We start from the raw sequence: 230522 nt of genomic DNA on the forward strand, positions 1-230522 counted from the left end.
GAGCGGGATATGACCCGGCAAGCCGGGTCATAGAGCACGCATTGCGCAAGCGCAATGCGAATTCCGGCGCAAGCGCCGGAATAGAATTCCGCAAGCGGAATTCGAAAAGCAAAACAATTCGCGCAAGCGCGAATTGTGGGCACCCGCGCAAGCGCGGTTGCCTTGGCTGGCTACGTGGGGAGGGTGCATCACGTGCGGGCCTGTGTAGGGTTTGGAATTCCTCGCTGGCACCTCGGTAGTGAGGGTGACGGTCCGTCGGCCTGACGGGGTGCCGGCCTCATCGTAGTGACGGGCTCCGCTGCGCTCCGCCCAAAACCCCTCCCCCGCTCTGCAGACTGCCCGTCCACGTTCACTGATGCCTCGTCGACATGCAGGATGACCGGCTGCCTGCGGGCGGCTTCCGTCGTGCATCAGCTTTGAGGGCGAAGCTGATGCACGAGTGATGCATCACGAGTAGTAGCTGTGTAGAGTCTGGGTATCTGCATCACACCCCCCAGCGTCGCGCTCCTCGCGCCGGGATTCCCTTTCTGAATACGCGCCGCATTCCTTGAGAAGGAGAACACGGGGCATGGCCGTGAAACTGCGTGACCACCAGACCGAGGCCGTTGCCGCCATTGTGCGGGGCCTGGATGTCCCGCCGGGCGGTATTCCCTTGGATGGCTTGCGTGGACAGGTGCACGCCGCGTGTGGGACGGGGAAGACCATCATCGCGGCGGCGGCGGCGAAGCGTCTTGTGCCCAAGGGCCGCGTTCTCGTGCTGGTGCCGACGCTGGACCTTCTGACGCAGACCGTGCGGGCGTGGCGCGAGGCTGGGCATGTGGGGCCGGCGGTAGCGGTGTGCTCGCTCCAGGACGACCCGGAGCTGTGGAACCTGAAGGTGCGTTCCACGACGAATCCGGTGCAGTTGGCGTTGTGGCACGGTTCTGGGCCTGTGGTCATGTTCGGGACGTACGCGTCGCTGGGGGTTCTGGCGGAGGCGTTCGAGGGGGTCTACGGGCAGCGGCTCGCCCCGCTGGACCTGGTCGTGGTGGATGAGGCGCATCGGACGTCGGGGTCGATGGGTAAGGCGTGGGCCGACGTTCATGATCAGGGTGTGATTCCGGCGTATCGGCGGTTGTATCTGACGGCGACGCCGCGGATCTGGCAGGAGCGGTCTTCGGAGTGGGAGGCCGTGGAGGGGGTGCGGGATCCGCTGCCGCGGGAGATGGCGGCCTCGATGGACAACGAGGCGGTCTTCGGGCCGGTGCTCTACAAGCTCAGCCTGGCGTCGGCCGTCTCGCGCGGGCTGCTGGCGCGGTATCAGATCATCGTGCTGGAGCTTCAGGACCCGGTCGTCACGCCCGAGCGATTGATGGGCGAGGAGCGGCACAGTGAGGAGGTGCGGGGGCAGCGACTGGGGGCGTTGCAGGCGGCGTTGATGCGTGCGATGGCGGAGTACGGGCTGTCGACGTGCATCACGTTCCATCATCGGACGATGGAGGCGCAGGCGTACGCGGAGGGCCTTGAGCGCGTGGCGGCGAAGCTGCACGCCGACCAGCCGGAGACGTATCCCGCTCGGGTCTGGGCGGACTGGCTGTGTGGCGAACACGCCCCGGAGCGCCGGCGGGAGGTCCTCGGCTCGTTCGGGACCACGGCGCGGCGGGCCGTGCTGTCGAACTGCCGGGTCCTGGGCGAGGGTGTCGACATCCGGGCGGTGGACTCGGTGGCGCTGCTAGATCCGAAGGGTGCGCCGCACGACATCGTGCAGGCGATTGGGCGGGCGTTGCGTCAGAAGCCTGGTGAGGGGAAGCTCGCTTCGTTGATCGTGCCGGTTTTTCTCCAGGCGGGAGAAAAGCCTGAGGATATGTTCACGTCGGGGTCGTATCGGCCTTTGGTGAAGGTATTGGAGGGGCTGCGGGCTCACGACGAGGAGGCCGTGGAATTGCTGGCGATTCCGCAGGAGCCTCAGAAAGGCTGGGCGCAGCCGTCCGTGAACATCGGCATGATGCCCGGGGAAGGTGAAGAGGAATCCCGTTTGCTGCTGCGTTTTGCTGCTCCGCGTGATCCGGTGATGGTCGCGGAGTGGGTCAGCTTCAATGTGATCGACACCGAGCGGCAGGACTGGGCGCGCGGGTGGGCGAAGCTGAAGGCGTATGTCGAGCGGGAGGGGCATGCCCGGGTTCCGTATGGGCATCGGGAGGGTGCGACGCCTCTTGGGCAGTGGGTCGCGGAGCAGCGGCGCGCGTATGGGGCTGGGGAGATGAACGGTCTGCGGGCCGGGCGGCTGGAGCGGCTCGGGATGGTGTGGTCGGTCGCGGATGAGCGGTTCCAGGAGAACCTGGAGGCCGCGCGGGCGTATTACGAGGAGCACTGGACGTTGTGCGCGCCACGGACCGCGTCGATGCTCGACCGGCCGATCGGACAGTGGCTCGCGAACCTCCGCCGGCCCGGTGCGCTGGACGGGAAGCCGGAGTGGAGAGCGGCGCTGGAGGCGGTGGACGGGGACTGGAACCCGGTGTGGCCGGCCGCATGGCAGCGGCATTATGCGGTGGTGCGGGAGATGCTCGCGGAGGAGACCGTCCTTGGGTATGTCGAGCCGGGTGTGACGGTGCACGGGATGGATGTGGGGAAGTGGCTCGCCCGGCAACGGACGCCGAAAGTCTGGGAGGCCTTGACCGACGGGCAGCGCGAACGCCTGGAAGCCATCGGCGTCATCCCACACGCACCGACGCTCACCGGGCCTGCCGGAGTGGAGGGAGAACCGGCGAGGCCGCCGGCCGCGGGGCCGCTTGTAGCGGGGGAAGTACCCGCCGGGCCGCCCACAGCACCCGGGAGCGCCTTCGAGCGGGGTGTAGCAGCCCTCACGCAGTATCTGGCCCGCGAGGGCTCGGTGGCCGTGCCAAGGGGTCACGTGGAGCGGCTGGAGGACGGCAGCGAGATCCGCCTCGGAGTGTTCCTGTCGAACACGAAGGCCAGACGCGGAAAGCTCACCGAGGAAAGGCTCCAGGCCCTGGCCGCACTCGGATTGGAATGGGCGGCAGTATGAGAACGGTGGCCTGACACGGCCCGAGGCCCCGGATGCGCGGCGCGCCCGGTGGCCTTCGCCGTCTCCAGGGCGGCGGCATACCGAAGTACATGCAGACACCGGGACCCCAGGGCCGCACCCCCATTCCCCGGCCCCCGCGGCCAACTCACCACACTCGCCGGCCTCGGGCTGGAATGGGCGACGGCCTGACACTGCCCGAGGCCCCGGATGCGCGGCGCGCCCGGGGGCCTTCGCCGTCTCGGGGTCTACGGCATCGCATTGGAGTGTGGGTAGGCCCTGGGACTCGGGCCGCTCCCCCTGGCGCACCACTACGGGGGCCTGGGGCCCGGCGGCCCGGGGGTGCGGGAGGCGCGGGCCCGGGTGGAGGCGGCGGAGAGCGAGCTCGGCATGAAGCTGTCCGCGCGTCTCCAGGGGTTCCAGGACCGCTGGGACCAGGCCGTGGCGGGCGCTGGCACGACCGGACTCGCCGGGCTCTGCGGGGGGCGAGCACGGCCGATGGGGGCTGGTCTGCGTCCTGCCCGACGGTCACGAGACGTCGATGGAGAAACCGCACTGGGGCCGCGACGGCGAGGGCCGGCCGATCGGGTGGGCGGGCAGCGCACCCGACGACTGGTGAACGCCGGCGAGACCGACAACAGGACCCCGGGGGCAGGGCGGCCCGGGGTCTTTCGCCGTCCGGGGCCAGCGGGGCCACCCTCAGGCCCTACACGCACTGGGGTGCGATCTCCCGGGAGCCCTGAGCCGCGGCATCGCACTGGCGTGCGTGTAGATGCTGGGATCTTCGGCCGCATGGCTTCTTTGGGCGGCCAGGAAGGGTTCGGTGAGACGGCCCACCACGGGCGCAGAGCACCCGTGCAAGGCGGGTGCACGGTTTCCCGGGTACAGCAGCCGGTCACAGACCGAAGTCCCGTACCAGACCCTCATGGTCAGGCCAGCTCACACCCCACAGCCCACCCCACCACCAGGGACAACACCTGGTGAACCTCACAGAACGGCCTCACCAACAGAACGGCCTCACCACCAGAACAACCCACCACACCAACCAAAAGGGAGGAGCCATCCCCGCACGTACGGGGAGCAGTCGACGCGGGCGCGATGCAGGCAGACCTGGAGGGGTCCATCCCCCTGGGCGCGGGAAGCAGGAGCTTGGCCAAGCGCCGCTCAGCGTCGCGCAGGGTCCATCCCCGCGTGCGCGGGGAGCAGGAGGTGTCGAGGGTGTCCATCCGGCCGGACTCGGGTTCGTCCCCGCGTACGCGGGGAGCAGGGCACCACGTCAATCTTCTCCTCGACGGCCCCGGGTCCATCCCGGCGTGCGCGGGGAGCAGCTCGACGACCTCGGCCGGCGCATGGCCCAGTGGGGTCCGTCCCCGCACGCGCGGGGAGCAGGAAGTACTTCGCCACTGAGTCGTCGTGGTGGATGGGGTCATCCCCGCGCACGCGGGAAGCAGAACGTCCATGCCACCAACAGGATGGAAGAGGCGGGTCCATCCCCGCACGCACGGGGAGCAGTCGAAGGGCACGACGGGGACGACGCCGAGAGGGGGTCCATCCCCGCATACGCGGGGAGCAGCCCCTTCTTACTCCGGCTGTTCAGCAAGCGGGGGCCATCCCCACGTACGCGGGAAGCAGGAGCTCGAAGCCGACTGGCTGGGCGACGAGTGGGGGCCATCCCCGCACGCGCGGGGAACAGCGGCGTCATCGGCGTCGCCGCCGGCATCAAGGCGGGTCCATCCCCGCATATGCAGGGAGCAGTTGGCGAGGGACTGGTAGAGAGCCCAGCCGGTGGGTCCATCCCCGCACACGCGGGGAGCAGTCGGGGTCGAGGTTGGCGCCGTATTTCCCGAAGGGTCCATCCCCGCGCACGCGGGGAGCAGGCGTTGGTCGGGCCGAACGCGGTCCACAGCCGGGGTCCATCCCCGCGCGGGCGGGTAGCAGCGGACCGAGACGATGACTTTCACGCTCCAGCAAGGTCCATCCCCGCGCGCGGGGAGCAGGCGTTCGGGCTCGGCCACACCGACGGGGAGACGGGTCCATCCCCGCGCGAGCGGGGAGCAGGACGCGCTCGGCGGCGGCATGACGGCGAGCGGGGGTCCATCCCCGCAGGCGCGGGGAGCAGAACCCGGGAGCCGGCGCGCATGAAGCCGCCGAGGGGCATCCCCGCGTGCGCGGGGAGCACCACTGCGCGTCCTCGCGGACCAGCTTCGCGTAGGGTCCATCCCCGCACGCGCGGGGAGCAGTATGCGGCGAGGTTCCCCTTGCCGTGGGCGAGGGGTCCATCCCCGCGTACGCAGGGAAGCAGGCCACGCGCGAGGCGGCTGCGGCTCTGTCGGTGGGCATCCCCGCGGGCGCGGGGAGCAGCGCGACGCTCCCCCGGCGGTGACCCACTGGTGGGGTCCATCCCCGCGCAGGCGGGGAGCAGAGGGCGATCCGATGGGCGCCCGCTGGATTGCTGGGTCCATCCCTGCACGCGCGGGGAGCAGCTCGACGACCTCGGCCGGCGCATGGCCCAGTGGGGTCCGTCCCCGCACGAGCGGGGAGCAGTGCTCCCTGCCCTCCGGCCTGATCCGCATGCTGGGGCCATCCCCGCGTACGCGGGAAGCAGGCCGTGACCGGCGTGCCCACGGGGTACAGGGCGGGTCCATCCCCTCGTGCGCGGGGAGCAGTCTTCCTGACCTGCAGTTCTACCGCACCAGCGGCTCCGTCCGAACCACTTTCACCGAAACAGACAAACCACTGATGGGGCTCCTTGAATTGGTTCTGTCCGCAGTTCCGTGAACGATCTCGGGCTCAGTCGTCGGCTGCAACCAGGAGCGTCAGCAGGGCCCGGTCTTGATCGATGGCGATGTATTCGTGGAAGTCGCTGTGCACGCCGCCCCAGTCGTGGAACTTCTGGTGTCCCAGGTCCTGGAGGTGGTAGCAGCTGGTGGCCGAGTCAATCGGGGCATGCACTGTCGAGGCGAGGGTCTCCTCCAGGGACTCCGGGATGGAGCCGTGCTGGCTGGCCCAGCTGCGGAGGGTGCGGAGCGCGTCTGTGTGGGCAACCGGCCGGTAGGCATGCGCCGTGACGTGCTTGAGCCAGTACGGGCCGTGGCGCGTCCCCGCAGGATCGACGCCGCCGCCCGCGTAGTCATCGCGGAACTGCTCGTGCGCGACGAGCGCCACCAGCAGCTCACTGTCCTGGATGCCCTGGGGGAACCGGAAGGACTTCACGTCCACCCAGCGGTGGCAGTGCGGTCCATGGCCTGTGAAGTTGTGGTGCCGGAAGTTCACGAGGAACTGAGTATCCGGGACGAGCTTTGTCACAGGCGCACGCTATCGCGCCGCGAGACGGCGAGCGATCGGCCTGGGGTTTCACGAAACTGCGGTCAGAGCCGATTTCAGAGATTCCCATCACCACCCATCTGTACACCGCGATTCGTCGTGTACCGCCAGGTGGTGTGGGCCGGCGGCAGACTCATCCCCACGTACGCGGGAAGCAGCCGTTGGCGTGGAATCCGATGCGGGCGGGCTGGGGTCCATCCCCGCGCACGCGGGGAGCAGAGGTGGTCGGCGATGGCCTGGTCGCCGCAGCCGGGTCCATCCCCGCACACACCGTATGCGGGGATGGACCTGCTCGACTTTTACGGCGTAAAAAAGCCGACGGCTGCTCCCCGCGTACGCGGAAAGCAGATCGGTCTGGTCGACCACCAGGCATCCCGGCCGGGTCCATTCCCGCACACGCGGGGAGCAGCGCATCAGGGATGCCGACTCGAAGAGACGCGGGGGGGCCATCCCCGCGCACGCGGGAAGCAGCTGAAGCGGGACCGGGTGCCGAACCTGCCGCTGGGTCCATCCCCGCGAGCACGGGGAGCAGGGCGAGAAGCCGCCGATCTTGTCCCGCCACTGGGGGCCATCCCCGCGTGCGCGGGGAGCAGCGCCGCCAGGCTACACAGGACGCCATGCGCGCAGATCCATCCCCGCACGCGCGGGAAGCAGCCGGACCGGATCCTCGCCACCCTCGCCGGCGAGGGTCCATACCCGCATGCACGGGGAGCAGGCCGTTCTCCACATCACTCCGGAGGGTTGGGCGGGTCCATCCCCGCGCACGCGGGGAGCAGCTGGAGATCACGACCAAGCTCGTGGACGCCCTGGGTCCATCCCCGCGGGCGCGGGGAGCAGAGCGCGTGGACCTTCCCGTCACCGGCCGCACGGGGTCTATCCCCGCACACGCGGGGAGCAGTCTGTCTCGTCGCGGAGCCAGTCGGTGACGAGGGGTCCATCCCCGCACACGCGGGGAGCAGCTTCCTGACCTGCAGTTCTACCCCACCACTTCCTCAATCTGAACCACTTTCACCAAAACAGATAAAACACCCACCACGCACCGAACAGTCGGCGACTGGAACTCACAGCCCGCCATCGGGCTCATCACCCTGCGACACGAACAGAGCCACCGGTGGTAAGCGTGATGGTGAGCGAGGCGGGATGTGGTGAGTGCGCCGACGGCACTCACCACACCCGGTCAGAGAACGTTGAGGACCTGTACTTCGACCACGCAGGCGATGGTCCGGGGACCATCCACGCGTACGCGGAAAGCAGAGCGTTGGCCCGTCCCCGCCGGCAAGGCGTTTGGGTCCCTCCCAGCATGCGCGGGGAGCAGCTCCGTACCCATCGCCTGGAGGGTCCATCCCCGCGGGCACGGGGAGCAGAAGGTCCGCGGCGGCAAGGCCCCGCAGAAGACGGGCCCATCCCCGCGTACGCGCAGGGAGACCATGTCCAACTCCGTGGCGTACACGGACTTGGCTCCATCCCCGGCATGACAGGGAAACCGGGATCGTCACCGTCAACAGCCATCTCGATGCCGGGTCCATCCCTGCGTGCGCGGGGAGCAGGCAGTCCGAGATCTTATCGGTGAGGCCGCTGAGGGTCCATCCCTGCGTACGCGGGGAGCAGGGAAGGCGTCAAGTCAGCCTGAAACAGGATGAGGGTCCATCCCTGCGTACACAGGGAGCAGGGAAGCGTCGCCGGAGCGGCGTTGTAGACCTGGGGACCATCCCCGCGTACGCGGGAAGCAGGACGCCATCTGGTTCATCTGCGCGGACGTGCTGGCGGTTGTCCGGGGGCCATCCCCGCGGGCGCGGGGAACAGGACAACCCCGGCTACCTCTATGCCCGAGGCTCGGGTCCATCCCCGCGGGCGCAGGGAGCAGCAGCTGACCATTCGGCCGGTACCCGGGCCCGGGGGTCCATCCCCGCGCGGGCAGGGAGCAGTAGAGTTCCGCGTGCCTGTACATGTTCCAGCCAGGCCCATCCCCCGCGTGCGCGGGAAGCAGATTTCCACCACGTGCTCCAGGCGGAGCCTGCCGGGTCCATCCCCGTGCGTACGGGGAGCAGGACGGCTGGATCTTCGCGCGGATGCGGCAGTGAGTCCATCCCCACGCGGGCGGGGAGCAGCAACCGTGCTCCCATGTGGGCCGGTATGCGCTGGGTCCATCCCCTCACACGCAGGGAGCAGGCGATGCGGCGGACGGCCGGGACGGTCTCGATGGGTCCATCCCCGCGCGGGCGGGGAACAGCAGTGCTCCAGGCGGCCGATGGCCCAGGTGACGGGTCCATCCCCGCACGCGCGGGGAACAGGCGTTGCCGAGGCGGGCCAGGCTCTGGACCTTGGGTCCATCCCCGCCGCGCGGAGAACAGTCCGCCGAGGCGTAGCAACCTCGCATCGCGCCGGGTCCATCCCCGCACGCGCGGGGAACAGTCCACAGCGCGCGACTCACCTCCTGAGCTGGAGGGTCCATCCCCGCACGCGCGGGGAGCAGGACGTGAAAATCACATCGGGGCCCGCGTACAAGGGTCCATCCCCGTGCGTACGGGAAGCAGCCGCAGTGGATGAAGACGAGGACGGCGAAAGCGGGGCCATCCCCGCGTGTACGGGGAGCAGTACTTCACAGAGTCCTTAAGGGAGGAAGCCTGGGGTCCATCCCCGCGGGCGCGGGGAGCAGCCGGAGTGCCGCAACAGGGTGAAGTCGTCCGCGGGGTCATCCCCGCACACGCGGGAAGCAGGGTCTGGTCGATGGCGGCCTGGAGCGCGCGTTGGGTCCATCCCCGCGCACGCGGGAAGCAGGGCAGCGACGCCGGCACCTCCCTGGTGTGGGAGGGTCCATCCCCGCGGGGGCGGGGAGCAGGCGGCGGCGTTGCGGTCGGGATCCTTCATGGGTCCATCCCCGCGCGAGCGGGGAGCAGTCGGCCGCCTCCATCGCCTCGGCCCCAAGGTTGGGGCTATCCCCGCGTACGCGGGAAGCAGCACGGAGGCGAAGGTGAGGCGGTGCGCGCCTGGGGTCCATCCCCGCACACGAAGGGAGCAGGGCCTCAGCCGCCACGCCGCCCAGATGTCCTTGGGTCCATCCCCCGCGTACGCGGGGGGGGCAGGCAGAACATCACGATCGATCCGCAGGATCGTGGGGTCCATCCCCGCGTGCACGGAGAGCAGATCGCCCGCACCCGGGCCGCCGACTCGTCCGCGGGTCCATCCCCGCGTGCGCGGGGAGCAGTTCGGGTCCCCGAGCTTGTACCCGAACCACTTGAGTAAATCCCCGCGCGGGCGGGGAGCAGTCGCCAGCATCGCCGATCTTCCCTCTACCTCAGGGTCCATCCCCGCGTACGCGGGAAGCAGCGCCGCAGCCACGGCCGCACCTGGCTGTCGGCGGGGCCATCCCCGCACACGCGGGGAGCAGACCCGGATCTTGCGCATGCGAGGGGTGGACGAGGGGACATCCCCGCACGCGCGGGGAGCAGCTGGGCTCGATGGCCTGAAGGGTGCCGCGCTGGGGTCCATCTCCGCGTACCCGGGGAGCAGGGGTATCGGTGGGTGCGAACCGGTCTGGGATGGGTCCATCCCCACGCCACGGAAAGCAGCAGATGCCGGGGTCCGGTCGCTCCGGTCACTGCCCCCTCCCCCACACAGGCAGGAACAGGCGCGACCCATGGTCCGAAGGAGCCAGGGCGCGGGTCCATCCCCGCAGACGCGGGAAGCAGACACCGATCATGGCTCGGATCTCGTTGCCCGTGGGTCCATCCCCGCGTACACGGGGAACAGGGACAGCAGCGGTTGAAGTGGATGCCCCCGGGGAGGCCATCCCCGGGGGCGCAGGAAGCAGAGACCGACGTCCTGGCCGCGCAGCTTGAAGGCGGGGCCATCCCCGCACGGACGGGGAGTAGCGGATTGCCTGCTGAGCGGTGCCGTCGGAGTGGGGGCCATCCCGGTGCATACGGGGGGGCAGGAGGCCGCGAGCAGCGCGCCGCCGAGGACCAGGGTCCATCCCCGCACGCGCGGGGAGTAGCCATGTCGCATCATTTCCGTGGAGCATTGCAGGGGTCCATCCCCGCGCACGCGGGGAGCAGGGGTTGGTCCTGCCCTGCCATACCTGTCGCCAGGGTCCATCCCCGCGGACGCGGGGAGCAGTCGGACAGGTACGGACGGATCCTGCGGGCGCTGGGTCCATCCCCACGCGCGCGGGGAGCAGTTTGGGAGCGCCGTGGGCCGGCCCAGGCCGTCGGGGGTCATCCCCGCGGGCGCGGGGAGCAGCGCGAAAGCGCTTGCCGAGTCCGCCCTGAACGGGGGCCATCCCCACACGAACAGGGAACAGCCAATCGCCAAGGCGCTGGGTATCGCTTCGCCAGGTCCATCCCCGCGTACGCAGGGAGCAGTTCCGGATGACGACCAGGCTCGTGTGGGCGTGGGGTCCATCCCCGCGTACCCGGGGAGCAGATCGACGTCGGTGTCTCCTGCGTCACCGGCTCGGGCCCATCCCCGCGGAGGGGGGGAAGCAGTCACACTGGGCGCCGTCGCGGTGGTAGCCGACGGGGCCATCCACGCAGGCGCGGGGAGCAGGAACCCTGATCGAGTGGTGATCGGATCCGAAGAGGCCCATCCACGCAGGCGCGGGGAGCAGTCTTCCTAACCTGCAGTTCTACCCCACCGACAACTCCCCCGGAACCACTTTCACCGAAACAGACAAACCACCCACCTATGCACCACGAATCGCCGTGTACCGCCGAGTGGCGTGGCCGGCAGCAGGTCCACCCCACGTGCACAAGGAGCAGCGCACGGGCCTGTCTCCGGGGAGCGGCCGCACGGGTCCATCCCCGCGCATACGGGAAGCAACAAATGCCCGAGGTCCAGTCGCTCCGGTCGCTACCCCTCCCCGAACACGCGGGGAACAAGAACCCCACGCGGCCTGGATGGGCAGACCGAGGGGTCCATCCCCACGTACGCGGGGAAGCAGCTGATGACGACGCTCTTGAGCCGGGCCCTGGCGGGTCCATCCCCGCATACGCGGGGAACAAGTACCGCTGGTCGGGGCCTACGTCGGAGACGCGGGTCCAGCCCCGCGGACACGGGAAGCAAGCCGGGGTTGAGGTCAGGACACTGCGCCCACCGGGTCCATCCCCGCGGGCGCGAAGAGCAGGCCACCGTCGGTGGACACGGCAGCGGCGTGGGGTCCATCCCCGCGGGCGCGAAGAGCAGTCCGTGGCCCGCAGCTTCGCGGCGGGCCATCAGGGTCCATCCCCGCGGGCGCGGGGAACAATTCCTCGGCGCCGTCGGTGGCGTCGCTCCGTGGGGTCCATCCCGCGCGTACGGGGAACAGCAGTGCTCCGCACGCGGACCCCCGTGCGCCTGGGCCCATCCCCGCGTACACGGGGAGCAGGTCGCCATCATCTGAACTGGGAAGTTCACGTTGGGTCCATCCCCGCACGCGCGGGGAGCAGATGCTCAAGGTCGGAGCGATCGCCGGCGTGCTGGGTCCATCCCTGCGCGGGCGGGGAACAGTTCCAGGCGATGCCAATCCTCCGGTTCGAACAGGGTCCATCCCCGCGCGGGTGGGGAACAGGCAGTCCACAGCCGTCTGAAGCTCGGGTCCCAGGGTCCATCCCCGCGCACGCGGGAAGCAGGTGGGCCGTCAGGCCGCGCGGCCAGAGCGCTTGGGTCCATCCCCACGCACGCGGGAAGCAGACACGCTTCCGATTGCGTGTCGCTGTACGTAGGGGTCCATCCCCGCACACGCGGGGAGCAACCCTCGTCTTGCCACTTGAAATTGGGCTTGTGGGGTCCATCCCCACGCGCGGCGAGCAGGTCATAGTGGGCGGCGCGCTTGCCGCCCCGGGAGGTCCATCCCCCTCACGCGCAGGGAGCAGAAGAGCGTGGCCACGGACACCCTGACCAACGTGGGTCTATCCCCGCACACGCGGGGAGCAGATCTGCGCGACGGCTTCCGGCCCGGGAAGCAGCGGTCGACCGCATCGCGCAGCGACGCCCCAGAGGGACCATCCCCACGTACGCGGGAAGCAGTGGCCCCACCCTACGTCGGCCCGGCGGCCCCGGGGTCCATCCCCGCGTACGCGGGGAGCAGCATCCAGGTCGGCGCAACCCAGGTGCTGTACCTGGGGTCATCCCTGCGTGGGCAGGGAGCAGTGACCAGCTCGATCTCGAACACCATCAGCAACAGTCGGTCTTCTTTACGGCGTAAAGATACGAGAAGGGTCCATCTCCTGCGGGTCGCGGCAAGAAGGACACGCCGTCGTACGCGTCACCAGCGATGAGGTCCATCCCCGTGCATACGGGGAGCAAGTGGAGGCTGAGGTGGTGGGGTCGACGATGACGGGTCTATCCCCGCGTACGCGGGGAGCAGATGGTGGGTGTCGGCGATGCCGTGCAGCTCGCGGGTCCATCCCCGCGTGCGCGGGGAGCAGATGATGCAGACAGACCCGGGAAACCGGAGTCTGGGTCCATCCCCGCGTGCGCGGGGAGCAGTCTTGCTGACCTGCAGTTCTACCCCACCAACAACTCCCCCGGAACCACTTTCACCGAAACAGACAAACCACCAACCCCGTGCGGGCAGGGAACAGCCGGAGGTCGAGACGATGATTCCATACCCGCCCTCACACCCTCCACCAGGACATCCACACCACGATCTTGCTGACGCCCACCCACCGCCACCCCACCACCCACTCACAGGCGGCGAGGGCCTGGTCGAAGGGCTCGCCGATCTGTTCGCAGAGCAGTACCAGGGCGTCGTTGTCGGCGGCCTCGGTGTCGGAGAGCTAGCCGGAGGCGACGGTGAGCACCAGTTCGCCGATCTCGTGACGGGTGGCGAGGAACTCGTCGACCAGAGTCCGGCCGGCGGTGACGAACGAGTTCGCGGGTGGTTCGGCGGGTGGTGGGAGTGGGGTGCGGACGTCGTGAACGGCCTGGCGGACCACCGCCTGCACGGGTACACCCATTGTCAGACGCTGCTGGCAGCATCATCGCTATGAACGCCAAATTCACCACCCCGCCGCGGCCGTTCGACATCACCGCGCTCTTCCCTGAACTGGCCCCGCTGGCGCGCACGGCGACCCGACTGCACCCGCGCCCCGGCTCGCCGACCGTGCACGACAGCTCCGTCGGGGGGCCGCTCCTGTGGCCCGCCAACGAGCCGTGGCCGTACTGCGACAAGCCGCATGACAGCCGCGCGGCGCCGGTCGTCCACTCCCCGGACGACGTCCGGCTCCTCCGTCAGGACCGTGCCGCAGCAGCCGAGCGGCGGCGCCTCGACCCCGAGGCACCCCAGTGGACTCCCGAGGAACGGTCCACCTGGGAGCGGCTCTCGGACCGCCCGTGGTTCGACGGCCCGATCCCCCTCCTCCCCGTCGCCCAGCTCTACGCCGGCGACATCCCCTTCCCACGCCCGCCCGACGCGGACCTCCTCCAGGTCCTCTGGTGCCCCTTCGACCACGCGGAACATGCCAGCCCCAAAGCCGCACTGTTCTGGCGCTCCTCCGCCACCGTCACCGACGTTCTCGACGCACCGCCCGAGCCACCCATCATCCAGCGGGACTGCTACCTCCCTCAGCCGTGCCTTTTCTCACCGGAGCAGGTCACCGAATATCCCCACCCCTCGGAACTGAGCACTGAGCTTCAGGACCAGCTGGACGACGAGAGCCGCTGGCAGACGATCGACCCCGAGCAGTACCAGGCGTACGCGGACGACCCGGGCGAGCTCTATCTGAACAACCTCTCCACCGCGCCCGGCTGGACGACCGGCGGCTGGACCTGCTGGAGCCGCACCGATCCCAAGCCCCTTCCCTGCCCCGAGTGCGGCACCGAGCAGGTCCCGCTCCTGACCATCGCCTCCCGGGAATGGGACGGCGCAGCCGGACCTGGATCGCCGAGGAGGACCGGACGGACCCGGCCCCGCCCCCTCTGGGCGCCCAGGACGGCAACTTCACGCTCATCGACATCGTCGGCGGCTACAACCTCCAACTCCACGCCTGCCCGGCCGACCCGTCCCACCCCCACATCGAACTGGTCCCGTGAGATCTCGCGGAAGCCCTCCGCGCCGACGCACACGCCACAATCGGCACGGCGATCGACTCTCCAGTCAGCAGCCTTGGCCAACTACCAGATGATCCGAACGACGGGCCCTTGGCTTGACGTTTAACCTCATGGGCAGTTCACGCTTACCGTGGGCGCGTGAACGATATCGACACTGTGAGAGGTCGAGCACGAGTTCAGCCCAGGGTCCATCCCCGCGGGCGCGGGGAGCAGGACATGCTGGCCTGGCTGTCGCGGCCTCCGGTCCCGGGGCCGATGGGTCCTTCCCGCGTACGCGGGGAGCAGTAGTCGTACGGGCACCCGCGCGATCCGACGGTGGGGCCATCCCCGCGCGCGCGGGAGCAGTCTTGCTGACCTGCAGTTCTACCGCACCAACTGGGCCTCCTGAACCACTTTCACCGAAACGGACAAACCACCCGCCCATCTGCACAATGGCAGCAACGAATAGCAGATTCTGCGAAGCGTTAGGGCTTGCTTGAGCCGTGGTGCCTGGAAACAGGCATGCCCGGTTCTGAGGAGGCCGAGTCATGGCAACCTGACCCGGCTACCCGACCAGTGGCGCGGTATCGCCATGAGCACCGACAAGCCCGCCGTGCACTACCTCGCGGCACTTCAGGTCGCAGCAATCTTCCTCTGGGTCCGAACCTGACGCGAAGGCCGGTTACCTCTGCCAGGAGAGCGCCTCAACCGATGCGGTGTCACCCGCCGCCAGCAGTCCGAAGAGCCGGAGAACCTCCTCGCGGGCGACATCCCGCATCTCCCCCAGAGCCATCGAGTCCGCGTCCGGGTTCTCCCAAACCAGCAGACCGTCGCCGAAGGCGCTGAGGGACCACCCGCTCTCATGGGTGAGTGAGACATCGGGGTGCTCGTCATCGGCCTCTGCCAGACCATCGAGCACTCGCCTCATCGTCTCCGGATCAGGCTCGTCGACCGTCCCGCCCATGACGTCGTACATGAAGTAGCTCATTGAGCAATTACCTCATGCGGTGATCCACGGGACACTGCCTAAAACCCACCCCTACACGCGCGGGGAGCAGCCATCGTCAGCCCCGCGGCTGATGCCCGCCCAGGGCCCATCCCCACGTACGCGGAGAGTCGGGGGCGAGGCGGCGTTGGCGGGTGCCGTCGATGGAGGAACTCCAGCACACAATCACCCGACTGGAACAGAGGAACGTCGAGCAATCCTCACTACTGGAAGAACGGAACGGTGAGCTAGAAGCCGTCAGGGCAGCGAATCGAGAGCTGACGCGGGCCCTGAACCAGCGCGGGTGAGGCAGGGCCGCTCGCCGACGGCGAGCGGCCCCGTCACTCAGTTACTCATCACCGGCCGGAGGCTCGACCGTCTCGCCGGGAGACGTGTCGGCCGAGCTGCCGTTGTCCTGCCCCGCGTCCCCGCGGTCAGCGTCGTTGTCGCGGTTCTTACGGCGGGCATCGATGATCTGGAGCGCCACCGAGCCCACTGCGGCAGCAGCAGAGATCGCACCGAAGATCGTGTTGAGGTCCAACTTCAGTCCTTCCGGACTCTTGCAGGACCGGTATGCCTAACTACACCACCGGGCGCCCTCTACGCCTTCCGTGGTGATGCAGTTGACTACGGCCCCTACGACTGGGACGTCGAGGGGCCCCGAAACCCGGGGCTCTGGGCACCCGGGGGTCAGCCATGACCAATTCACCCGGTGGACGGCACGGTCGAGGAGGAACCTCGAACTCCATCACCCGGGACGCCTCGATGGTGTCGTGGGGCTCCAGTCGCTGAGCCAGTTGGGACAGAAACTCGTTCCAGCTCGTCGGTTCCATTCCGAGGACGGTCAACACCCGCAGCAGATCCAGAACGGCCTCTGCCTCGCGCAGCAACCGTGCCTCATCTGAATCCCTGGCGGCCAGAGCAGTGCCTGCGTCGCCGCGGTCTGACAGCTCCAGCAGTCTCTTAGGCGTCATGGTCTTCAGACCATCTTCCGGCATGACGGCAAGTGCGTTCAGGGCCCACAACGGAACCTCAGCGGCTTTCAGGACACGCAGCCGACGGTGGTGGCCTTCTCCCAGCGCGATCTGTTGGCCTCGCAGCTCTTCGAGTTGCTCGGCCAGCCTCCACAGCCGAGCAACGAACTCGACGGCACCATGGGTCAAGAGCAGGCTCCGGCTCCGAACCACATCGACTTCCGGGAAGGTCATCATCCGATCGTTGATCGGCACAGCAAAGAGCCGCAAGTCGCCCGCCATGTCCTCGCAAAGCTGCGCGAACGGCGTTCGGGGGGCACACTTCGCAAGTTCCCGCAACAGGGTCACCTGCTCATCAACGCTGAGGTTGGCGAGCGGGTACTCCTGCAGCTCGACGGAAGAGTGGTGGACCACGCGGTTGCGCGCATGGCGGATCGCATCAGCTGCGTCTGCCGAGACAGTCGCCATGAGGCGGCGGGCTTGCCGGAGAGAGAAACCACCCACCGGCGCCCGGTCCCAGTACTGAAAGTCCACAGCATCAGGCTACTGGATCACCCCCCGTGGCCTGCCGGGCGTTTCATACCTCAGTCCCGTTGTCCGCTGCCACCTGAATCGGGGATAGCGCTACACCTGTTGCACTGACTAACCTCCAACGCAACGGCACTGAGCTGCACATACTCCCAACCCCTCACTCCACACAATGCATCCGCCCCAGAGAAGCGGCGAGGTCCCAGCTCTGGCGGAGGCAACAACGAAGGACCCGGTCGTATCGGAGCCGTCAAAGGCAGTGGCGGTGTCGTTCGTCCCACCGAACGGCACGCGAACAACTGCAGGTAGCTCGGGGGGCCATCCTCGCGCGTGACGGGGAGCAGGCTCCGCGTAGGTCTCCGGTGCGGACGTGAAAGGGTCCACCCCTGTGCGTACGGGGATGGACCCTTCACGTTCAGTCGGTGAACTCGGGTCCATCCCCGCGTGCGCGGGGAACAGAGGCCCGGCAGTCGCCGAGGTGCCCGAGGGTCCATCCTCGCGTAGGCGGGAAGCAGGGACAGTTCCAGCCTCGACCATGAGCGTCCAGGGGGCCATCCCCGCATGCGCGGGGAGTGGTCCACGGGTGACCTCGGTGCCGTGCCCCGGAAGGGTCCATACCCGCGTGCGCGGGGAGCAGGAAGATCCCTGTGCGCCGCCGGACGTCGCCATGGGTCCATCCCCGCGCGTACGGGGAGCAGCCGACGGGGATCGTCTTGACGTGGCCGGGCGCGGGTCCATCCCCGCGTGTACGGGGAGTAGTGCCGCCGATGGCGGTGGAGACACCGGACGGAGCTTCCGCCAACTTGAAGTCGCAGGACAAAGGGCTGGTGTGACCGATCCCCGGGGTACTCGTGCTGGTCTTGGGCGGGAGCCCACGGAGAAGATCATCCGTCAGCGATTGATTTCGAGGTTCGTCAGGACGAGCAGAGCGCGCAGGAGGTGGGTGGCGCGGGCGGGGTCGGTGCGGAGCTTGGTGAGGATCCGCCAGTTCTTGAGGTGGGCGAAGCCGTGCTCAACCGGTGCCCGTCCGACGGCGAGGACACGGTTGGCCTCCTTCTCGCATCGAGTGAGCTTGTGGGTACGAGTGGCGATGTAGCCGGTGACGACTACGGGGTCGAGGATGTCGTTGTCCAGGCCGCGGAAGCCGAGGTCGGCCAACGCTCCGAGACCGGCGGCGCGCAGGTGGGTCAGGATGTGGTCGTGGCGGGCGGCGGTGTTGTCGTGGGTGCGGCCGGGCCGGGCGGCGGATATACAGATCAGGCGCCCGTTCTCGTCGGTCAGGGCGAGGAAGTGCAGGCCATGGCTGCGGTGCTTGCCGGAGTAGTTCCGCCGGTCGGCCTTGCCGGTGCGGCGTCTGGTGCGAATGAGGGTGCCGTCGATCAGGACCACCTCCCCACCCTGCCTGGCGACCTTCTTCAGGGCGCGGTCCAGGCGCGGCGCCTGGGCGGCGAGCAGCCCGATCAGCTCGTCGCGCCAGCGGCGGACGGTGGACTCGGACACATTGTTTCCGCCAGCCATGTCGGCCAGGCGCTGGTCGTGACGCAGCACGGCCAGGACGATCACCGCGATCTTCCCAGGCGGCAGGATGCGCCACCTGGAGCGAATCGCCTTCAGGTGGCGCCGTAGCAGATCGGCGAGGTGGTTGACGGTGCTCGTGGACAGCGGCAGACGGCACTGGTAGACAAGCGGGCAGGTGCACTCGGTGCGCTCTTCGGTATTCGTCACACAATTCCAACGGCCGCCGGGGGCACCCCGGTTACGCCCGTGCCGAGCCGCTCCGAGTGGCGGTGTTGCTGGTCACAGGCGAGTGGTGAACCGGCCGTCGGGCAGTTTCCGCAGCCAGCCGCGATCGACGAGCCTCACCAGCTTGCTGTGTAGCGGTTCCAGCTTCGCCTTCACGCTGATGTCCACCCCCACCACCTCGCCGACCTCACGGGCCATGACCGGTCCGGCGGCCTGCCGCACGGCGGCGATGATGCGCTGGTAGTCCCACGGCAGCGCGTCCTCCTCCACTCCCGGCTCGCGGTGCGGGATCAGCATCACCGCCCGTCCGGCCACTTGCCCCGGCATCGGTCGGGCTGACGAACGTTCCTCGGCGAGCTGCCCGGTCATCCGTTCAAGGACGCGTTCGGCGACGGCGAGTTCGTCCCGCTCGGCCCGCACTTCCGCCAGCTGTTTGACCAGCTGCTCTTCGAGTTCGTCCAGTTCCGCGCGCCGCGCGGTGATCCGTTCCAGCAGCTCGGGATCCAGCATGCACCGGATCGTAGAAGGCTGCCGGACTACGGCGAGCAAGAACCGGACAGTTCAGCTACCTACTTCTGCTGACGACCGCTTGTTCAGGGCTCGATCGCTACGAATGTCGGTTCTGGTCGGGCCGACCATACGCCAGACGCTGAGCTTCGGCCGTGACCTCGGCATCGAGCTGGGCCAACGTCCTGTTTTCGTACTCGACGATGTCGTACTCGTCATCAAGCTCAGCAAGACGCTCGGCCAGGGGTAGCTGGTGGCCGAACCGCTGGTGGATGCGCATAGCAAGCTCTCGCGGCGTCAGCCGGCCCGCCAGCATCTGGTGCGCGAGCGCCCGCACGACAGCGTCCTGCCCGGCCTCGCTGTCGCGCGGGTAGAACACAAGGTCCAGCTCGTCGAGTACGACGGGAAGCAGGTCGGGAACGTCGTACTCCGCCTCGGCACGTGTGTATCCGGCCAGAATGCGCAGTGCCGGGCTGTCTAGTCCGGCAACGAGTGCCGCGCAGGCAGCCTCGACGACATCGTGAGCATGGGCCTCGCCGATACTCCAGAGAACAGCGAGGTCTTGCAGGTCATCGGTTGCGGCTTCGATCGGCGACACCTACGCATGATCCCCTGCACAAGATGATCCCGTCGACTGCCTTTCGACTCAGGCGCCGACCGCGCTGACGGACGATCTACTACTCAGACAGTCGCCCGTGACCAGCACGAGCGCCCCGAGAACCGGTCACACCAGCCCTTTGACCTGCGACTTCAAGTTGGCGGAAGCTCACGGAAGTCCATCCCCGCGTACGCGGTAAGCAGCGCGGCGACAGGCGCGCGCTGCCCTACATCGAGGGTCCATCCCCGCATACTCGAGGAGCTGCGACCTGACCGCGAAGCGGGGACCATCTCCGCCGTGTACGGGGAGCAACCGAAGAGGGCGTCTTCGCTGGCGACGATCTGGGGTCCATCCCCGTGTGTACGGGGAGCAGCACGGCGCCGAGATTCGCGTCCTGAACGGCCCTGGCCCATCCCTGCGCGTACGGGGAGCAGGTCGCGGCCGCGGCTCTGCCCCACCCCGGCCGCCGGGAGTCCGTCCCCGCACATGCGGGGAGCAGTAGAGCTCGCCGGCGGCCTTGCCGCTGAGAGCCAGGGGGCCATCCCCGTGCGTACGGAGAGCAGAGGGAAGCCAGCCGCAGACTCGGCCGCGCAGCGGGGTCTCGCGATTGCAGGGCTCATCCCCGCACAGGCGGGCGCAGGACTACAACAGCGACAAGGCTACGGATCGTTCGGGGCCATCCCCGCACGCGCGGGGAACAGTTGACGTCGCCCTGCCCGACCGTAACCTTGCCGGGTCCATCCCCGCACGCGCGGGGAACAGCCAGTGGTCTCTGTATCGAAGCCCATGATCGGGGGTCCATCCCCGCACGCGCGGGGAACAGCCAGTGGTCTCTGTATCGAAGCCCATGATCGGGGGGCCATCCCCGCACGCGCGGGGAGCAGAGCACCTTGATGACCGGCTTGTTGTAGGCGGCAGGTCCATCCCCGCACACGCGAGGAGCAGGCCTTCGAACTCGAACCGGTCGAGAACGATGGGGGTCCATCCCCGCACGGGCAGGGAGCAGTTGGCACCGTACCGTCATCCGACCTGGCCGTAGGGTCCATCCCTGCGGGCGCAGGGAGCAGCCAGAGCGGCTTATCGACCCGGACGCAATCCGGGGTCCATCCCCACACGCGCGGGGAGCAAGGTCAGAGTTGGCTCGCGAATACGCGAGCGCCGGGTCCATCCCCGCGTACGCGGGGAGCAGTCGTCGCCGAGCTGCCAGGACCCGAACCGCGCGGGACCATCCCCGCAGGCGCAGGGAGCAGGTTCGCTCACTGACATGCTGATCGAACGTGCCGGGCCATCCCCGCGTACGCGGGAAGCAGCAGGTCCAGTACTGGGTGTCGTCCGCGTTGTCGGGGCCATCCCCGCACGCGCGGGGAGCAGCACAGGCGGGTGGCGAGGACCGGGATGGTCCAGGGTCCATCCCCGCGTGCGCAGGGAGCAGGGCGAGACACTCGCCGCCCGGTGGGCCCTTCTGGGTCCATCCCCGCACACGCGGGGAGCAGCAGGTCGACACGGTCTCGAAGCTGGCGGCGTCGGGTCTATCCCCACAGGTACGGGGAGCAGCGAGGCCTCCGGTCGCGGCGGTTGAGACGTCAGGGGCCATCCCCGTGCGTACGGGGAGCAGTCCTTGGCACGGGCCTTGGATGTCGGCTTCCCGGGGCCATCCCCGTGCGTACGGGGAGCAGTCTTCCTGACCTGCAGTTCTACCCCAGCCTCGGCCCCGCCTGAACCACTTTCACCGAAACAGACAAACCACCCAACCCAAGCGAGCACAGCCACCTCACTCACGCGGGGAATCCATCCCCCACGCGCGGGGAGCAGCACGACCCCGAGTTGGCTCTCCCCGGGTACGCGGGTCCATCCCCGCGTACCCGGGAAGCAGACCGCCCACGGCGGGGCGTCCTCGGCACAGGGTCCATCCCCGCGTACGCGGGAAGCAGTTCGCCCCTACCGACGAAATGAGCGAGACGCTGGGTCCATCCCCGCGCGTACAGGGAGCAGGCAGTGCCACGCCGACAAAGGGCCGCACCCGCCGTCCCGTGAACCGTCATACAGCCCAGCCCACCCGACCCCGATCGGCCCTCGCAGAGGAACAGCGAAAGCCGTGACAGCCGCAACCAGACCTGCTAGCCACCCCACAACAGCCGCTTAGTCACCCCATGCCAGCGACCACGACCCGCCCCACACCCTCCACCAGGACATCCACACCACGAACCCGCTGACGCCCACCCACTGCCGCCCCACCACCCACTCACAGGGGCACACTCGGGGCATGAACCATCCCATCGAGTCCCCCGACGCCCTTCTGCACGCCACCGTCGCGGCGATCGCCCACCGGACGGAAGAGGACCCGAGGCCGGCCGGGGCGCTGCAGTCGGTGCTCGAACTCATCGACAACGACGAGGCAGAGCTCGCCCTAGACCACCTCGCGCGGAGCCTGGAGTACCACCGGATCCCAGTGCTGCGGGAGGAGCACGACCGCCTGGTCACTGAGGCAGCCCGACTGGACTCCGAGGACGTGCTCTCGGAGACGGGTCTCGAACGGTTCGTCATCGACTGAACCAGCACGAGCCGCCACCCCTCGACACCTCTCATTCGGCAGGTACGGGCGGTCGGTGGTGCCTGGGGAACCGTGACGGGTCCATCCCCGTGTGTACGCGGGAAGCAGGGCCAGAAGCACCACGTGCACCTCTCCCAGGCGGGTCCATCCCCACTTGCGCGGGGAGCAGCAGATGCCCGGGGTCCGGTCGCTCCGGTCGCTGCCCCTCCCCCGCACGGGCGGGGAGCAGTCCGTCAGCCTCTCGCGCGAGGCCAGGGCCGCGGGTCCATCGAGCAGTCGTACGCGGGGAGTTTGGTGCCCAGGGAGAGGGGTCCATCCCCGTGCCTACAGGGAGCAGACAGTGCCGCACCATCAAGGGCCGCACCCTCCCGTGAACCGTCACACAGCCAAGCCCACCCGACCCCGACCGGCCCTCACACAGGAACAGCGAAAGCCATGACAGCCGCAACCAGACCTGCTAGACACCCCACAACAGCCACTTAGTCACCCCATGACAGCGACCACAACCCCACCCTCGCACCCTCCACCAGGACATCCAGACCACGAGCCCGCTGACGCCTACCCATTGCCACCCCACCACCCACTCACAGGCGGCCAGGAGAGGTTCGGTGAGACGGCCCACCGTCGGTGTAGAGCCGCTCGTGCGAGGCGTGTGCGCGGTTCTGAGCGCAGCAAGGCGGCGATCGTCTCGGTTTGTGGGGGGCAAGAGATTGAATGGGCGCGCACATTGCGGTGTGGGTAGCGGGTACGGGTCGGGCGTTGGTGCTGGTGCCGACCTTGGATGTGCTGGTGTAGACGACGTCGATGCGGGAGTAGCTGCCCAGCTGTGTGGTCACACAGCTGGGCTTCGCGTTCCCTCGTGGTTCAGCTCTCTGCCTCGTCGTCACCGTCGGCGGTGTCGACGGTTCGGCGGTATTCGGGGTGGTTCTTGTCCATCTGGATCCCGAGATGGACCGGTGCGGGGTACTGGGTGCGGTGTTCCCAGTGGAGGGCGTGGTCACAGAGGCGGGCGGCGGTGAGCCCGTAGGTGAGCAGGGGCTGGTTGGCCGGGTGGTGCAGCACGGTGATCTCCGTTGCCGTGTGGCTGTACCAGGTTTCGGCTTGTTCCTTGGGGTCGGTGCTGCCCCACCGGGTGTAGGACTCGCCGGCGCGGGCATAGCGCGCGCCTCCGGTGAACTGGTGGGGGAGGTTGCACAGGATGAACGTCTGGTCGGCCGCTTCCAGCTGGAACAGGCCGGTGGAGAGTTTGCCCTCCTCGGTGACGGGCTCGTCGTGCTCCGAGATGTGGCGGAGCCGTTCAATAAGGGCCGGTCGGGCGACATCCTGGCTGCCGGAGGTGACCCGGACGACCGCTCGTGGGCGTTGATCGGGTGGGAGTGTGAAGCCAGGCAGTGCTGGCCGCTTGTTGATCTGACCGGCGGCGTCGGGTGTCTGGCCCAGGTTCTTGTTGGCGAGCAGGGGCCAGATGCTGCGGGCTTCGCTTCCGGAGACGTAGAGGACGTATCCCTGTGCTGGGCCGGCGTGTCCGCCCAGTTCGTAGAGTGCGCGGTCGATGTGGCGGGGTAGGAGGTCGTCGCGGCGTCGGCCTTCGGGTAGTGGCCGGGCACGGAAGTGGTGGTTGGCGGTGGCGTAGTCGAGCCAGGCGCCGGGACCTGTGTGTTCGGCGGGGAGGTAAGCGAGGGTCCGCCAGTGCGGGCCGTGGGGGACGAGGGCGACCAGGGTCCACATCAGTTTCGGCTCGTCGGTGGCGATGCGCCGTTCGCCGCGCTGTTGGCGCAGGTGGAGTCCGACGTGGACGAGTGGTTCTTTGAGGCCGTGGGGGCCGGAGCTGAGGGCTTTGGTCAGTCGCGGGTGGACGAGGCCGGCCACGCGGGATAGGTCGGCTACGGCCATGTGGCCGCGGTGGTGTCCTTGGAGTTCGAGGCCCAGGAGCTCGAGATCCGTGGTGAGCTCGCGGGCCTTCTTGCGCGGGTTGCGGCGTCCGGGCTTGTAGAGGGTGAGGAATTGCGCGAGGACGCGGTGGCGGGCGAGTTCGCGGTTGACTCGGTGCTTGGCGTCCAGGGTGTCGGGGTCGATGACGGTGGAGTCGGTCTTCTTCGAGGCGCGACGCTGGCGTGCCCAGGCTTTGGGGTCGTACTCGGTTTCGCATAGGGCGAGCAGGCGGGTGTCCTTGGGGGCGTCGAGACCGCGGAGTTGCTTAACGAGGGCGGGGCGCTGGTCGTGGTGCTTGCCGTGGGCCAGGAGCTCTGGTGCCGGCTGGAACAGGACCTCGACGTGATCGTTGAGGGGGACGGGCTTGTTCTCGCCGATGCCGGTGGCGGCGAGGTCGGGGCGGTTGAAGTGGTAGGCCAGCAGCATCTGCATGCGCGTGCGCATGGCCTGGCTGATGTAGAGGGCGAGGATGCGCAGTTTCCGGCATCCGGAGGCAGCGATGATCTGTGGCAGGTTCTCGTCGTCCCACAGGATCGTGTCGCGGCCTTCGACGGTGGTACGCCCGTGGTTGAAGGGGCGGCGGCCGGCGACCTGTACGCACGTGAGCAGGGGCTGGTCGAGGATGGTGCTGACGTGCCGGGCGAGTTCCCGTTGGCTGTGCATGCCCGCGCCTCTGCCGACGGGATAGCTCGTGGCGAAGGGGACGAGGGCGCGGAGTTTGCCAGGCGGGCCGCTCAGGTCGAGGGCGCTGGGTGCGAGGAACTCGTCGTCTTTGTCACGAGGGAAGACGTGTTCTCCGTGCAGACGGATCCAGGCGTCCAGAGCCAGACGGGTGGTGTGGTTGAGGTGGGTGTGGTTGCCGTATCCGCCGAGCTCGAGGTTGAGGAGGGGGCCCTGAGAGTCACGGGGCTCGAACCAGGCCGTGCGGGCGTTGCGCAGGGTGTTGCTCAGCCGGGAGACGGAGGGGGTCACGACGGCCACGGGGTGGGGCAGGCCGGGGTGGGACTTCATCATGACGTCGAGACGGAGGGTGGCGTATCTGGCGGCCATCTTCCAGGTGCGGTCTTCCTCGTCGTTGTCGGCGATGTCGTCGAGGGTTTCACCGCGGGCGGCGAGCCAGGTGTTGCTCCACAGCAGTTCGCGGTCCCACACCTGGAGGCAGTTGGCGAGATCGCGGCGGAAGGTGACGGTCTTGCCGTCGATCGTCCACGTCTGAGCGGAGAGCTTCTCGGCGATGGTCCAGCCGGCGGCCGTCCACACCCAGCCGGGGGCGTCGATGCAGGCTGCGGTGCGGGTGATCTGGTCCCACAAGCGGACTTCTTCGGGGGTGGTGCCGGCGATGAGGTCGGCGGTCTGGCTGGGGTGCTGGAAGGTGAAGCTGTCGGCAGGGGTCTGCAGCAGTGCCTGTTCCCAGAGGGTGATGGCGGCGTGCAGGTCGTCGCGGTTGATGGGCTGGGTGGTGGCGAGGAACTTCGGCGGGTGGGCCTTGGAGGCAGGGTAGAGCGTGGCACTGGTGTAGCCGATGGCGCGCAGTACGGTCAGCAGGCCGCTGTAGGGGAGGTTCGCTTTGGATCCGGTGATGCCGCGGTATTCCTCTCGCAGCTTCTTCCAGGCGGTGTCGATCTTCGCCTGGGGCAGGCGGTACAGCAGTACCGATCCCAGGAGTTTTTCATCGGTGTGGCAGGCCAGCAGGGATAGCTGGGTCTGGTCCGTGGTCATCAGATGCCTTCGTGATCAAGGTCTTCGCTGCGGGGCAGGGGGACGTGGGTGAGCGGCGGGATGTCGGGTGCGTGGGCGAAGTCGAGCCAGGCGGTCAGGGTGGAGCCGTAGACGCGGCGGAGGCTGGCCTGTTCGTCTTCGGTGAGGCCGTCGTAGTAGGAGCGGACCAGCGAGGGGAAGTCGGAGCCCAGGCGGGTGTCGAGGAGGGAGTTGTCGACGAGGTAGAGCTGGACGGGGGTGCCTCCGCGGCGGGCACGGCCGGCAAGCTGGATGAGGTCGACCAGGATTCCGGCGAGGATTTCCGTCTTCAGGTAGCGCGGGAGCCGGCTGAAGCGGGGGTCGCTGCGCAGCAGGGTGTGCAGGTGTCTTCGGGCTGCCCGGCTCTGGATGGCGAGCATGCGGGCGGGGTCGGGGCCTGGGCACGCCGCGCTGATGGCGGTTGCGTTGATGCTGGCGTACATCGCCTCGGGCGAGTGCAGGTCGGCGACGGGGCGTAGGCCGACCCAGACCGAGGCCAGCGCGGAACGTTCGGTGCCAGGGACGAGGATGTTCAGTCCGCGGGCGACCAGCGACAGGGGCGCGCAGATGACTTTGACGTGGGGGTGGGTGCGGGGCAGGTCTTCGAGCTGGTCGATGGTGATGGTCACGACGCCGGTGGGCAGGTGGATGCCGGGCGGAATTCCTGTTTTGGGGACGACAACGGCGATCCAGGAGGCTTGCACCGCGGCCGAGGCGATGCCGGAGGCGAGAAGGATGGCCTGTTTGTAGGAGTTGGAGACGACCATGGCTCTGGCCCGGTCGGGGTCATCGATCTCCAGCTGGCGGAGGTGCTCGGAGAGCCGGTTCTGCCACAGCCGCTCCCCGAGTTCCTTGATTTTCCCCGGTTTGTGGGCTTCGGCGATGCCTCCGATGGTGATGGGGTCCCATACGGTGTCCGAGGCGGAGACGTTGCCGGCCAGGGCGGTGACCGCGCCGGGGGCGGCGTCGGTCATGACGTAGGCGGGCTCGGTGTGTACGTGCTCGCAGGCCGCGCGCGGGAAGAAGGCAGTCGCGGACAGGGCGAGGACGCTGCGCTCGATGCCGGCGGTGGCGAGGGCCATGGTGCCGCCGAGCTGGACGGTTCCGGTGTGGGGGTCGCCGCCGAGGGACTGGACGAAGAGCTCGCCGCCGCCCCTGTTGTCCTTATTGATCTTGAATCCGAACAGCTGGTAGCCCAGGGGCCCGTACGGCAGGGCGCCGTTGTGTGTGAAGGAGCCGAGGGCTCGTGCCAGTTCACGGCCGACGGTCAGCTGGGAACCGAGTCCGGCGATCACTGATTTCAGGTAGGTCAGGCTCTGGTGGAGGCTGCCCAGCCAGGCGCGCACGAGCAGCGCGTTGGTGACGTCCGGGTGCCGCATCTTGGGGATCTTGAGGCGTTTGAGCGCTCGGGAGATTTCCGTTTTGAGGACGGGCAGTTCGTCCTCGCTGGTGTCGCGGCTGACGGCCCGGGCGAGGATGCCGGCCAGTTCCTGGAAGCGCGGGTGCGGGGCGGTGCCGTCGTCGGAGTCGGGGAAGATGGCGCGGAACGCCTTGTGAATGTCGGGGTCGAGGCGGACGTGTTCGTCGAGGCCGAGGAGATCCCTGATGAGGATGCGGTCCCAGATGCCTGGCACGTGCCAGCCGGAACCGGGACGTTCTTCCTCGTGCGTGTCCTGCTCGAGCCAGAGCTCGCCGTCCAGAACGTAGTTGAGGAACTGCTCCCCCAGTCCCCTGGCCTTGAACAGGGCGTTGACCACCCGGCGGTCGGCCGCCGCTGCCAGGCTCTGCCGCTGCTGGTCCACCTCGAGCAGCAGCGAGGTCTTGCCGATGCCACGCGTGGCCAGGGAGAAGGCGTGGGCACCCGTGGAGCACCAGCTGTTCTGCAGGTTGTCGACCTCGTCGACGATCAGGTGGCGGCAGTGACGGTGGAGGAACTCCATCACGGAAATCTGCCGAAGGAGATGCCGGCCGGTGTCGACCGGGACTTGGATGAGGCCGCGCAGCAGGTTGTGATGGTTGGTGACGATGATGTCTGCCTGGGCCGCCTCACGGAACAGCGCGTACTTCCCGCACACTCCCATCCGCGGGCAAGCATGTGGTCCTGCGGGTTCCTCGTGCCCGGCTCCGGCCACGGAATCAGTGACCTTGGTCAAGGCTCGGCACGGTTCGCGGCCGCGAGTGACTTTGGGGCCGTCCGTCACCCATGCGGACAGATCGCATCCGTAGGCGAGCCGGTCGTGGCGGTCCTCGCGGCTCTGTTCGGCGGCGCGCTGGGCCTGTTCGGTGAGGCGGGTCTCGGTGACCAGCGGCACACAGCGCAGCTTGTGGCGGGCGGTGGCCTGGGTGAGCTGGGCGGTGACCTGGAGGACGAGTTCGTCGTCCGCTGCGATCTTCTCGGCGCCTGTGAGGCTGTCGTGGATCGTGCTGACGACGATGGCGACGGGGCCCTGACCGCGGTCGGCCAGGAGCGGGGCAAGGTTGTTCATCAGCACGCTCTTGCCCACGCCCGTCGGCGCGTTGACGATCGTGAGCTTCCCGGCCGGCAGGTTCAGACGGGCGACGGGGGCGCCGGAAGCGTCGTGGAGCCGGTCGATGAAGGAGGCGAGCACGCCCGGCTTCCAGCCGTGGTGGCCGGGTCCGGCCGCGGCCTGGCGCCGGGCCAGGCGCAGGATCTTCTTGCGGGTGACGGTCGTCGTGGCCGTGTACGGGGCGGTCGTCACCCGCAGCGGCCGTGCACAGGCGTCTTCTTCGGTGTCGGGGATGGTCACCACCGAGGGCTCGGATCCCCCGAACTGCCATAGGCCGGGGCCGGCCACCGGCAACGGCAGGCGGGTGCCGTAGTAGTAGCCTTCGGCTTCGCGCACCAGCTCCCGTGCCAGTTCCAGCGGTTTTTGAGCGTGCGCGGCCAGCAGGTAGGTCGTCTGGCCGGGCGGCACGTCATCAGGGGGCCGGTACAGGCCGCCGTTCAAGTTCGCGCAGGTCCGTGCGAGCGCCTCGAACATGCCGCGTCCGGCCAGGTCGTCAGGGCGCACGTGCCAGTACCGGCCTGCCAGCTCCCTTACGCGCCGTGGGACCTGGGGCCAGTGCTCCCACAGGTCCACGCGGGCGGCCGCGAACACGTGAGCCTGGTCCAGCGGCACGACGGTCCGGCCGTCTGCGTTGCGGAAGCCGAAGTACTCCTCGGTCAGCGCCAGCGCCGCGGCGACGGACAGCTTGCGCAGTTCCCACTCCTCGGACCTCACCTTGGTACTCCGCACGCGGTCTTGACCTGCTTGACCAGGCGGCTGACCGTGGTCACCTTGACGCCCCTGTCGCGTACCTGGGAGGCGAGGAAGTGCCGCTCGCTGTGCTGGTGGTCGGGCAGGACGATGGTCAGCCCGCGCCTCAGCCCCGGGTGCTCTGCCAGGGCCTTCCCGAGCGCGACGACCGACTCCCACGCCTTGGCGTCCAGCCGCCAGTGCCGAGTGCGCTTCCCCGGCACCGAGACGGTGATGTGCAGGTCGTACTCGTCCGGCCGCTGCTCACCCGGCCACATCTCCACATCGACGAACTGCAGGTCGGCCAGCTCGTCGCGCAGCTGGAGTTCGAGGAGTACGGGAAGGGTGCCGTAGCGCCACACGGGCCGGCTCACCGCCAGGTGATCGGCGCTGGCCGGCAGCGGTGTCACCGGCACGGCCGCCTTGCCGGTCCCGGTCAGCTCTCCCGGGCCCTGCCCTGTGCCGGGCGTGCACCGGTAGTGCACACCCCGTGGCGCATGGGCCTCACAGCGCACATCGAACAGTGACCCGGACCGCAGGGTCCGCATCGGCCAACGGCAGACAGGGCACGGATACCACCAGCCGTCGACCTGGCACCACGGCCAGTCGGCCACGGACTCGAAGAAGTCGAACCGCATCCACAGTCGGTCCCACTGGCGGCTCAGTTCCCTTACCGGGCCAGCTGCGTGCTGGCCCAGCAGGACGCGGGCACGCCGGTAGTCCTCCGGCGCGAGGCGCCGCATGAGGTCGAACAGACGCTGTTCTTCCTGTTCAGCGTGTACCCGGGCCCACGGCCAGTACTGTTCGAGCGCCGCCTGCGGTACCAGGTGCTCCCTGCACAGGTCCTGCACCGCGTCGCGGGCCAGTCCCTGCGCGTCGAACAGCCGCAAGGTGTCGAACCGGTCGGGCCTGCCCGAGGCCGGGGGAAGAAGCGGTCCCAGCGGACCGCGCAGGCCCTGGCGGAAGTCCTTCATCCCGATCCGTGCCGCCCGCTGCGGATGGTGGGCCGCTCGAAGCACCGCGAGGCAGTCCATCAGGAGCCGGCTGCGGCGAGCGGGCGCAAGTACCGGATCGCTTTCGGCGACGGCCGCCATGCAGCACGCCGTCAAGGCCTGGTCACGCCGCTCCTCGTCCGCGGCAACTTCTCTGACAGCCACACCAGAACACATAGCAACGACCTATGCGGAGTGCCGCATATCGTGAATACATGGACAACGAGCCCACCCGGACAGGTCAACAGCCCACACAGACGCCCCCGCCGGCGGCCGACACCCGCCACCGATGGCAGTGGGCCATGGCTCCCTCCGATTCCTCGGCGCCGGCCGCTGTCAACGAATCCGCGAAAGCTGGCAAGTGGCTGTGGTTCCTGCCCTTGCGCGCCCTCGATGCGAGCTGGCACCTCATCAAGACAGCTGTGGAAGCCGGACAGCTCGGACCGGGAGCCAAGGTCGCCACGCTGGGCAGCGACTTCGACGGCGACCCCACACGCCGGCCCGTGATCATCTACACGGCTGACCACCGCGACGAACGGGATGTGCAGCGCGTTCTGCTCGCCCTGCGCGCCCTCGGCGTCCGTGACGCTCTGGCCTACAAGACCGACGAAGCCACCGAGCGCGGAGCATACGGAGACGGAACCAGCATCTACACCAGCCCCGCCGGAACCACCAAAGTCATCCGCCGTGACCGTCAGGCCCGCCCGGCCGCACAACGCCCGCGGGCACCGCACGTCTGACCGGCAGAAAGGACCAGATGAACGCCCATCCGGTCCACACGCCGCTCGCCGCCGAGACCAGCGGGCGCGGAGCCCGCCCGGCCGCTCCCGGCCGGCGGCGCCGACGGACCCGTGGCAGGCCACGACTCAGGGGCGATGTCCACTGCGCCGAGAATCGGCAAGCTTCGCACGTAGGCTGCGGGCTGCAGATCGGTTGATCTGCGGATTCGGGCTGGTGCATCTGGAGTTGAGGTTCGCCGCCCGGCGAAAGACGGAGAACACGGCGCACGATCTGCGGCAGGCGGCCACGGCCGGGTACGGACAGGACGCTGACAGGCGCGTGATGCCGAAATCCGCCAAAAAGCGCTCTCGCTTGAAGCCTACGCAGCCACCGACGCCTACTGGAAAGGAACAGCGCGCGCAGCACCAACGCGGGCACGTGTTCTCCGCCTGCTGCGGGTCATCTCGCCGCGCTGTGCGAAGCGGGCGAGGTGCGCTCCCGCTCGTTCGAAGGCGGCGATCCACTCCTCGTATCCGTCGAGGGGACCGCCGGTACGACACAGGATGCGCGGCTCGGTGGTCATCAGCGCCATCGCGGGCAGCAGCGCGAATTCACCCGGGCCCGTACCTGGTACCAGACCACCATCGAAGCCGGGCACAAGGACGCCCACTACAGTCTGGTACGGCTCCTCGAGGAGGAGGCCCACCAAGCCTCACGGGGAATGGACAGCGGCTGGTGAGCGCTGCCGCGCATGGTGGAACGTCCCGCTGACGGTGGGAAGCCGGAACGGCCGATGCCACGCCACCACAGTCTTCCCGGCGCACCGCTACGGTGAGTCGTGCAAGCCACTGACAGCACGACGCCACCGAGGAACGCATGAACGAGTCCGCAATGCCGGACCCCGACGAGCGAGGATCAAGCACGTACGCGACCGGCGGTGGCGGCATTTCGTTCGCGCACCGCGTCGCGACCGTCTATCTCGCCGGGATGCTGACCGGCACGCGGCGGCCCGAAGCCTCTCATCTGCCGGTCCGCAGGGTGTCGTTCCAGACCGGTCCCGCGCACCCCGTGGACGACCTGCTGATCGAGTGCGGAGACGCGGCGGCCACGATCACCGTGGCCGTGGCATGCCGGGCGACGCCGAGCTTCACCCGGGGCCACGAGGAGACGGTGAAGCTCGTCAAGTCCCTGCTCGCCGAGGTCGCGAGGTTCGACGCCGACACGCATCAGGTCGCCGTCGCGACCGCCGGCCGACGCGGTCAGTGGGACCAGCTCGCGACGGTCTGCGACATCGCGCGTGCTCATGCCGACCCCGAGTCGTTCCAGACGTCCATGGACGTCGACGGCCGCTGGTCGAAGCCGGTGCGGGAGCGCCACGAACACTTCCTGGCGATGATCGGGAAGGCCGTCGAAGGCGACATCACGCCGCAGGAGGTCCTGCGCTTGGCGTGGCGGCTGCTCGGCCGGCTGCACATCCTCGGATTCGTGGTCCAGAGCCCGGACGACAGTGACCGCGCGGTGGCCGCGACCTCGCTGGACGGCGTGGCCTCGATCGCGGCCGACGGCGTGAAGGTCCGGGACCGGCTGGAGGTCGAGGCGACCCGCTACGACGCGACGGGCGCCGTGGTGGACCTCAGGATCCTGCGCCGTGACCTTCACGCGGTCCTGGACTCTCCCGCGACCCGCACCCCGCACGCGTGGTCGGTGCTCACCGAACAACGCAAGCTGGCCGTCGCCGGCGTCCGGACCACCATCGGTGACGAGTCGTCCGGCAAGCCGGTCGAGATCTCGTTCGCCGACCGCCGCGAGCAGCTGGCCCAGGCCGTGCGCGAGGCGGGGACTCACGCTTCGGCCTTGTTGGTGTCCGGCGAGTCCGGAACCGGCAAGAGCGCGTTGACGCTGTCGGCCGTCGCGGAGTCGGAGGCCGCGGACCCCGCCGGTTTCCAGGCGGTGGTGCTGAACCTCCGAAGTCTTCCCCAATCGAGCGTGGAGCTGCGAGCCGCCCTCGGGATGTCGCTCGAGGACGTGCTCGGGGAGATGTCAGCACCCTCTCGGGTCCTGGTCGTCGACGCGGCCGATGCCGTTCTGGAGCGGTCCCCCGGTCTCCTGGGGGATCTGGTGCTCGCGGCGGCAGCGGCAGGTGTCGGGATCGTCGCCGTGACATCCGACGTGGCCCTGGGCTTCGTACGGGAGCAGGTGGAGCTCGGGTTCGCCGGATCCCTTTCGTCCTTCGTGATGCGGCCGTTGGACGACGGAGACATCTCGGTCGTCTCGGGGCGCTTTCCTCTCCTGCGCGCGGTCTTGCGGAACCTGCCCGTGAACTCGCTGCTGCGCAGGCCCGTGGTGCTGGACCTGCTGGCCCGTACCGGGGCAGAGCCGGAAGGTTCACTGGGCGAGTGGGAGTGTCTTGACCTGGTGTGGAGCAGGATCGTCCGGGGTGACGGGCGGCCCGGTGTCGGCTCGGCGGAGGCGCGCGAGCAGACACTGCTCGCGGTGGCCGCGGCCGCCATGGGGCTGCCCGAGGACCGCCGTCCCAGCGCGGGCATCGACGCCGCGGCTGTCGACGCGCTGCGCCGGGATCATCTGCTATCGCCGCCGAGCCGATACCAGAGCCGGCCGGACTTCGCGCATGACGAGGTCCGGCGGTATGCGACCGCCATCCTTCTCGTCCACAGCGGACGCCCGACCGAGCTGTTGGAGGCGGCGGGGGCGCCCCGGTGGGCACTGTCGGCCGCCACGCTCGCCTGTAAGGGACTGCTGAACGCGCCGGACGCACGACCGATTCGCCTGTTTGCCGAACTGTGCGCCCAACTGGGGACGTTCGCGGCGGCGCACGGACCTCGATGGTCGGACGTCCCAGTGGAAGCTGTGCTGGAAACCCCCTTCGCGTACGAAAGCCTCAAGGCCGCGTGCACGGACACGTCGGTCGGCCTGGTCCTCGGCGACGTGGTGCGCGTCGTTCAGCAGAGACACACGACCGGTGGAGTGGTCGACCGTGTCGTCACGGCTCCCGTCGTGCGGATTCTGCTCGACGACGAAAAGCCCTGGGAGGTGTCGGAAAGGTCGTTCGAGCTGCTCTCGGACTGGCTGCAAGCCTTGTCCCTGGCGGACGTTCCGGCCGGCGACGATTTTCGCATCCGTCTGCGAGGACGCCTCCTCTCTCACTGGAGATCCTTTCCTCCTCCCGCGACCGGTGAGAGCATCCCACCCAAGCGGGTGTCCCGACGCCGCCACCAAACCCTGGACTACCACCTGACGGAGGAACGGTTCGTCGAAACGCTGGCGCTGCTCGGCCAGGACATCGACGATGCCACCGAAGCATGTCTTCGGGCCATCGCGGACGACGCGCCCGCGTATCTGGCGCCGGCCGTGGACTCGCCGTTGAGCGCTCGCGCCGTGGCACAGAAGGACCCGGAGCTCCTGGCGACGTTGATGACGGCCTACTACATCGACGACGAGTCGAGCCGGGGCCGAGACAAGGGCGTCCGAAGGCATCAGGGACGGTGGAAGGGGTTCGGGCCGCCCTTCTCCCAGTACCACTTCGGTGGGTTCTGGCAGCTGTTTCAGACAGCATCCCTGCCCACCTCGGTGCGGGTCCTGAACAGCGTCCTGAACAGCGGTGCGCGTGCGCGCGTGGCCGGGAGAGACGAGGAAGCGGACCGCGGTACGACGCTGAACCTCGACGGCACCGCCCGCTTCTACCTCGGCGACGGTCAGGTCTGGAGCTGGTACCGGGCCGCCTCGGCCGGCCCGCACCCGGCGATGAGCGCGCTCCAGGCGATGGAACGTCTCGCCGACACCTTGCTGAGCCGGGGTGCGGCGCCCGGACGCATCGTGGAGATGCTTCTCGAAGGCTGTGAGAATCTGGCCGTTCCGGGGATGCTGTTCGGCCTGCTCGTACGCCACGTGGAACGCGTCGGAACCGAGCTCGACCCGTTTCTCGCCGAACCGATCGTCTGGCATCGCGAAGTGAGCCGCGTGACGGGTGAGTATGCGGGGCTGCGTGCACAGACCGAAGGGCTCGCGAACCTCGAGCGTCGCCAGTGGACACCGCGTGAGGTGGCCATGTGGCTGGTGATCCACGGAGGGCAGGACCGTGCCCGGGCGTTGAAGGATGTCGCCGACAAGCTCGTCGAGAACGGCGACCAGCTCGGCATCAGCCAGGACCTCACGAAGAACTGGGCCGCCAATCTGGACTCGGACCGGTATCGCGTCACACGGCACGGCGATCAGACGTACGTCGAAGTCGAGCCCCCGGACGAGGTGCGGGCCGCGCTGGAGACACGCGCGGCCTACCAGGAGACCGTAGGGGCCAGCATGCGGCTGCAGAATCGGTACTGGGAGTCGGCCAACCGTGGCGCCGGGTACGTGTCTCCTTCGACGGAGGAGATCGGCGCGGACCTCGCGGCAGGCCGTGACCTACTGGAGTCCGACGAAGACCCGGGGTCCCCGCGGTACGTCGATGCCGTTGCCCACGTGGTCCGGGCCGCGGTCGAGCAGGCCGCCGCCGGTGACTCGGAGGCTCTCGGCGACGAAGCGCGGTTCGCGACGGAATTCGTCATGGGCATCGCGTTGTCGTTCCAAGAGAACGAGACGCGGCGCGACGATGACCAATTCTTCGACCTCGCCGCCGACCGCCCCGTGGCCAAAGTCCTGCCGGCGTTTCTCACGCCGGCTCTGGTGGCGCCGTTGAGGTCGGCTGACCACACGATCGACGAGGTCACCGAGGCAGGCTTCGCGATGGCAGGCGACGCGCCCTTGGAAACCCGTCTGTACCTGGCTCGTGGCTGCGATGTCGTCTGGAGATCTCCGTGCCACGGCGATCCTTGCATCCACGGAACCGCGTTGAACTGGTTGCTCGAGACGGCCCGTGGCGCGGAGATCGGCCCCTGGGACCAGGACGCCCAGCGATGGCCCAGGATCCGGATCACCGACGATGTCGCCCGCCGCCTCCAGGAACTGTCTGGTGACCCCGTCGACATCGCGGTCCTCGACGCGGCAATCCGGGGACTCGGCGCGGCCGCGTCGACCGACCATTGCCGCACGGGCGACGCGGCCGCGCTCCTCGCCACGTTTCTCGACGTCCAGCGCAGCGCCATGGTCGCGCAGAGCAGTCACCGGCAGTTCGCGGACGACCGCGGAACGCACACTCTCGTCGCCGCACGGGCCCTCCTGCAAGGCTTCTCGAGGCACGGTGACCCCGGCCCGGTGCTTGAGCACCTCGACATCCTCCGCTCTCATGCGTATCTGATGTCGAACTTCCTCCACGGTCTTGCCGCGGCGGGCGCGGAAAACGCAGAACTGGCCGAAGCCGCCCGAGGCGTCTGGCCGCCGTTGCTACGTCATGCCCTCGGCTACGTGGATGACGGCCCGAGCCCCTACCGCGACCGTCCCTGGGGTGCCTGGGCCGCCGCCGCCCTGCTGCCGGAACCCCTCCAGTGGACGCAAGGCCTTGACAACGAAATCACCGGGGAACCCGTCGATTGGGTCCGCGCCGAGGACCTCATCGAGGCGATCGACGACTGGCTCCCGGCCGCTCGGGGCCAGGTGAGGCCCATCAACGCGCTCATCGGCATCCTGCGAAGACTCCCGAAGGAAGTGCAAGCCACCCGCGGCGTGCGCTGGGTCTCCGCCCTGTGCGTTCAAGAGGGGCTTGTCACAGTCAGGCTGTCAGGGCTTTCGGACGACTGGCTCACGGACATCCGTAGCACAGCCGAGGAACTCGGCGAGGCTGAGGAGTGGCAAATGCTCGTCGACGCCTTGGTGGTCGCCGGGAACGAGAGGCTGGCCCCGTACAGCAGGTGACGTCCCCGCACATGACGCCACAGCAGACTTGTCAAAATTCTTGACCGGATGTTCTGGTTTGGCCAGCTTCTCTCGCCGTGGGGAGAACCAAGAAGTTCGAGCCGGACATCGTACTGAAACACGCGCTGGAACTGTTCTGGCGCAAGGGGTACGAGCCGACCTCCCTGCAGGACTTGGTCGATCACCTGGGTATCTCCGGGGCAAGCCTCTACGCGACCTTCGGCAACAAGCACGAGCTCTGCCTCAAGGCCATGCAGCGGTACCGCGAGGACGACGAGCTGGTGCGCCGCTTGTCGCAGCCCGGCTCGGCCGTCGAGGCGATCCGGGCGCTGCTGAACGACCTGGTCGAGGTCAGTCTCGCCGATGCGGAGTTCGGTGCTGATCGCTCTGTCCGTCTTGAACTGCCCCCGCACGCCCGGTCACCCCGGGCGAGGCCAGCAAGTCCGCCGCCGAACCCGCGCCCTCCGTGCCGACGCCCCTCCCCCGCCCCTCCGGCATTCTCCAACAGCACCTCGAACCGGCACTCCGGTCGAACGGCTCCCCACGGAATCAACCTCCACTACGTCATCGGCGGACAGGGCGACCCCTTGTTCCTCCTCGGCAGGTGGCCCCAGACCTGGTGGAAGTTCCACAAGGTCATGCCGGCCCTCGCCCGGCTGGCTTTGTCGCCGAGAGTCAGGAGCGTTTGTTGGTCTCCGCCGAGAACGGTCCGTAGGCAGCAGGAAGCATGTTGCTGAGTTCCGGGAGCGCACCGGTCCTTGCTTCCGGCTGTCTCGTGTGCTGGCCGGCTCGGAGCAATGTGGCTATGGCGTGGGCCAGGTGCCGAGTGCCTGGGCCAGCCGGTCGCTCTGCTCGCGGGCGATTCCTTGGGCGAGGCGGATTCCGCACCGCGGGCTGCCGGGCTCGTCGCAGTGCAGGATGCCGGGAAATTGCTGCTGGGTTCCGGAGAGCGGGGAAGGGGAGGGCAGGGCCCATTCAGCCGGTTCCCACAAGGGATGGTCCCGCAGGAGAGCATCAGCCAGAACAGGCGACATGTCCTCGCCGATGCCCACCTGGACGAGAGCGTCGCTGATCAGCATGGCTCCGTCCGGAGGCAGATTGCTGTCACCGAGAGTCGGAAGCAGGAGCAGCAGGCGAACGTGCGGCGCATGGATCCCGGGAGCCTCGGGGTCGGGTGTGCCGGCGATGTGCGTGAGCTCCCGCCAGGACAGTCCAGGACCGGCCTGATGCCCGTCGACGGTGGCCAGGTAGCCGTGCCGATCCCACTCAGGGTGGGAGACGAAGTACTCGGTCCCCAGGTCATCGGTGAAGTTGCGACCCACGATGACCACGCTGTGCTTGTCGGCGAACGGAATGCGGAAGACCGGCCAGCGATCCTCGTCGGTCAGGGCCTCACACGCTGCGTCCGTGTCGGCCTCGTCAGCGCCGAACCACAGCGGATCTGGGTCGTTCTCCTCGGTCTGGCACATCCACAGCAGGTAGGCAGCCCAGAACCCAGGCAGGGCCAGCAGCTCCTCCGCAGCAACGAGGGGGTTGTTCTCATATCCATCGATCAGCACGCGCCCAGAGTGCCACCCAGCTCTGACAGGCCTGACGACCGCTACTTCCCGTGAAGGATGTTCTTACTTCTCGCCGATACCACGGAAGACAGTGATCACGAAGTGTTCCTGAGCAGCGTCAACAACCGTTCTCGGATATGACCTACATAGCCACCCGGCAGACGCCATCGGGGAGTGGGACCCCTCATAGAGGGCCATTCCCCCACCGTCCGGCACCTCTCGGCCCTTGCGTTCACGGGCTCGGCAAGCGGCTCCGGAGCGGCACCAGGGCTGGATGGGGGCGCCACCATCCTGAACGACGTGGACGTGGCCTGGAAGCGGAGTGGCCTTGCGCGGGTTGGTCATCCCAGCTCGGCATCACGGGTGGTGGACCGCGGGCGGTTTCGCGCCCATTTCTCAAGATCGGTGACCCTGTAGAGGAGTTCGGTGCCTCGCTTGTCGGCTGAGGCGGGAAAGCCCTCGTCGTTCGCCCGGGCCCAGCGCAGGGCCGCGAGGGACCCGACGGGCAACGTCTGCTGTGCCTCGCGCAGGCCGATGAGCACACTGCCGGATGATTGCTGCGCAGCGTCGGGGACGCATTCGTTCGGTGCCGGGCATTCGGTGGGTCCAGTCACAACTGGGCGCTTTCGCAGCATGCTCGCCTTCTCGTTCCTCACGCTCCCGGACATGGCCCATTCACGGGCCTGCGCCTCGCTAAGTGGCTGTTGTCGTTCCGATCTTGCACGGCGCCGCTCGAACGGGAGGTTGGTCGAGTGAGTGTGGCGGCCGCCGCCGCACAGGGAGTAGAGCTTCTCGCTTCTGGATTTTCGTTCTGTTGTCGGTGGTGGCAGGCAGTGATCCCTGCGGTGTACCGGCGGTATGCGGTGCGCGCGGGGTGGGAGGCCTGACTGCTGAGCGGCAGGCTATTCGTGAGCAGGTGCGGCTGGAGGCCGGGATCCGATTCGAGGCGCGTGAGAAGACGTCGGTGATCGCCCGGGATGCGGGGGCCGCGCATCGCCCATAGCGTCTGGGCATGAGCGATGACGCGCGGCTTCCCGGCAGGCTCGGTTCGGTGCGGATGGACGGGGAGGTGCCGGAGCGCGGGGACCTGGGCCTGGTCTTCGACGAGCTGGACTACCAGATGGCCTGCCAGGCGTACCTGTGGGCGCTGCCGTTGGTGTCGTACGCGCAGTGGCAGAAGGTGCACCGGGAGGTGTTCGGGGCGGGCCCGTTCGACCTGGTCCACTACGTCACCTACCGGGACCGGCTCGGGCTGATCACCGCGAACGCCACCACCCCCTACATCCTGAACTTCATCGACCTGGCCGCCACCGGCCCGCTGGTGATCGAGCTCCCGGCCGGCCCCACCGCAGGCGGAGTCTCGGACTTCTGGCAGCGCGAGATCGCGGTGATGGGCGAGATGGGCCCCGACCATGGCGAGGGCGGCCGTTACCTGGTCCTGGCCCCCGGGCAGGCCATGCCGGACGGCGCCGAGGGTCTGCGGGTACTGGCGTCCACCGGGACCAACATCATGTTCGGGTTCCGTACCCTGGACCCCGACCCCGTGCGCTCCAAGGAGCTGGTGGAGGCGGTCCGGCTCTACCCGCACGGGCAGCGCGACAGTGCCCCGGCCACCCGGATCGTCTCTCCCGACGGACGCCCGTGGTCGGGCGACCAGCCGGGAGGCCTGGAGTACTGGGAGCGGTTGCACGCCATCTACCAGGACGAGGTCGTCGACGAACGCGACCGCTTCTTCCTCGCCATGCTGGGGCAGCTCGGCATCGAGAAGGGCAAGCCGTTCACCCCGGACGAGCGTCTGGCCGGCATCCTGACCCAGGCCGCCGCGGCGGGTGAGCTGATGGCCCGGGCGAACTCCTTCGCCAAGCGGTTTCCCGGCTCCCGGTACTGGGACGACCGGCAGTGGGACCTGGTGCTGATGCTGGACCGCTCCGACCAGCGCGCCGCACACCACGACCAGCTCCTGGAGCGCGCGGCCTGGTTCTACGAGGCCGTCAGCTTCTCCGCCGCCATGAAGAGCCAGACCCCCGGTCAGGGCCAGGCCTACCTCGCCACCTACACCGACGCCCGTGGCGAGTGGCTGGACGGGGGCCGTGCCTACACCCTGCACGTGCCCGCCGACGTCCCCGCCAAGCTGTTCTGGTCCGCCACCGTCTACGACGCCGCGACCCGCTGCCTGATCGACAACCCGCAGCAGCGCGGCGACCGCGGCTCCCGCGACCCCGACCTGGTCCGCAACCCGGACGGCTCGACCGACCTGCACTTCGGCCCCGAACCCCCCGCCGGTGGGGAGTCCAACTGGGTGCAGACCCTGCCCGGTCGGCACTGGTTCTCCTACTTCCGCTTCTACGGCCCCCTGGAACCGTACTTCGACCGCAGCTGGAAACTCGGCGACATCACCCCCGCCTGACCCGCCGCCGGGCACTCCTGCGGCTGCGGGAGTGCCCGGCGCAGGCGTCCAAGGCGACTGGGGAGCGAGCCACCGGGGTGATCGCGGCCCGGACCGGCCGGCCGCCTGACCTCTTCACGCTGTGCTCGGTCGGCCATCGCCGACCGACGCACCCCCAGCCTCCTCCGGCGGCCCGGAGGAGGCTGGGTGTGCGACCGGTGGCTGGACCGGTTGGCTGGACCGGGAGCTCAGTAGAAGACGAGGTTGGCGACGGGGTGGGGGACGGTGACGGTGGAGACGGGCCCGCCGGACTGGGTGTCGATGATGAGGAGGGTGGTGGGGGTTCGGCCCGACCCTCAACCCCTGACGGGCCGACCATCGGGCATGCCAATGCCGAATCTCAATGACTGGCTGTCGTCGTTCCAGTCCTGAATGCCGGCCAACGGCCCCTCGACCGAGTGAATGCGGTGGCTGCCGCGCATGAAAGCAGGGCCTCTTGGTAGCTCGAAGGGCGTCTACGCCAAAGAGTGCACCAGGAGACCCTGTTGTCGCAGTTCTACGCCATCGCGGGAGCGGGGTCCGCATCGGTCACTCTCGCGTGTGACTGCCTGGCACATCTGTTCGGGAACGCCGCCGACCACGGGGTCCGTGCGCGCCGCTACCCCACCGACATGTCCGATGCGGAGTGGGCGATGGTGCGGCCGCTGGTACCGGTGCCGGGCTGGCTGCGCGGGCGGGGCGGGCAGCCGGAGGCGTACTGCCACCGCGCGATACTGGACGCGGTCCGCTACCTCGTCGACAACGGAACGAAGTGGCGGGCCATGCCGGCCGACTTCCCTCCATGGGACCGGGTCTACGCCTTCTTCCGCCGCTGGCGCGACCACGGTCTGGTCAAGGAGTTCCACGACCGGCTCCGCCGCAAGGTCCGCGAGCAGGCCGGGCGGGCCCCGGAGCCGAGCGCGGGCGTGATCGACTCCCAGTCGGTCAAGGCGGACGCCGTCGTCGGCCGTGACAGCCGCGGTTTCGACGGCGGCAAGCTGATCAACGGCCGCAAGCGGCATGCCGTGGTCGACACCCTCGGCCTGCTACTGGGGGTGATGGTCACCTCGGCGGACGTGGGCGACCGCGCCGCCGCCCACGTCCTGCTCGCCCGCGTGGCCGCCGCGCATCACCGGCTGGCGCTGGTCTGGGCCGACGGCGGCTACACCGGCAGCCTCGTCGACTACTGCCTGGCCGCCCTCGCCCTGGTCGTGGCCATCGTCAAGCGCAGTGACGACATGCGCGGCTTCGTCGTGCTGCCCAAGCGGTGGATCGTGGAGCGGTTCTTCGCCCACCTGATGCGAAGCCGCCGCCTCGTGCGGGACTTCGAACGCTCCACCACCAGTGCGGAGGCGATGGTCTACTGGTCGATGACCCTGCTCATGACCCGACGCCTGGCCCGGCCACGGCCTTCGCGAGCGTGAACCGGCCCGGCGCCGGCTCGGCCAGCCACCCGCGCGCCACCAGCCGCTTCGCCTTCGACCGCAACGCCTCGATCTTCGCCGGCACCGGGTCCAGACCGAAGCAGCCGGCCATCTCCTGGCACGTCAGCGGACCTTGACCGAGACGGTTGCGGTCCCCAAGAGCCTGCACGATGCGCTGGTAGTCCGCCGACAGTGCCGACCAGGCCAGACCCGCACGCCACACCGGCACCACCGACTTCGGCTTCGCCGCCTCCGAAGATGCCAGCAGCGCGGGCGGTTCACCGCAATCAGACGGCTCCTCGGCGGTATCCAGGCCGGCGACATCGCCTTCGCCCAGGGACAGCACCTCGTCGACGCGAGAACGGGCGATGACCCACTCACCCCACTCCCGCTCGGCCACGACCAGCTCGGCCTGGATACGATCCGCCTCCTCTCGCAGCGCGTCCACACGACGGCGAGCGGTCAGCTCACGCTTCTCCAATTGCCCAGCAACCGACGGCATCCCGACCTCCAACAGAGCGACAACACGACACGCCCCCACTCCCCGAGACCGCCACCCCCATGCATGACCAGCAAAAAGGCAACCCTCAAGCCCAGAAAGACAACAGCCACTCACCCGCCGCTTCCGCGCCTTCCTCGAACGCGCCGGGCTTCGCCGCATCCGCTTCCACGACCTCCGCCACTCGACCGCCACTCTGCTCCTGGAACAGGGCGTCGACCTCGTCGTGATCAAGGAGCTCCTCGGACACGCTCACATCAGCGTCACGGCCGGCGTCTACGCCCACGTCCGGCTCCGCCTGCAACGCCAAGCCATCGACACCTTGAGCTCCGCCATCGACCAGACCGACGAGGTCCCTGACGACTCACCCGCAGCAGGCGTCGTCCGCTGACGTTGCCGTCACCGTTGCCGTCAGACACCTCAGTGGCCCCCGTCGAAAGCCGACGGGGGCCACTTTTGTGGTACTGCCGAGTTATCTCCCTACACGAAGCCCCTCACGCACCAGGAAATCGAGGAAGCTGTCGGCCTCGAACTGAACTCGCCCGTCCTCGTGATCCCAGAAATTGACCTGGCCCGTGCAGCGGCCGTCAATCACCGAGAAGCCCCACCAGTCTCCTGTACCGACCGGCGCAACAGCCACGAAGTCGACGCCGACGAACTCTTGAAGGTTCACCTTCAGCAAATCATCATCCTGATCACCAGAACCGACAACCGGTAGCAGGTCGAGGAAGAGGAACATTCCCCCGCCGTGCCGCTTCATGAAATCCTTGTACTCATGGGGAAGCTGTGCATGGAGAGCACCTTCAGCCCGCAGGAGATCATCTTCGGAAGCTGTGCGGCACTCAAAGACCTCAAAGCCTTCCGGACCGCTCAGGCCAGCACGTTTTGCGCGCGCCGCAGCCAAGTGGGCCTCAAACTCTTCGAACTCCACGATCCCACCTAACGATCATCCGGGCCAGTTGTCGAACCAGTGGTCTGGGCTGTATGTGCCCCAACCCTGCTCCTGAGATCTATACCACCAGTGCAACTGAGTGTCTTCCTTGCGCATGTCCTTCGTGACACCTTGGTTGTGCGGATTTCTGTGAAGGTCCGTTCCGGCCCCTCGGTGCACATTTTGATCAAGCTCATGGATCGCCGAGCCAGGCATCTGATCTGCATGATGAATCTCGATTCGATTTCCAAGCTGATTAGGCCGGAGCCCAAGCGAGCCTCGAATAATGTCGGAACGAGTCCAAGCGCCAGAATTCCGGATTGGCGCGTCCGCTGGGCCCGCGCCCGTGCCAGGTGCACAATTGCATTGCACCCCAGGCGGAGTGGTTCCGCAGTTGTGAACGAGGACCGGTGTGGCGCCCGCCAGCACATAGTACGCGTGCAGGTCGTCGATTGTGAGGTCATGTGTGCGCTGCTGCTTGATGTACCGACTCGTCGCCGAGATCTGGACGTAAGTACCAGTGCTTGCGCGAAGGAACTGGCCGACCTTCAGGTCGCCAGCGTCAACCCAGCTGTCGAGCTCCGGCACCCAGAACGGGTGAGTGCTGGTGGCGATGATGGTGCTCTCGCCATCCTTGGTGGTGATGGTGAGTTCGGTGAATTCCTTGTCGGTCTCCGTGCGTATGACCTCAAGGACCTTTTTGCGTTGACTCTTACCCGTTTTGATGTCTGTGGTCAGGATCGAATCACCGATCTTGACGTCTTCGATCTTCTTGTGGGTCCCGTCAGCCATGAGGACGCTGGTTCCAGTGGTGAAAGAATGGCACTTCTTTAGGAATCCACCACCCTTCGTGAGGCCGAGTCCTCCGACCGTACTTATGGCGTCCACAAGGAACTGGCCATCTTCGTACCCAGGGTCTTTTGTGTCCCCTCCGGCAGCTTCGACCGTCCTGTCGTAGAGATCCGTTAGCGTAGGGCCGCCATGGAACGTTCTGGGGAGAGCGAACTCGATGACGGATACGGCTGACCGAACGGCGCCAGCGGCCGTGTTCTTGTTGTAGACGATCTTTCGGGGGGTCAGGTCTACGACCTTGCCCCAGCCAACTCCGGCTACCTGCGCAAAGTCGCGCTTTCCATTCCACTCTTGGTAGGCGGTGAACTTCCACCCAGAGGATGTGGGCTGCCAGACCTCGTGATAGTCGGTCGCCACCTCATCGTTATCAGACCGGCATCGACTGGAGTTACCTCCACAAAGGCCGTCTGGGCGTAGGCCCGTGGGGTCGCTCTTTGAGACCGGATTTCCGTTGGCGTATGTGTACCCGTTCATCTGGAGCGGGTCAGCGATGTCCATGATGGGGTCGGCTGAGATGAATCGGCCGGTGTTCTGGTCGTATTCGCGGGCGCCGATGTGGGTGAGCAGGGTGGCGCTGTCGTCGATGCCGACGCCGAGGTAGCTGCGCTTGTTGGGCCAGCTGGTCGGCTTGGTGCCGCGGGCTTCGCCGTAGGGCTTGAAGGATCGGCGGGTGACGGGCTGGGTTCCGCCGGCTTCGACTGTGGTGTGAGCGGTGCCGAGCTGGTCGGTGAGGAGGACGTTGTACTTGTGGCCCGTGCTCGACTGGTTCGTCGTGGTGCGGACCACTGTGGGTGCGCCGGGGTGGCCGTAGGCGCGGGAGGCGCGGGTGATGAGGCCGACGGAGTCGGTGGTGAGTTCGGTTTCGCCGAGGTAGAGCGTGCTGCCGCTAGGGGAGTCTTCGAGGAGGCGGTTGCCTTCGGCGTCGTAGACGTAGCTGGTCTTGGTGGTGCCGACGGTGTTCGAGGCGAGCTTCTGCTCGGGCGTCCACTCGAGGGTCTGGTTCGCGGCGTACTGCGGGGGGTTGCGGGTCGCGGTCGTGCCCGTGGCGTTGTAGGTGTTGATGCTGCCGGCGAGCGGTGTTGGCGAGGATATGGAAGTCAGCGTGTGCGGCTGAGTGGTGCTGTAGTTGTAGGTGTAGCTGACGTTCTTGCTCGAGTCGCCAGTCGGGTCGTGCTCGACCATCGTGGCCCGGTTGCCGATCCAGTTGTATGTGAAGGACTGGCGGTAGGCACCGTCCCCGGTGACACCACTGGTCGCGACTGTGCCTGCCCAGGGGGAGGCGTCGGCCAGGTTGGCCGGTGTGGTGTTCGCGGCGTAGGTGGCGTCGACGGCGGGGCCGCTGGAGGGGGCGCCGGTGCTGTTGTAGCCCCAGGTGCGTCCTGTGGATGCCTTGCAGCCGATGCCTGTTCCGTTGGGCTTGATGTTCGAGGTCCAGGCGTTGACCAGTTGACCCATGTGGTCATAGGTGAAGCACTGGTTGTCCCAAGTCGTGCTCGTGGTCGAGATGGCGTCCTGGCGTGCGCTGGCGGTGATCATGCCTGCGTCGTCGTAGGCGTAGCCGGTGTCGGAGATGCGGTGGGGGCCGGCCTTCTCGCGGTCCGTCACTGTTCGCATCAGACGGCCGCTGTGCTCGTCGATGAAGTTGGTCGTCCAGATGCGGTAGGGCTGTGCGCTGGAGACCGAGCGGAGGACTTCGCCGTACGGGGAATAGGTGACGTCGGAGGTGTACCAGGCGTGGCCTGATGTGGACTCGGGCAGGCCGTCTTCGTTGTAGCGGGTGATGACCTTCTCGGACGGAAGTCCGCCCTTGGCGGGCAGTGTAACGGAGAGCGGCTTGCCTGTGAGGGTGTACGAGTAGCCGTAGGTGTACGTGCCGGACAGGCCCGTCGTCATGGCGTTGGACGGGATGATCACCTGGCGACCGGTGGGACGGTACTCGGTGTCGTAGCCCGTGACCTTAGTGATGTAGTCGCCGGTGGCGGTGTGGCGCTTGGATTCCCAGGGCAGGCCGAGGGCGCCCGTCATGTCGTAGGTGTACGCCTTGACCGGGGCCTCGAGCTTGGAGCCTTCGTGGACGGCCGTGACACGGCCCAGCACGTCGTAGGTGGTGTATGTGGTCTGGTTGAGGGCGTCGGTGACCGCGGTGGGGCGGTCGGCGTTGTCGTACTGGGTCTTGGTGAGGCCGGTGTCAGGGTCCTTGACGGACGTCACGCGGCCCCGCGCGTCGAAAGTGTATTTCCAGGTGTTACCGGCGGGGTCGGTGACGGTCTCACGGTTGCCACGCTTGTCGTAGCCGTACTTGGTCGAACGGTAGTTGCCGGACGCGACGTCGTGCCTGAGCTCGGTGACGCGGCCCAAAGCATCCGTGACCGTGATGGTCTTGGGTGTGCTCGCGCCGACCGTGTCGACGGTGGTGGTGGTGTCGCCGTATGTGGTGCTGGACCAGGCACGACGGGTCTTCCCGTGGTAAGGGATCTGCCTGACGGGGCGTTCCATACCGTCGTAGACGGTCTCGACCCGGCTCTTGACAAGGGTGTCGGACTTGACCTGGAAGAGCTCGGTGGCGGGTTCGCCCTTCGCGAGGTAGCCGCTGGTCTGCTTGGCGACCAGACCGTGGTCGTTGTACTCGGTGTCAGTGATGATGCGTCCGGGGCCATGAGCTTCGGACTGGGTCTGGACCTGGCGCATCAGGCCGTCGTAGAGCGTTACCTGTCGGGCGTAGCCGCCGTCGTCCTTGAGCGTCTTCACGGTGACGGCCGCAGGACTGGCCTTGCCGTCGCCGTCGATGGCCGTGGCCTTGTAGGCGATCTCCACGCTGGGGGTCTGGGTGCCGGAGGACCGGGAGGCAGACCATCCCTTGACCAGACGGCCGAGCGCGTCGTACTGGCTACGCGTTACGCGGTCGTTGGTGTCGGTGATCGTCAGGGGCAAGGAGCGGCCGGGGTCGAGGGTCGTGATGGTGTCGTGACCCTTGGCGTTGATCGTCTTGACCTCGGTGACCGGTCCTCCGGCAGCAGGTACGTACTGGGTTTCCGTCTTGCCGGATTCCGGGCTGGTGACAGTGCGTAGGCGTCCGAGGTCGTCGTAGGTGCTGGTGGTGGTGATGGCAGCGTCGTTGCCTGCGCCATCGATCTCGTCGACGTTAGTCACATTGCCCTTGACGGGAGTACTTCCGTGCGCGAGACCGTCGTAGCGGGTCTTGACCGAGCCGATCAGCTCGGTCGCCTTGTCGGCGTTTGCCTGATCGCTGCAGCTGGTGGCGGTCTTGCGGACCGTGCTGGGCAGGCCGATCAGCCATGCCGTCTTGCTGTGGACGTAGGCCGTCGTGATGCAGCTCTGCTGGGAGAGGGATTCTGCGGTGCCCTTGTGTTCGACGACGGCGGTCTCCACCGAAGTGGGCAGGCCGTACTCGTCGCGGGTGACGGTGGTGGTCCGAACACCTCGCCAGTCTGCACCAACTGCTTGGATGCTGTCCGTCCTCTTGACGCCTACGCGGTAGGCGACTAGGTCCGGCAGCAGCTTTCCATCTTCGGATTGACGCGCACGTGACGCGGTCGGGACCGGTGCCTCGGGGAAAGTCCGGGTCCGGCTCTTGAAGACCGGCTTCGTTTCCGGCTTGTTGTCGAAGTAGGTCCCGGAAGCATCAGAGTCGAGGAAGGTCAGGGTCTCGGCAGTCATGCCGGCGTACTGAGGGAGACCCTTCGCTACAAGCTGGGTGCCGTCGACTGAGTCGTTGATGGGGTCAGGATCAGTGCCGGGGTCATCCCCATCCGGTTGTTCCTGGAAGTAGACCGTCGTGGACTGTGACTGGGACGGGGGTGCGTGCGGAGGGTCGCCCGGCTTCGGGCTGCCCTTGGGGGGAATCGTCTTGGCGCCCTTGGTGACGGTGACGCGACGGTAGCCGCGCCAGTCGCTGTTGGTACGCAGGCCGGGACGGAGGAATTCGTCGTCGCTCGCGGCCCATGTCGGGCCCGAGTAGGTGTAGGTCGTCCTCATGGACGGGCTGAAGATCGTGGCGACCTTGTCGGTTTCGGTTACCGAGTGAACGACGTACTTGTTGAACCAGGCCTTCTTGGGCGTCTTTTCCTCGCCGTCAGGCGACCACCGCACAGGGAAACACGTGTTGTTGCTCTTCGGGTCGTTGTCGCCGGAAGGCGCGACCGGGCAGCCGCCTCTGTACTCGACGTCGATGTCGGCACCGGCTTCGGTGGAGACGGTCCCGATGCGGGGGCGGGTGAAGCCGGGGCGCTTGTCGTTCTTCGTGTGGACGAGGTTGGGAAGCTGTTTGTCGGTGAGGTTCTTGAGGGACGGATGCGACCGCGTGCTCACTGTGTAGGGAGCGAAGCTGACGCCGTCCTTGGTCTGAAGGGTTCCGGTCCCATCGTTCGGAGCGAAGCCGCGGCGGGTGATCGACTTGAGCCACATGCCGGGAGCGGTGTCGTACAGATCCTCGGGGAAGGACTGGTCGAGCGTGTATGTATCAACCTTGCCGAGCCCCGGCTGGCCGGGGCGGGCGGCGCTGGTGGTGACGCTCCTCAGCCGGTGCTGCGTCCAGAAGGAAGGGAAGCCCGGGCAGAGTTTGGAGGCTTCACCGCAGTTGAGAGACCCCGGGGTATCCCACCAGGGTCGGTAGGACGTGGGGTTGCCGGGCTTGAAGTTCTCCTTGTTGCAGGCGGCTGACGACTTGGTACAGCGCTGGAAAGTGGTGAAGTCGACCTTCGCGGCGTGCGTGGTCAGACTGTTCGCACGGATGCCGTACTCGATGCTGACCGGGTAGGCGGAGCGCTCGTACTGCTCGGGCATCACACCGTTACGCTTGCCGCTAACGGCGTAGTAGTTATCCTCCTGACGCCAGTTGACGATCATGACGTTGCCGTGGACGTCTTCGACCTTGTCCAGGCCCCAGCGCCACGCCTGCTGCTTGCCCGCGCCGCAGCGCGAGGATCCGAAGGACGCCTCCTGGTAGCAGGGCTCGCCAGGATGATTACCGAAGACGGGAACGGTGGATACGGAGTTGGTGACTGCGTGCCCGCCACCCACGTCGTTGAGTCCGAAGTGGTACTGGGTGCCGTCAGGGGTGGTTACCTTCCAGCGCTCACCGTTGTCGTCGCCGTTCGTGCCGCCGGTGATGCGCTCGATGAGGGTGCCGTCGTCCTTCTGGGGGCGGTAGATCTCGGTCTCAGGCTTGCTTGCTGCTGCAGCGTCGCGGACGAGCTCGGTGGTGGTACCTCCGAGAGACATGACCGCGTTGTAGGAGGCCCAGCAAAGGTCAGTGGTCTTGTTACTCGTAGCGTTGTTTGGGGTCTTCCCGAAGAGCGTGTGTGTGTCGTCTTTGCAGGTGCGGTAGCGACGCTCGATGAAGCCCGGGGTGTAGTCCCAGCCCTCGCCGATCCACGACGTCTGGCCCGAGGAGACGGCGGTCTTACCGTCGACCGTCTGGGAGTTGTAGGAGAGAGTGACGTTCGGGGCGGGGCCAGCCGGGGCCGGCGGCATGGCCATGGGGTAGGACCAGGTGAACGCGCCGGAGGAGCCACCGGCGGACCACTTGCCGCTGGAGGCCAGAGGGCTTGCTCTGAAGGAGCCACCCGGGCCTACGCCGGAGTCGATAGCACCCAGGACGGTCTTGTCCCCGGATGCCGCTGCGGGTGTTGTCGTATAGGAGGCCTGCATGATGGCGGAGGAGGAGGCGGAGGCGGTTCCCGTGGCGACGGCGGGAGCCACCGTTCCGTCGGCAGCGGTGTCGACCGTAGCGGTCACGGTCTTGGCGAGCGGATCGTTGAGCGTCTCCAGTTCCTCGTACTCCTGGCACGCCGGCACGGCAGGACTGGTGAGGTAGCACTCCGGGAACTGGGCAAGGGTCAGACGCGAGGCCCAGTCCCCACCCTGGAGGTTCTGGAACGCGGAGTACTGGATACCCACAGTAAGAGGAACTGAGCCGGCTGCAGGGGCCTGCACGGCAATGACGGAACCGACCTTGAGGGACTCCCCAGCATCCTTGGCGATCTCTACGCTTCGATCGACAACACTGAACTGCCACGTACCAGTCGGAGCGGGGTGACCGTCGGCCTGGCCGGCGACGATGGGGAGGCCAGGGATCTGGGAGAGAGGGCTTTCGTCTGTCGCTGCCTCTGTGTACGCGGCAGGGCTGACTGTCGTGGATCCGAAGGTGAACGGCTTGGTTCCGGGAGCAGGAGGTGTCGTCGTGCCGGGCGGCGCCAGCTGCTCGTCAGGGGGAACGACCGTGGCCTTGAGGGTGTCGAGATCCTTCTCGAACGTTTCCCCTTCGACCGGCTTCTCGGTATCGATGGCCTCGAGTTCGAGGGGATCGGCTTCAAGGGGCTCGCGCCCCGTCTCGATGGTTGCCGGGTCTGGCGGCATGGCCAGGGACTGGGCAGGCAACAGGCCTACCAGCAGGGCCGCGCCCAGCGCGGGTATGACGGTACGCCGAACCCGGCGACGGGCTTGGCGGTGACGAGCGAACAAGGCGAGGTCCCTCCGGACCACTTGGAGCGGGCCGGGGCGCGCCGCAGGTGATTGCACTTCAGATTCGGCAGATTCTGCGTGCAGTTCGTGAAGAAACACCAGCGAACCTGTGGCCAACGTGAGGATTGTCACGGTGCGTAATCGCGCAGATGCTATCGGAGTCTCTGATTCCGGATGTATCACGCACCCGCATTGCTCAGGGGTAAAGGCTCCGGCGAGGGCGAGTTGGGTGCATCTCGGCATGAAGCGGTTGATTATGGCGGTCTTTCGCTCTGTTTTCACACGGTCTGTCCCTAAGGCTGTGTGTAACGAGCGCCCGCCTGCGCCGCGTTCTGCCTCACAGCGAGTAGGCAGTGAGGGAACGGGGCGGACTCTGGGGTGACCGAGTGCGGGGTGACGCCATGAGCTTGATGGGTCATCATCGGCTCGCCCAGCCATACGCGCGCGGTCAGTCGATTCCGAACCGGATACCCACATTCGATGACGCGATGGCGGGCTTCGTGGTTTCAGCCGGTGCCGCCAGGGCCCGGAATTGCCTGGGAAGAAGGATCCTCACCCGATGAGACAGACATGGCAGCGGCCGGTGAAACGGCGCGTAAGTGCCATGGTGGTCGCGGCCGCGCTCGCGGCGGGCGGCATCACCTACGCGGGCTTCCAGGCCGGCCCCGGCGACCAGGCGGCCACCCTTCCGGACGATGGCAAGGAGCGTAAGGGCGGTCCTGCGAAGCGGTTGGTGGACGAGGTGTCGGCAGCCTCCACGGCTCGCAGGACCGGCAAGCCCGTCGAAGTCACCGCGCTGCGGACCATACGCTCGACCACCTGGGCGCGGCCCGACGGGCTCATGACGAAGAAGCTCTACGCGTCTCCGATCTGGGCCAAGGTCGGAGACGAGTGGAAGAAGATCGACACGACGCTGAAGCGGACGGAGTCGGGTTGGTCACCGGTCGCCACGAACACGCGGGTCGTGTTCTCCGGCGGCACGGCCGGAGGCGGTGCGGCTCGGGCGTCGCGTGGGCAGGTTCACCGGGTTTCGCTCGTGAAGAGCCTGAAGGCGGAGGGTGAGGCGGGCACTCCGCTGATCACGCTCACCGTCGGTGGCACGGAGGAGATCCCCGAAACTCACGAGATCCAGCTCACCTGGCCGGAGCCTGTCTCCGCGCCGATCATCAACGGCTCACGCGCTCTGTACCCGGAGATCCTGCCAGGGGCGGACCTGGTGCTGACGGCGGAAGACAGCGGTTTCGCACAGATCCTCGTCGTGAAGAACCGCCAGGCCGCTGCCGATCCGCGCGTCGCGCAGCTCTCGTACGGACTCTCGTCTCCCACGCTCACCTTCAGTCTCGACGACTCATCCGGCATCGTGACGGCGGAGGACCTCGACGGGCAAGAGGTCGCGCTCTCGCCCACGCCGCTGATGTGGGACAGCAGCGGCACCCCGGCCGTCACCGACGGCGAAGTCGGCGCCTCCGCGCAGCCGACCGGCCCCGAGGACCCCGAAACGCCCGCCACCACCGCTGCCCCGGACCCCTCCAACGAACCTGAAGACGCCACGAGCGCACCGGAGCCGAGCGACAGCACGACGACCGAACCGCCGGCGGACGACAACGCCGACCCCGAGGCCGAGGTCCTGCCCACAGCCACGGACGAAGCCGCCCCCACCGTCACCGACGCACCGCTCCCGCCGGCACCAGCGGAACCGACGCCCATCCCCTCGCAGACCAACGACGCAGCAACACTCAGCCTGCCGCTCCTCAACGGCCCGTCACCCGACTCCCGAGGCGAGGTCGTCGAGGCCGAACTCGGCGACGGAACATGGACTCTTACCCCCAATCAGGACTTCCTCAACGATCCAGCCACTGTCTATCCCGTCTTCATCGACCCCACCATCACTAAGGACACGCAAGACTGGACCATCGCCTACAAGAAGCACCCCAAGGCCACCTTCTTCAACGGTGCGGATTTCAACGCCGGCGGTACCCACGAAGCCCGCATCGGCTACGAGTCCGACACCTGGGGCACGTCGCGGTCCTTCTTCAACATCGCGTACGACAAGAGCCTCAAGGGCGCCAAGATCCAGAAGGCCACGCTGCGGATGCTGGAGACGTACTCATGGTCCTGCCAGGCGCGGTCCATGTCCGTCCACGTCACTGCCCGCATCAACGGCAAGACCAACTGGAAGAACGCTCCGCCCCTGACCGACTCGAACCTGGCCGCCCCGCCACGCAGCTTTGCCCACGGCTACAAGAGCGGCTGCCACGATGAATTCGAGACCTTCAACGTTCTCGGAGTCGCGCAGAAGGCCGCCGACGCGGGCAAGAGCATGATCACCTTCGGCCTGCGGGCCAGGGACGAGACTTCGCAGTTCTCGTGGAAGAAGTTCCAGGCCAACGGTGACAACGCCCCCGAGCTGGAATTGACCTACAACCGGGCACCCACCGCGCCCACCAACCTCGACCTCGGCCCCGACTTCCGGTGCACCACGAGTACCCCTTACGTCAGGGTCGGCTCGTCCAGCCTCACCTTCACCGCCCGGGCAACAGACCCCGACAAGAACCTGGACTACCTCGACTTCGCCCTGTGGCCCACCGGTAAATGGTCCACCACCGGCGACATGCTCAAGTCCACGGGGACTGTCTCCGTGGGCGGCGACACCGAGGCCGCCACGCGCACCACAGAAGGCTTCTCCACCAGGGATCTGGTGAACAACACCGTCTACTCGTGGTCCGTGCGGGCTGTCGACTCCGCCGGCGCCACGTCGGCGTACAGGCCGACGGTCCCTTGCCGGTTCATCTGGGATGAAACTGCCCCACGGCCTCCCCGGGTGACCTCCACCGACTTCCCCAACGCCGACGGCGGTGAGAACGGCTTCGGAAACGAGCCCGAGGACTCCAACTGGTCGAAGATCAAGTTCGGGACCTCCGGAACCTTCAAGTTCCAGGCCCTGGACACCGACGTCATCCGATTCGAGTACGGATTCAACGCCAACAGCTACCCCTACTCCCTCTCCCGGACCGCCGGCGCCTCCACCGCGACCATCTCCACACTCTCGGGGGCCAAGCCCCCTACCGCCGGGCCGAACGTGCTGTACGTGCGGGCCGTTGACGGAACCGGGCACGTCTCCGAACCCACCAAGTACTTCTTCTACGTCACCCCCCGCGACCAGGCGGACGCCCCGGGCGATTTCACCGGCGACGGACTGCCCGACCTGTTCAACGTGCCCTCCAGCAACAACCTGCGCCTGTTCCCCGCGCATGCTGACAGCAGCACTCCGACCAAGGGCACCGGCAAGATCGACTACTCCATGTCCGCCGCCTACCAGCTGAACCCCGCCAGAGACCCCAACGGCGGAGGCAAGGAACCCGTCTTCACCGCCCCCCCGTCGGCGCATTTCAAGGATGCGCTGATCACTCACAACGGCGACTTCTACGGCGGTGACGGCCTGGAAGACCTCATCGTGCGCACTGAGAAGAAGCTGTGGATCTACCCCGGCGACGGATACGGCGCGGTCAACATCACCAAGCGTCGCGAAATCCTCCTCCCCTCCGATGCCCCCGCCCCCTCCTCGCTCACCCAGATCGTCGCCGTCGGGGACGTCACCGGGGACAAGATCCCCGACCTGTTCGCCACCGCCGGCGATGCACTGTGGGCCTTCACCGGCTACACCGGCGCCTCCTTCGCCGACGCCCAGATGCTGACCAGCGCCCCCTGGGCCGACCGCGACATCGTCTCCGTCGCCGACAGAAGCGGAGACGGCGTACCCGACCTGCTCTTCCGCAGTGAGCAAGAAGGACGCGGACTTCAACTGCGCCAAGGCAAACCCTCCGGCAGCGGCGTCGACCTCACCTCTCTGGCCATTGGCGCCAATTCCAAGACCGGCGAAGACGAGATCTACGGAACCACCGGATGGGGGAAGGCCAGCATGAGATTCGTCATCGGAACCCCCGACGTCAACGGAGATGACATCCCCGACACCTGGGCCGTCTCAACCGACGGAACGATGTACTTCTACGCAGGAGGACGTACCGCCCACGTCAGCCACATCACCGCCAGCTGGATCAACTGGAGCGGCAGCTACAGGTTCGGCTGACCGCCAGCACAAGGAGAGGGCGACCGTGCACACGGCCGCCCTCTCCTCGCCTCCAGAGCCAATAGTTCTCTACGAACTCCGGGAACGGCGCAACTACGACGCACCGCAGCAAGATGTACCCAGAAAAGCGACGCCCGCGAAACTCTCCGCAGGACTGCGTCAACACCACAGCGACCAGCACGAGCGCCACGGCCCCAAAGCCCCGCCACTAACAGTGCAACAACCGCCGGCCGTCCACATCGCGCGGGGCAACGCGCGGCCCAGCCGAACTCAGATGGCCCCATAGAAATATCCGTCCGAACCACCCTCGCCGAAACAGGCAACGCCCAATCCTGTGCTGGCAGGGAGCAAAGCCGCGTAATACGCCCCGGAACCGGATATCGAGAAGCCATCCCCGCAAGTACAGGGAGCAGCAAGGTGGGAGGCATACGACCCGGTCCCGGCCGGGTCCATCCCGCACACGCGGGGAGCAGTTGTAAGCCTCCCCAGTCCTGGGACTGCGGCGGGGACCATCCCCGCGGGCGCGGGGAACAGGCGGACGAGTGCCGGGTCTGCGGGCAGGCGCTGGGGCCATCCCCGCACGCGCAGGGAGCAGTCGGTGCCCACTCGGCGACCTCCTCGGTCTGGTGCGCCGTCTGCCGAATGACGACCACGGCGGGCTGTGGTGGGCTCGTCACGCCCGGCTGATGGCCCGCTGCAAGAATTCAGCCCGTGACGATACAAGAGAGTCTGCCGTTTCCGCAGGATGCCGCTCAGGCCGGGCTGCAGGAGTCGCGAGCGCGGGCAGCGAAACACTCGCGCCGCAATAGGTTCCGAACCTTGCATCCCCCTAGCGAGGACATGGGCAACGTGCCGCGCGAGTGGCGGATCCAGCCCGGAGCTGCGCAGCAAGTACCTGATGACCTGGCCCCGTTCGTGGAGTGGTTCCACAACCAGCCGGAGGCGCGAGAACGCTTCCGATGGGCACTCCGTGACTCCCTTGACGAGTTGCTCGATGGCCGGCGGACAGGGCGCTGGGCGTACCAGCACCTGACAAAGACCGAGAAGACATACCTCGGTACAGCCATCGAGGTAAACCTCACCAACGAGTTCGCCATCTGCAACGGCGTCCACCTCGACTGGTCCATCGCTGGCCTCGACATCGACTGCAAGTTCTCCAAGGATCTGGGTGGCTGGGAGATCCCGATGGAGATGTACCTGTGCGATGACCACGGTGAGCGTGGTGGGCGTGCCGACCAGGTTGCAGTCCTGACCTGGATGAACGACGACAAGAGCCAGTGGGCTGCGGGCATCGTGCGAATCACCGATGAGCGCTTGCGCTGGAAGCAGGACCGAGACGCCAGCGGCAACCGCCTCCGTGCCTACAACCGAGACAACAAGCGCAAGATCGACCCCAGCGCCAAGTCTGAGATCTACTGGCTCTGGGGTGGGCTCCAGACAGATCTGCCGACAAACCTGCTGCTCCACCTGGATCCCGAAACACGCGAGCGGATTCTCCCTGTATCACGGCAGGGCCGAGCATCGGGACAGCAGCGGGTGAACCAGCTGTTTTACATGGTGCAGGACCGGATAATTGGCCGGCAGACCGTGTTGACCGTCGCCCAGCAGGACGACTCGCCGAAGCGAGCCCGCGACGCTCGGACGCATCTGCGCCCGAAGGGCGTCGTCGTACTGGGTCACCAAGGATCACACCCCCACGTCGCCCGAGCGCTCGAACTGCCGGTACCGATCAAGGGCGAGTGGATCTCCACCCACCTCGTGCCCGTTTCCTCCGACGATGCGCGCCCGAAGTTTTCACTGGACGGTGAGTTCTGGGCGCGCGCGAGTGAGGATGAGCGGGCACATCCTGAACCCCACCCCGCGCCGGACCTTCCTGACAAACGAAAGATTGACGGGCAGGACAGCTCCCAGCTCGATGTCGCCTCGTAGCTACACACCACAACGCCTCGCCAGCACGACGACCTGGCAGTCCCACGGTCTCAACCGTGGTCTCGCTACGCCGGGATTCCGCAGGCGTCTCTCATGGTCTGCCGACGGTTGCTGATGCGGTTGACCTGTATCTTCAGGGCATCCGCGGAGTTCTTCGAGTTCCCCGGGTCTATTTCCGCGGACGCGAGGAGCAACCGGGACGGCCGCGGCACCGGATGCGGGAGGAGGGTCCGTCCCTGCGCACATCCCCGCACGCACGGGGAGCAGTCCTCCTGACCAGTAGTTCTCCCCCCAACAACTCCCCCAGAACCACTTTCACCGAAACAGACAAAACACCCAACCTTCATTCAGTGATGGCGCCATTCAAGGAACGACTGTGGCGGATATTTCATGTTTGATCGGCGCAGACACGTTCTCGGCCCCTGCAGATGAGCGTGCTCGATGAGGGGAAATCCGCTGGTGGCGAGCTGACGTACCGGGTCATGCTGCGGTGGTGATCGAACGGGATGACGCGATACGCATCGTCGAGGAACACCTGGAGCATGACCATCAGGCGTGGGCCGCTGCTGAGGCCGAACAGCTTCCGCGCAACGTGATCGCCGGCGTGGTCGAGCACGAGCTGGTCTGGAAGATCTACGTCCAGTCCGAGGAGTATGCGCGAACGCGCAATGCAGCCGCGATGCTGGTGGGACACGGCCCGTATCTGGTCGACCGCTCCGACGGCGGACTCCACTCGATCGGAACCCTCTCCGAGATCGAGGGGGCATGGGAGGACGACTACCGCGGCCGTATCCGAGGGCTGCCGGTACGCACTCCCGTGGACGAACTCCACGACGAGCTACGGACGGCAGCTGAAGCGGCGGGTGGGCGCATGGCCGCCGTCCGCGCCCTCCGCCGGAAGGTGACCGGGCTGTCCCCCGCGCATGCCCTCGCCTATGTCACCGGGCTGCTCGCGGGCGAAGTGCCAGCACAGCTCCTGGCTGTTGCTCACCAGGAGCTGGTGAAGCCCGTCGACCGTGTACTGGCCGTACGCACCTACGGCGTCGATGCCGACTTCTGAGCCGCGACGAAGACAAACCCACCAACGAGATGCGGCCGGCTACGACGGCTCAATGAACGACAGCGAGAGACGCCAAGTCCATCCCCACACACGCGAGGAACGGGGCGAGATGCCGGCGCTGGGCATCAAGGTCACCCCCGCGGGCGCGGGGAGCAGCGTCCGATAGCTGTCGTCCTTGGGCAGGAACCGGGTCCATCCCCACACCTACAGTCGAGCTACTCGGCATTCATCTTCTCCGCCGTGGGGAAGCCCGACACCGACGCCAGGAACTGCGCTGACGTGAAGTAGGGATTGTTCGTGCCACCGAGCACCTCGATGAGGATCGCTTCCCCGTCGCACTCCATGACTCGGTACTGGTCACCTGCCCGGAGAGCTAGGTCCTTGCCGTCCTCTCCGTCAGACACGACGTCGAAGACCTGGCCCTTCGTTGAGCACGCGGCGTTCCGCTTCTTGACAGCAGCCTTAGCGGCCCTGAGTACGCTCTTCCCGCCAGCTTCAGCACCCCGGCCGATGGCCCACCCGCCCACGGCAGTGACGACAGCCAGCGCCCCAGGGCCGCCCACCTTTTTCGCCAGTGTCGTCATCATCTGGTATCCCCCCAGATTGCCCACCCGTACCTCCTCGTTGGCCCCGCATCAGAGGCAATTTTATGGAAGGTGGCCATCGACAGGGGCCGAAACCCGAGCACCCTGCCTGGTGACACATCGCTGACACTCGACGTGGCACCGCAGGTCAGCGCCAACACCAATGTTCTTGCACTCCCTAATGACGTGGACAGTATCCGGTTCGGCTTCGCGCTGTGCATCGAGGCCAACTTCCCGGAACTGTGCGCCGAGTACGAGCGTCTGGACGTCGGCTGCGTCCTGCTGTCGGCGGGGAAGACCATCAAGGCCTTGAGCGGTCAGCCTGCCTTGGCAGGCGCTTCGGTCCGCGCCCGGGTGCTGGCGAGGCGGTAGGAGCCGGACCGGTCTCGCTGCTGGTGCCGTTGAGGGTCAGGCGGTTGACGATGGCCGCGCAGAAGCAGGAGTCGGTGAAGGCCTTGGTCCGGCCGCCGAAGGACTCGTTGGGTCCGCCCCCGCGCGCTCGGGGTGGGATGGCCAAGTGCCGGCTCTACCGCCGTAGGCGCTGGGCACCAGGAACCGCAGCTGCCAAGCCCCGGATACGCTGGCCCTTCCTAGCTCGGTCGGAGGTCGTCTCAATGTTCCCCCCGCGGGTAGTCGCTGTGGCCCCCCTGGCTCTCGTGGTTCTCGCTCTGTCCGGCTGCTCTTCCTGGGGGTGCACCGACACAGCGGCGGAGCGCGGTAGGGCTGGTGCCAGGGTGCAGGTCGTGGACACAGACGGGCAGTTTTCCGGCGTCACCGCCGCGGTCGTTGGCTGGAGCCTTGAGCCCCACCCGCAGGCGCCCTCCGAAGGTAATCAGGTCCACTTCCGCTTCCGCTTCGACGGCGCCGATGATTACTCCGACACCGCGGTGGACGCCTGTGCGGTCGACAAGAAGCGTCTGGCGTTGGGGTGTCAGACGGTTTCCTCGTCCCAGGCGTTCGGGCCAGCCGACGATCCCCTCACCGGTGACCACTGGCTCGACATCGAGCACCCCGAGCAGGTTGACGCGGTGCTGTTGATCCCCAACGACCAGTCCTACAACCCGACGAGTTGCACAACGGATATCAAGGACGGTGGCGGGACGCACCCTCCAGGATCACCCAACGTGGGAGACCAGTTGTAGGGAGTACAAGGCAGTCGAACGCGGGACACGGACACACGCGGGGGGGGCGGACATCGGCCCAGAAGAGGTCTGCAGGAACCTGGGACCATCCCTGCATTCACGGAAACGCGGAACTCGTCCAGCCATAGACAGCGTGTTCTCGCCTCATCCGCCGTACTCCAAGGCGTCATCGGCCGCCGGCCCTTCCGCTTTGATCTTCAGTAGCCGAGAGGCAACGGCACCCTCGTTGCGGCCGAATTCCTGCGACAGTTCGGGCAGCGAGGCGCCTTGGGCACAGCGCTCGGCGAGCCGCTGTTCGTCTTCGGGCTCCCAGGGCTTGTACGCGTTGGGGTGCCGTTGCCGCTTCGTCTCCACGGTGTACGCCTTGGGGGTTTCCGGCTCGGTCGCAGGGCGTGGATCGGGCACGAGGTCGCTGGGGTACGGCGCGAGTTTGAGGCTGTACAGCTTCCAGCGGATGGACTTCTCACTGCGCCCGAGTGCCTCAGCCAGTTGCTCTGGGCTGCTGCCTGCTCGGTGGTGCTCCTTGAGGTAGGCGACGGCTTCGGTGGTCCATGTCTGGCCAGGACGGGTGGCTTTGACGGGGGCCGCGGAATCGGCGGACGAGGTGCGCTCCGCGGCAGAGGCGATGGGGGCGGAGAGGATGAGCTGGCCGACCTCGTCGAGATCGCGCACGTCGATCTCTCCGGTCAGTTCGCCGTGGATGACTCCGTCGGAGGTGCAGACGACGATGGTGATGTCGACTCGGCCTTCTGCCAGGAGGTCGGCATGAAGGCTGTAGCGGCGGTGCGGGCTGCCGGTCTCGAGCTTCACCGTCGCTGTCGCCTCCCGCACTGCGGCTGGGGGCGGCGTGAGCGGGTGCTCGTAGGCCGGAGACAGTAACTCGTGAACATGCCAGGTAGCCACGTAGGAGGCGCCGTCATCGAGCCGGTAGCTCGCCTGGCTTGCTTCCAGATCACACGCCGCGTAGAGAACCTCGACCTGTTGGCCGTCGAACAGACCAGGGGCCTGGGCCGGTGCCGTGGGCGAGAGGCTGAGGACCCCGCGGCCCGGCCGGATGTCATGGATGGCAGCGTCCGGATCCCCGTACCAGGCGCCATTGGCATCACGGAAGGCGTAGATCAGCACGACAAGCAGCCCTTCAGCCGGACAACACGTCGGTAAATGATGGCCCGCTCAGCAGCAGCTTGACCTCGAGTTGGCCAACCTGCAGCCCACACGAGCGGCAGACCAAACTGTCAACACCTCGTCAGCACCCGGCAGTCCGGCGAACGCACCAAGACACGTTCACACGTCGCGGCGTCGTACGAGGGCCATCGCGAGGGCGGCCGCGAGCAGTGGCCAGAGGGCGTACACGGTCCAGGAGCCGGGGATGGTGGCGTCGTAGCCGAGCGAGTGGGGATCCGGTTCCCAGGTCTGCGTCAGGCGTCGCCATGCCGCGGCCGGCATTGCGTGGTTCACGGCGGCGGACCAGCGCACGCTCTGCGAGAAGATCGGCGGCAGCATCACCAGGACGAAGGACGTGGTGACCATGGTGGCGGCGCTGTGCCTGATCAGGGCTCCGAAGCCTAGGCCGACCAGGGCGCAGACCGGGGCCAGGAGGGCCGACGCGATCAACGCGCGGAGCACTCCGGGATGGCTGAGCGGGACGCCGGCTCGCTCTTGGCCGAGGATGGCTTGGGACACCAGGAAGGAACCGGTGGAGACGGCCGTGCCGAGCGCGGTCCACAGTGCGGCGGTGACGACCGCCTTGGCCGCCGTCACCGCCACGCGGGCGGGGACGGCCACGGTGGTGGTGGCGATCAGGCCGCTGCTGTACTCGCTGACGACGGTGAGGGCGCCGATGCTCCCCGCGACGAGCATCAGCGTCATGTAGCCGGCCGGGGGGAACGCGACGAACACGTGGAATCCCTCTTGGGCCCGTGCGGCCGCGCTCATCCGGCGCAGGTCGTCCTTCTCCGCCAGTGCGGAGACCGCGGCGGATCCGATGACGAACAGGGTGGTGAGGGCGAGGGTCCACGGGGTGGAGCGCAGGGACCGCGTTTTGATCCACTCGGAGGCGAGCAGGTCGCTGAACCGGGCGGGCGGCTCGGTGGGGGACGCGGCCGAGGCGGTCGAGGCGGTCGCGGGGGCCGGGGAGGGAGTGGAGGTGGGTGAGGTCATCGGGGCTGTCCTGCCTGGTATTCGACGCTGTCGGCGGTGAGTTCCATGAAGGCCTCCTCCAGCGAGGCGGTTCGGGCGGTCAGCTCGGTCAGCAGGATCCCGTGCTCGTAGGCGAGCGCCGCGATCCTCTCGGCGGGTAGCCCCGTCACGGTGAGCTTCTCGGCGCCCTGTGATCCTTCCGGGGCGATCGGGGCGGTCGGATCGGTCGGGTCGGTCGGGTTGACCGAGGCGCCCGCTGCGGTCAGTACGGCGGCCAGTTCGGGGGCCTGCCGGGTGCCCACCACGACGCCGCGGCCGGTGCTGCGGGCCGCGAAGTCGCGTACCGACTCGTCGGCGATGAGCCGGCCCCGGCCGATGACGACGAGCCGGTCGGCGGTGTTCTCCATCTCCGCCATGAGGTGGCTGGAGAGGAAGACGGTGCGGCCCTCGGCCGCGAGGCGTCGGAAGAGGCGGCGCATCCAGAGCACGCCTTCCGGGTCCATGCCGTTGACCGGCTCGTCGAACATCAGCACCGGCGGGTCGCCGAGCAGGGCGGTGGCGATCCCGAGCCGCTGCTTCATGCCGAGCGAGAACCCGCCGATGCGGCGGTTCGACGCCTCGGCCAGTCCCACTTCCCGCAGTACCTCGTCCACGCGGCGCGGGGATATCGCGTTGCTGCGGGCCAGGGCGGACAGGTGGGCCGCGGCGGTGCGTCCGCCGTGGACCCGGCCGGCGTCGAGGAGGGCGCCGACGTGCCGCAGTCCGCGGGCGTGGCTGCGGAAGGGCACCCCGCTGACGGTGGCGGAGCCGCCGGTCGGCGCGTCGAGCCCGAGGACCAGCCGCAGGGTGGTGGTCTTGCCGGCGCCGTTGGGGCCGAGGAATCCGGTGACGTGTCCCGGCCGCACGGTGAAGGAGAGGTGGTCGACGGCGGTCTTGGTGCCGTAGCGCTTGGTGAGTTCGTTGACTTCGATCACGGGAGCAACACTCCCGGGAGGAGCCCCGTCCGGTCATGGGGCCGTGGGCGACCATCGCCGGGCCGGGTTCGCCCGTGGGCGTACGCCCACGGGACGACGCCTCCGGGGTTGGTGGCTCGATAGCCTCCCGGGATGAACGACGACATACCGACCTCCGCGCCGCCCTCACGCCTCGTGACCTGGGCGGGGGGAGCCTCGTACGTGCTCGCGGCGGGTCTGCTCGTCGGAGGCGCACCGCACGCTTCGGGCACGGTCCACGGCCTCGGGGCGATGCTCGCCGCGGTCCTGCTCGTCGGTGTCCTGCGGCTCGCTCCGCTTCTGGCCCTGGGGATGGCGCTGCTCGGATCCTCCGTGGTTCTGGCGGGCGCCCCCGCGGACCTCTCGGACGCGTACCGGAGCCTGTTCCTGGCGTACCTGTCGGCGGACCTCTTCCTGGGGTTCGTCGTCGCCACCCGCACGCGGCGGGCCTCGGCCCTCGCGGCGGCCGGATCCTTCCTCGTACAGCTCCTGATGATCGGCGGGTTCACTCACGGGAGCGACATGATCGGCAACGTCGTCATCACCGTCCTGGCGATGGCCGCGGCCTGCACCGCCGGCCAGTTGAGCCGCGAACGACGGGAGCACGCGGTGGCGTTGCGTACGCGGGAGGTGTCCGAGGCCGTCGTCGCCGAGCGGCTTCGGATCGCCCGGGAGCTGCACGACATGGTCGCGCACAGCATCGGCATCATCGCGATCCAGGCGGGGGTGGGCAGCCGGGTGATCCAGGCCCATCCCGAGGAGGCCCGCGAGGCGTTGTGCGCCATCGAAGTGACCAGCAGGGAGGCCCTGTCGGGGCTTCGGCGCACGGTGGCGGCGCTCCGTCAGGCCGATCCGGACGCGGGAGCCTCGGGGAAGGCATCGCTGGCGCCTTCGCCCGGCCTCGCGGACCTCGAACGGCTGGCGGCGGCCACGGCCGAGGCAGGGGTACGGGTCGAGGTGCGCCGCAGCGGGGAACAGCGCCCGCTTCCAGCCGACATCGACCTGTCGGCCTACCGTATCGTCCAGGAGGCGTTGACCAACGTGGTCCGCCACGCGGGCACCGGGGAGTGCCGGGTGACCGTCGGCTACGGGGACGGGGAACTGTCGGTGGAGATCGTCGACGAGGGGCGCGGAGGCGCCGGGGACGACGCGGCCCACGGCTTCGGCATCGTGGGCATGCGCGAGCGGGTTGCCCTGCTGCACGGCCGCTTCAGTGCCGGGCCACGTCCCGGGGGCGGTTTCCGGGTGACGGCGCGACTCCCGCTGCCGGAGCCCGTCGGAGTTGCGGTGGAGGCCCGATGAGCGGGGGCCCCGTACGCGTGCTGCTGGTCGACGACCAGCCGTTGGTGCGGTCCGGGCTGCGCATGCTCATGGCCCACCACCCCGACCTGGAGGTCGTCGGCGAGGCCTCCACCGGAGCCGAGGCGGTCCGGCTGGCCGGGGAGATCGACCCCGACGTCGTGGTGATGGACATCCGGATGCCGGGCATGGACGGAATCGAGGCAACCCGCCTGATCACCGCAGGGCCGGCGACCTCCCGCGTCCTCGTCCTGACCACCTTCGACGAGGACGACCACGTCTACGGCGCGCTGCGGGCCGGAGCGAGCGGCTTCGTGCTCAAGGACATGGCGCTCGACGACATCCTCGCGGCGATCCGCGTGGTCGCCGCCGGCGACGCGCTGATCGCGCCCGGCGTCACGCGCCGCCTGATCGCAGAGTTCGCCGGTCGCCCCGCGAGCGCCCCGGCGCGCTCCGCACGACCGGTCGAGGGCATCACCGAGCGGGAACAGGAAGTACTGACTCTGGTCGGGCGCGGCCGGTCGAACACCGAGATCGCGGCGGACCTCTTCATCACGGTGGCCACCGCGAAATCGCACGTGTCCCGCCTGCTCACCAAGCTGGACGCCCGGGACCGGGTTCAGCTCGTGATCACCGCCTATGAGGCGGGGCTCGTTACGGTGTCCGGCTGAGCGCCTGTGAAAGCGGCATCGGGTTCCTGGTCCGCTCCTGGCGCAGCCGCTGAGGCAGTGACCGTGAACCGCCCGTGGTGCGGGCCCGCTCCCCCGGCGCGGCGGCCGCGGTCTCGTCCTGCTCGGCAGCGGCCGGCCATCGCCATACCGAGGCCGGCCTGTCGCTGGTGGCTAGGATCATCGAACTGCCGCGTGGTTGATCCGCTGATCCGCGTGCGCGGGCGCGGCGCCCACCTGGGTGCCGTGGACGATACGGATCCCGGTCACCTCGGCTCGGATCATGTGACGGAGGCGAACGTGCTGATCACTGTCGCGGACGTGGAAGCCGCAGCCGAGCGGATCGCCGGGCATGTTCTACGGACTCCGACAGTGCCGAGCCACGGGCTGTCCGCTCTCCTTGGCGCGCCTGTCACCGCGAAACTGGAAGTACTGCAGCGCACCGGCTCCTTCAAGGCACGCGGCGCGGCGGCGAAGCTGCTCACGCTCAGCGAGGTGGAACGCGCCGCCGGGGTCGTCACGGTGAGCGGCGGCAACCACGGCATCGGGCTCGCGGTCATGGCATCGGCGCTGGATATCAAGGCGACCGTCGTCATGCCACGGTCCGCCCCCAGGCGCGCCGTGGACATTGCCGAGGCCGCCGGGGCGAGCGTCGTCATCGCGGACACCATGGACGGCGCGTTCGCCCTCGTGGACGAACTCCGGGCCAAGGGGCTCACTCTGGTTCACCCCTTCGACGACCCCGTCGTCATCGCTGCCCAGGGCACGGTCGGCCTGGAGTTCGCGGAGGATGCCGGGGAGCTCACCGACGTACTCGTCAGCATCGGCGGCGGGGCGCTGATCTCGGGCGTCGCCACCGCGCTGCACGCGCGCCGTCCGGGTGTACGGATCTGGGGCGTGGAGACCGAAGGCGCGCGAGCCATGTCGGCGGCCCTGGCCTCCGGCGGGCCGGTGCCGGTCGAACTGTCCTCGATCGTCTCGACACTGAGCGCTCCCAGCGCCTCACAGCTCACCTACGAGCATGTCTCGGCGCTGGTCACCGATGTCCTCACGGTGACCGACGCCGAGGCCGTGCAGGGCACCCTCGATCTGGCCGATCACGCGAAGGTCTGGGCCGAGCCCGCCGCCGGATGCCTGCTGCCCGCGGCACGCCGGGTCCTGGAGCGCGTCGGTGAGGGTGCCAGGATCGGCCTGGTGGTGTGCGGCGGCAATGCGACGACCACCGATGTGATGGCCTGGGCCGAGCGCTTCGGGCTGCGCTGATCGCGCAGGCTTCGGACCTGACTGGGTCGGGGCGTAGTGGACGATGCTGGTCTCGCAGGGCTCCACGTACGTCTTGAGGGTGTCGGCCTCGGCCTGGTCGACGGACGGACCCGGCTCGTGCACGGGTTTCAGCTGCCGCTTGAGGTGCGGTTCAGGACCTTGCTGGGGCAGTCGGGGATGTCGGAGCCGTCCGCTGCCCTGGCCGTGTCGTCGCCATTGAGGTAGTAGGCGGACACCCAGGCGTTCCTGCCGGTCGGGCCGGTTTCCGTCAACAGCCACCACGAGTTCCAGATGTCACCGAGGCCGTTGACGTCTCCGCCCCGGACGCGGCAGTGGACATGGCTGCGGCCGGCCTCGAACTCGCCGAGCCGGTCGGAGTCCCTGGTCGGCTCGCTGCGGATCACACCCGCCAGGACGAAGGTCACCGCGACCTCGCCCAGCCCGGTCGCGGATGACGGCGCGCGCGTGGCGGTCTGTGAGCCAGGTGCCTTGCTCGGCGAGGTGGGTGTCGTGCTCGGCGAGGGCCCGCCAACGTGGTCCTCTCGCTGGGAGTTGGCGTAGAGCACGGCCGAGACGACGAGGGCCACGGTCGACAGCACGGTGCCGACCGCAATCACGGCCCGGCGCGGAAAGGCCGACCTGGCGGAGCCGGGAGCACCCTTCGGCCGGTTGTCCGTACGGTCGTCGCGGATGGGTTCCGGCATGCTTCCGGGAATGACGTCCGGCGCCCGCTCCGGAACGGGCTCCAGCATCGGTGCCGGGGCCGGGGCCGATGGCGAGTCCAGGGCCGTGGGTTCCGGGCCCGTCACCGCCGTCGTCGTGCGTACGGCGTGGGCGACCGGCGCCGGAAGCCAGAGTTCGGGGACCGCGAGCCGGTCGGGACGGTCGCCGTGCGTCGCCGTCAGCAGCTCCAGGAGTTCTGTCACGTCCGGACGCTGTTCCGGGGCCTTGGCCAGGCAGCGCCGCGTCACTTCCCGCAGGCCGTCGGGCAGATGCGTGAGGTCGGGTTCGTCGTGCACGGCACGGTAGGCCATCGTGAGCGCCGGACCGTCCCCGAACAGGCCTCTGCCAGTGGCTGTCCACGCCAGGAGAACCCCGAGTGAGAAGACGTCGGAGGCCGGCCCGACCGGGTCTCCGGTCACCTGCTCGGGAGCCATGAAACCGGGGGTTCCGATGATGGCTCCGGCCTTCGTCACCCTGTCGGCACCGGTGGTGTCGGCGGTGCCGACCGAGATGCCGAAGTCGATCACGCGCGGGCCGTCCGCCGACAGCAGGACGTTCCCCGGTTTGAGGTCCCGGTGCACCACCCCGGCGGCGTGGATGGCCTCCAGCGCCTCGGCCAGCCCCGCCCCCAGCGCGAGAACGGAGTCCTGAGCCCAAGGCCCGTACGCGCTCACGGCATCACCCAGGGACATGCCGGGGACGTAGGCGGTGGCGAGCCACGGCGGATCCCCGTCCGGATCCGCGTCCACCACGGCGGCCGTGAAGACGCCGTTCACCCTGCGGGCTGCGGCGACCTCCTGGGCGAACCGGCGCCGGAAGCCGTCCTCCTCCGCCAGGTCCGGCCGCACGACCTTCACTGCCAGGGCCCGCCCGCTCGGGGACCGTCCGAGGTACACCCGGCCCATGCCGCCGGCACCGAGCCGGGAGACGATCCGGTACCGCCCCACCTGCCGCGGATCCCCTGCCACCAGGGCAGTGCCCATCGTCATACCCGTCCCCCGTACCGCCCGACTCCTGCGGCGGGAGACTATCCAGCCCGCCGCCGGGCCGCCAGGCCCGGCTCTACCGCCGGCACCACACCCGTGTCAGTCATCGTCATCCGGCACCGCGCATGATCGGCCGGACACGCCCTAGCAGCAAGGGAGGGGGCCTCTTGCGCACGGCCGGCCGACTGCCAGGCCCCAGCAGGGCAGGGCGCCGTACCCCCGTCACGGATGACGGATACGTGAGGCGACCGCACCACCGGGAACGGGCGGGCGGGGAGCAGCTGCTGCCGCGATGTGGCACTGTCCGGTGTGGTCGCTCCGCGTCGGTACCCGTATCACCGTGGCCGATGAGCATGTCGTCTGGACATCAGCGCCTATGCCCGCTGCACAGCGTGTGGGGCGACGGCAGACGGGATGGGAGCCCTGGGTGTTCGGCGAAGGTTGGCAACAGTGGCAGCTCGACCCCAAAGCCGCTCCGTCGACCTACTCCTGAATCGGCAAGTCCGGATGGGCGAACACGAAGAGCATGTACGCAACGGCCGCTGCCGTACCGACCGAAGAGAGCGCCAGGCCGGTCAGAGGCTGCGCACGGCTGACGCCCTTTCGTGAGGCAACGCGGTATTCGATGGCACCCAGGAAGAGGCCCGTGAGGCCGAGCGGCAGGGCCAGAGCCCAGACGAGCATCCAAAGCGGGCAGCAGAACCAGAACGCAACGGAAGCCCCGCCGCAAACGACGGAACGGCTCATCCGCCCAGATCTGTCGCCAGCCGGATCATCAGAGTGGGTCATCCTCTGATCAAAGCAGCAAGGTAAGGAGGCTCAGGAGCCGCCCTGGCAATCACCATGCCCCTCGCGTGCCCGATCCAGCGGGGAGTCACGGGGAGTATCGGACTGTCACGCTGTCCGGACACATGAATGACCCCCGACCAATCGGCTGGTCAGGGGCCGTTCACCTGCGATGGGCGTCCCGTAGTCGCTCCCCAGTCTTCGGGTGCCTTGCCCCTCATGGATGCCCACCGCGTGTCATGGACTCATCGATTCCTTCAGCCGCTTCTTCCAGGTAACCCATCCGGGCCTGCGCCAAGCTCAGCCGGCCGTTGGGACCGCCCCGGACGATGTGAGCGTCCGCGTCGTCCTGCCCGTCGTCCTCCCAGCCGCACTCTGGACAGATCTCGAAGTTTGCCCGCTCCTCCAACGTTCGCTGGAAGCAGCATGGGCACGCGATGAGGTCGTTAGCGGCGTGATTCGCGGGACTGGTGGGCGTTTCGTCAGAGACCATGGCCGCCATCGTCCCGCTCCCCGGAGTGATCCACAGTAAACGGCCTAGCCGAATGTGCTGACTCAGGATCAAATCTGTGGTCAGCGGCGGTTTTCCGAGCGCGGACAGCCTGGGCCAGGCAGGCGCGAGCGGGCATCATTCGCTTGCGGCTTCAGGGCCGGGGGCCGGCCTGGTGCTGCTTCCCGAGTTCGTACATGAGCTGCTCGTTCGTCTTCGCGTTGAGGCGTTCGCGCAGGGCGGCCATGTAGGTCGTGTAGGTGCGCGGGCTGATTTCGAGTGCTCGTGTGATCGCGTCGCGCGTGTTGCCTTCCGCGAGCATCTGGAGCATGTCGCGCTCGATGAGCTCGCGGTCACTGGGGCTGTCCGCCGACGCCGGGAACCAGGGGTCGGCTGCCTCCCAGTGCAGCTCGTACTCCTCGCGCAGCCACGCGAGCATGGCCGGGTCGCGGACGACGATCGCGGGTTCGTGACGGCCCTCCCCCACCCGTCGGTCCGAGATCACCGCGAGCGAGTCGGTGATGATCATGCGGGGGAACCTTCGCGAGGAGGTCCTGCTCTCGGCTGCGCCGGTCTCGGCTGTCTTCCTGGCGTAGTCGGTCTCAGGAGTTCGGGTCCGGGCGCTCGTGGGGTACAGGCTGCGGTAGCGGACGCCGCCCTTCTTGAGGAGGGCGACATCGCGGACGGCTGCCACCGCCAGTCGTTTCGCGTGTCTCGGCTGTGTCTGGGATGCCCAGACGGTGGTGGAGGTCTCGATCGCGGTGTGAAGGAAGTGGTGAATGGCTGTGGGGTGGTCGATGATCTCGATCGCGTTGGTCCCGAACTGCCCTGCGGACACGGCCGGGTCCAGGGTGTCCAAGGCCGAGGGAATCTGTCGGATCCGTCTGAGAAGCCGATCGACTTCGTCAAGTTCCTGGCGGATCAGCTCTCGCTCGACATGCCGCAACGGCCGTGCGCTGGGCCTGTTGGTGAGGGGCTCGGTGAAGACGACCCCGATGCTTCGGAGCTTCTCCAGCTGCGGATCGTCCGCCTTCAGGTCGTCGTCTCCGCGCCGAATACTCCAGTAGAGATCCACGTCGTCGGGGGAAAGGTCGAGCCCGTCGGCCTTCGAGGCCGCTTCGCCGTGTTCGTCCACCATCTCCCCCTGCCCATCCGCGCAATGCGCCGATGGGCACCCTTGATTCCTTGCGAGCACCAGGCTGGTAAGGAAGCCTAACTTCCCGTGAGCTGCCGGGATCTGCTCGATGAACCCGCAGGTCCGAGCGGAAGACCCTTCTTCCACAGAAAGAATCCGACGAAGGAGACACCTCGTGATAGCCGTGAGTAAGGCCGCAATCGGGATTGGCGGAGCCGCCCTCGCCGCCCTGGCATTCTCGTCGCCGGCGCTCGTCCAGGCCGCCGCCGACCCGGAGGCGCAGTACGTGATCTCAGCGGACCCGGAGTGGAATGCACCGTCGGTGGCCGCGCCTCAGGACCCCTACTGGAACTGAATCGTCTTGCGCGGACCGCGCCGTGAGTTCCGGAACCCGGATCACGGCGCCGGTCCGGCCGTACCGAATCCGCCCTGATCAGGAGAGACACAGGAATGCCGAGGGAGCTACGACGTCCGGGGGCGCACGGGCGGCGAGGGACCGGCAGGTGGGGCGCCTTACGTGCGTGGGGGGATCTGTGGGCGGCTACGCGGCAGGCCCGGCGGATCATCAACCGGGACTTGGGTCTCATGGGTGCCAGCGACATGGACGCCGTGGTCAGGGCTGTCGAGGAGAAGCGGGGCAAGAGGATCGTCACGGTCCGGGTGCCGCTTCCGCCCGAGGTGTCGGCCTTCTGCGTCCGGGGTCATGACCGGGATTACGTCGTCGTCGACTCAGGGGCCGGTGAGCTGACGCGGGCTCACTCCACCCTGCACGAGCTCTTCCATCTCTGGGAGGAGCATCCTGCCGAGGACGGCGGTCACGACCTGGCGATGGACGAGGAAGCGATCCGTCTGCTCCTGCCGGGCGTCAAGCCCGAGGCCGTACTGAGGGTCCTGACCAGGTCCCACTACGCCAAGAAGGCCGAACTGAGCGCGGAGACGTTCGCCACGACCATGCTGCAGCGGCTCCAGTTCGACGCGTCCCGCGGGGACGAGACGGTCTCCTCGACTCTCGCGCACAGGAGTGCCGGTGTCTGAGCACACGACGACGGTGGTCTACCTGGCCATAGCGGCCGTCAACCTGCTCATCACCCTCTGGAAGGGTGCGGCGCTCCTGCGGGAACGCACTCCCACGCTGGCCCTGATCACCCTGAGCTTCTTCGTCTCGGTGTTCGTGTACATCGCGGCTTCCCCGGCCGGCTATCGCGCCGTGGGCGAGGTCACGGGGATCCCCAGCGCCGCAACTCTCCCTGTGTACATGGGGATTGTCGTCTGCTACGCGAACACGCACCTTCTCGCGTTGCTCTGGACCGCCACCACGTCGCCCGGTGAGCGCACGGAGGTCCGACGGCGGGCAGCCGCGTGGGGAGCGGCGTACGGGCTGGTGCTGATCGCGATGGTCGTCACCTTCTGGTCGGCGGACCTGGGCGGTCTGGCCGCCGATCCCCGACGCTTCAACACCGACTTCGCCGAAGGACATCCTTTCGTTCTGGCCTATCTGGTGCTGTTCCTGGCCGCGCTGACCTGCGCCACCTGGAGCACGGCCCGGCTCGCCCGTCGTACCCACACCACCGATCCGGTTCTCCAGCACGCCGTGAAGTACTTCAGCGTCTCGATGGTGCTCTGCATGGGGTACGTGGCGTGCAACGCACCGGCCGTCCTCTTCGCGAGCCTGGGCCATCACGCTCTCGACGACGTGGGGGTCGCCGGATCGCTGTTCGGCTCCGCGGCCGCGGTCCTGACCAGTTACGGGATGACCGGTGCCGCCGTCAGCGCGTGGCTGCGCGAGCGACGTGACATCAAGGCCCTCCAGCCGTTGTGGCTGCTCGCCGTGAAGGACGTGGACGAAAGGCTCGCTCTGGACGCGAACGGTCCCGGCCTGCGCCTCACCCATGTCCGGTTCGCGCTGCACCGCCGGGTGGTCGAGATCCTCGACGGGATGCGCGTGCTGCGCGCCTGGTCGTCGGCCGATGCGGCCGAGACCATCACGCGGCACGTGGAAGCGGGCGGTTCCGCCTTGTCGGCGGCGGAGCGGCAGGCCGTCGTGACGGCGGCCGTGCTCCGCGATGCCGGGCTTCGTCTCCGGGAGGCACGTACCCATGCGGCTCGTCTCCATGCGGCTCGTTCGCGGCGACCGGGGCGGCCGGTCGCGCCCGCCAACCCCGTCGCCGCGCTTCCGGGGGAGGACACGGCCGCGTCCGAGGAGCGGGGCAGGCTGCTGCTCGTCGCCGCCCACCTGAACCATCCGCTGGTCGTCTCGTCGCTGCGAGAGCTGAGGGCCCAGGGCCTCGACCCGCAGCCGCGGCAGACCGCTGGTGGGCGCGAGGTAGTGTCCTGATCGGCCGGTGCCGAGCACGGCGCCGGCCATGGGGGTTCGAGAACTCAGCAGTTGAGCTGAGGTGGGGGTTCTTTGTGAAGCGGGCCATCGTCATGGGCGGAAGCTACGCCGGGCTCTTCGCCGCCCGGGTGCTGAGCGAATACGCCGAGGACGTCGTGGTGGTCGAGCCCGACGTCGTCGGGGACGACGGACTCGGTCGCCGTGTCCCGCAGCGGCACCAGCTCCACGCCCTGCTGGCCATGGGGCACACGCAGCTGGAACGGTGGTTCCCCGGGATCACGGAGGAGCTGGTCAAGGACGGCGCCCTCCTCGGCCTGGGTGACGACGTGCAGTTCTACCTGGACGGTCGGCTGAAGGCCCCGGTGGCCGAGGCGCGCATGCTCGGTGCCACCCGGCCGTTCCTGGAGGGGCACCTGCGGCGCCGGGTCGCCGCCGTCGGGAACGTGCGGTTCTGCCGGGCGCAGGCCACTGGTCTGGTGTTCCGGGGGGATCGTGTGGCTGGTGTGACCACGGTGGACACGGCGGCCACGGCTGACAGCGAGGCTGGGGGCGGTGCGGCGGCCTCGGGCGGTGGGCCGTTCGAGGGTGGCGAGGCGGCCGGGGGCGGTGAGACGCTCGACGCCGAGTTCGTGGTCGACGCGATGGGGCGTAACAGCCCGTTGGAGGGCTGGCTCGCCGAGTACGGGTGGGACGCAGCGCCTGTCGACCGTATGAGGATCGACCTCGGCTACGCCACCGCCTCCTTCCGCCGCGGCGACGAGCTGGGCAGTACGGTCATCGCCCACTCCAGCCCGGGGCCCGCCAGCGGCTATCAGCCCACGATCACGGAGCCCGGGGCCCTGGCGGCGGTGGAAGGGGACCGCTGGTCGGTCGTCCTGGCCGGGTACGCCGATCACCGCCCGGGGCCCGACCCCGAGGAGTTCCTGCGGCGGATGCGCCGCTGTGTCGACCCCATCCGGACCGTGGCGGACGCCTCCGAGATGCTCGGCGAGGTCAAGACGTACCGCTTCGTCGAAAGCCGCCGGCGGGTGCACACCCGCCTGAACCGCTTCCCGGGCGGACTCGTCGTCGTGGGCGACGCGCTGGCCAGCGTCAATCCGGTCTACGGGCAGGGCCTGACACTGGCGGCCCTGGCGGCCAACGCCCTCGGCGCCCACCTGCGCTCCGCCGCCTCCCCGCGGGATCCGGCATGGGCCTACTTCCGCCTCGCCGAAGCCGTCGTGGAGGGCGCCTGGCAGCTCTCGACTGCCGCTGATCTCGCGCAGCCCCACGTCACCGGCCCGTACCCCCGCGGCTACCGCGTACAGAAATGGGTCGCCGACCGGCTCACCGAGGCGTCCGTGCTCGATTCCGCCGTGAACACGCGGTACATGGGAGTCGTGAACATGGAACTGCCGCCCAGCGCCCTGACCGACCCGCGGTTCCTCGCCCGCGCCGTCCGCGTGCTGCTCAGCAGGTGAGGTGGTTGAGGCAGGTGGGGCGGGTGAGCGTGTGGGAGCGTGTCCTTGACCGTGCCGGTATCCGCGAGCCGGAAGCCCGCCAGGGGTACACGGCGCAGCTGCGGGCGGTGCGGCGGTTCGCCCCGGCCGAGTATCTGGCGGCGCGGCTGCTGCTGCCCGCGCCGCTCCAGCCCGACGTCATCGCCCTGGTCGCCTTCATGCACGAGACCGATGACCGGATCGACCGCGGGCAGCGCGCTGAGCGCGAGACGGCGTTGCGACGGTGGCGGGACCTCACGGACGACGCGTTGGCCACTGGCGACGCCGCCGCGCAGCCGGTGCTGCGGACCCTGTCGGGGACCGTTCGCCGGCATCCCGTACTGCGTGGTCGCATCGACGCGTTCCTCGCCGGGGCCGCCCAGGAGGTGGCCTGGGAGCGGTTCGGGTCGGAGGCCGACCTGACGGAGTACATCGAGGGGTACTCGCTGCCCGCTCTCATGCTGTCCATGTGCCTGCTGGCGCCTGACGGGGAGGCGGAGGCAGCCGAGTTCGAGCGGGCGTGCCTGGCTCTCATGACGGCGATGCAGCGGATCGACTTCCTGGAGGACCTCGCCCAGGACGTCGAGGAGGGAAGGGCCGGCATCTCGGACGAGGCCCTCGCCCGGCACGGTCTGACGGCCGCGGACCTGCGTCCGGAGGCGGCCGGTACGGCTCCGGTCGCGGCGCTCGTCGCCGCCCAGGCGCGTACCACTGCCGCCTCCCTGGGAGCGGCGCGGCCGGTCGTCGGTCTTGCGGACGCGTCCTACCGGCCCTTCCTGCGGGCCGTCGTGCAGGTGCAGGAGGCGCGCGCGGCGGCTGTGCGGAAGGCCGGGGCCTCGCTCGTGGCCCGGCCGTGCGGGCCCTCGCCGCTCAGGTGCGGTGGCGTGCTGCTCCGGGGGGTCGTGCACCGGGGCTTCGCCGTATTCGCCGTGTCCGGGGGGCGGCGTCAGCCTCGCGGCTGACCGGCGGTCCGGCGGTGTCCGGCGGTCACTGCTGGCCGAGGAGCCTTCGGATGCTGCCGAGGAGGCGTGTGCGGGAGGTGGGGGCGAGAGCGCGGACCTGGTCCGTGATCGCCCGCAACTCCTGTTCCTGGGGATCCATATCGGGCTCCGGGACAGGGGTGAGGACCGCTCGCAGAGCGTCCTGGAGCTGACCGGCGAGCTTGATGTCCGCGACGTCGACGCTGCTGCGCAGGGCGAGGTGGCTGACGCGCTTTCCGCGGAGGTCGCTCACCGTGACGAGGGTCGCGTAGAGGGGACGCAGTGCCCGCGCGAGGGCTCGTCGCCCACTGGTGCTCAGGAAGCCCGGGTCCACGTCGAAGAACTCTTCCAGCGCGGCGGTCACGGCCCGGCCTGCCTCCCGGCCGCCTGAGAAGAGCGCGGAGACCATGCCCCGGGACAGGCCGAGCGCGTCCGCGATGTTGACCTGCTTGTGGGGCTTCCCGTCCGGTGCCCGTCGAGTGTCGAGCAGGAAGGTCAGGCGGTCGGTGAAGCTCAGGTTCAGCCTGTCGTCAGGGACGGGCTCGCCGCGCAGGAGAGCGAGGACGACGTCCTCGGGGATACCGGTCTGGTAGGCGACCGCGTCGAGCTCCAGGTCCTCGTGGGTCATGCCCGTGGAGGGAAGCAGATCGTTGATCGCCGTGATCAGCGCCGCGAGGTCGTCCGGCGGTGTATCGGCGGCTTTCATACGGGGCGGTCTCCAAGGAGAGAGAGGGGGGTCTGCCAGGTGTCCTGCCAGGCGCTCTGCAAGGTGTTCTGCCAGGTGCAGGTTAGCCTTCCGGGCCCCCCGAGTCACGGTCGGCTGCCGCCTCAAAGGGCTTCCTCAGCAGTGAAGTTCACAATTGTTGACACCTCTGGGCTGGTGCAGCAAGATCGGGGAACGTGCCGGCCCTTCCGGATTCGCCGGCTGATTCGCGTACGGCAGTAGGCGATTCGGCGTGCGGAATTCCGGCGGGACGGGCATGGGGGCCTCAGCTCGAGCGGGGGCAGGCGACGCGCGATCCGGCCATGGCGGAGCGCGTCGTGCACCCCGCGCCATCCGATGTCCGCGAGGGGAGTGCCGATCGATCGCGCCTGGCCCGTTCCAGCGCTCGCCGCCCCGTTCCCTTTCTCTGATCGCCGTCGCGCCGGCTCGGTGACCACCGTGACCACCGTGCTCGCCGTCTTCGCCGCGGTCCTTCCCCATCTCCCGCTTCGGAGCACCCTGTGTCCCTCGCCGCCGCACCAGACTCCGTCCTCACACGCCGACCGACTCCTGGCACCGTCGCCGTCGTCGCACCGTACGGTGACGGCGGCGGGCACCTCCGCGAGTACTCCTACCTCGGCTGGGACTGCGTCGCCGTAGCCCTGCCGGACCACGAGCGTCCCGCCGCCCACCGCGACCACACGGTGGACGTCCCCGGGTACTCGGCCACCGTCATGCACACCGGAATACGGCACACGGTGAAGCAGCTCTCAGGCATAGGGGTCGATCTGGTGGTCGCCGGAAGCGGTCTGGGGGTGGGGCTTGCCGATCGCCTCTCGTACCACCTCGGCCTGCCCGGTAACGCCGTCGGTACGACGTCCTTCAGGACCAACCGGGCCGTCCAGGCCACCGCGCTGAGCGACGAGGGGATCGTATCGGCCGCGTCGATGTACTCCACCGACGTGATGGACGCCCTGAGGTGGGCGGACACGGCCCGCTTCCCGTCCTACGTCGTCGCGGCGGCCGACAGCTCGGTGACAGCTCTGCCCGTCTTCTGCTCCGGGCCGGACGAGATCGTCACCACGTGGGCGTGGGCACGCCGGGCCGCCCAGCACCACACCGGTTCGGGTGAAGTGATGCTTCAGCAGCGCATTTCCGGCCCGCAGTACCTCATCGAGACCATCAGCGGCCCTCTCTCCGGCGATCATGTCGTATCCGAGATCTGGGCCGAGACCCGGACGGAAGGACAGGCACACGACCGATCCGAACTGCTGCACCGTCACGGCCTGCTCTTCCGCACACTGTCGCTCTACGCGCTGAAAGTCCTTCCGGTACTCGGCATCGACCACGGCGCTGCCCGACTCCGCGTGGCGTGGAACGACCAGCTCGGGCCGGTACTGCTGTCGGCACGCGCTTTCGCCCAGCCGTCCTCGGTCGACGCCTACTCGCCTTCGGTCGGCCACATCGCCGCGGCGGCTCGCGTGGCAACGATCGACGGCCTGGGCAGGGCCCCGGAAAGCGAGGAGCACGCCGTGATGCGGGTTTCCCTCGCGGTCCCCGCCGACGGCCGCGCTCTCGACGCCGCGCTGCTCCGGACGATCTCGACCCTGCCCACGCTCGCGTACACCGTCCGGGTCGCGGAGTCCGACAGCTCTCGACGCAAGACCCTCCATCGTGCCGCATCGTCCGGCGAGCTCGTCCTGGCCGGCACCGCCCGCGCGGTCGATGAGGACTACCGGCTGATCCGCTCCATCGAGCAGGGCGGGCACCGCGGGTTTCACTGAAACGACCGACTGCAGGGGTCTATCCCGCAAGGGCACGGGCGCCGGACTTCGGGGCCATGCTCTTGCACAGAACTCTCCAGGCAGCAAGGCTCCTTGTCGTCCTCGCAGTCAGATCACCGGGGGCCTGCCCAGCCGGGTCATCCTCCACACGGTGCGCCACCGCATCGGGCGACGTGGTGGGCACGGAACCCGGACCCCTTCGAAGAAGCCGGCCCACCACTCCTTGAGTCCGGCCAGCGGGGGTCGCTGCACCACCGTGTACGCCGCCCACGTGGCGAGATAGACGGGGACCAGGACTGCGGGCAGGTGGCGCTTGGCCAGCCAGACGCGGTTGCGGCCGGTGTTGCGGTAGTAGACGGCGTGGCGGGACGCAGCGGTGCGCGGATGTCGCAGGAGGATGTCGGCCCGGTAGTCGATCTCCCATCCGGCATCGAGCGCGCGCCAGGCGAAATCGGTTTCCTCGTGCGCGTAGAAGAACTGCCTCGGGAAGTCGCCGACTTGATCGATCACGCTCATGCGAATGGCGTGGGCGCCGCCCGGAAACGTGGTGACCTGGCCGGACAGGTGCGGGTCGGCACCGCCGAGGCGCGGGACGTGCCTGCGCTGGCTGACGCCTTCCTCGTCCACGATCCGGAAGCTCACGATGCCCAGGCGCGGCTTCTCGGCGAACGCCTCCCGGACCAGGCGGAGGGTGTCGGTGCGGGGCAGCGTCCCGTCGTCGTCCAGAACCACGACCACGTCCACGACCGCGTCCACGCCGCCGTGCTCGCGCAGCGCCCGCACGCCCTCGTTCCGGCCGCCGGGGATGCCGAGGTTCTCCGGCAGTTCGACGCCCAGGACGCCGTCCGGGAGCTCGGGGAGTCGCACGCCCTGGCCCAGTACGACGACCGTCGCGGGATCGCCTTCCTGCTTCGCCACCGAGTCAAGGAGCGCCAGGAGTTCCCGGGGTCGGTCGCCCATGGTCAGCACCACCACGCCCACGTTCATGGCGTCCACTTCCTGTTCGTTCGTGCTCGGGCCGCAGCAACTCGGCCGCCTTCTGCTCCAGGCTTCTGGCGCCGGCCACACCGCGCTTGCGGTACCCGGCCGCCGTTGAGTAAATCGCCTTGATCTCCTGCCGGTTGCGGTCGGAGACCACGCCGTCCATGAAGTCCAGGGACCGGCTCCACAGGGCCACGGCCTCCTCGTGGCGGTGCTGGGCGGCCACCGACTTGCCCAGGTTGACCATGGTCAGGCCGTGCCCACGCTGGTACGTGGCCGGTGTGCGGTCCGCCAACGCGGCACGGTAGTGCCGTTCGGCCGCCCCGTAGTCCTTCATCGCGGTCAGCGTCTTGCCCGTGTGCGAGGCGACCGTCGCCGTCACTGGCCCGGAGGCGGCGGCGAACGACAGCACCGGCTCCCGCAGGTCCAGGACCGCGTCCTCGGCCGCCAGCAGTGCCCGCGCCGCCTTCCCGCTCTCCCGGCTCGTCCCGTACGCCCTGGCGCAGGTCACCAGCAGCAGTGCCTCGGTCCGCCGGTCGACCTTCCCCGAAGCCCGGCGCAGAGCCTCCTCCGCCAGCTCCACGCACGCGTCGGGATGGCCGAGGTCGAGCGCCTGGTGGGTCATGGCCCGCATCATCCATGCCGCGTGCCCGTACGGGTCGGCCTCGCAGGCGAGCTGATAGCCCAGCAGGTAGTACCGCTGTGCGACACCTTCGCGGCCGAGGTCGTGATGCTTCCAGCCCACGAGCGTCGCCAACTGGGCCGCCGCCCCGAACGCCTGTCTGCGTACGACGTCGGCGGGAAAGCGCACCGCGAGCAGGGGGGTGACGGTGTCGGTCAGGTACGCGGTGACGGCGGTCAGCCCGTGGCCGCCGCCCAGCTTCTCGTCCGAGCTGCGGAACGTCTCGGTGAGCATCCGGACCGTCGCGACCTCTTCTGTGCCGACACCGCCGCCGGTCTCAGCGGCCTTGAGCGTGGCGGCGACGGCTTCGTGGTCGTAGCCGAGGGGAAGGGCGACGGCTGCGGCGGCGAAGGCGGAGTTCAGGAAATCCCTGCGTCGGAGCATCACGAATCTCCCGAGGTCGGCAGCGGTGGCCAGCGGATCGATGCCCAGGGCCTCCCCGCCGGCTGCGCAGCCTAGACCGATCTCGGCAACCGTCACCTTCCGCTTCATCCTTCGGGTGAGAGCCTCGGCGATGAAGAACGGCGTCTGCCCGGATGGTGTACCGCCGGCGACCCAGTACGCGACGGCGGACGGCCCTGTACTCAGCTTCGCCCCGGCCTCGGCCGCCACGATGCGGATCTCCCTGGCCAGCGCGTAGTAGGTCAGCCCGGCCTCGTCGATGACGTCTGCCAACCGGCTGTTCGGTGTCCGGCTCCCCGTCACTTCCGGCCCCTCGAAGGCGATCTTGAACGGTTTGAACGAGTTCGCGACAGGCCAACGGTACTCACTTTCCGTGCAGGAGAGTTCACTGTTCATACGCCCCCGGAGGTGAAGGACCCTCCGGGCGGCTCCCCCGAAAGCAGCGGGTCGCGGCGTCCCCGTCGGCCTGCAGCCCGCTGCTGCCCCGTACGAGAGGAGCGACCGCGTGACGACGTCCGAACGGCCCCGGAGGGCCCTCGGCGCGAGCGGCCGGACGTACATTCCGACGGAGCCCCAGCCGGGTGCCGAGCCGGGCCCTGCGTCTGCGAGCAGCCGCAGGCTGGGAGAAGTTCATGCGCCGCGCCGAGAGCCGACCGGAGGCAGGGACGTGAATCCGGTCGATCCGGACGGGTACGAACAGCACCCGTTCCTGAACAAGAACGTCCGGGACATCGCCTCGCGTGGCGAGGGCGTCCTGGTCGCCGTCACGCACGAACTCCGCAGCCACGGCACCGTGCGGGTCGCGCATATCCGTCCCAAGGGAGGGGTCGAATGGACGGCGGCCGCGGACAACATCCAGCTCGTCACGTGAGACAGCGCTGAGCGGTCCTCGCGTACGCCGTCGTCGCCACCGTCGCGTACTCGCTCCGGCCGTCGCCCCACCACCAAGGGAGGTGAGGGGCGGCACCTCGTCGGCCCAGGCGGCGGCCCTCGCCGGCGTCTGACTACTGGCTACTGGCTACTGGCTACTGGCTACTGGCCCGATGCCATGGGCAGCGCGGCTGCCTTCCTCCACGTCGCCAGCTGTCCGTCGTCGACCGGCCGCATCTCGCCCTCGTACAAGTGCGCGTGACCGTCGTTCACCGCGTCAGCCCACGCATGCGTCGCGAACACGTACGTGCTGCCGTCCTTAAGCCGCTCAGCTGTGCCGGAGTCCAGCCCGTAGGTGACTCGTACCGTCCCCCGCACGCTGCCCCGCAGGACCTCGGTCACCTCGACCCGGTACACGTCCTGCGTCCAGCCCTCGATGTCCCGCTGCTCCTCGAACGCCTCGACCCGGCCGGTGAACACGTTCTCCGTACGCGGCGCGGTGCTCTCCGGGTTCGTCGCGTCGTACGCGCGCAGCGCATGCCCCTCGAGCGGCTTCGCCCACTGCTGGTATCCGGACCAGCCGCCCCACACCAGCGCCCCGGCAGCCAGCGCCGCCCCCACTGCCATGGCCATCGTCTTCTTCATGCTCATCCCCACAGTGCGTGATACGCCTTGACGTCGGAGTCGGTCGGGCCGTTGATCTTCTTGCCCGAGATGTGGCCGTAGTCGGCCCACAGGAGAGACGGGTACGTCCCGTACCCGTACTCCTTGTGGCAGAAGCCCAGCGCATGGCCCAGCTCGTGCGCCGCTACCCGCCTGCGGTCCTCATCCGTGCCGAGGCTCTTGCCTGGGTCCAGGTACGCCCTGTTCAGCGACAGGTAGTCCGTGCCGTGGTGCGGCTCCCACTTGCCGTAGGTGTCCTTCCACTCGCCGGACGTACTGATGATGTCCCGCCATTCCACATCGGCGTACGTCGTCGCTCCGTCCGGGATGATCTTCACCCGGTTGAGCGTGCCCGCGGTCCAGACCTTGACCGCGTGCTTGCGCGCGTCGTCGAACCTCGTGTCGTCGTCCCACGTGATCTCGGAGCCGTCCACGGAAGACCGGCCGCGCGAGTCGGACTGCCCGCCCTCGCACTTGTGCGGCGCGGCGACCGGCACCCCTTGAGCCGGAGTGGGGAGCGCCAGCAGAACGACGGCGGCCGAAGCCGCCGCGAGGCCTAAGGTGTTCGTCCTCATGGCCGGACGATAGCGTTCCGCTACCTTCACGATCGGCGTCCCGTCCACCCGCCGCAGGCGCTCGAGAGCACGCAGCCGGCCGGCGTGCTCCCTCTCGCCACCCTCGCGCGCCGGCTCACTCCCCCGCGCGAGGGTCGTGGCCAGTGGACGACTGCCTGGGCGTGCTTGCGCAGCGGCGGGTTGCTTGTCCCAGGTGGCAGGGCGCGTGGTCGAGAAGCTCGGCCGTGGCGGGCTCCTGGTCGCTTGAGTCGTTGGCGAGCAGCTTGTCGGCGGCGAAGACGGCAGCCGGGATGCGCGGGCGAGGATCGCCGTGGCGATCGCGGCGGTAAGTGCACGGCTCGGGCAGCGCCAGGAGCGCTGTGAGTTCACGCTTCTCGTGGCTGTGGCCTGCGATGGTGAGTGCGGCGGTAAGTGCGGTGGTGAGCGTGATTCGCGCCGGGGAGAGGTTTGGTCATGAGCGGCGTCGGTCGGGGGTTCGGTGCGGAGCAGGGCGTGACCGTCTACCTCGCGGCGAGCTGATCCTCGTACACGGAACAGGCGCATACCGAGCGAAGCGGACAGCGAACGGCCACCTCGGGTGACTGTCTCGATGGTCGATCACAGGTCGAGATCCTCACCCTGCGGCTGGCATTCAGGCCATTTGGTGGCCGGAACCCAGAGAAGAACGGCTTTCCCCTCGGAATCCGGCGCTGCCCACCTCGGTGCACTGCCATGATCCACCCGTACGCCATGTGACATTTCACATTGCTCTCGGGTGAGGGCGATGGAAGAGGGAGGACACCCCATGAAGAGTCTTGCCACTGCCGCGGTCGCCGCCGCGACCCTGGCCACCCTGGCCACCGGTCAGGAAGCCGTCGCCGCGCCGGCCGGGCCGGTCGGCGCCGTCGTCACCTGCGGCACCCCCGGTGCGCCCGGGATCCTGCAGACCAGGGCCTGTGTCGAGGTGACCGGCAACCAGGTCCGCTTCTACGGGGTCGCGGCCACGACCAACTCCGGGTGGCAGCCCCAGCAGGTCGGCTTCACGGTCTCCGGCACGGTCGTCGGCAGCGCCCCGATCGCGCCCATCAACCCGACCGTGCTCGTACAGGCGGGCACGACCTCGGTCGGCAGCATCGTCGCCACCGCGCCGTGCGGTGCGACGGTCACCGGTTCCTTCTCCGTGAACCAGTTCGGCTGGCCCCCGTCGACCGCGACCGTCTCGACCGTGGTGTCCTGCTGACCACGGCACGGACGCAGACATGACGGTGCTCCACTCCCCCACCGCGCGGCGCCCCGCGTCGGCGGATTCCGGTCGGCGCAGGAGGGAACACGCCGACGCACGGCGCTCGCTGGGGAGAGTGGAGTGCGGGAAGTGCGCGGGGCCGCCGCGCGGGCCGCGCGGGCTGCGCGCGGCGTGGAACGTCTGGAGCGGCAGACCGGGCTTGGGTCTTCCGAGGGCATCTCTGGTCGGTCACCATGGAGGTCCGTCGGCGATCCGAGGGTGGGATGAGCGAGGCTGAGAACGTTCTCGACGGGCAACGGGGAAAGCCTGAGCAGGTCGGGGTCGCACCGTGGCTGGCGCTGGCCTGTCTGGTCGGGCTGTTTCTTGCCTGCCTCGTACTGACGCACTTCACCTCAGAGGTGCGCACGGCCCTGTGGGGCGAGCCCGGCAGCGTGACCGGAGCTGACTGCCGGACGTACGACAACACTGTGGCCAATGCGGGGACATCGACGTCCTGTTCCGGCACCTTCACCCCGGACGACGGCGGCTCGTCGTTCGATGTCCCCGTCGACGGCGACATCGATGCACAACCGGTCCGCGCGTGGCTGGTGGACGGCGCGTCCGGTACCGCATACGTCTCGCCCACGGTGTGGGCGGGTGTGCTTCCGGTAGGGCTTTCCCTCCTCCTGGCCGGTCTGCCGGCGGCAGTGACCGTGCAGCACGTGCGTCGCCGTCTCCGTGCACAGCGCCCGAGAAAGCCGCTTCACGGGCCAGCCTCAGAGCCGAGTGCGTGATCGGCGACGAGCCGGTTCGTCGTTTGTGCGGGTCGGCGGGCATGCGGGGGTTCTTGCCGGTGCGCTCTTCACGCCAGGCCGGCCTCTGTGGCGGTGCGGACGCTGCCGCCGTCGCTCGTGGTGCCCGGGGCATGCGCCGGTAGGCGTCGTACGGCCGGGACGCACAGGAGCGCGAGGGTGGCGGGGACCGCGATGACCGTCATCGCGTACAGGGTGGGCCGCATGCCGAGGGATTCGGATACCGGGCCGGCGAGCGCCAGGCCGAGCGGCATGAGTCCTGCCGACAGCAGGTGGTCGTAGGAGCTCACGCGGGACAGTGCTTCCTCGGGCACGTGTGTCTGCAGCGCCGTCTCCCACAGGACGAAGAAGAGCGAGACGGCGACGCCGGTGACCGCTTCGAGGGCCGCGATCAGGGCGAGCGGCGCGCCGGATCCGATGATGATCGCCTGGCAGGAGGCCACCGCCAGTGCCGCGGATGCCAGGGCCATGGGCCGCGTGATCTTCAGCCGGTAGGCGCACACGTCGCCGACGATGGATCCGATGCCGAATGCCGCGACCACCACCGACCAGCCTGCCGCGCCGCCCCACTCGCGCTCGGCGAGCACGGGGCCCAGCACGAAGACCGACGGCAGGACGACCACGTGGTAGACGGCCATGCCGGCCAGACCGGACAACACCCATGTCCGGCTGCGTACCTGGGCCCAGCCGGCGCGGAGTTCGGCGAGGAAGGTGCTTCCGGGGGCGTCCTGCGCTGTGTGGGTTGCCGTCTCGCGGGGCTTGAGGCGGGCCAGGCACGCGGCGCTGGCCGCGAAGGTCAGGGCGTCCAGGGCCAGGGCGCCGCCGGGGCCGGCCAGCGCTACCAGCCCAGCGGCCAGGGCCGGGCCGAGGACCAGTCCGGACGACTGGACGAACCCGCGCAGGGCGTTGGCCTCCCGCAGCCGGTCCGGGCCGACCACCAGCGGCATCAGTCCGGTGGAGGCGGGCATGAAGAACGCGTCCGCGGTGCCGAACAGGACCATCAGCAGGGCCAGATGGGGAACCTCGGCGACGCCAGTCAGCAGCAGTACGGCCATGAGCCCCTGCACCGCGAACCGCACGAGGTCGGAGACCAGCATGATGCGGTGGCGCCGGAAGCGGTCCGCCCACACCCCGCCCACCAGGGTGAACAGCAGCATGGGTACCAGGCCTGCGGCCGCCACCCATCCCACGTCGGAGGCGGATCCGCCCACCGAGAGCACGGCGAAGGGCACGGCCACGAACGACACGCGGTCGCCCAGCACCGACAGGGACTGCCCGATGAACAGGCGGGCGAACTGCGGTTCGTCACGCAGCACGCCAGGGATCAGGGATTTCACGCGGGAGCCGAACCGTTCAGAGACATGAGGGCAGATTGTGCAGCGCTCAAATCGTAGGATTGATCATCCGCGCTGGTCATCTGCTTTTCCCTCAGGCCCGCGCCGGCCTCCGCCTCCGCGGCGGGGCCGAACCGCTCACGCCCGGTCCCGTCCGGCTCGGTGGCGGTGGGGGCGGCGGAGGATCCAGACCGCTGTGGCCAGGGCGACGAGTGTTCCGATCACGGCCCACCCCGCTGTGCCGAGGTACGTTCCCAGCTGTTTGGCCGAGGCGCCCGCGAGCGCGCCTCCGAAGACGTACACGGCCGACCAGGTGGCCGCGCCCGCCAGGGAGGCGGGAAGGAAGTGTGCGTAGCGCACGCGGGCCATGCCGGCCGCCGCGGGGGTCAGTGTCCGGATCACCGGCAGCAGGCGGGTGAGGAAGACGGCCCACGCGCCGTGCCGGTGCAGGGCGCGGACTGCCCGTTCCCATTGCGCGTCGGTGATACGGCGCAGCAGAGCGGCGTTACGGAGCTGCTCGCCGTAACGCCGCCCGAGGACGTAGCCCACGTGATCGCCGAGGCTCGCGGCCAGCGCGACGACGACGAAGAGGACGGTCAGCAGGCCTTTGCCGTGGACGGCCGCGCCGGCGATGAGAACCGCTGTCTCGCCCGGCACCACGATGCCGATGCCCAGGCCGGACTCGGCCGCGCTGAACAGACCGGCGGTTCCCAGGACGGCGGCCGGTGGCAGGCCGCCCAACGTGTCCAGCGCCTGCACGAACCATGACACGTGTCTCGGGTCTCCCTGCTCGCTTCGTTCCGCTCGTTCCGCTGATCGCGGGGCTACCAGTGGAACCCGGCCCAACGGTGAGATCGGTCCGCCCGGAGGACGAGATCGACGAGATCGTGCTGCGACCCAGGTCGCATCGCCGGGCCCCGGAGGCTTCCGGGGCCCGGTCCGTGCGGGTCGGGGGCGGTGAGCCGGCAGGTGGGCCGGCGGGTGGTCGGTGTGCGGGAAGGGTCTCAGCGCAGTCGTCGTGCGCGCAGCACCACGTCGTCCGTGTGGTGCGCGCCGGCGCCGCCGTCGGGCGCCACGCGTGGCCGCTGCTCGTTCACCTCCACCTTCCATTCGTCGGCGTCGGCGGCGAGCAGTGCGGCGACCATCGAGGGCCAGACGTAGTCAGCCGGGTCGAATCCGCTGTCGTGCGCCTGCTGGGTCTCCATCCCCGCGTGGTGTACGAGCAGCAGGACGCCTCCGGGCGCGACGGCCGCCAGCAGCGCTCGCTCGGCCGCGGCGTCGGGGGTGCGCAGCAGGGCCGGGTACTGCGCGGAGACCAGGTCGAAGGAGGCCGGCGGGAGCGCCGCTTCCGCCAGCGCGGCGTGTACCCAGCGCACGGCGACGCCCGCGTCCCGGGCGTGCCCGGCCGCCCGTTCCAGCGCCACCCCGGAGACCTCGAGCGCGGTCACGTCCCAGCCGCCGCGCGCGAGCCAGACGGCGTCCGCGCCCTCACCGCAGCCGACGTCGAGCACCCGCCCTGGCGTGAGCCCGGCGACCTCGGCCACGAGCGCACCGTTGGGCCGGCCGCTCCACAGCTGTTGGCGTTCGGCGTATCGGTTGTCCCACTCCGCCCGCACCGCGGGGTCTCCGACGTATCCGTCGCCAGGCAAGGACGTGTGAGGCGCGGGCGATCCCGCCGTGATGTTGTCGGTCACGGGCCCAACGTCCCCCATCGCGGCCCGGCGACGCCACTCCCGTTGCCGCTTCGGCAAAACGGCGTCGATGCGCTCACCGACGGCCGGCTGTGCCTCCGGGGGGTCCGGGGGGCCGGGGGGCCGGGGGGCCGGGGGGCCGGTCGCCAGGAACGTACCCGCCAGTAGCCAGGTGTCGCGGTCGTCGGCAAGGTGTCCGGGGGCCGGACCGGCGGTAAAGCGAGGGAAAAGTCCGTGGGGGCGAGCTGCGGTTCCCGTACGGAGCGTTCTCGGCTTCTTGACGCGTTCTTGATGCCCCGGGCATCACAGTGAGGGGATCGGAGCAACGGATTCCGCAGCAGGCGGGCCATTGACCTGCGGTTCTGCTCAGGTTTCCATTCAGCCCGGGAGCCACGGACCCACCTGATCACCGGCCGCCTCGGAGGCGATACCGCTCCCGCACGGAAACACCTTGCTCACCGATCGGAACCGTCTGATGACCGACACCCTCAGCGCGCCGCACGCGTTGGCCCCGCAGACCGGCCCCGTGCCGCAGAAGCTCAAGCGTTCCATCGGTGTCGTGGGCGGCACCTTGCTCACGCTGTCGTGCGTGACCCCCGCCTCCACCTTGTTCGTGGTCGTCCCGGACCTGTTCGACGGAGTCGGCACGTACGCCGCCCTCACCATCGCGATCGGTTCGCTGCTCTGTATCGGCGTGGCGTTCTGCTACTCGGAGCTGGGCACCCTGATCCCGAGCGCCGGCGGCGAGTACGCCATGGTCTCCACCCTCACGGGCCGCCTCACCGGCTGGCTCGTGTTCGTCCTCTCGCTGCTCGTGGTGATGATCGTGCCCCCGGTGATCGCCATGGGGACCGCCGACTACCTGGCGCCCCTGGTGCACATACCGGCCCCGCTCGCCGGCGCCGGCGTCATGCTGCTCGCGACCCTCGCGGGCCTGCTCGACCTGCGGGCCAACGCCTGGATCACCGGCATCTTCCTCGTACTCGAGGTCGTCGCGGCCGGACTCGTCGCGGTCCTCGGCTTCGCCCACTCCGAGCGCGGCGTCGGTGCGCTCGTCCACGGCCAGGTCGCCGGCGAAGGCGGCACCCACTCGCTCGTCACCGGGGCCATGGTCGTCTCCGGCCTCGCCATCGCGCTCTTCATCACCCAGGGCTTCTCGACGGCCGTCTACCTCTCCGAGGAGCTGGAGAACCCGCGCAAGAACGTGGCGCGCACCGTGCTCGCCACCCTCGCCATCTCCACCGTCGTCATCCTCGTGCCCGTCGTCGCCATCACCCTGGGCGCCGCCGACCTGGAGACCCTCACCGGCGGTGACATCAGTGCCATGATCACCGCCTGGTCCAACTCCGCCGTCGGCACCTTCATCAGCCTGTGCGTCGCCCTGGCCATCATCAACGCGGGCATCGTCATGGTCATCCAGAACTCCCGCGTCCTGTTCGCCTCCGCCCGCGACAAGGCGTGGCCCGAGCCCGTCAACAACGCACTCTCCCGGCTCGGGCGCTTCGGCTCCCCCTGGGTCGCCACCCTGCTCGTCGGCGTCCCCGGCGCCGCCCTCTGCTTCGTCAACCTCGACACCCTCTACGGCGTCACCGGCGTCTCCGTCACCGGCATGTACCTCCTGGTCGCGGTCGCCGCTCTCTTCAGCCGCCGCGGTGCCCACCGCGAGGTGGCCGCGTGGCGCATGCCGCTGTGGCCCGCCGTCCCCGTGCTGCTCATCGGCGTCCTCGCGTACGTCCTGTGGATGCAGGACGTCGAGTACCTGCTCTGGACCGGCGGCATCACCGCCGTCGCCACCCTCTACTGGGCCCTGTACCTGCGGCCCCGCAAGGACTCCCGCTGGCTCGTCACCATCCCCGAGGACGAGCAGAGCTGATCTCTCTTCGCCCCTTCGCCCCGTCGTCATACGGCGGGGCGAAGTGCTGTCCGGGGGTCAGTCTTCGGAGAAGGCGGGGCGCCCCATCCACCAGTTGCCGGTGGCGTCGGGGTCCGGACTGGTCCAGAACTCGATGACCGCGTTGGTGAACTCCGCGGGTGACAGCACGCCGTCGCCATCGGTGTCGAGGTGGCCGAACGCCTCGGCCGCGCTCTCCTCGGTGAGCTCCGGGAAGTGCCCGCGCTGGAAGGCGAGGAACTCGGCGGGGCTGATCCGGCCGTCCTGGTCGATGTCGGCGATCTGCAGGTAGGTTTCGGCGATCCCCCCGAGGGCGGCCCTGGCCGCCCCGGGGTCCTGGGACAGCGCGCGGGTCGAGGCGACGAACTGGTCCTTCGGGATCCCCAAGCCTCCGGCCGGGAGGAACGGCAGATGTACCTCCCGCCAGATGGCCGTGTAGGCACCGATGATCCGCTCCGCCTCCGCGGAGCCCTCCGCGTGACCGAGAGAGGACGCCACCCGGCGCCCCATCTGCACGTGATCGTCCTCGGTCAGCACACCGTTGCCGTTCACGTCGAGCTGGTCGAATCCATGCTCGATCTTGGCTGTCAGAAAGTCCTGTCCGCCCATCACCGCTCCTCACAAGAACGCACGCTGAGAACAGGGCATGGGGGCACGCCCTGTCTGTCAGGCAGGCAACGAGAATCCGCCCGGAAGGAAACGCCCTTCGTCGGACTGCGACATCGCACTGGGTGCGGAGTGGCTGGGATTCCAGGCCGACTGGCTCAGAGCCATGGATTCGCCGGGCGCCGACCCTACGCGGACGCCGTGGCCCGTACGCGGGAGCTCGGCCTCTTCGCGGAACCGCTGGTGGCTTCCCCCTACGCCGCGGAGCTCCCGCGAGCGCGGCCCTGGGTCACGTGGTGGCCGAGGGCGGGGGCCGGGGTCGGGGCGGGTGTGTCGTCGGGCTGTTGTGGGGGCTTGCGGCGTAGCAGGGTGGTGGCGGCGAGTACCGCGGCGGTGCCGAGGAGCACGGTCCAGTTGAGCGGCTCGCCGAGGAAGACGGCGCCGAGGACGACGGAGACGACGGTCATGAGGTAGATGACGGTGGCGGCGGCGGCCGGGCCGTCCTTGGTGATGATGACCGTGTTGAGGAGGACGGCGAGGCCCGTGCAGACGACTCCGAGGATGATCAGGGCGATGGTGGAGTCGGTGCGCCACTCGACGGGGTCGAGGCCGAGGAAGGGCACGGCGAGGAGTGTGAGCAGGGCGGCGATGCTCAGCTGGCCGCCGGCGAGCATGAGGACCGGGGTGCCGCGGCCGGCGAGGAAGCGGCCGACGTAGGCGAAGCTGCTGCCGAAGCTGATGGCGCCGAGGACGAAGCAGACGATGCTGCCGGTGGAGGCGTGGGTGCCCGGGTCCCAGGGCGCGGCGACCAGGACGACGCCGAGGAGGCCGATGGCCATGCCCCAGACGCGGGCGGCGCCGAGGCGTTTCTCGCTGCCGAGGAGCACGGCCGCGCCGAGCGTCCAGACCGGGCCGGTGCCGCTGACGATGCCGGCGACGTTGCTGGAGCCGTCGATCTCGCCCTGGGCGAAGAGCAGCCAGGGGACGGTGTTGCCAAGCAGCGCGGCCACGGCCATGTGGCCGAGGGTCGTCTTGTCGCGGGGCGGCCGCTGGCCCTTGGCGAGGCCGATGGCCATCAGGACGGCGGCGCCGAGGACGAGCCGTACGAAGACCGTCGCGACCGGCGCGAAGCCGTAACCGGAGATCTTGATCCAGAGGAAGACGGAACCCCACAGCAGGCTCAGTCCGGACAGCCGCAGCAGCGCGCCCGTTTTCATGGGCCGGCCCTCACATTCGACGCAGACGGGAGAAAGGCACGAAGGGAGCGGGGTGGAGGGGATTCCGTCCGTCGGCCCGCGTGAGAAGCCTCGCGTCGGGCCGTGTCCCGCGTCCAGCAAGGTGTTTTTCCGATGAAGGTGAAGGGCGTCTGAAACGTGCGCGGAGGAGGCTACGGGACCGCCGCCCCCATGGCTTCTTCGCCTTTCTCCGGCGGGCCGTTGAGCTCCGTTTCGGCGGCCCGGGCCGCCTCGCGGAGAGCCTCCAGGACGGCCTCGATCTGCGGCATGTCCCCGCTTCCGTACCGTACGGCGGCGAAGACGCGGCGTGAGGGCGCGTCGTCGATGGGCCGGATCACCACACCGGGCCGGGAGCCGCGGCGGGCGAGCCGGGGGACGAGGCAGATGCCGAGGCCCTCGCGGACCGCGGCCAGGGTCGCGTCCCAGTCGCCGATGACGTGGGTGGCCCGCGGGGTGAAGCCGGCCGCCGCGCAGGCCGCCAGCGGGATCTCCTGGCACATGCCGACCGTGGCGAAGATCCAGGCGTCCTCGGCCAGGTCCGCGAGGGCCAGGGTGGGCGCCTGCGCCCGGGGGTGCTCCGCCGGCAGGGCGACGTCGAACACCTCCGTCATCAGGGGGTGCTTGTCGAAGCGGGTGTCGAAGGCCGGCATGGACGGCGACTCCACGGCGATGACCACGTCGGTACGGCCCTGTTCGAGCAGCTCGAAGCCGGCCGGGGGGTCGACCTCGGCGAGCGTGGTGCGCAGCCCGGGGCGGCGGCGCCTGACGATCCCGGCGGCCGGCAGGACGAGGGGCGCCAGCGTGGTGCCGAAGCCGGAGACGGACACCTCGCCGCGCTCGCCGCCGCTGTACTCGGCGAGGGAGACCCGCAGCCGGTCGAGGCAGGCGAAGATCTCCTCGGCGCTGCGCAGCACCAGCTTCGCCGCACCCGTCAACCGCAGCCGCCGACCGGCTGGTTCGGTGAGCGGCACGCCCAGCTCCTTGGCGAGCCCGGCGAGTTGCTGGGAGACCGCCGAGGGGGTCAGGTGCAGCGCGGCGGCGACCGCGCTGACCGTACCCCGCCGGTCCAGTTCGAGCAGCACCCGCAGCTTGCGCAGGTCGGGTTCGCTGCCGTACGGACGGGTGGCCACCGCTCCCCTGCCGTCGACCGCTCCCCCGTCGTCGGCCGCTCCCCCGTCGTCGGTGGTGGGGGCCTTGTTCTCGTCCATGTCCGGCGCAACATCAGCGCGGCCGGTTCGTGTTCCGGGTCGACCGATCGTCTCCTCGGCGAAGGAGTTCGAAGGCGCTCGAAGGCGTCGGGGTGGGCCTTGGCCCTGGCGGCGGTTCCGGCCTGCGCGCGTTGGAGCGGGCGGCCGCGTGACGGCCGTCGCGCTCAGTACTCGATGTCGAGGTAGTCGATGTCGGTGAGCCTGACCTCGGAGAGGCCTGCGGCGCGGGCGCCGTTGTCCTGGAAGTAGGCCTCCTTGAATCCCTCGGCCATGATCTCGCGCTGGTGCTGGTCGCTGAGGCCCTGTTCCTGGGCCTGGAAGAGGCGCTGGGCGTAGGTGGCGGGGAGGTTGATGGTGAGGCGGCGCAGGCGGCCGTCGTCGGTGGTGCCGATGGGGGCGGTGTAGCCGAAGCGGGCGCGGGTGGAGACCTTGATTCCGGTGGTGGCGGCCTGCCGGCGTCGGCGGCGGCGTACGCCTGGCTGCCAGCGGGTCTTCACCGCCGCCTCGATCCGGGCGGTGATGCGTGGGGGCGGGTTCTTCCGGGTGCCGCGGCGGTAGCGGTTGACGGAGTCCGGGGTGACTCCGATCTCGGCGGCGACGGCTTTGGCGGTGCCGAGCTGTCGGATCAGGTAGTTGATGCGGCCCTGGAGGGTCTTGGGGGGCTCTCTCGTGAAGTGTTCCTGGTCGGCGCGCTTGAGGGCGTCGTCGATCTCTCCGGTCATCTGATGCGGGCTCCAGTCGTCGGAGGGTGGTGAGTTCGGGGGCTATTCGCCGGCGTCCGTGACGGCGTCGTGGCCGTCGCCCTTGATGTGGCGGGCGGGGTTGTAGCCCTGTTCGATCAGGTCGATCGCCCATGTCATCGGCTGTACGCCTTCCAGTTTCGCGCGGCCGGGGGTGGAGCCGAGCCGGAAGGCCCCGGGGATCGGCTTGCCTGATTCGGCGTACGGGAGGAAGTCGAGCGGGCTGGTACTGGCGGTGGGGTAGACGACGCAGTCGGAGAGGACCGCGAGGGGGTACATGCCGGTGAACTTGGCCATGTTGGCGAGCTTGCGGTGCATGTTGACGCGGGTCTTGGAGATGACCGCGTTGCGGATCCAGGGGGCCCAGGTGGGGCGTTTCATGGCCGGCCATTCCTCGCCGTCCTTGTAGCCCGCGCCCTGGGGGCCCTCGAAGAGCTTGCCGATGCCGCCCTTCACCGTCCCCTTGATGGCGGAGAGGACGGCGGCCATGGCCGGGTCGGCCCGCTTGTGGGTTTCCAGGGTTTCCATCGCGGCGAGGAAGGCCTGGTCGGTGAGGTCGGGGGTGACACCGAGGTCGGCCAGGGTCTGGGCGTAGGCGGCCTTGAGGCGGTCGTGCCAGGGGTCGAGGTAGGCGCCGGTCTCGCGGCGCAGGTACGCCTCCAGGATGTCGACGTCGTGTCCGAGTTCCTGGGCGTAGGCGATGGTGTGGGTCTGGTACCAGGCCGGGCCCGTGGGGCGCTGCCCGGTGGGGGTGAAGGGGCTGGGCAGGCGGGGGTCGAGGTCGATGTGGGAGAGGTCGGCCAGCCAGGACCCGGTGACCTTGGGGTAGAAGCGGGGGCGTACGAAGTGGTCGGGTTCGCTGAGGCCGACCATCAGGCGGGCGGTGGAGGCGAGGAAGGCGGTGTTGAGGTCGAGGCCGACGGCGTACGGCAGTGCCGCCTCGTCGCCGGTGAGCAGGTCGATGTCGCGGACCCACTGGTAGGCCTCTTCGTTGACGAAGCCTCCTGTCCAGCCGGAGGCGACGACGACGGGGTGTTCGGGGCGTGCTTCCGGGGGCGCGGGGGGCAGCGGTTCGGTTCCGAGGCTTCCGGGGTGGTGGCCGCGGGTCCAGCCGCCGGTCTCCTCGTCGCGTACGGGCCGGGTCGGCGGGCGCAGGGCGGTCATCAGTTCCAGGCCGGAGACGGCGGTGGAGCCGCGGGGGGTGATGACGCGCTGCGCGTAGGTGCCGAGGACGTGGGCGATGTCGGCGGGGTGCATGTCCGCTTCGGTGACGCCGGGCCAGGAGCGGGAGTCGAGGGCGTCCCAGGGCAGGATCGCGAGCTGGACGCACTGGCGGTCGCGGCCTTGGGCCGTGCGGTAGATCCGGGGCCAGGGGCCGAAGCCGCGCTGGGTGAGCTGCCATTTGGCCTTGGTCACCTGCTTGACCACGGGGTGGTCCGGGGGCAGGCGCAGGCCGCGGCGGTCCTCCAGGCGCTCGGGCAGGCCGAACTTGACGGCCGCGGCCGCGGTCAGGACGACGAGAGGGTCGGAGTCCGTCCCGTAGCGGTGGAGTTTGGCGGCGCCCAGGCCGGAGCGGGTGAGGGTCCACTCGACCAGTTCCACGATCGTGGCCGCCGGGCAGTCCAGCACGATGCCGCCGATTCCGTAGGCGGTTCCGTCGCCGTCGAGGACGGCGAGCGGTCCGGCCGGGAAGCGGGGGTCCAGTACGGGCGCGGCGGACTTCTTCTCCGTCGGGAGAGGCCGGGAAGGTGCGGGGCGCTTGGGGGTGGGGGCGGGGGCGGGGGTGTCGGGGACGGCCGGGGCCGGGGCCGGGGCCGGGGTTTCGCGGCTGGGCGTCGCGGGGGCGGGGGCGTACGCGGCGGGGGTGGGGGGTTCCGGCTGCGGCGCGGCGGGCGGGGCCTGCGGGGGCGAGGTGGGCGTGGGAGCGCCGTGCGGGGGGTGCTTCGCGGCCCAGCCGGAGAGGATCCGCTGGTACGCCTCAAGGCGCGGCGAGCGCGGCTCGCTCCTGCCGTTCTCGTAGTTCTTGATGGTCTGCGTCGTGGTCTTCAGCGCGGTGGCGAGGCGGGCCTGGGTGATCCCGGCGGCTTCCCGCAGACGGGCGCGCTCGGCGGGGGGCGGGAGCTGCGGTACCTCTTTCAGCAGCTCGTCAGCGGCGGCGAGCAGTTCTTCCTCACTGAGACCCATGTCGCGGACACTAGCAGGATTTAACCCTCTCTTTAGCCCACCCTTTAACCCTTTTAGGAGGTGTCGAGGGTGGCCGCGCCGTGCTTCACGGAGCGCTCATGGGTCGGCTGCTGGCCTGCGGTCGTGGTGCGGTGGCGTGGTGGTAGCGGTCGGCGAGGGTGCGTACGAGGTCGACGAGTTCGGGGGGTTCGGTGACGGTGAAGTCGGCGCCGAGCAGGCCGAGGTGGACGGCGAGGGCTTCGATGCTGTCCGCGCCGGTGTCCAGCAGGCAGTGGGTGTCGTCGACCGCCGTGATGGTGCCGATGGCCGGGTTGATCCGTTCGGCGAGTCGCTCGGCCGGGGTGTGGACGACGACGTGGGCCCGGTGTCGCCAGGCGGCCGACGACACGCCTCGGCGTACCTGGTCGACGGCTTCCTCGGGGAGGTCGCGGGGGGTGAACCGGGGGCCTGTCGGGGTGCGGGGGCGGAGGCGGTCCACCCGGAACGTGCGCCAGTCGTCGCGCTCGACGTCGAAGGCGACGAGGTACCACCGGCGGCCCCAGTTGACCAGTCGGTACGGTTCGGCCTCGCGTCGGCTTTCGGAGCCGTTGTGGCTCCGGTAGTCGAAGCGCAGGCGTTCGTGGTCGCGGCAGGCGGCGGCGAGGGTGCTCAGGGTGTCGGCGTCCACGCGCGGGCCGGGGTCGTCCTGCGGCACCGTCTCGGCGTACTGCTTGAGGGCGTCGACGCGGCGTCGGAGGCGGGCCGGCAGTACCTGTTCCAGCTTGGTCAGTGCGCGCAGGGAGGTTTCCTCGACGCCGGTGATGGTGCCCCCGGCGGCGGTGCGGAGCCCGATCGCCACGGCGACGGCCTCCTCGTCGTCGAGCAGCAGGGGCGGGAGTGCGGCGCCGGCGCCGAGTCGGTAGCCGCCCACCGCGCCTCGGGTGCCGTGGACCGGGTAGCCGAGCTGTCGCAGGCGTTCCACGTCGTTGCGGACCGTGCGGGTGCTGACCGTCAGCCGTTCGGCCAGTTCGGTGCCGGTCCAGTCGCGGGGTGTCTGGAGGAGTGAGAGCAGGCGCAGCAGGCGCGCCGAGGTTTCCAACATTCTTCGGAGTCTGCCGGTTCATTAGGAACGGATCTTGCCTAATCGGATCCTACGTTGGTGACATGACGAACGACACCACGATCACCCCGTTTCGGATCGACGTCCCCCAGGCCGAGCTCGACGATCTCCAGCTGCGGCTGGCGCGGACCCGGTGGGCGGAGGAGCTGCCCGCGGGCGAGTCGGCGCCGGCCGCCGGTCCGGTGCCGCCCGGTTGGGAGTACGGCGTCCCGGTGGGCTACGTGAAGCGGCTGGTCGAGCGGTGGCGCGGCGGTTACGACTGGCGTGCGTGGGAGGCGAAGCTGAACGCGTACCCGCAGTTCACCACGGAGATCGACGGCCAGAACGTCCACTTCCTGCACGTGCGGTCGCCCGAGCCGGACGCGACGCCGCTGATCCTGACCCACGGCTGGCCGACCTCGGTGGTCGAGTGGCTGGACGTGATCGGCCCGCTCACCGACCCGCGGGCCCACGGCGGCGACCCCGCGGACGCGTTCCACCTGGTCATTCCGTCAGTGCCGGGGTTCGGCTTCTCCGGGCCGACCCGGGAACGCGGCTGGGACCGGTACCGGGTGGCCCGGGCCTGGGCCGAGCTGATGCGCCGGCTGGGGTACGACCGGTACGGCGCGGTCGGCAACGACGGCGGGGCGCTGATCTCGCCCGAGGTGGGGCGGGTCGACCCCGAGCACGTCTGCGGCGTGCACGTGACACAGGTCTTCTCGTTCCCCTCAGGCGACCCCGCCGAGCTGGCCGGTCTCTCCGAGGAGGAGCACGGCAAGCTCGCGTTCGCCGAGTGGTTCACCCAGAACCGGGGCGCGTACGACAAGCTCCAGTCCACCGAGCCGCAGAATCTGGCGCACGCCCTGGCCGACTCCCCGGCCGGCCTGCTGGGCTGGCACGCACAGCTGCTCGGCCCCTCGCTCGACCCGGACTACGTGCTCACCAACGTGATGGTCTACTGGCTGACCAACACGGCCGCCTCAGCCGCCCGGTTCTATTACGAGGACGCGGCGGCGGCCCCCGTACAGCAGAAGTCGAACGGCCGGGGCACTTCCGTGCCCGAGCCGACCACCGTGGCCCTCGGTCTGGCCAACTTCGCCTGGGACTTCCCGTCCGTCCGGACATTCGCCGACCGCGACCACGCGAACATCGTCTCCTGGAACGTCTACGACCGGGGCGGCCACTTCGCCGCGCACGACGCCCCCGATCTGCTCGTCGGCGACATCCGGCAGTTCTTCGGCAAGGTCCGCTGATCCGCTGGCCGCCGGCCGCCGGTTGTCGGCCCCTCCCCCTCAGGCCCCAGGCCCCTCAGATCCCTCAGATCCCTCAGATCCCAGCATGCGCGCGAAAGGGAATCCCCATGTATCTCGTCATCGGTGCCACGGCTCACTTCGGACGTCAGGCGGTGGAGGAGCTGGTCGCCGCGGGGGTCCCGGTGCGGGCGCTGACCCGTACCCCGGAGCAGGCCGGGCTCCCGCAGGGAGTCGACGTCGTCCGGGCCGATCTGACCAAGCCCGAGACGCTGCCGGCGGCGCTGGCCGGCGTCGAGGCCGTCTTCCTGGTTCTGCAGTACGGGATGGACGTCGCTCCGCTGCTGGCGGCCGCGGGCCGGGCCGGGGTGCGGCGGCTGGTGTTCCTGTCCTCGGGGGCGGTCGTGCCGGGTGCCGAGCGGCAGCCTGACGTGATCGCCCAGTACCACCGCGACGTCGAGCGGGCCGTCGAGGCGTCCGGGATCGAGTGGACGTTCCTGCGACTGCTCTTCCCCGCCGTCAACTCGTTGACGTTCGCGATGCAGCTCCAGGGCGGTGACGTCATTCGCGCGCCGTACACCGAAGCGGCCTTCAGTGCCGTGCACGAGCGGGACGTCGCCGAGGTGGCCGCGCGGATCCTGGTCGGCGGCGGGCACGCGGGGCGGGCCTACGACCTGACCGGGCCCGAGTCGCTGACCCAGACGCAGCAGGTCCGCATCCTCGGCGAGACGCTGGGGCGCCCTCTCACGGTCGAGGACCTCGACCCGGATCCCGTGCTGGAGCAGATGAGTCAGTTCATGGACCCCGAGTTCCTGGCCGCGCTGTTCGCCCTCATGGCACAGGCGGTCGGCAAGCCCGCGCCCGTCAACGACGTCGTCGAGCAGATCACCGGGCACCCCGCGCGGACTTACGCCCAGTGGGCCGCGGATCACCGGGCCGACTTCGGCGGCTGACCGACGGGGTCTCCGTCCGGCTCGGTGGCCGGCCACATAGGGGTCCAGCCAAGGTGAGCCTAAAAGGGGCAGTGGGATGATCTTGGATGTGTGAGCCCACCCTTCGGGCCGAGGGCTTGGTCCTGTCCTGGGTTCTGCGGGCCTCCCCGTGAAGGGCTGCGGCTCCTGGGCGACCCCGCCACCGTTCATCTCGACGAGGACGCGGACGCCGGGGAGGAGCGGTGAACTGCCCACAGCCGACCGGGCGAGGGCGGTGTCGTTGGCTCCCCTCCGAAGCGGGTGCGCTGGAGGGACGGCCCCGCCGTGTGTGCTCTGATCGGTCACCACGGGGCAACTGCTGCTTTGTGGTCCCCTATCGCCTACCGCCGGGGTGCCGGTGCCCGGGTGGGTGTAGCCGATATTCTCGGCGCGGTAACGCTAAGTCACCGGGGCCACGTGAAGCGCCCTTCCCGCCGCATCCGTCGCAGCCCTGTCCCGGCCCGGTTTCGCCCCGACGCAACACGTGGGCAGCTTCGCTCTCTGATGCGTCACGTCCGCAGGTGTGGTGGGGGTTTGGCGGGGGAGGATCGCGAGGGGCCGGCAGGGAACCATGCCCTGAGGGGGGACGCCATGACTGATGAGACCGCACAGCGAGTCGAGGAAATCGACATGAGTTCCATCCCGGCGGGCGAGGGCGAGGCGGGGCAGACTGCTCTGCGCCCGTTCCCGGTGACTGAGGTGACGCCGGACGAGGTGGGCATGGTCAGTGTGCGGTATGTGGAGGGGACGCCTCAGCTCGTCATCACCGGCGGAACGGTCATCCCTGCTGTGCTGACCGCTGTGGACGGGTCGGGAGATGTCGTCGCGGAATACACCGCGCCGCGCCGGCTGGCCAGGAGCAGCAGTTACAGCATCCTCGAAGCGGGCATCGGCATGGCGGACTTCGAGGACACCGCGGGCTAGGGGTGTCCTCGAAGTCCGCCAGCAGGGGCATCGGATGGGTGGGCTCGGAGGCCGGGTGTTCCACCGGCAGAGAGACCATGCGCGGCGGATGTGGCAGCGCATGGTGGTGATGGTGGCGGCCAGAGCGAGGAGGAACTCGATGGCCGCTCTGCGGCGTTCGGTGCAGCGTCGGTGCGTGCCGCAGTTGTTCATCCAGGGGGCGCCTCCTAGTACACCTGGCCGATCTTCGGGTTGGGGTCGCTTCCGTCGCCCAGGGCAGGGGTCTCGTCGGGGAAGAGCGCCTTTTGCTGATCCATGTTGAAGTAGAGGCGGCCGTCCGGGCAGCGCGCCTTGTCATTGGCGAGGGGCGTGTTCCTCAGGAAGAGGTGCCCGTCGGCTGTCTTCTCGTAGAAGGTGATGCCGATGCCGAAGGGGTCGGTGTATGAGCAGGCGGGCGCCAGGCGCAGTGCCTCTTCGTACTCGGACCGGTTTCGCGCCGCTTTGAGGGCGCTGGCAGCGGCATCGCTGATGGTCGCGCCGTTGGGGAGGACGCTTGCCATGGGGGACCTCTGTTCACTCGACGTCAGGAATGATGATCATTCTCAGCGTAGGTATCGGATGCCGATCGTGTCAGCCGGAAGTCGAAAGTGATCCGGCACGTCTTCGCTCACGGTTGCCTGCCCGGGCAGCATGGGGGCGCTGAGCTGGCGGGTATGGAATCGGTCGGGTTCGGAACGACTCAGGAGCAGCGGCTGGAACGGCTGCGGGCGCAGTTGCAGGGACGGCCAGCGGTCGGGCCTGCCACAGGCCCTTGCCGGGGCTGAGGGGGCGGCGCCCGGTACGGACTCTGCTGTGAGCCGTGCCGGGCGCTGCTTTGCGCTCAAGCACAGGGGTTGGTCTGGTGGTGCGGGTGCGGCTTTCCCCGCGGTCCGGCCCGTACCTCTGTGCTGGGGGCTGTTTCGGCCGCCGGGGTGTCAGGCGGTTTGGGTAAGCGGGCCGAGGAGGAAGTTGCCGGGGGCGGTGGGGTCGGTGCTCAGGTAGAACTCGACGATGGCTGCCCGGTACTCGCCGTAGCTGATCACGCCGTTGCCGTCGCGGTCGACTCGCGCGAAGGCTTCCTGGGACAGTTCCTGCGGGACGCCGAGGGTGTCGTAGAGGCGGATGTACTCCTCGCGGTCCAGGACGTCGTCGCCGTTGGTGTCCAGGGCGTTCATCACCGCGTCGGCGATCGTCATGACCGCCGTCTCGAAGTGTTCGGGGGCGGTGACGTTGACCTCCATGGCCGTGATGAACTCCTCGCGGGAGACCTGGCCGTCGCCGTCGGTGTCGGCATGCTGGAGCAGCAGCTGCCACCACTGCTCGAAGGCGTCATGGATGGCGGTGATGTTGCCGTGGTCGTCGTCGGCTGCCGCCTGGGAGAACACCCGGGCGGTGGCTCGCAGGTCGGCCTGGGTGAGCTGGCCGTCCTGGTCCTGGTCGAACCAGTCGAAGAGCGTGCTGAACTTCTGGCTCGTCACGGCAGTCGTCATGTGCGTCGTCCTCGGATCGTGGGCTGCGCGCCCGAGTGCGGGCGGCGCTTCCCGCACGGTAGGGCCGCCTCCGGACTGGGGTCGCCGGTACGGGGCGAAACCAGCCCGGAGGGTTACGGCCGGGACGTGCGCACGACCTCGCGGGCTGCGGGTGTGCTCCCTCGGCGGGGGTGGTGCACAGCACGCAGCCCCCGGGGGTTACATGCTGCGGTAGGCGATGTGGAGGGTGTCGCCGGTGTCACCGGCCAGGGCGGCCTCCGACATGGTGGCCGCGCCGGGGACCGGCGTGTGGAAGCCGGTCCAGGTGGTGCCGTTGAGGTTATTGAGGACGACCTCTCCTTGCAGGGCGCGCACCGCGCAGTACAGGACTCCGTTTCGGACGGTCAGCGCGGGGGCGCAGTCGGTGAGGCCGCCGAGGTCCATCGGCGTCGTGGACCACGCGGTGCCGTTGTCGACGCTGACGTAGGTCTTGCCGTCCATGCCGACGGCAGCCACGTACAGATTGCCCGCGTGGGCGGCCAGGGCCGGGGCGTGGGGAGTCGTGAGGCCGGGGACGGGATGGAAGGCCGACCACGTGGTGCCCCTGAGCCAGGCCAGGTACACCTGGCCGTTGTCGTCCTTGCCGCGGATCGCGCAGTGCAGCTGCCCGCCCCGGCTGGCCAGGGCCGCACCCGCCGAGCTGGCCCCCGACAGCTGGACCGGCCGGCCCCAGTCGAAGCTGTTGGCGGAGACGTAGATCTGGCCCTGTGGGCCGCCGCTGGTCACGTACAAGGTGCCCGCGTTGACCGCCAGGGCCGGCGGGGTCCAGGTCGTGAGCCCGGGCACGAACCCGTAGCCGCCCCAGACGCCACCGCTGAACTTGCCGATATGCACGCCGCCGTTCATTCCGCGCGAGGCGACGTGGAGGTCGCCGTTGTGGACCACCATCGATGGGCCTGCGTCGGTGACATCGCGCAGCCGGACCGGGGCGCTCCACCGTCCGTTTGCCCGGGTGATCACCATGACGTCGCCGGGGTTGTCGGCCGGGGGCGGGCTGCCGATCCACTTGAGCTGCAGACGGTGGCGGCCTTCGGCGTCGCCGCCGTTGAAGACCCAGCCGGTCGAATTTGCCCCACCGCTGGTGACCAACTGGCGCAGCGCGGCCTGGCTGAAGACCAGGGTGCGTTCCTGGATCAGGTCGTCGTTGTTGCGGAACAGATCGATCAGCCAGGCCACGATGAGCGCGACGATCGCGGTGATCTGCACGTAGTCCAGGAAGTCGCCGTACTGCGGCGCCAGGTAGCCGTAGATCTCCATGACCTCAAGGAACTTCATCAGCTCCGCACTGATGGCGCGCAGCTTGTCGCGCAGCTCGTTCCGCCACTTGTCGCCGCCGTCGTCCTCCTCCCAGCAGGAGATGTTGCACACCAGGGAGGTGTTCACGCGGCCGTAGAAGACCGTGGTGTTGGCGGCGAAGTCGTGCCACTCGCCCTTGTCGACGTTGGTTCTCACCGGGGTCAGCAGCTCGGTCCGGGCCCCGAACGCACCCACCGAGCTGGTCGCCCAGTAGATTTCGTCGGACGCCGAGGCTTCGTTGGACTCGTCCTCGCAGTAGAACGAGTGCATGTCCACCCGCGCGATGAACGAGGCGTTCACACCCGGCTCCTCGGCCGGCGGCACCGTCGTCTTCGAGGCGGTCACGAACGTCGCCCCGTACCCGTAGGCGGCCTGACCCTCGATGAACTGCGCACTGTCCCAGGTCTCCTCGCCCGCAGCCGGGGCGTCCAGGTCGACGAGGTTCACATTGGCCTGCGCGAGGATCTCCTCGCGCAGCGCGGGCAGGTCCTTGACCAGATCCGCCACCGCGTATCCCTGCTCCACCGCCCGCCCGGTGAGCACCTCGGGGAACACCGCGGCCGTACTGCGCGCGGTGTTCTCCTCCCGGTACACCCGCCCGAAGTCACGGACCTCCTCCTCCGACAGCAACAGCCGCAGCGGAGCGAGCATCCGCGTTTCCAGGTCCGTCAGCTCCAGCCCGGCCTCCAGCCGGGCTGCCGCGTGCAGCATCACCCCCAGCAGCAGATGCGACCCCCGCGACGGCTGGGTGCGCTGCGCGGCCCGCGTACCCACCACCGGCGTACCCCGCAACTTCCCCCGCAGCCGCTCCAACCGTTCGGCCGGTGTGGTCCCGAAATCGACGGTCTCCATGAGCAACTCCCCAGTCTCATGCACGGTCCGGACGGATGAACGCGGCCGTGCGCATTGATCCTTCCGTCGCACCGCGCAAAGCGACAGGCCGTTTACAGCCAGTGATCTTGCCTCTGTCCGGCGCGCCGCACATGGCCCCCGCTGCCTCGCCAATGCAGGCAGCGCTGTGGTGAATCCACCTTCAAGACAGCCAGGGCAGGTGCCCGCGTTCATCTATCGACCGTTTGCCGAACGCACGCCGCTGCGCCGCCCCGCGTCCCCATTCCCCGTCGGAACCGTTCATTTTCCCGTTCATCAACCGCTAGCGTTCAGATCGCTACCTGAAGACGTTTGATGAACGGAAAGGGTGCCCCGTGGCGCTCATCGGACTGGTCCGCGTCAGCACCGACAAGCAGAAGACCCAGCGCCAGCACGACGCCCTCGGCCCGATCTGCCTCAAAGTCTTCGAGGAGAAGATCAGCGGCAAACTCGCCGTCGACGACCGGCCCGGCCTGACCGCCGCCCTGGACTACCTCCGCGACGGCGACATGCTCACCGTCCAGGAAGTCGACCGCCTCGGCCGCAACCTTCTCGAAGGGCTGATCGTCCTCAACGACCTCTTCCAGCGCGGCATTGCGGTCAAGGTGCTGGACGGCATCGCCGCTGGCGAGCACACCGAACGCTCGCTCATCCTCGACCTGGCCCTCGCCCTCGCCGAAGACCGGCGTCGCGACATCGTGAAGAAGACGAAGAACGGCCTCGACTCCGCCCGTGCCCGCGGCCGGATCGGCGGACGGCGCCCCGTCGTGGACGACGACAAACGGCGCGTGATCCTCGCCCGCCGCGCCGAAGGCCAGTCCATCCGCGAGATCGCCGCCGCCGTCAAGGTGTCCGTCGGCGTCGTACACAAGACCCTCAACCCTGCCCCGTAGCGCCCAAAATCCGCTGCCCAGCGCCAACTGGCTGTTCCACCGTCCCGGGGCCGCATTCGTAGTGCAGGCACGGCCCATGGCCCGTTCCCACCCGATGGGGTGACGGACGGTGCTGCGCGCGCCGGTCGAGCGATCGCAACGATCATCCTGAGGGCACTGGCCCCCATGGGAGGGGGCCGCGTAGACAGGAGTCCCCGATGAACCCTGCCCGGCGTGCGCTGGTCGCCGCAGCTGCCCTGATGGCCGCTCTCGGTACCGCCGTTCCCGCACAGGCCGTACCGCCGCCCAGTGACTGGCAGTCCCGGTGGTCGTTCAAACTCGATGCCGTGAACGAGGTGCGGAACGGGCCCTATGACCGTTACACCGTCTGGAGCGGGACATGCGCCGAGCCCGGCCCCTATCGCGCAACTATCCAGAAGATCGCAGGCTCGGACTCGCTGTTCCTCGGAGAGGGTCAGCTGCAGTGCAAGGCTGATCACACCTTCAGCGGAATGGAGATTTTGGTCTACGACTACTCCCGCAGCCGTGGACTCCCCAAGGGCACGCAGATCGATGTCCAAATCCTCGGGGCCGAGTCCGAGGTCGGGCCCGGCCTCGGATTCGGCAGCCTCGGGACCGAGTCCGGGCCCAAAATCCCCTGTGTGCGGGTTGAGGGAGAAGGCCCGGTCTGCCATCCTCAGCCCGCCATGAGGTTCACGATCTAGCCTCGGGAAGCCTGGCGGATCTCGCTCGCGCCCCGCTCCGGCCGTACGCGTCGGCTCCCGCAGACCCGGCGGCTTGCACCGGCCGGGGCCCGGCCTCTCGCGGCAGGCTCCCGGGCCTGCCGCGAGAAGGGTGTCCGAGAACTGCCCTCCCGCCGCCCATGACCGGCTGCAGTACCGGAGGGAGGAATCCTCGTGCTGGTTCGACGCCGAGCCCGCTCGACGTTCAGGGCCGTCATGCTGCTGTCGCCTTCTCGTCGCCGAGCACACTGAAGTCGACGTCCAAGCGGGCGTCGTAGGCGTCGGGTGTGATGCCGAGTTCGTGGGTGGAGTACTCGCCGAACCGCTTGATGTGCTCCGTCAGGTACGGGGAGACCTGCGCGAGGTCGAGCGGGTCGACCGCTCGGCCCTGGGCCTGCAGCTCACGGACGACGTCGGCGATGTCCAGGGTGTTGTGGAAGATCACCAGGTTGGCCAGCAGGGAGGTGAACTTCACGTCCTTCTCCTGCTCGGCCGGGTCGTTCGCCGCCACCGTGCCGTTCTGCCCGAAGCGCACCCAGTCCGAGAAGCCGTTGAACGCCTCGACCTTGTTGGTCGCTGCCGTCACCCGGGCCCGCAGCGGGCTGTCCGAGAGGTAGCGCAGGAGCTGGACGGTGCGGATGACCTTGCCCACCTCGCGGAAGGCGGTGTAGGTGGCGTTGCGCCGGGAGCCCGAGCGCAGGCGCCGCAGCAGCAGCACGGAGGAGATGGCCCCCTCGCGGATCGAGACGATCACCCGCATCAGGTCCCGGAAATGGGTCTCGATCAGGCGCCAGTCGATGACGTTGCGCCCCATCTCGCCGAACAGGGCGTCGATGTGCTCGTAACTCTCGGTGCGCGAGGGGCGGAAGAACAGCAGGTCCTTCCAGTTGCGGATGCGGGGCATCAGGTCGATGCCGAGCAGGTGGGCGATGGCGAAGACCGGGTAGCTCTGCCCCTGGGTGTCCGCGTGGAGGGTGGTCGGGCGGACCTCGGAAGTGTTCTTCAGCAAGCCCTCGATGATGTAGACGGCCTCCCACACCCCGCACGGCACGAAGCGCGTGAACAGCGCGATGTAGAGGTCGGAGACGTGGTGGTAGGCGATGCCGCCGACCGCCCCGTACCGGACGCTGGTCTCGGCGAGCAGGTTGTCCAGGTAGGTGTCCATGTGGGTGCCGTCGGCCGCCGCGGTGGTGCCGTTGCCCCACGCGCGGGACAGGTCGAGCTGAGCATGCCGGTCGACCACGTCGCCGATCGCCTCGTTCAGCTTCGCGGTGGTGACGTGGCGGCGGGACGCGATGGAGAGTTCGTGGCCGGAGACGCCGGCGATGTGCCGGGCGGCCTCGGCGAAGGTCATGTTCGTGCCCTTCACGAACGTCGTGATCACGTACCGGCCGAACGGGTCCCTCAGCTTGGGGTCGTTGCCGGACGCCGGCCCGAACCGGTTCCACCACTCGGTCCAGTACGCGGTGCGGGCCACGATCCCCAGCAGGGTGCGTTCGGGCATCCGCTCCTTGACGGCCTGCTCCAGCACCTGCGCACTCTTGCGGGGCTTCTCCGCCCGGCGGGCCTTGAGCCTGGGCGCCCCGCTGTCGGGGTCGATGAACAGCTCGTCGTTGTCCGGGTACTCGCCGTCCGCCGCAGCCGCCGCCGCGCTCAACCGCCCGCGCAGCTGGGCGACCAGCGCGCGGCCGTCGAACGGCACCTGGCCGTCCGGCGCGGCCAGGCCGACCTCCGCCAGGTACTCCGGCAGCTTCGCCTCCACCTGATCCCAGGGCAGCAGCTGCTCGGACCAGTCCGCGTACTCCTCCGAGCCGAGCACCGCGACGTCGCCGGTGCGGAGCTCGTCCGCGAGGTAGAAGAAGACCATCGCCTCGAAGTGGCGGCGCACGAAATGCCCGGGCCGGCGCCGGTCGCGGATCGCCTTCTGCCAGTTCTGGGTGGCGAAGGAGACGTCCACTTTGCGGCCGTCCGCGTCGAGGTCGGGGATGAAGTCGCGCACCAGCGCCCGGTGGGCCCTGGCGTGGGCAAGGGCGTCCAGCACCGAGGAGTCCTCGCTGGTGGCCCTCAGCTCGATCACGTCGGGCAGGTCGAACATCACCGGCCGGTCCGCCTTCAGGTGCCCGTGCAGCAGCACCTCCCAGTTGTCGCCGTGGTGGGCGGAGACCCGCTCGATCTGCGCGTACTGGGCGTCGAACCCGCCGAGCCCTTCCACCGCCGCGGTGAGCGAGGCGAGCCCGTTCGACTGCACCATCAGTCCTTCGGCCAGTGTCAGCAGGGCGGGCGAGACGCGGCCCTCCAGCTGGCGGACCGCCTCGGCCGCGCTCGACTCCTCGTCCAGGCCCTCCAGCGCGTCCAGCGCCCGCTGGGTCAGCGCGGCAGCCTTCGCCCGCGCGGTCTGCGCGGGCCCGCCGACGTCGACCTGCTGCAGCAGCGTGCGGTAGTTGGCGACCAGCGTCTCCACGATCTCCTGCTGCTGGCGCCGGATCTCCGCCAGCTCCTCGCGGGCCTTCTTCGCCTTGCCCGCCATCCGCTTGCAGAACATCGTCGTCAGGTCGTCGCGGGCCCGCATCCTGGCCTTCGCTGCCAGGCAGGCGATCAGCGCGACCCGGCGGCGGGCGGTGTAGTCCTTGAGCGTCGCCGCGTCCTGGGCCTCCGCCTCCCCGGCGAAGTCCGCGACCTTCCCCGTCGCCACCGACTCCAGCCACCTGGCCGTCTCGCCGAGCCCGTCGACCGACGCCAGGTGGCCCTTGAGGCGCTTGAAGTTCGACCAGGTCGCCCGCCCGGGGTTGTGCTTGAGCGCGTTGAACAGCGTCTTGCCGTCCAGGCCGACGACGTCGACCAGGCCCAGCAGCCGCGCTCGCTCGTCCTCGGTCATCCGCTCCCGGATGCCGGCCAGGATCTCCTCGTTCACCCGGGCCCGCACGGTGGAGGCCATCGCGTCCAGGGTGGAGAAGCTCGGGATCTCCAGCCCGGCCTCCACCAGCTTCTCCAGCGCGATGTTGATCAGGTCCGCGGGGTTGTTCTTCGACGCCGCCCCGATCCGCATCGTCTCCTCGGCCAGCGCCCGGGCGGCAGGCCCGTCGTAGCGCATCCCGCACCGCTGACGGACCATGCTCCGCTGGCTCTTGGCCGTCCGCTCCGAGCCGTACACCGGCAGGGTGTCCTCCGGGAGCTCCGCCGCCCGCCGCACGAACTCCATCACCTGGTCCGGCACGTCGTGCGCTTTCGGGAAACAGCCCATCCGCTGGTACGACTTCAGCGCCAACAACAGCGTCAGCTGGTGCTCATCGGAGTCCGCAGCCTCCTCCGCCCAAGCCCGCTCCTCCTCGCACGGCGTGAAGAACACATGCAGCTCACGCGCCGTGATCAACCGCTTGAACCGCGGATACGCGGTCCGCTCGATCGAAGTCATCCCCACCCCACCCGATACCCAGCCCCTGCCGGGCACGCGGTACGCACCCGCGCGAGATCATCGTGGCGTCAGCGCCGGGAGAGCATTGGAACAGCGGTACCCGGGACAGCGGCAAGCCCTGGGTGCTAGGCCCGGAACGCGGGCTCACAACTTCAAGATCATCCCACTGCCCCTTTTGAGCTCACCTTGGCTGGACCCCACATACGAACGCTCGGCCGGGAAAGTCCGGCCGAGCGTTTTCATGAACTGGTCGCGGGGGGGCTGGTCGCAGCGCGACCTGGTGTTGCGATGACCCCTGCCCCCTGACCCCCGCGATCCGCCGGGCGTGGTGGCGGGGTTCTCGTCGCGCTCAGCGGGTGGCGGCGGGTTCCGGGAAGCGGCGCGCGACGTTCATTTCCTCGACGGTGGCGACCAGGGGGGCCAGTTCGGGGTTCCTGGCGGCTTCGTCCAGGGCTTCCCGGAGGGCGGCCTCGTTGGTCGGCCTGGCCGCTTCCAGGAGTTCGAGGCCGGGGCCGGTCACGTCGGTGTAGATGCCGCGGCGGTCGGTCGCGCAGAGGTAGCGGGAGAGCAGGCCGCGGTTCTCCAGACGGGTGACCAGGCGGGTGGTGGCGCTCTGGCTGAGGACGACCGCGTCGGCGACCTGCTTCATCTGCAGGTGTCCGCCTTCGCCGTCGTGCTGGCGACTGAGTACGTCGAGCAGTGAGTACTCGCGCACGCTCAGGTCGTGCTCGGACTGGAGAGTGCGCTCGATGTGCGCCTCGATCCGGCCGGCCAGGAGGTAGAGGGCGGCCCAGCCGTTGGCGAGGGCGGTCAGCGCGGGGTCCGTGGCGGTCATGGGTGCGGCTCTCCTTCCGGGTGCGTGCTGTCCAGGATAAGCCTTTACGCAAATATTGGACAGCGCGCATAGCCCGCTCAAGCAAGTATTTGACCCACCCCGCGTTCACGTGCCCGCCACCATCGCCCGCCATCGGCGATGAGCGAATGCCCGCATTTGCTCTTAGTCCGCGTGTGCAACTATTGTCGAAGCACGTAAGGCGCACCAGCAATCACATGGAGGGCGGCACACCATGCCTCTCGCGCTCCTCGCCCTGGCCATCGGGGCCTTCGGGATCGGTACGACCGAGTTCGTGGTCATGGGGCTGCTGCCCGAGATCGCCGGCGACTACGGGGTGTCCATCCCCTCCGCCGGGCTCCTGGTCACCGGTTACGCGATCGGCGTCGTCATCGGCGCCCCGCTGATGACGGTGCTCGGCACCCGGATCGGCCGCAAGACGATGCTCATGCTTCTCATGGGCCTGTTCGTGGTGGGGAACCTGCTCTCCGCCCTCGCGCCGACCATGGGCGTGATGCTCGCCGGCCGTGTCGTGGCCTCCCTCGCGCACGGCGCGTTCTTCGGCATCGGCTCGGTGGTCGCCGCCGACCTCGTCGCTCCCGACAAGAAGGCCGGCGCCATCGCGACCATGTTCACCGGCCTGACCGTCGCCAACATCATCGGCGTTCCGCTCGGCACCTTCATCGGCCAGGCCGTCGGCTGGCGTGCCACCTTCGCCGGGGTCGCCGCGCTCGGTGTGGTCGGACTGCTCGGCATCGCCAGGCTCGTCCCCGCCCTGCCCCGCCCCGAGGGCGCCCACCTGCGCCGCGAGCTCACGGCGTTCCGCAACCCGCAGGTCCTGCTCGCGATGGCGATGACCGTCCTCGGCTTCGGCGGTGTCTTCGCCGCGATCACCTACATCGCGCCGATGATGACCCACGTCGCCGGATACTCCGACGGCGCCGTCACCTGGCTGCTCGTCCTCTTCGGCATCGGGATGTTCCTCGGCAACCTGCTCGGCGGCAAGCTCGCCGACCGCGCCCTGATGCCCCTCCTGTACGTCACCCTCGGCGGACTCGCCGTCGTCCTGGCCCTGTTCACCCTCACCGCGCACCACCAGGTCCTCGCCGCGGTCTCCATCCTTCTCGTCGGGGCGCTCGGTTTCGCGACCGTGCCGCCGCTGCAGAAGCGGGTCCTCGACCAGGCGCACGGCGCGCCGACCCTCGCCTCCGCCGTCAACATCGGCGCCTTCAACCTCGGCAACGCGCTCGCCGCGTGGCTCGGCGGGCTCGTCATCTCCGCCGGTCTCGGCTACACCGCCCCCAACTGGGTCGGCGCCCTCCTCGCCGCCTCCGCGCTCGGCCTCGCGTTCCTGTCCGCCGCGCTGGAGCGCCGTACCCCCGTACGGGAGGGCGCTCTCGCCGACGCCCCCGTCCCCGTCCCGGTCTCCGCTCCCGCTCCCGTCTCCGTCTCCGTACGCCACTGACTCCCCCCTGCTCAACGCGAACGAAAGTCACCGTCATGACCTCCGCCATTCCCACCATCACCCTCAACAACGGCGTCGAGATCCCCCAGCTCGGCTTCGGCGTCTTCCAGGTCCCCGACGACGAGACCACCGCCGCCGTCAGCACCGCCCTGGAGGCCGGCTACCGCAGCATCGACACCGCCGCGATCTACGGCAACGAGTCCGGCGTCGGCCGCGCCCTCGCCGCCTCCGGGCTGCCGCGCGAGGAGCTGTTCGTCACCACCAAGGTGTGGAACGCCGACCAGGGGTACGAGGCGACGCTGCGCGCCTTCGACGACAGCCTCGCCAAGCTGGGCCTGGACTACGCCGACCTGTACCTCATCCACTGGCCCACCCCGGCCCGCGACCTGTACGCCGACTCCTGGCGCGCCCTTGAGCGCCTCGCCCAGGAGGGGCGCGTCCGCGCGGTCGGCGTCTCCAACTTCCAGCCCGCCCACCTCCAGCGCCTCCTGGACGACAGCGAGCTGGTGCCGGCCGTCAACCAGGTCGAGCTGCACCCCGGTCTCCAGCAGGCCGAGCTGCGCGACTTCCACGCCGAGCACGGCATCGCCACCGAGGCGTGGAGCCCGCTCGCCCAGGGCGCCGTCCTCGACGACCCGGCGATCACCACGATCGCCGCCCGTACCGGCAAGTCCGCCGCCCAGGTGGTGCTGCGCTGGCACCTCCAGCTCGGCAACGTCGTCATCCCGAAGTCCGTCACCCCGGCCCGCATCCGCCAGAACCTCGACGTCTTCGACTTCCAGCTGACCGACGAGGACATGGCGGCCATCGCCGCCACCGACCGCGGGCTGCGGACCGGTCCGCACCCGGACGAGTTCAACGCCGCCTGATACGGCCCCACTCCCCCGCTCCCCCCGCTCCCCCGGAGGCCCGCTGCGGGCCGGTCCCTCCCGGCCCGGCGGCCAGGTCGGGTCGGGTCGGGTCGGTCCGAAGTGCCCTGTGGGGGAGGGGCGTTTGGCCCTGGCAGGGCCTGGGGCGCGCGGGCAGCGTGGAGGGCGGGCGTGCCCGTCCAGGGCGCTGAGCAGGGACGGAGCGGACGTGGCAAGGCCCGTACAGACCGCCGCCGAGGTACTCGGCATCGAACCGGCCGGGGCCTACCACCGGCTGCTGCTGCGCGCCCCCGGTGTCGCCGCGGCCGTCCGGCCCGGCCACTTCGCCACCCTGGCCATCGGGGGGCGTGACTCCGCCACGCCGCTGCGCCGCGCGTTCTCGATCCACCGCGCCGACCCGGTCGCCGACACGATCGAGCTGGTCTTCGCCGAGCACGGCCGGGGCACCCGCGCGCTCGCCCGGCACCGGCCCGGTGACACCGTGGACCTGGTGGCCCCGCTCGGCACGCCCTTCCCGGTCGCCGACGCGCCCGAGGCGGCCGTGCTGGTCGCCGGCGGGTACGGCAGCGCGCCGATGTTCTCGCTCGCCGAGGCGATCCTCGCCCGGGGCGGGGCGGTCGGGTTCGTCCTGGGCGCCGCCACCGCCGGCCGGCTCTTCGGCGTGGAGGAGGCCCGCGCCCTGACCCCGTACGTCGCGGTGGTCACCGACGACGGCTCGTACGGCGAGCGGGGCCGGGTCACCGGTCCGCTGGCCGCCATGATCGAGTCCGTCGGCGCGAGCGTCGTGCACTCCTGCGGGCCGATGCCCATGCTGCGCGCCGTCACCGAGGTCGCCGTCGCGGCGGGCGCCCGCAGTCACACCGCCGTCGAGGAGGCGATGGCCTGCGGGTTCGGCGTCTGCATGAGCTGCGTGCTGCCGGTCGCCGGGCCGGACGGGGTGGCTCGTCTGGTGCGCTCCTGCACCGAGGGTCCGGTCTTCGACGGCACGACCGTCCGGTGGTCGGAGGTGGGGGTGCCCGGGGTGGAGTCCGGCTCCCCGCCGGCCGGTTCGGCCGGGCCGTCCCCGTCCCCTTCCCCTTCCTTGTCGCCGTCCGCCGAATCCCGGGACGCCCGGGGAGGAGTCCACGCATGACCGCCCTCGACCCGTCCGCCATCGACATGTCGGCTCCGCTGGGCGCCTCCGTCGTCCTCCCCAATCCCGTGACCACGGCCTCCGGCTGCGCGGGGTACGGCCGGGAGCTCGCCTCCTTCGTCCCGCTCGACGAGCTCGGCACCCTCACCACCAAGACCGTCATGCCGCGGCCCCGGCAGGGCCGCCCCACACCGCGCATGGCGGAGACGCCCAGCGGGATGCTGAACTCCATCGGCCTGCAGGGCGCGGGGGTCGACCACCTGGTCACCCGCGAGCTGCCGTGGCTCGCCGAGCGCGGGGCGCGGGTGCTGGTGTCGGTGGCGGGCGAGCGGCCCGAGGAGTTCGCCGAGGCGGCGGCCCGGCTGACCGGCGCGCCCGGGGTGGTCGGGGTCGAGGTGAACATCTCCTGCCCCAACGTCGCCAACCGCGGTCTGGTCTTCGCCGCCGCCCCGGACTCCGCCCACGAGGTGGTCGCCGCGGTACGGGCGGCCGCCGACCCGGCCCTGCCGGTCTACGCGAAGCTCACGCCGGACGTGACCTCGGTCGTCGACGTCGCGGCGGCGTGCGTGGCGGCGGGCGCCGACGGCCTGTCGATGATCAACACGCTGCTCGGCATGCGGATCGACCCCGTCACGCTCCGGCCCGCGCTGGCCGGGGTCACCGGCGGCCTGTCGGGGCCCGCCGTCCGCCCGGTCGCGGTGCGCTGCGTCCACCAGGTGTACGGGGCGATGCGGCGGGGCGACTTCCGCAGCGTCCCGATCATCGGCATGGGCGGGATCACCTCGGGCGCGGACGCCCTGGAGTTCGTCCTGGCGGGCGCGTCGGGCCTCGCGGTCGGCACCGCGATCTTCACCAACCCGTCGGCGCCGCTCGACGTGCTGCGGGAGCTGCGCGGGGAGCTCGCGGAGCGCGGGTTCGGCGCGTTCCGGGACGCGGTGGGGTACGCCCACCGCTGATCCGGCAGCGGCGGTGACAGCCGGCCCGCCGGTGAGCAGCCCATGGATTGATGTCCGTGTATGGGACCTTGGGGGACGTGGGGAAGGAAGGTTTGTCTGGAGGTCCGGTTGTGTGGTGCTCCCGTGTCCGGCGTGCCGTTCTCGGAGGGTTCGTCGCGCTCGTGGTCCTTCCGCTTGCCGCATGCGGTCAGGGTGGCGCGCGGACGCCGTCACCGGTTTCGTCCGCCGCGGCCACGCGGGCGGATCCCGCGGCGGGGCGGGCCGGCCGTGAGTTCGGGGAGCTGGAGCGCGTCTACGATGCGCGCCTCGGGGTCCATGCGGTCGACACGGGCAGCGGGCGTGAGGTGTCCTTCCGTGCCGATGAGCGTTTCGCGTACGCCTCCACGTTCAAGGCGTTCGCCGCCGCCGCCGTGCTGCGTGCGTACGCGTCGAGTGGCATGGACGAGGTGGTCAGGTATTCCCGGCGCGATCTGGTCGCGAACTCTCCGGTCACCGAGAAGCACGTCGCCACCGGAATGCCCCTGCGTGAGCTGTGTGACGCGGCCGTTCGCTACAGCGACAACACCGCGGCCAACCTCCTGTTCGACGCGTTGGGCGGGCCGCGGGGGCTGGCCGCCGCTCTCGCGGAGGCGGGTGACACCACGACCCGGGTGGAACGCCGCGAGCCGGAGCTGAACCGGTGGTCTCCCGGTGCCGTACGGGACACCACGACGCCCCGCGCGTGGGCGGCGGACCTGCGGGCGTTCGTTCTCGGGGACTCCCTGGGCGGGGGCGAACGCGAACAGCTCACGCGGTGGCTGCGGACCAACACCACCGGGGACGAACTCATCAGGGCCGGGGTGCCCGAGGGGTGGGTCGTCGGGGACAAGACCGGCGCGGGCGGTGTCTACGCCGTCCGCAACGACATCGCCGTCGTGTGGCCCCCGGGCGCCGCGCCCATCGTCATGGCGATCCTGTCCCACCGTGACACCGAGGACGCCGGCTACGACAACCGGCTGATCGCCGAAGCGGCTTCCGTGGTCGTCAGGGCGCTGTCGTAGCCGGCGGTGCGGCTGTCTAGGGGGTCGTGGTCTGGCGCTTGGCGGCGAGGCGGGTGGGGGTGGGCCAGCGGACGTCGTAGGCCCAGCCGAGGCGTTCGAGCCAGGAGATCAGGCGGGCGGTCGGGTCGGGCTGGCCGGGGAGGGCGCCGTGGCGGGCGCTGACGGGGTCGGCGTGGTGGAGGTTGTGCCAGCCTTCGCCGAACGTGAGCAGGGCGACCCAGCGGATGTCGCGGGACTGGTCCCTGGTGCGGTAGTTGCGCTCGCCGAAGGCGTGGGCGACGGAGTTGACCGACCAGGTGACGTGGTGGACGACGGCGTACCGGACGAGGCCGGCCCAGAAGAAGGTGGCGGCGGTCGCGCGCCAGTCGCCGCCGGTCCAGGCCAGGGTGATCAGGGCGGGGAGTGCGAGGGAGAGCGCGGCCAGTGCGGGGTACCAGCGGTCGAGTCTGCGGACGTCGGGGTCGGCGAGCAGGTCGGGGGCGTAGCGGGGGTAGTTGGCGCGGACCGGTGAGGAGGCGAACCAGCCGATCTGGGCGTGCCAGAGGCCCTTGGCGAGGGCTGCGGGGGTGGTTCCGTAGCGCCACGGGGAGTGGGGGTCTCCCGGGCGGTCGGAGTGCTGGTGGTGGCGGCGGTGTTCGGACACCCACATGGTGACCGGGCCTTCCATCGCCATGCTGCCGGCGATGCCGAGGGCGATGCGCAGGGGGCGCCGTGCTTTGAAGGAGAGGTGGGTGAAGTGCCGGTGGAATCCGGCGGTGATGCCCATGATCGAGACGGCGTACATCGCGGCGCCGAGCAGGATGTCCCGCCAGTGCAGGCCCCAGCCCCAGGCGGCGGGGACGGCGGCGGCCAGGGCGAGGAACGGCAGGACGATCAGTGTGGTCAGGTAGCCGGTGCGCAGTGCGGTGGAGACCGGAACGGTGTCCGGCAGTGGGGTGCGGTCGCCCGGGGCCGTGGTGGTCATGCCGTCTCCTTTCGGAGGGGGTGTCCGGCCTGATCGGCAAGACACTCCCTAGGGGCGGGTGAAGGCGAGGACCGCGTTCTGGCCGCCGAAGCCGAAGGAGTTGCTGACGGCGGCGTCCATGCGCTTCGGCCGTGGGACCTTGACCACGATGTCCAGGTCGCAGGCCGGGTCGGGGCTGGAGGTGTTGGCGGTCGGCGGGATCAGCTGTTGCTGCAGGGCGAGTACCGTGCAGGCGGCCTCGATCGCTCCCGCGCCGCCGATCGCGTGGCCGATGCTGCCCTTGGTCGCGGTGACGGGCGGTGGGGTGCCGAAGACGGTGTGCAGGGCGCGGGCCTCGGCGGCGTCGCCGTGCGGGGTGGCGGTTCCGTGGGCGTTGACGTGGCCGACGTCGGCGGGGGTGAGGCCGGCGTCGGTGAGTGCGGCGCTGATCGCCCGGGCGGCGCCGGCGCCTTCGGGGTGGGGTGCGGTGTGGTGGTGGCCGTCGCAGGAGGAGCCGTATCCGGCGACGTACGAGCGGACGGTGACGCCCCGGGCGCGTGCGTGCGTGGTGCGTTCCAGGACCAGTACGGCGGCGCCCTCGCCGAGGACGAATCCGTCGCGGTCCCGGTCGAAGGGGCGGGAGGCGCCGGCCGGGTCGGCGCCGCGGCGGGAGAGCGCGCGCATCTGGGCGAAGCAGGCGGCGGTCATCCGCGGGCGGGCCGACTCCGCTCCCCCGGCCAGGACGATGTCGCAGGCGCCGGAGAGCAGGAGGTCGCGGGCGGTGCCGATGGCGCTGGTTCCGGAGGCGCAGGCGGTGGAGACCGCGAGGTTGGGGCCGAGTGCGCCGAGGTCGATGGCGATCTCGGCGGCGGCCATGTTCGGTACGGACCGGGACAGGGCCAGGGGTGAGACCCGCTCGGGCGTGGCGGCCGCGAGCCGGTCGAACTCGGGCTGCCAGCTCTGCATGCTGCCGGTGCCCACGCCCATCACCACGCCGACCCGGGCACCGTCCCAGTCCGTGGTGTCGAGTGCGGCGTCGGCGACCGCCTCGCGGGCGGCCAGCAGCGCGAGGACGGTGAAGCGGTCCAGTCGCCGGGCCAGCCGGTAGCCGAGGAGTTCGGCGGTCGCCGGTTCCGGCACCCGGCAGGAGAAGGCCACGGGCAGTCCTGCCAGCTCCGGGTCGGCCGTGGCGAAGGAGGTGCCCGAGCACAGGCCCTCCCAGGCGGCGGCCACCCCGACTCCGCTGGGGGCCAGCAGGCCGAGTCCGGTGACCGCGACCGGCTCCCGGCTCACCGGGCCGCCGCGGCGGGCAGGGACCACGGACCGGGGGGAGGGCGAGCTGTCCATGGGGGTGATTATCTTGATCTTCGTGACGTATCGGGGCAAAGGTCCGTCAGGTCGGCTCGGCTCCACCCGTCCGGACGCACCGGCCGCACCGCACGCCCCCGGCCCGGACATCCCCTAGGCGAGGCCGGGAGCGGCCGCCCGGGGCGCGCGGGCGGCCACGGCCCGCGCGTGGCGGGCCAGGGCGTCGGCGGCGGTGCGCAGTTCCCCGGCGGCGTGCGCGCAGCACTCAGCCTGGCGGGTGAGCGCCGCGGCGCCGGCCGGCGGGGCGCCGTCGAGTTCGCCGAGTGCCAGGGCGTGGCCGGCCAGTTCACGGGAGCAGGATTCCAGGCGGGCGGCGTCCGCCTTCAGGGAGGTGATCAGGCCGTGGAAGGGTTCGGCCGGGGTCGGGGCGGCGGTCATGCTCGGGGTTCCTCCTCGGACGAGGACAGCGGGGGCAGCGAGGACAGCGGGGCAGCGGCGGTCAGCGGGTGTCAGCGGGGAAGTGCGCAGCCTCTGCTGCGCCGGGCCATGTAGCTGGGGGCGGTCATGACGAAGAGGGGCCGGGCTCCGGCCAGTCCCAGTTCTCGCAGGTGGTGGACGAACGGCGCGTCGGCGTCGCCGAGGCGGAGGCGGACGCCCGGTGCCGGGTGCACCCGCATGCGGCCCTGTACCCGGACCGTGGTGCGTACGGTGTTCCTCTCCGGGCGCCCGTAGAGCACCGAGTCGACCCGGGGGCATCGCACGGCGGGTCCGATCCGCCCCTCCAGGCTGAGCAGCGGCTGTTCGCCTCCGGCCACCACCCGTACCCGCCGGTCGGCCACCATGACCTCGACGGGGGCCAGTTCGGCGGGATGGCCCCAGATCTCCCGGCTGACCGACCGGGCTTCCTCGGTGGTCACCAGGACGTCGGTGACGTACCGCCCGGTGCGCCGGACGTCCGCGCGGCGCAGCAGGTCGCGCACCACGTCGTACGGGCGGGGCCGCCACAGGTCGTCGACGAGTACCGCCATGCTGAGTTCCTGGTACGGGCCGAGGCTGACGCAGCGGTGCTCGGACGCGGAGAGGGCGACCAGTGCCCGGCGGGCCGTGCGGGTGGGCTGCAGCCAGGACAGGTCCGGCAGCAGCCGGGCGGCCGCGCGCCGGTCGACCGTGAAGAAGGCGATCGCCGTCGCGGAGTCGTAGTAGCGGACCGGGAGGTCGGCCGGGCCGGCGGTGGTGGCCACCGGTGTGACGGGCACGGTGAGGAAGGGGTAGCCCTGCGGGGGGTGGGCCCGGTCCTTGAGCTGGTAGGCCTGTGAGCGGACCGCGGGGTGCCGGTAGGGGGTGAGTGCCTGGTCGATCCGGTCCCTGGCCTCGGGCAGGTCGTGCTCCAGGTTGTGGAGGTAGCGCCCGATGGTGTGGCACTGCGGGAATCCGTGGGTGGAGTCGGTGTAGTCGACCTCGTACCAGTCGGGGTGCGGGTCGAAGACCGTGCCGGTGCCCCGGCCGTCCAGGATCGGCACCAGGTCGTGCTGGTTGGTGACGGTGGCGACCCAACTGGCGGGATCGGCGGGGGTCTTGTTGTCGATCGGGGAGCCGACGCAGACGATGTGGGTCACCCGGTAGCGGCTGCTGAACGCCGGGTCCTGGGCGAGGTTCATCACCGCGATGCCGCCCTCGCTGTGGCCGATGAGGGCGAGTTCGGCTCCGTCGGGGATGCCGTGCAGTTCCATGGCCCGCACCATCCCGCGGGTGTAGGGCGATTCGGTCATGAAGAGGTTGTTCCAGGCGCCGACGAAGTCCTGCGGTGAGTCGTTGCGCGGCCGGCCGGCGGCCATCCCGGGGGCCTGGAGGACGTAGCGGACGGTTCCGTCGGGTGCCTGGACGTCCTGGATCAGGATGCGGCCGTCGTTGACGAGGGCGGCGATGTTGCGCAGGAATCCGAGGAGCGAGCCGTGCCGGGCGATCTGCGGTTCCTCCAGGACCGACAGGTCGACGGGGTCGGCGGCTCCCTCTCCGGAGTCCAGGCGGGCCAGGTGACGGACGTCGAGACCTTTGAGCGGGTCCCGGCTCAGGTTGCGTCCAGTGGCCAGGGCCCAGCCGGTCTCGTCGTTGGCCGGGTCCTCGTCGAGCAGGGCGCGGATGGCGAGCAGCTCGGGCATGATCGGCGTCAGCTCGGCCAGTGTGCGGGAGGTTCCCCGGTCCTTCATCAGGGTCCGCAGGGCCCGCAGCGAGGCGATGTCCCGGTCGGCGATCACCGCCTCGGTGAGGCGCCGCACTCCCGGGTCGGTCATCAGCTCGGGGTGTTCGAGGGTGGTGGCGGCGATGCGCATCCGCAGCGAGGAGACCGCGATCAGCGCTGCCAGGCTTTCCCCGCCGAAGACCTCTCCGGCCTGGCCGACCCGGCGCATCAGCCCCGCGGGGGCCTTGACGGCGAAGCCGAGGCCCCGGCGGCTGGCCAGCGCCCGCAGCAGCGCCCACTGCGCGGGCAGCCCGGCGGCCGGATAGCGCAGCGAGGTGGAGGCGAGCATCGGATGGGCGAGTGCGGCGGTGGTGCGGGCGGAGATCTCCAGTACCTCTTCCGCCACCCGGACCACTTCCCGGGCGCGGGCGCGCAGCTCGCTCTGGGTCTCTTGGGCCTGTTGGGCGAACGCCCCGGGCGGGTCCGCTTCAGCGGGCATGGGGAAGTCCTCACCGTCGGTTGGGGAGCGCGGCCTCCGGCCTGCCGTCATCCTTGTCCAGCGGGTCGGCGGCTGCCACCGGAGCGTGCGGAGGCGGGCACGGCGTGTGAGGGGCGGGTAACTCGAACGATCCGCTGCGGGTGCGGTGGGTCCGGGGGAAAGCTGGAATGTCTAGGGCCCTGCCGATCAGCCTCCGGAGAGCCCTCCCATGAGTTTCATCGCCGCATACGACGCCGTCCCGGACACCGAGCCCACGGCCCGGGTCGCGCTGCTGCGCCGGCATCTCACCGGTGACCGGGCCGCCGTCTTCTCCGAGCTCCGCGCCCTGCGGCCGGTGTTCGCCACCCCTGCCGGCGTGTTCGTCACCCGCTACCCGGACGTGCTGGAGGTGCTCCAGCTCCCCGAGGTGTTCACCGTCGGCGCGCACCGGCCCTCGCTGGAGGCGGTCCTCGGCTCCCCGTTCATGCTCTCCCGGGACGGCGCCGACGTGCACTGGCAGGAGCGCGGCTTCGCGCAGACCGTGCTGCGGCCCGCGGACGCCCCCCGGGTCCGTGAACTCGCCGCCCGGCTCGGCGCCGCCGCCCTGGACGAGGTCCTCGCCGGGGCCCGGCAAAGGGGCGAGTCCACCATCGACCTGATCCAGGGGTACTCCGCTCCCGTCGCGGCCCGCCTCGCGGTCGAGTACCTGGGGTTCACCGGTATCGACCCGATGGTGCTGCACGACCTGTCCCGGCGGATGCAGTGGGCCGCTCTGGTCAATCCCGGCCAGGACCCGAAGGTGCACGCCGACGGCGTGGCGGCCGGGAAGGAGCTGCACGACCTGGTCGCCGAGGTGATCGCCCGCAGGCGCGCCTCGGGCGACCGGACCGACGACGTGCTGGGCCGGATGCTGCGCGACGCCCCGGTGGACGCCGGGTTCGACGACGAGCGGGTCAACGCCAACCTGGTCGGCTTCCTGATCGGCAGCCAGCAGAACTACAGCCAGTGCGTCGCCACCGCGCTCAAGGAGCTGGCCCTGCAGCCCGGCGTCCTGGCCGAGGCCGAACGCGCCGCCGGCGAACCGGATCCCGCCGCCTTCGACGGGTACGTCCAAGAGGCGCTGCGCTTCCATCCGTACGTGCCCTCGACCGTCCGGCTCAGTGTGCGCGACCACGTGCTCGCGGCCGGGACGCCCCGGGAGACCGTGCTGCCGGCGGGGAGCGTGGTGCACGCCTGTCTGGCCTCCGCGATGTTCGACGAGGAGGTGGTGGCCGATCCCGGCCGGTTCCGGGTCGGCCGTCCGGCCGAGCATCATCTGCTCCTGAGCCGGGGCGCGCACGACTGCGTCGGGCGGTACTCGGCCGAGGTGGCGCTGCCCGAGCTGGTGCGCCAGGTGCTGCTCCGGCCCGGTCTGCGGCCGCTGCCGGGCCGCGAGCGGGACATGGACTACGCGGGAACGCCCTACCCCCAGCACTATCCGGTCTCCACCGGCCCCGCCGACCCTGCGGAGCCCGCCGACCCCGCCGGCTCCACCGGCCCCACCGTGAGGAGCTGACGGATGACCACCACGCAACCGACCCCGCGCACCGGTCCCGTACCGGAGGGCTTTGCCCGCGACGGCCGCGCGGGGCCGCGCGACCTGTCCCGGGACGGCCGGCGCAACCGCCTCGAAACGCATCTGCTCACCCACTACGGCAGGCTCTGGCAGGCCGTGGGCCGTACCCGGAGGCTGCGCCGGACCATCAACGCCACCCTGATCGACCAGGCCGTCCTCAAGGCGCCGCCCCGGCCGAACCCGCTCAGCACCCGGTCCCCGTACACCACCTGGCCTTCGCTGACCGACCGTTCCTACGTCGGCCGGCACCTGCCGCCCGCCGCGCCGCGGCCCGGGCTTCCCGCGCCGGAGCACGTCGCCGAGCTGTTCCGGCGCACCGGGGCGACCACGTACTGCGAGCGTTCCAGCGCCCTGCTGCCCGCGTTCGCGCAGTGGTTCACCGACGGGTTCCTGCGGGGTCACGCCGCCACCGGTGATCCGCGCCGCACCGACTCGCCGCACACCATCGACCTGTCGCAGCTGTACGGGGACCGGGAGGAGGTGACGGACTGTCTGCGTGCCTTCGAGGCGGGCCGGTTGAAGTCGCGGGTGGTCGACGGCGGCGAGTTCCCGCCGCTGCTGTGTTCCGGCGGGGAGATCACGCAGGAGTTCCGGGCGCTGCGGCCGGTCCGGTTCGAGGAGGTGCCGGCGGAGCTGCGGGACTCGCTGTTCGCCTGCGGCGGCGACCGGGTGCACGCGCACCTCGGTCCGATGGTGATGAACGTGCTGTTCCTGCGGGAGCACAACCGGATCGCCGGCCTGCTGGCCGAGGAGCATCCCGGCTGGGACGACGAGCGGCTGTTCCAGACCACCCGGAACGTGCTGGTGGTGCTGCTGATCCGGCTGATGCTGGAGGAGTACATCAACCACATCACGCCGTACCACTTCGACTTCCTCCTCGATCCGGTCCGTACCGACAAGGGTGTCTGGCACCGCGAGAACTGGGCCACCATCGAGTTCAGCCTCGTCTACCGCTGGCACAGCCTGGTGCCGTCCACCTACCGGATCGACGGCCGTGAGGTGCCGCTGGCGCACACGATCGCCAACGGCCGTCTGGTCACCGAGCGGGGTCTCGGCCCGTTGATCGACGATCTGTCCGCCCAGCGGGCGGGCCGCTCCGGCCTGTTCAACACCGACCCGCTGCTGCTTCCGATCGAGGAGCGGAGCATCAGGGTCGGCCGCAAGCTCGAGGTCGCCACGTACAACTCCTACCGCCGCCACTACGGTTTCCCCGCCGTCACCGACGTCGGGCAGATCTCCGGCTCTCCCGAGGTGCAGGAGGGGCTGCGCGCCGTCTACCGCAGTGTCGACGACGTGGACCTGTTCGTGGGCATGTTCGCCGAGGAGCCCGGTCCCGGTGCGCTGTTCGGGCGGCTGCTGGAGCGGATCATCTCGGTCGACGCGTTCTCCGAGGCGCTCAACAACCCGCTTCTCGCGCCGCGGCTGTTCACGCCGCAGACGTTCTCCGCTCTCGGCATGGGGATCATCCGCGACACCCGCTCGTTCGCCCAGCTCGTGCACCGCAACCTGCCGGAGGCGCCCGGCAGGCGTTTCACGGTCTCCCTGACGGCCGTTCCCTCCGTCCGGTGACCTGACCTGGGGCGGTAGGTTGGGAGGCCGGGGGTGGGTGGTTGTGGGTTCTTCGGAGTTGCTGATCGTGCTCGACCGGGAGAGCGGCGCTCCCCTGCAGCAGCAACTGTGCGACCAGGTCGTCGCGTTGGTGCGGGCCGGGCGGCTGCGGGCCGGGGAGGGTGTGCCCGCTTCCCGGGAGCTGGCGCGGCAGTTGGGTGTGTCGCGGACCGTGGTGACGCGCGCCTATGAGGTGTTGACGGCCCGGGGGGTGCTGGAGGCCCGGCGGGGGTCGGGGACGCGGGTCGCCGAGCAGGCCGGGCTGGGCGGGGAGGCCGTCGCGGCGGGGGGCGGCGGCCGGTTGTCGCCCCAGCCGCCCCGGGCCACCGACGGCAGTGACGCGCTGTGGCAGCCCTGGGAGCCGGCTCCCGCGCATCTGCCCGGCGGCGGGGTGGACTTCCGGCACGGGACGCCCGCGCTGTCGGACTTTCCCGTCGCCCGGTGGCGGCAGTCGATGCACGAGGCGTACGGGCGGGCCGATGCCGCGGCGCTCGGGTACGGGGCGGCCGAGGGGGCCGCGACGTTGCGGGCGGAGATCGCGGCGCTCGTACGGCAGAGCCGGGCGCTGGACGCGTCCGCGGATCAGATCGTGGTGACGGCCGGGGCCACGCAGGCCCTGGACATCCTGGTGCGGACGCTGGTGGGGCCCGGGGACGTCGTGGTCATCGAGGATCCCAGCCACACCGTCCTGCGGCAGGTGTTCGGGTGTTCGCAGGCCGTGGTGGTGCCCGTGCCGGTGGACGGCGAGGGGCTGCGCGTCGCCGACATCGACGCGTGCGTACGGGCCCACGGGCGGGATCCGGGGCAGGTGAAGCTGGTGTACGTGACGCCTTCGCACCAGTTCCCGACCGGGGTGATCATGTCCGGGAGCCGGCGGCGTGCCCTGCTGGCGTGGGCGTACGAGCACGGGGCGACGGTCCTGGAGGACGACTACCACAACGAGTTCACGTTCACCGAGCAGCGGCTGCCGGCGCTGGCGGCCGAACGGCACCGGGGCACCGTCGTGTACGTGGGGAGTTTCAGCAAGACGCTGTTCCCGGCGCTGCGGATCGGGTACGCGGTGCTGCCTCCGCGTCTGGTGCAGCCGTTCCTGGGGATCAAGTGGATCACCGACCGGCTGACGCCGACGGTCGCTCAGGAGGCGCTCGCCGACTTCATCTCCGCGGGGGCGTACGCGCGGCACATCAGCCGCATGACCCGGCTGTACCGGCAGCGCAGGAGGCAGTTGCTGGAGTCGTTGTACGAGCATTTCGGGGCCGGGGTGCGGATCTCGGGCGAGGCGGCGGGGCTGCATGTGCTGCTGACCCTGGTCGGGCTGCCGAGGGTCCGGGAGGAGGCGATCGTGCGTCTGGCGGCCGAGCGCGGGGTACGGGTCTACCCCGCGTCCGGCTACTTCGTGCAGAGCCCTCCGGCCGAGCCGACGTTCCTGATGGGATACGCCGCGCTGCCCGCCCCCAGGATCACCGAGGGCGTCGCGCTGCTGGCCGACGCGGTGCGCGAGGCGGCTTCGGTTCGGTGAACCGCGGGCGGTGGAACCGGGCGAGGTGTTCGTACGGGACGGTGCAGTCGAAGTGCGCCTTCGCCGTGCGGCCGACCCCGGACAGGGCCGCGGAGTAGGCGGGGTCCTGGGTCGGGTCGAGCGGGAAGCCCTCCCGGTCGGGGAGGACGGAGATGTCCCGGTCGGCCTGGAGCCGTGTGGTCATCGCCCACCACAGGTCGGCGTCCGATTCCGGGTCGACGTCCTCGTCGACCGAGATCAGCGTCTTGGCCATCCTGAAGTTCTCCAGGACCGACTCGGCCGCTTCCCGCACGGCCTTGTCGTCGGCGGACGACCGCTTGCCGGGCCACTGGACGACGAGCATGAGCTGGCCGCCGCCCGCGGTGTGGGCGTGGACGGCCGTGGCGGGGGTGCCGAGCGCGCGCAGGTGGGCGAGGACGGCGGCCTCCATGCCGAAGCCGAGGAGGACGGACTGTTCGTGGCCCGGGCCGGAGACGGTCTGCAGGATCGCGCCCTCGCGGGCGGTGATGCCGAGGATCCGTACGGTGGGCAGGCCCGGGTGGGCCCGGCCCTGGTAGCCGAGGAACTCCGGTGTGGCGGCCGGGCCCCGCGGGTTCTCCGGGAGCGGGCCGGGCAGGAGTTCGCCCTCCAGGACGTACTCGGCGTGCGCGACGCACTCCGCGTCGATCGTGCGGCAGTCGGTCAGTTCCACCGGGGCGCCGGCCAGCGCGCCGGCCACCGCGAGCTCGTCGAGCTCCTCGGGGACCAGGGAGGTGGGGCAGCAGGAGGAGAGCATCAGGGCCGGTCCCAGGCCCAGGTGGATGGCGACCGGCAGGGAGCGGCCCTGGCGGAGCGCCGCCTGGTGCGCCGCTTCCAGGTCGCGTCCCGGGACCATCCAGATGGTCAGCAGGTCGGGGCCCTGGACGCACATGCGGTGCACGGAGAGGTTGCGGACGCCGGTCTCCGGGTTGGTGGCGAGGACCGCGCCGAGGGTGAGGTAGGGGCCCGCGTCCTGGTCGGTGAGGACCGGTATCGGCAGGGCGTCGAGGTCGGGGGGCAGGTCGGTGCGGGGCGCGGCGTGCTCGGGGCGGACCCGTACCGGGGGCAGGGGGGCGGCGACCGCGTCGAGGAGCTGGTGCGGCAGGCGCGCCGGGGTGGTGCCGAGGAGGGCGGCGGCCCGGTGGCGGGTGCCGTACAGGCCGATGAGTACGGCCCGGGCCTCGGCGTCCTCGGCGGCGGGGGTGACCCGTTCGAAGAGGACGGCGGGGCCGGGGCCGGTCGGCGGCGGGGCCGGGGTGCCGGCCCACTTCGCGTACCGGGAGGCGACCCCGTACCGGGCCGGGACCTCCTGCTGTTCCCGCACCAGCTCGCCGGGCATCGGGTCGAGCCCGGCGAGCGCGGTGCGCAGGTCCGCGAGGCGGCGGCGTGTCACGTCGCCGCCCCGGCGGTGGTGGCGGTGGTGGCGGTGGTGGCGGTGGTGGTGGCTGCGGCTCGGCGTTCGGCGAGCCGGTCGAGCTGGAGGCGGGTGAGCTCCTCGATGAGGGTGCGGTAGGCGGCCTCGGCGATGCCGGGCGGCATGCCTTCCTCCTCGGCCAGCCGGCGCACCTTGGCGATGACCTGCTCGACGCGTGCGGGCGAGCGTACGGTCTCCTCGTCGTTCTTGAACTCGGTCAGTTCCCGGACCACCCGGGTACGGGCCGCGAGGAGGGCGACGATCTGGCGGTCGAGCGCGTCGATGGAGACGCGGAGTTCGTCGATGCGGGCCGAGGCGGTCACGGGGCGGGGACCTCGTCGATCACGTACACGATGGTGGGCTCGCCCTCGGCGCCCTGGGAACGGTGGCGCTCGTCGTCGGGGATGATGAAGCCCATCCCGGGGCGGCAGGGCACCGACCGGTTGTCGAAGTGGATGGTGAACTCGCCCTGCAGGACGTAGCCCTGGTGGCCGCGCTCGCACCAGTGCTCCTCGTTGAAGCCGGCCGGGAGCTCCATGAGGCGGATCCGCCGGCCGCCGGTGTAGGCGATCTTGACTCGTCCGTCGGCGCCGGGCTTGTGCCACTTCTCCCAGGGGATGGAGTCGAAGTCGATGCCGACGAGGGCGGGCACGGTGGTGGACATGGGCGGGTTCTCCTCGGTGGGTACGGGTGGTGGTGCGGGTGGTGGCTCAGGTGGTGCGGGTGGTGGCGTAGGTGTCGGGGTGTTGGCGTTGGCGTTCGACGCGTTCGTTGCGGTCCTCGATGGGGAGGAACGGTTCGTCGCTCTGCCGGGCCCGGCGCAGCAGCAGGGTCATGTCGATCATCCGGTGGACCATGCGTTCCAGGGCGTCGATGCCTTCGGGGTCGTTGAGGGCGGGGACGCCGGAGGCGTTGCGGAGCACGGCGGGGAAGCCGCTGCCCACCATGATCATCCGGTTGAGGAGCAGGTTGTCGGCGATCTGGTTGTGCACGGAGGCGTCGCTGTAGCGGCGGCCGGTGACGATGATCCCGCCGACCTTGTTGGCGAGCGGGCGGTCGAAGCGCAGGAAGCCGACGCCCGCCCGTTCGATGAATATCTGCATGAGGTGGGCGAGGCCGAAGCCGTGGACGGGGACGGCGTAGATGATCCCGTCGGCCTGCGTCATCTGCTCGACGATGGCGGGCATGTCGTCCTGCAGGACGCACGGCAGCGTCCGGCTGTTGCAGTCGCCGCACGGGCTGCACGGCGAGATGCGGTGGTCGCGCAGGTGGATCTGGCGGAACTCCGCGCCGCGCCGGCGTGCCAGGTCGCCGGCGTAGTCGAGGGCGAGGTCGGTGTTGCCGCCGGCGCGTTCGGAGCCCGAGATGCCGAGGATGACGGGCCGGTTTCCGGTTAAGTCCTGTGCGCCTTCTGTTCCTTGAGCGTGCTGCATGTGTTCCCCCAGGGTGGTGTGCCGTCGGGAGGGGCGGGCTGGTCGGGCCCGCCCCTCCCCCGCCGTCGGATCAGTCCTTGAGCTTTCCGGCGAAGTAGTCGATGTAGGCCGGCATGTCGAAGTGGCCGTGGCCGGAGAGGGAGAACAGGATCGTCTTCTCCTCGCCGGTCTCCTTGCAGGCCAGCGCCTCGTCGATGGCGACGCGCACGGCGTGCGTGGACTCGGGGGCCGGGACGATGCCCTGGTTGCGGGCGAAGGTGACACCGGCCTCGAAGCAGGCGGTCTGCGGGACGGCGCGGGCCTCCAGCAGGTCGTGCTCCTTCAGGGCGCTGACGATGGGCGACATGCCGTGGTAGCGCAGGCCGCCCGCGTGGATGCTCGGGGGGACGAAGTCGTGGCCGAGGGTGTGCATCCGGGTGAGCGGGGTCAGGCCGGCGGTGTCGCCGAAGTCGTAGTCGTAGCTGCCCTGGGTCAGGGTGGGGCAGGAGGAGGGCTCGACGGCGATGGCCCGGACGGGGCGGCCGCCGCGCAGCTGCTCGCCGAGGAAGGGGAAGGCGAGGCCGGCGAAGTTGGAGCCGCCGCCGGCGGCGCCGATCACGATGTCGGGGTAGGCCTCGGCCATCTCCATCTGGAGCTGGGCCTCCTGGCCGATGATCGTCTGGTGCAGCAGGACGCTGTTGAGGACCGAGCCCAGCGCGTACTTGGCGGAGCCGCCGCTGGTGAGGGCGGCCTCGACGGCCTCGGAGATGGCCAGGCCCAGGCTGCCGGGGGAATCGGGGTCGGCGGCGCGGGCGGCGCGGCCGGCTTCGGTGAGCTCGCTGGGGCTGGCGGTGACGGTCGCGCCGAAGGTCTGCATGAGGCCGCGGCGGTAGGGCTTCTGGTCGTAGCTGACCTTGACCATGTAGACGTCGCAGATGATGCCGAAGTACTGGCAGGCCAGGGCGAGGGAGCTGCCCCACTGGCCGGCGCCGGTCTCGGTGGTGAGGCGTCCGATGCCGGCCTGCTTGGCGTAGTAGGCCTGCGGTATGGCGGTGTTGGGCTTGTGGCTGCCGGCCGGGCTGACGCCCTCGTTCTTGAAGTAGATGCGGGCCGGGGTGTCGAGGGCCTTCTCCAGGCGGTGGGCCCGGACGAGGGGGCTGGGCCGCCACTGCTTGTACAGGTCGAGGACGGCGCCGGGGATGTCCACGGTGCGCTCGGTGGTGAACTCCTGGGAGATCAGCTCGTCCGGGAACAGCGCGCGCAGGTCGTCCGGGGTGATCGGCTCGCGGGTGCCGGGGTGGAGCATCGGGTCCAGCGGCTTGGGGAGGTCGGCGACCAGGTTGTACCAGGTGGTGGGGAGGCTGTCTTCGGGGAGCAGGAACTTCGTCTGAGGCATGGGACTTTCCTAGCTGTGTGAGGTGCCGGGTGCGGGTGCTTCCGCCGCGGTGGACAGGGCGGAAGCGGGGTTGGTGCCGGTGGACGGGTTGGTGCCGGTGGAGGTGTCGCCGACGGGAGCGGTGTCGTCGGTGGCGGTGGTGGTGTCGGTGGCAGGGGTGTCGCCGGTGGCGCCGGGGGCGTCGGTGGCGGGCGCGGGGCGGATGCGCAGCAGCGCGAACGCCGCCATGCCGGCCAGCGGCGCGGCGAGCAGGATGAGGAAGACGGGCTGGTGGCCGTCGGCGGTCCAGACGACGCCGAGGCCGACGGGGACCACGAGGCGGGCGAGGCCGAGGACGAAGCCGTTGAGGGCCATGAAGCCGCCGACGCGGCGCTTGTCGACGTGGTCGGCGATGTAGGTGGGGACGACGACGGAGACGATGATCTCGCCGAGGGTCCAGACGACGGTGGAGAGCAGGATCGCCGCGAGGGAGAACCCGAGGACGATCACGCCGAGGCCGGCCGCCCACAGCACGCCCGCGACGAGGAGCAGCGCTTTGGTGCCGTGGCCGCGCAGGTGCTTCTCCAGGACGAGGCCGAGGCTGACCACGACGACGCTGTTGATGGTGTAGACGGCGCCGACCACGCTCGCGGAGTCGTTCAGGACGGTGGTGACGGCGAGCGGGAGGGCGTATTCGAGGCCGATCAGCGGGACGACGTAGAAGAAGGAGACCAGGACGAGCAGCAGGACGTGGGTGTGTCCGAGCGGCCCGTTGCGGGTCTTGCCGGGGCGCTTTCCGCCGGCGGCGGATGCGGCGGCGGCGCCCATGCGGTCCTTGGGCACCCACAGGGTGATCATCGCGACGCAGATCAGGCCCGCGAGGATGTTGCCCGCGAACATGACCTCGTAGGAGTAGGCCGCCGCGACGCCGCCGAGGAGCGGCCCGATGCCCATGCCGAGGTTGTTGCCGATGTAGCTGAGGGTGTAGGCGAAGGGCCGCTGCTCGGGGGTGGTGAGGTCGGCGACGAGGGTGTTGGAGGCGGGTCCGAACATGCCCATGCCGAGCAGGGCGATGAACAGGAGCACCGCGTACGTCCACGGGGGGCCGCCGAGGACGGCGAGGCCGGTGTATCCGGCGGCGTTGAGCAGGAGTGCGGTGAGCAGGGCGGTGCGGCGGCCGCGCCGGTCGCACAGGGGGCCGCTGAGCAGGCTGCCGACGAGGAGTCCGGTGGAGCCGATCGAGATGAGCAGCCCGGCGCCGCCGGGGGTCAGGCCTTCGCCCCGGACGAGGTAGACGGCGAGCAGGGGGAAGACGAACATGCCCGCTCGGTTGACGAAGGAGGCGAGGAAGAGCACCCGCAGCGGGAGGGGCAGTTCCTTGAACCGGGTCCACCACATGGGTCAGACCTGCTCGGTCTCGACGCGGAAGGTGTCGCGGACGGTCTTGAAGCGGGCGCGGACGTCCTCGAAGTCGGTGCCCTCGCAGACGTACCAGCCCAGGACGTCGTTGGAGCGGGTGGGCGGGGCGAGGACGTCGCCGACCTCCTTCCACACGTCGGCGTCGAGGACGGCTTCGAGGGCGGTCAGTTCGGCGGGGGTGGTGATGCCGGTGATGCGGCCGTAGGCGCCGGAGGCGAGGTACTCGGTGCCGATCTCCGGGCCGAGGCGGGTCGCCGGGCGGTGGTCGGCGTCGAGTTCGAGCGCGCACCACTCGCCGGCGAGGTTGATGCCCCGGCCGGCTTCGATGGCGGGGACGATGGAGCCGCCGCCGGCCCGGGCGCCGGCCTCGCCGAAGACGACCTCGCCGTCGTCGAGGAGGAAGAACTCGGCGTGCACGACGCCGGTGCTCAGGCCGAAGCCGCGCAGGACGACGGTGTTGAGTTCCAGGATGCGCTGCTCGGCCGGGGTCAGGTCGTACTTGCGGGAGATCGTGCCGCCCGGCTCGTCGCGGTACTCCAGGATCGCGTACGTGTACCGGGAGAGCTGTTCGAAGACGGGGCTGCCGTCCTGGAAGAGGGAGTCGACGTGGTACTCGGTGCCGCGGATGAACTCCTCGACCCGGTACTCGTGCCGGTCGTCGCCCATCTCGTCCCAGACGCGGTCGAGTTCGGCGCGGTCGTCGACGCGGTAGGTGTTGCCGCAGGCCCAGCCGGCGGCGGGCTTGACGACGACCGGGTAGCCGACCTCGTCGGCGAACTCGGCGACGGCGCCGACGGTGTCCGGGCGGCAGGAGCGGGCGACGCGGACGCCGAGTTCCTCGGCGCGGCGGTGCATGACGTTCTTGTCGCGGAAGTTGAGGGCCTGGTCCGGGGTGAGGCCGGGGATGGAGTGGTCCCGGCGGCAGCGGGCGGCGGGCAGGACGTCGCCCTCGAAGAGCGGGAAGATCCGCTCGATGGCGTGTCCGGTGACGATGTGGTCGACCGCGGCGCGGACGGCGGCGGTGTCGTCCAGGTCGGCGTGGTACTGGGCCAGGCCGTCGGCCTCGGGGGCGTGTTCGCCGGCGGGCAGCAGGACGACCGTCTCCACGCCGCGGGCGGTGGCGGCGGCGACGACGCTGCGGAACTGGGCGATGTAGCGGCCGGCGGCGGGCCGGTAGACCACCAGGACGGAACGGTTCACGGGGTTCATGCGGGGCTCCTCATCCGAGTCGGGCACGTCGGGCGCGCGGGGCGGGTGCGGGCGCGCCGGGCGTGTGCGGGGTCAGCGGACCGTCGCGGCCGGGGCGGCCGTGAACAGCTGTCCGGTCGGCTCGGACCCGTCGAGGACCAGCGCGGGGTGCGCGGTGGCGCCGAGTTCGGCCAGGGCCCCGGCGAGCAGGCCGAGGGCCCGCTCCACGTCGGCCCGGCCGCCCTCGTGCGCCGACTCCACGGTGAGCAGGAGGCGGCGCCGTCCGACGCCGGTCTTGATCACGTCGCTCTGGCGCCAGTTCCAGCGCCGCGAGTGGGCGCGTCCCTGCTCGTCGGCGTAGACGACCTCGCCCGGTTCGGGCTGCTCGGGTGCGTCGGGCGCGCCGAGCGGGAGGTAGGTCTCGGTGCCGTCGGCGAGCCGGACGGCGAGTTCGCCGTCGATGTCGCCGACGTCGCACGAGGCCACCGGGAGCCTGCTGTCCAGGGAGACCGCGTTGCACAGGTCGACGAGGGCGTTGATCCGCGGGAGGCGGTCGCCCTTGGCGACCCGGCGCAGGACGGACTCGGCGGCGCAGGGGAAACGGTTGGGGTTCACCTCGACGGCCCGGTAGGCGTCGCGCCAGGCGGCGATCGCGGGCAGCGCGGAGACGTCGGCCTTCTCGAGCCGGGCCGCGTGCAGGGCGTCCTCGGCGTCGGTGAGCCGGGCGTCGGTCCCGGGGTCGTGCCGGACGACGTCGATGTCCGGTACGGCGATGAGGCCGAGTACGTAGCCGGGCACGCGCTCGGTCAGCCGGGCGTCGATGGTGACGGTCAGGCTGCGGGAACCGGGGGCGCTGGCGCTGTCCATGGAGGTGGTGATCCTTCGTTCGTTCCGTGCTGGTGGCCGGGTGCGGTGGTCCGCCGGTGGGTGGCGGTGGTCCGCTGACAGGTACGACGGTAGGGAGCCGGTGGCCTCCCGGTTGTGGCCAATTCCCGGGAATTACGTGAGGCCGCTTCCGGGGGCCGGCGGCGAGGTGGCCGCCCTGGTCAGCCGGTCTTGGCCGCCGGTTCGGGTGCTTCCGGTGCCTGTGCGGCGGGGGCGGGGGCGGGTGCCGTGACGCGGGCTCCGATCAGGGTGGTGACCAGGGCGAGGGCGGCGAGGGCCGCGCCGTAGACGCCGAGCGGGCCCGGGCCGCCGTCCGCGAGGACCAGGCCGCCGATGAAGCCGCCCAGGGAGATCCCGGCGAACGTGGCGGAGGAGTTCAGGGACAGCAGCAGCGGTCCGGAGGTGGGGGCGATGGCGAACAGGCGGTGCTGCTGCGGCGGCTGGGTGGCCATCGCGGTGACGCCCCACAGGCCCATGGCGAGGGCGGCGGTGGGCAGCGCGTCCCGGGTCAGCGGCAGTGTGGCGAGGACCAGGGCGAGTCCCGCGACGGAGACGAGCAGGACGGGGACGGGGCCCCAGCGGTCGGTGGCGCGGCCGCCGAGCAGGGTGCCGGTGACGGCGAGGACGCCGAAGACGAGGAGCAGCAGGGCCAGGGTGGTGCCGGAGCCGCCGGTGGCGGGCTGGAGGACGGCGCCGATGTAGGTGAGGGCGAGGTAGCCGCCGGTCATGAACAGCAGCGTGGTCAGGACGGCGAACAGGACGCGCGGGTCGCGGACGGGTGCCAGGCGGGCCGCGAGGCCGGGTGCGGCGGGCAGCCGTACCGCGGGCAGCGCGAGGGCGACGGCCGCGGCGCACACGGCGCCGACGCCGGCGAGCAGCCAGAAGGTGGCGCGCCAGCCCAGGTCGGCGGCGAGCCAGGTGCCGAACGGCACTCCGGCCACGGTCGCCGCGGACAGTCCGCCGAGGACGACGGCCATGGCCCGGCCGCGCCGCTCGGGCGCGGAGAGCGCGGCGGCGCTGGCGGAGGCGGCCGGGATGTAGAGGGCGGCGCCGGCGGCGGTCGCGATCCGGGCGGCGAGCAGGGTGCCGAGGCCGGGGGCGAGGGCGGAGGCGATGTTGCCGAGGGTGAAGACGGCGAGGGAGACCACGAGGACGGTGCGCCGGTCGACGCGGCCGGTGAGCGCGCCGAGGACGGGGGCGAGGACGGCGTAGGTGAGCGCGAAGGCGGTGCTCACCCAGCCCGTGTCGGCGAGGCTCGATCCGAGGCCGCTCGCGACCTCGGGCAGGACTCCGGCGACGACGAAGGTGTCGGTGCCGATGGCGAACGCGCCGACGGCCAGGACCGGCAGGACGGGCAGGGCCGCGCGGGGCGCGGCGGCGGGGCCCGCAGGGCTGCTGGGGTTGGTGGGGTTGGTGGGGGTCATCAGGCGGCCCTCGCTGCGGTGCGGACGCGGAAGGCGTCGGGGTCTCCGGCGACCGGGGCGCCGCCGAGGAGGACGAGTTCGATCGCGTCGGGGCGGGTGAGGACCGTGATGTCGGCGGCCGGGTCCCCGTCGGTGACGACGAGGTCGGCGAGCCGTCCGGGCTGGACGGTCCCGGCCTCGTCGCCGCGGCCGGCGAGCCGGGCTCCGTTCGCGGTCGCCCAGGTCAGCACGGTGGGGGCGGGGATGCCCGCCATGGTGACGTACAGCTCCAGTTCCTTGGCGTACGTGCCGTGCGGGGTCCAGGCGAAGCCGAAGTCGTCGCCGGCGACGACGGGGATGCCGCGTTCGACCATGAGCGGCAGGATGCGCAGCGAGTTGGCGACCTCGGCCTCGAACTCCAGGCTCTCCAGGTACTCGGTCGTTTTGCCGTGCTCGGTGCCGGTGGTGAGCAGCATGTGCGGCTGGTAGAGGCTGGGCACCACGAAGATGCCGCGTTCGGCGATGGCGTCGAGGGCGGCGTCGTCGGCGTAGGTGGCGTGGTCGATGACGTCGACGCCGGCGGCGATGGCGTTGCGGATGCCCGCGAGGCCCCGGGAGTGGGCGCGGATCCTCGCCCCGTGCTCGTGGGCGGTACGGGCGGCGACGATCAGCTCCTCGGGGGTGAAGAGGAGTTCGTGGGAGCGGCCGTTGGGGAAGGTGTCGTCGCCCGAGGAGAAGACCTTGACGATCTCGGCGCCCTGGGCGATCTCCCCCGCGACGTACTGGGCCATCTCCTCGGGGGTGTCGGCCAGCCGCATCAGGTCGGTGGGGATGCGCTTGGCGACCTCGGGGTTACGGCGCTCGGGCGGCCCGGAGACCATCAGGTCGCGGCTGCACGGGGTGATCCGGGGGCCCAGGAGGTCGCCGGAGTCCACGGCCTTGCGCAGGGCCATGTCGATCCCGGCGACCGAGCCTGCGCCGACGAAGGCGGTGTAGCCGAGGGCGAGCAGGGCGGTGGCGTTGCGGGCGGCGGCGAGCGTGACCTCGGGGACGGAGTGCTTGAAGAGCATCTCCCGGCCGTCGAGGACGTTCAGGTAGGCGATGTGGGTGTGGCCGAGCGTCATGCCGGGCATGACGGTGCGGCCGTCGAGGTCGAGGACGTCGATGTCGGGCGCGTGCAGGGGCGCGAGGTCCTCGGGGAGGACCGCCTCGACGCGGTCGCCGTCGAGCAGGACGCTGCGCCGGGGCAGCGAGGCGCGGCCCAGGCCCTCTTGGACGGTGGCGCGGTGGAGCAGGGTCTTGCGTGGCACGTCGTCACTCCCGTGTGGACTGCGTGTGGGCTGCGTACGGGTACGGGTTCGGTACGGGTACGGGTGGACTACTTCCGCGGGGCGGTGGGCGGGTCCTGGTCGGCCCGGCTGAAGAGGGTCCAGATGATCTCCGCGCCGGGGCGGACGGCCAGCCAGCGCAGGTCGTGGGCGCGGATTCCGGGGGTGTTGGTGACCGCGAGCTCGGCGTGGCCGGCGGCGACGGCCTCGGCGGCGGCCTGGGTCGAGGGGGCGTCCACCCAGGTGACCTCGCGGTCGGCCAGTTCGTCCGGCACGACCTCGGCGTAGATCCGGCGGACCTCCCACATGGCGGCGACCGTGACGGGGCCCTCGCCGGGCGCGGGCGGGCCGCCGGTCGTCGAGGCGATCCCGTACTCGGGGGTGGCCATCGGGAAGAAGCCCTGGAGGCTCAGGTCGCGGTGCCAGTGGAAGCGGGTGAGGCCGCCGTAGGCGCTGGGGACCAGGGCCAGGTCGGCCTTGTGCCCGATGACGTGGTCGAGGACCTCGTCGAAGGTGGCGAACAGTTCGACGGACAGGCCGTGTTCGGCGGCGAGGAACCGGGCGGCGAGTTCGCTGGAGGTCCCGGCGGGGCCGAGGGTGGCGAGGGTGGTCCCGGGGCGGGCCGCCCAGCGGCTGGTCAGCTCGCTCCACCGGGCTCCGTACTCCGCCGCGAGCGTGTCGGGAGAGGTGGCGGTGGCCGCCGCGTCAGTTTTCATAGCCACGGTTCGCCGCCATCCTTCGGGCCACTCGGGTCTCGTGGTCGGGTTCGGTGCGCTTGTCGACGATGCGGGCGGCCTTCCAGCTGACGAAGGCGCCGGTGCTGACGATCGGGTCGAGGCCGTCGCTGAGCTCCACGGTCACAGGGACGCCGAGGGCTTCGGCGGCCCGTTCGCGCACCGCGTCGGCGAGGGCCCGCGGGTCGGGCACGAGTCCGTCGAGGAGTTCGAGGCGGACGGTGAGGTGGTCCTGTCCGTCGGCGTCGTGGTCGATGACCACCTGGTAGCCGGCGGATCCGGTGACCCCGGTCAGGACGGCCGTCTCGATCTGTCCGGCGGTGAACCGGCGGGTGCCCAGTTCGAGCCGGTCCAGGGTGCGTCCGACGATCCGGACGAGGTCGCCGGGCATCTCGCAGTCGCAGTCCGACTCCTCGACGACCACGACGTCTCCGGTGCGGTAGCGGACGAGCGGCTTCACGCCGTCGACCAGCATCGTCACCGTCAGCTCGCCGGTGCCGCGCGGTCCGGCCGACAGCTCGGTCTCGGGGTCGACGACCTCGACGAGGTAGTTCGTCTGGGAGAGGTGCATGCGCTTGTTGCGGCAGGCCGTCGCGATGACGAACGCCTCCTGCGAGCCGTACAGGATGTTGTAGACGTCGGCGCCCCAGACCGATTCCAGGTTGTGCGCGAGGGCGGGGGTGCACATCTCGCCGGTGACGAAGAGCAGTTTGACGCCGAAGTCGCGGCGCAGGTCGTAGCCGTAGTGGGTGGCGGCCTTGGCGAGGGTGAGGGCGACGCCGGGGGTGCAGCAGATGACCTCCAGGTCGAGGTCCTTCATCAGCTGGAGGGCCTTCTCGAAGCCGATGACCGGCGAGTAGGGCCAGATCTTGGCGTTGAGCGAGCCGGTGTTGCGGGCGATGTCGCCGAGGGTGTCGCCGAAGGAGTGCACCTCGGTGGGGCCCATCAGGCCGATGCGCGGGGCGTGTTCGCCGAAGTGGTGGCGGAAGATCGACGCCCAGGACTCGGTGACGTGCGCGTTGCTGGCGACGATCTCGCGGCCGTCGCGCGGACAGGGGGTCGCCCGGCCCGTCGTCCCGGTCGTCTCGTAGAAGAAGAGGGCGTCGGCGAGGGGCCGGCTGAGGACGTCGAGCATCTCCTCGCGCAGGTCGGCCTTGGTGGTGTAGGGCAGCGCGGACAGGTCGTCCGGGGTGACCTCGGCGGGCTCGACCCCCTTCAAGTGGCGTGCGTAGAAGGGCGATCCGGTGGTGACCTGGTCGAGCACCGTACGGAGCTGGCGGGTGCGCCAGTCGGCGAGGGCGGCGTCGGTGAGCGTCCGGGCGTAGAAGGCGCGGTGCAGTGCGAGGTAGCGGTCGGTGAACTCGGCCGCAGGGCCCTGGGTGGGCAGCCACATGGCGTGGGAATCCTCTCGTCGTGAGCAGCGCGGAGTCGCGTGCGCGGCCTTGATGGGGTCGGCGGGGGGCGCGGCCTGGCAGCGGCGGCAGGACGCGGCGGCGTGCCGGCGGCATGCCGAGGGCGGCGTGCGGGCCGGTGCGGGCCTTCGCGGGGCGGTGCGGGTCTTCGTGGGGCGGTGCGGGTGGGTGAGGCGCGGCGAAGCGGGGCGGGGCGCGTGAAGCGGGGCGCCTGCGGCGGGCCTCTCCCCCACCCCGCCCCTTCCCGGAACCGGGGCGCTGCCCCGGACCCCGCGCCTCAGACGCCGGAGGGGCTGGATGAGGGCGGGGAGCGGGCGGTCAGGCCGTGGCGCGGGTGGTGTCGGCCATGCCGACACCCATAAGGCCGTTGACGTCGTCGACCCGGTCCAGGAAGTTACGGAAGAGAGCCATCCCGTCCTGGGTCATGATGCTCTCGGGGTGGAACTGCACTCCCTCGACGTCGAGCGTGCGGTGGCGCACCCCCATCACGTAGCCGTCGTCCAGGGACCGTGCCGTCACGGTCAGGTCCGCGGGCGGGTCGGTGACGATCAGCGAGTGGTAGCGCGTCACCGTCAGCGGCTGCGCGGCGCCCTGGAACACGCCCTCCCCGTTGTGTTCCACGGGGCTGGTCTTGCCGTGCATGAGGTGCTTGGCCACGGCGATCCGCGCTCCGTACGCGAGCCCGATGGCCTGGTGGCCCAGGCAGACGCCGAGCAGCGGCACCCGGCCGGCGAAGGCGTGCACCAGTTCGACGTGCCCGGAGGCCGCCGGATGGCCGGGGCCGGGGCCCAGGACGACGGCGTCGGGCGCCGAGTCCACGAGTTCGCGCACGGTACGGGTACGGGAGCGCACCACTTCGGTCTCGGCGCCGAGGGTGAGGAGGTACTGGTCGATGATGTGGCTGAAGCTGTCGTACGCGTCGACGAGGAGGACCTTCACTTCAGCAGCTCCTCGCCGGTGAGCGCCCAGTAGGCGGGGGTCATCTTGGCCAGCGTCTCGCGCCATTCGGCGCGCGGGTCGGAGTCGGCGACCATGCCGGCCGAGGCCTGGGTGCTGTAGCGGACGCCGTCGTGGACGACAGTGCGTATGCACAGGGCCAGGACGGAGAAGCCGCGTACGTCGATCAGGCCGAGGGCGCCGGCGTAGATGCCGCGCGGGTGGTCCTCGATCTCGTCGATGATCTCCATGGCGCGGAGCTTGGGCGCTCCGGTCATGGTCCCGGCGGGGAAGGTCGCGCTGATCGCCGTCCACACGTCCGTGCGGGGCCGGATCCGGCCGGCCACGGTGGAGACCAGGTGGTGGACGTAGGCGAAGGGCTCGACCTCCATCATCGTCTCGACGCGCAGCGTGCCGGGCACGCTGACGCGTCCGATGTCGTTGCGGCAGAGGTCGACGAGCATGACGTGCTCGGCCTGCTCCTTGGCGCTGGCGCGCAGTTCGGCCACGCGGTGCTCGTCGTCGGCCGGGTCGGTTCCGCGCCGGGTGGTGCCGGCGATGGGGCGCATCGAGATGGTGTCGTCCTGGATGCGGACGAAGAGTTCGGGGCTGGCCCCGATCACGGTCCGGCCCGCCCAGGGGACGAGGTACATGTACGGGGACGGGTTGCGGTGGCGCAGCCGGCGGTAGACCTCCAGCGGGGTCAACGCGCTCTCCACGTCGATGCGGTGGCCGATCTGGATCTGGTAGGCGTCGCCGATCTCGATGTGGCCGAGGCACCGCTTGGCGCGGATGAGGAACGTTTCCTCGTCGACGGTGTCGTGCACGGAGAGCGGCGCGGGGGCCGTCGGCACGGGGGCTGCGGTGCCGTGCCCGGCGGTGCCGTTCTCGGTGGTGGCGTTCTCGGCGTTGACCCGGTCCACGACGGTCCGCAGCGGTTCGTGGCCGTCGTCGGCCGCCGGGAGCAGCGGGCCCTCGGCCCGCAGGTGGTGGACCCCGCCGTCGCGGAGGTCGTACCAGACGGTGTCGGCGTAGAGGGTGAGGGTCAGGCGCGGTGCTTCCGGTCCGGCCTCGCGGGGGGCGGGGAGGTCCTCCATGGACCAGGCCGCCTCGTAGGCCAGGGTGGTGAGGAAGCCGAAGGCGAAGGTGCCCGTGGGCACGTCGGTGTCGACGTCGAAGCAGCCCTGGACGGCGTGCAGCAGGGGCCACACGGCGTGCGGGTCGCGAAGGGCCCAGCGCCGGCCGGACTCCCCCGCGTGTACGGGGTCCCCGGGGTGTACGGGGTGGACGGGCGGGCCGGCGGCGGCGGTCAGGGCCGCGGCGAGCGCGTCACCGAGTTCGCCGTCCGCGACGAGTTCCACGTGCCCGGCGAAGACGCGGAGTTCGGCGAGGCGTCCGCAGCCGACGGCGGCGAAGTGCCGGTCGCGGTCCGGTCCGTCCAGGCTCTCGAACAGGTAGACCTCGCCGTGTTCGCGGGTCTCGGCGAGAGCGGTGTAGAGGCTGAGCGCGTCGACGGGCGGGAGTGCTTCGCGGACCACTCGTACCCGCACGGCGGCCGGATCCCCCGCGGCACCCTGCCCTCGTACGACGTCCCGCTCCTGCGCGGCTTCCTGCCCCTGCGCGGCTTCCCGCTCCTGTACGGTCCCCTGCCCCCGTACCGCTCCCTGCTCCCCTGCGGTTTCCGGTGTCTTCCCGGCCCCCGTGGCCGCGGTCCCTGCTGAATCCCACGCTGCTAACAGCGTCATGACGAACCTTCCCGATCCGGACGGATCACGGGATTCGGGGAAAGAGCCGTCGCGTCGCGTCGCGTCGTGGCGCGTCGCGGCGCACGCGTCCGGACGTCGCGTGACGCGCGCGTCTGGACCAGATCGTTCCGGTTCCCCCGAACCGCCCCCGTACCACCCGCCGGTGGTCTGCCGGCGGTGATTGCGTGTGCAACACGACTAGATCAAATGCGACGATGCCGGTGCCATACCACTTGGGCTGTCGGAAAGGGGACCACTTGTCGTGGCAACTGGCAATCACCGTGGACCGGACATCACCGCTCTCTCTGTCCGCGCAAGTGCGGGACGCGTTACGGGGGTTGATCGAGGAGGGCACGCTGCTGCCGGGTAGCCGAATACCCTCCAGCCGCCAGCTGGCCGTGGACATCGGGGTGGCGCGCAGCGTGGTGGTGGAGGTGTACGAGCAGCTGTCGGCCGAGGGCTACCTGGAGAGCAGGCGGGGTTCGGGGACGAGGGTCTCGCTGCGTGCCGGGCCGCCCGGCGGTCTCCCCTCCACCCTCGTACCGCCGGATCCCGACCCCGCCTCGGAGCCGCTGTGGGACCTGCGGACGGGGACGTCGAACGTGGTGGACTTCCCGCGGCAGGAGTGGATCCGCTGTCTGACGAGCGTGGTCAACTCGGCGGGCCGCCACGAGCTCAGCTACTCCCCGCCGTCCGGAGTGCTGCAGACGCGGCGGGTACTGACGGGGTATCTGGGGCGGGTGCGGGGGGTGCGCACCCGGCCGGAGGACGTGATGGTGACGGCCGGATTCGCCCAGGGGCTCGCCCTGTTGTGCAAGGTCCTGCAGGAACGCGGCCACACCACGATCGGAGTGGAGGATCCCGGCCACCCCGGTGAGCGGGAGTTCATCACCACCTCCGGACTGCGCCCGGTCGGCATCCCGGTCGACGAGGACGGTCTGCGCGTGGACCTGCTGGAGCAGAGCGGGGTCCGGGCCGTCCTGGTCACCCCCGGCAACCAGTTCCCCACCGGCACCCGGCTGAGCCGGGAGCGCCGCGCGCGGCTGATCGCCTGGGCCCGCGCGGTGGACGGCTTCGTCATCGAGGACGACTTCGACAGCGGCTTCCTGCACCGCAACGACCGGGTCTCCTCGCTCCAACGCCTGGCGCCCGACCGGGTGGTGTACGCGGGGAGCGCGAGCAAGGTCCTGGCCCCCGCGCTGCGCCTGGGCTGGCTCGCGGCCCCCTCGGAGCTCATGGCGTCGATCGAACACGTCCGCGCGGGCTGGGACATCGGCTGCTCCGGTCTCGAACAGCTGGCGCTGACCCGGTTCGTGGACACCGGGGCCTTCGACCGGCATCAGCGCAAGCTCGGCTCGGAGCTGCACCGGCGCCGCCAGGTGATCCGCCGGCAGGCCGCGAAGAGCATTCCCGGTTCCGTCCTCCTCGGCCGGGAGAGCGGCCTGCAGGCGTACCTCCAGCTGCCGGCCGACGTGGACGAGAACGCGGTGGTCCGGCTCGCGCGACGGCACTCGGTGCTCGTGCGCGGCGGACAGTTCTACGCCCTCGCCGACACCTCCCGGCCGCCCGCGCTGGTCATCAGCTACGCGACGGTGGACGCGCCGGGTCTGCTGCGGGCGATGACGGCGCTGGGCGCGGCCTGGCGCGGGGCGCGGCGGGAACGTTAGGCGCGGGGGGCGTCGGGGTCGGGGCGGTCGGGGTCGGAGGCGGGGTGGCGAGGCGGCCGGTGCGGCGGGCCCACTTCTCGAACGCCACGGTGGCGAAGGGCGGCAGGGCGGCGAGCAGGGCGAGGAGTGTCGTGCTGGTCAGGCGCCACTTCAGCCGTACCGCCACCAGGAGGGTGAGGATCACGTAGGCGACGAAGGCGGCTCCGTGGAGTGCTCCGAAGATCCGCACGCCGAGTTCGGTGGTCTTCGGGACGTACTTGACGTACATCCCGATCAGCAGGCCGGCCCAGGTGCATGCCTCGATGACCGCGACCCAGGTGAAGGCGCGCAGCAGGCGTTCCGTCGCGGTCGCTTTCGCGGGGGCACGGGTGGTCGTGGAGGTGCGGGGTGCCGCGTGGTCGGGGCGTCGCGGCCACAGGGCGTGGTCGCCGAGGAGGCGGACGAGGGCGGGGACCAGGAGCGGGCGGACGAGGAAGGTGTCCAGCAGGATGCCGAAGGCCATGGCGAAGCCGAACTGGAAGAGTTCGCGGATCGGCTGGGTCGTCAGGACGGCGAAGGTCGCCGCGAGGACGAGGCCCGCGGAGGAGATGACGCCGCCGGTGCGGGTGAGGGCGGTGCCGAGGGCCTCGGCCGGGGGCCTGGTGCGCAGCTCCTGCTTGTACCGGCTCATGAGGAAGATGTTGTAGTCGACGCCGAGCGCGACGAGGAAGACGAGGACGTAGGCGGTGACGCGGTTGCCGATGCCCTCGTCGCCGAGGACGGTGACGGTGACGAAGGTGGTGACGCCCAGGGTGGCCAGGAAGGACAGCAGGAGCGTCGCCACCAGGTAGAGGGGTGCGAGGAGCGAGCGCAGCAGGAGGATCAGGACCGCGGTGACGACGGCCATGACCAGGAGGACGAGGACTTTGGTGTCGCGGTCGAGCGCGGAGCGGATGTCGGCGCTCTGTGCCGTCTCCCCGGCGACGAGCACCGTGGCGTCGTGCAGGCCGGCGGCGTCGGCCGCGGCCCGCGCGGTCTGCTTCAGGGGGCCGATGGCGTCGAGGGCCCGGGAGCTGTACGGGTCGTGGTCGAGGACGACCTCGTAGAAGAGCGTTCTGCCGTCGTCCGCGAAGCGGGGGTGCTGTCCGATCCGGCTGACGTCGTCGGCGCGGGCGATCGCGGCGGCGATGCCGGCGGGCGCGGTGGTGGAGCGCAGGTCGTCGCGGGAGCGGACGACGAGGGTGCTGGGCGCGGTCTCGCCCGGGCCGAACCGCTCCTGGACGAGGTGCTGTCCGCGCTCCGACTCGGTGGCGGCGCGGAAGCCGCTGAGCGTGTTGAAGGTCTCGTGGTAGCCGAGCAGTCCGGCGCTCATCACCACGAGCAGGGCGACGCAGGCCGTGGCCACCTTGACGGGGGCGCGGGCGACGAGGGCGGCGACCCGGTGCCACACGCGCGTACCGCGGCTTCGTTCGGCGGCCTTGGCGACGCCGGAGGGCCAGAAGACGCTCCCGCCCAGGAGCAGGGTCAGGGCGGGGATGAAGGTGAAGGCCACCAGCGCCATGACGGCCACGCCGAGGGCGAGGTAGGGGCCGAAGCCGTGCAGGGCCGGGGAGACGGCCACGAGCAGGGCGAACATGGCCAGGACGACGGTGGAGGCGCCGGCCAGGACGGATTCGGCGGACCGGCTCACCGCGGTCCGCATCGCGCGCGGGCGGTCGGGATCGTCGAGGAGGGCTTCTCGGTAGCGGGCGGTGATGATCAGCGCGTAGTCCGTGCCCACGCCGAACAGCAGCACGGTCATGATCGAGGCGGTCTGGGAGCTGACGGTGATGATCCCGGCGTCCGCGAGGAGCGCGCCGGTCGTCTGCGCCACGCGCATGGCCACACCGGCGGCGAGGAGGGGCACGAGGGCCATCAGGGGCGAGCGGTAGATGGCCAGGAGGACGACGAGGACGAGCAGGACGGTGGCCAGGAGCAGGACCTTGTCGCCGCCGCTGAAGACCTTCACGGTGTCGGTGGCGATTCCGGCGGGGCCGGTCACGGCGACCTCGGTGGGGCCCGCGTGGTCGGCCGCGAGGGTACGGATCTCGTCGACGGCGTCCTGGAAGGAGGCGTCCGAGGGGCTCCCCGTCAGGGGGACGACGACCAGCTGGGCGCTGCGGTCCCGCGAGAGCAGTCCGGTCGCGGCGGCCGGAGCGGTCGCGGTGGCCGGAGCGGTGGCGGTGGCGGTGGAGATCACGCTCACGACGTGGTCGGGCCGGGCGGGTCCGGAGAGGGCCGAGGTGATGCGGGCGACGGCTTGCGCGGTGTCCGCCGCCGCGTCGGCGCCCTCGCCGCGCACCACGATGACCGCGGGCGTCGCGTCCCGGCCCGGAAGGTACGTACGGACGAGATCGCGGGCCTTCATGGAGTCCGAGGCGGCGGGCGGAAGGTTGGCGGAAGCGTTGTCCTCGACGGACTCCAGGCTGGGGGCGACCCCGGCGAGGAGCCCCGCGAGCAGGACCCAGAACGCCACCACCAGGGCGGCGCGTCTTCTTGATCCCAGGAGACACCGGAGCGTGCGGGCGTACAGCGGGCGTGGGCGCGTGGGGTGCATCGGGAAGCCTTCGGGCGGAAGCGCGTACAGATCTTAGAGACAGGGGTGTCTCTAAGTTGCGCAAGCTAGCACGCACGCTCGGCACCCCCGGATACGGGGGTAGATTGGCGTGGGATGACCGGGATGGCGTATTGCCCGGGTTTGGAGCGTGGAGCGGGGAGAATGCCCAAGATCGAAGCCGGCAGTGTCCGCGAGCACCGGGCCCAGCGCCTCGCCCGGCTGATCGACGCGGCCGAGGCGATCCTGAACGAGGACGGCGTGGAGGGCCTCACCGCCGGCGCGGTCGCCGCGCGGGCCGGCATCGCCCGCAACAGCATCTACCGCTACTTCGACTCCATCGAGGACCTGCTCGAACTCGTCGTGACCCGCGAGTTCCCCGCCTGGGTCGCCGCCGTCGAGGACGCCATCGCCGCCGAGTCCACCCCCCGGGACCGGGCCGCGGCCTACGTACGGGCCAACATCGAGCAGGCCGCCCGCGGCACCCACGGCTGGCGCTCGTCGCTGTCCCGGAGCTCGCTGTCCGATCGCGTACGGCAGCGGGTCAGGGAACTGCACGGGTCGCTGCACAGCGCGCTGGCGGGCGTGGTCGCCGAACTCGACCCGGTGCAGCCCGAACTCACCACGGCGGTGATCCAGGGGGTCACCGACGCGTGCATCCGCACGATCGACCAGGGCGGCGATGCCGAGGAGGTCGCCTCGTTCGCCATGCGCGCCGTGCACCGGCTGCTCGCCCCGGACACCGGACAGGCGTGAGCCCCTGCCGTCCGAACGCCGGATACCGGATGGCCGTTACCGGATAATCGGATGCTCGGGGCGGGCGTGCCGGGACAGGATGCCGCGTATGACACTGCCGACTCCCGAGCTGCCCACCCCTGAACTGCCCACTCCAGAGCTGCCGACCCCTGAGCTGCGCACCGCCCGCCTGCGGCTGCGGCCGTTCACCGATGCCGACGCGGCGCCGCTCTACGCCCTGCACAGCAGCACCCACGCGATGCGCTACTGGGATTCCCCGCCGTGGACCGACCCCGCCCGCTCCCAGCGCTTCCTCACGGCCTGCCGGAGGATCGCGGAGGAAGGCACCGGGGCGCGCGTGGTCGCCGAACGCCTCTCCGACGGCGCGTTCCTCGGCTGGTGCGGCCTGACCAGCTGGGACCCGGACTTCCGCAGCGCGTCCCTGGGTTACGCCTTCGACCCCGCCGCGTGGGGCCACGGCTACGCCACGGAGACCGCGCACGCCGTCCTGCGGTGGGCGTTCGACACCCTGGACCTGAACCGTGTCCAGGCCGAGGCGGACACCCGTAACGCGGCGTCCGCCCGGGTCCTGGAGAAACTCGGCTTCCTCCACGAAGGCACCCTCCGCGAGGACTGCGTCGTCAACGGTGACGTCTCCGACTCCTGGGTCTACGGCCTCCTGCGCCGCGACTGGCAGCCGGAGGCCTGACGCGACTCGTCCGCGTCCGGGTCCGGGTCAGCGGACGGGGTACGGGGTGGCCGGCTGGTTCCAGTCGATGCGGTGACGCCAGGTCGGGCCGAAGGTGCGTTCGGGGTTCATGGCGATCCTGCCGAGTACCCGCATCATCAGCGGCATGACCGCCGCCGCGAGGGGGCCGGGGGCCTTGACCCGGTTGACCTTCATGGCTTGTGCGGCAATCCCCTCCACCCGGGCCCGGCGGGCCTGTTCGTAGGCGGGCAGGGCCTGGTCGAGGGGCAGGTCGCGCAGGGCACGGGCCAGTTCGACGGCGCTTTCGGCCGCCAACGAGGCGCCCTGGCCGGAGCTGTTGGACGGGGCGTGGACGGAGTCAGCGATTGCCGGTCCAGACGATGCGCTCCGTGAAACCAACGCGCTCGCTCGCCTTGCCCTCACGGATCTCCTCCAGCTGCCGCGCGTCGACCCCGAGGGCCGCGGCGAGCGCCAGCACGACTTCCAGGACGTCCGCCAGCTCCTCCGGCGCCTTGGCATCGTCGGCCGCGAGGAACTCGGCGACCTCCTCGACCAGTTTGTCGCGCAGACGGTCGCGGTACTCCCCCGGACCGGCGACATACGTCATCGGCTCGGCCCCGCCCTCACGGATGATCTCCGGAATCCGATCCCGCACCAACTTGCCGTACGCGCCCTTGTGGTTCACCCGTCGCACTCCCGCTCGACCGCCAGGAGGCAGACCCCGGCGGCTGCCCCTTCATCGCGGGGCAGCCCAGGTACACCGCCCGCATCACTCGCCAGACGAGCCACCGGTTCGACACTCACCGCGACGGCTCGCTGCCGAAGATGAACCGCCAGGATCTCCATCTCGACGAGCGTGCCCACGAGACCGGTCTCGGTGAGGCGTGTCGCGAGCGTTCGCGCTTCGGCGAGAGGCATGTCCCGTGCCCTGCGCAGGGCCTGCAGTACCGGAACGAGGTTCGGTGTGTCTTCGGAGAGGCGGAGCCTCGCCGCTCCGTGTGCCTGCAGCAGAGCTTGTCGGATGCTCTCGGGTGTCACGGGTCCACTGTCCTGCTCGCACCACCCGTTCGGGCAGTCCGCGCATTGTCCTTCGGTGCCCCAGCAGAGCATGCCGTTGTCGAAGAACTGACCGACATCACAGGTCGTCGTGCCTCCGCAGGCACTGCACCGGCCCGTGACCTGCACTCCCTGCGTGATCACCACGGCTCCTCGGCGTCATCCGTCCCTGCCGAGGGGATCCTCCTCGAAAGGGCGGGCCACGTCGATCGGGTTTCCGATTGACCGGAAGTCCAGCGGGGCGGGGCGGCGGGGGATCCCGAGGAGTCGTTCCGCCGCCTCGCGGAAGGACCGCGACAGGTCGTCCATGGCTCCTCGCTCGCGCCAGGGGTAGGGGTGGGGGCTGTCGTTGCCTGCTGTTCCGTTCACGCGGGTAGCTCGTACGGGGTCGGGGCGGCGGCGCGTGCGGCGCGGGTGAGGTAGGCGGTGTTGTGTGCGGGGAGGGTGAGTTCGATCGTGCGTTGGGGGATTGCGGCGGGGGCTTTCCCGGTCGCCTCGGTTGGCCCGGCTTCCCCGGTCAGTCGGTCGAGGGTCTGTTGGGCCGGGGCCCAGGGGCCGTCGGCCGGGCCGGTCGGGTTCAGGCGCAGGTGCGGCAGGGAGCGGAGCAGGGCTTCGCCGAGGGTCTCGGGCGGGACCGGGACGGCGTGCTCGACCGTGTAGCGGCGGGGGCCCGGCCGGCCGGTCTCCTCGCCCGTGTCCGCCAGGGCGCGGGCCGCCGGGCCCAGGGGCAGCAGGTTGACCGGGCCGGGCAGTCGCAGCCCTCCCGGCAGGGGGCGGCCGTCGGCCGTCGGGGCGGGCAGGGCCGCGGCCAGGTCCACCGCGATCCGGGTGAACAGCGGCCTGGGCATCTGCGGATGGTCCGCCAGGTCGCTCACCGGCACGGCCAGGCGGTGTACGGCGGCGGGGAAACCGTCCCGCAGCGCGGCGGACTCGACCAGGGCGCCGGCCGCACCCGGCTCCCCCACCGTCACCAGATGGAAGACGGTGTGCCGGGGGCCGCCCGCCTCCGCGAGCAGCGAGGCCACGGTGTGCGGGCCGCGGGGCTCCACGCACCACACGGCGTCGTACCGTCCGCCCGGAGACCCGGGGTGGATGCCCGTGGCGTCCAGTCGGGAGGCGAGCTCGTCGACGTACTCGGGATACAGGCCGAGCCGGACCATCCGGCGGGCCAGCGCGATGCGTGCCTGCTCGGGCGGGGACGGGGTCAGCAGGGTCAGGCGGTGGCCACGGGTGAGCAGCTCGGCGGCAAGGCGGATTCCGGTCGGGCTGCCGGCGCCGGCAAGAGCGCAGTGCATGCGGGACTCGTTTCGTCCGGGCGGGGAGGGGAGGGGAGCGGGAAGGGGACCCTGGCGGGGCGGGGGGTGCCTGCCCCGCCAGGGCTTGGTGCTTCGGGGTGCTACGCGGCGCTGGCGACCGGCACCTGGGCCGGGGCTTCCAGGCTGACGGGAGGGAGCGGGGAGGTCACCTTCACCTCGCCCTTGATGCCGGTGGTGACCAGGAACGCCCCGCGTTCCGGGCCCGCCCCGATGACGGAGAAGCAGAGGGTGTCGCCCTCGCCGACCAGGCCGTTGACCACGTCCGTGTAGAACAGCACCGGGGTGGCGGAGGAGACCAGGTTGCCGAGTTCCCGGGCGTGCGCGGGGGCCTTCGTGCCGTCCAGGCCCGCCAGCTTGTGGTAGTTCTCCACGAGCGCGGGGCCGGCCTGGTGGGTGTAGATGCGCCGTACGCCGTCCACGAAGCCGGGGCGGTGGTTCTCCATGGTCTCCTGGTTGAGCATCATGCCCCGGGAGTAGTAGCGGGCGAGCTCGGGGCCGTTGAGGCCGAAGGCGGAGAGTTCGGAGGCGCCGGGCGAGCCCGGCGGGTGCGCGGCGCCGCCGCCGGGGTAGTGGATGAGGGGGTCGCTGAAGCCGGGTTCGCCGCCGAAGTCGTGCGAGTCGCGTGAATAGAATCCGATGCCGTCGAGGCTCTCGTCGCTTTCGAGGACGAGCGCGGAGCAGGCGTCCGAGAAAAGGGCGCCTGAGCACCACAGGGTGTGCGCGAAGGGGTGCGAACTGTTGCTCCCCGAGTACTCGTTGATGATGCCGTTCTCGTCGATTCCGATCGGGCTCGCCGCGTTGTAGGAGATGATCAGCGCGCGTTCCGGCCGCTGTTTCCCGACGTGCGCGGCCACGCGGGAGAGCGCGCCGCAGCCGGCGCCCAGCTGGAAGGGCGGCACGTCGTCGGGGATGCCGAGCCGGCGCAGCAGGTTGAAGGCGTCCTGGTCGAGCATGATCTCGTACGGGGTGCAGGTGGCGACGTAGACGGCGTCGATGTCGCCGGGTTCGGCGTGGGCCGAGGCCAGGGCGGCGCGGGCGACGTCGACGACCGCGTCGAGCGAGCCGAACCGTTCGCGGTCCCAGCTCTTCGAGGTCACGCCGAGGATGCGTTCGACATCGGTGCCCTGGAGTTCTTTCCCTGCCTGCTTGCGGTGCGGAATGCGGGCGATTCCGGCCCAGTCGTCGACGGAGATGATCTCGCCTATCTGAGCACCGACTCCGGTGATCCGGTAGGGAAACGAGTACGTCGTGGACATGGCTCTCCGGTCCGTAGGTGTGCACGTCGGATAGCGCCAAGCGAACACGGGAGAGGAAAGCGGGGAAAGGGAGATCGGTGTCGTATGTGATGAACGTGTTGAACGGCCTCATCGTTTTCGCCGCCGTCAGCGCCGCCGTCAGCGCCGGTGGTGGCCGAGGTCGGTCAGGACCTCGCGGGCCGCTCGGGCGCCGGAGGCCAGGGCGCCCTGGAGTGATCCCGTGGTCCGGTGGTCGCCGCACACGTAGCGGCCGGTGCCCAGGCGGGTGGTGCGGGTCAGTGGGTGCGGCGGCGGCATGGCCGGCAGCGCGTCGCGCACCGTGACCTGGTGAACGGTTTCCCAGGAGCGGGTGTCCGTCCCGTACACCTCGGCGAGGGCTTCCCGGAGTCGTCCGTCCCGTTCCGGGGAGAGCTCTCCGAGCACGGAGGTCGACACCAGGGCGCGGCCGTCCCTCGCGAAGCGCGGATGCACCTCGGTCAGGACGCAGGTGTTCAGGAAGCGGCGGCGTGCGTCCACGACGAGCGTGGGTTCGGTGAGGGGGGAGCGTTCGGCCGCGTGGTAGACCGTGCTCACGGTCCGTACGGCGGGGACTTCCAGCCCCGGCAGGAGGCGGGCCGCGGCGTGCGGGCCGGTGGCGACGACCACGGCCCGGGCGTCGACCCGGGTGCCGTCGGCGAGCCTGACTCCCCCGTTCGTGAGGCCGTCGACCGGTGTCCCGGTCGACAGGACGCCGGCGGGAAGGCCCTCGGCCAGCTGTGCGGGGACCGCCTGGATGCCGTCCGCGGGCAGGCAGAGCGTCCCCCGGAGGAACGTGCGCCACACGAGGTGGAAGACGCGGGCGGAGGTGGCGAGGTCCTCCTCCAGGAAGACTCCGGACAGGAAGGGCCGGAAGAAGGTCTCGACGAGGTCCTGGGACACCCCGGCCTTCCTGAGAGCGAGGAGGGTCGTGGTGTCGGTCCGGGAACGCAGCCGGGCGGCCGGCTCCAGCATGTCCCGGACCGAGAGCGCCCCGGCGGCCAGCAGGTCCCTGGGGGACGCCGCCCGGCCGGTCAGCAGGTCACCGCTGCCACGGAGGTCGCGGGTGGGATCGGTGAACCGCCGGATCCCGCGCGGGGTCGACACGAGGACGGCGGGGCTGAAGGGGCGCAGCCGCAGCCGGCTCAGGTCCAGCCGCCTCTTGACCTGCGGGTAGGACGTGTTGAAGACCTGGAATCCGCGGTCGACCGTGAAGCCCGCGACCTGGTCGGTGCGCATGCGGCCACCGGGTGACCCGTCCGCCTCCAGGAGGCGGACGGCGATTCCGGCGGCGGCGAGGTCCGCCGCGCACGCCAGGCCGGCCGCGCCGGCTCCGACCACGATGACGTCCGTGCCATCGGTGCGGACGTCCGTGTGGGCGTCCGTGCGGGCGTCCGCACCTTCTCGTGGGGAAGGCCTCACCACGTGCGCTTCTCCTCGCTCGGGGGCCGCGGGGCGGTCTCGCCCGTGGTCCTGAGGTTGTACGGCATGAGCCGGTGCTCGCCATCGGTCAGGGGGACCTCGGAGGGCCTGCGGTACTCGATCACCTCGCCGGGCAGCCCGGCGGATTCGGGCCGGTGGGGTTGCGATTCCGGTTCGGGAGGCGGGAGTTCCCGGGCGTTGACCCGGGTCCCGAAGACGAAGGCGGCGATCAGCACCGTCACGACGACCAGTCCGCCGAGCACCTGGGCCAGTCCGGACTGCCAGACGCCGGCCGCGAGCACCGGCCCTTCCAGAAGGTGAGTGCGCATGGGGCGTACCTCTCTGTTCTCCGCGTCACCGGAGCGTCGCCGGAACGTCGGCGCCGCCTCGGGAGTCGGCTGCTGCGTCACGGTTGATTCCGCGCGGGACACGGACACGGATGCGCCCTCGCGGAGGCACTCGCATCGCTTGTGCGTCGTACAGTGGGCCGCATGGCAGAAGGGACCCACGGCATCACCACCGGTGCGGTGGCGCGGCGCCTCGGCGTCTCTCCCACCACGGTGCGTTCCTGGGAGAAGCGGTACGGCATCGGTCCCGCGCTCCGGGAAGGCGGGCGGCACCGGCGCTGGTCGCCCGGAGACGTGGCGATGCTCGAGGAGATGTGCCGTCTCACCGCTACCGGCGTACCGCCCGCCGAGGCGGCCCGCGCGGCCCGCGCCGGCTCCGGCAGCCCCGGCGGCTCCGGCGGCGAGGAGGCGAGGGAGGCGACGGCATCCGGGGTGTCCGGGGGTCTGTCGGCTTCGGCCGCTCCTCAGGGCGCGCCGCTGCCCGCGTCGGCGGACCGGCCGGATGTGAAACGTCGCCGCGGGTACGGCAGCGGACTGCCTCTCGGGGACGTCCGGCAGGAGGGCCGGGGGCTGGCGCGGGCGGCCGTACGGCTCGACGGTCCGGCGATGCAGGACCTGCTGGAGCAGGTCATCGAGGAGTACGGGCTCGTGGCGGCCTGGGAAGAGGTGATGGCTCCCACCCTGCATGCCGCGGGCCGCAAGTGGGCCTCCTCGGAGGATCGTTACGTCGAGGTGGAGCACCTGCTGTCGTGGCACGTGTCGACGGCGTTGAGACGCGCCGCGGTCAGCGGGCCCGTATCGCCCCGTGCGACGACGCCGGTCGTGCTGGCCTGCGTGCCGACGGAGTTCCACACGCTGCCGCTGGAGGCCCTCGCGGCCGGCCTCGCCGAACGGGGGCTGCCGACGCGCATGTTCGGTGCCGCGGTTCCTCCCGAGGCTCTGATCGCGGCCGTCCGCCGCACGGGGCCGGGCGTCGTCGTGCTGTGGGCCCAGGCGCGGGCGACCGCCTCGCACGCGCTCGCCCGGCACGTGGCGGAGATGACGTTCGGGGTGCGGGGAGCCCGTACGGCCCCGGTCGTCGTGCTCGCGGGCCCCGGGTGGGCCGGGGGCGGGGGCTCCGGGGGCGCCGGCACGGGGTTCGTGCGTCCGAGCAGTCTGCGCGAGGCGCTGGACGCGATTTCCGGGCTGTACGAGGAGCCGCAGGGCCGCGCCGGGACGTGAGGCCCCGGCCGCGCCGCGACGTGAGGCCCCCGCGTCACCGCTCCCCGGTCGCGTCCGCCGGCCGACTCGGTGACCGGCGCGGCGGCCGGGGAAGGAAGCCGCTCGTCCGCGCCCGGTAGGCCGCGTATCCGGGGCGGGCGGCCATGTGGGCCTCCAGCATCCGCTTGCCGCTCCCCCAGATCAGCAGGCCGCTCATCGTCAGGGGCGAGACGAGCGTGAGCGCGGCGGTGGGCCAGCTCGCGCACGCCGTCAGGTAGAGCCCCCACCAGACGAGGAAGTCGCCGAAGTAGTTGGGGTGCCGGGTCCAGGCCCACAGTCCTCGGTCCATGATCCTGCCCCGGTTCGCCGGGTCCGTCTTGAAGCGGGCGAGCTGGTGGTCGCCGACGGCCTCGAAGGCCACTCCCGCCGCCCACAGGACGAGGCCGAGGACCAGCAGGGCGTCGACTCCTTCGGGCAGGTACGCCGCCGCCTGCACGGGGAGCGAGACGAGCCAGACGAGAGATCCCTGGAGGAGGTAGACCTTGCGCAGGGCGACGAGCGCGGGGCGGCCGGGGGCGCGGGAGAGCATCCGCGCGTAGCGGGGATCCTCGCCCTGGCCGCGTCCTCGGCGGGCGATGTGGAACGCGAGCCGCAGACCCCACAGGCAGGTGGCGAGGGTGACGGCGAGCCGGCGGACCTCGTCGCCGTGGCCGGCGGAGAGGCCGTAGGTGACCAGCGCGACGGCGGCGAACGCCAGGCCCCAGGCGACGTCGACGATGCGGTGGACGCCCTTCACCAGTGCCAGGGCGAACGTGACCAGCATGACCGCGAGGGCGGTGGCCGCCGCGGCCGCCAGGTTCACCGCGAACGCGGAGGCGTTCATGCCAGGGCCCCGGATTCCGGGTCGGCCGCCACGAGCCGGAGGCGGCGGACGTCGAGGTAGCCCGAGCGGAACCCCGCCTCGGAGTAGGCCAGGTACAGCTCCCACATGCGGCGGAAGACGTGGTCGAAGCCCAGGGCTTCGGCCTCCGCCGACCGCTGGACGAACCGCTCCCGCCACAGGCGGAGCGTCTCGGCGTAGTGGTCCCCGAATCCGGTGTCGTGGGTCAGGGTCAGGCCCGCGGCGGAAGTTTCCTCGGCGATGGCCTCGGGGGACGGGATGAGGCCGCCGGGGAAGACGTACTTGCTGATCCAGGTGTGCGTCCGGGCGGTGGCGAGCATCCGCTCGTGCGGCATCGTGATCGCCTGCAGGGCGATGCTCCCGCCGGGCGCGAGGAGCCGCCGCAGGGCGCCGAAGTAGTCGGACCAGAACTCGGCGCCGACCGCTTCGATCATCTCGACGCTGACGACGGCGTCGTACCGGCCTTCGGCCTCGCGGTAGTCGCGGATCTCGACCGTGACCCGGTCGCTCACTCCGGCGTCGGCGATGCGCCGCAGCGCCAGGTCGCGCTGCTCGACGGAGAGGGTGAGGGTCAGGACGTCGGCGCCTCGCAGGGCCGCGCGGATGGCGAGTTCGCCCCAGCCCGTGCCGATTTCGAGGAGTCGCGTACCGGGGCCGACGCCCGCGAGGTCGAGAAGGCTGTCGATCTTGCGGTGCTGGGCGGAGGCGAGGGTGCCGGCCGTGGCGGGCAGGGTGTCGAACAGGGCCGAGGAGTACGTGAGGGTCGGGTCGAGGAAGAGGGCGAACAGGTCGTTGGACAGGTCGTAGTGGCGGTGGATGTTGGCGCGGGCCCCCTCGACGGTGTTGCGGTCGCCGGCGGGGCGCCGGTGTGCCCACAGGCTCCGGAACCGGCGCAGCGCGGCGGGTACGAGGTCGTCGACATGGGTCGCGAGGACGGTGAGTACGGCGGCGAGGTCGTCGCTGTCCCATTCGCCGGCCATGTACGACTCGCCGAAGCCGATGAGGCCGTCGGCGCCGATCCTCCGGTAGAACGCCGCAGGATCGCGCAGTGTCAGCGTCGGGATCCCGTCCTCGGTCCGCCGCGGGTCGTGGTGGTCGCCTTCCCGTATGCGCAGCGGCAGTCGGGCGAGGGCGCGTTCGACGACGAGCCGCGCGAAGGCCGTGCGTGCCGCGGAGGCGCGGGGAAGGCGCGCCACGTCGGGCCACCGTTCGGGGTCGACGGCGAACGAGGGGGTGCGGGCGTGGGCGTCGGCGGAGGCGTCGGCGGGGCCTGTGCCGGCTTGCGCGGCCAACGGGGTGGAGACGGTCACAGCATGCCTTCCCTGGTGGGCGGAGTGGGGCGGGGGCGGACGGAAAGTCCTTTGAGGTAGAGGCGGATGCCGTGCCAGCGGATGCCGGCGCTGACAGCGGCGGTCGACCAGGGGTGGCGGAGCGCGACGGCGAGGAGGTCGCGCGGGCCGGCCGGGCGGCCGCGGCCCCGGACCGTGGCGGTCAGCGGCCGGGATCCGTCCGGTGCCCGCAGTTGCACGGTGAGGTCGAGGCTCTCGCCGGGCAGGGGCAGCCGCATGCGGTAGGAGCCTTCGACGTCGAGGAACGGTGAGACGTAGAAGTCCTTGGCGACGTCGGCGCGGCCGTCCGCGTCGGGCCGCAGGAGGTAGCAGTGCCGTCCGCCGTAGGTGTTGTGCACTTCGGCGACGACGCAGACGGGCCGGCCGGTCCGGTCGTGGCACCAGTACAGCGTGAGCGGGTTGAACACGTGGCCGAGGACCCGGGCGTGGGCGAGCATCAGGACCTGGCCGTCGGCGTCGTCCACGCCCCTCGACGCCAGGAAGGCGTCGAGGCCGGCGCGGATGGTGGGCGCTCGGCCGCCGAAGTGGTCCCGTGCGTCGAAGCGCGCGAGGGGCCGCAGGAGGCGGGGCGGTTCGGGCAGGTCGTCGAGGTCGACGAACCAGAGGTAGCTGCGTTGGCGCAGGGAGTGGCGCACCGGCCCGACGCGGGTGTGGGCGACTTCGCAGGTGTACAGCGCGGGTACCCGTGGGCGCGGGGGCAGGGGGCCGGGTGGTGTGGTGACGGCCTGTGTGGCGTGGGCCTGTGTGGTGGCGGCCTGTGTGGCGTGGGCCGGTATGGCGTCGGCCTGTGTGGTGGCAGCCGGTGTGGCGTCGGTGTTCACCATGTCGCCCCCAGGGCGCGGGCCGCCTGGACGCCGGAACGGCAGCCGTCCTCGTGGAAGCCCCAGCCGTGGTACGCCCCGGCGAAGGCGGTGACGGACGTGGTGAGGCGGGGCAGGAGGCGCTGGGCGGCGACGGAGCGCCGCGTGTAGACGGGGTGTTCGTACTCCATGCGCGCGAGCACGGTGCTCTCGTCGACGCGGTCGCCGGCGTTGAGAGTGACGATGTGCCGCTCGGCGAGCGGAAGGCGCTGGAGCCGGTTCATGTCGTAGCTCACCCGGACGGAACCGGGACGGGCGGCACAGGAGGGGAGCCAGTAGTTCCATGATGCCTGCGCGTGGGGGGAGCGCGGCAGAACGCCGGCGTCCCGGTGCAGGACGGTGGGGTTGCGGGAGTAGGTGAACGCTCCCAGGACGCGGCGTTCCTCCGCGGTGGCGTCCGCGAGGATCCGCAGGGCCTGGTCGGGGTGGACGGCGACCACGAGGGCCGCGTGGCGACGGGACTCGCCGTCCTCGGTGGTCACGCGTACGTGGTCGGGACCACGGGTGACCGCTCGTACGGGCGTGGCGGTGCGGACGGACGTGATGCTCTTGGCCGCCTTCTCCACGTAGGCCGAGGAGCCGCCCGTGACCGTCTTCCATTGCGGCGACCCGGTGGTGGAGAGCAGGCCGTGGTGGTCGAGGAAACGGAAGAGGTAGGCGGCGGGGTACTCCAGGGAGGTGTCGGGGGCGCAGGACCAGACGGCGGACACGAGCGGCAGGGCGAAGTGGCCGACGAAGTAGGGCGAGAAGCGGTTGTCGTCCAGGAACGAGCCGAGCGTGGCCGCTTCGTCGCCGGAGGCGAGCAGGCGGCGGGCGGCCCGGTGGAAGCGCGGTACGTCCGCGAGCATCCGCAGGTGGCGGCCGCGCAGGATGTTTCCCCCGCCGAGCAGGCCGCGCGCGCCGCGCGCGCCGGCGTATTCGAGGCCGCAGCCGTCGCAGCGCACCGACATGCTCATCTCGGAGTCCTGGGTGGCGACGTCGAGTTCGCGGAAGAGGCGCAGGAGGTGGGGGTAGGTGCGTTCGTTGTGGACGATGAAGCCGGTGTCCACGTGGACGGTGCCGCCCTCGGCGGTGGGAAGTTCATGGGTGTGGGCGTGGCCTCCGAGCCGGGAGTCGGCCTCGTAGAGGACCACGTCACGGGTGCGCGACAGGAGGAACGCGGCGGTCAGGCCTGCCACTCCGGCCCCGACGACGGCGATGCTGCGGTCGTTCAACGGTTCCCCCTGGTGTCGTCGGCCGGGCCGGCGGGCTTCTCGTTCACTTCGGAGCCGTCGCCGCCGCGGATGGGTCGGCGGGGCAGCCGGCCGGTGGTGGGGCGCTGACCGATGGCGGGGCGCTGGCCGGTGGCGGGGTGCGTACGGCGGCCGGTGGGCTCGTCGTCGTACGGGAAGGACCGCGTGAAGTCCTCGCGCAGCCGCAGCAGTCCGCGCCTGGCGTGGCTCTTGACGGTTCCGAGGGGCATGCCGGTCCTGCGGGCGATGCCGGTGTGGGTGAGGTCGTCGAAGAAGGCGAGGGTGAGGACGTCGCGCTGGACGCGCGGCAGGCGGGCCAGTTCCCTCATGACGACGACGTGGTCGAGTACGCGGTCGAGTGCGTGATCGGCGCCGTCCGGGAACGCGGCCCGGGGCGGCAGGGCCGTACTCGCGGCGGCCACGAGCTCGGCTCTGCGGGTGCGCGCGGAGAGGGTGTCGGCGATCTTGTGGCGTGTGATGCCGACGAGCCAGGCGGAGACCGGCCCCTGCTCCGGGCGGTAGCGGCTGCGGCCGCGCCAGGCGGCCAGGAAGACCTGCTGGGTCACGTCCTCCGCCTCGCGGGAGTCCCCGATCGCGCGGTTGGCCAGGGTGTGCACCAGACCGCCCCAGCGCCGGTACGCCAGCTCCAGGCAGCGCTCGTCGCCGCGGGCGAGGCCCGCACCGATGTCCTCGTCGCTCACCTCGGAGGCCGGGGCCTGAAGGCGGTGTGCCGTGGTCGCTGCGCTCATGAGGACTCCTCTTGGCCGACGCCGGGTCCGCTGGTCGGAGGGTCCGCTCGGTGCGAGGGGCACGGCGGGCGGGGGCGTCGTCCCGCGGTCTCAGGATCTGGTGCAGCGCTTCGCCACTTCAATGCGCAGCGTTTGCGCATCGCTTTTCCGGCAGGGAGGGTGCTCTCCTGCATCCGTCGGGGGCCTGGCGGGGGAAGCAGGGGACATGACCGGTTCACGCACTCCGTTCCAGCCGCCGTCCCGGGAGGTCACGCCGTGATCGTCGTGGAACGTGACATCGTCCTTCCCGTCCCCGTGGACGAGGCCGTCTCCTACCTGGAGGACTTCCGGAACGCCGAGCGGTGGGACCCGGGAACGGTGCGCTGCGTCCGGATCGACGAAGGGCCCGTACGGCCGGGTGCCACGTGGCGGAACACCTCACGGTTCAACGGGCGCACCACCGAGCTGCTGTACCGCCTCGACGTCAGGGAACCGGCGCGCCTGGTGTTCGTCGGTACGAACAAGTCGGTCACGGCCACCGACGACATGCGCTTCGAGGCGCGGGCGGGCGGGACTCTCCTGCGGTACCAGGCCTCGCTTCGCTTCAAGGGCCTGGCCAAGCTCGCGACCCCGTTCCTGAGAGGGCAGTTCGAGAAGCTCGCGGACGAGGTCGCCCAGCACCTCCCGTCCGCCGTGGCGCAGCGGGAGCGCTGAGCGCCCACTGTCCGCCGTGCGCGGTGGGCGTGGGCGGTGCGTGGTGCGCGGTTTCATCGGGTCCGGTGCTTTCATCGGGCCCGGTGTACGGCGACGGGCTTCCCGGCCGGGTCCGTGCTCAGGAGTTCGGCGCCGTCCGCCAGCGCGTCCGCGACCGCCGCGGCGACATCGAGCGGGTCACCGCCCTTCGGCATCGGCGGGGCCGTGCCCGCCACGGGACGATCGGCGAAACCGGTGTCGAGGTGACCGGGCCGGATCTCGAGCACCCGGACACCGGCACCGCGCGCCTCGCGCCGTACGGCAGCGAGCCAGGCGCTCAGCGCGGCCTTCGAGGCGCTGTAGTCGGCCATCCCGGGCTGCGGGCGCTCCGCCACCACCCCGGTGACGGCGGCGATCGCGGAACCGCGTCCCAGAATTCCGAGCGCGGCACGGAAGAACGCCGCGGGGGCGAGGTAGTTGACGGCCACCAGGTGCTCGGCGATCTCGTCACCCACCTGCTCCGCCCCGCCGAAGGCCACCGGTCCGGAGGCCACCGGTCCGGAGGCCACCGATCCGAAAGCCACCGATCCGAAGGCCACGACCACCGCGTCCAGTCCCCCGAGGGCGGCCGATGCCCGGTGGACCGCCAGGGCGCACGAGCCGGGGTCGTACGCGTCGAACACCGCCGTCGGGGTTCCCGGCCATACCTGCGCCGCCCTGGCCAGCGCGCCCGGATCGCGGCCCGCGAGGGCCGCTCGTGCCCCGCGGCGAACGAGCTCCGCGGTGATCGCACCTCCCAGGACGCCGGTGGCACCGGCCACGAGGACACGTGCACCGTTCAGCTCCATGCTCCGCTCCCGTACGCGCGTCGACGGCTCACATCCGGTCGATGTCTGCTTCGGTCCCCGGACTGCCCCTGGATGCGGCGCGTCCTCGGTGCGTCCTGGGCTCGTCGTGCTCAGATGGAACGGCACGGCACCAATGTTCGTCACCGGTCGGCGCAGGAAGAGGTTGCAAGGATGTCCGCGGACACCATGAGGGCGATGGCGTACGAGACCTACGGCGGGACGGACGTGCTCCGTGAGACCCGGCTGCCGCTGCCGAAAGTCGCCCCCGGCGAGGTTCTCGTGAGGGTCCGGTGCGCCGCGGTCAACCCGGTCGACTGGAAGATCATGGCGGGCGGTCTCGACGGCCTGATGGACGTCGTCCACCCGACGGTCCCCGGCTGGGACGTGAGCGGCACCGTGGAGCGGGTCGGCATCGACGTGCCCGAGTTCACGGCCGGCGACGAGGTGATGGCGTACGCCCGCAAGGACTACGTGCACGGTGGCACGTTCGCCGAGTTCGTGAGCGTGCCGGTACGGGCTCTCGCCGCCAAGCCGGCCTCGCTGGACTGGGCGCAGGCGGCCGGGCTGCCGCTGGCCGGGCTGACCGCCTACCAGCTTCTGAAGCGGCTGGGCACGACCGGCGACGACACCGTCCTCGTGCACGGCGCGGCCGGCGGCGTCGGGTCCATCGGCGTCCAGCTCGCCCGGGCATGGGGTGCGAGGGTCATCGGCACCGCTTCCCCGCGCAACCACGACCGGCTGCGCGCATTCGGCTGCGAGCCCGTCACGTACGGGGACGGGCTCGCCGACCGCGTCCGCGCCCTGGCTCCGGAGGGGGTCACGGTCGTCGCCGACTTCGTGGGCGGAGTCCTTGAGACCACCCTGGCCGTTCTGGCCGAGGGCGGGCGGCACGCGTCCATCGCCGACCACGCCGTGCTCGGTGCGGGTGGCCAGTGGATGTGGGTCCGCCCGGACAGCGAGGACCTCGCGGCTCTGGGGCGGCTCGCGGACGAGGGCCGGCTCACGGTCGACGTCGCCGCCACGTTCCCGCTCTCCGACGTCGCGGGCGCCTTCGCCCTCAGCCAGGAGGGTCACACGTCGGGGAAGATCGTCATCGAGGTCTGAGACCTGACCCACCTGGCCACCTGGCCACCTGGCCACCTGGCGACGCACGTGCCTGGCGCGGCCTGTGTATGCGCCCGGCGAGGCACGTGCCCGGCGGCCTCCGGTCACAGGTCCGAGGTGACGTCGCCCGGGGGAGAGTCGTTTCCTCGGTATGCAGTTCCTTCGGGCGAGTGCCCGCTACCGGACCACGTCGATACCCATCCTGCCCACCCCGCGGCCGCCGTCCCGTGACGCCGCCGAGGCGGCGCTCGTCGAGCACTACCCCGCCCTCGTACGGCTGGCGCATCTGATCCTGCCGCCGGAACTCGGCCGCCACCGCAGGGTGCTGGCCGCCCATGCGCTGGTCCAGCGCAGCCTCTGCCGCCCGGGAGCCGGGACGCGTACGCGGAGTGGACCGGCGCCGGGAGAGGCCGCCGGCTCCGCCGGAGAGGCCCCTCGGGTCCCCGGACCCCGCGCGGGCGGCACCGGCGGGATCGGGACCGGCGCGGCCGGGACCGGCAGAGTCGAGACCGGCAGAGTCGAGACCGGCGGGGGCTCGGCGGCGCACGACTGGCTCCGCGCCCAGGTCGTCCGCGAGGCCCTGCGGCCGCCGCTGCGGGTGTCGTACGGAGCGGCCCTGCCCGGCGCGTTCGGCCTGCGGCTCTTCCCCCGGGCCGGCGGCACGGACGAACTCGCCCTCGACCGCGCGCTGGCGGCGGCCGAACCCGCGACGCGCGCGGCCCTCGCCCTGACCTCCCTCGAAGGCCTCGCTCCCCCGTCCGCCGTGGCCCTGCTCCGCGAGGCGGGCGCGGCCGAGCCCGAGCAGGCCGTACGGGAGGCCGAACGGCTGCGGACGCTCCGTACCGCCGGTGCGACCGAGCTCTCCGCCGACGTGGCCGAACTGCTCAGGCGCCCCGAGTTCGATCCCTGCACGGTCCATCTGCGGCCGACCGACCTGCTGCGCCGTCGCCGCCGCGTCCGCCTGGCCGCTCTCGCCGGCACCGTGGCGCTGCTGACCGGGACCGCCGCCGGTGTCCTGGACCTGGCCGGTTCATCGCCCGCCACTCCCCCGCGTTCGGCGGTGTCCGCGGGCCCGGCCGGGGTGGCCCCGGTGCTCGTACCGGCGGACGCGTGGGCCGACACCTCGCGCGTCGACTTCACCGCCTGGCCCGCACGCGGGGACCGGACCGGCGACCAGAGCCTGATCCGGCGGGCGACGGCGGCGTGGGCAGGCGGCGCAGCGAGCTCGGGCGGCGCGTCGGGCTCCGCCGGACCCGAGCGTCCGTCGCTGTTGTACGCGGGCACCGTGGACGGGACGGGCGTCGTCCTGCTGTGGGCCGGAGGCGTACTCGTCCGCTACACCGAGCCCCGTACAGGCCACGATCGGCCCGCACTGGTGAGGACACGGGCGGACAACAGCGACGTGACGACCGCGGCGGCCGTCGTCCTCTCCCGCACGGGCGGCAGGGCCCGTTACCTCCTCGCCCCCTGGGTGGCCGAGGCCGGCCTGCGCGATCTGCGCGCTCCCGGCTCCCCCGCGCGGCCCTTGCCCGTGGCGGCGGACGGAACCACCGAACCCGTACCCGTACCCCTGCCCGTGGCGGACACCGGGGGGCCGAGCAGCGCCGCGGCAGCCTGCGGCAACGTACCGGTACTGCAGCTGCGTTCGTCGCGCCGGATCGTGGAGGACCACGCCTTTCTCGTCGCCGACCTGGGTGGCACCATCCCCGCGCACCTGACGTGGACTCCCCTGCCGGTCCCCGGCGAGCAGGCCCGTCGGCCACGCGAGGCGACCGGCCCGCTCGGGCTCGCGGCCTGGGCGCACTCGGCGTGTTCGCTCGTACGCCTCCGTGACAGCGGTGTCCGCTCCGTCAACCGCTGGGAGTTCGCCGCGCAGACACTGCCCGAGAACGCGGGGCGCGCCCTGTGGGTGTGCGCGCGGGCCGACACGTGGGAGGGGCGGGGGCAGGCGGACATCACGCTGGAGGCGCCGGGCCGGACCGTGCCCGTCACGACCGTGCACCACACCGCCGCCTGCGGGCGGTTCGGGCAGGACATCCTCGCCGGGACGTCCTGGTCCGCACCCGGCGGAGCGCGCTACGTCCTGGCCGCGGGCAGCCGACGCGTCGTTGGCGTCAGCGCCGCGGGCGCAGTGCAGGCGGGTTCCCGAGGACCACTGCTGGCCGCGCGCGGCGGCGGGGCCGCGCCCCTCCGCCTCACCGGACGCCTCGCGGACGGCTCGTCGCTCCCGGGATGGACGTCCCGTTCGGTCGAGGGCGGGGACGGAAGCGGGTGAGCTGACGGCTGTTCGCCCACGTCGGCGGGTCGCCGACGTGGGCGGGTCGCCGACGTGGGTCGCGTACGCGTTCAGTCGCAGCAACAGCAGCAGTCGCACGGATCGCAGCAGCCACGACCGCCGCCACCACCACCGTTGCCGCAGCCACCACCACCGCAGCCGTCACCTGACCCGCCACCCGAGCCGCCGGACCCGCGTCCGCCGCCACCCGAGCCCCCGCCCCAGCCACCCGAACCTCCGCCCGGACCACCCGAGTTGGCTCCGCCGGATCCCCCGCCGGAGCCCCCGAACCAGCCGTCTCCCCCGGAGCCGTCCCGGTTCGAACCCCCGCCACCGCTACCGCTGTTGCCGCCGTTGCCGTCACCGAACTGCGGAAGCTCCGCGTCACCGCCGTCGTCGACGCCTTCGTCACAGTCGCAGCAGTCGAAGCACAGGCGGCAGTTGGAGCACAGCCGACGCCAGGCCCGGCACCGCCGGCACTCCCCCTCCGAGGACCTGTCCATCGCCGCCGGAGCGCCGAGCGCCGCGGTGCCGCAGGCGGCTCCCGGGTCGGTCTCCGTCGCCGTACCCGTCGCCGTACCCGTCGTCGTACGGAGTCCCAGCCAGGGCAGTATGCGCGGGCTCCGTTCCTGGTGGCGATGCCGCTGGTGGTGATGGGGGTTGAAGGCCCGTTCGACGGCGCGTTCCGCCTCGGCGCCCAGGAGGGCCCAGACCAGGCGGCCGTCGACGAACTCGGCGTCGGACAGGGCGAGTCGGATGCCGTGGACGGCGTCGTCACAGAGCCGCCGGGCTTCGGCGCGGGTCGTGCCGGTCACGGTGATCGGGTTCCACGCGCCCGCCGCCGCGTCCTTGTCGAGGTCCTCCACGGCGTCCAGCAGGTGCGCGAGCCGGCCGAACAGCCGCCCGGCCTCGGCAAGGGGTACGGCGTTGCCCGGGCGGCCGGTGAGGACGGCCGTGTGCGCGAAGGCGGCGGCGGTCGCCGTCTCCGTGGGCTCCGTGACGGTGAGGAGGGAGCCGCCGGGGCCGGTCGACCGCTCGATCTCCGTCTGGCGCTCGACCGCTCCGAGCAGCACCGCCGTGTCGAAGCCGAGCCGCTCGCCGCCCGCGGCGCCCGCCCGGTCCCATCCGCGGGCGACGCGGCGCGCCGCGAGTGTCACCGGGCGGCGTCCGACCAGGCCGTCGCCGTCGGCGACGTGGTCGCGTATCTTCGCGGCGGCCAGCACCAGCGACACCGTCGCCGCCAGCCGGGCGCCCTCGCCCTGCGCCACGTCGGCCGAGCGCATCCCGCGCAGGGGGCACGGGCCGGCCGCCCGGCGCCAGTCCCCGCTGCGCTGCGACTGCGCCTCGGTGAGCACCGAGACGATGAGACCGTCGTAGTTGGTCGCCACCCGCGCGAACTGACCGTACTCCCCGCGCAGAGCCAGGCACAGGCCGCACAGGTGCGCCATCCACTCCGTCCGCAGCCCCTCGCCGAGCCGGTGGCGGCACGGCCTGATGATTCCGAACATCGCGTTCCCCCCGTAGAACCGCTTCAAGTCGGGACAGATTATGCGACGACGCCGGCCCGCCCTCCAGGGAGGGAGGGGCGGTGTTCACGAGGGTGTGCCGTGGCGGCCGGCGTCTTTCTGACGGGCGCGGTGGGCCGCGGCGCTCGCGCGGTTTCCGCAGATCTGCGGGCTGCAGTAGCGGCGTGACTGGTTGCGGGACACGTCCACGAACACTTCTTCGCAGCGATTGCCGCCGCAGATGTGCAGGCGGCTCATTCCGGTGGTGGTGATGACGCCGAGGAGGCCCATGGCGGCGTTCACGGCGTACTGGTCGACGGGCGGGGCTTGCGGCTCGGTGACGTGGATGTGCCAGGGCTCGCCGTCGTGGTTGGTGTAGTGCGGCCGTGCGCGGTAGTCGGCGAGGACGTGGTTGAGGAGGCCGATGGCGGTTTCCTCGTCGGGGGCGGCGAAGATTTCGCGCAGGGCTGTCCGGAGGGCGTACGCCTTGTCGAGGTCCCTGCGGGTGGGAACGTCTTTGATCCGTATTCCGTGGGCGATGAGGAGTTCCGCCAGCGCCGCGGGATCGGGCATCTTCTCTTTCTCACGGACCACGTTGTAGGTGTTGACGAGGTCCTCGGCCCATGTCACCGAGTCATCAGAGTAACTAGTAAAACGCACCGTGGCTCCGTATCATCTACTGCAATGGATCGTCTCGAGATGGAGGGTCGATGGACTCCCAAGAGGCTTTACCCGCCCCCGCCGTCACGTCCGAAGGGTATTCCCCACCGGCTGGTTTCAGGGAAGAGTGGCTGCGGGGACTGCGCATGGCGATCCCGCTGGCGATCGCCGTCTTCGGCTTCGCCGTCTCCTTCGGCGTGGTGGCCCGGGCCGCCGACATGGGGATCGCGGCGCCCATCGCGATGTCCTTGACGACCTTCGCCGGATCGGCCCAGTTCGCGGCCGCGTCCGTGGTGGGCACGGGCGGGGGCATCGCCGCGGCGATCGTGGCCGCCGTTCTGCTCAACTCCCGTTATCTGCCGATCGGGATCAGCGTCGCCCCGGCCATGACGGGCAACGCCGTCAAGCGATTCCTCTCCGCGCAGCTGGTGGTGGACGAGTCGTGGGCCGTCGGGCATCTGGGCGAGGGCCGCTATTCGCGCGGCCGGCTGCTGGGTGCGGGTGTCGTCGTCTACTGCGCCTGGGTGGGCGGAACGGCCATCGGCGTCCTGGGGGCGCAGTACGTCGGGGATCCACTGCGCTTCGGCCTCGACGTGGTCTCGCCCGTCCTCTTCCTTGCCCTGCTCAAGGGGCAGATCAGCGACCGGCGTGCGCTCGTATGCGCGATCCTCGGCGTCGCTGTCGCGCTGTCGCTGACGCCGTTCGCCTCACCGGGTGTGCCGTTGATCGCGTCCACTGCCGCCTGCCTGCTGGGATTGAGGAAGTGATGAACGGAGTCTGGCTGGCGGTACTCCTCGTGGGTGCCGTGTCCATGGCGCTGAAGGCCACCGGTCCGGTCCTCCTTGGCGGACAGGAGTTGCCGGACAGCATGCAGCGGGTGGTGGCGCTCATGGCGCCCACGCTGCTGGCGGCGCTGATCTCGACTCAGATCTTCGGCAGCGGACAGGCGTTGACGATCGACGCCCGCGTGGTGGGTCTGGCCGTGGGCGCGTTCGGGGTCTGGCGGAACTGGCCCACGTTGCTCGTCGTGTTCCTGGGCGCCGCGGCGGCAGCGGTGACCCGACTGATCGCAGGGTGAGAGGAGCCGTATCCATGAACGTAGGTCCGGCCGACGGGCAGATGTGGCCGACGGCGGCACTGTGGGACGCGGGCATCCGGCTGGGGCACCCGCTCGCACGGCCGCCGCTGCCCCTGCGGCCGGCCGTGCCGGGGATGAGGCTCGCCGGCCCGCTGCGCCGGGTCCGGCACACCGAGGGGGTCGTCTCGATCTTCGAGGGCCTGGACGCGGCGCGCCCGGGGGATGTCCTGTTCATCGACAACCAGGGGCGTACGGACGAGGCGTGCGTGGGCGACCTGGTCGCGATCGAGGCGCGGCTGGCGGGTGTGGCGGGCCTGGTGGTGTGGGGGTGCCACCGGGACACCGACGAGCTGGCCGTCATCAGGCTGCCGGTGTTCAGCCTGGGGCCCTGCCCGTCGTCGCCCACGGTGCCTCCGGTGACCGGCGGCGGCACGGAGCGGCCCTTCGCGTTCGAGGAGGGTGACGTCGCGGTGGGCGACTCCGACGGCGTGGTCGTCGTCCCCGCCGGGGTGCACGCGGAGGTGGAGGAGGTCGCCCGGGCCGTCGTGGAGGCTGAGCAGCGCCAGGCGGAGAAGGCACTGCTCGGCCTGAGCCTGCGCGAGCAGCTTCGCTGGGACGAGTTCAAGAAGCTGCGGCGGGAGGACCCGTCGTACACCTTCCGCGCGCACCTGTCCCGGGTGGGCGGGGCGCTGGAGTAGGAGCGGGCGGGCGCGGGCGGGCGTGGTTCGGACGGGTGCGGGCGGGCGTGGTTCGGGCGGGCTCGGTTCAGGCGGGTGCGGACCAGCGCAGCAGCAGGTCGCTGCGGCGGCGCGGTCGGTGGACGGCGATCTCCTGCCGGCAGCGCGTGTCCGTCTGGGTGCATCGGCAGGTCATGGCAGGCTCCTCGCGGCGTGGATGTGCGTACGGGCGAACGCGACCTGGCGGCGGAAGACCGTGACGCGTTCGTCCACGGCCGTCAGACTGTGGCCCGCCTCCAGGGCGTGGAACTCGACGGGCAGGCCGCGGGCCCGAAGTCGGTCGGCGTAGGCGCGGGCCTGGTCGATGGGGCAGCGCGCGTCGTTGACACCGGCGCAGATGAAGACCGGCGCGCGGACGGCGTCGGCGTAGGTGGCCGGTGAGGAGTCGCGGTAGCGCTCGGGTACTTCCTCCGGTGTGCCGCCGAAGAGGCTGCGGTCGAGCGCCTTGATGTCGTCCATGGCCTGCCGGTGGGCGGCGGCGCAGTCGGCGACCGGAGCGCCGGCCAGGCCGATGGTCCAGTCGTCGGGCCGGGTGCCGAGGGCCAGCAGGGTCAGGTAGCCGCCCCAGGACCAGCCGGCCAGGACGAGGCGGGCGGGGTCGACGATCCGCTGGTCGACGGCCCACTGCCGTACCGCGGTGACGTCCTCCAGTTCGGTGTGGCCGACGCGGCGCCGCAGGGCGTCCGTCCAGGACCGCCCGTAGCCCGTCGAGCCGCGGTAGTTGACGCGTACGACGGCGAATCCTTCGTCCGTCCAGGCCGCGACCTCGGGGTCGAAGGCGTCGCGGTCGTGTTCGTCGGGCCCGCCGTGGAGCAGGAACACCGCGGGATACGGCCCGGTGTCGATGCCTGTGCCTGTGCCTGTGCCTGTGCCCGCCCCGGTGCCGGTGCGGGGCAGGCTCAGCAGGGCGTGGATACGGCCTCCGGGGCCGGGTACCCACACGTCGCGGGCGAGCGCGGTCTGCGGCGGGTGGACGGTGTCGGGGAACCGCGGATCGCCGTCGAGAGCCTTGAAGACGGGCGGGTGCGCGGAGTCGGACCACTGGAACCACACGTCTCCGCCGGGCCTGGTCCGGGCGTGCTCGATGGTGCCGTCGGGGATCTTCAGACGGGTCAGTTCACGGGTGGCCAGGTCGTAGCGGAATGCCTGGGAACGGGCCTGGTGGTCGTGGACGACGAGCAGGGAGGTGGCGTCCTGGGACCACTCGGCGGAGGTCTCGCCGGGCAGCCGGAGGTCGAGGCCGACGCGCTCGCCGGTGCGCGGCTCGTAGATGACGGGCTCCCACCGGTCCTCGCGCGGCTGCAGGACGAGCAGCCGGTTGTCGCCGGGGACCGGGGAGAAGCCGACGGCCTCGCCGTCGAGGTCGGCGACGGCGCGGCCGTCGGTGGTCAGGACGCGCACGCCCGGCTCCCACAGGTCTCCGCGCTCGCTGTGCGCGATGACGGCGAGGGTGAGATCGCGGGACAGGTCGACGGCGTACGCGGGTTCCTCGTGCCGGTAGAGGCGGCGGGATCCGCCGCCGGGCAGGACGAGGGAGACGTCGGTGCCGTGCTCGGTGGTGTGGCCGAGCAGGGTGTGGCCGCGCAGGCCGATGGCGAGTCCGGCGGGCCAGTACGGGTCCATGTCGCGTACGGCGGGCTCGTCGGGGCCCCCGCCGAACGGCTGCCGCATCCACTGGCCGCGCTCGTCGCCGCCGGTGTCGGCGAACCACCACACGGCCTCTCCGGACGCTTCGATGGCACAGTTCTGGGCGCCGGAGGGGCGGTGGGTGGCCTGTCGCAGCGTTCCGGCCGTACGGTCCCAGCAGTAGACCTGGGCGACGCCGGAGCGGTCGCTGACGAAGACGCAGCGCTCCGGTGAGCTCTTGGCCCAGGCAGGGAGCGTGTAGCGCGGGGCCCGGAAGCGCTGTTCCCACAGGGGTGTGCTCGGGGCGGTGGCGGTCATGTCAGTGGCAGCCGCAACTGGCCGCGGTGACGCGGTTCATCCGGCGCCGGGGGCTCTGACCGGCCGAGGCAGAGGCCGCGCCCGCTCCCGCTCCCGCTCCCGCCAGGGGCGTGGTGCCGCCGAGGGCGGTGAGGGAGCTGGTGGCACAGTCGAGGACGATCTGGAACTCGGTACGCGGCAGGGTGCCGAGCAGCAGGTGGACGGAGGCGGCGGCCTTGCCCGTGGCGGCGGCGTTGGATTCGGAGTTGAAGGGCAGCTGGGGTGCGACCGGGTTGGTGCCGAATTCGAGTCCGGTGACTTCGGCGTGGTGCGGGTCGGCGGCGAAGAGCCGCGTGAGGGCGGCGGCCGCGGTCGCGGAACCCGTCTCGGTCGCCTTCATGTCGGTCACCGTCCCGTCCTCGACGGTGAGCACGAGCGGATAGTGGGACAGCCCGGAGAGCTTCTCGAACAGTTCCTGGGAGCGGGCCTGGTCATCGGCGCGGGTGCGGACGACGGACCATCCCTTGACGGCGATCTGCCCGGTGAGGGTGGTGCCGGCGCTCGTCAGGTCGAGCCTCTGCAGGCCGGTGGGTGCGCTCTGCACGACGCCGGGCAGGAAGGTGCCGGTGTCCGTCCGGGACCATGTCGGCGCGGCGAAGGCCATCTTGGCCACGGACGCGGTCAGGGGCTCTTCGATGACCAGGCCGCCGGCCGCCGCCAGGGCGTCGCCGAGCACGGCGCGGGTCCGGCCGAGGGCGTCGGGGTCGGTCTTCTCCAATGCCGCGAGGAGGCCGCGCAGTTGGTCGAGGGCGAAGGGACCGGTACCGGCGCGGAGAGCGGCGACGGTGCGGTGCGGGCCCACCTGCGCGGCGGGGGCTGTCAGCAGCCGGGCGTCCTGGGCCACGACGAGGACGTCGGTGTCCTGCGGGATGCCGGAGCGCAGTACGTCGGTCAGGGACCGGCCCGGTTCGGCGGTGACCGTGTCCCACGCTTCGTAGCGGCTGGGGGGCTCGATCCGGAAACTGCCGGAGAATTGCTGTTCCAGGACGAGCACGAATCGGTTCCGGCCCGCCGGGTACTGGCGATAGGCATCAGGGCGGACGATAATCACGGTGACACTCCCAGATCGTTGTGCCGGTGTGCCGGTATGTCGGTGTGCCGGTGTGTCAGTGAGGCGGGCCGAGCTACCATCTCGGCCCGCCTCACTCGTGGCACACCCGGCGCGATACGTATCGAGCCTTGGCGGCCAGCTACTCGGCTCAGCCCAGCAGGGTGCCGAGGTAGTTGCTGTTCTTGCGAACCTTGATGGTCTTCTTCATGGCGCTCACCCCCCAACTGATCATTGATCGGCTACGCGACTACTCGACTACTCGGCTCAGCCGAGCAGGGTGCCGAGGTAGTTGCTGTTCTTGCGCACCTTGATGGTCTTCTTCATGGCCGACACCTCCCTTCCGTGGTGGATTTCGCGCTCACGCGATCGTTCGTGGCCGGTCAGGCAACATCGGCCAGACGAACGCGGGGAGCGCCGCCTTTGTCGCCCAGGACCACGTCACCGCTTTCGGTGTAGACGGTGGTGTCGGGCGAGATGATGTCGAGGTGGTACTGGGTGAAGGGGGTGAGGCCCAGCCCCCAGTGGAGGCAGCCTCGCTCGCCTCCGTACACCTCGTTCATGGCGTGGTTGCCCGGCAGGATGTCCAGGCTGGTGTTGAGTGCGTGTCCGATCTCCCAGACCAACGCGTAGCGCGAGTCGATCTCGAACATGGACTCGAAGACCTTGGCGACCGGGGTGCCTTCCCTGCGGAAGGGGCGCAGCGAGGTGATCGTCCCCTTGGAGACGTCGCAGACCACCGCCTCGTGTTCCAGGCCGGCGAGTTTGCCCGCGAGGCGCGCCTGGTCCTTGCGGATGAACGACGGGGTGCCGCTGTGCAGGATCGGGAATCCGCGGAACGCGATGCTGCCTTCGAGCGGAAGGTGCAGGTTCTCGTCGAATTCGACGATCTGCATCGGCAGGACGCTGATCTCGCCGGAGGGGACGATCTGCTGTTCTCCCCATTCGAGGGGGCCGGCCTGCTGGTTCCAGATCAGGCCGTCGGCGAGGTGGTCGAGTACGGCGCGTGTGCCGTGGCGCTCGTCGACGTAGAGCAGGTGGTCGGTGGATTCGGCGAGCTCGAAGAACCGGTCGCTGAACTCGCCCTGCTCCTCGGCGGAGGTGTTTTCGATGACGCGGACGAAGTGCCGGATGATGTCGAGATCGGCGGGCGTCGAGTTGCAGGCCATTCCCATCAGCTTGCGATTCGGGCCGAGGGCCTCTTCCGAGGGGGACTCGAAGAACCGGTACGGCGAGATCACCAGGGAATGCGACCGCTGGGGAATGGTTCCCGCGGCGAGCATCGCCTCGAAGTCGTCGCCCGGACCGATGAGGATGGTCCGGTATTCCGCGTACGGAGCTTCTTTGACGATCTCCAGCTCGTTTTCGATCTCTCGGTTCGTGATGAGGCAGAACACACTCCCTTCCGCCGACCCGAACTGACTGTATCGAGCAGGATTAATCTTGATCGTCGGCATAACGAGCCTTTCCCCTCATCGTTCATTAGTCGCTCGATCCACGCCATAGACAACATCACTCGAAACGAGGCACGCAATACGGCCTGAAAGTATGGCTTGAATCGCAAGGGTCCGGGCTGCTGGATCCGGGAATCGGAATGACCAAGTCCGTAGCCGTGTCGTGCAATTTCGCATGATCGGGACTTTGTCAAGAAGGCGTCTTTTACGCTCACGAAACATATGGCAAGAATGAAGTTCCGCCATGATTCACCATGAGACGATCACCGTCGGCGGCGGGACTGGGCTGCGGGCCCGTCCGGGACGCCGCCGCGGGCGAGGGGGCGGGGCGAGGCGTCGGGGGCTTGCACACCGAAGCGCCCGGCCGCCGTACTCGACGGCGGCCGGGCGCTTCGCGGGCTGTCAGGGCGGGGCGTCAGCCCTGGGGTACCGCGACGAAGGCCTCGCTGGGCTTGGCGGTCGGGATGTAGCGGGCGGTGGCGGTGGACGTGACCGGGACCAGGTCGCGGTGGATCACCTTGGCGACGGCCTGAATCGTGTTCACGCCGTAGGTCATCGTGCTGTTGTTGTCGGTGAGGACGGTGATCGTGTAGTCGTGGCCGGCGCCCTTGAACGTACCGACGCTGTGGACGCGCCAGCCGCGCGTGGCGCGCTGGAGCCAGCCGTTCTTGACGTGGACGGACACGGTGGAGGGCGCGCCGGCGGGGGTTCCCCAGCGCTGCGAGGTGACGACGTTGCCCATGAGCTTGGTGATGTAGGCGCGGGCGTTGTCGCTCAGGACGTTGTTCTTGGCGGTGATCAGCGAGAGCAGTCGCTGTTCGTCGGTGACGTTGATCCGGGTGAGACCCCAGTAGCCGCCGGTTCCCGGGACCGTGCGGGTCATGCCCGCGGCAGTGAGGAAGCCCTTGATCTTGGTGAGGCCGAGCTGCCGCCACAGGGTGGAGGTGGCCGCGTTGTCGGACTTGGTGATCATGGCGGTGGCGAGGGTGGTCTCGCGTGAGGTCAGGTAGCGGTTCGTCTTCTTGGCGTCCCACAGGAGGGCCGCGAGGACGGTCACCTTGACGACGCTGGCCGAGTCGAACGCGGTCGTGGCGCGCAGCGTGCACGTGGTGTTGGTGCTGCGGTCGCGCAGACCGACGGCGACGGTGCCGGCGCGCGTGGCGAGGGCGGCGGTGATGTCCCGCTGAAGCTTGGTGGCGAGCCCCGCCTTGCCGGACGTACAGCTGACCTGCGGCGTGGTGGCCGCGGACGCGGGCACCGTACCGGCGACGAAGGCCGCGGACATGCCGGCGGCGACGGCGGCCGCGGATATGCGGGCGCGCCGGGATATGCGGTGAGTCATGTGGATTCCCCCCTGGGAACGAAAACGAACGCGTCTTCGATGCGTTCGCTCTACATGACATCTCAACCGCGTGGAAGGTTGCAGGAATCCTACGGAATCGAGGGGCGGCCCCCGGATGAGGGGTCCGGTTGAGGGGGGGCAGTCCTGAATGAGGGGGTGGGGTGGCTGCACGGCTGCCGACCTTCACGAGGCCGTTCATGTCGCTCTCCAGCGGGCGTCGACGCGGTGGCTGTGGGCCTCACAGGCCGGGAGCGATGCGTCGCACCTTGGGCGCGAAAGTCTGGCACGCTGATCCGCGGCGGCGGGTGGGTGTCCCGCCTCACACTGGGGGTGGCCAGGTGGCGGGGATCGAACAGGAGCCGGCGGAGGTGCGGATCCCCAGGGCCGCGGTGGACGCCCTCGCTGCGGCGCTGAGCGTGCGCACAGTGGCGATGCGGACCTGGCCCGATGGCATCGAGTGGATGTACCCGATGGGTACGTGGGACGCACCGCACATGGAGGTGGCTCTCATGCCCGGCGGGGAGGAGGTGTGGCTGCGCATGTCCACCGACCGCTCCAGCATCGTCGTGTGGACGATCCAGCAGTGGCTGGACTTCGTCGAGCAGCTGCCCGGGGCGACGCCGCCGCAGGCTTGAGCTGCGGCGGGCTCATCGGGGACGGTCCGCGTCCTCGTCAGCCATGGCCCATGGGGCCGCACCAGTCGCCACAGTGGACTCAGTCGGCAACGCCCGCCTCCAATCAGCCCTTTCACCCACGGCAGGCCGCGGCCTGGATCTACGATCACAGGGTGAGAACGGAGACGAAGGCCGGCCCTCTGCTGCTGTGGCTGCACAGCAAGGCGCACGGGATCATCGGCCGGGACTTCGACCTGAGCAGCGACCCTGACGGCATTGGCTACAGAGGCGAGGAACTCCTTTCACTGGTGGAGTGGCTGGAGAAGAACGGATTCGTGGTGAGATACGAGGAATCCGACGTCCGGACCGCGGCTGCGCTCACTGCGCGGGGCGTCAGCAGAGCCGAGGAGCTCATCAGGGAGAAGAGCAGTCCTACGGGCCGTTTCCACGCTGCTTTGAACGCGCTGGTGACCGCGGCCATGGACTCCTTTCCGGAGTGGCTCAGCCTTTCCGACTTCCTCCAGTCGCCGCGCGCCCTTGTGCCGGACCACCGCCTGACCGCCGAGGAAGTCAGCACGGCAGTGGACTTCCTCGTCGCGGCACGCCTGGCCGACCTGTCAGACGACGCAGAAAAATCCCGTCTCAAGCTGACCCCTCACGGCATCCGATGCGGTGGGCGCAGCCCTGTCGATGTAAGGACCTTCGTGGACGTCACCCCTCCTCCCGCTCAGACCATCACCGTGAACGGGCCGGCTCAGATCGGGAACAACAACACCCAGAACAACACCTTCGGCTTCGGCCCGAGCAACTATGCGCAGTTCGCGCGTGATCTCCTGGCCGCGGTCGCTGCCGCCGACATCACCGACGCCGAGCGTGCCCTGGTGACAGGACGCGCGCAGGAGCTCCAAGGGGAGCTGGCGTCCGCCTCGCCCGAGCCGGGCGCGATGAGGCGGTTCTTCGAGAACACACGGCAAGCCGCGTACGTGATCCTGCCCGAAGTCGCGGTGCAGGCGATGCTCGCGGCTGCAGGGCTCCCCTTCGCGTGACCTTGGCCAGCTCCTGATCGTCGTCAACTCGCCAGGCATGAAGCCTCTTTCAGGGATTCATCGAATCCTGATCCTCCTTGGCTGCTAGCGTCCTGACTCATCCAGCCGACAACCGTTATGAGCATGGTGGGGGCAACAACGTCGTGACTGAATCAAGCGCTTTACGCGATGGGGTCGCCCGGCCCAGCTGGGACCCTCGAGAATCTCCCTGCATCCCGGTGCTGACGCTCTCCGACCAGCGCGTCGAGCTGAACCTGGTCGAGCTGCTCCACCGTGCCGATGACCTCCGGAGCGTGGAAGGCGGCACCCCGGGCGAGAAGGTCGCGGTCATCGAGTTCCTTCTGGCCATCTGCTACGCCTCCGGAACCTATCCGGAGTCCGCCGAGCGGTGGCCTGCCTGGGTGGATCAGAAGGACGCGCTGCGTCCGGCCGCCAAGTGGCTTGCCGAGCGGCCGCAGGGGGAGGTCTGGGACCTGTTCCACCCCACGGAACCACTCGGACAGAACGCCCTGCTTGCCCCCTTCCTCGACGAACACGGTGCGGGGACAGCGCAGTTGGTGATTGAGCAGCCCGGGGACTACAACCAGTTCTTCGACCACCATCATCTGGAGCACGCCGACGGGCTGCCCACCGCGCAGGCGTTCCGGTCCCTGCTCACCCAGCACGTGTACGGGCCCGCCGGGCGCGCCCGGATCTCCGGCAAGGAGACCCTCGGGCCCACCATCACCAACCTCGCCGCCACCCGTCTCGGCACCCGGATCCGGGTGCTGGCCCTCGGGGACACGCTCGGCGAGACGCTGCGGCTCAATCTGGCCCCTGTGCCCGGACCGTCCGGGGAACTGAACCGCACGTGGACGGTGGGCAAGGAGCGCCGGGGGTTCAAGACAAAGCCGGGTGGCAGGCCGGTCACCGGCCCGGCCGATCTGCACAGCTACCTCGGCCGTTCGATCCTGCTGCGTCCCGCTCGTGACGGGGAGCAGGTGGACCGTGTGCTGCTCGGAGCGGGAGAACTGCTGGCCCTCTCGGACGAGCATCTGCAGGACGCGGTGTTCGTGAAGAGGGCGGACGGCACTCGCAAACCGCTGTGGCCGTCGGCGACCCGTGCCGTCTGGCGTGAGGCCCACGCTCTGTACGCGGCGGTGGCCGACGCGCGGTCCGGCGAGGGCCGCAACGACGGCAGCACGCTGTACCGGAGACTCGCGCTCTTCCCTCCCGAGGGTGTCGCGCCCGAGCCGGGCCAGCAGCCGGCGCGGTTCGTCAAGCTGTGGACCGTCGGCTTCATCACCAAGCAGACCACGGGTATCGCGTGGGTCGACGGTGACTTCCCGTTCGCTCCCGGTCAGGAGGCCAGTCTCTACCACGCTTCCCGTCGTGGGTCGGTCGTCGCCGAACTCGTGGCCACCGCCTTGTACAAGGCCGCCTGTGCGGCCTGGAGGGTGGAGTTCCCGAATCCCAAGCCGACCGACAAGGACAGCCAGATAGCCCAGTTCGATGCCCGTGAGCCTCACTGGGCGGGCGCGTGCGAGCCGTTCGAGCTGCTGCTGGACGAGACGGCGTTGGGAGAGGACGTCCAGGAGTCCCTTCACGAGTACGCGCTCACCATCGTCGGCAACGCACGCAGGTTCCTCACCGAACGCCTCGACTCGCTGCCCAGGAGCTCCCGGGGCACGAAGGCGCGGGCTGCCGCGCTCAGGGAGTTCGACAGGGAACTGACCGGCGCGAAGGCACCGGACGAACTTCGAGGGGAGATCTCATGACGACCACCGCAGGCCCCGGTACCGCCACCGGCGAGAGCAGCGCCGCACTCACGGCCTGGCTCGCCAGTCTGGTGCACAACAACAACTATGCGAGTCTCGCCGAGCTCCGGCGGCCCGGTTCCCAGCGTGAGCCCCATTTCCGCGCACTGTGGTACAGCCCCACCGAAGCCCAGCGTGAGGTCTACGGCAAGGTCGCGTTCCTGTTCGCGGTCTACCACCAGGGGCGGCCGAAGCCCTCCTTCGGCTACGGCAGCCTCGGCGAAGCCGCCCGCCGGATCGGCAGCGGCGCAGGCCGCGGCCCCGAGGACCCCGGTGCGTCCCGGCTCGTCGACCGCATCGTCTCCAGCCGTCGTGTCCCCTGGCGTCATCTCCAGCACGCCGTCGCCCGCCTTCGGGCCTGTGACCAGCAACCGCCTTCCTGGGCACGGCTCGTCGACGACCTGAACCAGTGGCACGACCGCAAGGCCCGCATCCCGTACGAGTGGGGGGTCGCCTTTCACATGCCCCCCAGCCGCCACGCTGCCGCCAACTCTCAGAAGGGCTCCACCACGTGACCAGCGACGTCTCTCTCCCCGGCAGCCAGTTCCTTTCCTTGCACCTTCTGGAGACCCTGGTGGCCGTCCTTCCCGTACGGGACGAGAACGGGGCACCCAAGTCCATCGTCTACGGCGGTGCCGAACGGCACATGATCACCAGTCAGGCCCGGCGCAGAGCCGAACGCGTGCACACCCGGAACCGGGCCAACGTCGGTCTCGGCGCGCTCGCCGGCCGCAACACCGGTGTCCGGACGCGCGAGTGGGCACTGATCACCGCCCGTGCCCTCGCCACCGTTCACGGCTGGGAGTCGGAGGAGGCGGTGCGTACCGCCCGCGCCGTGATCGAGGCCACCGGTCTGAAGTTCGGGGACCCCGCGAAGAAGACCGTGGCGAACCTGACGAAGGTGCTGCTGTTCGCTCCCGGAGACGCCGGAACGCGTATCGCCGCCCACATCGACGAGCACGCGGAGACCGTCCGGTCCTGGGCCGGTGAATACCTGGAGGCCCAAGCGGCCGCGGCGGCCGCAGCCAAGGCGAAGAAGGGCCCCCGTAAGAGCAGTGGGCAGGACGAAGCGCCGCAGGCGGAGGGTGGCGAGTCCGCCGCCGATGCCAAGCTGCCCGCGCTGCCGGGGCCGATCCGTGCGGCGGTCCTGACCGCGCTCGCTCCGCGCGACGCGATCGACATCGCCCTGTACGGGCGGTTCCTCGCCGAGATCGCGGAGTCCCCGAACGTGGACGGCGCCGTCCAGAGCAGCCACGCGTTCACCGTGCACGAGGCGGAGCAGGTCGACGACTTCTACGCCGCGGCCGACGACGCGAAGCTCGACCGCAAGGCGAACCCTCTGGACCGCAAGAGCAATGCCCTGGACTTCCTCGATGCCGCGGACGACGCGGGCGCCGGCATGACGGGCTACCAGTCTCTGATCTCCGGCACCTTCTACCGGCATGCTGTCCTGGACCGGCTGAAGCTGCGCCAGAACCTCCAGGCGGCCGGCATGACCGCGGCCGAGGCCGAGGAGGCGTCCGTCGCGGCCGAGACCGAGTTCGTCACCGCCTTCGTCGACGCCTTCCCCGAGGCGAAGAAGAACTCCACCGCCTCCACCGGCTCGCTGCCCGCGCTGGTCCTCGCCTTCGAAGGCGAACGCCCGTACAACTACGCGGCCGCGTTCCAGTCGCCCATCGACGAGAACCCGGTGGACAAGGACGGCGAGGGTCCGGCCGGCCCCGCGGCGGTCCGGCGGCTGCTGAAGCACCACGCGTTCGTCAGCCTGCGCCGGCCCGACATCCGGCACGGGCGGGTCCTGACCTACGACCCCCAGATCGACGAGCTCCTGGGAGGGCTGCGCGAGATCGGTGCCGAGCCCGTGACCTCGGCCGAGGAGCTGACGGCGTGAGCACGCACGTACTGCTCGTGCGGCTCGCCGCCCCCCTGCAGTCCTGGGGGGTGTCCTCCCGCTTCGCCCGCCGTGACAGTCATGCCCGCCCCACCAAGTCGGGCGTCGTCGGGCTGTGCGCGGCCGCCCTGGGCCGGGACCGGAGCGACCGCGTGGACGATCTGGCCGGGCTCGTCTTCGGAGTCCGCGCCGACCATCCGGGCACACCTGTGCGCGACTACCACAAGGTCGGAGCGGGCAGTTTCCCGCTTCGGCCACGGGACATCATCACCGACCACCGGCGTGCCGCGGCCGTCGCGGCGAGCATGGAAGCCGCCGACGGGCCGGGCTTCGGGCACCACGAGCTGGCCGGCTGGTACGGCGCTCCGAAGAGGATCACGGCCGACCCGGTGTCCGGGACCCTCGTCTCGGCCGAACTGTCGCGCAACGCGATGATCACCGAGCGCTGGTACCTCTCGGACGCGGCGTTCGTCGTCGGCCTCCAGCACGAGGACCAGGCCTTTCTGGAGGAGATCGGTCACGCCCTGGAGCACCCGAAGCGGCTGCTGTGGCTGGGCCGCAAGGCGTGCCCGCCGTCGGGCACGCTGGCTGCGGAGATCCTGCCGGGGACGATCATGACGGCGTTCACCGGCAAGGTCCTGCTCCCCGGCCCCGAGGGACCCGACATCTCGGGGCGGCGGCCCTGGGCATGGATCCAGGCACCCTCGGGAACCCGTGGCGCGGTGCAGAGCAATGACCAGCCGGTCTCCTTCGACGCTGCCCGCCGGATCCATGCCACCCGCTGGGAGACCCGTACCCGCGTGACCATCGCGCCGACCGCAACCGGATGGGACATCATCCCGTGAAGAGCACACGGGCCTCGACGGCCCGCTTCGTCGCCACCCATTCCGTTCTCTCCTTGAACGCCCGCCATCCCCTCGTCGCGAAGTCCCTGGTCGACGCCCAGGAGATGCACCGCACCGTGATGAGCGGATTCCGCGGGTGGGTCGAGGACGGTGAGCCGGGGGCGCGGGCCCAGATGGGAGTGCTGTCGACATGGTCGGTGGACCTGAAGGCGGCCGCCCTCGTCCTGGTCGTGCAGTCGAAGGTGCCGGGTGACTGGACTCGTATTCCACGCGAGGCGTTCACGGCTGCGCCGCACCTCATCACCGTCGACCGCACCTTCAAGGCCGGTGAGGTCGTCGGCTTCCGCGCGGTGGTCAATCCGGCGCACACCATCCCTTCGGGGAAGGCTCCCTCGGACAAGGCCCGCAGCGCCCGGGGCACCCGCACGGCCCACACGACCCCGGACCATGTGAAGCGCTGGTTCGCACGCCGGCTGCAGGGTGACGGGGAAGCCGCGAGCGCCGAGGACGGCGTCGTCCGCATCGGTGCGACCACCGATCCGGCCGCGCTGGGAATCCGCATGCTGCCGACGGTTTCCAGCGCACACCGCAGCAAGCCGGTCCGCATCGGCCGCGCCGAGATCCGCGGATTCCTCACGGTCACCGACCCCGACACCTTCGTCGACGTCCTGTCGAACGGCCTCGGTCACGCCCGCGCCTACAGCTGCGGACTCATACTGACCCGCTGAGCCGGCCGTGATGAAGGGCTCGTTCCGGGGTGAAGACCCACCCGGGAACGAGCCCACCGGCGCGGTGAGCATCCCCGCGCATGCGGGAGCAGTACCGGACCTTGCTCATAACGCGGTCCATCCCCGCGGCAGCGGGGCCATACCGAGCGCCCAAGGCGAAGAGAACTCAGGGTCCATCCCCACAGGTGCGGGGAACAAGGCGCCGCCACATCACCAGGGTGTGATGAGAAGCAGACGCAGTACGACAGGCACTGCGTGGAGAAAGGTATCTGCTTACCGTGCCTACATCCAGAGCCGTCCTTCTTCCTTCTCCGGCAGTGCCCAAGTGGGCTTCTGACGTGGAAGGATGGCTCATACCGGGAGCCGTGCGGGCGTCACACCCGCACGTCACATCCGGCGACGCCGCAGCTGTCCCCCCACTCTGCAGCCACAGGGCAGGGGGCTCATGCGAGCGGCGACGATCGCTGCGTCTCGGCGTCTAATGCCCGCCGAGGCGCAGCGATCACCACATCAGGTCGACCAGCTTGGCCGTGACCGCGGAGATCACGCCCGAGGCCACGAGGGCCAGGACCCACATGACGCCGCGTGGTGGCCGTCTAGGTGGTTTCGGCCTTCGCGGCTCGTCGCCTAATCGATCAGGCACGTAAACGCCTCCTACAGAGCAAGTCCCGCACGATCCCGAGCGGGACATCGAGTGGAGCACCTCACCGAGGATCTTTTCACCGAACCACACTGGCCTGTGCGGCAGTTGACGAAATCACTCTCCCCCAATTAAAAGAGAAAGAGCTCTCAGTTCCATAAGAAGCCAAGAGTCCTCAGTTCCCCCTCCATGGATGCTCTGCCGCGCGTAAGCACCCCAAACGGTCAAGGTGGTCTTGCCGCAGGTCAGCCGGTATCGAGAGGATGTGTCCGGTGAAGCACCCCGCAGGTGATGCGCCACATGGTGTCGGGCCCGTCTCCACTTTCATGGCAGGCCTCAGCGCCCGGTACAACGCCGCACGCAGGCAGGGGCGCCGTGGCGCCCATGGCGGTTCAGGGGCGCGGCCGGTTCTGCTGGGCGGTCTGTCCCCTGCCCTGCTGGCAGTCGTGCAGCCGCAGTTCGCCGGGCGTGAGGAGGAGTTGGCCAGGCTGGCGGCGTTCGCGACCGCTCCCGAGGGCGCGCCCTCCTACCTCTACTGCCAAGCGGAGCCGTGGGCGGGGAAAAGCGCCCTGCTGGCCCAGTTCGCCACCGCCGGGCTGCCCGACGGGGTGGACGTGGCGCACTACATCATCAGCCGACGGCTCGGCACTGACCGGCGCAACGGCTTCGTCCTGGCGGTGGCGGACCAACTGATCGCCGCCTCAGGGGGACGAGGCCGCCTCGACGACGGCTGGGAGAACCAATCGACCCCTCTCCACGCCCTGTACGAGGCGGCGGCGAGCGCCTGCGTCGAGCGTGGCCGGCGTCTGCTGCTGATCGTCGACGGACTCGACGAGGACGCGGATGTCGGAATCAACCAGGTGGGCATCGCCGGAGTCCTGCCGAAGGTCCCTCCGCCAGGTATGCGTGTCATCGTCGCCGGGCGGCGTCATCCAGGCGCTCCTGCGGACCTGGACAACGATCACCCCTTGCGGCTTCCTTCCCTCGCGTGGCGAGTGCCGGCCTCCCCGGCGGCCCTCGCCATCCGGGACACCGTCATGGCGGAACTGCACGTGCTGCTCGACGACCCCGGCATCGGTCAAAAGCTCCTGGGTCTGCTGGTCGTGGCCCAGGGCGGCCTCACCGCCGAGGACATGGCGGCGCTCATCGACGGTGCCATCACCCATGACGTACGGAAGCGGCTGCGCGGCGTCACCGGTCGCTCTCTGTCTCCCACCCGCGCTGGCCTGCTGGACTTGGACGTCACTTCCGCCGCTCGGGCGGAAGCCTCTCGGGAGACGTTCGCCCTGGCCCACGACACGCTTTTCGAGGTCGCCACTGAGGAACTCGGGCAGGACTATCTCGACGAACGCATCAAAGACCTGCACCGCTGGGCCCGGGGCTACCGCCGCCGCAGCTGGCCCGCGGAATCCCCGGACTTCCCTCTCACCGGCTACGCCCGATTCCTGCACCGCCGCAACGACTTGCCCCGGCTCACCGCCCTCGTTCTCGACGCGAACTACCAGGTCCGCCTCGCCGAACGCTCCGGCCACGACGTCGCTCTCGCTCACCTCGACCTGATCGGACCGTCGGGCACGGACGACTCGACCCTCGCGGCCCGAGTTGACTCCGCGGCCGCCACGGCCGCCGCCTCCCGGACGATGCTCCTGCTGCGCGAACGGCCGCTGCCCCCGTCGGTGGCGCAGGTCACCGCCATGCTCGGGGACGTACCCAGGGCGCGTGCTCTGGCCGCCGCATCGGGACGTGCCGTCGACAAGGCGGTGAACCTGGCTGATCTGGCGGACCTTCTGCGGTCCGTGGACTGGCGGGAGGCGGTCGTCACTGCGCGCGATGCGGGGGCCCGGGCCTCCGTCGCGCTGCGCGAGGCCGGGTATCTGAGCCACGAGGCCGGCCTGGCGGAGGGAGCAGCGGCGAGAGCGGCCGTCATCCTGCTGGAGGCGGCCCATGGGTCCCGTGGATCTCACGGATCGGAACGCTCCACCAGTCCACGCAACGCTGTGAGAGGCGGCCTCCCCCTGTCTGGTGAGGACGGCTCGCAGCTGTACGCGGAAGGTCTCACCTTGCTGCGCTCCACGGCTGGTACGGGATCGGACCGTGTCGAGGCCTGCGCTCGTGCCGTCGAGTTCCTCGATGCGGAGGATGCGGAGGATCTCCTGGATGAGATCGAAGGACTGGCCGAGAAGCTCGCCGACGAAGCTCTGGCCTACGGCACCTCGGGAGCCGGTGCGGTTCAGCTGTGGCAGACGGTGGCGTCCGTTGCGCCGGGCCGGGCCGACGGCATCCACGACCGTGCTCTCGCCTACGCGGCCGAGGTCTGGGAGGCCGTGCCCGCGCTGGAGAACCTCGAGATGCTCGCAGGCGCCGCGTCTCTCGTGGCACAGGCCCGGCCTGCGCAGGCCCGTGAGCTCGTGGACGCGGCATGCCGGTACCTGGAGCATGTACTGGAGCCGGGCAGTGGTCGGCTTCCGGATGCGGACGTCCTGGGCGAGTCCGGCTTCCGTGACGCGCTCGCCGCCTTCTCCCGTGCCGTGGAGGCAGTCGAGGCACCGCCGGAGACAGTCGCCCTGGCCCTCCATCTCGCCGGCCGGGTCCTCTCCGCGTTCTCTTTGTACGAGGAAGGCCGGCGCGGTACGGACGCGAGGGCCGCCGAGAACAGCGGCGTACGAGGTGATGGGGACGAGGGCGGAGACGGGGGTGAGGAGCAGGACTTCGCCGAGGCTGAGCGCCTCGCCGACCGGGCCCTGCGTCACGCGCGCGAGGACTCCCCCGACGATGCCGAGCGTCTTCTCCAGCAGGCGCTGGGTCTCCTGCCCGTCTTAACGTCGCGCAGCGGCCGCGTGCCCGTATGGCTGGCCGATCTGGCGGGCGCGCTCGTCCGTACGGGAACTGAGGAGGGGACGGAGTTGGCCGGTTCGCTGGCAGCGCTCACATCCCATCCGGCCGACCGGACGCGTGTACACGCCGCGATGGCCCTGGCCCATGCGGACTCCCTCCAGGCGGACGAGGCACACCGGCATGCGCGGGAAGCCCATCGTGCCGCCCAGGCAACCGGCCTCGGGGCCGTCTGGCCTTACGCCGTGCAGGCGTTGGCGGCCGCGGGTGACGTGGCTGCCGCTGTGCGCCTGCTGGTGTCGCAGGAGAAGCCGGCCGATGTCACGAGGAGCAGTTGGCGGCAGACCGACCGTGCAGCACGTATCGCCGCCGCCGCGGAGATCGGAAAGGCCGATCCTGTCGCGGCGAGTGAACTCGTACTGCCTCTGTTCGAAAGGCTGAAGGCCTTGGGCCTGGCTGGCCGGTCCAAGAGGCCGCTGGTCGAGCTTGTCGAGCTGCGCCCGGCTTTCCTTCACTTGTCATCGGAGCATCGGCAGCGATTCGATCAGTACATGGAGGACCTGCAGGGGCAGGGGCCACACGGCGTTTTCCAGCCCCGGTCGCCCGAAGAGGCCCTCACTCACGCCTTCCTCCGTCTGAGCAGAAACGATGACGTCCAGCGGCAGCTCGACTGGCTCACCACCGACATGGCCAACCGCGGCACCAAGCATTTCCCCACCGAGGCCCTGGCCGTGCTCTACGCCGCCCTCGGCGAGACCGATACCGCCGTCAACGTCGCCTGCCTGCTCAGGGCCCCGCACAGGCGGGCGACGGCGCTGGCAGCGGTCGCATCGCACCTCGTCGGGATCCCCCAGCGGCCCAGCCCCCTTCCCGAGGTCTCCGGAGCCGCTTCCTTCACCCGCAGCATCCAGCACCTGGCTCTGAATGCAGACGGCGTCCCCCCGGACGGCGTCCCCCCGGGCAGCATCTCCCCTGCCACCGCTGAAACTGCCCGTGGCGTTGCCAACCGTGCTCTGGTCACCACCGGCTGGTACCAGGCCCTCCCTGTCCTGGCCCGGCTCGCGCCCGCGGCGGTCCTGGACGTCGGCGAGATCGCCGCGGCGCACCTCCGCGGCCCGGCAGCCGGTCTCGCTTGACCTTGACACGGTGACAAGGTCTTGGCTGTGGTCCCAGGAGGTGGTTTCCGATGACCACGACAAGCGGGAACGCGGAGACGGGCACGCGCACAGACGTGGCGCGCGTGCTTCGGGCGCTGGAGGACGGGCGGGCGTCGGTGCGGCTGCGGGCCGCTCTGGCGGCGGGTACGGCGCCCGACGCGGGGTTCGTCGGTCCGCTCGTCGAGCGGTGCGCGGTCGAGGAGGAGTTCTTCGTCCGCGACATGCTGACCTGGGCCCTCACCCGCCACCCGGTGTCCCTGACGCTCCCCCGGCTGTTGCGCGAGGTCCGCTCGGGGCGGGGGCAGGCGCGTAGTCAGGCGTTGCACACGCTGTCCAAGATCGGGGACCGGCGGGCGTGGCCGGTGATCACGGAGGCGGTGTTGTCGGACCCGGACGACGAGGTGGCGCGCAGTGCGTGGCGGGCCGCGGTCGTGCTCGTACCGGAGGGCGAGGAGGCCGCGTTGGCCGCGGTGCTGGCGCGGCAGCTCGGGCGCGGTGGGCGGGAGACGCGGCTGAGTCTGAGCCAGGCGCTGGTCGCGCTGGGGGATGTGGTCGTGCCGGTGCTGGAGGCGGCGGGCGCGGCGGACGACGAGGGCGTACGGGTGCACGCGGTCGCCACCGAGCGGCTGCTGCGCGACCCGGACTCGGGGTTCGAGGCGGCGGTCGATGAGGCCAGGCGTGTGGTGGCCCTTGCCGGGGCTCCTCTCGGCGGACGATAGGGCCATGCTGATCGGTGAGGTGGCGAGGCGGTCCGGAGTCAGTGCGCGCATGCTGCGGCATTACGAGTCGCTCGGCCTGGTGCGGCCTTCGGGCCGTACGGGCTCCGGCTACCGGGAGTACGGTGCGGACGACGTCCGGCGGATCTTCCACATCGAGAGCCTGCGGTCGCTGGGGCTGTCGCTGCGGGAGATCGGGCTCGCGCTGGAGGATCCCGGTTTCACGCCGTCGGGCCTCGTCGAGGACCTCATCAGCCGGACCCGCGACCGCATCGCGGCCGAGACCGAGCTGCTCACGCGGCTGCGCCGGATCGACGCGGCGGACCCCGGTGGCTGGGAGGACGTCCTGCGGACCGTGGCGCTGCTGCAGGCGCTGGCGTCGCCCAGCGCCGACGCGCGCCAGCGCGCGGCCCTCGCCTCCGCCCACGGAGCCGTACAGACGGAGGCCCTGGTCGAGGCGGCACTGAGCGAGACGGACCCGAACGTCGCCGGAGCCCTGCGCTGGGCGCTGGCGCGAGCGGGCGGAAACGGTACGGCGCTGCTGGCCGAAGGCCTCGGATCGCCGGTGGCGGCCGTACGGGAACGCGCTGTCCGGTCCCTCGCCAAGATGCCCGGCGACCAGGCGGCCGCGTACCTGAGGGACGCGCTCGCGAGCGCCGACGCCGCGGTACGGGGGTACGCGGCCCTCGCGCTCGGGGCGCGGGGAGCGGCCGAGGCGGTCCCGGTGCTCGTCGGCATGGTCGTGGAGGGGCTCAACGACACCGACGCGGCCGACGCGCTGGCCGTGCTCGCGAGTGACACCGACGCGGCCGCCCGGATCGCGACCGCGCTCGCCGACCGCATCGCCGACCGGACCACCTCGGCGGCCGGGCGCAGACGCCTGGCCCAGGCACTCGCGGACATCCCGGGCGAGACGGCGTCGCAGACCCTCGCCGAGCTGTCCCGCGACGCGGATCCCGCTGTCGCGCTCACCGCCGCGTACCTTCTCCAGTTGCGCGAGGACACACCGTGACCGAGGACTCGGGACGCGTACGGGCTCCGGGACGCCCGCGTCGCACGGTCCGGAGCGCACCGGGTACCGTCGTGTTCATGTTCTGCCGGACGCCGGTGTGCGGGTGACAGCTCGGCGGGTGCCTGGGACGTCCCGCAACGGCGGCCGTTGAAACGGCAGACCACCCCCTCACCTCACCACCGGGAGAACCCGTGACCGACAGCAAGAACATCAACAACCCCGTGGGCCAGGGCGGCGGCCAGCGCAAGCGGCAGTCGCGCGCCGAGCGGCAGAACAACGGGCCGCACCGCAACCTCGACCGCCAGGGTGCCGCCGACCGCAAGGCGGAGCTGCTGCGCAAGATGCGCGAGAAGACGCAGCCGGCCCAGGGCTCTGCCCCGGCGGACGGTGACACCACCGCGCAGAGCTGAACGCCGCCGCTCCGCGCCCGGGGCGGCGCGTGTGGTTCCCGTCCGCCCCAGACGCCGTCCCCAGCCGCCGAGGAACCCGATGGCCTCTCTCGCCGCACTGACCGCGCTGTGCCCGCCGCCCGCCGTCGTTCCCTGCGCTCCGCAGTGGGCGCGGGTCGAAGCCGCGCTGGGGACGGGCCTGCCGCACGACTACAAGGAGCTCGTCGCCGCGTACGGGCCGGGCCGGTTCTGCGAGTTCCTCACCCTCTACCAGCCGCACTCTCCCAACGGATGGGTCGATCTGACCGGTCCCATGCCGACGCGTCTGCGGGGGCAGATCGAAGAGGTCCGGCAGACCGCCCGGAACCCCTGGCCGCTGCCGCACTCCCCCCGAGCACCTTCTCGCCATGGGAGTCACCGACAACGGGGACCACCTCTTCTGGGTCACCCCGCCCGGCGGCACGCCGGACGAGTGGACCGTCGCCATCACCGAGGGCCTGCGCCCGCCCTGGTTCACCTACGACGGCTCGTTGACCGAGTTCCTCGTCGGCGTTCTCGACGGGACCACGCGCGTCCCCCTGTTCCCCAGGGACCTCCTGGAGAACGGTCCCGTCTTCACCCCGTCGGCGTTCGAAAGCAGCACTCCGGCCGTCATCGCCGCCCGGACGTCCTTCCGTGCACGCGAGGTCCGCGACTGGGCCAACGCTCACGGGTACGGCCTGCCCGAACGCGGACGCATCCCGATCGACGTCATCGAGGCGTGGAAGCAGGAACATCCCGGCTGACACGCGCCGTTCTCCCCTGGATACGACGGAAACAGCGTGGGGAGAGAAATGGGCACCGCACACCGGATCGTCCCCGCCTGGACGCGGATCGTCCACTGGCTGAAGAGCAATGCCCCCGCCACGGCCCTGGCCTTGGGCCCGCCTGCCACGGACACCGCCGTCCGCCGCCTGGAAGAGGCCCTGGGCTTCCCCGTTCCCGAGGAGTTGGAGGCGTGGCTGCGCCTCAACGACGGCACCTCTGCGGCTCCGGGCACCACCCTCTTCCCCGTCGCCGAGGTCTTTCTCGGCTGCGACGCCATCGCCGCCCGGTTCCTGACGAACCTGCGCGTCGCCGGTGAGATCGACGACGCGGACTGGTGGCGGCCGCACTGGATTCCCCTCACCATGTCCGACGGCCACTACGGGCTCCTCCTGGACGCCGCCACGGGCGCCGTACTCGGCTACACCGAAAGCGACTACCCGCACCCGCACGCCGCCTCGCCGGACGCGTGGCTCACGGCTGTCGCCGACACTCTGGAAAGCGGCGTGGCCGGCCTGCCCACCCGGGGCTTCGCACCGGTAGTCCACGGCCGCTGGCTCGTGTGGAAGTGATCCATGCACGTCGCCTGCCCCCCCCGGAAATTCGGGGGCAGCGCGTCTCTGGGGTCCGTAGGATCCCGGGCAGGACGGGGCTCGTAGCGCAGTGGTCGTCGCGCCTTCACCTCATGTGGGAGGACGCCGGTTCGAATCCGGCCGGCCCCGTCCTTCTCCCCCTCCCCAGCCCCTCTCCCCCGACCTCTCTCCCTCAGCTCTTCTTCGGACGTACCGGCGGTTGTTCGGAGTGGTCCGGCCGCAAGAGGTGCTCGCCTGCGGGCGGTTAGAACAGGCGGCCCGTGCGGATGTGGTCCGGGAGGTCGTCGAGGATTTCCCTCAGCCACGGGCTTCGGACGGCCGGCAGCCGGACCAGGGTGTCCCGGAAGATGTCCGGATCGGCACGGAAGAGGTGGCGGGGGTGCGGCGGCTGCGGGTCATAGTCGTCGCGGAGGGCGCCGGCGGGCACGGCTCCCGATGCGGGGACGGGCGAGTCCGGCTGAGGGAAGGCCAGGCACAGCCACACTCCGAAGGGCAGCGGCACCAGGTACGGTGCCGCGTCGGCCGGGGTCCAGGTGTCCCCCGTCTGAGGATGGGACGGTACGAGGAGGATCGAGGTGTCCCGGCCGGGAGCCGGCAGCCCCGGTCCGGCCAGGGCGGCGCGCCGGACCGGCCGGCCCGGGGGCAGCAGCGTGTCGAGTGCACGGCGGAAGAGCTGTCCGGCCATGCCGTCGGGGACGGTGACGGGGTGGCCGTCCGACGCCGCCAGCAGGTGGGCGAGCGCCTGCCCGGCCGCCGCCTCCCACCGCGGACTCCATGACCAGGCGTAGTTCGACCAGCGGCCCGCCGCCATCCGTGATCTCCATGCGGCGATCGGCTCGAAAGGGGGTGTGGTCTTCCCTTCCGCCATGAGCTCCGGCCAGGAGAGCGGCGCGGTGTCGGCGCCGCCGTCGGTGGCGGGAACGCGGCGTACGGCGTGCGGCTGGAGCCACGTCGCCTGCCAGAGCGAGCAGTCGTCGATCCGGATCGCCACGGGCAGGCCGCATGCGCCGCAGGCCGTGTTGGGGCCGTCGGCGCCGTCGAGGCCGCAGCAGTAGCCGCCCGCGCGGCGTCCCTGGATCAGCACCGTGCCGGTGGCGTCGCCCGGCGCGATGACGACGGCGCCCGGCGCGCCGTCCCGCTTCCGCCATGGTGGCCCCGAGGGCTCCGGTTCCACGGCGAACGTGCCCGGCTCCATGAGCACCGGGAGCTGTACCCCGTTCCCGTAGTTCTGATGGGCATGGACCGGCAGCATGACCGGGGACAGCGGGACCGTCAGCCTGGCTTCGCAGCCTGCACACACGAAAACGAACAAGCATCCTCCGCGGGGAAACAGGGTCATCGTCGCGATGCGGAGGAAGAGCGGGCAACGTGTTTTCCGTCTGCCTGCGGGAATGGCATGCCGCATACGGGCGGGAGGGTGAGGCCCCGCTTCGTCGTGTCCTGTTCGTTGGCGTTGTCCGTGGCCTCTTCCATGTCGTCCGGACTCGCGGGGATAGCGGACGGGCTCTGTCCTAGTTGAGTGTCAGGCTGGGTTTCCAGGGGGTCCTGGGGTCCCGGGTCCCTCCCGCTGCGAACGGAGCATCGTGATGAGCCGGAGTTTCCAGGTCACCTTTGACGCCCACGACCCGCGGGCGCTGTCGTCGTTCTGGCGGGACGCCCTGGGGTATGTCCATCCCGGGCCGCCCGGGGTCGAGCTGCCCGAGGGGGCCGATCCGTTGGCCGCGTGGGAGGAGTTCCTCGCGCGGATCGGTGTGCCGGAGGCGGAGCGCAACTCGCGGTCGGCCATCGAGGATCCGGACGGGCACGGGCCGCGGGTGTTCTTTCAGCAGGTGCCGGAGGACAAGGTCGCCAAGAACCGTGTCCATCTCGACGTCCGCGCGGCTCCCGGGCTGCGGGGTGAGGAGCGGATGGCGGCGTTGGAGGCCGAGTGCGCGCGGCTCGTGGGGATCGGGGCGGCGCGGGTGCGGCGCTTTGAGCCCGCTCCTCCGATGAGTGAGGGGTTCATCGTGATGACTGATCCCGAGGGGAACGAGTTCTGTCTCGACTGAGGCGGCTCGGCTGCCGGTCGGGGGTGGGGGTTCGGGGGGCGTCGACGGTGACCGCGGCGGTGAGCATGCCCAGGGCGATGGCGGCCATCAGGCCGAACATGCCCGCCACGTCCTGGACTCCCTGTACCGGGTCGCCGCCCAGCCAGGCGTCCATGCCGCGCAGTCCGTGCGAGCCGGGGGTGAGGACGAAGAATCCCGCCAGGTAGAGCACGTACGCCGGCGGGGTTCCGGGGCGGCGGCCCAGGAGCAGGGCGATCGCGGCCAGGACCGCCGCCGCGGCGAAGGTTCCGGCGAGCGTGCCCAGGGCCCGTACGGTCAGGAGCTGGGTTCCGAACGTGACGAGGACGATCGCCAGGGACCACGGCAGGTCCTTTCGCCGCATGCCGAAGACGAGCATCACGCCGATCGTGAAGAGCACCCAGCCGAACCAGCCCGCGACGGCGCCCAGTTCGGGTGTCACCGGTGCGTCGAAGATCTCCGACTGGTCCATGCCGAGCGCGGCCGCCGCGAGGACCGGTCCGAACGCCAGGGCGCCGAGCAGGGCGAGGGACTGGGCGAGGCGGGCGGCGCCGGCCGTGATGCGGCCCACCGACAGCTCGACCATCGCCATCGTGATCGCGTCCCCGGGGATGAACACGAACAGCACCGGGATCATCAGCTCGATCGTGCCGCCCTCCACCCAGCCCTCCCGGGCTGCGACGAGCACCACGGTCCCGACGAGGCCCGAGGAGACGAGCGGCGCGAGCCATCCCGGGCGGCCGGTCACCTGTCCGCCCACGTGGATCGCCCCGACCGCCAGGCCGAGCAGGGCGGTGATCCAGACCTCCTGCCAGGTCGGCTGGATCGACACCCCGAAGCCGACCGAGAACAGCACCACGCCGAGCAGCCGCAGCCACGGCCCGTACGGGCTGCGGGGTCGTCGCGATCCGTTCCAGGCGCCGCCTCGCCTCGGCGGCGGGGACCCGGCCGGTGGTGACCTCGGCGAACCACGGCTTCAGCTCGCTCACCCGCGCGAGGACCGGGATGTCCGGCGCGTGCGTCACCACCCGGGTCGCCCCGTCGACGGTCACGACCGCCGAGTCGGCGAGGACGGTCGCCTCCGCCTCGCGTCCGTACGCCGCGGCCACCGCGCGCAGCCGTTCCTCCGCGCGGAGCGTCCCCTCGTAACCGCCCGCGATCAGCAGCCCGGCGAGCCGGGCCACCAGGTCGAGCACCTCGTCGAGCACCTCGTCGTCGGCCGTATCTGTGTTCTCTTCTCCGCCCATGGCTAACAGTCTGTGATCTGGTGCGCTTCCCCGCCCGTCAGAACATGGTGTCGAAGCGGAAGGTGTAGATGCCGGCATACCTCTCGATGGCATCGGCAGAGCGGCACTGGTTGAACATCAGGTCTTGACATCCTCTCCTGCCCGAAGGACGGAGATTCCCGCCTGCCTGCCAGTGGGTACCGGCTGGGGCTTCGGATGGGTTCCTGTTTCTCCGCGCTGCGCCGGGACGAGTCCCGGTCCTACCTGCGCTCCACAGGCTGGCACGGCCAGTCCGGCCGCCCTGGCGACGTTGACCGCCGCGTTGATGTCTCGGTCAAGGGCGGCGGTCCCGCACGCCCCGCACGTCCATTCTCGGATGTGTAGGGGCTTGGGGCCGTCCTTGACACCGCAGGCCGAGCACACCTGTGATGTGGGCTCGAAGCGGCCGATGCGGTGAAAGGCACGCCCGTACAGGGCGGCCTTGTACTGCAGCATCGCGAGGAACGCCGACCACCCGGCGTCGTGCACGGACTTGGCCATGCGGGTGCGGGCGAGCGCCTTGACCGCCAGGTTTTCCACTGCAACCGCTTGGTTCTCGCGGATGATCCTCGTGGAAAGCTGGTGGTGGAACTCGCGCCGCGCATCGGCGGTTCGTGCGTGGGCTCGCGCAACCTTGATCCGGGCCTTCGCGCGGTTCTTCGACCCCTTGGCCTTGCGGCTGAGGTCCTGCTGCGCCTTCTTCAGCTTCTTCTCGGCCCGGCGCAGGAAACGGGGGCTGTCGATCTTCGTGCCGTCGGACAGGATCGCGAAGTGCGTCAGTCCCAGATCGATGCCGACCACGCTGTTCGTGGTGGGTAGCACGTCGGGCTCGGTCTCGACCACGAGCGAAGCGAAGTACCTGCCCGCGCTGTCCTTGACCACAGTCACCGTGGACGGGGTGGAAGGCAGGGCGCGGGACCACTTCACCTGCACGTCGCCGATCTTGGGGAGACGGAGCTTCCCGCCGGTCGTGATTTTCCATCCGGCGTTGGCGGTGAAGCGGACCGACTGCCGGGTGTCTTTGCGGGACTTGAACCGGGGTGCCCCCGTCTTCGGCCGGTGGCCCTTCAATCCGTCGAAGAAGTTCTTGTAGGCGGTGCCCAGGTCCCGGAGGGACTGCTGCAGCACCACCGATGACACTTCGGCAAGCCACGCCCTCTCGGGGGTCTTCTTCGAGGCCGTGAGCTGCTTGGACAGCTCGCCGGACGGAACGAACGGCAGCCCGGCGGCGCGGGCGGCCTCACAAGCTCGAAGGGCGTCGTTGAAGACAACCCGGGCACACCCGAACGCCCTCGCCAACGCCATGCGCTGACCGGCACTCGGGTACACACGGAAGTTGTACCGCAGCTGCACGTCGATCACTATTCCACTTATCTCATCCCACCGCGATGGAACCGCAATTCCGCTCCGGGCCACTCATGCAGTCCTCGGGCACGGTGGGATGACGTTCTCGGCGGTACGCCCCCCTACCTCGTTGCATTCACGGGCCGGCGGCCTGACCCGGGGAAGCCGTAGTGCCGCGCCACGCGGCCGGTGGTGAGGGGCGGGGGCGGGTATGGCCTGGTGGGAGTATCTGGTCGTGTTCTCGGGATGCTCGTCGATACGGTCCTGATCCGGTCGTTCGCTGATGCCCGGGGCCGGTTGCGCCTCGCCTCGCTGGCGGGGGGACGCGGTCGCGGTGCCGTGCCGGTACGTCGCCGAGGACGGGCCCGAGCCGTATCCGCGCCGGCCGCTCGCGGGGCGGCTGCACCTCAGCGCCACGAACGGGGCCGGCAGCCGGGGCTCGCTCGTCTTCCGTTCCCGGTGGAGGCGCGCCGTTTCCCTGCCGCACGCCCTCACGATCGTCTCCACGGACACCGTGGGCAGGCCGTCCGTCCTGGCCGTCGACGGCTGGACCCGGCTGCGGTACGCCGACCGGGACGGCCGGCACCACAGTTCGACGTCTCCACGCACGAACAGCGGTGCCTCCACGACGCCGTGGGCAACGGGGTCGGTGCGGTCCAGGGTCTCCCACTCTTATGCGGGCTTCCGCCGCTGCTCCTCGGCGGGTTCGTCACCGTGCGCGGCCTGCCGCGGGAGCGGCGTGCCTGGCCTGAGGCGTACCCCGCCGCGTAAGCGTGTCGAGCGGTTCTTCGGGGAAACCTCTTGCGCAATGGTCAAGAAGTGTTGACCATTGGGGCATGCCAAACGACGATCTTCCCGAGGCGTTTCACGTCACGACGGACGAGCAGCTGCGCGCCGTCTCCAATCTCACGCGGCACCGCATCATGGCCGTGCTCCGGTTCGAGCCCGCGACGATCACGCAGATCGCCGAGCGGGTGGGGCTCGCGAAGGGGAGTTCCAGCTATCACGTGCGGCTGCTCGAGCGGGCCGGGCTGGTGAAGGTGGTGCGGACGCGGAAGGTGCGCGGGGTCACCGAGCGGTACTACGCGATGGCCGCGCGGTCGATCGTGCTGCCCGATCCCGGTGAGGGCGGGCCGGACATGCTGATGCGGCACGCGGTCGCGGACCTGGAGGCGTCGCCGGCGGACGGTCCCCGGCACGTGGGGATGATGCATCTGCGGCTCAGCGAGGAGCAGTTCGCCGAGCTCGGGGAGCGGCTGATGGCGCTGGCGCGGGAGTACCGGGAGCTGTCCGATCCTTCGCTGCCTGACGCCTCGTTCGTTTTCGCACTGTTTCAGCCGGGCCGGGGGGATGCCAAGTGATGTCGAACGCCGTGAAGTTGCCTCGTGAGTTCGGGCGGCTGTGGGCCGCTCAGACGGTTTCCTCGCTCGGTGACGGGGTCATGCGGGCCGCGCTGCCTCTGCTCGCGCTGACGTTGACGCGTGATCCGATGGCGCTCGCCGTCGTCACCGCCGCCGGCACGCTGCCGTGGCTGCTGTTCGGGGTGCTCGGCGGCGCTCTCGTGGACCGGTGGGAGCGGCGGCGCACGATGGCGGTCGCGGACGCGGCGCGGGCCGTGCTGCTCGCGATACCGGTGGTGGCGGCCGCGTTCGACGCCCTGAGCATTCCGCTGCTGGCGGCCGTCGCCTTCCTCCTCGGGCTCGGCGGGCTGTTCTTCGACACCGCCGCCAGTGCCTACCTGCCCGACCTGCTGCGCCGCGACCCGGCGCTCCTTGAGCGGGCCAACTCGCGGCTGCGCGGGGCGCAGACGGCGGTGTCCGGTTTCGTGGGGCCGCCCGCGGGCAGTGCGCTGCTGGCGCTCGGGCGGGCGGTGCCGCTGGTCGCCGACGCCCTCTCGTTCGCGCTCTCCGCCCTGCTCGTACGGTCGCTGCCCGCGATGCCCCCGCCGGTGGCGGAGGTGCGTGAGTCGCTGGTGCGCCAGGCGCGGGCGGGAGCCTCGTACGTGTGGAAGGACCGGGTGCTGCTCGGCCTCGCGCTGCGGCCCGCGGTCGGGAACGTGGCCTTCGTCGCCGTGGACACCGTCCTCGCCCTCTTCGCGCACGACCGGCTCGGCATCGGCGCGCACGGTTTCGGTCTGCTGCTGACCGCGGAGGCCGCCGGCGGTCTGCTCGGCGCGGGCGTCGCGTCCTTCCTCGGCCGGCGCCTGGGCACCGGTACCGCGCTGACCTGCACCGCCGCCGTTGAGGGGCTGGCCATCCTCGTACTCGCCGCCGCACCCGGTCCGTACGTGGCCGGGGCCGCGCTCGCGGTGTGCGGGGCCGGCGTCGGCGCCACCATGGTGCTGGGGCCCTCGCTGCGGCAGTCGATCGTCCCGGCCCGCCTCATGGGCCGGGTCACCTCCACCTCCCGCATGGTGTCCATGTGCGCCGCTCCCACCGGGGCGTTCCTCGGCGGCTGGCTGGCCACCGCGTACGACATCCGTACCCCGCTCTACACCGCCGCCGCCCTGCTGCTCACGATGACCGCCGTCACGGCGTCCATGACCAGCAACCGGCGGGTCGAGGCGGCGCTGCGCGCCGCGAAGGCCGAGGAGACGGCGAGCAGTTCTGTACCGGAGGCGTCCGTCTCCTCCGGCTCCTCCGCCTCCTGAGGCGTGCGCGCCCCGCTGCGGGAGTCAGATGTGGAGCTCGGGCGGGAAGCCCGTCCAGCGCAGGTCGGCGGGGAGGTGGCCGGTGTCGTTGAAGAGCAGGACCGACGCCGGGCGGCCGGGCGCGTAACGGATGACGGTGAGCGCGGCGTTGGCGTGGTTGATGCCCATCCAGCGCCACGCGGGGGCCTCCAGGGCCTCGCGGACCAGCCAGGCGACGAGGAAGGCGTGGGTGACGACCAGTTCGTGGCGCGGCTCGTCGCCCTCGACGGGGCCGGTGAAGCGGGCGAGCGCCTCCTGGGCGAGGCCGGGGCCCTGTTCGCGTTCCTCGGCCGGGAACTGGGCCAGGTGGCCGAGCATGGCGTCGGCCGAGGCCGGCGGCAGTTCCTCGCGGCGCGGCATGTAGGGGATGTAGTCGCCGGCCGGTTCGCAGGCGTGCAGGGGGACGTGGTCGAGCTGTTCGCCGACCAGGCGTGCCGTCTGCTCCGCGCGGGCGAGCGGCCCGTGGTGGATCGCGGTGAGCGGGGCCCCGCGCAGCCGCTCGCCGAGCAGGACGGCCTGACGGCGTCCCGCGTCCGTCAGTGCCGTCTCGTCCGCCGAGGCCTCGCCGTGGCGGGCGAGGTAGAGGTAGCGGGCGGCCGTTGCCGTCATGCGCACGTCCTTCGTCCGTTCGTTCGTGATCTTGCGATTGTCCGAACGGACGTTGACACGTGCTCTGCGGTTCCCACGCGGGTGCAGGTCAGCGGGTGCGGGTCAGCGGGCCAGGCGGTGGAGCAGGGTGTGGATCGTCGTGTCCTGCGGGGCGGGTGCTTCGGCGGTCAGGTGGGTCAGGAGGAGGGCGAAGCGGTTGTCCGGCTGGCGCAGGAACGGTTCGCCGCCTTCCCACAGGACCGTGCGGAGGCGTTCGGGGGTGAGCTGGCCGTCGCCCGCCGAGGCGGTGACCAGGAGCAGGGCGAGGCGCCGGTCCAGGCGGGTCGGCGTCCAGCGGCCCGCCGTCAGGTCGACGGACAGATCCTTCGCCATGCCGGTGGGGGTGGCGTGGGCGGGGGTGGGGGTGGGGCTGGGGGTCTTCATGGGGTGATTTTGCGCCTTTCGTGCGGGCCCCGTGGGGAATGCGGTGTGGGCGCGTACTCCTCGTTGCCGGGAGGAGTACGCGCCCACGGGCACCGAAGGCGGGGTGGATCCGTGCGACGGGGGCGGGCGCCGGGTCCTTTCCCGTACCCGCTTGGGCGGGGCCGGGACCGCTCTTCGGTGGTTCTTGGGTGGGCCGGGTCAGCTCGTCGTCGCGGTCTTGCGGCCGGTGACGGCGCGCAGGAGGACGGCGAGGGCGACCAGGACGATGCCGAGCCAGACGACGCTGGTGACGCCGGTGTGGTCGGCGAACAGGCCGCCGATGAGGGCGCCCAGGGCGATGCAGGTGTTGTACGCCATCGTGTTGAGCGACATGGCGGCTTCGAAGGTCTCGGGCGCGGCGGCGAGCGTCATGTTGATCTGGCTGAGCTGGACGACGCCGAAGGCGACGCCCCACAGGACCATGGCGGCGATGACGCCGATGTCGTTCGTGCCGATGAGCAGCAGCATGACGAGCGCGGCGATCAGGAGCAGGCCGCCGGCCACGAAGCTGCCCTTGAGGCTCTTGTTGACGGTCTGGCCGCCGACGAAGTTGCCGATCGCGCCGCCGACGCCGAAGACGATGAGGACGACGGTGATGAAGCCGACCGTGGCGGAGGTGGTCTCCTCCAGGTAGGGGCGGACGAAGGTGTAGGCGCCGAAGTGTCCGAGGACGAAGAGCACGACCATGATCAGGACGACGCGCAGCTGCACGTTCTTGACGGGCAGGGTGAACACCTCGCGGACCGAGACCGCGTTCGCGGACGGCAGGGAGGGGATCGTGAAGGCGACGGCGAGGAACACCAGCGCGCTCAGCCCGGACCAGATCAGGAAGGTGGTGCGCCAGTCGCCGGCGCTTTCGAGGAGCGTGCCGAGCGGGATGCCGACGACGGTGGCGATCGCGATGCCGGACATCACCACGGCGGCGGCCTTGTTGGCCTGCTTCTCGGGGACGATCCGCATCGCCATGCTGACGCCGATCGCCCAGAACACGCCGCTGGCGAAGCCCATGATCAGGCGGGTGCCGAGGATGAGGGGGTAGTTCGGGGCGATCGAGGTGACCAGGTTGCCGACGGCGAGGACGGCGAGGAGCGCGGTCAGCAGCTTGCGCCGGTTGACGCGGCGGGTCCAGGCCACGATGAACGGCACGCCGAGGCCGGCCGCGACGCCCTGGGCCGTCACCATCAGGCCGGCCGCGCCGACGGAGACGTGCAGGCTCTCGCTGAGCGGGGTGAGCAGGCCGATCGGCATGAGCTCGGTGGTGAGGAAGACGAACAGGCTGGCGGTGATGGCGGCCACGCCCAGCCATCCCCTGGCCGGGGACACCTGCTGCGGCGCCGCGACGGGCGCGTTGGTCTCTTCTTGAATCGTCATGTCATCTCTCCGGATGCGGGGTCGGCGGGGCTGCCGCCGTGGTGAGGTGCGCCCGCCGTGATCCGCTGGGTGCTGGCGAGGGGTGGTGCCGGGTTCGTGACGGGGGTCTGCCCGTGCTCGTGCCCGCCGGGGCCGGGGTCCTCGGGCTTCTTCTTCGGCGGGCGGGGCTGGCCCAGCAGGATCGCCAGGAAGATGACGGCCACACCGAGGAGTTGGAGGGCGGACAGCGTCTGGTCCTTGAAGAGGTAGCCGAGGAGCGCCGCCACGACCGGGCTGCCCAGCGCGAGGAAGGAGACCGCGACGGCCGGCAGGCGTTCGATGCCCCGGAACCAGATGATGTAGCTGAGGACCGCGCCGAGGGTGATGAGGTAGGCGAAGCCGGCGACGTTGGTGCCGGTGAGCGTGGTGGGGAGGTCTTCGAGGGTCAGCCAGAACGGCAGCAGGAGCAGGCCTGCCACGGTGAGCTGCCAGCCGGTGAAGGTGAGCAGGCTGACGCCTTCGGGCCTGCCCCACCGTTTGGTCAGGGTGATGCCCGACGCCATGCACAGTGCTCCGCCGACCGCGGCGAGGACTCCCACCGCGTCGAGGGAGCCCGTGCCCTTGAAGACGAGGAGCACGACGCCCACGGCGCCCAGGACGCAGGCCACGGCGGACAGGGCTCTGAGCCGTTCGCCGAGGAAGAGGGCGGCGAGGATCACGACGAACATGGGCTGCGCCGACATGATCATGGCGGCGACGCCGCCGGGCAGCCGGTAGGCCGCCACGAAGAGCAGGAAGTTGAAGGCGCCGATGTTCAGCACGCCGAGGACCAGCGCGCGCCACCACCAGACGCCGGCCGGGAGCTTGCGGCCGAGGGCCAGCAGGACCAGGCCGCCGGGCAGGGCCCGCATGGTGGTCGCGAGCAACGGCCGGTCCGGCGGCAGCAGTTCGGTGGTCACCAGGTAGGTGCTGCCCCAGACGGCCGGCGCCAGGCCGGTCACGGCCGCCGTCAGGACGTTCTGTCCGTTCTTCATCTCGCCTCGCATCCCGTCTTCATCTCGCCTCGCTCCCGCCGGGTCAGTCGAAGATCGGGTCGCGGTCGCGGCCGCGCTTGAGCTCGAAGAAGCCGTCGGTGCTCGTCACCGCGAGCACGCCGTCCCAGAGCTTCCCGGCGGCCTCGCCCCGGGGGGCGGGGGTGAGGACGGGGCCGAAGAACGCCATCGGTTCGCCGTCCGGGCCGGGTACGTGGATGACGGGGGTGCCGACCTCGGAGCCGACCGGGTCCATCCCCTCGTGGTGCACGGCCCGCAGCTTGGTGTCCCAGGAGGTGTCCTCGGCGGCGTCGATGAGGTCGGCGGGCAGGCCCGCCTCGGCGAGGGCGGCGCTGATCATGTCGTGGCCCAGGCCGGCCTTCTCGTGGTGGATCAGCCGGCCCATCGCCTCGTAGAGCGGGCGCAGGACCTCTTCGCCGTGCGCGTGCTGGGCGGCGACGCACACCCGGACGCAGGCCCAGCCGTCGATCATGCCCTGGCGGTACTTCTCCGGGACCTCGCGGCCCTCGTTGAGGACCGACAGGCTCATGATGTGGAACCGCGTCTGGACGGGGCGGACCTGCTCCACCTCCAGCATCCAGCGCGAGGTGATCCAGGCCCAGGGGCAGCGCGGGTCCACCCACATGTCGGCGATCGTGGTCTCGGTGCGCGCCGGCGTGGTGCTGGTGCTGGTGCTCATGGCGGGTGCTCGTCCTTTCGGTGTCGCGGGCACGTGGGCGCGCGGGCAGGACCCGGCCGGGCCGGGGAGGGCCCGGAACGGGGTGCGCTCGGATGCGTTCACGTGCGGGAAGGGGAGGGCGCGGCCGCGCGGCGCGGGCGCATGTGGTGTGTGCCTGCCGTGTGCGGTCCTGATCAGTCTCGGCCCACCGGTATTGATGAGTCCAACACATGCTTGTCACGCTATGCATCTCGTATCGAGATGGATGAGGATGGGGTGATGGAGCTTCAGCAGATGCGGTACGTGGTCGCCGTGGCCGAGACCAACAGCTTTACGAGAGCGGCTCAGCGCTGTCTGGTGGTGCAGTCCGCGCTCAGCCACCAGATCGCGCGGCTGGAGAAGGAGCTGGGCGCCCGGCTCTTCGAACGCACCAGCCGCCGGGTGCGGCTGACGGCTGCGGGCGAGGCGTTCCTGGTGTCGGCCCGCCAGTGCCTGGACGCGGCGGAGCGGGCCGCCGCCGAGGTCGCGGCGACCGTCGGGGAGGTCCGCGGCCGGCTCGCGCTGGGGCTGATCCCCACCGTCGCCGCCGTGGACGTCCCGGCCGTCCTCAGGGAGTTCCACCGGCGCCACCCCAAGGCGCGGATCAGCCTCAGCGTGGGGGCGAGCGACGAGCTGGTCGAGCGGGTCAGGCAGGGCGAGATCGAGGTCGCGTTCCTCGGCATCCCCGTGACCGCCCGCCCCCGGGGCGTCATGGCCCGTGAGCTGAACCGGGAACAGCTGGTCGCCGTCGTCTCGCCCGACCATCCGCTCGCCGGGGAGAGCGCGGTGGGCCTGCAGCGGCTGTCGGCGGAGGTGTTCGTCGACCTTCCCGCGAAGACCGCCGGGCGGGCCCAGTCCGACCTGGCCTTCGCCGCGGCCGGTCTGACCCGCGAGGTCGCCTTCGAGGTGACCAACGCCGACTACCTGGCCCGGCTGGTCGGCGCCGGCCTCGGGGTGGCGCTGCTCCCGCCCACGTACGTCGCGGGCCTGACCGGCCTGGTGACGATCGAGGTCGCGGACGCGCCGTCCCGCGCCGAGTACGTGATCTGGGGCCGCGACGGCCGCACTCCGGCGGCCGCCGCGTTCCTCGACCTGCTGGGCATCGAGGAGGAGACGGCCGGGGCGGGGCGGCCCGCCTCCGGCTGAGGCGAGGAGGGGCGGGGCGCTGACCGCCGGGCGGGCCGGGCAGACCTCCCGGCTCTGCCCCGCTCCCCCGGCCCGGCCTACTCCCCCTGTCTGGGCCAGGTGCCGATCTCCTCGGCCGCCCGTGGTCCGTAGGTCCGCAGGAGTCGTTCCGTCAGGTCGCCGGGCAGCAGTTTGTACTCCTGGGTGCCGGTCGACTCCAGGACCACTGTGGCCAGGGCGCAGCCGAGTTGGGCGGCGCGTTCGTGGGGCAGTGACCGGGAGTGGCCGGCGAGGAAACCGGCGCGGAAGGCGTCGCCGACGCCGGTGGGGTCGGCGGGGTGGGCGGTGGTGACGGCGGGGACGTGCCGGGCGGGGTGGCCGGCGGTGAGGATCGAGACGCCGTCGGCGCCGCGGGTCACGATCCACGCGCCGACCCGGTGAAGTACCTCCGTCTCGCTCCAGCCGGTCAGCTGCCGCAGGAGTGCGCTCTCGTAGGCGTTGGTGAACAGGAACCGGGCGCCGTCGACGAGCAGGCGGGCCGATTCCCGGTCCAGGCGGGCCAGTTGCTGGGAGGGGTCGGCCGCGACGGGGAGGCCGGCCGTGTGGGCGGCCGCGGTGTGGCGGACCATCGCCTCCGGCTCGTCGGGGCCGATCAGGACGAGGTCGAGGGGGCCGGTGCGGTCCGCGACCTCGGCGAGGTCGATCTCCCGGGCCTCCGCCATGGCGCCGGGGTAGAAGGACGCGATCTGGTTGTGGTCGGTGTCGGTGGTGCACATGAAGCGGGCGGTGTGGCGGGTCGCGCTGCGCCGGACCGCGGTGGTGTTCACGCCGTGGGCGCGCAGCCGGGCGTCGTACTCGGCGAAGTCGGTTCCGGCGGCGCCGACCAGGACCGGGGTCAGGCCGAGCAGGCCCAGGCCGAAGCAGATGTTCGCGGCGACGCCGCCGCTGCGGACCTGGAGGTCGTCGACGAGGAAGGACAGCGAGATCGTCGCGAGGTGCTCGGGCAGGAGCTGGTCGGTGAAGCGGCCGGGGAAGGTCGCCAGGTGGTCGGTGGCGATGGAGCCGGTGACGGCGATGTTCATGGGCGGCCGGTCTCTCCCGTCGTGCGTGCGGGCGGGCGGGTGGACAAGGGGGCGTGGCCCGGGGCCTCCCCCGGAGAGGGAGGGAGGCCCCGGGCCACGAGAGGGGTGTGCGGGGGTGTGCGGGTCAGGAGAGGCGGTGCACGGTGAAGTCGACGGGGACGTCGAAGACGGGCTGGGTGGTGGAGAGGACCACCTTGCGGTCGAAGCCCTCGTCGGCGATCAGCTTCTCGAAGTACTCCACGTCGCCCATGGTGCTGAAGAACATGATCATGCGTCCGTTCTCCGTGAGGTGGGCGCGGGCCTCGCGGAAGAAGCGGGTCAGGGCCTGGTAGCCGGCGTCGGTGCCGGCGACGTCGGCGTAGTCGGCGGCGGCGAACCACTGGAAGGGCGGGTTGAAGATGATCAGGTCGAAGCGGCCCTCGACCGCGTCGAAGACGTCGCTCTCGCGGGCCTCGACGCGGTCGGCGACGCCGTTGAGCTGTGCGTTGGTGCGCACGGCGGCGACGGCGTACGGGTTGAGGTCGACGGCCAGGACGTCGGCGCCCTTCTTCGCGGCGATGAGCGCGAGCGAGCCGCTGCCGGTGCCCATGTCGAGGACCTTGTCGCCGGGCTGGACCTCGGCGAAGACGGCGCCGCCGAGCATCGGGGAGACGGGGCAGGGGGTCATGACCTGGGAGGGGACGCGCAGGGTGAGGCCGAGGAACGGGTGGGTCTGCTCGCCTTCCTCGCCGCCGGAGTGCGCGGCCATGGTCTGGCGCAGTCCTTCGATCTCCTTCACGCGCTCGGTGGAGATGAGCGGGCGGTAGGACGCGGCCTGGGTGGCGGACTGGGTGTCGAGCTTCGTCATGGTGTCGTGTCCATTCCTGTGTGGTGGGAGTCAGGCGGCTTTGAGGCGGGCGTGGGCGGCGGCGAGGCGGCCGCCGACCTCGGCGGTGGAGGCGAGGACGGCCATGTTGGCCCGGGAGGAGCGGCCGTCGGTGGCCGCGTCGACCGCGCGCATGAGGTATTTGGTGATGGCCTGGCCGCGGATGTTGTCGCGGTCGGCGGCGGCCATGGCCTCGGTGATCGCGGCGTCGACCTCGTCGCTGTCGATCGCTTCCTCGGGCCGTACGGGGGTGGTGATGAGGAAGGAGCTGTGGTTGCCGAGCGCCCAGTGGTTCTCGACCGACCGGGCGATCACCTCGTCGTCGTCCAGCCGCATCGGGCTGGGGAAGCCGCTGGAGAGGCAGTAGAAGGCGGGGAAGTCGTCGGAGCGGTAGGAGACGACGGGGACGCACTGGGTCTCCAGGTACTCCAGTGTCAGGCCGAGGTCGAGGATCTTCTTCGCCCCCGCGCACACCACCGCGACCTTGGAGCGGGTGAACTGGATGAGGTCGGAGGAGACGTCCATGGTCCGTTCGGCGCCGCGGTGCACTCCGCCGATGCCGGCCGAGGAGAAGAACGCGATGCCGGCGCGTTCGGCGGCCACCAGGCAGGAGGCGACGGTCAGCGCGCCCATGCGGCCCTGGGCCAGGACGACGGGCATGTCCCGGCTGGAGACCTTGGGGATGCCGGGCGTGGAGGCGAACCGGTCGATGTCGGCGTCGGTCATGCCGACCTTGATCCGGCCGCCGTCGACGGCGATGGTCGCCGGGACCGAGCCGCCGGCGCGGACGGCCTGTTCGACCTTGCGGGCGGTGGCGGCGTTGTCCGGGTAGGGCAGGCCGTGGGTGATGACGTTGGACTCCAGGGCCACGACCGGGCGGCCCTCGTGCAGGGCGTCGGCCACCTCGTCGCTGAAGTCGAGCGGGATGCCCGCGGAGGAACCCTGGAAGGCGCCCGGGGAGGAAGGGGAGGAGGGAGAGCTCACGGTCGCCTTCTCAGTGGGTGTGGGTGTCGGCGTCGGTGACGGTGTCGGTCACGGTGACGGTGTCGGTGTCGGGGCCGTAGTCGGGGACCTTCCGTAGGACGTGCCGGCGGTTGAGGATCTCCGGGATGTAGACCTCCTCGGTCCACAGCTCCGCGTCGACCGGCTCGATCGCGATCGACACCACCGACTCGTCGCAGCCGAACGCGTCGGTCACGGCCTTGGTCACCGAGGCCACCAGCTCGGACTGCTGGGCGTCGCTGAGCGGCATCGGGAAGTGCTTGATGTTGATGTGCGGCATGACGGTGTCCTTCCGGGTCGTCAGGCGCCGGCGGATGGCCGTCGCGAGCTCGTCTACGTCCGGGTCCCTGAGCAGGGAGTAGTGGTCGGCCCGCAGCTCGACGACGGTCGGCGGGGCGGTGAGGTGGCCGCTGCTCTCGTCGAGGAACCCGTACTCGTCGCCTTGCGCCTTGAAGACGGTCAGCGGCGCCGCGACCTTCCGTTCGCGCAGTTCGCGGAAGGTGTAGCTGAACTCGAAGGTCAGCGCGACGATCCGGATGATCCGCAGGACGAAGTCGCGGTCGGCTCCGGGGACCTTGTCGGCGACGAAGTCGGCGAAGGACTCCTCGTCGCCGGCCGCCGCCAGGCAGCGGGCCGTCGTCTCCTCGTCGATCCGGCCGGTGAACACCGAGAGCAGGATGGCGACGAAGGCCGGGTCGGTGTACGAGGCGGTGCGCCGGTCCGGGCCCGGGGTACGGGTCTTGGGGGCGCCCGGCGCGATCAGGAAGACGTGGTCGACGGTGTGCCCGGCCTGCTCCAGCTGGTAGGCGGCCTCGAACGCGACGCGGGCGCCGAAGGAGTAGCCCCACAGGGTGTAGGGGCCTTCCGGCTGCCGGGCGGTGAGGGCCTTCACGTCCTGGGCGGCCATCTCCCGGATCGTCTCGTACGGTGCCTCGCCGGGGTTGATGCCGTGGGCCTGCACGCCGAGGAACGGCCGGTCCAGGCCGAGGCGTTCGGCCAGGAGCCGCAGGTTCATCGGGTAGCCGCCCAGGCCCGGCCAGCAGTGGACGGGGCGTCCCGTGCCCTGCCGGAGCAGGACCAGGCGCGAGGAGGAGGCGGCGGCCGGGTCGCCGAGGAGGCGGCGGGCGAGGCCTTCCACGGTCGGCGAGGTGAAGACGGTCTCCAGCGGCAGGCCGGATCCGAAGGCCCGGTTGATGTGGTGGATCAGGGAGACGGCGAGCAGCGAGTTGCCGCCGCAGGCGAAGAAGTCGTCCTGGACGGAGACGCTCTGCTGCTTCATCACGCGCTTCCACAGCTCCGCGACGCGGCGTTCGGTCTCGTCGCGGGGGGCGACGAAGGGGCGGTCGGCGGCGCCGACGTCGACGGTGTCCAGGGCGGCGAGCGCCTTGAGGTCGATCTTCCCGTTGGCGGTGGTCGCCAGCCGGTCCAGGACGACGACCTTGTTCGGGATCATGTAGTCCGGCAGGTAGTTGACGAGGTCGTCGCGGATGAGCTCGGCCGGGCCCCGCATGTGGACCGCGTCCTCGCGCATGCCCTCGTGGCGGCGCTGCTCGCCGCTGACGCGTCCGCCGACGAAGAAGTACGAGGCTCCGCGGGGCCGGTCCAGGTCGCGCAGGACGGCGTCGATGCGGCGGGCGGAGGGCAGGTCGTCGCCACTGTGGGAGCTGTAGCCCGAGGACATGAAGCCGAGGTCGAGGTCGTTCATCGACAGACGCTGGAGGGTGCGGCCGAGGTCGATGTAGCGGCGCCAGTGTTCGGGGGTGCGGCTGATCGCGGAGATCCCGAAGCCGGCCCGGTCGTAGACGGCCTGGTTGATGGCGATGACGTGCTTGCGCAGGATCAGGTCCGGGGAGACCGGCAGGAGCCGGCCGTCCTCGTGGACGTACTGGCCGGGCGGCTTGTCCAGGCCGCGGCCGGGGTGGATCTGGACGTACAGGTCGACGTCGGGGTCGGTGCGGGGCCCGGCGTAGGGGACGAGGTCGTAGGCGCCGAGGTAGTGGTCGGCGGCGGCGACCCGCAACCGGTCCTTGGTCTGCGGAGTGAAGGGGGCGGGGGTGATGTCGAGGCCGTGGGCGGGCAGGACCTCTTCGAGGAGCCCGACGATGTGGCCGGCCTCGATCTCCAGGACTTCCCTGATGTTCTTCTTGTAGACGGGCTCGATGGCGCCGTGGCGGCCGAGGAAGTGCAGCCGGATCCGCGGCTCCCCGGCCCGCTCCCCTGTCTGCGTCCCGCTCTGCGTCCCGGTGGTGGTCTCCCCCGCTGCGGAGACCAGGACGAGGCGGTGGTCGACGGGGTGGTGGTAGTGGATGCCGGGGGCGATGCCGGGGAAGCCGGTGATCTCCACGTACACCTGGGTGGCGTAGAGGGAACCGGGCGAGGCGTAGGCGTACTTGGGGAGCAGGCGGTCGGGGCTGTGGTGCGGGCCGAGGGTGCGCAGGATCGCGCCCAGTCCGGTGAGGTCGAGGTCGGCGAGGCCGCGGGCGCGGGGGGCGGGGGCGGGGCGGCGGGCCAGCAGCTTCAGGAGGTCGGCCTCGGTGACCGGGGCGGCGCCTTCGTAGAAGCGGTAGGTCTTGCGGGCGAAGGCCTGGGCGCGCTGGGCGGGTGTGGCGGTGCGGCCGGGCAGGTCGAGGGAGGGACGGGCCTTCAGGTCGGCGGTGGTGCGGATGCCGGGGTTGGACAGCTGGGCCTTGACCTGGAGCTTGCTCTCCTTGGACTGGTGGTGGGCGCCGTGGCTGCCCTGGTCCATGAGGGCGGCTTCCCTGGGGTCGAGTTCGACGCAGGCGATCAGGTTCTGGAAGCCGGTTCTCGGGTCGTCCTTGACCAGGACGGCCGCGTGCCGGACCCAGTCGTGGGTCTCGATGGCGAGCCGGATCTCGTCGAGCTCCACCCGGAACCCGCGCAGTTTGACCTGGTTGTCGGCGCGGCCGACGAACTGGACGGTGCCGTCGGCGTTCCAGGAGGCGAGGTCGCCGGTGCGGAAGAGGCGGCCGGGGCCGAAGGGGTTGTCGCTGAAGCGTTCCTCGGTCAGGTCGGGGCGGTGCAGGTAGCCGCGGGCGACCTGGACGCCGCCGATGTACAGCTCGCCGGTCTCGCCGGCGGCGAGTTCGGTGAGGCCGGGGCCGAGGATGTGGTACTCGGTGGCGTCGGCCGGGGCGCCGATGGAGATCGAGCGGGGGCCGTCGTCGAGGGTGGAGGTCGGCACGCGGAACGACGAGGAGTTGATGGTGCACTCGGTCGGCCCGTACAGGTTGACCAGTTCGCAGCCGGGGAGGGTCTGCAGGAAGGTGCGGGCCAGGGTCTGGGAGAGGACCTCGCCGCCGGTGAAGACCTGCCGGAGGGTGTCGCAGGTGTCGAACTCCTCGGTGTCCAGGAGGGCTTGGAGGAGGGTCGGGACGCACTGGAGGGTGGTCACGCCGTGGGCGCGGATCGTGCCGAGGAGGCGTTCGGTGTCCCGGTGGATGCCGGGGCCGCCGACGACGAGGAGGGAGCCGACGGCGGGGGCGAGGACCTCCCACTGGGCGGCGTCGAAGCTGATGGGCGTCTTGTGGAGGATGACGCGGGTGCGGTCGATGCCGTGGGCGGTGCGCAGCCAGGTCATCTGGGAGGCGATGGAGCGGTGTTCGATCATGACGCCCTTGGGGCGGCCGGTGCTTCCCGAGGTGTAGATGACGTAGGCGAGGGAGCCGGGGTCGATGCCCGTGTCCGTGTACGTGCTCGTGTACGGGTCCGTGCCGGGGGTGTCGGCGGCGGCGTCGGCGTCTTCGATGCGGAGGATCGTGGTGCCGGCGGGGGCCAGGGCCGTCAGGCGCTCGACGAGGTGGCCGTGGGCGACGATCACCTTCGTACCGGAGTGCTCGATCATGTAGCGCAGTCGCTCTTCGGGGTACTCCGGGGCGAGCGGCAGGTAGGCGCCGCCGGCGAGGAGGACGCCCCAGACGCCGGTGACCAGTTCGGCGGAGGGTTCGACGAACAGTCCCACGCAGCTGTCCGCCGCCACGCCGGTCTCGCTGAGGCGTGCGGCGAGTCCTCGGCTTCGCCCGACCAGTTCGGCGTAGGTGAGGTGCTGGTCGCCGCTGATCACGGCGGTGTCGCCGGGGCGTTCGGCGGCGGTGCGCAGGAGCAGGTCGGGCAGGAGTAAGGGGCGTATGGCCGGGCCCCGGCCGGACGCGTCGGTAGGCAAGGTGAGTCCCCCTGGAAGCGGAATGCGTGTGGTCGGCGGCCGGATGTCAGCGGCCGGGTGTCAGCGTTCGGCGGCTTGGGCGGTGCGGCCCCTGCGCAGGGCGTCGGCGACGTCGAGCATCCGGCGGGTCTGGTGGGCGAGGGCGGCGAGGTTGTCGTCGGTGACGTTCTCCGCGAGGCGGCCCGGGATCGCCTGGCGTCCGGAGACGGAACTGACGCCGTAGGGATTGCCGTTGCTGGGCGTCTTCATGATGTCGTCGGTGACGCCGGGCGGGACGATGATCCCGCCCCAGTGGCAGAAGACGGTGTTGAGGGAGAGGATCGTCGCCTCCTGGCCGCCGTGCGGGGCGCCGGTGGAGGTGAAGGCAGACATGACCTTGCCGTCGAGGCCGCCGCGGGCGTTGAGGGGCCAGGCGAGGTCGATGAAGTGCTTGAGCGGCGCGGGGATCATGCCGAACCGGCCGGGGCCGCCGAGCAGGATCGCGTCGGCCCAGGCCAGGTCGTCGACGCCGGCGGCCGGGATGTGGGCGATGGCCGCGACGTTCTCCCGCCAGGCCTCGGTCCACTCGGTGAACTCGGGGGCCAGGGTGGCGTCGACGTACTCGGGGACCCGGCGCAGCCGGACCTCGGCGCCCGCCTTGACGGCGGCCTCTTCCGCGGCCAGGGCGAGCTTGTGGACGTTGCCGGTGCCGGAGTAGTAGACGATGGAGATCTTCGTGGTCGGCGAGGACGCGCCGGTGGTGGACACGGGAGTGCTCCCTTGGGCGAAGGCCGGAAGAAGAGGGGGCCGGAGCGGCGGTTTCCCGGCGCACGCAGTACCGGGTACGGAGTACCGGGTACGGGATGCCGGGTACGGGATGCCGGGTACGGCGTGCGGGGGTACGGGGTACCGGGTGCGGGGTGCCGCGCGCTCCGGCGGGGAGAAACGTTTCGTTCAGGCGGGCAGGTCGGTGCCGAAGTAGCGGTCGCCGAAGTCGCCGATGCCCGGGAGCATGAACGCGTTCTCGTTGAGGCGTTCCTCGACGGAGGAGGTCACGATCCGCACCGCCGGGTGGCGGTCGTGGACGGCCTTGATTCCCTCGGGGGCGGAGAGCAGGTTCACGAAGACGATGTTCTCCTCCGGCACGCCGTGGTCGAGGAGGACGCCGAGGGCGGCGAGCGCGGAGCCGCCGGTGGCGAGCATGGGGTCGAGGAGCAGGACGTGTCCCTCGCCGATGCCGGCCGGCAGGGCCTCGTAGTACAGGTGCGGGAGTTTGGTGGCCTTGTCCCGCTGGATGAGGATCTTGCCCAGGCGGGTCTCGGGCGCCATCAGGCGCAGCTCGGACTCCATGCTGTCGCCGGCGCGGACGACGGACACGCCGTAGACGGGTCCGGCGGGGGCCAGGCCGTGGTAGGTCCGGCCGACGGGAGTGGTGACGTCGCGGGGCACGTGCGGGAGCAGGCCGAGCGCGGCGTCGAGGAGCTGGCGGATGATGCGGGCGGCGGTAGGGACGAACTCCTCGCGCCGGGCCTGGCGGTCGCGGACGACCGTGTGCAGGGCGCGCAGCCGGTCGGTCTGGGGCAGGAGGTGGACGACGCCCGTCTGCGGCCGGGTGTGGGTGGCCATCAGGAGGCGTTCCGTCCGTCCTCGGCGGCGACCTTGGCGAAGGCGGCGCGGGCTTCCTTCACGAAGGTGCGGACCTTGAGGCGGTCCTTGCGGCGGGTGGCGGGGTCCTCCAGGCCGGTGTGGGCGTCGACGGCGGCGGGGCGGACGGCCTCGATGGCGGCGGCGACGTTCTCGGGGGTCAGGCCGCCGGCCAGCATGAGGGGCTTGGGCGAGATCCGTACGAGTTCGGCGCTGACGGCCCAGTCGTGGGTCAGGCCGGTGGCGCCCTTGGCTCCGGTGGCCGGGTTGAAGCTGTCGGTGATGAACATGTCGACCCACTCGGCGGAGCTCTCGACGATCTCGCGGAGCTCGTCGATGTTGTCCGTCTTCACCACGAGGCTCTTGAGGACGTAGAGGTCGGGGGCGAGGGTGCGCAGGCGGCGCAGCTCGGCGGGGGTGACGTCGCCGTGGAGCTGGATGGCGCCGACGCCCATGTCGGAGCAGAAGGCGGCGATCTCGTCGGCGTCGGTCAGGTAGGTGATGATGACGCCCTTGGTGCCGGGCTGGATCGCCTTGACGATGGCGGCGGCGTCGGCCTCGGTGAGGTCCTCGTTCTTGGCCGGCAGGCGCAGGGCGAAGCCGAGCCAGTCGGTGCCCTCCTCGATGATGAGGTCGGCCTCGGACTGGTCGATGACGCCGGCGACCTGGATCAAGCCGTACATGTCTGCCTCCTTGGGCCCGGGCCGCGGGGCCGGGGCCGGTCTGCGACGGGTGGGATGCGGTGCGGTGACGGCGGGATGCGCGCCGGGGACGGTTCAGCGCGGGGCCGTTCAGCCCGGGGCTTTGGGGCCAAGGACCGTTCGGCCGGGGGCTGTTCGGCGGGGGGCTGTTCAGCCGGTGATGGCGGCCCGGGCGAGTTCGGCGAGGACGAGGCGGGCCACGGGGGCGGCGGAGGCGGGGTTCTGCCCCGTGACGACCCGGCCGTCGTTCTGGGTGTGGGCCTCGTACATGGGTGCCTTGGTGTGCAGGGCGCCGGTTTCCTTCAGCCGGTCCTCCAGGAGGAAGGGCATGACCTCGACGAGGCCGAGGGAGTTCTCCTCCTCGTTGCTGAAGGAGGCGACCTTCCGGCCCTGGACGAGGGGGGTGCCGTCGGGCAGGCGCAGGTTGACCAGGGCGGCCGGGCCGTGGCAGACGGCGGAGATGACGCCGCCGCGGCCGTGGATGTCCATGGCGATGCGGGCCAGGTCCGGGGAGTCGGGGAAGTCCCACATGGCGCCGTGGCCGCCGACGTAGAAGATCGCGGCGTAGGCGGCGGGGTCGACGTCGGCGGCGCGGCGGGTGGCGACGAGTTTGGCCTTGACGGTCTCGTCGGCGAGGAAGCCGGTGATCTCCGGGTCGTTCTCCTCGCCGTCGAAGACGACGGCGGGCGGTTCGCCGCCGCGCACGGAGACGAAGTCGACGTCGTGGCCGGCGCCGGTGAAGACGTTGTAGGGGTGGGCGGCCTCGGAGACGCTGTAGCCGGTCCGTTCGCCGGTCTCCCCCAGGGTGTCGTGGCTGCTGACGGCGAGCAGGATCTTGGCCATGGTTCCTCCCGGGAATCGCTGTGGGGTGTGCTCTGGGGTGGTGGGGCGGGCCCTGCCGAGGGGCGGGGCCGCGCCCGGGGTGGGGGTGGTGAGGGCCGGGTGGGTCAGACCTTGTGGATGAAGTCCTGGACAAGCTTCACGAATTCGACCGGCTTCTCGAAGATGACCATGTGTCCGCTGTCGATCTCGGTGTAGGCGGCGCCGGGGATGGCGGCGGCCAGTTCGCGGGAGTGCTCGGCGGGGACGGCGGAGTCCGGGTACGGGGCGAGGACGAGGGTCTCGGCCCGGACCTGGCCGACCAGGTCGCGGATGTCGACGTTGACGAGGAGTTCGAGCTGGCGGATCCGGCCCTGGGAGGGGCTGAGTTCGGCGCCGAGGTTCTCGACATCCTTCAGGCTGGGCTGGCTGCGCACGAAGCGGGGGCTGAAGGCGGTGGTGCTGAGCACGCGGCCGAAGGCCATGGGGTCGTGCTTCTGGCTGAGGGTCAGGCCGATGAGGTTCTCGATGTAGAGGTCGGTCTTGACCAGGCCGCCGACGGGGACGAGGCGGCGGACGAGGGCGGGGTGGAGGGCGGCGGTGGCGGCGACGACGGCGCCGCCGAGGGAGAAGCCGACCAGGTCCACGGGGCCGAGGCCGGCGTGCTCGATGACGGCGGCGACCTCGTTCGCGAGCTGTTCGACGGTCAGGGGGGTGCCGTCGTCGGTCGCGGCCTCGCTGCCGGACAGCTCGGGGAGGATGACGGTGTTGCGGCGGGCGAACTCCTCGACGAGGTGGCCGAAGGTGACCTGGCCGCCCTTGCCCACGCCGTGCACCAGCACCAGGGCCGGACCCTCGCCGGTCACGGTGTAGTGGATGCGGGAGTTACCGACGGAGATGGCGGGCATGACGGATCGCCTCCTGTGACGACGTGAAAAAAAGGGGAACATAAGGGACCGGATATCCGGCGGAGGGCGACGGAGGGGTTGCCCGGAATGTTTTCGTCGCATTCCGGTCCGCTGCGCCGTTGTGCGGCGCGAGCAGGCCTCCGCATTTCCGCCCGTGCGGATACGCGGGAATTTCGGCAACGCCGTCCGGTGTGGTCCAGGACCGGACGGATGGGGCGGGCCCGGAAAAAGTGGGCCGTCGACCGTGGCGCCCGAAAAGGGCCGGTGTTGCCGCACCGGTTCTTCGGACGTGGCGCACATGCGGTTGCGAGGGGCGGGCACGCTGCGGGGACCCGGGAGAGGGCGCTGAACTCGTGCCATCTCCCCGGCCTTTGAGGTGGGAGGGCCGTGCGACACCACGACCCCGATCACCTGGAGTAGAATTTATCTACTTCCCGAGATCCCGTCAAGCTCTCCTGGATCGCGCGAGGGTGACTCGACCGGATCGCGCGAAGGTGGGCCGGCGACCGGGCAACCGCCCCCCGTCGCGCGGCCGGAGCGCCCGTCCGGCGGGAAAGGGGATCCGTCCGCGCCCGCCGCCGCGCGGGGGACGAAAAAGGGGGAATTGCGCCTCGCGGCAATCGGAGGGGTCTGCCCGCACAGCCGCGCGGGACATGCCCCGAGGGGTCACAAGATTATGCCGAAGACCCGGATATCAAGACCTTCCGCCAGCCAGGCCCTATAATTTCTTCACACCTCATCGCTATGGAGTACCCCCTATGCCCGACCGCGTGTTCGACGGCAATAAGTTGCGTCGCCTCCGTGTCGCCAAAGGCCTTTCACAGACCAGCCTGGCCGTCGGGCTTCACGTGAAGGTGAACGCCGTCTATCGCTGGGAGAAGGGATTGGCGTCTCCCCCTCCGGAACGGCTGTCGGCGATCGCCGCATTTCTGGACGCCGATCTCGACGAACTCTTTCCGCGCTCCGGACCGCCGAATCTCGCCGACCTGAGATGCGACGCGGGGATGACCCAGGCGGACACGGCGCAGCACACCAACACCTCCTCCCCCATGCCCGTACGGGCCGCGGAGCAGGGCCGGCGGCCGCTGTCGGAGCAGGCGGTGGCGGCGCTGGCGGCCGCCTACGGGGTGACCCGCGCCGAACTCCTCGCCGCCCAGAGGCGTTCCTTCGGGCAGCCCGAGGAGCCGGCGCCGGAGCCCTCCGAGGACGGCGCCCGCGTCGCACGGAAGCTGGAGTCCCTGCGCAGGGAGGTCTACGGGGGCCAGGCGCCCTCCGACGCGCACCTGGCGGCCGAGGGGAACCGCAAGGCCGGCGCGGAGGTACTCACCGAGGCGGCGGTCCGGGCGCTGCGGGCCGGGGAGGTCGCCGAGCCGGCGGGTGAGGTGCTCGACGCGCTGGCGCTCGCCTTCGACGTGCCGCCGGTCTACTTCCGGCAGGACGATCCCGAGGTCGACTCGCTGATCCTGTCGACCCGGGCCGTGCGCAACAAGTTCACCGTGATGGTCGCGCGCGGCGCGGGGCAGGACGTGCCCGGCGAGCCCTGGGACGAGCTGCGGGCCTTCATCGGGGAGACGATGCGGGAGATCCTCGCCGGCGACGAGAACGGGCGCCCGGCGTAGCCCCTCCCCCGGCCCGAACGACCAGCGCCCACCCCCTTAACTCTGCCCGTTTTTCAGGGGTGTTCACGGACCGATCGCCGGTGTTCCCCTGTGGAGTGAGACGCGCAGGGCCGAACCCGCGCCGACGGGCCGCTGCCGGCGTCTGCGGCTGATGTACCGCGCCGCCTTGTCGGCCCGCAGTTCGACCAGCACGTCGCGCTCCAGCGGATCGGGGGCGGTGAGGGTGCCGGACGGCGCCACCGTGCGCGGGCGGGCGGCTCCGGGAGGCCGGACGACTCCGGTGTTGTCCCCGGCCCACAGGTGCACGAGCTGATGCACCTTCAATTCCAGTTCGTGGGAAGGGGAGCAGCCCTCGGGGTGGAGGATCAGGTCGAGGGGATGGGTGTCGTGGCGGACGAGGAGGCCGCAGGCGCCGTCGATTCCCGCCAGGTGCGGGGGGATCGGTTTCATGACGATGCGCCGGCCGCTGGCCTTGGCCATGTTTCCCACGAGCCGGTCGAGGTCGAAGGGGTCGGGCAAGGGCATGGAGGCGATGAGGTGTTCACTTTCCTGTTCGGCCTGGGCGTGGAGCCGGTCGGCGCCCGGATGGCGGGATAAACCGGCGAGGATTCCCGATGCGGTATTTCCGTGGTGGGGCAGTGAATTCATCCCGCGCATCCCGCGATGTCGTTCCGCTTCCTGGGGCCTGGATACCGGGTTCTTGAACGGCCTGACCTGAGCATTCCGCATTCCCCCTTCTACGCACGGCTACTTGTGGCCTCGCATGGGCGCGCGGGCATGGTGCGACCACGCTGTCGGCATTCTGGGACTACGTTGCGCATGTGCCGGTGACGCGCGCGCGGGCTCCGCGTGAACAGTGCGCGGGGCGGGCCCGGTCCGGGGCGGTCACCTCCGGAGCGCGGCTCCCGGTCGCGTCCGTGGGGCCCGTTGGGGCGGCTGAGCGGATGGCGTGCAAGGTGTGGCGCCCGGTTCCCCCGTAGTACGCATCCCTTGTGCCGCTCCCGTCCTGATCGTGTCAGTCGGCCCCAGTTCGGCTGATCGAGTCCCGATCTTGCCGACCGCTACGATAAATGTCAGTCATCCGCTCTGGTGAAGATGTACCGAAGTCTGGCCGAAACTCACCAAGCGCTGAGCGGCCCCCGGATCCCGCGCCCTGAACGGCGTTGTGCGTCAAGGGAGTTCGCCCGCTCCAGGCCCCCTCGTCAGCCCTGTGCGGCCTGCTCCGCTCCCCTCCCGTGTCCCCGCTGCTCCCCCGTCGCCCGCGGCGGGCGGGGGCCGGGGTCGGCAGAGCGGGAATCAAGGGGCGCTGCACCGGCCGGAGGTTAGCTTTCCGGACACTGATGGATGGGGGATCTTCGATGGAGCTCCGGATACTGGGATCGATAGAGCTGTGGACGGGCGGTGCCCTGGCCGATCTGGGTCCTGCGCGTCAACGCAGCATTCTGGGCGTCCTGTTGGTCGATCCGGAACGGCCGGTGACGTTGGAGTCCCTGGTCGACCGGGTGTGGGGGGACATGCCGCCCGCGGGGGTGCGCAATGTCGTCCACACCTACATCACGCGGCTGCGCCGGGCGCTGGCGCGCGCGTCGGCGGATCTGCCCGAGCCGGTCGGTCTGGTGCGCACGCCTGCGGGGTATCAGGTTTCGGTCGATCCGGGCACGGTGGATCTGGTGCGGTTCCGGCGGCTGCTGAAGAGTGCCCAGCAGGAGGGGCTCGGGGACCGGGAGCGCAGTGTGCTGTTGCAGGAGGCGCTGCGTCTGTGGCGGGGTGACGCGCTCGGCGGGATGCAGGGCGACTGGGCGGCGCGGCTGCGCGAGACGCTGCGGCAGCTGCATCACGAGGCGCTCAGTCAGTGGGCGGACGCCGAGATCCGTCTGGGGCGGCCGGGTGCGGTGCTGGCGGAGCTGCGTTCGGCTTTGCTGACCGATCCGCTGTCGGAGCAGCTGTGCGAGCGTCTGATGCTGGCGCTGTATCTGGAGGGGCGCAGTGTCGACGCGCTGGAGTACTACCAGTCGATGCGGCGGCTGATCGCCAAGGAGCTGGGGACGGATCCCTCGCGGCGGCTGCAGCGTTTGTACGAGACGATCCTGCGCGGGGACGTGGCCGGGCTTCCCGCGGCGCCCGCCGAGCGGGGTTCCGGTGGCGGGGCGGCCGGCGGGGCGCCGGGCGGGAACGCGGTGCCGGCGGCCGCCGGGCCCGTACCCATGCCCGTGGCGGGTGTGGCGGCGGCGTCGGGTCCGCAGGTGCCGCAGATGCTGCCGCTGGATCTGCCTGACTTCACCGGGCGGGAGCGTGAACTGGACTCGATGCAGCGGACGTTGACGCGGCCGGGTGACGCGCGGCCGCCGGCGGTGGTGGTGGTCGGCGGCGGCGGGGTGGGCAAGACGGCGCTGGCGGTGCGGCTGGGGCACCGGCTGCGGTCGGCGTTTCCCGACGGGCAGCTGTACGCGGCGCTGCGGGGCAGCGGGGTGCGGCCGGCGGATCCGTACGCGGTGATGGGCCGGCTGCTGCGGGTGCTGGGGACGGATCCCGGGGGGCTTCCGGTCGATCCCGACGAGCGTGCGGAGGTGTACCGGCTGGCGCTGGCGGGGCGCAGGCTGCTGCTGGTCCTGGACGACGCGGCCGACGAGGCGCAGGTGCAGCCGTTGCTGCCGGACAGTACGGGCGTCGCGGTGCTGGTCACCAGCCGGGGGCGGCTGGGGCTGCCGCTGGGGGCGCGGGTGCTGGCGCTGCCGGATCTGCCGCACGGGCACAGTGTGCGGCTGCTGGCGCGGATGCTGGGGGCGGAGCGGGTCGAGCGGGAGCCGGTGGCGGCGGCGGCGATCGCGCGGTACTGCGGGGGGCTGCCGCTGGCCCTGCGGGCGGCGGCGCTGCGGCTGAACGGGCGGCCGCACTGGTCGCTGAGCCGGTACGCGGAGCGGCTCAGCGACGAGGGGCGGCGTCTTGACGAGCTGGCGCACAGTTCGCTGAGTGTGCGGGCGAGTTTCACCGCCTCGTTCAAGGCGCTGCCGCACGACGCGCGCGAGGCGCTGCGGTGCCTGGGTGATCTGCCGGTGTCGGAGTTCGACGCGTCGGTGGCGTGCCCGGTCCTGGGCAAGGACTTCGCGGCGGTGGAGGACGCCTGTGAGCAGCTGGTGGAGGCGCACTTCCTGAGTGTGGCGGAGCCGGCGGGGGCGGAGCTGCCGACCCGTTACCGGCTGGACGGGCTGCAGCGCAGCTTCGCGCAGGAGCTGGGCGCGGGGCGCGGGGCCGTACGGGAGGCGGAGCTGCGTCCCGGCCGGGCCCTGGCCGTGTGAGGCGAAGCCCGTACAAGACAGGGCCGTACACGGCGGAGCCCGTACAAGACAGGGCCGTACACGGCGGAGCCCGTACGGGACGGGGCCGTGCAAGGCGGGGCCGTACAGCGGGCGACCTGGCAGTACACCGGTCTTCAAGAGGCGCTCCAGTCCCGCTCCCACCGGGGCGGTGGAGAGTCCTTCTCGAAGCCACCTACGCGACAGGGCAGGAAGGAGTGGGACCGCAATGACGCCTCCGGACACTCCCGCAGCCGTGCTGCCGGACCTCGGCAGGACCGACTCGGACAGCCGGCCTGCGACACCGGCACGTGCGGCCACGATGACCGATCTGACCAGCGAGCTCGCCACCCGCAGGGCGCAGGCACATTTCGGGCACGACCCGGAAGCCGACGCCCGGCATCTCTCCAAGGGCAAGCTCTTGGCCCGCCAGCGGATCGAGAAGCTGCTCGACCCGGGCACCTTCACCGAGCTGGGCCTGTTCGCCGAGCACCGGGCGGTGGGGTTCGGCATGGAGAACTCCCACCCCGAGGGCGACGGCGTGATCACGGGCTGGGGTGAGATCGACGGCCGTACGGTCTTCGTCTTCGCCCACGACGCCCGGGTGCGCGGCGGCGCGCTGGGTGCGACGTTCGCCGCGAAGATCCACCAGTTGCTCGACTTCGCCGATTCCGTCGGCGCGCCGGTCATCGGTCTCAACGACGGTGGCGGGGCCCGGATCCAGGAGGGCATCGACGCGCTGGCGGGGTTCGGGAAGCTGTTCGCCCGTAACGTGCGTGCCTCGGGTGTGGTGCCGCAGATCAGTGTGGTGCTCGGTTCGTGTGCGGGCGGTGCGGTGTACTCGCCGGCGCTGACGGACTTCACGTTCATGGTCGAGGGCATGGCGAACATGTTCATCACCGGGCCGGACGTGGTGCAGGCGGTGACGGGCGAGAAGGTCACGCACGAGGAGCTCGGCGGTGCGTACACGCACGGCACGCGGACGGGTGTGGCGAGTTTCGTCGCCCCCGACGAGGAGTTCTGCTTCGAGAACGTGCGGGAGCTGCTCTCCTACCTGCCGTCGAACAACGCCGAGACGCCTCCGTACGAGCGGCCTGGGGACGATCCGGACCGGCGGTGCGAGGAACTTCTGAAGCTGGTGCCGGTCGACGACCGGGCGCCGTACGACATCAGGACGGTCATCGGGCACATCGTCGACGACGGGGACTACCTGGAGGTGCAGGAGTCCTGGGCGCCGAACATCGTGTGCGCGCTGGCGCGGCTCGACGGTCACACGGTGGGGATCGTGGGCAACCAGCCGGCGGCGATGGCCGGGGTGCTGGACATCGACTCCTCGGAGAAGGCGGCGCGGTTCGTGCGGACCTGCGACGCGTTCAACATTCCGCTGGTGACGCTGGTGGACGTGCCGGGGTTCATGCCGGGCACCGACCAGGAGCACAACGCGATCATCCGGCGCGGTGCGAAGCTGCTGTACGCGTACTGCGAGGCGACCGTGCCGCGGGTGCAGGTGATCCTGCGCAAGGCGTTCGGCGGGGCGTACATCGTGATGGACTCCAAGTCGATCGGCTCGGACCTGTCGTTCGCGTGGCCGTCGAACCAGACGGCCGTGATGGGCGCGGACGGTGCGGCGAACATCATCTTCCGGCGGCAGCTGCGTGAGGCGGCGGAGCCGGAGAAGCTGCGCAAGGAGCTGGTCGCGGAGTACACCGAGCAGCTGATGAATCCTTTCGTCGCCGCTCAGCGCGGGCACGTCGACGATGTCATCGACCCGGCGGAGACCCGGCGGGTGCTGATCAAGTCCCTGGACATGCTGCGGACCAAGCGGTCGCGGCAGCCGCTGCGCAAGCACGGGAACGAGCCGCTGTGAGCGGCCCGAGAAGCACCCCGGGCAGCGGCCCGGGGAGCACGCCGGGAACGGTCCCGCTGACGGTGCTGCGGGGCAACCCGACGCCGGAGGAGCTGGCCGGACTGCTCGTGGTGCTCGCCGCGCTGCGCGGTGGTCCCGGTGAGCTGGCGCCGCCGCCCGGCGACGAGCGCCGCTGGGGCCGGCCGGCCGGCTGGCACCGTACCCCTCCCGCAGAGGCGCCGGACGCGGCCGGCTGGCAGCGCACCGGTGCGACGAATCGTGAAAGGACGAAGCGATGACCGGTTGGACCGGCCCCGGCGGTACGGAGACCGGGTGCCTGGCGATGTTCCCCGGGCAGGGCTCGCAGCGGCCCGGCATGGCCCGGCATCTTCTGGAGACCTATCCCTCGGCGCGGCGGCTGTTCGAACGCGCCGACGAGATCCTCGGTCTGCCGCTGTCGGAGATCTGTGTGAGCGGCAGCGCCGAGGAGCTCGGCCGCACCGAGATCACCCAGCCGGCGATCGCGACGACCAGCCTGGCGGTGTGGGAGCTGCTGGAGTCGGCCGGCTACCGGCCGGCGGCGACGGCCGGGCACAGTCTGGGCGAGTATCCGGCGCTGGTGGCGGCGGGGGTGCTGACGCTGGAGTCGGCGCTTCAGCTGGTGCGGCTGCGCGGGCGGCTGATGGGCGAGGTGGCCCGTGAGGTGCCCGGGGCGATGGCCGCGGTCCTCGGGCTGCCGGCGGAGGACGTGCTCGCGGCCTGCGCGAGCGCCGGGGACGTCGGCCTGGTGCAGGTGGCGAACTACAACGAGCCGCTGCAGACCGTCATCTCGGGGCACGAGTACGCCGTCGAGGCGGCCGGCCGCAGCGCGCTGGACGCCGGCGCGGAGAAGGTCGTGCGTCTGGACGTGGGCGCCCCGTTCCACTGCTCGCTGATGTCGGCGGTGGAGGAGGAGTTCACGAAGGCGCTGTCGGCCCACGCGTTCGCCGACCCGGTGCTGCCCGTGATCAGTTCGGTCACCGGCACCTACGTCCGCTCGGGCGAGGAGGCCAGGCAACTGCTGCGCCGCCAGCTCACGGGCCCCGTCCGCTGGGTGGAGGTGCTGCGGACCGCGGCAGCGCACCCGGTGGGCGCGTACACCGAGATCGGGCCCGGCCGGGTGCTGAGCGGGCTGGCCCGCCGCACGCTGGGCGAGGCCCGTACCCGATCCACCGGAGACCCGCGCCGGCTCACGGCGCTCCACGGCGAACTGGCACCGGCGAAGTGGCCGGAGCCGGTGGCCTGACGCGCCCCGTGCGCGGCGTGGCCGTGCCCGTGGCGGTTCGTTTATCCGGCAATTTTCTACGAAGGGTTGAGAGACATGTCGTACGACGGTAAGGACTTCGGCGCGATCGTCCAGCAGGCGGTCGCCGACGCGCTCGGGATCGACGTCGAGGAGGCGGTGCCCGAGGCGACGCTCCTGGGCGATCTGGACGCCGAGTCGATCGACCTGCTCGACGTGCTGTTTCGCATCGAGAAGGCCGCGGACGTGAAGATCAAGGTGTCGGACATCGCCGAGCTGCTCCAGGGCGGGATCCCCGACGAGGAGTTCGCCGACGAGAACGACATCATCAACGAGGTCGGGCTGAACCAGCTGAAGAAGTCGCTGCCGCAGATCGACGTCGCCGAGCTCGCCGGCAAGATCACCGCGGACGAAGTGCTGACCCTGTTCACCGTCCAGAACCTGACGGATCTGGTGGCTGAGCGTGCCGCCCTCGCCGCGGCCGCTGCGTGAGCGGGGGGCGGGGGGGTCACCGCACGCCACCGCCCCGCCGCCGCTGCGGGTGCGCACCGGCATGGACCTGGCCGAGGTCTCCCGGGTCGAGGAGCTGATGACTTCTCAGCCGGAGCTTCGGGAGCGGGTGTTCACCGCTCGCGAGCTGGCCTACTGCTACCGGCGCAAGCGGGCCGGTGAGCACCTCGCCGGCCGGTGGGCCGCGAAGGAGGCCGTGCTGAAGAGCCTGGGTACCGGCATGGGTCCGCGCATGGAATGGACGGACATCGAGGTCGTCAACGACCGCGCCGGCCGTCCCATGGTGCGGCTGTACGGCGAGGTCGAGGTGGTCGCCCGGTCCCTCGGGATGGCGTCCCTGGACATCACCTTGAGCCACAGCGGCGGGCTTGCCGTCGCGCACGCCGTGATGGTGTGCCAGCCCGCGCCCCCGCACGACACGCCTGTCCACACCACGCATACGGGAGAAGGAGACGAAACGGCATGAGGCTGGACGAGACGGAGGCGCCGCGATGAGCCGCAGGGTGGTCATCACCGGTGTGGGTGCCGTCACGCCGCTGGGCAACGACGCGCCGAGCACCTGGCAGGGGCTGGTCGAGGGGCGCAGCGGGGTGGGCCGGCTCACCACGATCGACACCACCGGGTTCGACGTGACGATCGCCGGCGAGGTCAAGGAGTACCGGGTCGAGGACGCGGTGCCGTCCTCGGTGGGGCTGCGGGATCTGCTGCGGCCCGGGACGTTCGGTGTCGGCGCGGCGTGGGAGGCGCTGCGCGACGCCGGGGTGGACCGGTCCACGTACGAGGGCGCGGACATGGGTGTGGCCATGGGCGCGTGTGTGGACCGGCCGCCGCTGCAGTGGCTGGTGGACGTCGGCGCGCAGCGCGACGCGACGGGCCGGGCGGACGCGTTCTCCACGTTCTCGCCGAAGGCGTCGCTGGCCTACAGCCAGAACATCGCGTCGGCGGCGATGGCGCGGATGCTGGACGCGACGGGGCCGATGCTGGGCGTGTCCACGGCCTGCTCGGCGTCCGGGCACGCGGTCGGCGAGGCGTTCCGGTCGATTCAGGAGGGTGACGCCCAGCTGATGCTGGCGGGCGGCTACGACTCGCTGACGACCTGGCTGGACGTGCTGTGCTTCGGTCTGCTGGGCGCGCTCACGAAGGAGTACAACGACGATCCGCAGCGGGCGAGCCGCCCGTTCGACGACAAGCGCTCGGGGTTCGTCCTGGGTGAGGGCGGTGTCGTGCTGGTCCTGGAGGAGCTGGAGTCGGCCCGGGCGCGCGGGGCGAAGATCCTCGCCGAGGTCCTGGGCTACGGCACCAGTCTGAACGCGTGGCGGATGACGGACTCGCCGCCGGACGGCAGCGGGGCCATCGAGTCCATCGAGGCGGCGATCGCGGACGCCGGCCTTCAGCCGGGCGACATCGACTACGTCGTGGCGCACGGCACCAGCACCCCGGGCAACGACCTGTCGGAGACCACGGCGATCAAGAAGGTGTTCGGCGACGCGGCCGAGAACCTGGTGATCAGTTCGCCGAAGTCGATGACGGGGCATCTCACGGCGGCGTCCGCGGCGCTGAGCCTGCTCACCGCGGTCGGGGCGATCAACCACGGTGTGGTGCCGCCGACCATCAACCAGGAGACGCCCGACCGGCGGCTCGGCCTGGACTTCGTCCCGAACACGGCACGCACGCGCCAGGTGCGGCACGCGCTCGTCAACGCGTTCGCGTTCGGCGGCACCAACGTCGGGCTGGTCGTGGGCCGCTACGAGGAGAAGCGATGACCACCACCATCCGACAGCGACACGCAGGAGGAGCGCGATGAGCGGCAGCGGACGTCAGGTCGTCATCAGCGGCATCGGCCTGCTGACCGCGCTGGGCGAGGGCCCGGAGGCGAACTTCAAGGCGCTGGTGGCCGGCGAGAGCGGGATCGGCCCGATCCGGGAGTACGACCCCGAGCCGCTGCAGACCCGGCTCGGCGGCGAGATCCCCGGTTTCGACGCCGAGCGGTACGCCACCAAGCGGCAGCTGCGCACCGTCAACCGCGGTGACCGGCTCGCGCTGGCGGCCGCCCGCCTCGCGCTCGACGACGCGGGCCTCGCGCACAAGCACAACGGCGGCGGGGAGCTCGGGCACCGGGCGGGACTGTATCTCGGCGGGAACAAGTCGCTGGGCCGCATGGAGCAGCTGATCGAGGAGCTGAAGGTGATCCGCCGCCCGGACGGGACGGCCGACCTGGAGCACCTGGCCCGGCACGGTGATGTGATCATGCCGCCGCTGTTCTTCGTCGAAGGGCTGCCGGCCGGGGCGGTGTTCAACATCTCCCAGACGTACGGCATCCGCGGCTCGTCGACCTTCTTCGCGGGGTACGCGGACGCCGGGGCGACGGCCATCGGCCGGGCCATGCGCGCGGTGCGCCGCGGGGACGCGGACGTGGCGATCGCCGGCGGCTACGACGACGCCACCAGCTGGTGGTCGATGACGCTCCTTGACCGGCTCGGGATCCTGACCACCCGCAACGAGCAGGGGCAGGGCGCGTACCGGCCCTACGACCTGGGCCGCAGCGGCGGGCTTCCCGGTGAGGGCGCGGCACTGCTGGTCCTTGAGGAGAAGGAGGCGGCGCTGGCGCGCGGTGCGCGGATCTACGCCGAGCTGACCGGTTACGGCGCCGGGCACGACGGGCGGACGCCGCCGGCCGTGGACCCCGAGGGCCGCGGGCTCGCGCGGGCGGTGCGCCGCTCGCTTGAGGACGCGCGGCTGGCGGCGGGCGAGGTCGGCTACATCGCCTCGGACGGCTCGGGGACGCGGTCGGGTGACGCGAGCGAGGCGGCCGCGTTGCGGACCGCGCTCGGGCCGGCGGCCTCCTCGGTGCCGGTGAGCACGCCCAAGCCGCAGACCGGGCACCTGGTCGGCGGCGGCGGCGCGCTGAACGCGGCGGTCGCCGCGCTGGCCCTGCACCACGGGGTCGTGCCCGCGACCTTGAACCTCGACCGTCCCGACCCGGTGTGCGCGGCCGGCCTCGACCTCGTGCGCGGCAGCGCCCGGGAGACCCGTCCGCAGCACGCGGTGGCGCTGGCCCGGGGCATCGAGGGACAGGCCGTGGCCCTGACCCTGTCCCGGCCGGCGTGAGCGGCTGAGGAGCCCCTGGCCCTAGAAGGAAGCGAAGGATGATGGACGTTCCTGACCAGACCGTCGGCGTGGTGATCGCGGCCGTCGGCGCGATCACCCCGCACGGGGGTTCGGCCGAGGCCCTGTGGGAGGGGGTGCGCGCCGGGCGGGTGGCGATCTCGCCCGTGCGCCGCCTGCCCATGGACGGCTACCAGACCGGTGTGGGCGGCGAGGTCACCGAGCCGTGCGCGCCCGCGTACGACTACGCGCCCGGTGTCGAGGTGCGTGACCGGGCGATCGACTTCGCGCTCGCGGCCGCCGAGGAGGCGATGGCCGGCTCGGGGCTGCGGGTCGGCGCCGACATCCCGGCGACGCGCTGGGGGGTGTCGTACGGCACGTGTCACGGTGGCTGGCGCAGCGCCGAACTGGCCCTGCGGCAGGTACGGGAGGGCGGCGCGCCCAACTGGCGGCGCTACACGTTCGTACCGCCGCAGGCGGGTGCGGAGGCGTTGTCGGCGGCGTTCGGGCTCAAGGGTCCGGTGCTCAGTGCCGACACGGCCTGTGCGGCCAGCGCGCACGCTCTGGCGCACGCGCTGGAGGTGATCCGGTCGGGTGCGGCGGACGCGATGCTCGTCGGGGGCAGCGATGCCTTCACGGAGTCGGCGTTCGCCGGGTTCAGCAGCCTGTGGTCGCTCTCGCCGGAGCCCGCGGCCCCCTATTCGAAGGACCGGCAGGGCCTGACCTTGGGCGAGGGCGGCGGGATGCTCGTCCTGCTGTCGAAGGAGGCGGCGGAGCGGACCGGTGCGCCGGTGCTCGCCGAGGTCCTCGGCTACGGCCTGTCGGCCGACGGCCACCACCCGACGGCTCCGCACCCGGAGGGCGAGGGCGCGGCCCGCGCGATCCGTGCGGCGCTGGCCACCTCCGGTCTGGTCCCGGACGACATCCGGTACGTCAACGGGCACGGTACGGGAACGGAGAAGAACGACTCGGCGGAGAGCAACGCGGTGCGTGCCGCGCTCGGCTCGGCGGCCGAGAAGGTGGCGCTGTCCAGTACGAAGTCGATGACCGGCCATCTGCTGGGTGCGGCCGGTGCCGTGGAGGGCATCGTCACGGTCCTCGCGCTGCGCGACCAGATCGCGCCGCCGACCGCCTCGTTCACCGAGGCCGACCCGGCCTGCGGGCTCGACCCGGTCGCCGGGGCGGGCCGGCCGATGGTCCTGGACGCCGCGCTGTCGAACAACTTCGGATTCGCCGGCGCCAACGCCACGATCGCGTTCGCCCGGCCCGGCGGCCGGGGCGCGCCCGCCCCCGCCACAGGGCCCGACGAGGTCGTGGTCACCGGGTTCGGTGTGATCACGGCGGCCGGTGAGGGCGCCGAGGCCTTGTGGGAGGCGTACGGGCAGGGTGTCCGGCCCGGTGTGGTGGAGGACGGACTGCGCGTGGCGCGGGTCGAGTTCGACCGTACGGCGGCCGGCACCCCCCGGGAGCGGCGCCGGATGGACAAGGTGTCCCAGCTGGCCGTCGCCTCCTGCCGGGCCGCGCTCGCCTCGGCCGGTCTGGACGGCGACGGCGCCGACGCGGAAGGTCTCGCGGCGACCGGAGTGGTCCTCGGTACCGCGATCGGGCCGATGGAGAGCGGTGAGCTGTTCACGCTCCCGGTGCTGACCGAGGGCGCCGGGGAGGCGAACCCGGCGGTGTTCACCAACACCGTCTACAACGGTGCGGCCGGTCATGTCGCGATGGCCCTGGGCACCCGGGGCCCCACCTCGACGCTGACGTCGGGGCACGCGGCGGGCGCCGCCGCGCTGGGCGTCGCGTACGACATGCTGCGTGCCGGGCGCGTCGAGCGGCTGCTCGTGCCGGCGGTGGAGGCGTTCTCGCCGGCGACGCTGGACGCCTACCGGAGCATTCCGCTGTTCGGTTCGCCGGCCGGGCGCCGCTACACGCTCGCGGAGGCCGGGATCGCGCTGGTCCTGGAGCGCCGCGAGAGCGCCGAGCGGCGCGGCGCGACGATCCACGCCGTTGTTCTCGGGCACGCGACCGCGTCGGACGCGGCGGGCATCGGCCGCTGGGACGCTTCCGGTGACGGGGTGGAGCGGGCGATGCGCCAGGCGCTGGCCCGGGCCGGTGTCGCACCGGACCAGGTGGGTGCGGTGTTCGCGAGCGCCGCGGGCCTGGCCGCCGCCGACCGTCCCGAACAGGCCGCCGTGGAGCGGGTGTTCGGCCCGGGCCGGGTGCGTGTCGAGGCCCCCAAGCGGGTCCTCGGCGAGCCGGTCGGCGCGGGCGCCCACCTGTCGGCGGTCCTGGCCGTCGGCGCCTGGCGCGGACACACCGACACGCGTCCGGTCCTGGTGAACTCCTCCTCCCTCGGCGGCACCCACACCTCGCTCGTCCTGTCCCCCGCCCCCCTCTCCCCCGCCCCTTCATCCCCCTTCCCTCTGGCTGCAACGGAGTCCGGCCGATGACCACCGCTTTCGATGTGAAGATCCTGTCCACCGGCGCCTACGTGCCCGGCGAACCGCTGGACAACGCCACGCTGGAGAAGTACGTCGGCCCGCTGCCGGACGACGTCCTCGACGGCATCCAGGTCACCACCCGGTACTGGATGATCGACCCGGTCACCGGCGAACACCGCATCAACAACAGCCGGATGGCCGAGAAGGCCTCCCGCCAGGCCCTGGAGCGGGCCGGGGTGGAGCCCGAGGAACTCGACCTGATCGTGGTGTGCACGGCGACGCCGGAGTACACGCTGCCGAACGTCGCCACCACCCTGCAGCACTACCTGGGCCTGGAGTCCGTCGCCGCGATCGAGATCCGCGGGGCGTGCGCGGGCTGGGTGCAGGCCCTGGACCTGGCCCGCCGGCAGCTCGCCGACGGCACCGTCCGCACGGCGCTGGTCGTCGGCAGCGAGGCCGGATCGCCGATCCTCGCCCCGCACTTCCTCGGCAAGGAGCCGGACCGCGTGCGGATGCGGGACCGCCTGACGCTCTACACGTTCGGCGACGGCGCCGGCGCGGTGGTGCTGCGGGCCGAGCCGGCCGGCGAGAACACCGAGGGCTTCGCCTACGTCAACGCGTGCGTGGGCGGTCTGCGCAAGCCCGGCATGGAGATCATCGGCGGCGGCACCGACGTCCCGCAGGCCGAACAGCAGGCCCGGCGCCAGCTGATGACGATGAAGGTCGACGTGCCCGGCACCACCACGTTCGGTCCGCAGGTGTTCGTCCGGGCGATGAAGGAGATGGCCGCCAAGGACGGCCGGTCGCTCGGCGAGTTCGACGCGATCGTGCTCCCGGAGGGCAACGCCGAGTACTTCGCCGACGAGTTCGCCTCCGCCGGACTGTCCGAGGAGGACATCCGGGCGCTCGACGGGCGGATCGTGGAGAACCTGGCCGAGGTCGGCGCCACCGGATCGGCCGCGGTACCGCTGTCCCTGGACGCGGGCTGGACCTCGGGCCGCATCAAGCCCGGTGACCGGATCGTCGTCCTCGGCATCGAGGCCAGCCGGTACATCTACACCGGCCTGTCGCTGACCTGGAGCGCACCGACCCCGGCCTGACCCGCCCCCCACCCACCGCTCCCCCACCCCCCTTTCGTCTTTCTCGTTTCTCATCTCTTTCAGGAGGCATCACATGGCCGTCACCCGCCGCAAGCTCGGTTCGCAGGGACTGCAGGTTCCCGAGCAGGGTCTGGGCTGCATGGGCATGACGTTCGGCTACGGCACCGCGGACGCGGCCGAGGCACGGGCCACCATCGACCGGGCGCTGGAGCTCGGGGTCAACCTGCTGGACACCGCCGACATGTACGGCCCCTACAGCAACGAGGAGCTGATCGGCCGCGCGGTCGCCGGGCGCCGCGACCAGGTGGTGCTGGCCTCCAAGGTCGGCAACGAGGTCGTCGACGGGCAGCTGACGTGGCGGCTCAACGGCCGCCCCGACTACATCCGCCGGTCCGTCGAGGGCACGCTGCGGCGCCTGGGCACCGACCACCTCGACCTGTACTACCTGCACCGGGTCGACCCCGACGTGCCGGTGGAGGAGAGCTTCGGCGCCCTCGCCGGGCTCGTCGAGGCCGGACTCGTCAAGCACCTGGGCATCTCCGAGGCCGGCCCCGCCACCATCCGCCGCGCGCACGCCGTGCACCCGCTGACCGCCGTGCAGACCGAGTACTCGCTGTTCACCCGCGACGTCGAGGTCAACGGCGTCCTGGACACCGTGCGCGAGCTCGGCATCGGGTTCGTGGCCTACAGCCCGCTGGGCCGCGGGTTCCTCACCGGCACCATCCGCGGCACCTCCGACATCCCCGAGGGCCTGGACTTCCGGCACATCGCCCCCAGGTTCAAGGAGGAGAACATCCGCCAGAACCTGCCCGTCGTCGACCAGCTCAGCGACCTGGCCGCCGCCGCCGACACCACCGTCACCCGCCTCGCGCTCGCCTGGGTCCTCTCCCGCGGCGAGGACGTCGTCGCCATCCCCGGCACCAAACGGCGCACCTACCTGGAGGAGAACGTCTCCGCCTCCGAGCTCCAGCTGTCCGCCGACGTCCTCGCGGCGATCGACGCCATCGCCCCGTACGGCATCACCGCCGGCAACCGCTACCCGGACGCGGAGATGGACGCGCTCAGCCGCTGACCTCCCGTACCGCTCCCCCACAGCCCGACACCCCCACCCCCCACGCTCACCCCCACCCTCCGCTTCCGCTTCCGCCCTGATCCCCGGGAGAACGACATGTCCGCACAGACCCCTCGCCCCCTCCGCGTGCTCATCGCCGGCGGTGGGATCGGCGGCATCGCCACCGCTCTCGCCCTCCAGCAGCAGGGCATCGAATCCGTCGTCTTCGAACGCGCGCCGCAGCTGCGCGACGGCGGCGCCGGACTGCACATCTGGACCAACGGCATGCTCGCCCTGGCCCACCTGGGCGTCGCCGACCAGGTCTCCGCGATCGCCCCCGCCCAGGACGAGTGCCACTTCGCGACCGCCGCCGGCCGCCCGATCGGCACCTGGCCGGTCGGCGAGTTCGTCGAACGCTACGGACAGCCCACCGTCGCCATCGGCCGCTCCGACCTGCACGGCATCCTGCGCGACGCGGTGACCGCGCCCGTCGTCACCGGCGCCGAGGTCACCGGCTACACCGAGCACGCCGACCGTGTCACCCTCCACTTCGCCGACGGCACCTCCGAGGACGGCGACCTCCTCATCGGCGCCGACGGCGTCCGCTCCGCCGTCCGCGCCCAGCTCCTTGGCCCCCAGCCGCCCGACTACACCGGCTACATCGCCTGGCGCGGCCACGCCGAACTGAGCCCCGAAGAGTTCCCGCCGGGCACCTTCCAGGCCCTGTTCGGACCCGGGACCCGCTTCACGTACTACGACATCGCGCCCGGCGTCGTGCACTGGATGAGCGTCGCCGACGGCCCCCAGAACGGCCGCGACGAGGGCACCCCCCAGCAGACCCTGGACATGCTGCGCGCCCGGCACGCCGGCTGGGACGACCCGATGATCGAGAAGATCCTCGCCGCCACCGTCCCGGACAGCATCCTGCGAGGCGACGTCCTGGACCGCAAGCCCGACGCCGTGTGGGGACACGGCCGGGTCACCCTCCTCGGCGACGCCGCGCACGCCATGAGCTTCAACATCGGCCAGGGCGCCTGCCAGGCCATCGAGGACGGCCTCGTCCTGGCCGGACACCTCGCCGCCCCCGGCGCCCGCGTCCCCGAGGCACTGCGCGCCTACGAGGCCGAGCGGCAGGAACGCACCCGGCCCATGCAGCTCCTCGCGCACCGCATCGGCGTCGCCGGCTCGCTGAAGAACCCGGCCGCCGTCTGGCTGCGCGACCGGATGATGGCCCTGACCTGGAACAAGACCTTCCAGTCCACCGAACGCGACCACGTCGCCTACGGCACCCGCTGGAGCACCACCCCCGCTGCCACCACCACCGCTGCCGCTGCCGCCGTCACGGCTGCCTGAGCGGCTCCGCACGTACCCCGCCCCCAGACGAGAGGACTGCTGTTGTGACCACCGCGGCCACCCCCGACCTGGCACGCCCCCTGTGGGAGAGCGTCCAGGAACGCAACAAGGCGACCATCCGCCGGGTCTTCGCCGAGTTCATCAACCAGGGCGACACCCAGGTCGCCGACGAGACCTACCGGAGCGACATCGTCGACCACGCGGGCCTGCCCGGCGCGCCCGAGGGCCTGGAAGGGGTGAAGTACACCATCGCGTCCCTGCGGGAGGCGGTCCCCGACTTCCACGTGACCATCGAGGACATCAGCGCGCACGAGGACATGGTCGTCATCCACAACACCTGGCGCGGCACCCACCTGGGCGAGCTCCTGGGGATGGCGCCCACCGGGCGGTCGTTCCTGTCCGTCGGCATCGTCATCTGGCGGTTCGACGAGGAGGGCCGGATCGCCGAGCGGTGGGAGCACGGCGTGTCGTCGAACATGTTCGCCGCGCTCGGGATGCGGCTGCTCGCGCCGCGCAAGGGCCGCCGGCGGACGGAGGAGGGCACCTTGTCGGTGACCCGTACCGTGCCCCTGCTGCCGGGGAAGCCGGTGGCCTGGGAGCGGCTGACGGCGGAGCTGCAGGGACCGCGGCGGCGGGAGTACGAGGCGTCGCGGCGCCGGATCGGGATCCTCGGCGAGGTGCTGCGCGTCGACCCGCGGCCGGAGGGCGACCACGTGATCGTGCACTTCGAGACGGCCGACCCGGAGCGGACCCGCAAGCGGTGGGCCGAGTCGACGCACCCCTTCGACCAGTGGCTGCGCGCGCAGGTCCTCGACATCCACGGCGAGGACCCCTGGGCCGGTCCCGGCACCTCCTACGAGGTGTCCGGTCTGGCCTGGACGGCGCCGCCGCGGCTGGCGGCGGACCGGCCCGACGGGTCGCGCTGACCCGGGCCCGGTCTGCCGACCGGTCGTCCAGCCGTCCTCCAGGTCAGGTCGGCAGACTGGAACCGTCCAAGGACGACGGGCCCGCGCCGTACATCCCCCGGCGGTGCGGGCCCGTCAACGTGTCCGCGCCCGGACCAGTTCCTCGATGCCGGGGACGAGGTCGGCGGGCGGTGTCATGGCGGCGACGTCCTTGCCCAGGCGGGCGGCCGCCGGCAGGACCCGGCCGCCGTTGACGAGTTCGGCGAGGTGGAAACGCAGCCGCAGCATGCTGTCGGTGCCCGCCAGGTCCTCGTCGGTGAGGCACAGGCCGACACCGGCCCGCTCCACAAGCTTGCCCGCCCGCTGTTCCTCCTCCCCCGCCGGCAGCACCAGCTGGGAGACGCCGTAGCGGGCGGCCGCGTACACGGTGCCCTCGTCTCCGCCGTGGACGACGACGACGCTGCCGCGCATCGCCACGCTCCAGGGGTGGTCGTCGCCCTTGAGGACGACGAGTTGCAGGCCGAGGCTTTCGACGCCTTCGGCGACCCGGTTGAAGAGCCGTGCCCGGTGGCGGTCCTCGGGGCGGGTGCCGCTGGGGATCCCGGTGACGCAGACCCGTGGGAGCAGCGGCAGTTCGGTGAGCCAGGGCGCGGGCCGTGGCGGGAGTTCGTAGGCGTCGGGGCGTACCTGCCAGGCGTCGGGTTCGGGCCGGTCCCGCAGGGCGGGCGGGCAGGGGTCGAGCCAGATCGTGGGGCGGGGCGCGAGCGGTTCGTGGACGTGGGGCAGATAAGCGAGGGTGGGGACGCCCGCTTCGGCCGCCATGGCGGCGGCGGGCGGGGACAGCGGGTCGTGGACGACCAGGTCGGGGCGCCAGGCGCGACTGAAGCGCTGGGGTGCGGCCAGTACGGGGACGAGCCCGGCCCGGACCGCGCGGTGGCGGGCGCGGGCCGGGCCGGAGAACCGGACCTCGTGCCCGGCCGCCTGCATGTCCCTGGCGAGCAGGACCAGGCGCAGTGCCGCCGGCATGCCGTGGCCCGCCGAGAAGAACACACGCACAGTTCCTCCCTTGGGCCGTTACCTGGCGAAGCGGTCGAGCACCCGCCCGGTCCCGGCGTCGGTGTCGGCGTCGAGGGCGGGGTCGCTGCCGAGGACGGCGCGCTGCAGCAGCTGCAGGCGCTGGGAGGGCTCGATGCCCAGTTCCTCCACGAGGCGGGTGCGCAGGTTCTGGAAGACGTCCAGGGCCGCGGAGGGCCGTCCGGCCCGGTAGAAGGCGACCATGGCCTGGGCGTGGAGGCCTTCGTGCAGGGGGTGGCGGGCGGCGAGGGCGGTGAGCTCGGTGAGCAGTGCGCCGTGCCGGCCCAGGCGCAGGTCGACGTCGATGCGGCGTTCCAGTACGCCCAGGCGGCTCTCCTCCAGGCGCATCGCCTCGATCTCCAGGAGCGGGCCGGTGCGGACGTCGACGAGGGCCGGTCCCCGCCACAGGGCGAGGGCCTCGCGGAAGAGTTCCGCGGCCTCACGGTGGTCGCCGCGGTCGAAGGCGCGCTGGCCGAGGGTGGAGAGCCGGTCGTGCTCGTGGGCGTCGATGCTGCCGGGCTCGGTGTGCAGGAGGTAGCCGCCGTGGCGGGTCAGGAGGAGTTCCTTGGAGCCGCCGGGTTCTCCGTCGAGTGCGGCTTCCATGCAGCGGCGGAGCTGGAGGATGTAGGTCTGCAGGGTGGTGAGCGCGCTGCGGGGCGGGGCGTCGCCCCAGATCTCCTCCATCAGCGCGGAGACCGGCAGGACCTGGTTGGCGTAGATGGCGAGCAGCGCCAGGATCTGGCGCGGCTTGGCCGCGGTGGGCAGGATCTGGACGCCCTTGAGCTCGGCTTCCAAAGACCCCAGAACAGAGATGCGCATGCTGCCCCCTCTTGTGGTTCTGTCTCTGTCGTCGGACCTTGAACCTCCCATGAGGCGGCCTCGCGCTGACAGTGCGTCGGTCCCGCTTGTCCGGGTGTCTTTGTCCTGGTCAGCGATGTGAAGGATTCACATCGCCCGCCGGGGGCGGGGGTGCGGGAGGGGCAGAGGGAGTCGCGGCGGGCGGGTGGGGACGCGGCGGGGGCCCCCGCGCCCGGGGGGGGGGGGGGGGCCCGGGGGCGGCGGGGAGGGGGGTGGGGCGGGAGGCTGGGGGGGCGGTGGGGTCTGACGCCGTCCACCGCCGGGGCCGGGGGGCGGGGGGCTGGCGGTGGGGGGGGGGGGGGGGGGGGGGGGGGGGGGGGGGGGGGGGGGGGTGTTGGGGGGGGGGGGGGGGTGGGTGAGGCGCGGCGAAGCGGGGCGGGGCGCGTGAAGCGGGGCGCCTGCGGCGGGCCTCTCCCCCACCCCGC

Annotated in this window: 180 protein-coding genes, 1 tRNA gene and 5 pseudogenes; 82 read left to right on the forward strand and 104 right to left on the reverse strand. The window is 70.7% G+C overall.

All coding sequences use genetic code 11. The features are described from left to right. Positions 1–568: 568 nt before the first annotated feature. A complete protein-coding gene (locus tag ACFC0Z_RS06650) occupies positions 569–3025 on the forward strand; it encodes a Helicase associated domain protein (protein WP_376433519.1) in 2457 nt (818 codons plus the stop codon). A gap of 2787 nt (positions 3026–5812) precedes the next feature. Here the strand turns inward: ACFC0Z_RS06650 and ACFC0Z_RS06655 are convergent. Next, positions 5813–6328: a hypothetical protein gene (locus ACFC0Z_RS06655; RefSeq protein ID WP_376433521.1), complete on the reverse strand. Its 516-nt coding sequence runs from the start codon at positions 6326–6328 to the stop codon at positions 5813–5815. A 6773-nt stretch (positions 6329–13101) separates the two neighbouring features. Next, positions 13102–13281 (reverse strand): hypothetical protein, encoded by a 180-nt coding sequence (locus tag ACFC0Z_RS06660; RefSeq protein WP_376433522.1) that lies wholly within the window; start codon positions 13279–13281, stop codon positions 13102–13104. Between the two features lie 29 nt (positions 13282–13310). Between ACFC0Z_RS06660 and ACFC0Z_RS06665 the strand changes: the two are divergent. Further along, positions 13311–14356: pseudogene (locus tag ACFC0Z_RS06665) on the forward strand (hypothetical protein). A gap of 679 nt (positions 14357–15035) precedes the next feature. Here ACFC0Z_RS06665 and ACFC0Z_RS06670 read toward each other — a convergent pair. The 6 genes from ACFC0Z_RS06670 to ACFC0Z_RS06695 all read right to left on the reverse strand — a co-directional run bounded on the left by ACFC0Z_RS06670 (position 15036) and on the right by ACFC0Z_RS06695 (position 19688). Beyond that, a complete protein-coding gene (locus tag ACFC0Z_RS06670) occupies positions 15036–15341 on the reverse strand; it encodes a hypothetical protein (protein WP_376433524.1) in 306 nt (101 codons plus the stop codon). Positions 15342–15687: 346 nt separating this feature from the next. Further along, the gene (locus ACFC0Z_RS06675; protein ID WP_376433526.1) at positions 15688–15879 is read right to left on the reverse strand and encodes a hypothetical protein; all 192 of its coding nucleotides are present in this window, start codon (positions 15877–15879) and stop codon (positions 15688–15690) included. Positions 15880–15919: 40 nt separating this feature from the next. Further along, the gene (locus ACFC0Z_RS06680; protein WP_376433528.1) at positions 15920–16846 is read right to left on the reverse strand and encodes a hypothetical protein; all 927 of its coding nucleotides are present in this window, start codon (positions 16844–16846) and stop codon (positions 15920–15922) included. An 885-nt stretch (positions 16847–17731) separates the two neighbouring features. Next, the gene (locus tag ACFC0Z_RS06685; RefSeq protein WP_376433530.1) at positions 17732–18565 is read right to left on the reverse strand and encodes a transposase family protein; all 834 of its coding nucleotides are present in this window, start codon (positions 18563–18565) and stop codon (positions 17732–17734) included. Between the two features lie 72 nt (positions 18566–18637). Next, on the reverse strand, positions 18638–19093 hold the full coding sequence (locus tag ACFC0Z_RS06690) for a hypothetical protein (protein ID WP_376433532.1): 456 nt from the start codon (positions 19091–19093) through the stop codon (positions 18638–18640). A gap of 97 nt (positions 19094–19190) precedes the next feature. Beyond that, a complete protein-coding gene (locus ACFC0Z_RS06695) occupies positions 19191–19688 on the reverse strand; it encodes a hypothetical protein (RefSeq protein WP_376433534.1) in 498 nt (165 codons plus the stop codon). Between the two features lie 2263 nt (positions 19689–21951). Here ACFC0Z_RS06695 and ACFC0Z_RS06700 point away from each other — a divergent pair. After that, complete coding sequence (locus ACFC0Z_RS06700) at positions 21952–22239, forward strand: hypothetical protein (protein ID WP_376433536.1); 288 nt, start codon at positions 21952–21954, stop codon at positions 22237–22239. Positions 22240–23103: 864 nt separating this feature from the next. Here the strand turns inward: ACFC0Z_RS06700 and ACFC0Z_RS06705 are convergent. Genes ACFC0Z_RS06705 through ACFC0Z_RS06715 form a run of 3 tightly spaced genes read right to left on the reverse strand, consistent with a single transcriptional unit; the run spans position 23104 to position 30259 of the window. Continuing rightward, positions 23104–25890, reverse strand: coding sequence for an RNaseH domain-containing protein (locus ACFC0Z_RS06705; RefSeq protein WP_376433538.1), 2787 nt, complete (start codon positions 25888–25890; stop codon positions 23104–23106). After that, complete coding sequence (locus tag ACFC0Z_RS06710; protein WP_376433540.1) at positions 25890–29150, reverse strand: hypothetical protein; 3261 nt, start codon at positions 29148–29150, stop codon at positions 25890–25892. The genes ACFC0Z_RS06705 and ACFC0Z_RS06710 overlap by 1 nt, the downstream gene beginning before the upstream one ends. Further along, on the reverse strand, positions 29147–30259 hold the full coding sequence (locus ACFC0Z_RS06715) for a hypothetical protein (protein WP_376433542.1): 1113 nt from the start codon (positions 30257–30259) through the stop codon (positions 29147–29149). Before ACFC0Z_RS06715 ends, ACFC0Z_RS06710 begins: the two co-directional genes overlap by 4 nt. A 113-nt stretch (positions 30260–30372) precedes the next feature. Between ACFC0Z_RS06715 and ACFC0Z_RS06720 the strand changes: the two genes are divergently transcribed. The 3 genes from ACFC0Z_RS06720 to ACFC0Z_RS06730 all read left to right on the forward strand — a co-directional run bounded on the left by ACFC0Z_RS06720 (position 30373) and on the right by ACFC0Z_RS06730 (position 37419). Further along, complete coding sequence (locus tag ACFC0Z_RS06720) at positions 30373–30897, forward strand: putative phosphothreonine lyase domain-containg protein (protein ID WP_376433544.1); 525 nt, start codon at positions 30373–30375, stop codon at positions 30895–30897. Between the two features lie 856 nt (positions 30898–31753). Further along, positions 31754–36682 carry a hypothetical protein gene (locus ACFC0Z_RS06725; RefSeq protein WP_376433546.1) on the forward strand — a complete coding sequence of 1643 codons (4929 nt, stop codon included), beginning with the start codon at positions 31754–31756 and terminating at the stop codon, positions 36680–36682. A 77-nt stretch (positions 36683–36759) separates the two neighbouring features. Further along, entirely contained in the window at positions 36760–37419 is a 660-nt protein-coding gene (locus ACFC0Z_RS06730; RefSeq protein WP_376433548.1) for a TetR/AcrR family transcriptional regulator, read from the forward strand. Between the two features lie 66 nt (positions 37420–37485). Here the strand turns inward: ACFC0Z_RS06730 and ACFC0Z_RS06735 are convergent, their stop codons facing one another. Both ACFC0Z_RS06735 and ACFC0Z_RS06740 read right to left on the reverse strand, forming a co-directional pair. Continuing rightward, on the reverse strand, positions 37486–38241 hold the full coding sequence (locus ACFC0Z_RS06735; RefSeq protein WP_376433550.1) for a hypothetical protein: 756 nt from the start codon (positions 38239–38241) through the stop codon (positions 37486–37488). 341 nt (positions 38242–38582) lie between these two features. Beyond that, positions 38583–38876: a hypothetical protein gene (locus ACFC0Z_RS06740; protein WP_376433552.1), complete on the reverse strand. Its 294-nt coding sequence runs from the start codon at positions 38874–38876 to the stop codon at positions 38583–38585. A 377-nt stretch (positions 38877–39253) separates the two neighbouring features. Here ACFC0Z_RS06740 and ACFC0Z_RS06745 point away from each other — a divergent pair, with 377 nt between their 5' ends. Together ACFC0Z_RS06745 and ACFC0Z_RS06750 are read left to right on the forward strand one after the other, a co-directional pair. Continuing rightward, a complete protein-coding gene (locus ACFC0Z_RS06745; RefSeq protein WP_376433554.1) occupies positions 39254–40648 on the forward strand; it encodes a DUF1254 domain-containing protein in 1395 nt (464 codons plus the stop codon). Between the two features lie 650 nt (positions 40649–41298). Beyond that, positions 41299–42090: an IS5 family transposase gene (locus ACFC0Z_RS06750; RefSeq protein WP_376433556.1), complete on the forward strand. Its 792-nt coding sequence runs from the start codon at positions 41299–41301 to the stop codon at positions 42088–42090. Here ACFC0Z_RS06750 and ACFC0Z_RS06755 read toward each other — a convergent pair. Beyond that, the gene (locus ACFC0Z_RS06755; protein WP_376433558.1) at positions 42047–42592 is read right to left on the reverse strand and encodes a hypothetical protein; all 546 of its coding nucleotides are present in this window, start codon (positions 42590–42592) and stop codon (positions 42047–42049) included. The two genes, ACFC0Z_RS06750 and ACFC0Z_RS06755, sit on opposite strands and share 44 nt — an antisense overlap. A gap of 109 nt (positions 42593–42701) precedes the next feature. On the opposite strand from ACFC0Z_RS06755, the pseudogene ACFC0Z_RS06760 reads away from it, so the two are divergent. Next, a pseudogene (locus ACFC0Z_RS06760) lies at positions 42702–42980 on the forward strand (tyrosine-type recombinase/integrase); the annotation flags it as partial. Positions 42981–43061: 81 nt separating this feature from the next. On the opposite strand, the gene ACFC0Z_RS06765 reads toward ACFC0Z_RS06760, so the two are convergent. Beyond that, positions 43062–43520 carry an SMI1/KNR4 family protein gene (locus ACFC0Z_RS06765; protein ID WP_376433560.1) on the reverse strand — a complete coding sequence of 153 codons (459 nt, stop codon included), beginning with the start codon at positions 43518–43520 and terminating at the stop codon, positions 43062–43064. A 15-nt stretch (positions 43521–43535) separates the two neighbouring features. Then, positions 43536–50972 carry a polymorphic toxin-type HINT domain-containing protein gene (locus tag ACFC0Z_RS06770; RefSeq protein ID WP_376433562.1) on the reverse strand — a complete coding sequence of 2479 codons (7437 nt, stop codon included), beginning with the start codon at positions 50970–50972 and terminating at the stop codon, positions 43536–43538. Positions 50973–51459: 487 nt separating this feature from the next. Here ACFC0Z_RS06770 and ACFC0Z_RS06775 point away from each other — a divergent pair, with 487 nt between their 5' ends. The 3 genes from ACFC0Z_RS06775 to ACFC0Z_RS06785 all read left to right on the forward strand — a co-directional run bounded on the left by ACFC0Z_RS06775 (position 51460) and on the right by ACFC0Z_RS06785 (position 57931). Continuing rightward, complete coding sequence (locus ACFC0Z_RS06775) at positions 51460–54942, forward strand: DNRLRE domain-containing protein (RefSeq protein WP_376433564.1); 3483 nt, start codon at positions 51460–51462, stop codon at positions 54940–54942. Positions 54943–55653: 711 nt separating this feature from the next. Further along, complete coding sequence (locus tag ACFC0Z_RS06780; protein ID WP_376433566.1) at positions 55654–56871, forward strand: NaeI family type II restriction endonuclease; 1218 nt, start codon at positions 55654–55656, stop codon at positions 56869–56871. 493 nt (positions 56872–57364) lie between these two features. After that, positions 57365–57931: a YrhB domain-containing protein gene (locus tag ACFC0Z_RS06785; RefSeq protein WP_376433568.1), complete on the forward strand. Its 567-nt coding sequence runs from the start codon at positions 57365–57367 to the stop codon at positions 57929–57931. 215 nt (positions 57932–58146) lie between these two features. On the opposite strand, the gene ACFC0Z_RS06790 is transcribed toward ACFC0Z_RS06785, so the two are convergent. Further along, positions 58147–58518, reverse strand: a complete 372-nt coding sequence (locus tag ACFC0Z_RS06790) for a hypothetical protein (RefSeq protein ID WP_376433570.1) — start codon at positions 58516–58518, stop codon at positions 58147–58149. Positions 58519–58587: 69 nt separating this feature from the next. Here ACFC0Z_RS06790 and ACFC0Z_RS06795 point away from each other — a divergent pair, with 69 nt between their 5' ends. Then, positions 58588–58887 carry a hypothetical protein gene (locus ACFC0Z_RS06795; RefSeq protein WP_376435090.1) on the forward strand — a complete coding sequence of 100 codons (300 nt, stop codon included), beginning with the start codon at positions 58588–58590 and terminating at the stop codon, positions 58885–58887. Here ACFC0Z_RS06795 and ACFC0Z_RS06800 read toward each other — a convergent pair. Beyond that, positions 58833–58996 (reverse strand): annotated as a pseudogene (locus ACFC0Z_RS06800) (AAA family ATPase); the annotation flags it as partial. The gene ACFC0Z_RS06795 and the pseudogene ACFC0Z_RS06800 sit on opposite strands and share 55 nt — an antisense overlap. A 262-nt stretch (positions 58997–59258) precedes the next feature. Between ACFC0Z_RS06800 and ACFC0Z_RS06805 the strand changes: the two are divergent. Next, entirely contained in the window at positions 59259–59657 is a 399-nt protein-coding gene (locus ACFC0Z_RS06805) for a hypothetical protein (protein WP_376433572.1), read from the forward strand. A gap of 144 nt (positions 59658–59801) precedes the next feature. On the opposite strand, the gene ACFC0Z_RS06810 is transcribed toward ACFC0Z_RS06805, so the two are convergent. The 3 genes from ACFC0Z_RS06810 to ACFC0Z_RS06820 form a co-directional block, all read right to left on the reverse strand. Continuing rightward, complete coding sequence (locus tag ACFC0Z_RS06810; protein WP_376433574.1) at positions 59802–60782, reverse strand: hypothetical protein; 981 nt, start codon at positions 60780–60782, stop codon at positions 59802–59804. A gap of 159 nt (positions 60783–60941) precedes the next feature. After that, positions 60942–61817 carry an ABC transporter permease gene (locus tag ACFC0Z_RS06815; protein ID WP_376433576.1) on the reverse strand — a complete coding sequence of 292 codons (876 nt, stop codon included), beginning with the start codon at positions 61815–61817 and terminating at the stop codon, positions 60942–60944. Continuing rightward, positions 61814–62770, reverse strand: a complete 957-nt coding sequence (locus tag ACFC0Z_RS06820; protein WP_376433578.1) for an ABC transporter ATP-binding protein — start codon at positions 62768–62770, stop codon at positions 61814–61816. The genes ACFC0Z_RS06815 and ACFC0Z_RS06820 overlap by 4 nt, the downstream gene beginning before the upstream one ends. Positions 62771–62902: 132 nt before the next feature. Here ACFC0Z_RS06820 and ACFC0Z_RS06825 point away from each other — a divergent pair, with 132 nt between their 5' ends. The 3 genes from ACFC0Z_RS06825 (at position 62903) to ACFC0Z_RS06835 (ending at position 66018) form a co-directional block, all read left to right on the forward strand. Further along, positions 62903–64090: a sensor histidine kinase gene (locus ACFC0Z_RS06825; RefSeq protein ID WP_376433580.1), complete on the forward strand. Its 1188-nt coding sequence runs from the start codon at positions 62903–62905 to the stop codon at positions 64088–64090. Further along, the gene (locus tag ACFC0Z_RS06830) at positions 64087–64758 is read left to right on the forward strand and encodes a response regulator (protein WP_376433582.1); all 672 of its coding nucleotides are present in this window, start codon (positions 64087–64089) and stop codon (positions 64756–64758) included. Before ACFC0Z_RS06825 ends, ACFC0Z_RS06830 begins: the two co-directional genes overlap by 4 nt. A gap of 300 nt (positions 64759–65058) precedes the next feature. Next, positions 65059–66018 (forward strand): threonine/serine dehydratase, encoded by a 960-nt coding sequence (locus tag ACFC0Z_RS06835; RefSeq protein WP_376435008.1) that lies wholly within the window; start codon positions 65059–65061, stop codon positions 66016–66018. A gap of 128 nt (positions 66019–66146) precedes the next feature. Here ACFC0Z_RS06835 and ACFC0Z_RS06840 read toward each other — a convergent pair whose 3' ends face one another. The 4 genes from ACFC0Z_RS06840 to ACFC0Z_RS06855 all read right to left on the reverse strand — a co-directional run bounded on the left by ACFC0Z_RS06840 (position 66147) and on the right by ACFC0Z_RS06855 (position 70141). Beyond that, complete coding sequence (locus ACFC0Z_RS06840; RefSeq protein ID WP_376433584.1) at positions 66147–67730, reverse strand: serine/threonine-protein kinase; 1584 nt, start codon at positions 67728–67730, stop codon at positions 66147–66149. Between the two features lie 480 nt (positions 67731–68210). Further along, positions 68211–68516, reverse strand: coding sequence for a hypothetical protein (locus ACFC0Z_RS06845; RefSeq protein ID WP_376433586.1), 306 nt, complete (start codon positions 68514–68516; stop codon positions 68211–68213). Positions 68517–68730: 214 nt separating this feature from the next. Further along, the gene (locus ACFC0Z_RS06850; RefSeq protein ID WP_376433588.1) at positions 68731–69015 is read right to left on the reverse strand and encodes a CPCC family cysteine-rich protein; all 285 of its coding nucleotides are present in this window, start codon (positions 69013–69015) and stop codon (positions 68731–68733) included. 142 nt (positions 69016–69157) lie between these two features. Then, complete coding sequence (locus ACFC0Z_RS06855) at positions 69158–70141, reverse strand: LuxR C-terminal-related transcriptional regulator (protein ID WP_376433590.1); 984 nt, start codon at positions 70139–70141, stop codon at positions 69158–69160. Positions 70142–70313: 172 nt separating this feature from the next. Here ACFC0Z_RS06855 and ACFC0Z_RS06860 point away from each other — a divergent pair, with 172 nt between their 5' ends. The 5 genes from ACFC0Z_RS06860 (at position 70314) to ACFC0Z_RS06880 (ending at position 74913) form a co-directional block, all read left to right on the forward strand. After that, entirely contained in the window at positions 70314–70493 is a 180-nt protein-coding gene (locus ACFC0Z_RS06860; protein WP_376433592.1) for a hypothetical protein, read from the forward strand. Between the two features lie 230 nt (positions 70494–70723). Then, complete coding sequence (locus tag ACFC0Z_RS06865; RefSeq protein ID WP_376433593.1) at positions 70724–71173, forward strand: hypothetical protein; 450 nt, start codon at positions 70724–70726, stop codon at positions 71171–71173. Between the two features lie 13 nt (positions 71174–71186). After that, entirely contained in the window at positions 71187–72473 is a 1287-nt protein-coding gene (locus ACFC0Z_RS06870; RefSeq protein ID WP_376433595.1) for an MAB_1171c family putative transporter, read from the forward strand. Between the two features lie 74 nt (positions 72474–72547). After that, positions 72548–73933, forward strand: a complete 1386-nt coding sequence (locus ACFC0Z_RS06875; RefSeq protein ID WP_376433597.1) for an FAD-dependent monooxygenase — start codon at positions 72548–72550, stop codon at positions 73931–73933. A 23-nt stretch (positions 73934–73956) separates the two neighbouring features. Next, positions 73957–74913, forward strand: a complete 957-nt coding sequence (locus ACFC0Z_RS06880) for a squalene/phytoene synthase family protein (RefSeq protein ID WP_376433599.1) — start codon at positions 73957–73959, stop codon at positions 74911–74913. A 25-nt stretch (positions 74914–74938) separates the two neighbouring features. Here the strand turns inward: ACFC0Z_RS06880 and ACFC0Z_RS06885 are convergent, their stop codons facing one another. After that, complete coding sequence (locus ACFC0Z_RS06885) at positions 74939–75637, reverse strand: helix-turn-helix domain-containing protein (RefSeq protein ID WP_376433601.1); 699 nt, start codon at positions 75635–75637, stop codon at positions 74939–74941. Between the two features lie 518 nt (positions 75638–76155). Here ACFC0Z_RS06885 and ACFC0Z_RS06890 point away from each other — a divergent pair. After that, positions 76156–77418, forward strand: a complete 1263-nt coding sequence (locus ACFC0Z_RS06890) for a hypothetical protein (protein ID WP_376433603.1) — start codon at positions 76156–76158, stop codon at positions 77416–77418. A gap of 108 nt (positions 77419–77526) precedes the next feature. Here ACFC0Z_RS06890 and ACFC0Z_RS06895 read toward each other — a convergent pair whose 3' ends face one another. Both ACFC0Z_RS06895 and ACFC0Z_RS06900 read right to left on the reverse strand, forming a co-directional pair. Further along, the gene (locus ACFC0Z_RS06895) at positions 77527–78405 is read right to left on the reverse strand and encodes a glycosyltransferase family 2 protein (protein WP_376433605.1); all 879 of its coding nucleotides are present in this window, start codon (positions 78403–78405) and stop codon (positions 77527–77529) included. Continuing rightward, a complete protein-coding gene (locus ACFC0Z_RS06900; protein WP_376435011.1) occupies positions 78341–79786 on the reverse strand; it encodes a tetratricopeptide repeat protein in 1446 nt (481 codons plus the stop codon). The genes ACFC0Z_RS06895 and ACFC0Z_RS06900 overlap by 65 nt, the downstream gene beginning before the upstream one ends. Before the next feature lie 364 nt (positions 79787–80150). Here ACFC0Z_RS06900 and ACFC0Z_RS06905 point away from each other — a divergent pair, with 364 nt between their 5' ends. Next, a complete protein-coding gene (locus ACFC0Z_RS06905) occupies positions 80151–80354 on the forward strand; it encodes a hypothetical protein (RefSeq protein WP_376433607.1) in 204 nt (67 codons plus the stop codon). A gap of 161 nt (positions 80355–80515) precedes the next feature. On the opposite strand, the gene ACFC0Z_RS06910 is transcribed toward ACFC0Z_RS06905, so the two are convergent. Next, entirely contained in the window at positions 80516–81004 is a 489-nt protein-coding gene (locus tag ACFC0Z_RS06910; protein WP_376433609.1) for a hypothetical protein, read from the reverse strand. Beyond that, positions 81001–81591 (reverse strand): hypothetical protein, encoded by a 591-nt coding sequence (locus ACFC0Z_RS06915; RefSeq protein WP_376433611.1) that lies wholly within the window; start codon positions 81589–81591, stop codon positions 81001–81003. The genes ACFC0Z_RS06910 and ACFC0Z_RS06915 overlap by 4 nt, the downstream gene beginning before the upstream one ends. 784 nt (positions 81592–82375) lie before the next feature. Here ACFC0Z_RS06915 and ACFC0Z_RS06920 point away from each other — a divergent pair. Both ACFC0Z_RS06920 and ACFC0Z_RS06925 read left to right on the forward strand, forming a co-directional pair. Continuing rightward, positions 82376–82810: a hypothetical protein gene (locus ACFC0Z_RS06920; protein ID WP_376433613.1), complete on the forward strand. Its 435-nt coding sequence runs from the start codon at positions 82376–82378 to the stop codon at positions 82808–82810. Positions 82811–83076: 266 nt separating this feature from the next. Then, positions 83077–83586, forward strand: coding sequence for a hypothetical protein (locus ACFC0Z_RS06925; protein ID WP_376433615.1), 510 nt, complete (start codon positions 83077–83079; stop codon positions 83584–83586). A gap of 68 nt (positions 83587–83654) precedes the next feature. On the opposite strand, the gene ACFC0Z_RS06930 is transcribed toward ACFC0Z_RS06925, so the two are convergent. From ACFC0Z_RS06930 to ACFC0Z_RS06940, 3 genes are all read right to left on the reverse strand, one after another. Next, complete coding sequence (locus ACFC0Z_RS06930; protein WP_376433617.1) at positions 83655–84920, reverse strand: MFS transporter; 1266 nt, start codon at positions 84918–84920, stop codon at positions 83655–83657. Between the two features lie 156 nt (positions 84921–85076). Further along, complete coding sequence (locus tag ACFC0Z_RS06935) at positions 85077–85709, reverse strand: DedA family protein (RefSeq protein ID WP_376433619.1); 633 nt, start codon at positions 85707–85709, stop codon at positions 85077–85079. A gap of 233 nt (positions 85710–85942) precedes the next feature. Then, positions 85943–86632: a class I SAM-dependent methyltransferase gene (locus tag ACFC0Z_RS06940; protein WP_376433621.1), complete on the reverse strand. Its 690-nt coding sequence runs from the start codon at positions 86630–86632 to the stop codon at positions 85943–85945. 472 nt (positions 86633–87104) lie between these two features. On the opposite strand from ACFC0Z_RS06940, the gene ACFC0Z_RS06945 reads away from it, so the two are divergent. After that, on the forward strand, positions 87105–88502 hold the full coding sequence (locus ACFC0Z_RS06945; RefSeq protein WP_376433622.1) for an APC family permease: 1398 nt from the start codon (positions 87105–87107) through the stop codon (positions 88500–88502). 57 nt (positions 88503–88559) lie between these two features. Here ACFC0Z_RS06945 and ACFC0Z_RS06950 read toward each other — a convergent pair whose 3' ends face one another. The 6 genes from ACFC0Z_RS06950 to ACFC0Z_RS06975 form a co-directional block, all read right to left on the reverse strand. Beyond that, positions 88560–89129, reverse strand: a complete 570-nt coding sequence (locus ACFC0Z_RS06950; RefSeq protein ID WP_376433624.1) for an EF-hand domain-containing protein — start codon at positions 89127–89129, stop codon at positions 88560–88562. Between the two features lie 251 nt (positions 89130–89380). After that, complete coding sequence (locus tag ACFC0Z_RS06955; protein ID WP_376433626.1) at positions 89381–90343, reverse strand: DMT family transporter; 963 nt, start codon at positions 90341–90343, stop codon at positions 89381–89383. Positions 90344–90513: 170 nt separating this feature from the next. Next, positions 90514–91569 carry a LysR family transcriptional regulator gene (locus ACFC0Z_RS06960; RefSeq protein ID WP_376433627.1) on the reverse strand — a complete coding sequence of 352 codons (1056 nt, stop codon included), beginning with the start codon at positions 91567–91569 and terminating at the stop codon, positions 90514–90516. A 164-nt stretch (positions 91570–91733) separates the two neighbouring features. Further along, a complete protein-coding gene (tpg, locus tag ACFC0Z_RS06965) occupies positions 91734–92291 on the reverse strand; it encodes a telomere-protecting terminal protein Tpg (RefSeq protein WP_376433629.1) in 558 nt (185 codons plus the stop codon). Between the two features lie 42 nt (positions 92292–92333). After that, positions 92334–94493, reverse strand: a complete 2160-nt coding sequence (gene tap, locus ACFC0Z_RS06970; RefSeq protein WP_376433631.1) for a telomere-associated protein Tap — start codon at positions 94491–94493, stop codon at positions 92334–92336. An 85-nt stretch (positions 94494–94578) separates the two neighbouring features. Then, positions 94579–95574: a helix-turn-helix transcriptional regulator gene (locus tag ACFC0Z_RS06975; RefSeq protein ID WP_376433633.1), complete on the reverse strand. Its 996-nt coding sequence runs from the start codon at positions 95572–95574 to the stop codon at positions 94579–94581. A gap of 62 nt (positions 95575–95636) precedes the next feature. On the opposite strand from ACFC0Z_RS06975, the gene ACFC0Z_RS06980 reads away from it, so the two are divergent. From ACFC0Z_RS06980 to ACFC0Z_RS06990, 3 genes are all read left to right on the forward strand, one after another. Continuing rightward, positions 95637–96824: an epoxide hydrolase family protein gene (locus ACFC0Z_RS06980; protein ID WP_376433635.1), complete on the forward strand. Its 1188-nt coding sequence runs from the start codon at positions 95637–95639 to the stop codon at positions 96822–96824. A gap of 107 nt (positions 96825–96931) precedes the next feature. After that, positions 96932–97774: an NAD(P)H-binding protein gene (locus ACFC0Z_RS06985; protein WP_376433637.1), complete on the forward strand. Its 843-nt coding sequence runs from the start codon at positions 96932–96934 to the stop codon at positions 97772–97774. A gap of 609 nt (positions 97775–98383) precedes the next feature. Then, entirely contained in the window at positions 98384–98716 is a 333-nt protein-coding gene (locus tag ACFC0Z_RS06990; RefSeq protein WP_158715226.1) for a hypothetical protein, read from the forward strand. 30 nt (positions 98717–98746) lie between these two features. Here ACFC0Z_RS06990 and ACFC0Z_RS06995 read toward each other — a convergent pair. From ACFC0Z_RS06995 to ACFC0Z_RS07010, 4 genes and pseudogenes are all read right to left on the reverse strand, one after another. Next, a pseudogene (locus ACFC0Z_RS06995) lies at positions 98747–98911 on the reverse strand (IS5/IS1182 family transposase); the annotation flags it as partial. A gap of 11 nt (positions 98912–98922) precedes the next feature. Continuing rightward, entirely contained in the window at positions 98923–99255 is a 333-nt protein-coding gene (locus ACFC0Z_RS07000) for a hypothetical protein (RefSeq protein WP_033254960.1), read from the reverse strand. Between the two features lie 414 nt (positions 99256–99669). After that, complete coding sequence (locus ACFC0Z_RS07005; RefSeq protein ID WP_033254959.1) at positions 99670–100224, reverse strand: EF-hand domain-containing protein; 555 nt, start codon at positions 100222–100224, stop codon at positions 99670–99672. Positions 100225–100422: 198 nt separating this feature from the next. Then, positions 100423–102411, reverse strand: a complete 1989-nt coding sequence (locus tag ACFC0Z_RS07010; RefSeq protein WP_033254958.1) for a hypothetical protein — start codon at positions 102409–102411, stop codon at positions 100423–100425. A 353-nt stretch (positions 102412–102764) separates the two neighbouring features. Between ACFC0Z_RS07010 and ACFC0Z_RS07015 the strand changes: the two genes are divergently transcribed. Continuing rightward, entirely contained in the window at positions 102765–103322 is a 558-nt protein-coding gene (locus tag ACFC0Z_RS07015) for a recombinase family protein (RefSeq protein ID WP_033254957.1), read from the forward strand. 197 nt (positions 103323–103519) lie between these two features. Beyond that, on the forward strand, positions 103520–104026 hold the full coding sequence (locus tag ACFC0Z_RS07020) for a hypothetical protein (RefSeq protein WP_033254956.1): 507 nt from the start codon (positions 103520–103522) through the stop codon (positions 104024–104026). Positions 104027–104258: 232 nt separating this feature from the next. Here the strand turns inward: ACFC0Z_RS07020 and ACFC0Z_RS07025 are convergent, their stop codons facing one another. Together ACFC0Z_RS07025 and ACFC0Z_RS07030 are read right to left on the reverse strand one after the other, a co-directional pair. Then, entirely contained in the window at positions 104259–107456 is a 3198-nt protein-coding gene (locus ACFC0Z_RS07025; protein WP_376433640.1) for a Tn3 family transposase, read from the reverse strand. A 349-nt stretch (positions 107457–107805) separates the two neighbouring features. Then, on the reverse strand, positions 107806–108291 hold the full coding sequence (locus ACFC0Z_RS07030) for a MarR family winged helix-turn-helix transcriptional regulator (protein WP_376433641.1): 486 nt from the start codon (positions 108289–108291) through the stop codon (positions 107806–107808). A gap of 232 nt (positions 108292–108523) precedes the next feature. On the opposite strand from ACFC0Z_RS07030, the gene ACFC0Z_RS07035 reads away from it, so the two are divergent. The 5 genes from ACFC0Z_RS07035 (at position 108524) to bla (ending at position 113750) form a co-directional block, all read left to right on the forward strand. Next, the gene (locus tag ACFC0Z_RS07035) at positions 108524–109753 is read left to right on the forward strand and encodes an MFS transporter (RefSeq protein WP_376433643.1); all 1230 of its coding nucleotides are present in this window, start codon (positions 108524–108526) and stop codon (positions 109751–109753) included. A 35-nt stretch (positions 109754–109788) separates the two neighbouring features. Further along, on the forward strand, positions 109789–110622 hold the full coding sequence (locus ACFC0Z_RS07040) for an aldo/keto reductase (RefSeq protein ID WP_376433645.1): 834 nt from the start codon (positions 109789–109791) through the stop codon (positions 110620–110622). Positions 110623–110830: 208 nt separating this feature from the next. Then, a complete protein-coding gene (locus ACFC0Z_RS07045) occupies positions 110831–111754 on the forward strand; it encodes a dihydroorotate dehydrogenase electron transfer subunit (RefSeq protein ID WP_376433647.1) in 924 nt (307 codons plus the stop codon). After that, positions 111751–112710 (forward strand): dihydroorotate dehydrogenase, encoded by a 960-nt coding sequence (locus ACFC0Z_RS07050; protein ID WP_376433649.1) that lies wholly within the window; start codon positions 111751–111753, stop codon positions 112708–112710. The genes ACFC0Z_RS07045 and ACFC0Z_RS07050 overlap by 4 nt, the downstream gene beginning before the upstream one ends. A gap of 110 nt (positions 112711–112820) precedes the next feature. Then, the gene (gene bla / locus ACFC0Z_RS07055) at positions 112821–113750 is read left to right on the forward strand and encodes a class A beta-lactamase (RefSeq protein WP_376433651.1); all 930 of its coding nucleotides are present in this window, start codon (positions 112821–112823) and stop codon (positions 113748–113750) included. Between the two features lie 16 nt (positions 113751–113766). Here bla and ACFC0Z_RS07060 read toward each other — a convergent pair whose 3' ends face one another. From ACFC0Z_RS07060 to ACFC0Z_RS07075, 4 genes are all read right to left on the reverse strand, one after another. Further along, positions 113767–114714, reverse strand: a complete 948-nt coding sequence (locus ACFC0Z_RS07060) for an acyl-CoA desaturase (protein WP_376433653.1) — start codon at positions 114712–114714, stop codon at positions 113767–113769. A gap of 48 nt (positions 114715–114762) precedes the next feature. Continuing rightward, on the reverse strand, positions 114763–116040 hold the full coding sequence (locus ACFC0Z_RS07065; RefSeq protein WP_376433655.1) for a beta-ketoacyl-[acyl-carrier-protein] synthase family protein: 1278 nt from the start codon (positions 116038–116040) through the stop codon (positions 114763–114765). Positions 116041–116154: 114 nt separating this feature from the next. Continuing rightward, the gene (locus ACFC0Z_RS07070) at positions 116155–116439 is read right to left on the reverse strand and encodes a hypothetical protein (RefSeq protein ID WP_376433657.1); all 285 of its coding nucleotides are present in this window, start codon (positions 116437–116439) and stop codon (positions 116155–116157) included. A 71-nt stretch (positions 116440–116510) separates the two neighbouring features. After that, the gene (locus ACFC0Z_RS07075) at positions 116511–118679 is read right to left on the reverse strand and encodes an acetoacetate decarboxylase family protein (RefSeq protein ID WP_376433659.1); all 2169 of its coding nucleotides are present in this window, start codon (positions 118677–118679) and stop codon (positions 116511–116513) included. 208 nt (positions 118680–118887) lie between these two features. Here ACFC0Z_RS07075 and ACFC0Z_RS07080 point away from each other — a divergent pair, with 208 nt between their 5' ends. Genes ACFC0Z_RS07080 through ACFC0Z_RS07090 form a run of 3 tightly spaced genes read left to right on the forward strand, consistent with a single transcriptional unit; the run spans position 118888 to position 123400 of the window. Further along, positions 118888–120213: a cytochrome P450 gene (locus ACFC0Z_RS07080; RefSeq protein ID WP_376433660.1), complete on the forward strand. Its 1326-nt coding sequence runs from the start codon at positions 118888–118890 to the stop codon at positions 120211–120213. Positions 120214–120216: 3 nt separating this feature from the next. Further along, complete coding sequence (locus tag ACFC0Z_RS07085) at positions 120217–121842, forward strand: peroxidase family protein (protein ID WP_376433662.1); 1626 nt, start codon at positions 120217–120219, stop codon at positions 121840–121842. A gap of 43 nt (positions 121843–121885) precedes the next feature. Next, a complete protein-coding gene (locus ACFC0Z_RS07090; RefSeq protein ID WP_376433664.1) occupies positions 121886–123400 on the forward strand; it encodes a PLP-dependent aminotransferase family protein in 1515 nt (504 codons plus the stop codon). On the opposite strand, the gene ACFC0Z_RS07095 is transcribed toward ACFC0Z_RS07090, so the two are convergent. From ACFC0Z_RS07095 to ACFC0Z_RS07160, 14 genes are all read right to left on the reverse strand, one after another. After that, positions 123342–124811, reverse strand: a complete 1470-nt coding sequence (locus tag ACFC0Z_RS07095; RefSeq protein WP_376433666.1) for a UbiD family decarboxylase domain-containing protein — start codon at positions 124809–124811, stop codon at positions 123342–123344. The genes ACFC0Z_RS07090 and ACFC0Z_RS07095 overlap by 59 nt on opposite strands. Further along, positions 124808–125155: a chorismate mutase gene (locus ACFC0Z_RS07100; protein ID WP_376433668.1), complete on the reverse strand. Its 348-nt coding sequence runs from the start codon at positions 125153–125155 to the stop codon at positions 124808–124810. Before ACFC0Z_RS07100 ends, ACFC0Z_RS07095 begins: the two co-directional genes overlap by 4 nt. Beyond that, a complete protein-coding gene (locus tag ACFC0Z_RS07105; protein ID WP_376433670.1) occupies positions 125152–125496 on the reverse strand; it encodes a cupin domain-containing protein in 345 nt (114 codons plus the stop codon). Before ACFC0Z_RS07105 ends, ACFC0Z_RS07100 begins: the two co-directional genes overlap by 4 nt. A gap of 46 nt (positions 125497–125542) precedes the next feature. After that, positions 125543–126265 carry a flavodoxin family protein gene (locus tag ACFC0Z_RS07110; RefSeq protein ID WP_376433672.1) on the reverse strand — a complete coding sequence of 241 codons (723 nt, stop codon included), beginning with the start codon at positions 126263–126265 and terminating at the stop codon, positions 125543–125545. Positions 126266–126335: 70 nt separating this feature from the next. Next, positions 126336–127640: a TrpB-like pyridoxal phosphate-dependent enzyme gene (locus ACFC0Z_RS07115; protein WP_376433674.1), complete on the reverse strand. Its 1305-nt coding sequence runs from the start codon at positions 127638–127640 to the stop codon at positions 126336–126338. 9 nt (positions 127641–127649) lie between these two features. Beyond that, positions 127650–129017 carry an MFS transporter gene (locus ACFC0Z_RS07120; protein ID WP_376433676.1) on the reverse strand — a complete coding sequence of 456 codons (1368 nt, stop codon included), beginning with the start codon at positions 129015–129017 and terminating at the stop codon, positions 127650–127652. Positions 129018–129020: 3 nt separating this feature from the next. Continuing rightward, positions 129021–130247 (reverse strand): ATP-grasp domain-containing protein, encoded by a 1227-nt coding sequence (locus tag ACFC0Z_RS07125; RefSeq protein ID WP_376433678.1) that lies wholly within the window; start codon positions 130245–130247, stop codon positions 129021–129023. A 72-nt stretch (positions 130248–130319) separates the two neighbouring features. Continuing rightward, positions 130320–131093, reverse strand: coding sequence for a B3/4 domain-containing protein (locus ACFC0Z_RS07130; RefSeq protein ID WP_376433679.1), 774 nt, complete (start codon positions 131091–131093; stop codon positions 130320–130322). A 179-nt stretch (positions 131094–131272) separates the two neighbouring features. After that, the gene (locus ACFC0Z_RS07135) at positions 131273–132535 is read right to left on the reverse strand and encodes an MFS transporter (RefSeq protein ID WP_376433681.1); all 1263 of its coding nucleotides are present in this window, start codon (positions 132533–132535) and stop codon (positions 131273–131275) included. Continuing rightward, on the reverse strand, positions 132535–133824 hold the full coding sequence (locus ACFC0Z_RS07140; protein WP_376433683.1) for an amidohydrolase family protein: 1290 nt from the start codon (positions 133822–133824) through the stop codon (positions 132535–132537). Before ACFC0Z_RS07140 ends, ACFC0Z_RS07135 begins: the two co-directional genes overlap by 1 nt. 68 nt (positions 133825–133892) lie before the next feature. Continuing rightward, entirely contained in the window at positions 133893–134564 is a 672-nt protein-coding gene (locus ACFC0Z_RS07145) for a hypothetical protein (protein ID WP_376433685.1), read from the reverse strand. After that, entirely contained in the window at positions 134548–135969 is a 1422-nt protein-coding gene (locus ACFC0Z_RS07150; protein ID WP_376433687.1) for a phenylacetate--CoA ligase family protein, read from the reverse strand. The genes ACFC0Z_RS07145 and ACFC0Z_RS07150 overlap by 17 nt, the downstream gene beginning before the upstream one ends. A gap of 337 nt (positions 135970–136306) precedes the next feature. Further along, positions 136307–136927: an anthranilate synthase component II gene (locus ACFC0Z_RS07155; protein ID WP_376433689.1), complete on the reverse strand. Its 621-nt coding sequence runs from the start codon at positions 136925–136927 to the stop codon at positions 136307–136309. Further along, positions 136924–138474, reverse strand: a complete 1551-nt coding sequence (locus tag ACFC0Z_RS07160; RefSeq protein WP_376433691.1) for an anthranilate synthase component I family protein — start codon at positions 138472–138474, stop codon at positions 136924–136926. Before ACFC0Z_RS07160 ends, ACFC0Z_RS07155 begins: the two co-directional genes overlap by 4 nt. A gap of 410 nt (positions 138475–138884) precedes the next feature. Between ACFC0Z_RS07160 and ACFC0Z_RS07165 the strand changes: the two genes are divergently transcribed. Then, positions 138885–140336: a PLP-dependent aminotransferase family protein gene (locus tag ACFC0Z_RS07165; RefSeq protein ID WP_376433693.1), complete on the forward strand. Its 1452-nt coding sequence runs from the start codon at positions 138885–138887 to the stop codon at positions 140334–140336. On the opposite strand, the gene ACFC0Z_RS07170 is transcribed toward ACFC0Z_RS07165, so the two are convergent. Next, complete coding sequence (locus ACFC0Z_RS07170; protein WP_376433695.1) at positions 140248–142833, reverse strand: MMPL family transporter; 2586 nt, start codon at positions 142831–142833, stop codon at positions 140248–140250. The two genes, ACFC0Z_RS07165 and ACFC0Z_RS07170, sit on opposite strands and share 89 nt — an antisense overlap. A gap of 240 nt (positions 142834–143073) precedes the next feature. On the opposite strand from ACFC0Z_RS07170, the gene ACFC0Z_RS07175 reads away from it, so the two are divergent. Next, positions 143074–143664, forward strand: coding sequence for a TetR/AcrR family transcriptional regulator (locus tag ACFC0Z_RS07175; protein WP_376433697.1), 591 nt, complete (start codon positions 143074–143076; stop codon positions 143662–143664). Positions 143665–143752: 88 nt separating this feature from the next. After that, positions 143753–144352 carry a GNAT family N-acetyltransferase gene (locus tag ACFC0Z_RS07180; RefSeq protein ID WP_376433699.1) on the forward strand — a complete coding sequence of 200 codons (600 nt, stop codon included), beginning with the start codon at positions 143753–143755 and terminating at the stop codon, positions 144350–144352. Positions 144353–144379: 27 nt separating this feature from the next. Here ACFC0Z_RS07180 and ACFC0Z_RS07185 read toward each other — a convergent pair whose 3' ends face one another. From ACFC0Z_RS07185 to ACFC0Z_RS07215, 7 genes are all read right to left on the reverse strand, one after another. Then, positions 144380–144667 carry a hypothetical protein gene (locus ACFC0Z_RS07185; RefSeq protein WP_376433701.1) on the reverse strand — a complete coding sequence of 96 codons (288 nt, stop codon included), beginning with the start codon at positions 144665–144667 and terminating at the stop codon, positions 144380–144382. A 43-nt stretch (positions 144668–144710) separates the two neighbouring features. Next, positions 144711–145037: a hypothetical protein gene (locus ACFC0Z_RS07190; RefSeq protein WP_376433703.1), complete on the reverse strand. Its 327-nt coding sequence runs from the start codon at positions 145035–145037 to the stop codon at positions 144711–144713. Next, a complete protein-coding gene (locus tag ACFC0Z_RS07195) occupies positions 145034–145555 on the reverse strand; it encodes a hypothetical protein (RefSeq protein ID WP_376433705.1) in 522 nt (173 codons plus the stop codon). The genes ACFC0Z_RS07190 and ACFC0Z_RS07195 overlap by 4 nt, the downstream gene beginning before the upstream one ends. Before the next feature lie 218 nt (positions 145556–145773). Then, positions 145774–146703, reverse strand: a complete 930-nt coding sequence (locus ACFC0Z_RS07200) for a hypothetical protein (RefSeq protein ID WP_376433706.1) — start codon at positions 146701–146703, stop codon at positions 145774–145776. 101 nt (positions 146704–146804) lie between these two features. Then, the gene (locus ACFC0Z_RS07205) at positions 146805–147980 is read right to left on the reverse strand and encodes a 3-oxoacyl-[acyl-carrier-protein] synthase III C-terminal domain-containing protein (protein ID WP_376433708.1); all 1176 of its coding nucleotides are present in this window, start codon (positions 147978–147980) and stop codon (positions 146805–146807) included. Between the two features lie 138 nt (positions 147981–148118). After that, on the reverse strand, positions 148119–149420 hold the full coding sequence (locus tag ACFC0Z_RS07210) for an FAD-dependent oxidoreductase (protein ID WP_376433710.1): 1302 nt from the start codon (positions 149418–149420) through the stop codon (positions 148119–148121). Then, positions 149414–149746 (reverse strand): DUF6479 family protein, encoded by a 333-nt coding sequence (locus tag ACFC0Z_RS07215; protein WP_376433712.1) that lies wholly within the window; start codon positions 149744–149746, stop codon positions 149414–149416. The genes ACFC0Z_RS07210 and ACFC0Z_RS07215 overlap by 7 nt, the downstream gene beginning before the upstream one ends. A gap of 162 nt (positions 149747–149908) precedes the next feature. Here ACFC0Z_RS07215 and ACFC0Z_RS07220 point away from each other — a divergent pair, with 162 nt between their 5' ends. Continuing rightward, positions 149909–150985, forward strand: coding sequence for a MerR family transcriptional regulator (locus ACFC0Z_RS07220; protein ID WP_376433714.1), 1077 nt, complete (start codon positions 149909–149911; stop codon positions 150983–150985). Between the two features lie 34 nt (positions 150986–151019). Here ACFC0Z_RS07220 and ACFC0Z_RS07225 read toward each other — a convergent pair whose 3' ends face one another. From ACFC0Z_RS07225 to ACFC0Z_RS07245, 5 genes are read right to left on the reverse strand one after another with little or no spacing between them, the layout of a single operon-like run. Then, the gene (locus ACFC0Z_RS07225) at positions 151020–151847 is read right to left on the reverse strand and encodes a DUF1295 domain-containing protein (protein ID WP_376433716.1); all 828 of its coding nucleotides are present in this window, start codon (positions 151845–151847) and stop codon (positions 151020–151022) included. Next, positions 151844–153175, reverse strand: a complete 1332-nt coding sequence (locus ACFC0Z_RS07230; protein WP_376433718.1) for a class I SAM-dependent methyltransferase — start codon at positions 153173–153175, stop codon at positions 151844–151846. The genes ACFC0Z_RS07225 and ACFC0Z_RS07230 overlap by 4 nt, the downstream gene beginning before the upstream one ends. After that, positions 153172–154038 carry a DUF1365 domain-containing protein gene (locus ACFC0Z_RS07235; protein WP_376433720.1) on the reverse strand — a complete coding sequence of 289 codons (867 nt, stop codon included), beginning with the start codon at positions 154036–154038 and terminating at the stop codon, positions 153172–153174. Before ACFC0Z_RS07235 ends, ACFC0Z_RS07230 begins: the two co-directional genes overlap by 4 nt. Further along, entirely contained in the window at positions 154032–155288 is a 1257-nt protein-coding gene (locus tag ACFC0Z_RS07240) for an NAD(P)/FAD-dependent oxidoreductase (protein ID WP_376433722.1), read from the reverse strand. The genes ACFC0Z_RS07235 and ACFC0Z_RS07240 overlap by 7 nt, the downstream gene beginning before the upstream one ends. Beyond that, positions 155285–156055 (reverse strand): RNA polymerase sigma factor, encoded by a 771-nt coding sequence (locus tag ACFC0Z_RS07245; protein WP_376433724.1) that lies wholly within the window; start codon positions 156053–156055, stop codon positions 155285–155287. The genes ACFC0Z_RS07240 and ACFC0Z_RS07245 overlap by 4 nt, the downstream gene beginning before the upstream one ends. A 255-nt stretch (positions 156056–156310) precedes the next feature. On the opposite strand from ACFC0Z_RS07245, the gene ACFC0Z_RS07250 reads away from it, so the two are divergent. Next, on the forward strand, positions 156311–156748 hold the full coding sequence (locus tag ACFC0Z_RS07250) for an SRPBCC family protein (RefSeq protein WP_376433726.1): 438 nt from the start codon (positions 156311–156313) through the stop codon (positions 156746–156748). A gap of 71 nt (positions 156749–156819) precedes the next feature. Here the strand turns inward: ACFC0Z_RS07250 and ACFC0Z_RS07255 are convergent, their stop codons facing one another. After that, positions 156820–157575 carry an SDR family NAD(P)-dependent oxidoreductase gene (locus tag ACFC0Z_RS07255; protein WP_376433728.1) on the reverse strand — a complete coding sequence of 252 codons (756 nt, stop codon included), beginning with the start codon at positions 157573–157575 and terminating at the stop codon, positions 156820–156822. Positions 157576–157761: 186 nt separating this feature from the next. On the opposite strand from ACFC0Z_RS07255, the gene ACFC0Z_RS07260 reads away from it, so the two are divergent. Both ACFC0Z_RS07260 and ACFC0Z_RS07265 read left to right on the forward strand, forming a co-directional pair. Continuing rightward, a complete protein-coding gene (locus tag ACFC0Z_RS07260; RefSeq protein WP_376435014.1) occupies positions 157762–158679 on the forward strand; it encodes an NADP-dependent oxidoreductase in 918 nt (305 codons plus the stop codon). A gap of 151 nt (positions 158680–158830) precedes the next feature. Continuing rightward, positions 158831–160954, forward strand: a complete 2124-nt coding sequence (locus ACFC0Z_RS07265; RefSeq protein ID WP_376433730.1) for a hypothetical protein — start codon at positions 158831–158833, stop codon at positions 160952–160954. A gap of 71 nt (positions 160955–161025) precedes the next feature. Here ACFC0Z_RS07265 and ACFC0Z_RS07270 read toward each other — a convergent pair whose 3' ends face one another. Together ACFC0Z_RS07270 and ACFC0Z_RS07275 are read right to left on the reverse strand one after the other, a co-directional pair. Further along, positions 161026–162462 carry a DUF5685 family protein gene (locus ACFC0Z_RS07270; protein ID WP_376433732.1) on the reverse strand — a complete coding sequence of 479 codons (1437 nt, stop codon included), beginning with the start codon at positions 162460–162462 and terminating at the stop codon, positions 161026–161028. Between the two features lie 84 nt (positions 162463–162546). After that, complete coding sequence (locus tag ACFC0Z_RS07275) at positions 162547–163089, reverse strand: CGNR zinc finger domain-containing protein (protein WP_376433734.1); 543 nt, start codon at positions 163087–163089, stop codon at positions 162547–162549. Between the two features lie 176 nt (positions 163090–163265). Here ACFC0Z_RS07275 and ACFC0Z_RS07280 point away from each other — a divergent pair, with 176 nt between their 5' ends. The 3 genes from ACFC0Z_RS07280 to ACFC0Z_RS07290 are packed head-to-tail and all read left to right on the forward strand — an operon-like array spanning position 163266 to position 164895. Beyond that, the gene (locus tag ACFC0Z_RS07280; RefSeq protein ID WP_376433736.1) at positions 163266–163886 is read left to right on the forward strand and encodes an AzlC family ABC transporter permease; all 621 of its coding nucleotides are present in this window, start codon (positions 163266–163268) and stop codon (positions 163884–163886) included. Then, the gene (locus tag ACFC0Z_RS07285; RefSeq protein WP_376433738.1) at positions 163886–164197 is read left to right on the forward strand and encodes an AzlD domain-containing protein; all 312 of its coding nucleotides are present in this window, start codon (positions 163886–163888) and stop codon (positions 164195–164197) included. The genes ACFC0Z_RS07280 and ACFC0Z_RS07285 overlap by 1 nt, the downstream gene beginning before the upstream one ends. A 14-nt stretch (positions 164198–164211) precedes the next feature. Beyond that, on the forward strand, positions 164212–164895 hold the full coding sequence (locus ACFC0Z_RS07290; protein WP_376433740.1) for an RraA family protein: 684 nt from the start codon (positions 164212–164214) through the stop codon (positions 164893–164895). A 171-nt stretch (positions 164896–165066) separates the two neighbouring features. Here the strand turns inward: ACFC0Z_RS07290 and ACFC0Z_RS07295 are convergent, their stop codons facing one another. The 4 genes from ACFC0Z_RS07295 to ACFC0Z_RS07310 form a co-directional block, all read right to left on the reverse strand. Continuing rightward, positions 165067–166878 carry an alpha/beta hydrolase family protein gene (locus ACFC0Z_RS07295; protein WP_376433742.1) on the reverse strand — a complete coding sequence of 604 codons (1812 nt, stop codon included), beginning with the start codon at positions 166876–166878 and terminating at the stop codon, positions 165067–165069. A gap of 1 nt (position 166879) precedes the next feature. Then, positions 166880–167968 carry a hypothetical protein gene (locus ACFC0Z_RS07300; RefSeq protein WP_376433744.1) on the reverse strand — a complete coding sequence of 363 codons (1089 nt, stop codon included), beginning with the start codon at positions 167966–167968 and terminating at the stop codon, positions 166880–166882. A gap of 380 nt (positions 167969–168348) precedes the next feature. Beyond that, on the reverse strand, positions 168349–169422 hold the full coding sequence (locus ACFC0Z_RS07305; protein WP_376433746.1) for a hypothetical protein: 1074 nt from the start codon (positions 169420–169422) through the stop codon (positions 168349–168351). Positions 169423–169834: 412 nt separating this feature from the next. After that, positions 169835–170761 carry a serine hydrolase gene (locus tag ACFC0Z_RS07310; protein ID WP_376433748.1) on the reverse strand — a complete coding sequence of 309 codons (927 nt, stop codon included), beginning with the start codon at positions 170759–170761 and terminating at the stop codon, positions 169835–169837. Between the two features lie 338 nt (positions 170762–171099). Here ACFC0Z_RS07310 and ACFC0Z_RS07315 point away from each other — a divergent pair, with 338 nt between their 5' ends. The 14 genes from ACFC0Z_RS07315 (at position 171100) to ACFC0Z_RS07380 (ending at position 185953) form a co-directional block, all read left to right on the forward strand. Continuing rightward, the gene (locus ACFC0Z_RS07315) at positions 171100–171396 is read left to right on the forward strand and encodes a hypothetical protein (protein WP_376433750.1); all 297 of its coding nucleotides are present in this window, start codon (positions 171100–171102) and stop codon (positions 171394–171396) included. 152 nt (positions 171397–171548) lie between these two features. After that, on the forward strand, positions 171549–172421 hold the full coding sequence (locus ACFC0Z_RS07320; protein ID WP_376433752.1) for a hypothetical protein: 873 nt from the start codon (positions 171549–171551) through the stop codon (positions 172419–172421). 218 nt (positions 172422–172639) lie between these two features. Then, entirely contained in the window at positions 172640–174178 is a 1539-nt protein-coding gene (locus ACFC0Z_RS07325; RefSeq protein ID WP_376433754.1) for a type I-E CRISPR-associated protein Cse1/CasA, read from the forward strand. Further along, positions 174175–174732 carry a type I-E CRISPR-associated protein Cse2/CasB gene (gene casB, locus ACFC0Z_RS07330; RefSeq protein WP_376433756.1) on the forward strand — a complete coding sequence of 186 codons (558 nt, stop codon included), beginning with the start codon at positions 174175–174177 and terminating at the stop codon, positions 174730–174732. Before ACFC0Z_RS07325 ends, casB begins: the two co-directional genes overlap by 4 nt. After that, entirely contained in the window at positions 174729–176108 is a 1380-nt protein-coding gene (locus tag ACFC0Z_RS07335; RefSeq protein WP_376433758.1) for a type I-E CRISPR-associated protein Cas7/Cse4/CasC, read from the forward strand. The genes casB and ACFC0Z_RS07335 overlap by 4 nt, the downstream gene beginning before the upstream one ends. Further along, positions 176105–176953, forward strand: coding sequence for a type I-E CRISPR-associated protein Cas5/CasD (gene cas5e, locus ACFC0Z_RS07340; RefSeq protein WP_376433760.1), 849 nt, complete (start codon positions 176105–176107; stop codon positions 176951–176953). The genes ACFC0Z_RS07335 and cas5e overlap by 4 nt, the downstream gene beginning before the upstream one ends. Then, positions 176950–177681 (forward strand): type I-E CRISPR-associated protein Cas6/Cse3/CasE, encoded by a 732-nt coding sequence (cas6e, locus tag ACFC0Z_RS07345; RefSeq protein WP_376433762.1) that lies wholly within the window; start codon positions 176950–176952, stop codon positions 177679–177681. The genes cas5e and cas6e overlap by 4 nt, the downstream gene beginning before the upstream one ends. 912 nt (positions 177682–178593) lie before the next feature. Continuing rightward, the gene (locus ACFC0Z_RS07350; RefSeq protein ID WP_376433764.1) at positions 178594–182289 is read left to right on the forward strand and encodes a hypothetical protein; all 3696 of its coding nucleotides are present in this window, start codon (positions 178594–178596) and stop codon (positions 182287–182289) included. Between the two features lie 50 nt (positions 182290–182339). Beyond that, complete coding sequence (locus ACFC0Z_RS07355; RefSeq protein WP_376433766.1) at positions 182340–183029, forward strand: HEAT repeat domain-containing protein; 690 nt, start codon at positions 182340–182342, stop codon at positions 183027–183029. A 4-nt stretch (positions 183030–183033) separates the two neighbouring features. Continuing rightward, a complete protein-coding gene (locus tag ACFC0Z_RS07360) occupies positions 183034–184038 on the forward strand; it encodes a MerR family transcriptional regulator (RefSeq protein ID WP_376433768.1) in 1005 nt (334 codons plus the stop codon). Between the two features lie 191 nt (positions 184039–184229). Then, entirely contained in the window at positions 184230–184448 is a 219-nt protein-coding gene (locus tag ACFC0Z_RS07365; protein ID WP_376433770.1) for a DUF6243 family protein, read from the forward strand. A 386-nt stretch (positions 184449–184834) separates the two neighbouring features. After that, positions 184835–185212 (forward strand): histone-like nucleoid-structuring protein Lsr2, encoded by a 378-nt coding sequence (locus ACFC0Z_RS07370; protein WP_376433771.1) that lies wholly within the window; start codon positions 184835–184837, stop codon positions 185210–185212. Positions 185213–185260: 48 nt separating this feature from the next. After that, positions 185261–185803, forward strand: coding sequence for an SMI1/KNR4 family protein (locus ACFC0Z_RS07375; protein ID WP_376433773.1), 543 nt, complete (start codon positions 185261–185263; stop codon positions 185801–185803). 76 nt (positions 185804–185879) lie between these two features. Further along, positions 185880–185953, forward strand: a tRNA-Ile gene (locus ACFC0Z_RS07380). 115 nt (positions 185954–186068) lie between these two features. Here ACFC0Z_RS07380 and ACFC0Z_RS07385 read toward each other — a convergent pair. Continuing rightward, positions 186069–187136, reverse strand: a complete 1068-nt coding sequence (locus ACFC0Z_RS07385; protein WP_376433775.1) for a hypothetical protein — start codon at positions 187134–187136, stop codon at positions 186069–186071. A gap of 274 nt (positions 187137–187410) precedes the next feature. Here ACFC0Z_RS07385 and ACFC0Z_RS07390 point away from each other — a divergent pair, with 274 nt between their 5' ends. Further along, positions 187411–187872, forward strand: a complete 462-nt coding sequence (locus ACFC0Z_RS07390; protein ID WP_376433777.1) for a VOC family protein — start codon at positions 187411–187413, stop codon at positions 187870–187872. Here the strand turns inward: ACFC0Z_RS07390 and ACFC0Z_RS07395 are convergent. The 3 genes and pseudogenes from ACFC0Z_RS07395 to ACFC0Z_RS07405 form a co-directional block, all read right to left on the reverse strand. Beyond that, entirely contained in the window at positions 187826–188749 is a 924-nt protein-coding gene (locus tag ACFC0Z_RS07395) for a threonine/serine exporter family protein (RefSeq protein WP_376433779.1), read from the reverse strand. The two genes, ACFC0Z_RS07390 and ACFC0Z_RS07395, sit on opposite strands and share 47 nt — an antisense overlap. 67 nt (positions 188750–188816) lie before the next feature. Then, positions 188817–189230 (reverse strand): annotated as a pseudogene (locus ACFC0Z_RS07400) (hypothetical protein); the annotation flags it as partial. 24 nt (positions 189231–189254) lie between these two features. Next, a complete protein-coding gene (locus ACFC0Z_RS07405) occupies positions 189255–190508 on the reverse strand; it encodes an RNA-guided endonuclease InsQ/TnpB family protein (protein WP_376435016.1) in 1254 nt (417 codons plus the stop codon). An 827-nt stretch (positions 190509–191335) separates the two neighbouring features. On the opposite strand from ACFC0Z_RS07405, the gene ACFC0Z_RS07410 reads away from it, so the two are divergent. Then, a complete protein-coding gene (locus tag ACFC0Z_RS07410; protein WP_376433781.1) occupies positions 191336–191860 on the forward strand; it encodes an ArsR/SmtB family transcription factor in 525 nt (174 codons plus the stop codon). Beyond that, a complete protein-coding gene (locus ACFC0Z_RS07415; protein WP_376433783.1) occupies positions 191860–193149 on the forward strand; it encodes an MFS transporter in 1290 nt (429 codons plus the stop codon). The genes ACFC0Z_RS07410 and ACFC0Z_RS07415 overlap by 1 nt, the downstream gene beginning before the upstream one ends. A gap of 24 nt (positions 193150–193173) precedes the next feature. Here the strand turns inward: ACFC0Z_RS07415 and ACFC0Z_RS07420 are convergent, their stop codons facing one another. The 5 genes from ACFC0Z_RS07420 to ACFC0Z_RS07440 all read right to left on the reverse strand — a co-directional run bounded on the left by ACFC0Z_RS07420 (position 193174) and on the right by ACFC0Z_RS07440 (position 197340). Continuing rightward, positions 193174–193797: a histidine phosphatase family protein gene (locus ACFC0Z_RS07420; RefSeq protein ID WP_376433785.1), complete on the reverse strand. Its 624-nt coding sequence runs from the start codon at positions 193795–193797 to the stop codon at positions 193174–193176. Between the two features lie 102 nt (positions 193798–193899). Further along, positions 193900–194220: a hypothetical protein gene (locus ACFC0Z_RS07425; protein ID WP_376433787.1), complete on the reverse strand. Its 321-nt coding sequence runs from the start codon at positions 194218–194220 to the stop codon at positions 193900–193902. Between the two features lie 198 nt (positions 194221–194418). After that, complete coding sequence (locus ACFC0Z_RS07430) at positions 194419–195630, reverse strand: MFS transporter (RefSeq protein ID WP_376433789.1); 1212 nt, start codon at positions 195628–195630, stop codon at positions 194419–194421. Then, positions 195627–196643 (reverse strand): EamA family transporter, encoded by a 1017-nt coding sequence (locus tag ACFC0Z_RS07435; RefSeq protein ID WP_376433791.1) that lies wholly within the window; start codon positions 196641–196643, stop codon positions 195627–195629. The genes ACFC0Z_RS07430 and ACFC0Z_RS07435 overlap by 4 nt, the downstream gene beginning before the upstream one ends. Positions 196644–196686: 43 nt before the next feature. Next, positions 196687–197340: a disulfide bond formation protein DsbA gene (locus ACFC0Z_RS07440; RefSeq protein WP_376433792.1), complete on the reverse strand. Its 654-nt coding sequence runs from the start codon at positions 197338–197340 to the stop codon at positions 196687–196689. 258 nt (positions 197341–197598) lie between these two features. Here ACFC0Z_RS07440 and ACFC0Z_RS07445 point away from each other — a divergent pair, with 258 nt between their 5' ends. Beyond that, entirely contained in the window at positions 197599–198504 is a 906-nt protein-coding gene (locus ACFC0Z_RS07445; protein WP_376433794.1) for a LysR family transcriptional regulator, read from the forward strand. Between the two features lie 77 nt (positions 198505–198581). Here ACFC0Z_RS07445 and ACFC0Z_RS07450 read toward each other — a convergent pair whose 3' ends face one another. The 9 genes from ACFC0Z_RS07450 to ACFC0Z_RS07490 all read right to left on the reverse strand — a co-directional run bounded on the left by ACFC0Z_RS07450 (position 198582) and on the right by ACFC0Z_RS07490 (position 209663). Further along, the gene (locus tag ACFC0Z_RS07450) at positions 198582–199565 is read right to left on the reverse strand and encodes a carbohydrate kinase family protein (RefSeq protein WP_376433796.1); all 984 of its coding nucleotides are present in this window, start codon (positions 199563–199565) and stop codon (positions 198582–198584) included. A 124-nt stretch (positions 199566–199689) separates the two neighbouring features. Continuing rightward, entirely contained in the window at positions 199690–200412 is a 723-nt protein-coding gene (locus tag ACFC0Z_RS07455; RefSeq protein ID WP_376433798.1) for a HemK2/MTQ2 family protein methyltransferase, read from the reverse strand. A 30-nt stretch (positions 200413–200442) separates the two neighbouring features. After that, a complete protein-coding gene (locus tag ACFC0Z_RS07460) occupies positions 200443–201357 on the reverse strand; it encodes a pseudouridine-5'-phosphate glycosidase (RefSeq protein WP_376435018.1) in 915 nt (304 codons plus the stop codon). A gap of 67 nt (positions 201358–201424) precedes the next feature. After that, complete coding sequence (locus tag ACFC0Z_RS07465; RefSeq protein ID WP_376433800.1) at positions 201425–205612, reverse strand: amino acid adenylation domain-containing protein; 4188 nt, start codon at positions 205610–205612, stop codon at positions 201425–201427. A gap of 60 nt (positions 205613–205672) precedes the next feature. Next, on the reverse strand, positions 205673–206359 hold the full coding sequence (locus ACFC0Z_RS07470; RefSeq protein ID WP_376433802.1) for an NAD(P)H-dependent oxidoreductase: 687 nt from the start codon (positions 206357–206359) through the stop codon (positions 205673–205675). 186 nt (positions 206360–206545) lie between these two features. After that, positions 206546–207217: a uracil phosphoribosyltransferase gene (upp, locus tag ACFC0Z_RS07475; RefSeq protein ID WP_376433804.1), complete on the reverse strand. Its 672-nt coding sequence runs from the start codon at positions 207215–207217 to the stop codon at positions 206546–206548. Then, complete coding sequence (locus ACFC0Z_RS07480) at positions 207217–207918, reverse strand: phosphoribosylanthranilate isomerase (RefSeq protein ID WP_376433806.1); 702 nt, start codon at positions 207916–207918, stop codon at positions 207217–207219. Before ACFC0Z_RS07480 ends, upp begins: the two co-directional genes overlap by 1 nt. A 168-nt stretch (positions 207919–208086) precedes the next feature. Beyond that, positions 208087–208779: a type 1 glutamine amidotransferase domain-containing protein gene (locus ACFC0Z_RS07485; RefSeq protein WP_376433808.1), complete on the reverse strand. Its 693-nt coding sequence runs from the start codon at positions 208777–208779 to the stop codon at positions 208087–208089. A gap of 104 nt (positions 208780–208883) precedes the next feature. Next, positions 208884–209663: an alpha/beta fold hydrolase gene (locus ACFC0Z_RS07490; RefSeq protein WP_376433810.1), complete on the reverse strand. Its 780-nt coding sequence runs from the start codon at positions 209661–209663 to the stop codon at positions 208884–208886. Positions 209664–210421: 758 nt separating this feature from the next. On the opposite strand from ACFC0Z_RS07490, the gene ACFC0Z_RS07495 reads away from it, so the two are divergent. Further along, positions 210422–211282, forward strand: coding sequence for a helix-turn-helix domain-containing protein (locus ACFC0Z_RS07495; protein WP_376433812.1), 861 nt, complete (start codon positions 210422–210424; stop codon positions 211280–211282). Positions 211283–211345: 63 nt separating this feature from the next. On the opposite strand, the gene ACFC0Z_RS07500 is transcribed toward ACFC0Z_RS07495, so the two are convergent. Further along, on the reverse strand, positions 211346–211930 hold the full coding sequence (locus ACFC0Z_RS07500) for a hypothetical protein (RefSeq protein WP_376433814.1): 585 nt from the start codon (positions 211928–211930) through the stop codon (positions 211346–211348). A 710-nt stretch (positions 211931–212640) separates the two neighbouring features. On the opposite strand from ACFC0Z_RS07500, the gene ACFC0Z_RS07505 reads away from it, so the two are divergent. From ACFC0Z_RS07505 to ACFC0Z_RS07565, 13 genes are all read left to right on the forward strand, one after another. Continuing rightward, on the forward strand, positions 212641–214578 hold the full coding sequence (locus ACFC0Z_RS07505; RefSeq protein WP_376433816.1) for a BTAD domain-containing putative transcriptional regulator: 1938 nt from the start codon (positions 212641–212643) through the stop codon (positions 214576–214578). A gap of 319 nt (positions 214579–214897) precedes the next feature. Then, on the forward strand, positions 214898–216442 hold the full coding sequence (locus tag ACFC0Z_RS07510) for an acyl-CoA carboxylase subunit beta (protein ID WP_376433818.1): 1545 nt from the start codon (positions 214898–214900) through the stop codon (positions 216440–216442). Beyond that, positions 216439–216720 (forward strand): acyl-CoA carboxylase subunit epsilon, encoded by a 282-nt coding sequence (locus ACFC0Z_RS07515; protein WP_376433820.1) that lies wholly within the window; start codon positions 216439–216441, stop codon positions 216718–216720. Before ACFC0Z_RS07510 ends, ACFC0Z_RS07515 begins: the two co-directional genes overlap by 4 nt. Further along, positions 216717–217706 (forward strand): ACP S-malonyltransferase, encoded by a 990-nt coding sequence (gene fabD / locus ACFC0Z_RS07520; RefSeq protein WP_376433822.1) that lies wholly within the window; start codon positions 216717–216719, stop codon positions 217704–217706. The genes ACFC0Z_RS07515 and fabD overlap by 4 nt, the downstream gene beginning before the upstream one ends. 75 nt (positions 217707–217781) lie before the next feature. Next, a complete protein-coding gene (locus tag ACFC0Z_RS07525) occupies positions 217782–218195 on the forward strand; it encodes an acyl carrier protein (protein WP_376433824.1) in 414 nt (137 codons plus the stop codon). A gap of 61 nt (positions 218196–218256) precedes the next feature. Further along, positions 218257–218679: a holo-ACP synthase gene (gene acpS / locus ACFC0Z_RS07530; RefSeq protein WP_376433826.1), complete on the forward strand. Its 423-nt coding sequence runs from the start codon at positions 218257–218259 to the stop codon at positions 218677–218679. 25 nt (positions 218680–218704) lie between these two features. Next, a complete protein-coding gene (locus ACFC0Z_RS07535) occupies positions 218705–219976 on the forward strand; it encodes a beta-ketoacyl-[acyl-carrier-protein] synthase family protein (RefSeq protein WP_376433828.1) in 1272 nt (423 codons plus the stop codon). A 37-nt stretch (positions 219977–220013) separates the two neighbouring features. Next, complete coding sequence (locus tag ACFC0Z_RS07540) at positions 220014–221321, forward strand: beta-ketoacyl-[acyl-carrier-protein] synthase family protein (protein ID WP_376433830.1); 1308 nt, start codon at positions 220014–220016, stop codon at positions 221319–221321. A gap of 38 nt (positions 221322–221359) precedes the next feature. After that, positions 221360–223765: a beta-ketoacyl synthase N-terminal-like domain-containing protein gene (locus ACFC0Z_RS07545; RefSeq protein WP_376433832.1), complete on the forward strand. Its 2406-nt coding sequence runs from the start codon at positions 221360–221362 to the stop codon at positions 223763–223765. Next, complete coding sequence (locus ACFC0Z_RS07550; RefSeq protein ID WP_376433834.1) at positions 223762–224856, forward strand: 3-oxoacyl-ACP synthase III family protein; 1095 nt, start codon at positions 223762–223764, stop codon at positions 224854–224856. The genes ACFC0Z_RS07545 and ACFC0Z_RS07550 overlap by 4 nt, the downstream gene beginning before the upstream one ends. 73 nt (positions 224857–224929) lie before the next feature. Continuing rightward, positions 224930–225928 carry an aldo/keto reductase gene (locus ACFC0Z_RS07555; protein WP_376433836.1) on the forward strand — a complete coding sequence of 333 codons (999 nt, stop codon included), beginning with the start codon at positions 224930–224932 and terminating at the stop codon, positions 225926–225928. A gap of 96 nt (positions 225929–226024) precedes the next feature. Beyond that, positions 226025–227260, forward strand: coding sequence for an FAD-dependent oxidoreductase (locus tag ACFC0Z_RS07560; RefSeq protein ID WP_376433838.1), 1236 nt, complete (start codon positions 226025–226027; stop codon positions 227258–227260). Between the two features lie 44 nt (positions 227261–227304). Beyond that, on the forward strand, positions 227305–228186 hold the full coding sequence (locus ACFC0Z_RS07565) for an ester cyclase (RefSeq protein WP_376433840.1): 882 nt from the start codon (positions 227305–227307) through the stop codon (positions 228184–228186). Between the two features lie 114 nt (positions 228187–228300). Here ACFC0Z_RS07565 and ACFC0Z_RS07570 read toward each other — a convergent pair whose 3' ends face one another. Next, positions 228301–229221, reverse strand: coding sequence for a glycosyltransferase (locus ACFC0Z_RS07570; RefSeq protein ID WP_376433842.1), 921 nt, complete (start codon positions 229219–229221; stop codon positions 228301–228303). Positions 229222–229239: 18 nt separating this feature from the next. Further along, a complete protein-coding gene (locus tag ACFC0Z_RS07575) occupies positions 229240–230058 on the reverse strand; it encodes a BTAD domain-containing putative transcriptional regulator (RefSeq protein WP_376433844.1) in 819 nt (272 codons plus the stop codon). Positions 230059–230522 lie beyond the last annotated feature (464 nt).

The organism is Streptomyces sp. NPDC056144 (assembly GCF_042264145.1).
Classification (GTDB): Bacteria; Actinomycetota; Actinomycetes; order Streptomycetales; family Streptomycetaceae; genus Streptomyces.

What these genes read in the sequence shown, in the direction of transcription:
- ACFC0Z_RS07430 (WP_376433789.1), bottom strand. Translation starts at nt 195,630, where the DNA reads ATGACGATTCAAGAAGAGACCAACGCGCCCGTCGCGGCGCCGCAGCAG.
- acpS (WP_376433826.1), top strand. Translation starts at nt 218,257, where the DNA reads ATGGACCTGGCCGAGGTCTCCCGGGTCGAGGAGCTGATGACTTCTCAG.
- tap (WP_376433631.1), bottom strand. Translation starts at nt 94,493, where the DNA reads ATGGGTCTCAGTGAGGAAGAACTGCTCGCCGCCGCTGACGAGCTGCTG.
- ACFC0Z_RS07030 (WP_376433641.1), bottom strand. Translation starts at nt 108,291, where the DNA reads ATGACCGCCACGGACCCCGCGCTGACCGCCCTCGCCAACGGCTGGGCC.
- casB (WP_376433756.1), top strand. Translation starts at nt 174,175, where the DNA reads ATGACGACCACCGCAGGCCCCGGTACCGCCACCGGCGAGAGCAGCGCC.
- ACFC0Z_RS06815 (WP_376433576.1), bottom strand. Translation starts at nt 61,817, where the DNA reads ATGACCTCACCCACCTCCACTCCCTCCCCGGCCCCCGCGACCGCCTCG.
- ACFC0Z_RS07305 (WP_376433746.1), bottom strand. Translation starts at nt 169,422, where the DNA reads ATGCCGACGATCAAGATTAATCCTGCTCGATACAGTCAGTTCGGGTCG.
- ACFC0Z_RS07505 (WP_376433816.1), top strand. Translation starts at nt 212,641, where the DNA reads ATGGAGCTCCGGATACTGGGATCGATAGAGCTGTGGACGGGCGGTGCC.
- ACFC0Z_RS07070 (WP_376433657.1), bottom strand. Translation starts at nt 116,439, where the DNA reads ATGACCGCCGCCCCGACCCCGGCCGAACCCTTCCACGGCCTGATCACC.
- ACFC0Z_RS06690 (WP_376433532.1), bottom strand. Translation starts at nt 19,093, where the DNA reads ATGCTGGATCCCGAGCTGCTGGAACGGATCACCGCGCGGCGCGCGGAA.
- ACFC0Z_RS07215 (WP_376433712.1), bottom strand. Translation starts at nt 149,746, where the DNA reads ATGCGCACTCACCTTCTGGAAGGGCCGGTGCTCGCGGCCGGCGTCTGG.
- ACFC0Z_RS07375 (WP_376433773.1), top strand. Translation starts at nt 185,261, where the DNA reads ATGGGCACCGCACACCGGATCGTCCCCGCCTGGACGCGGATCGTCCAC.
- ACFC0Z_RS06950 (WP_376433624.1), bottom strand. Translation starts at nt 89,129, where the DNA reads ATGGGCGGACAGGACTTTCTGACAGCCAAGATCGAGCATGGATTCGAC.
- ACFC0Z_RS06660 (WP_376433522.1), bottom strand. Translation starts at nt 13,281, where the DNA reads ATGGGTGTACCCGTGCAGGCGGTGGTCCGCCAGGCCGTTCACGACGTC.
- ACFC0Z_RS07085 (WP_376433662.1), top strand. Translation starts at nt 120,217, where the DNA reads ATGACCACCACGCAACCGACCCCGCGCACCGGTCCCGTACCGGAGGGC.
- ACFC0Z_RS06925 (WP_376433615.1), top strand. Translation starts at nt 83,077, where the DNA reads ATGAGCGAGGCTGAGAACGTTCTCGACGGGCAACGGGGAAAGCCTGAG.
- ACFC0Z_RS06705 (WP_376433538.1), bottom strand. Translation starts at nt 25,890, where the DNA reads ATGACCACGGACCAGACCCAGCTATCCCTGCTGGCCTGCCACACCGAT.
- ACFC0Z_RS07285 (WP_376433738.1), top strand. Translation starts at nt 163,886, where the DNA reads ATGAACGGAGTCTGGCTGGCGGTACTCCTCGTGGGTGCCGTGTCCATG.
- ACFC0Z_RS07355 (WP_376433766.1), top strand. Translation starts at nt 182,340, where the DNA reads ATGACCACGACAAGCGGGAACGCGGAGACGGGCACGCGCACAGACGTG.
- ACFC0Z_RS07040 (WP_376433645.1), top strand. Translation starts at nt 109,789, where the DNA reads ATGACCTCCGCCATTCCCACCATCACCCTCAACAACGGCGTCGAGATC.
- ACFC0Z_RS07425 (WP_376433787.1), bottom strand. Translation starts at nt 194,220, where the DNA reads ATGAAGACCCCCAGCCCCACCCCCACCCCCGCCCACGCCACCCCCACC.
- ACFC0Z_RS06775 (WP_376433564.1), top strand. Translation starts at nt 51,460, where the DNA reads ATGGTGGTCGCGGCCGCGCTCGCGGCGGGCGGCATCACCTACGCGGGC.
- ACFC0Z_RS07025 (WP_376433640.1), bottom strand. Translation starts at nt 107,456, where the DNA reads ATGACTTCGATCGAGCGGACCGCGTATCCGCGGTTCAAGCGGTTGATC.
- ACFC0Z_RS07550 (WP_376433834.1), top strand. Translation starts at nt 223,762, where the DNA reads ATGACCACCGCTTTCGATGTGAAGATCCTGTCCACCGGCGCCTACGTG.
- ACFC0Z_RS06975 (WP_376433633.1), bottom strand. Translation starts at nt 95,574, where the DNA reads ATGTTGGAAACCTCGGCGCGCCTGCTGCGCCTGCTCTCACTCCTCCAG.
- ACFC0Z_RS07245 (WP_376433724.1), bottom strand. Translation starts at nt 156,055, where the DNA reads ATGAGCGCAGCGACCACGGCACACCGCCTTCAGGCCCCGGCCTCCGAG.
- ACFC0Z_RS06915 (WP_376433611.1), bottom strand. Translation starts at nt 81,591, where the DNA reads ATGAGGACGAACACCTTAGGCCTCGCGGCGGCTTCGGCCGCCGTCGTT.
- ACFC0Z_RS07500 (WP_376433814.1), bottom strand. Translation starts at nt 211,930, where the DNA reads ATGAATTCACTGCCCCACCACGGAAATACCGCATCGGGAATCCTCGCC.
- ACFC0Z_RS07120 (WP_376433676.1), bottom strand. Translation starts at nt 129,017, where the DNA reads ATGTGGTGGACCCGGTTCAAGGAACTGCCCCTCCCGCTGCGGGTGCTC.
- ACFC0Z_RS07165 (WP_376433693.1), top strand. Translation starts at nt 138,885, where the DNA reads ATGCCGGTGCCATACCACTTGGGCTGTCGGAAAGGGGACCACTTGTCG.
- ACFC0Z_RS07060 (WP_376433653.1), bottom strand. Translation starts at nt 114,714, where the DNA reads ATGACCACCACGGCCCCGGGCGACCGCACCCCACTGCCGGACACCGTT.
- ACFC0Z_RS07410 (WP_376433781.1), top strand. Translation starts at nt 191,336, where the DNA reads ATGCCAAACGACGATCTTCCCGAGGCGTTTCACGTCACGACGGACGAG.
- ACFC0Z_RS07180 (WP_376433699.1), top strand. Translation starts at nt 143,753, where the DNA reads ATGACACTGCCGACTCCCGAGCTGCCCACCCCTGAACTGCCCACTCCA.
- ACFC0Z_RS06895 (WP_376433605.1), bottom strand. Translation starts at nt 78,405, where the DNA reads ATGAACGTGGGCGTGGTGGTGCTGACCATGGGCGACCGACCCCGGGAA.
- ACFC0Z_RS06845 (WP_376433586.1), bottom strand. Translation starts at nt 68,516, where the DNA reads ATGACCCACTCTGATGATCCGGCTGGCGACAGATCTGGGCGGATGAGC.
- ACFC0Z_RS06825 (WP_376433580.1), top strand. Translation starts at nt 62,903, where the DNA reads ATGAACGACGACATACCGACCTCCGCGCCGCCCTCACGCCTCGTGACC.
- ACFC0Z_RS07415 (WP_376433783.1), top strand. Translation starts at nt 191,860, where the DNA reads ATGTCGAACGCCGTGAAGTTGCCTCGTGAGTTCGGGCGGCTGTGGGCC.
- ACFC0Z_RS07370 (WP_376433771.1), top strand. Translation starts at nt 184,835, where the DNA reads ATGGGAGTCACCGACAACGGGGACCACCTCTTCTGGGTCACCCCGCCC.
- ACFC0Z_RS07105 (WP_376433670.1), bottom strand. Translation starts at nt 125,496, where the DNA reads ATGTCCACCACCGTGCCCGCCCTCGTCGGCATCGACTTCGACTCCATC.
- ACFC0Z_RS07130 (WP_376433679.1), bottom strand. Translation starts at nt 131,093, where the DNA reads ATGGACAGCGCCAGCGCCCCCGGTTCCCGCAGCCTGACCGTCACCATC.
- ACFC0Z_RS07050 (WP_376433649.1), top strand. Translation starts at nt 111,751, where the DNA reads ATGACCGCCCTCGACCCGTCCGCCATCGACATGTCGGCTCCGCTGGGC.
- ACFC0Z_RS07290 (WP_376433740.1), top strand. Translation starts at nt 164,212, where the DNA reads ATGAACGTAGGTCCGGCCGACGGGCAGATGTGGCCGACGGCGGCACTG.
- ACFC0Z_RS07220 (WP_376433714.1), top strand. Translation starts at nt 149,909, where the DNA reads ATGGCAGAAGGGACCCACGGCATCACCACCGGTGCGGTGGCGCGGCGC.
- ACFC0Z_RS06885 (WP_376433601.1), bottom strand. Translation starts at nt 75,637, where the DNA reads ATGAAAGCCGCCGATACACCGCCGGACGACCTCGCGGCGCTGATCACG.
- ACFC0Z_RS07270 (WP_376433732.1), bottom strand. Translation starts at nt 162,462, where the DNA reads ATGTTCGGAATCATCAGGCCGTGCCGCCACCGGCTCGGCGAGGGGCTG.
- ACFC0Z_RS06745 (WP_376433554.1), top strand. Translation starts at nt 39,254, where the DNA reads ATGAGCGATGACGCGCGGCTTCCCGGCAGGCTCGGTTCGGTGCGGATG.
- ACFC0Z_RS07150 (WP_376433687.1), bottom strand. Translation starts at nt 135,969, where the DNA reads ATGTGGCTGCCCACCCAGGGCCCTGCGGCCGAGTTCACCGACCGCTAC.
- ACFC0Z_RS06740 (WP_376433552.1), bottom strand. Translation starts at nt 38,876, where the DNA reads ATGCTGCGAAAGCGCCCAGTTGTGACTGGACCCACCGAATGCCCGGCA.
- ACFC0Z_RS06855 (WP_376433590.1), bottom strand. Translation starts at nt 70,141, where the DNA reads ATGGTGGACGAACACGGCGAAGCGGCCTCGAAGGCCGACGGGCTCGAC.
- ACFC0Z_RS07450 (WP_376433796.1), bottom strand. Translation starts at nt 199,565, where the DNA reads ATGAACATCGCCGTCACCGGCTCCATCGCCACCGACCACCTGGCGACC.
- ACFC0Z_RS07295 (WP_376433742.1), bottom strand. Translation starts at nt 166,878, where the DNA reads ATGACCGCCACCGCCCCGAGCACACCCCTGTGGGAACAGCGCTTCCGG.
- ACFC0Z_RS06750 (WP_376433556.1), top strand. Translation starts at nt 41,299, where the DNA reads ATGTCCGATGCGGAGTGGGCGATGGTGCGGCCGCTGGTACCGGTGCCG.
- ACFC0Z_RS07075 (WP_376433659.1), bottom strand. Translation starts at nt 118,679, where the DNA reads ATGCCCGCTGAAGCGGACCCGCCCGGGGCGTTCGCCCAACAGGCCCAA.
- ACFC0Z_RS07555 (WP_376433836.1), top strand. Translation starts at nt 224,930, where the DNA reads ATGGCCGTCACCCGCCGCAAGCTCGGTTCGCAGGGACTGCAGGTTCCC.
- ACFC0Z_RS06865 (WP_376433593.1), top strand. Translation starts at nt 70,724, where the DNA reads ATGGGTGCCAGCGACATGGACGCCGTGGTCAGGGCTGTCGAGGAGAAG.
- ACFC0Z_RS06945 (WP_376433622.1), top strand. Translation starts at nt 87,105, where the DNA reads ATGACCGACACCCTCAGCGCGCCGCACGCGTTGGCCCCGCAGACCGGC.
- ACFC0Z_RS07065 (WP_376433655.1), bottom strand. Translation starts at nt 116,040, where the DNA reads ATGGACAGCTCGCCCTCCCCCCGGTCCGTGGTCCCTGCCCGCCGCGGC.
- ACFC0Z_RS07420 (WP_376433785.1), bottom strand. Translation starts at nt 193,797, where the DNA reads ATGACGGCAACGGCCGCCCGCTACCTCTACCTCGCCCGCCACGGCGAG.
- ACFC0Z_RS07135 (WP_376433681.1), bottom strand. Translation starts at nt 132,535, where the DNA reads ATGACCCCCACCAACCCCACCAACCCCAGCAGCCCTGCGGGCCCCGCC.
- ACFC0Z_RS06755 (WP_376433558.1), bottom strand. Translation starts at nt 42,592, where the DNA reads ATGCCGTCGGTTGCTGGGCAATTGGAGAAGCGTGAGCTGACCGCTCGC.
- ACFC0Z_RS07020 (WP_033254956.1), top strand. Translation starts at nt 103,520, where the DNA reads ATGAACCCTGCCCGGCGTGCGCTGGTCGCCGCAGCTGCCCTGATGGCC.
- ACFC0Z_RS07255 (WP_376433728.1), bottom strand. Translation starts at nt 157,575, where the DNA reads ATGGAGCTGAACGGTGCACGTGTCCTCGTGGCCGGTGCCACCGGCGTC.
- ACFC0Z_RS06985 (WP_376433637.1), top strand. Translation starts at nt 96,932, where the DNA reads ATGTATCTCGTCATCGGTGCCACGGCTCACTTCGGACGTCAGGCGGTG.
- ACFC0Z_RS06990 (WP_158715226.1), top strand. Translation starts at nt 98,384, where the DNA reads ATGACTGATGAGACCGCACAGCGAGTCGAGGAAATCGACATGAGTTCC.
- ACFC0Z_RS07540 (WP_376433830.1), top strand. Translation starts at nt 220,014, where the DNA reads ATGAGCGGCAGCGGACGTCAGGTCGTCATCAGCGGCATCGGCCTGCTG.
- ACFC0Z_RS06790 (WP_376433570.1), bottom strand. Translation starts at nt 58,518, where the DNA reads ATGATGACGACACTGGCGAAAAAGGTGGGCGGCCCTGGGGCGCTGGCT.
- ACFC0Z_RS06920 (WP_376433613.1), top strand. Translation starts at nt 82,376, where the DNA reads ATGAAGAGTCTTGCCACTGCCGCGGTCGCCGCCGCGACCCTGGCCACC.
- ACFC0Z_RS07455 (WP_376433798.1), bottom strand. Translation starts at nt 200,412, where the DNA reads ATGACGAAGCTCGACACCCAGTCCGCCACCCAGGCCGCGTCCTACCGC.
- ACFC0Z_RS07525 (WP_376433824.1), top strand. Translation starts at nt 217,782, where the DNA reads ATGTCGTACGACGGTAAGGACTTCGGCGCGATCGTCCAGCAGGCGGTC.
- ACFC0Z_RS07225 (WP_376433716.1), bottom strand. Translation starts at nt 151,847, where the DNA reads ATGAACGCCTCCGCGTTCGCGGTGAACCTGGCGGCCGCGGCGGCCACC.
- ACFC0Z_RS06700 (WP_376433536.1), top strand. Translation starts at nt 21,952, where the DNA reads ATGAACCATCCCATCGAGTCCCCCGACGCCCTTCTGCACGCCACCGTC.
- ACFC0Z_RS07445 (WP_376433794.1), top strand. Translation starts at nt 197,599, where the DNA reads ATGGAGCTTCAGCAGATGCGGTACGTGGTCGCCGTGGCCGAGACCAAC.
- ACFC0Z_RS06850 (WP_376433588.1), bottom strand. Translation starts at nt 69,015, where the DNA reads ATGGCGGCCATGGTCTCTGACGAAACGCCCACCAGTCCCGCGAATCAC.
- ACFC0Z_RS07110 (WP_376433672.1), bottom strand. Translation starts at nt 126,265, where the DNA reads ATGCAGCACGCTCAAGGAACAGAAGGCGCACAGGACTTAACCGGAAAC.
- ACFC0Z_RS06955 (WP_376433626.1), bottom strand. Translation starts at nt 90,343, where the DNA reads ATGAAAACGGGCGCGCTGCTGCGGCTGTCCGGACTGAGCCTGCTGTGG.
- ACFC0Z_RS07115 (WP_376433674.1), bottom strand. Translation starts at nt 127,640, where the DNA reads ATGCCTCAGACGAAGTTCCTGCTCCCCGAAGACAGCCTCCCCACCACC.
- ACFC0Z_RS06650 (WP_376433519.1), top strand. Translation starts at nt 569, where the DNA reads ATGGCCGTGAAACTGCGTGACCACCAGACCGAGGCCGTTGCCGCCATT.
- ACFC0Z_RS06830 (WP_376433582.1), top strand. Translation starts at nt 64,087, where the DNA reads ATGAGCGGGGGCCCCGTACGCGTGCTGCTGGTCGACGACCAGCCGTTG.
- fabD (WP_376433822.1), top strand. Translation starts at nt 216,717, where the DNA reads ATGACCGGTTGGACCGGCCCCGGCGGTACGGAGACCGGGTGCCTGGCG.
- ACFC0Z_RS07200 (WP_376433706.1), bottom strand. Translation starts at nt 146,703, where the DNA reads ATGCACTGCGCTCTTGCCGGCGCCGGCAGCCCGACCGGAATCCGCCTT.
- ACFC0Z_RS06670 (WP_376433524.1), bottom strand. Translation starts at nt 15,341, where the DNA reads ATGAGCTACTTCATGTACGACGTCATGGGCGGGACGGTCGACGAGCCT.
- ACFC0Z_RS06960 (WP_376433627.1), bottom strand. Translation starts at nt 91,569, where the DNA reads ATGGACGAGAACAAGGCCCCCACCACCGACGACGGGGGAGCGGCCGAC.
- upp (WP_376433804.1), bottom strand. Translation starts at nt 207,217, where the DNA reads ATGGCCACCCACACCCGGCCGCAGACGGGCGTCGTCCACCTCCTGCCC.
- ACFC0Z_RS06980 (WP_376433635.1), top strand. Translation starts at nt 95,637, where the DNA reads ATGACGAACGACACCACGATCACCCCGTTTCGGATCGACGTCCCCCAG.
- ACFC0Z_RS07535 (WP_376433828.1), top strand. Translation starts at nt 218,705, where the DNA reads ATGAGCCGCAGGGTGGTCATCACCGGTGTGGGTGCCGTCACGCCGCTG.
- ACFC0Z_RS07390 (WP_376433777.1), top strand. Translation starts at nt 187,411, where the DNA reads ATGAGCCGGAGTTTCCAGGTCACCTTTGACGCCCACGACCCGCGGGCG.
- tpg (WP_376433629.1), bottom strand. Translation starts at nt 92,291, where the DNA reads ATGACCGGAGAGATCGACGACGCCCTCAAGCGCGCCGACCAGGAACAC.
- ACFC0Z_RS06840 (WP_376433584.1), bottom strand. Translation starts at nt 67,730, where the DNA reads ATGACGATGGGCACTGCCCTGGTGGCAGGGGATCCGCGGCAGGTGGGG.
- ACFC0Z_RS06910 (WP_376433609.1), bottom strand. Translation starts at nt 81,004, where the DNA reads ATGAGCATGAAGAAGACGATGGCCATGGCAGTGGGGGCGGCGCTGGCT.
- ACFC0Z_RS07545 (WP_376433832.1), top strand. Translation starts at nt 221,360, where the DNA reads ATGATGGACGTTCCTGACCAGACCGTCGGCGTGGTGATCGCGGCCGTC.
- ACFC0Z_RS07260 (WP_376435014.1), top strand. Translation starts at nt 157,762, where the DNA reads ATGAGGGCGATGGCGTACGAGACCTACGGCGGGACGGACGTGCTCCGT.
- ACFC0Z_RS06715 (WP_376433542.1), bottom strand. Translation starts at nt 30,259, where the DNA reads ATGGCGGCCGTCGCCGAAAGCGATCCGGTACTTGCGCCCGCTCGCCGC.
- ACFC0Z_RS07235 (WP_376433720.1), bottom strand. Translation starts at nt 154,038, where the DNA reads ATGGTGAACACCGACGCCACACCGGCTGCCACCACACAGGCCGACGCC.
- ACFC0Z_RS07010 (WP_033254958.1), bottom strand. Translation starts at nt 102,411, where the DNA reads ATGGAGACCGTCGATTTCGGGACCACACCGGCCGAACGGTTGGAGCGG.
- ACFC0Z_RS07560 (WP_376433838.1), top strand. Translation starts at nt 226,025, where the DNA reads ATGTCCGCACAGACCCCTCGCCCCCTCCGCGTGCTCATCGCCGGCGGT.
- ACFC0Z_RS07005 (WP_033254959.1), bottom strand. Translation starts at nt 100,224, where the DNA reads ATGACGACTGCCGTGACGAGCCAGAAGTTCAGCACGCTCTTCGACTGG.
- ACFC0Z_RS07510 (WP_376433818.1), top strand. Translation starts at nt 214,898, where the DNA reads ATGACCGATCTGACCAGCGAGCTCGCCACCCGCAGGGCGCAGGCACAT.
- ACFC0Z_RS07310 (WP_376433748.1), bottom strand. Translation starts at nt 170,761, where the DNA reads ATGACTCACCGCATATCCCGGCGCGCCCGCATATCCGCGGCCGCCGTC.
- ACFC0Z_RS07440 (WP_376433792.1), bottom strand. Translation starts at nt 197,340, where the DNA reads ATGAGCACCAGCACCAGCACCACGCCGGCGCGCACCGAGACCACGATC.
- ACFC0Z_RS07575 (WP_376433844.1), bottom strand. Translation starts at nt 230,058, where the DNA reads ATGCGCATCTCTGTTCTGGGGTCTTTGGAAGCCGAGCTCAAGGGCGTC.
- ACFC0Z_RS07485 (WP_376433808.1), bottom strand. Translation starts at nt 208,779, where the DNA reads ATGGCCAAGATCCTGCTCGCCGTCAGCAGCCACGACACCCTGGGGGAG.
- ACFC0Z_RS07125 (WP_376433678.1), bottom strand. Translation starts at nt 130,247, where the DNA reads ATGAACCCCGTGAACCGTTCCGTCCTGGTGGTCTACCGGCCCGCCGCC.
- ACFC0Z_RS07435 (WP_376433791.1), bottom strand. Translation starts at nt 196,643, where the DNA reads ATGAAGAACGGACAGAACGTCCTGACGGCGGCCGTGACCGGCCTGGCG.
- ACFC0Z_RS07000 (WP_033254960.1), bottom strand. Translation starts at nt 99,255, where the DNA reads ATGGCAAGCGTCCTCCCCAACGGCGCGACCATCAGCGATGCCGCTGCC.
- ACFC0Z_RS07495 (WP_376433812.1), top strand. Translation starts at nt 210,422, where the DNA reads ATGCCCGACCGCGTGTTCGACGGCAATAAGTTGCGTCGCCTCCGTGTC.
- ACFC0Z_RS07265 (WP_376433730.1), top strand. Translation starts at nt 158,831, where the DNA reads ATGCAGTTCCTTCGGGCGAGTGCCCGCTACCGGACCACGTCGATACCC.
- ACFC0Z_RS07280 (WP_376433736.1), top strand. Translation starts at nt 163,266, where the DNA reads ATGGCGATCCCGCTGGCGATCGCCGTCTTCGGCTTCGCCGTCTCCTTC.
- ACFC0Z_RS06725 (WP_376433546.1), top strand. Translation starts at nt 31,754, where the DNA reads ATGAACGAGTCCGCAATGCCGGACCCCGACGAGCGAGGATCAAGCACG.
- ACFC0Z_RS07490 (WP_376433810.1), bottom strand. Translation starts at nt 209,663, where the DNA reads ATGCCCGCCATCTCCGTCGGTAACTCCCGCATCCACTACACCGTGACC.
- ACFC0Z_RS07035 (WP_376433643.1), top strand. Translation starts at nt 108,524, where the DNA reads ATGCCTCTCGCGCTCCTCGCCCTGGCCATCGGGGCCTTCGGGATCGGT.
- ACFC0Z_RS07175 (WP_376433697.1), top strand. Translation starts at nt 143,074, where the DNA reads ATGCCCAAGATCGAAGCCGGCAGTGTCCGCGAGCACCGGGCCCAGCGC.
- ACFC0Z_RS07205 (WP_376433708.1), bottom strand. Translation starts at nt 147,980, where the DNA reads ATGTCCACGACGTACTCGTTTCCCTACCGGATCACCGGAGTCGGTGCT.
- ACFC0Z_RS07360 (WP_376433768.1), top strand. Translation starts at nt 183,034, where the DNA reads ATGCTGATCGGTGAGGTGGCGAGGCGGTCCGGAGTCAGTGCGCGCATG.
- ACFC0Z_RS07480 (WP_376433806.1), bottom strand. Translation starts at nt 207,918, where the DNA reads ATGTACGGCTTGATCCAGGTCGCCGGCGTCATCGACCAGTCCGAGGCC.
- ACFC0Z_RS07080 (WP_376433660.1), top strand. Translation starts at nt 118,888, where the DNA reads ATGAGTTTCATCGCCGCATACGACGCCGTCCCGGACACCGAGCCCACG.
- ACFC0Z_RS06720 (WP_376433544.1), top strand. Translation starts at nt 30,373, where the DNA reads ATGGACAACGAGCCCACCCGGACAGGTCAACAGCCCACACAGACGCCC.